Below are 171,965 nucleotides of genomic sequence, written 5' to 3' on the forward strand. Positions count from 1 at the left end.
TTGGCACACTATTGAGTTCTCAAACAACAGACACACCCGGCACCACCCAACCACAAGGCCAGACTCGCTCCGGAGCAACTTTCCAAACTTACCAGCTGCTTGCCTCCTGGTCAAACCGGCGTTCTTGACTTGATGTTCACGAGGAACGCAGTCAACTTCACCGATCTCCACTGGGGAGCAGCGCGGTTAACAACTATACCACCAGTCCTCCGGGGAGGCAAAACCCCGCCATACGGCGCCCCCGCCAGCCAAAACCCAGCCAGTGACGTACCCCGGGAGACACCCGCGAGACAGCACCCGCGAACGCTAAGGGTCCGGAAGCTCAGTGCTTCCGGACCCTCCAGCATTCGGGCTAGCCAGCGTTCGGGCTAGCAGAACAGTTACTTCACCGGCGTGAACCAGGAAGCTCCAAGCGGCGGCAACGTGACATTCAGCGCCGCAGGCTGTCCTTCCGCGCCCGGTGCAGTGGCAAGCAGCTCACCACTGTTGATCACGCCCGAACCCCCGAACTCCTCGGCGTCGGTGTTGAGTACTTCCTGCCATGCGCCGGCGGACGGGACGCCAAGCACATAGTCGTGGTGCGGACTTCCCGCGAAATTGACCGCGCATACCAGGGGGTTGCCGTCGTGGTCCCACCGGATAAAGGTAAGTACGTTGCGGTCCGCGTCCGCGCCGTTGATCCACTGGAAACCGCCGGGCTCGTTGTCCCGGGCGTAAAGGGCCGGCGTCGAGCTGTACAGCGTGTTCAACTCGCGGGTAAGCAATTGCAGGCCACGGTGCGAGGGGATGTCGGCAAGGAACCAGTCGAGGCCGTGCTGTTCGGACCATTCGGCCTCTTGGCCGAATTCGGTACCCATGAAGATGAGCTGCTTGCCCGGGTGCGCCCACTGGTAAGCCATGAACACCCGCAGGTTGGCGAGCTGCTGCCAGCGGTCCCCCGGCATCTTGCGCAGCATGGATCCCTTGCCGTGCACTACTTCATCGTGGCTGATGGGCAACAGGAAGTTTTCCGTGAAGGCATAGACCATGGAGAACGTCACCGTACCGTGGTGCCAGCGGCGGTTCACCGGGTTTTCGGAGATGTACTTGAGGGAATCGTGCATCCAGCCCATGTTCCACTTGAGGCCGAATCCCAGGCCGCCGTGGTTGGTGGGCGCGGTGACGCCGGGGAATGCCGTGGATTCCTCGGCAATGGTCACGGCCCCTGGGTGGGTCTTGTAGATGGTGGCATTGACTTCCTGGAGGAAGGAAATGGCCTCCAGGTTCTCGCGTCCGCCGTGGATGTTGGGGAACCACTCCCCTTCGTTGCGCGAGTAGTCCCGGTAGAGCATGGAGGCCACGGCGTCCACGCGAAGCCCGTCGATGTGGAATTCCTCGAGCCAGTACAGGGCGTTCGCGACCAGGAAGTTGCGAACCTCGGAGCGGCCGAAGTCGAAGATGAGCGTGCCCCAGTCCGGGTGTTCGCCGAGGCGGGGATCGGAGTGTTCGTAGAGCGGTTCGCCGTCGAAGCGGGCGAGCGCCCAGGCATCCTTCGGGAAATGTGCGGGGACCCAGTCCAGAATGACGCCGATGCCCGCCTGGTGCAGCGAATCGACCAGGAACCGGAACTCGTCGGGGTGCCCGAAGCGGGAGGTGGGAGCAAAGTAGGAAGTGACCTGGTAGCCCCATGAACCTCCGAAGGGGTGTTCGGCCACCGGCATGAACTCGACGTGGGTGAAGCCAAGCCACTTCACGTACTCAACGAGTTCCTTGGCCAGTTCCTTGTACCCGAGGCCGAGGCGCCACGAACCAAGGTGGACTTCGTAGACGCTCATGGGCGAGTTGTGCGGATCCTTGTTGGCCCGTGCCGTCATCCAGGCGTCGTCCTTGAAGCGGTAGCCGGACTCCACCACGCGGGAGGCTGTCATTGGCGGAACCTCGGTGCCGAAGGCGAGCGGGTCGGCTTTCTCCACCCAGTGACCGGCCTTGGTGAGCAGCTCGAATTTGTAGCACGCCCCTGCTACAACGTCCGGGATGAAGACTTCCCAAACTCCTGAAGACCCGAGCGAACGCAAGGCGTGTTCCCGCCCGTCCCACGAGTTGAAATCACCCTTGACGCGGACTGCCTGTGAATTCGGTGCCCAGACGGCGAAGGAGACCCCGTCCACGTCTCCGAGCGGGGAGCGGTAGTGCTGCACGTGGGAGCCCAAGGCGTCCCAGAGCCGTTCGTGCCGGCCTTCCCCAATGAGGTGCAGGTCCACTTCGCCAACGGTTGGAAGGTAGTGGTAGGGATCGTTGATCGTCACCGGTGCGGAATCGCCGTAGACAACTTCCAGGCGGTAGTCGGGCACATGGCCGGGTTGGAGCGGTTCGAGGACCGCCACCCAAATGCCGTCGGTCTCGTGGGTCATCGGCATGGAACCGGCTTCGGTGACAACAGACACCTCCGACGCGAGGTGCTTGACGGTGCGGATGGTGACGTGGCCATGGTCGTCAAGGTGGGCGCCCAGCACCGAGTGCGGGGCATGATGCGCACCAGCGGCCACCCGGCCCAGGGTAGCGGCGTCCACATACAGCGGGACTCGGGGCCGTTCGGTACGTGCTGAGCCTGTCATTTCCTTACCTTCCAATGTCGCCGCGGCATCCGTGCCGGGGCTCGTGTTTCCGAGGAGCTGCCGCGAAGCATTGACCGGAATGGGCAACCAGTCCGGCCTGTTCCGCAGCTCGTAGATCACCTCGTACAAGGCCTTGTCCAGCCACAATGCCACAAACAGGGGCGAGCGGCGGTCAATAGTGCCAGGAGTGATGTCGCTATAGCCGGCCAGGAATGCTTCGGCGCAGTCGTCAACCCAAGTGGCTGGCACCCGCGCATCCGGATTCTCCCGGACGGCCGCGCCGGCCGCGTAGTCAAAGGACCGCAGCATCCCCACGACGTCCCGCAGGGGGACGTCGGGGATATTCCGGTGTTCGATCGGCCTCAGGGGTTCGCCTTCAAAGTCCAGGATCGCCCACCGGCCCGGTTCGCCCGCGGCTCCGGGCACCAACAGGATCTGGCCCAGGTGAAGGTCGCCGTGGATGCGCTGCAGCGTCCCGGCTTCCGTGCCCGACAGTTGGGTCAGAAGTGCCTCAAGCTGCTGCTCATGGGGTCCGACGGCGGCGCCCGCCTGGGCCCACGACTGTCGGACGCGCCGGGCTACTTCCGGCGAGATGTCTTGGCCCGGAACGCGTTCCTGCGCGGTTCCCAGGGTTTCCGCGAGCCGCCGATGCACGGTTGCAGTCGCTTGGCCCAGCTGCCTGGCCTCGACGGTAAAGTCCTTGCCTGAAGCCGCAGCGTCGACGGCGAGGCGCCAAGCGTCCTGCCCCCCGGCGAGGAACTCGTGGGCAACAGCGAAATCCGCCGAAGCCGTGCCGTTCCGACCCAAGGGCGTCCGCACCTCCCATGTCCCCGTGATCCAGCCGAGCGTGGAGGGCACTTCCTTCGTTCCCGCGGACGTCAAGGCCGCCCCTACCTCCACCTCGGGATTCTTGCCGACCGACAGGACCCGGAAGATCTTCACGATCCCCGCGGATTCGCCGTCGTCGACTATCACCGAAGTGTTGGACTGCTCGCCGGAGGAAACACGCACCGAACCTGAAGCAGTGGGCAGCCGCAGGCTGCCTTGGACCGTGTGTCCGCTCGCGGTGCATTCCCCTTCCCCGGGCTCCGCGGACGCTTGGCCCCGGATGAGATCGAGCCATGCCGCCACGAAGTCAGGATCGTGGGGTGCGTCGTACACCCAGACGGGCGGATCCTGCTCGCTTGTTCCGCCGATCCGGCCCACTGAAGCCTTTCCCAAGGCGGTAGAGGGCGCGGAACGGAAGCTCAGCGGCACTTGGATGATGTCGGTCTGCTTCCCGCCATCGGCCGTGGCATAAGCGACGGACAATAGTTGGACCTCCAAGGCCGTCCCGGCGGCGGGCGCAGGCAGTGAGAACGAGCCGACGAAATCCAGTTCGAATGACCCTGCCTTGACCGGAAACCAGCGCTGCCGGGGCAGCCATTCCTTGAGCAGGGAGGACAGGACGGTGGTGGGCGCCATGTGACTCATATCAGCCTTCAATGGAAAGGACCGGGATTGCCTGGGTGTACGGGGAGGATCCGGTGGAACCTGCCGAACGTACCCGGAGCCAGAAGAAGTCGTGGCTGCCGAGGGTGAGGGTCAGGGAGCCGTCGGCGGCGATACCGGGGAACGGTTGGCCTCCGAACACATCCCTTAGCCCCCTTCCGGCGTATTCAGGGACATCCAAAGTGGTGGCAACCGGATGTTGGGACAGGTTGAAAACGCACAGGATGGATTCGGCATCCTCGCCTTCCGGATTGTCCTCCCGGAGCTCGCGCAAGTAGGCAAGAACCACCTCATGGTCTGCCGGAACGTGCCGGAAGTCACCAAGCCCGAAGGCCGGGTGGTTCTTCCGGACGCTCAGGATCTGGCGTGTCCAGCGCAGGAGCGATCCTGAGTGGGCTGCTTCGGCCTCGACGTTCGCCATGCTGTAGTTGTAGACCAGCGACTGGATGACGGGCAGGTAGAGCTTGCCGGGGTCGGCGTGGGAGAAACCTGCGTTGCGGTCCGGGTTCCATTGCATCGGCGTGCGGACGGCGTCGCGATCGTCAAGCCAGATGTTATCCCCCATTCCGATTTCGTCCCCGTAGTACAAGAAGGGGCTGCCCGGAAGGGAAAGCAGCAACGCGTTGATGAGCTCGATCTCGGAGCGGGAGTTGTCAAGCAACGACGCAAGCCTGCGCCGGATGCCGATGTTGGCGCGCATTCGCGGGTCCGGGGCGTACCAGCCCAGCATGGCGGCACGTTCGTCGGCGGTGACCATCTCCAGGGTGAGCTCGTCGTGGTTGCGCAGGAAGGTACCCCATTGCGCACCGGCCGGGATCCCCGGGGTATCCCGCAGGGTTTCGATGATGGGGGCGGCTTTCTGGTCCCGGAGGGCGTAGTACAGACGCGGCATGATCGGAAAGTGGAATGCCATGTGGCACTCCGGCTCTTCCTCCGTGCCAAAGTACTCGACGACGTCGTGCGGCGGCTGGTTGGCCTCGGCGATGATCACTCGGCCTGGGTAGTTCTCGTCGACCATCTTGCGCAGGTCCCGCAGGAAAGCGTGGGTGGCCGGCAGGTTTTCGCAATTGGTGCCCTCTTCTTCGAAGAGGTACGGGATGGCGTCTGCCCGGAATCCGTCAATGCCCTGGTCCAGCCAGAACCTTACGACGTCGTGAACTGCCTCGATGACCTTGGGGTTTTCGAAGTTCAAGTCGGGTTGGTGGCTGAAGAAGCGGTGCCAGAAGAACTGCCGGCGGATCGGATCGAAGGTCCAGTTCGACTCTTCGGTATCGACGAAGATGATGCGCGCGTCCTGGTACTTCTCGTCGGTGTCACTCCACACGTAGAAGTCGCCGAACGGGCCGTCCGGGTTCTTGCGCGATTCCTGGAACCAGGGGTGTTGGTCCGAGGTGTGGTTCAACGGGAGGTCGATGATGACCCGGACGCCCCTCGCGTGCGCTTCGGCAACGAGTCGCTTGAAGTCGCTGATGGTGCCGAACTCGTCCAACACGGACGTGTAATCGGAGATGTCGTAACCACCGTCACGCAACGGCGAATCGAAGAACGGCGGCAACCACAAGCAATCCACCCCGAGCCACTGAAGGTAGTCCAGTTTGTCGATCAGGCCATGGAAGTCGCCGGAACCGTCGCCGTTCGCGTCCGCGAAGGCCCTCACCAGAACCTCGTAGAAAACAGCCTTCCGGTACCAATGGGGATCATGTTGAAGACCCGGGGCGTTTAGCTCGAAAGTGTTCTTCGGCGTGAAGTACTGACTCTGACCCTGCGGATTAAAGCTCACTAAGGCTACCTCCGGATATTGAGAATGTGTGCCGGTTCCTGGTGCGCGTCCAGTCGGACGTAGTTGTACTCGCCCCACTCCCAACTTTCGCCGCTGACCAAATCATCCACCCAGAAGCGTCCGTTGGCGGTGAAGTCTGCCGGATCCAGCGAAAGTGCCGAGAGATCCAGGGTCACGGTGCTTTCCCTGGTGCTGTGGGGATCGACGTTGACCACAATGATCAAGGTGTCCTTGCTGCCGTCAGGCAAAGTCTTGTGCTTGGAAAACACGATGGTGGCGTCATCCGTGCTGTGATGCAGTGTCAGGTTCTGCAGGTCACCCAAAGCCGGGTGGGCCTTCCGAATGGCGTTAAGCCGTGTGATGTACGGGGCGAGACTGTGCCCCGAGGCCGCTGCGGCATCCCAGTCGCGGTTCTTGAACTCATATTTCTCGTTGTCGATGTACTCCTCGGCACCGGGACGCGCCACGTGCTCGTAGAGCTCAAATCCGGCGTATACGCCCCAGAGCGGGCTGGCCATGGCAGCCAGTGTTGCGCGGATGCGGAACGCGGCCGGGCCGCCGTACTGGAGGTATTCAGTGAGGATGTCCGGGGTGTTGACGAAGAAATTGGGCCGGAAGTACGCCGGAGTTTCGTGGCTGACCTCCTGGAAATACGATTCCAGTTCCGTTTTGGTGTTCCGCCAGGTGAAGTACGTGTACGACTGTTGGAAACCTGCCCGGCCGAGGGCGTGCATCATCGCGGGGCGAGTGAACGCCTCGGCGAGGAAAACGACGTCGGGGTACTTTTTGTTGACCTTGCCGATCAGCCATTCCCAGAACCACACCGGTTTGGTGTGGGGGTTGTCCACGCGGAAAATCTTGACGCCGTGGCTTACCCAGAGGAAGACGATCCGCAGGATTTCCTTGGAGAGGCCGGCCGGATCGTTGTCGAAGTTCAGGGGGTAGATGTCCTGGTACTTCTTGGGCGGGTTTTCGGCATAGGCGATGCTGCCGTCCACCCGGGTGGTGAACCATTCCGGATTGGTCTTCACCCAGGGGTGGTCCGGGGCGGCCTGCAGCGCCAAGTCCAGCGCTACCTCGAGGCCCAGCTCGTTGGCACGGGCCACAAAAGCGTCGAAATCCTCGAACGATCCCAATTCAGGGTGAATGGCGTCGTGGCCGCCGGCTTCGGAACCGATCGCCCACGGCGAGCCGGGATCCTGCGGACCCGGGGTCAAGGTGTTGTTGCGTCCCTTGCGGTGCTGGAAACCAATCGGGTGGATGGGCGGCAGGTAGATGACGTCGAAGCCCATGTCCGCAACGGCGTCGAGCCTCTTGGCCGCCGTCGTGAAGTTGCCGGAAGTCCACGTTCCCGTGGAGGGATCGAGAACGGCCCCTTCGGAGCGGGGGAAGAATTCGTACCAGGCTCCGCGCCCGGCGAGGTCACGCTCGACGAGGAGCGGGTACTGTTCCGAGACGGTCACCAGTTCACGGATCGGCTGGCGCTCGACGACGGCTGCGACCTCTGCGCTGAAGCCTGCGGCAAGGCGCTCCTCGGGTGTCTTCGAAGTATCGGCGAGAACTTCAGAGGCAGCGCGGAGGGTGCGCTTGTCCGCCCCGCTTCGCGTGCTGTCGCTGGCTGCTTCCGCAAGCAGTGCGACGCCCTCGGCGAGCATCAGCTCCACATCGATGCCAGCCTCGACCTTTACTTCGGCGTTGTGATGCCACGTGCCATAGCGGTCGTGCCAGGCTTCGATCACGAAAGTCCAGGCTCCGGGAGACGTCGGGGTCAGCAAGCCCTCCCAACGGTCGGTTCCCTTGCCACGTTCACCTGGCGCCGGGGCAAGCCGCACCCGCTGGCGCTCTTTGCCCCTGGGGTCCAGCAGGACTGCACTCACCCCCAGTTGGTCGTGGCCCTCACGGAAGACCGTGGCGCCTACCACCAAATCTTCACCCGGCAAGGCCTTGGCCGGGAACCGGCCTTCCTCGATCACGGGCTGCACGGCCGTGATGGGGAATCTGCCGAATCTCAGGCCTTCGGGGATACCGTTCTTCTGCTTGGACTTGGATGCTGAGCTGGATCGCGGTGCTGCAGTAGTGGTCACAACCTCGACGTTAGCGAGAAAAATCACATTTTGCGAAGAGGTGCCGCAGACTCATCCGCGCAATGTGTCATTTACCTAAAAGAAACCCAAAGCTGTTCCTGCCGTCCATCGAGTGGATTAGTGTGGCGCTCGTGAAGGCAATTCGAAGGTTTACAGTCCGTACTCTGCTCCCTGAACCGATCCGGCCACTGGCGCGTCTCGCGACGAATCTGCGCTGGTCGTGGCACCGGCCTACCCGCGAACTCTTTGCGGGCCTTGACCGGGAATTGTGGGAGGAAAGCGGTCACGATCCAATAAGCCTCCTCGGGTCAATCAGCCGCGATCAGCTGGACCAGCTTGCTTCCAACAATGAACTTGTGGAGCGTGTCCAGCACGCGGCTGCGGATCTGGACCGGTACTTGAGCGAACCGCGCTGGTACCAGGGGCTGGGGCCGGACGCTCCGTCGTGCATCGCGTATTTTTCGCCCGAGTTCGGTATTACCGAGGTCCTTCCGCAGTATTCGGGTGGTTTGGGGATCCTGGCCGGGGATCATTTGAAGGCTGCCTCGGATTTGGGTGTGCCGTTGATCGGGGTCGGGCTGTTGTACCAGGCGGGCTATTTCAAGCAGTCCCTGTCCCGGGATGCCTGGCAGCAGGAAACCTACCCGGTCCTTGACCCGGACGGCCTGCCCCTGACACTGCTGCGCGAACCGTCCGAGGACGGCACCGGCAAGCCGGTGACAATCTCGCTGCCGCTGCCGAACGGACGCAAGCTCAATGCGCACATTTGGCGGGCCGACGTCGGGCGGGTGCCGCTGTTGCTGCTCGATTCGAACGTTCCGGCCAACGACGACGCCGCGCGCGGGATCACGGACCGCCTTTACGGCGGGGGCGGGGACCACCGCCTGCAGCAGGAGCTGCTGCTGGGCATGGGCGGGGTGAAGGCGCTGCGGGTCTACCAGCGGCTCACCGGCACCCCGGCCCCGGAGGTCTTCCACACCAATGAAGGCCACGCCGGGTTCCTGGGCATCGAACGCATCCAGGAGCTGATGTCCTCCGAGGCGCCGCTGAGCTGGTCCGAGGCCCTGGCCGCCGGGCGGGCGTCCACGGTGTTCACCACCCACACCCCTGTGCCGGCAGGTATCGACCGTTTCGAGGCCGTGCAGATCAGGCATTTCTTCGACGCCGGCCTGGCCCCGGACGTGCCGGTGGAGAACGTCCTGGAACTGGGCCGGGAGAACTACGACGGCGGCAACCCCGCGGTGTTCAACATGGCCGTCATGGGCCTGCGCCTGGCGCAGCGGGCCAACGGCGTGGCCAAACTCCACGGCGTGGTCTCCCGTGAGATGTTCTCCGGGCTCTGGCCAGGCTTCGACCACTCCGAAGTCCCCATCACCTCCGTCACCAACGGCGTCCACGTACCCACCTGGGTGGATCCGCGCATCTCTGCCCTGGCCCGCCAGCAGTTTGGAACCGAGGCCGAGGCATCGGGACGTTGGGATCTCGCCTATAACGTCAGCGACGAGGACGTGTGGAGGCTTCGCCGGGAACTTCGCGTATCCCTCGTGGAGGATGTCAGGCGTCGCTTGCGGGCGGCGTGGAAGACGCGCGGGGCCGCGGACGCCGAGCTGGCCTGGACGGACACCGTGCTGGACCCGGACGTGCTCACGATCGGCTTCGCCCGGCGCGTGCCCACCTACAAGCGCCTGACCCTGATGCTGCGCGACCCGGCCCGGCTCAAGGCGCTGCTGCTGCACCCGAAGCACCCCATCCAGCTGGTCATCGCCGGCAAGTCCCACCCCGCGGACGACGCGGGCAAGAAAATGATCCAGGACCTGGTGAAGTTCACCGACGACCCCGCCGTGCGGCACCGGATCGTGTTCCTGCCCAACTACGACATCGCGATGGCCCGCACCCTGTTCCCGGGCTGCGACGTGTGGCTGAACAACCCCCTGCGGCCCCTGGAAGCCTGCGGGACCTCCGGGATGAAGGCGGCCATCAACGGCTCCCTGAACCTCTCGGTCCTGGACGGCTGGTGGGATGAGATGTACGACGGCGAGAACGGCTGGGCGATCCCGACCGCGAACAACGACGCCTCGCCCACCGAACGCGACGACATCGAAGCCGCCGCGCTCTACGAGCTCCTGGAGACCCAGGTGGCCCCGCGTTTCTACGGCTCCACGGTCTCCGAACACGCCGGCGCGGCCGGGCCTTCGCAGTCCGGCCCGGAAGCCGTCCCGACGCACTGGGTCTCCATGATCAAGCACACCCTCGCCCACCTCGGCCCGGCCGTCTCGGCCGAACGCATGCTCCAGGACTACGTCAACACCCTCTACCGCCCGGCAGCCGAGTCTGGACGGCGTGCCGTAGCTGGGTCGTTCAAGGAAGCCAAGGAACTCGCCGCGTGGATCACCAAGGTCCGCAACGCCTGGCCGCAACTGATCGTGGAACACGTTGACTCCGTGGGCGTCTCCGAGGAACCGCAGATTGGCGACATCCTCCAGGTCAACGCCTACATCGCCTTGCATACGCTGACACCGGAGGACGTCTGCGTCGAGGTGGCTTACGGTCGGGCTGAAGAAAGCGATGAGTTGGCGGACGTTACCATGGCCGAATTGAGCTCGTTCGAGGACCTCGGCAACGGGCGCCACCTGTTCACCGGATCCATCCTGATCAACCGCTCCGGGTCCTTCGGCTACACCGTCCGCGTCTTCCCGAAACACCCCTCCCTGGCCTCAAAGGCCGAACTGGGGCTGATCGCCAACGCCTAGCGGCCTAGCGGCCGCCGGGCGCGCTACTGCTGGAACACCGCTATGACGGCGAGGTCCCGCCGGGAGTAGGATTCGGCGTCCTGGAGGATTTCGCACACCAATCCGAAGGACCGGTCCGTCCGGTAGGCCGCCGGAACCTGCCAAATCAGGGTGACGGGTGGTTGGCCATCCTCGGACACGCTGTCTGCGAAATCGTGGAGTGAATCGCTGAGTGCATCCAGGTCCACCCCGTAGTACTCGGGGAAATCGAGCACTTGGCCGAACACTTCCAAGACTGCCTTCTTGCCCGCCGCCGGCGGCACCATGACGGTGCGGCGGCCGGCGTCGGACACTTGTTCCTGGAGTTCTTCCAGTGACCACGTGTCTGCGGAATAGATCTTCATGATTCCCTACTTGCCTTCGACGACGAACCTGAATGTAGCCTAGCGGCCCGGCGTGTAGAACTTGGCGATCCGCAGCCCGGCCAGGGTCAACGGCAGCCGGCTTCTGTGCCCGCTCAACGGCGTTGGTTCCTAGGTACGGTAGACGCTGATGGTGTTGCCTTGGACGACTTCCCGCTCGCCTGCCGCAACGAGTGCTCCCTGCCGGCGGTCATTGAGCTCGGACGTAGTGAGGCGCAGCTCGAACATACGGCTTCCCGTGCCGGATTCGGCGATCAATTTGGGCAGGACCACCTTGTGGTCAGCCTTGTTGCCGTTGATCACGATCAAGCCGCGATACGCGCCGCCCTCCGAGCTCACCAAGAGCTGCACAATCCGCAGGGAGGGATCGTGCCACTGGGCCTCGCTCATGGGCTGGCCCTTTTCATCGAACCACTCCAGGCCCGTACCGCTTTCCGGGAAACCTGGGTCCTGGGCGTGGAGGAATTCCTTCCTCAGCCGGATCACCCGCTTGGTGCTCCGCAACATCTCATGCGACTCGGGTGTCTGGGTCCAGTCGATCCACGTGAGCGGGTTGTCCTGGCAGTAGGCGTTGTTGTTGCCTTGCTGCGTACGTCCAAGTTCGTCGCCAGCTGTCATCATGGGGACGCCGATGGACAACATCAACGTGGTCATGAGGTTCCGCTTTGAAAGGGCACGCGCGGCGAGGATGGTCTCGTTTTCGGTGCGGCCTTCGAATCCGTGGTTGTAGCTGAGGCTGTGGGTCTGCCCGTCACGGTTTTGCTCGCCGTTGGCCTCGTTGTGTTTGCGGTCGTAGGACACCAGATCCGTCAGGGTGAAACCGTCATGGGCCGTGACGAAGTTGAGCGAAGCGAGCCTGGAACGTCCGGAAGCTTCAAAGACCCGGGCCGAGCCCGTCAAGGCGTCGGCGAGATCTCCCATGGTGCTGCCGGAGATCCCGGCTTCCGCGCCACCGCGCTCTGAGAGCCAGAAACGGCGGACGCCGTCGCGGAAGTGATCGTTCCAGTCCACCCAGCCCTTGGGGAACCGCCCAGTCTGCCAGCCACCGTAGCCCACGTCCCACGGTTCGGAAATGAGCTTGGTCTTGGAGATCACCGGGTCTTCCGCGACGCGCTTGAGGAAAGGGTGCCCGGGATCGAACTCGTTGCCCGAGTTGCGGCACAGTGTCACGGCAAGGTCGAAACGGAATCCATCGATGTGGAACTCTTCCGCCCAATAGCGCAGCGAATCGATGGCCAGATCCACCACCCTGGGTTCGGCAAAATTGAGGGTGTTGCCGCAGCCGGTCGTGTCAAGGTACCGGCCGTGGGCATCGTGCCGATAGTAGCGTTGCTCCCCGAGGCCCCTGAAACTGGTGGTGTCTCCGTCAGGGCCGCCTTCAGCGGTGTGGTTATAGACGACGTCGAGGATCACCTCGAGGCCCGCGGCATGCAGAAGCTTCACCATCCCCTTGAACTCGTCCTGCACAGCGTGCGGACCGGCTTGCTGGGCGGCTTGCGTGGCGTAATCGCCGTGCGGAGCAAAGAATGCGGCGGTGTTGTATCCCCAGTAATTGGTCAGGCCCAAGTACTGCAGGTGCTGCTCGTCCATGTGGAAGTGGACGGGCAGCAATTGAACGGCCGTCACTCCCAGGGAGTGGAAATGCTCGATCATGGCGGGGTGGGCCATTCCCGCGTAGGTGCCGCGCAGGTGCTCCGGGATGTCCGGGTGCAGCATGCTCTGGCCGCGGACGTGTGCCTCATAAACAATGCTGTCCCGCCACGGCGTGCGCAACGGACGGTCCTCACCCCAATCGAAACCCGATTCCATCCGTACGGAAGTCAGCAGTTCCCCGTGCTGGTGCACCGCCCGACCGTAGGGATCCAGCAACAGCTGCTCGGCGCCGTCGGCATCAAAGTCCGGAACAGGCACGGACGCGGACAGCGTGTCCTCGGGGACCGCCGCGCGGAAGCCGTAGCGGGTGCCGGCCGGTAGCCCGTTCACAATCCCGTGGTGCACACCGTCCTCAAGTTTGGGCAGCGTGTGGACTTTCCAGGAGTCACCGGGGGGCTTGTAGGCGATGTCGACCCGACTGAGTCCGGGTGCCCATACAGCGACGTTCACCTGGTCCCGGGAGGGGGTTTCGCGGGCGGACTTCCCAGGCAGCGGAACACTCAGCCCGAGCGGCGAGGGCCGCGAGGCGTCCACTGTGGATGCTGTGTCAAAAATCGGCATAACCATTAGTTGAGAGTTTAGTCTCCGGCACCAATTCTCCCCTGCCTGCGGCCCATATGACAGTGCCCGTGATCGGCGGTCAGAGCTGCACCGCCGCTCCCTGTAAAGGGCAACAAGCCGCTCACCTGCTGAAATGCCGTATGGGGCGGCTCATTGCGTTTTTCGCGAGAGCGATCGCTTGAATTGATTGTGTCGGCCGCGCGCAATACGCCGCCCGCGTGCGGATGAGTTCGTATCCTCCGCGCGTCCGTTGCATACTTTGGCTATACACCAATGCGGAGGTAACTGTGCGAATCGCCCTTGCTCAACTCATCAGCGGCCGCGAGCTGGCAGACAACCTGATCCTGGTGGAAGACTACGCCCGCCGGGCCAAGGAGGGCGGCGCCGAGCTCGTGGTATTCCCTGAAGCGACCATGCGGGCGTTCGGGAATTCCCTCCTCGACATCGCCGAGCCCTTGGATGGACCGTGGGCCACGCGGGTGAGGAAGATCGCCCAGGATCTCGGGATCGTGATCGTGGCCGGAATGTTCACCCCCGGACTGGCCGCCGGCGGCAATAGCAACGGCAAGGTCCGGAACACCCTGATCGCCACCGGGCCCGGAGTGGAGACCAGCTACGACAAGATCCACCTCTTCGACGCCTTCGGCTTTGCGGAATCTGACACCGTCGACGCCGGCACCGATCCAGTGACGTTCGACGCCGGAGGCCTCACCTTTGGTTTGGCCACCTGCTACGACATCCGTTTCCCGGCCCTCTTCACGGCCAATGCCGACCGCGGAGCCGACGTGAATATCGTGTCCGCTTCCTGGGGAGCCGGGCCGGGGAAGGCGGAACAGTGGAAGCTGCTCGCGCGTGCCCGGGCGATCGACACAACGACCTTCGTGCTCGCATGCGGCCAGGCCGATCCCGCGACCCAGGGCCGTGAACCCAAGGGTGCGGCGCCGACGGGAGTGGGGCATTCCGTCGTCGTGTCCCCCTTGGGAAACGTGGTGGAAGAGCTCGACGCCGAACCCGGCCTCCTGTTCGCGGAACTGGATGCGGCCGCCGTCGAGGAGGCGCGGGCCAAACTCCCGGTCCTGGCGAACCGCCGGGATTTCTGAACACACATTCGCCACCCACCTATTTGGCTGCGCGCTGCCTTGAGATTTCGTAGAGCGAGATGCCCACGGCCATGGAGGCGTTGAGCGATTCCATGGCGGAGTCGATCGGGATGGAGATGATCTGGTCGCAGTTTTCGCGGACCAGGCGGCTGAGACCCTTGCCCTCGGAACCCACAACGATGCACACCGGATCGGTGGCCAGGGAGAGGTCCGGCAGCGAAACGTCGCCGTCGCCGTCCAGGCCCAATACGAAGATGCCCATCTGCTTGAACTGCTTGAGCGCGTTGTTCAGGTTGGCTGCGCGGGCCACGGGGACGCGGACTGCTGCGCCTGCGCTGGTCTTCCACGCCGAAGCGGTGACACCGACCGAGCGGCGCTCCGGCACGATCACGCCGTGTCCGCTGAACGCCGAAACCGAGCGGATGATGGCGCCCAGGTTGCGGGGGTCTGTGATGCCGTCGAGGGCAACGAAGAGGGGTGCGTTGGCGATGTGGCCCTTCTTCCACTTGGCGACCGTTTCCTCGGCGAGCTCGTAGGCGTCCTCGTATTCGTACGGCGGAATCTGCAGCACGAGGCCTTGGTGGACGGCGTCTTCGGTCATGCGGTCCAGCTCGGGCTTGCCGGTTTCCAGCAGCGGGATGCCACGCTCAGCAGCGAGCTTGAGGGACTCCTTGACGCGGTCGTCCATCTCGATCCGGATGGCAACGTGCAGTGCCTTCGCGGGGATCCCTGCGCGCAGCGCCTCCACGACGGAGTTGCGTCCGGTGACTACTTCCTCGGTAGCGCGCCCCTTCGGGCCCGAGCGGGCGCCCGTGGTGGAGCGGGCAGCGCCGCCAGCGGCGCGCTTGGCCGCCGCGCGTTCAGCGAGCTGCTTGCTCTTGTGAGCCTTGTGGTACTCGCGGTCCTCGGCCTTGGGGGTTGGCCCCCTGCCTTCCAAGGCCTTCCGACCGTGGCCACCAGTTCCGGTGGTGGGGCCCTTCTTCTTTTTGACAGCCCGGCGACCGTTGTTGGCCATGAATTCCACCCTTGATTGTGTTGAGTAAGTCTGCAACCAAGTCTACTGAATCAACTTAAATCGGTACGACGGCGGAACGTCAGTCCCGTTTGAGGCTCCAGGTGGCGCCATCAGCGCCGTCCTCGACGGCGATACCCGCCGACGCGAGGGTGTCGCGGATGGCGTCTGATGCCGCCCAATCCTTGTTGGCACGTGCCTCGGCACGCGCCTTCAGCTGGGCTTCCACGAGGACCTCAAGGGCTTGGGCAGCCTCGGAGCTCTCTTGGACTTCGCCGCGGACGCCGTTCAGTCCAAGCACGGTGGTCATAGCCATCACGCCCTGGAGCGCCTGGCGCGCCCCGGCCTCGTCCCCGGATGCCAGCGCCGTATTTCCGGCGCGGACAGTCTCGTGCAGGGCGCCAAGGGCCTGCGGGACGTTGAGATCGTCATCCATGGCGGCAGCAAAGGCATCCGGCACGGGACTCGACTCAGGGTGCGCGGCGAAGTCGCCGCCGAACTTCTTGGAGGCTTTCGCGATGAACCCGTAGATGCGCTCGACGGCGGCCGCAGCCTCCTGAAGCGAGGTGGGACGGTAGTCCAGGATGGAGCGGTACTGCGCCTGGCCAAGGTAGTACCGGACAACCCGCGGGCTTGCGAGCTCGAGCATTTCTCCGGGGCTCACGGTATTGCCGACCGATTTGGACATCTTTTCGCCCTCATAGGTGACCATGCCGTTGTGCAGCCAAAAGTTGGCGAATCCGTCACCCGCAGCCTGCGATTGTGCCATCTCGTTCTCGTGGTGCGGGAAGCGCAGGTCCAATCCACCGCCGTGGATGTCGAATTGCCGGCCCAAGTACTTCGTAGCCATGGCGGAGCATTCAAGATGCCAACCGGGCCGGCCGGTTCCCCACGGCGAAACCCAGCTCGCCGTCGTCGGCTCCCCGTCCTTGAAGCCCTTCCACAGCGCAAAGTCGCGCGGGTCGCGCTTCCTGTTGCTGAATTGAGGCTCGACGTCGGCGGCTCCCTGCATGTCGTCGATGTTCTGGCGGGTCAGCGAGCCGTACTTGCTCCAGGAGCGGACATCGAAGTAAACGTCCCCGGAGTCGTCCAGCGCGGGGTAGGCGTGGCCGCGGTCGATGAGCCTTTGGATGAGGGCGTGCATCTCCGGGATGTGACCCGTGGCACGAGGTTCGTAGGTGGGACGCGAAACGCCCAGGACGTCATAGGCCTGTTCGAATTCCTGCTCGTAGCGGTAGGCAAGGGCCCACCATTCTTCCTCGGGCTTGGCCGTGGGTTCCTCTGCCCAGTCCGGCCCGAAGGACTGCGCAGACTTGGCGAGGATCTTGTCGTCGATGTCGGTGACGTTGCGGACAACTGTGACCCGCAGCCCGCGGTATTCAAGCCAGCGCGTCAATTGGTCGAACGCGATTGCAGAGCGGACATGTCCCACGTGAGGCATCCCCTGCACCGTGGCACCGCAGTAGTAGACGCTGGCCTTGCCGGCTTCAAGGGGAACGAAGTCACGGACTTCGGCGGATGCAGTGTCGTAAAAGCGCAGGGTCACCGCTCCAGATTAGCGGATGCGCACCATCGGCCTGTTGCACACCGTCCAGCACTGTCTAGGCGCTATCAGCTTGCTGTGCGACGGGCACGGCGTAGACGAGGGCCGTGGCGACGGCGGAGATGCCCTCGCCGCGCCCCGTGAAACCCAAGCCGTCGCTGGTGGTCGCCGTGACGCTGACGGGAGCTCCCGCGGCGGCGCTGAGGACACGCTGCGACTCTTCACGCCGCGGCCCGAATTTGGGCCTGTTGGCAACGAACTGCACCGCCACGTTCCCGATCTCGAAACCGGCGGCACGGACGATCCCCGCCGCTTCCCGGAGCAGCGTCACTCCGGACGCACCCGCGTACTCGGGCCGGTCGGTGCCAAAATGCGTACCCAGATCACCAATGCCGCAGGCGGAAAAGAGCGCGTCCGCGGCTGCATGGGCGACGCAATCGCCGTCGGAATGCCCTGAAAGTCCGCGCTCCCCCTCCCAGAACAGCCCTCCGAGCCACAACGGCTGGGGATCGTTCTCAGGGGCGTAGGCGTGTACGTCCACACCGATGCCCGTGCGCGGCAGAATCACCGGCGGGGTCCCGGAGGCGGCCATCAGCCCTCCACCCAGCGGACTCCGAGCGGGCCTTCGAGCAGCCCCTCGGCGATGATGAGATCCAACGGCGTGGTGATCTTCAGCGACTGGCTGGCACCACGGACTGCGTGGACGGGCACGCCCAGGAGCTCGACGAGCATGGCGTCGTCCGTGACTGCCGCCGCCTGCGCGTCGTCGAACGTCGCGGCCGCCGCATGGGCGCGCATCAAAGTCTCAAAGTCGAATCCCTGCGGAGTCTGCACCGCACGCAGTTGTTCGCGAGGGGCGGTCCCGGTGACGATCTCCGGTGCTATTCCGGCGTCATCCCCGTCGGTTTCCGCGACCATCTTGACGGTATCCACCACCGGCATGGCGGGGATGACCGCCTTGGCCCCCGACGAGAGCGCTACCGCGACGCGGTGGAAGACCCTATCGGGCGTCAGCGCACGCGCGGCGTCGTGGACCAGCACGGCGCGCGTTCCCTCAAGCACCGCCCCGAGGGCAGCCCGGACCGACGCGGCACGGGTTGGGCCGCCGTCGACCACTGTGATCCGCGGACCGTCGGCGCCCAGTTCTTTCCGGAAATCTTCGCAAAGCGCGTGCAGCTCCAGGTCTCCTGCGGGGATGGCCACGCAAATTTGGCGGGCAACGTCTGCCGTCGCCACGCCTCGAAGGGCGTGGGTCAGGATCGTTTCACCGCCCAGCGGAACTCTTGCCTTGGGCATGCCGTAGCCAAGCCGCTCCCCCGAGCCTGCCGCAACGACGACGACGGCGGTGGCCTCGCGCTGGGATGGTGTAGTCATGCGCCCAAGCCTACGTGGTGCTCACCGCCTACGTGGTGCTCACCGGCCCGGGCGCGGGCGGGTACGCGGCGCGAGCGGGCACGCGGCGCGGGCGGGCACGCGGCGCGGGCGGGCACGCGGCGCGGGCGGGCAAAAAGAAACCCGGCGGCACGTTGCCACCGGGGTTCAATTCTTTGAATCTCTGTTAGGAAGCCAGAACTTCGTCGAGAACGCTTGCAGCCTTCTCTTCGTCGGTCTTCTCAGCCAATGCCAGTTCTGAAATCAGAATCTGGCGGGCTTTGGCCAGCATGCGCTTTTCACCTGCGGAAAGGCCGCGATCATGATCACGGCGCCAAAGGTCGCGGACGACCTCTGCAACCTTAATGACGTCGCCGGAAGCAAGCTTCTCGAGGTTTGCCTTGTAGCGACGGGACCAGTTGGTGGGCTCTTCAGTGAACTCGGCACGGAGAACGTCAAATACGTGCTCCAAGCCTTCCTTGCCCACTACGTCGCGGACCCCAACAAGGTCTACGTTTTCTGCTGGAACTTCAATGGTCAGATCACCCTGAGCCACCTTGAGCTTGAGATACATTTTCTCTTCGCCCTTGATGGTGCGCATCTTGATTTCTTCAATTTTTGCTGCACCGTGGTGAGGGTAAACTACTGTCTCGCCGACCTCAAAAACCATGTGGACTTTCCCCTTTCCCGCAGACCAGTTTATCACGCTTAAGGCATACGATTGGCACGGAAAGGGGTCCTGAGCCCTGTAAATACGCGGAAAATGGCCTTTTCGGCCCTCTGGCACCCCCTTGACGGAAGGGCATAAAAGTGCATAGGACGCAGCGTTCCGGACGACCCTACTCCCTCCGGAGGGCCGCCACAATGGTGATCGGAATCCTTGTTCCTGCTGGTTTGCCGATAGGCTATGGCTGAAAAGTGTTCCAATGACTCTTAGAGGAGTACGTGTCGTGCGCATTACTGCGATGAACCGTGTCCAGCGCGGCAAACTGGCCATGGCGACGGCCGCCATCGGCATCGGTCTCTTGTCCGTTACCGGCTGTGGCTATATCAACCCCCAGCAGACCAACCAGCAGTATGCTCCGTCTGATGGCGTCAGGGAAGACCTCGGTCCGCTCCAGCTGCGGAACATGCTCATCGTCTCCACGGATGCCAACAAGCCGGGCCGCGTCATAGGTGCCGTGTTCAACACCTCCACGAGCGATGCCACCCTCACCATCAGCGGCGCCGGCGGTTCACAGGCGACCATTCCGGTGAAGGCAAAGTCCGAGACCTACCTCAACGACACCACCGACCCCGTCATTCTGGGCACCACCGGCGGAGCCCCGGGTTCGTTGGTCCCTGTGACCATCAAGGATGGATCTGATTCACGGACCGTGCAGTTCCCCGTCATGGATGCTTCGCTGAAGGATTACGCGAAGTACCTTCCCACCGCGTCCGCTTCGCCGAGCGCCTCGGCCAGCGGTTCCGCCACCGCGAGCAGCAGCGCGACCGCGACGCCCGGTGCGGGCAGCAGCGCGACCCCGACGCCTAGCGCGAGCAGCACAGGCCACTAAGCGGGCCACCCCGCTCAGGGCGGCATCTAGCCGCCCCACGAAGACAAAAGGAAAGGGCTCCCGCCATGGGAGCCCTTTCCTTTTGTTGTTGCCCTGGTAAGCCGCTGTTGCTCTCGCGGGCTCCTACGGCTCGAACTTGTAGCCCAGGCCCCGGACGGTCACGAGGTAGCGGGGAACCGAGGGATCGGGCTCGATCTTGCTGCGCAGACGCTTCACATGGACATCCAAAGTCTTGGTGTCACCCACGTAGTCGGAGCCCCAGACCCGATCGATCAACTGTCCACGGGTGAGCACGCGGCCCGAATTGCGAAGGAGCATCTCGAGGAGTTCGAACTCCTTCAACGGAAGCGATACCTGTTCGCCGTTGACGCTCACTACATGCCGCTCGATGTCCATCCTGACCGGGCCTGCTTGCACGGTGGATGTGATGAGCTCCTCCGGCTCGCCTTGCCGGCGCAGGACAGCACGCACGCGCGCCACCAATTCCCTGGAAGAGTAAGGCTTGGTGACATAGTCGTCCGCGCCGAGCTCCAGGCCAACCACCTTGTCGATTTCCGAGTCCTTGGCCGTCAGCATGATGACCGGGACGCTGGAACGCTGGCGCAATTGCCGGCACACCTCGGTGCCGGGGGTCCCCGGAAGCTGCAAGTCGAGCAGCACCAGGTCGGCCCCGTTCCGGTCGAACTCCACCAAGGCGTCACTGCCGTTGTCCACCACCTGGACATCAAAGCCTTCCTTGCCCAGTAGGTAGGACAAGGGGTCGCTGAAAGACTCTTCGTCCTCCACGATCAAAATCCTGCTCAAGCGCCAGCTCCTTGCTCTAGGGCGCGCGCAGCGCCCGTCGTTTGAATCACGCTTCGGGGCTTCGCCCCGGCGCCGTCGTCCTCTTGGCCTTCCATTTCCGGAAGGCGGATGGTGAAAGTCGAACCTTGGCCGGGCTGGGACCACACGGTGACCTCACCGCCATGGTTGGATACGACGTGTTTGACGATACTCAGGCCCAAACCGGTTCCCCCGGTCTGCCGGGACCTCGCCGCATCGACGCGGTAGAAGCGTTCGAAGATGCGTTCCTGGTCCTCCGGGCTGAGACCCTCGCCCTGGTCTGTGACGGAAATGGCCACCACGCCCTCCTTGGCGCGGACCCCCACTCCCACCCGGGTGTTCTCCGGCGAATAACGGATGGCGTTGTCGATCAGGTTCCGCAGGGCTGTCACCAAAAGGTCCTGGTCGCCGAACACCATTGTTTCGGTGCGTCCGCCGACCACGATCTTGATGTTCTTGAGTTCGGCCGGGAGCTGCGAACGATCCACGGCATCGGCGATCACCGTGTTGATATCCACGGCATGGCCTTGCTGTGCCACATTGGCGCCCTGAAGCCTGGACAGCTCAATGATGTCCTGCACGAGCGCGGCGAGCCGTGTCGATTCCTTGTGCATGCGCTTGGCGAAGCGGCGGACGGCTTCTTCGTCGTCCGGGCTTGCCTCGAGGGCCTCAGCGAGCAGCGAGATGGCACCAACCGGTGTCTTGAGTTCGTGCGAGACGTTCGCCACGAAGTCGTTGCGGATCTCTTCGGTGCGGGTGATTTCGGTGCGGTCATCGGCCAGCAGGACGATATATTCCCATCCGAGCATCGCTGCGCGTACCTGCACCACGATGGTTCCCTTGCCCAGTGGTCCGCGGGGCAACTCGAATGTCTCCTCCAGGATCACGCCGTCGCGCCGCACCTTCGCGGTCATGTCGAGCAACTGCTTGTGCACCACCGTATGGCCCCGAACGAGGCCGTATGCATAAGCCGCGGGACTGGCCCGGACGACGCCGTCGATCGCATCCACCACCACGAATGCGCGCCCGACGACGGACAGCACCTCCGCCGCTCCCTCCGGAAGCAGGGGCTCGGTGACGTCCAGGTCCACGATCTTTCGCTGCCGTTCACTGAGCCTGAACGCGAGCACGCCAAAGACGCCGCACGACAGGCCGACGAGACCTGCGATGACACCGATGAGCACTGGATCCACGGATCTAGCTTATGCGCTCGAAACACTGCAAAATATGGAACTGTCACCAAACGGCCCCGATTCAGCTAACGTTCACCTAAAGGTGCGCAATCGTTCATTGACCGCTGCCAGCCTTATTAGTTGGACCATAGTTTGCTGTGTTGATTTCGCCCCGCAAGAAGGGTGCGGAGGAGATTTCCAAGGAGAGGACGCCACCGTGCGCAAGGTTTTTCAGGAGGAGCTCACCCAGGTCGGTGAGGACCTCATCGAGATCTCAAAGCTGGTCACTGAGGCGATTCAGAACGCGACCACGGCCTTCGAGGGCGCCGACGTCGATCTTGCCCAGGAAGTCATTGCCGCGGATGCCCGGATCGATTTCCTGCAGAAGGGCCTCGACGAACGGGCCATCGACATCCTCGCCCTGCAAGGCCCGGTGGCAAGCGATCTCCGGATGATTGTCGGTTCCCTGCGGATGAGCGCTTCCCTGGAGCGCATGGGTGACCTCGCCCGGCACGTGGCCCAGCTGGCCCGCCTGCGCTACCCGGCCACGGTCATCCCCGAGCAGCTGGCGGCAACATTCAAGGACATGGCCCGCCTCGACCTCGAAATCATCCAGAAGGTCACCCTGCTCCTGGAGTCGCGCGACCTCGAAGTTGCCCGCGACATCCTCAAGCTCAACATCCGGGTGGACGAGCTGCACTCGAGCGTCTTCAAGGCCGTCGCAGATCCCGCCTGGGCCGAGACGGCAGCCACGACCGTGGATGTGGCCCTTGCCAGCCGCTACTTCGAACGATTCGCCGACCACGGCGTCTCGGTTGCCCGCAAGGTGACCTACCTGGTCACGGGTGAATGGCAGCCGGAAGGCTTCTAACCAGGCTTAAGACACAAACAGCGACGCCGGCCGGCCCACCTCGCGAGGTGGGCCGGCCGGCGTCGTTTTCCCAGAAGCTTGTCTCGCCCGGCCTACTTCTTGCCTTGGGCAGCTACGGCCTTGATGGACTCGGCCGCTGCCTCGGGGTCGAGGTAGGTTCCACCGGGATTGATCGGCTGGAAGTCCTCATCCAAGTCGTAGACCAACGGGATGCCCGTGGGGATGTTGAGGCCTGCGATGTCCTGGTCGCTGATGCCGTCGAGGTGCTTGACGAGGGCGCGCAGGGAATTGCCGTGGGCGGTGACCAGGACGGTCTTGCCCGCCTTGAGGTCTTCCTTGATGTCCGATTCCCAGTACGGAAGGAGACGCACGAGGACGTCCTTCAGGCACTCGGTGCGCGGGAGGGCGTCGCCGAGGTCCGCGTAACGGGGATCGTGGGCCTGGGAGAATTCGCTGTCATCGGAAAGGGGCGGCGGCGGGGTGTCGTAGCTGCGGCGCCACTCCATGAACTGCTCTTCACCGAATTCGGCGAGGGTCTGGGCCTTGTCCTTGCCCTGCAGGGCGCCGTAGTGGCGTTCGTTGAGGCGCCAATCTCGCTTGACGTCGATCCAGCCGCGGTCAGCCTTGTCCAGTGCGATGTTGGCCGTGTTGATGGCACGCTTCAGGCGCGAGGTGTAGAGGATGTCCGGGAGAACGTCGTTCTCGACCAGGAGCTCTCCACCGCGGGCTGCTTCCTCGCGGCCTTGGTCGTTCAGGTCGACGTCCACCCAGCCGGTGAACAGGTTCTTGGCGTTCCAGTCGCTGTGGCCGTGGCGCAGCAGAATCAGCTTGTAAGTCATGTTTTCATCCTAAGCGATGTGGCTCCGGGGTTGCCGGGCGTTACGCCGTCACCCTTTCATCCCAACGCGGGGTCACTTAGCGCCGGTGTTTGGGCCTCGGATGGGCCGTAAGTGACCCCGCGTTGGACGATAAAGTGGGCAGGTGGTGCAAAAAGCAGAGCGCGTGCAGGGAAGACGGGGCAAACCGGTCGGCAACATCACCAGGGGCACCACCAACCCCAACCGCATGCGCCGCCTGGACCGCTGGTTGGCGGGTCCGCAAGCCTGGCGGCTGCGCGCCGCCGTCGACCCCCTGGTGGTGGACCTCGGCTACGGCGCTTCCCCGGCCACCGCCGTCGAACTCTTCGAAAGGCTGCAGGCCGTCCGCCCCGACGTGCGGCTGTGCGGGATCGAGATCGAACCCGAACGCGTCAGGAGCGCGAAGTCCCTGGAAAGGCCCGGACTCAGCTTCCACGTAGGCGGGTTCGAGGTCCCCGTTCCAGGCGATCCCGTATTGGTGCGGGCGTTCAATGTCCTGCGGCAATACGAGGAATCGGACGTGCGCGGGATCTGGGCGCTGGTGCAGTCGCGGCTGGCACCGCAGGGATTGTTCATCGACGGCACGTGTGACGAAATCGGCCGCAGGGTGACGTGGGTTGCATTGGATTCGAACGGACCGTTGAGCCTGAGTCTTTCCATGCGGTTCGGCGCTTTCGAACTGCCCTCCGACGTGGCCGAACGACTGCCGAAGGCACTCATCCACCGCAATATCCCGGGTGAACGCATCCATGCATTCCTGAATGCCTTGGACCAGGCCTGGCTGGAGGCCGCACCGCTTGCCTCCTTCGGCAGCAAGCAGCGGTGGACCGCTATGTGCCAATCAATGCGCGACGCCGGTTGGCCGCTTCAGGACGGGCCGTCACGGTGGCGATTGGGCGAACTTACCGTCGACTGGGCAGCGGTGGCCCCGGCCTGAACTTGCGCCTACCAGGGACCGTACGGCCCTTGGTTGCGGCCACTGTTGCCGATTTCCTTCACTGCGGGACGGACGTCCGCCAAGTAGACGCACGCCGCAGTGACGGCGGCGATGCCAAAGAGGCCCAGTCCCCCGCCGCCGCCGAGGACGGAAAGGCCACCTATGGCGGCCGCGACTCCGGTCAATGCCAGCCAGAAGGTCTTGGTGCGCTTGGACGCGGCTTCGAAGGAGGAGGGTTTGTGGCGCAGGCAGTCCACCAGCGCCCACAGCTCCAACGCGAAGGCAACCAGTCCCAGAATGAGCCAAATCCCATTCTGGATGTATGAAATCAAAAGTTTTCCGTCCACGTCCTCCAGCCTAGCCGTCAAGCGCCTTGAGTGCTTGCTCCAAATCCGCCCAGAGGTCTTCTACGTTCTCGATCCCGACGCTCATCCTGACCAGGTTGTCCGGCACGCTGAGCGGTTCGGCCGTGTGCCGGCGTCGGCGTTCGATGAGGGATTCGACGCCGCCCAGGGACGTCGCGGGGATCCACAACTGCAATGCACGGACCAGTTGATCCGCTGCGTCGGCGCCGCTGCGGGTTCCGTCTCCGGCCAATTGGATGCACAGGATGGAGCCGAAGCCCTTCATCTGGGACTTGGCCCGTTCGTGGCCGGGATCCCCGGGCAGGCCGGGGAAACGCACGGACTCGACCCGCGGGTGGGCACTCAGTCGCTCGGCCAAGGTCGCGGCAGAAGCTTGCGAGCGCTCGATCCGGAGCGCCAGCGTGCGCAGGCCGCGGAGCGCGAGCCACGCCTCAAAGGGACCCGCGATGCCGCCGTGGATGATCCGGTGGTGCAGGAGTTCCGCGCGGAGCCCGGCATTCGAGGTCACCAAGGCGCCGAGTACGACGTCGGAGTGTCCGGCCAGGTATTTGGTCACCGAATGGAGCACGACGTCGGAGCCGAGGCTGAGGGGCTGCTGAACCAGCGGCGTGGAGAAGGTGTTGTCCGTGACCACGATGGCGCCCGCCTCATGGGCCGCGGTGGCCAGGGCCCGGACGTCGGCGATGCCGAGCATCGGGTTGGTGGGGCTTTCAATCCACAGCATGCTGGCGGCCTTCCCATCCGCCGGGGCGAGCTGTGCCTTGACTGCGTCGGTGTCCGCGATGTCAACGGTCCGCAACTCAAGGATGCCCTTGGCCGCGAGTTCGGTGGCCATGACGAGCGATCCTGCGTAGCTGTGCGTGGGCATGACGAGCACTCCACCCGCAGGCACTAGCGACAACGCGGAACTCACCGCGGCCAAGCCTGAGGCGTAGAGCAGACCGGGCAGCTCGGCGCCTTCCAGCTGGGCCAGCGCTTCCTCGAACGGATCCCAAGTTGGGTTGGCATAGCGTCCGTAGCCGCGGTCCCCGTCGCTCAGTGCTCCGGTGCCGAAATACGTTGAGGACAGAACGATGGGCGGGTTGACGGGCTGGTCATGGCTTCGTTCGGGACGGCCTGCCGCCACCACTACGGTGTCAGGGGACAGATCGTCGGCATGCTCTCGGGAAAGACTCATTGCCCCAGCCTACGGCGCGGCGAGCGGGCGCTGGAAGGTGTTACGGCTGAGCCTCGCCGGGCGGAAGGTTCCGTTCCGCCCGGGTGGGCATGCGCCGTCGTCGGGCACTGTCAGGGATCATCTGTACGCTTAGATCCGTGACTACGCAGCGCCTCGAGCAGGACCAGAGCCCCATACCGGACCAGCGCCCGGGACTCTTCATCGCGTTCGAGGGCGGGGACGGGGCCGGCAAGTCCACGCAGGCCGCCCGCCTGGCCGAAGCGCTCGAGGCCCTTGGCTTTTCCGTGCTGCGCACCCGCGAGCCAGGGGGCACGCCGATCGGCGAGAAGCTGCGTTCCCTGGTGTTGGACCACGGCCAAGGCACGATTGATCCCCGGACCGAAGCCCTCATGTTCGCGGCCTCCCGGGCCGCCCACGCAAGCCAAGTCATCCGACCGGCCTTGGCACAGGGCACGGTGGTGATCACAGACCGCTACATAGACTCCTCCGTCGCCTACCAAGGTGCCGGCAGGGACCTGGGAACCGTGGACGTCAGGCGGCTCAACGAATGGGCCACCGAGGGCCTCGAGCCGGACCTGACCGTGCTCCTCGATGTCCACCCAGGCGACGGCCGGGACCGCAGGACGGCCGGAGACTCCGCAGAGGACCGGCTCGAGTCGGAACCGGACGATTTCCACGCCCGCATCCGGGCGGCGTTCCTGGAGCTGGCCGGGGCCCGCCCGGAAACGTACCTCGTGCTGCCTGCCAAGGACGCTATCGAGGACCTCTCAATACGGATCCTCCGGCGCGTGCAGGACTTGCTTGGGAGCCGGACATGACCGTCTGGGACGAGCTCCAGGGCCAGGCGCCCGTCGTCGAACAGTTGCGCGCCGCCGCCGAAGGCGAGGGCCTGACGCACGCATGGTTGTTCACCGGACCACCGGGTTCGGGCCGTTCCAACGCGGCCAAGGCATTCGCGGCGGCATTGAACTGCGAACAGGACGACGTTTCGCTTCGCGGATGTGGAGAATGCGCATCGTGCCGGACCATCCTTGGCGAGACCCACTCCGACGTGACCTTTGTCCGCACGGAGAAAGTCACCATCACCATCGACGAAGCCCGCCAGCTGGTGTCCAAGGCCGGCGACCGTCCGGCGTCGGGCCGTTGGCGCATCGTCGTGGTGGAGGACGCGGACCGCATGGCCGAACGAACCACCAACGTACTCCTCAAGGCCATCGAGGAACCCACGCCCCGGACCATCTGGATGCTGTGCGCACCGTCGCCCGCGGACGTGCTGGTCACCATCCGCTCGCGCTGCCGCCCTGTGAGCCTCCGGATTCCGCCAGCCGCCGACGTCGCCGCGCTGCTCGTGAGGCGCGACGGCGTCGACCCGGCCCTTGCGGACCGGGCAGCCCGGGCTGCCCAAAGCCACATCGGAATTGCGCGCCGCCTGGCCCGCGATCCGGATGCCAGGGAGCGCCGGATGGAGACCGTCCGTTTCCCGCTGGGCCTGCGGGGCGTCTCTGCTGCTGTGATGATGGCCGAAAAACTGGTCAAGATAGCAAGCGATGAGGCCAACAGTTCCAACGATGAGCGGGATGCCGCCGAGAAGGTCGCGCTGCTCGCGAGCCTGGGCGCTCCGGAGTCAGGCACCCTGCCGCCGTCGATGCGAAGCCAAGTGAAGCAGCTTGAAGACGACCAGAAGCGGCGCGCCAAGCGCTCCATCACGGATTCGCTCGACCGGACGCTGACCGACCTGCTGTCCTTCTACCGGGACGTCCTGGTCATCCAGATGGGGAACGCCGTGGAGTTGGTCAACGTTGAACTCAGGAGCGAACTGGAGGCCTATGCGGCAGGCTCCACGCCTGAGATCACCTTGGCGCGCATGGATGCCATCAACAAGGCGCGCGTGCGGATCACCACCACCAACGTGGCACCGCTCTTGGCCGTTGAGTCCATGGCGAGCGGCCTGATTCAGCAATAGCCGGATAGTTTAGAAGTAGAACACGCTTCCCCACCCTGAGGAGAAACGCATGACCCCCGCACGACGCCGGCCCGCCGGGTCCAGTTCCAGGACACGGTTCCCTTCCCTGCGGCGGGCCGCAGCGGCAGTGGCGGCCACGGTCTCCGTCGGCCTGCTACTGAGTGGCTGCGTATTCTCGGTGCCGGTGCCCAACGACGGCGCGGGCAATGGGGCCGGCAACGTCAGCAGCCCGGACCCGTCGATCGCCGCTGCGGCGCCGGCAGGACTGGAGAGTTTCTACTCGCAAAAAGTGGATTGGACGTCCTGTGAGCAGGGATTCCAGTGTGCCAACATCAAAGTGCCCGTGGACTATGCCAAACCCGACGGCGGCAGCATCTCCATCGCGGCTATCCGGCTCCAGAGCCAGGGCACAAAGAAGGGCTCGCTGCTGGTCAATCCCGGCGGCCCCGGTGCTTCGGGCTATGACTTCGTCAGGGACGCGGGGAAGACGCACTTCACCAGCAAGCTGCGGTCCGGTTTCGACCTCGTGGGCTTCGATCCCCGCGGCGTCAAGCGGTCGGCGCCGGTGACGTGCCTTAGCGACGCCGAGCGGGACGCTTCCCGCGAGAAGGTGTACAACTATGACACCGACCAGGGCGTCGCCGCCGCGCTGGCCGACACAAAGGCCATCAATGCCAAGTGCGTGGAAAAGTCCGGACCCGCGCTGCCGCACATTGACACTGCCAGTTCCGCGAAGGACATGGACATCCTCCGGGCCGTGCTGAACGACGCAAAACTCAACTACCTGGGCTTCTCCTACGGCACCTTGCTCGGCGCCACCTACGCGTCCTTGTTCCCGAACAACGTCGGGAAGCTTGCCCTGGACGGAGCGGTGGACCCGGCCCTCAACAACGAGGACCTCACCGCGGGGCAGGCAGAGGCGTTCGAAAAGGAACTCCACACTTATGTGGCGGATTGCCAATCAAAGTCCGGATGCCCCATGACAGGCAGCGTCGATAACGGCGTGCAGCAGCTCCGGGACCTCATTGCCGACGTCGAGCAGAATCCCAAACGGGCCAAGGACGGCCGCCTGGTCACTGGGTCGACGTTTGTCAGCGGTATCTTCACCCCCCTTTATGACAACGAATCCTGGCCTGTCCTGACCCAGGCCTTGGTGGCCGCGTTCAAGGGCGACGTGTCACTCATGCTCCGGATCGCCGACTTCGGCGCAGACCGGGACCCGAACGGCACCTACACTTCAAACACCGCGTTCGCGTTCAACGCCATCAACTGCCTCGACTACCCCATGGTCACGGACACCCCTGGCATGCGAGCCGAAGAAGCGCGTTTGAAGCAGCTCTCCCCCACCTTCGGCTACTACTTCTCCTACGGCGGCATCAACTGCAAGGACTGGCCGTATAAGCCCGTGCACACGCCGGCTCCCATCAAGTACACGGGCTCGGCGCCGATCGTGGTTATCGGCACCACCGGGGACCCCGCGACCCCTGTGGCCTGGGCAGGCTCCCTGCGGAAACAACTCGGCAACGCCTCCCTCGTGACGTGGAAAGGCGAAGGCCACACAGCCTACGGCCGCTCCAACCAATGCGTGTCCGACGCCGTGGACAACTACTTCGTGGACGGATCGGTGCCCTCGGACGGGACTATGTGCTGAGTCTTTAGGTTTCGGGGGCCCGTTAGGTTCGGGGGTCCCTTAGGTTTCGGGGGTCCCTCGACAAATGACCACCATTGGACTCGCCTGACTGCTTCATTCCCCGGATTGGCGCGTCCGTAAGGCGCCTGGCCTGGGCAAAGGTGGTCATTTGTAGAGGCGTAGCTTGGCTTGATGGGCCCTTATGGCGGCCTGCACTTCAGCCACCATGGACTCCGGATGGTGAACGACGTCTTCGTAGAAGTACCTCAGCACCGTGAAGCCGCCGGCCACGGACGTGTTGTCCCGCCGTCGGTCCTTCTTGATGGCCCGGGGTTCGAAGTGCGTCTTGCCGTCCACCTCGACAATCAAGAAGCGCTCGACGACGAAGTCAACTTCCCCGACCCCCGGCAATTCCACGTGTTGCTCAAACGCGAGCCCAGCCCGCCTGAAATGCATGGCCGCCAAGGGTTCGAGCAAGGAATCGGCTCTTCGGCCGACGAAATCCAGCACGCCCCGTGCCTTGCCATTCCGGTTGCCGGGCAACCTTCCGCGCAGAAACTCCACGGTGATATCGCCGCGGGCAACGGCACTTTGCACCATGACAAGCGCTTCCTCGGCCGGCCGGCAGCGCAGGACATGCACCAACACGTCGGCCAAGGCGGCAAGGGGTCTGCCGGGCACGGGCGGCAACGACAAGGTCCTGTGCGGCACCACGCCCTCGCGCTCTAACCCGTTGCCACAGACCAAATGGAGCTCCTTGGCCGGATACAGCTGCCAGAGTCCGTGGTATGGGGCTGCCGAGATACAGGTGAGGACGCCACCATGCCGGTAGGCCTCAGCCAATTCCGGCGGTGCGCCCGCCAGAGCAACAACCCCTCGATAGGGAACGATGACCCCGTCCCGTCGTGCCGCAGTCCGCAGCTGCCACGAGCCGACGCCGGCTTTGAGGAGGTCCCTCCGGGTGACCGTGCCTCCCCGTGCACGAAGGGCAGCTGTGAGATCCATGGCTCCACGATGCCTTGGTGTCTGGCGGCCGCGAAGGCCTGGGTTCAGCTATGTGGAGAACTTCCTGCTTTTGGGGCCTTTCGCGCCTCCACTTCCTACCAGTATTGCCTTGTGCTCTGGCACCCGAGCGGCAGAATGACGGCCTTCGAGGCGCGGCTTCCAAGGGAAAAGTAGTAGATCGTTGCGGCGCGTTACAGCCGTGCCGCGCGGGGCTCCAGCTGCGCTGGAAGGTCCTTGACAGAGGGCACGACGGCGGTGGCGCCGGCCGCGCGCAAGGCCGCCTCGGAGTGGAAACCAGTAAGCACGCCCACCACGGCCGAGGCGCCGGAACGAACGCCGGACAGCATATCCGAGCTCGTGTCCCCCACCACGGCGACCTCGCGGACATCATCGAGGTCGAGGGCAAGTACTGCGGTAAGAATCATGTCCGGGTAGGGCCGCCCTCGGCCGGCATCCGCGGGGCACAGGCTCAGATCGGCCTTGCCCATCCAGCCCAAGGACTCAAGCACCATGTTCTGCGTATGCCGCCCGAAGCCAGTGGCCAGGCAGACTTTCACACCGGCGTCCCGCAACCAGTCGATGGTTTCCTCGGCGCCTGGGATAGCCCGGACGCCGCCGTCGGCAATCAGCTCGTCGTAGGCCCGTTCGAAGGCCTTGTTGGCGCTCTGGGCCCTCTCGGTTTCTTCGAAAAGGTCGCTGAAAACGGTCAGCTTCGAAAAGCCCATGGTGTCCAAGGCGTAGCCGAGCATGCTTTCGAAACGGGGCGAACCAGGCTCGACGCCGGCCTCCTGCAGGGCGAGGGACATCGCACGCTCGCTACGGCCGTCGTCGGTAATCGTTGTGCCCACCATGTCCAAGACAGCAAGCCGGAGCCGCTGCGCACGATGTGCCCCGGCGTCGTCCGTGTTGATCCTCATGCTGCTGTCCATGCTCATGGCGCCCCTTCGCTGGTTGATGGCCGGAATCGTGCGGCCACATTAGTCCGCCCAGCTTGCCTCCGGTCCGCGACAACGGCCTGAACCCGGCACGACGCGCGGGTGAATTCCGCAACAACGGCGCCACGGGAGCTCCTCTTTGGGCTGTTTTGACCGGGACGAGGTGACTCTATTACAGTTGTATCTTGCGTGATTCAGCCGGTACCCGGACGATAACGCGGTGCTTCCTTAGCTCAGTCGGTAGAGCGTTTCACTCGTAATGAAAAGGTCATCAGTTCGATTCTGATAGGAAGCTCTGACAGCCCCGCCATTCCAAGGATTTGGCGGGGCTTGCTTTTTCATTCCGAACGGGTCTTCCCGCGCGTTCCCTGAGATTTCGCTCGTCGTACGGCGTCTTCATCACTTTTTCGTCACATTCCTGGCCGGGGCACGTACCATGTGGGTAGGCATACTCGAGGCGAAAACCTACCCGAGCGAGGAACAGACCGCCACCTTCCAGTTTCTCGCCATCCGCGACCAACTCGTGGCCGATACCCGGCGTCCACGGCCCCATGGAACGCATCCTGCTCGCCCACACCCTCGACAAACCGCAATGGTCCCGCGTTACGTGGGCCGAGCAGCTCCTCCTCCATTGCCTACACCCACAGCAGCACTAAACACTCGGCTCCCCTACTCGCGGCCATCGCCTACATCAACTGGTACGGCCGGGGCAGCAAAGCCCACCAATACCTCGAGCTCGCCCTGGAAGCAGACCCCGGCTACCGCCTGGCCAAACTCAGCGCACAACTCATGGGCAATGGAATGATCGCCGGCTGGAACACGGACAAGAGCACGGCACACCTGACGCGTGGGGTTGACCCGTACTGAACATGGATCCCTTGACCGGGACTGCTCCAAGGCAAGCTGACAAAACGTCCATCATCGGCGTTCGGACCAGGGACGAGTTGCATCTAATACAAGAACTCGTCCTCCCACATCAATTAGGCGTTTAAGCAGGTCAGGTCAGCCTTCCTGGGCAATACTCTCTCCGCGACGACTCGAATTGAACTTTTCGCCAATTCCATGCCCTTTGCCCATGAAAGAGTCGGGGTCGGTGACGTCCGCATGAAGGTAAGCGGCGCCGATCTCGGCGGCGTCATCAATCGGCGGGACCGAGTAGAACACATTGTGTTTGGGCCCAGGGGTTGTTGCGCTCCATTGCTGGAACGTCGGTCCGAAGCAACTTTCTATCTAAGTGTGGGTCCGTCCTTAACGTCCAAGGCACTAGCCCGTGACGCGGTTGATGCTCGGACTGCGGCAAATATTGCGGTCACTTGAACGTCTGTTGCCTAGTGAGCATCATCTGTTGTTTAATCGGGAACAATCAGTGATCTAGCTCACATGTTTGGGCTGTGACACGCCAACAGTTTGGAATGAGCCGGCCGATGGAGACCGGTGTCCTTCCCCTATCGCTGGAGAACCATGGGGACTACCCTCACCGAACAAGAAGTCATGGAAGCTGCCGGGCAGATTGTGCGGGCCTACGCGGCAATGGATGCCCAAGCCTATTTCACAGCCTTTGATCCGAAAGCCACCTTCCTCTTCCACAGCAGCCCGTCGCGTCTGGGTAGCAGGCGCGAATACGAAGAACAGTGGGATTCCTGGGTGTCCGGGGGCTGGAAAGTAGTCAGCTGCCACAGCACCGACCCTTTCGTGCAGCTGCTCGGTAGCGTTGCGATCTTCTCTCATTCGGTGCACACCGTCATCGAAGAGGGCGGCGTTTCAGCCTCCACCACGGAACGCGAAACCATCGTCTTTTCCCGCACCGGAGACGCCGGGATCACCGCCGTCCACGAACACCTTTCGCCGACTCTTGCTGAAGGGGCCGAGCAGTGACAAACATCAAAAGTTCCGTTCCGGCGTTGAAAGGCAGTGCGCCGCTCATTGAGGTCCGTTCGATTGACTGGGTGCCGGAGAGCGAACGGCATGGCAAACTCTGGCACCAGGCTCCGCTGTGGTTCTTGGGGAATTTCCAGTACTTCTCGATCCCGATCGGGTTCATCGGGCCTTCTCTTGGCCTGTCCTTGGGATGGACTATCGTTGCCAGCATCCTCGGCATCGGTGTCGGAACGATCTTCATGGCGTTCCATGCCTCCCAAGGACCCACCATGGGCCTGCCGCAAATGATCCAGTCCCGCGCTCAATTCGGCTACCGCGGCGTCGTTGTCCCCCTCATCGCAACGCTGTTCACGTACCTTGCATTCAATGTGGCCGATACTGTCCTGCTCGGCGATGGCCTCATGAGTTCCTTTGGATGGAACCCCACCGCTATCGCCGTCATCGCTGCGCTGGGCGCGGCTGCCTTGGCCATCTTTGGACATGACTGGCTGCACAAGGCCTTCCGAGTCCTGCTATACATCTCATTTCCTCTGATGACGATTCTGACGATAGGGGTGCTCACCGGGAGCGCAGGCGGCGGAGGCCACAGCACTATCCAATACGGATTCACCTGGGGGGCGTTCATGGCCCAATTCGCAGCCTCGGCCGCATACAACATCACATATGCACCGTACGTCTCCGACTACTCGCGCTACCTGCCCTCAAAGACCAAGAGCAGGTCCGTGATCGCCGCGGTATTCTTCGGTGCGTCTTCCTCCGCCATCTGGCTCATCGCATTGGGGGCATGGCTGGCGATCCAGCTGGGAGCAACCGACGGCCTGGCCGGCCTACAACTGGCAGGAAACAACGTCTTCATCCACCTCGGCGACGCCGCGGCACTGTTCTCCGCCCTCGCACTCGCAGCCACCATGGGCATGAACGCCTACGGCGGCATGCTCACCGTGCTGACGACCATCGACTCGATCCGGCCCATCAACCCAACCCGGAAAGCACGCGTCATAACCATCCTCGTCCTCACCGTCATGTGGTACCTCGCTGCCAGCCTCATCAGCTCCGATTCCGTCACGACCGTCTTCTCGGCACTTACGCTGATGCTGTACCTGCTCGTTCCATGGACGGCAACCAACCTGACAGACTACTTCTTCGTCCGCAAAGGCCACTACGCGATCGCCGATCTCTTCAGCACCAAAGGAATCTACGGGACATGGTCCTGGCGCGGGTTGCTGGCATTCGCTATCGGCCTCGCCGCCGAAATTCCTTTCATGGTGCTACCCCAGATTGGGTCCTGGACCTACACCGGCCCTCTCGCGAACCTCATCGGCGGAGTCGATATCGCGTGGCTGGTCGGGTTGATCATGACATCGATTGCGTACGTGATATTCAGCCGATCTCTGGATCGAAACATTGAACACGCCGCTGAAGCGCGAAGCGAGCATCAACTCGGTCACAACGGACAAGCCACTCCCGCAAACACCTAATCCGGGACCCGGGCTCCCCCAAATGGCGAAGCCGCCCGCGACAGCAACGATTTGTAGCCATGGCTGATTCGGAGTCGCCAAAGTTGTATGAACTTCGGCGGGATGCGTCTCACTCAACTTGGCAGAAACCATGCCGGAATTGCCAACAACACTGAGACCGGACATCGTGACCTCCAGCCGGAGCTTCGGCGTGGCCCTGCGCCGTTATTCCGCATTGGGGGTTTCATGTTCCTAGGCCAGTTCCTCGCATGCAACGTCCTCCTGTCCCTGGCCGAACTGCAGGCTTCCTGCCAAGACCACCCGCATCATGAGGCACTGGTGCGGACGGTGAGAACTGCTAAATCCGCCATTCAGACAGCGGCCGTCATGCTGCTAACCGAGCTGAGGCTAGGCGGGAATCACTACCGTACGGCTTGGCTGTAGGTCCCCTTTTTCCCGCTGCAATCGGCACGCGGTTTGTGAGAGCTTTCCAGGGGTTAGCGCGACGACCGGACTCTCGCCACTGCAGTCGTATGTTCTGGCTGCGAACCGCTAGGGCCCGATAGGCCAAATGCGGGCGGTTTCGTCTAGCCTCCGGTGCTTCTCGGGGCGCTGTCTGCAGCCTTATGTGCCGGTCATTGGTCGGCGACCGCCTCGAAACGGCGTGCTTGCTGCCGGGCCTCTGGGCTCCGGCAGAAACGCGGTCATCGGCACAGCCAGAACTTCGGCTATGTCCCGTACGCGGCACCGTAGCCGCAACCAGCGACGCTGCCGCGTACGTGACCGGGCCGCCGGCAGGCGGCCGATCCCCTTGGTCCGCATTCAGGGGATGGGACCGCCCGCCTACGCACTACCCAAGCTTTGCTGGGCCAGTAACATCCGGAAGCCCGGACATCACTGAAACACAATCCGGAACGCAAGGCGGGAGACATCTCATGGCTGCAACGGTTCATTCCAGAGCTTGCAAGTTTCCATGCGGCCTCGGGGTCGTCTATCGCGAACATGATGGCAGCCCAAGTGCCCCGCTTGTAGCAGTTCGCACAACGGATGTCGCACTCGGCAATCTCAGCGGCGAGCCGCTCGATGGAGTATCTCTTGGCGCTCCCCACGGCGTAGACCGGCGGCAACGGTCACGCTCCCGCCGGTTTCGCTCGCCGGATCATTCGACAGGCCAGAACACCTACTGCCCAGGCTTCGTCACATGGGCGACGATGGTCTTAGTCAGGGGGACGCTTTCCCCTGCTTTCTCCAAACTGGTCACCGTCCAATTCGACAGCAGGAACACGGAGTTGCCCGTGTCTGAATTCCAAACAACATGCTTAAACCCGAGTGCTTGGAGTTCATCACTGAGAGCCTGTGCATTTTGCCCTGCGGCATCAGCCGGCAATACGGCGGCAGCGGGAGCGGGCGGGGCAGCTGGAGCAGATACGGCAGCAGGTTCCACTGTTTGGACGACTGTAACTGTCGGCGCAGGAGCGGTGACAGTCTGAGTGGCCGTGACCGTTTGGATGGTGGTCACTGTTGGGGCCGACTGCGGACTCCCTCCACAACCGGCGAGTCCGACGGCCGATCCTGCAATGCCCAAAGCCAGGACATATTTTTTCAACTGATCCCCTTATTACAAAACGAGTGATTTGTACTGCGAACAACGACAGGCGTCGATGCAGGTGCAGTTTCTCATCTTCATCGCAAAACCGATAAACGCGTGCATCGAATATCGGGCGGCAAGCCTTATACAAACGGTTACATTAAAGCCTGATAGTTCGTCAGCATCTCGGCGCCGCCGGGCCGCGTCATTGGATTGCATGACGATGGGAGGCCAAGCCCGAGCTTGACCTCCATCCTTATAGCTGCAGATGCGGCTCTAATGACTCAGAGTCGCCACGACAGACCTTTGCCCAAGCGGATCGTAATCCTGCCCCGACTGTTCACCGTCACCGGACCCGCCTTACGCGAAAGTGACACCCCGCTTTTGGAAAAGTTCAACCTCGTGTTCTTGCCAAGCTTCTTTGTGCGTCGAAAAAAAATACCCACCGACTTCCCTTCCTATGAAATGCACAACGCGCTTACGCGCGCTACTTGTACCACACAGAAACGCCACCGTGGTAGGAGCACGTTCCCCGATGATTGGCAGAAAAGGACAGAGTGCCATCGGCACATAGCGCTGTAGCGCCGCTCGCATTCTGCTGGGGCGCTCCCTGGTTTGCTGTTTGTTGGGCTGCCGCAGCTTGATCCGCTGCTGCTTGCTGGTCGGCTGCCTGCTGCGCTGCCAGCGCGTCGGCGGCTGCCTTGTCCGCAGTCGCCTTATCGGCAGCAACTTTGTCTGCCGCGGCTTTATCCGCAGCCGCCTTATCGGCAGCAACTTTGTCTGCCGCAGCTTTATCCGCGGCCGCCTTGTCCGCAGCCGCTTTATCCGCAGCAACCTTGTCCGCCGCGGCTTTATCCGCAGCTGCCTTCTGGGCTACGACCCGTTTGGAGTCCGACTCGGCCAGCCACACCAGACGCTGGTCGCTACCCATGGTGCAGATGAAGAGGTTGTTGTTGTAATTCCGTGTCTCACTCGGGGTAAGACACGCCGAGTTTGCCGGGTTCGTGGCGGTCGGCGTTGCAGTCACCGACTCCCGGGAGGAAGCCCCAAAGGCAGACTTATCAGGGACGCTGCCAGGCGTGGCTGTAGCGGAGGCCACACCTGCGCCCACGATGAAAGCAACAACGCCTGCCGCGGCTACCAAGGCCGCCGACTTCCGATGCGGAAGTCCCACCCAGGATTGCCGCTTGAAGATCAAGGCATACAAACCAGTGATCACAGCCACGAGTCCGAGAAGGAAAAGGAAGCCGCCGAACCCGGAAGATGCCGTGAAGAGTATGGCCAGGAGCAGCACCAGTGCCGCAACGATCCAGAAAGACTTTGAAGGCTGCCAGCGGCGCTTGGGGCGCGCTACAGCACTGGGACGATCAAGCATTGTTCCCCCATGGAAGATTCGACGCGGTTTGCGCTCGGGTCAGAATAACACCGGAGGCCCATAATCACGGCACACATGAGCGCGGCCTTCCGGGCAGCCACTCACCGGAAACACCCACAGGTGCACTGGCGAAGAAACTGGAACCGGCAGCATAAACAGCCCAACTTGGCTTTGCGTGCTTGCCCGGCCGTGACGGCGCCCGCTGTGCCGTACGAGTTGAGAAAGATTCTCAATAACAAATGGAGGCATCTAAGATTGCCGAGGCTAGCCCCTGCAGCTGGCGCTTCTCCATCGCCCCTCCGGTCCGGTCGGCGCCGTCACTACTCCCCCCGCTATCGATGAAGTTAGGGCTGCCGGACCCCGAATTCCCCCGCCCGACGCTCCACGACCTTCACCCCACCGCCGTAAGCCTGGCGGTAAGCGCCAGCTTCAACGTCAAAGTCATCCAACGAATCGCCGGACACGCCAGCGCCACCATGACGCTGGACACCTACACTGGCCTTTCGACCACGATCTTCACGACAGTGCGTGCCGTCTGAACGATGCTCTAGCTCGGTTGGACTCGAAATAGTTCGTCACTTTTTCGTCACCAAGCGTGGCAGATTCCCTGCCACCAGAGGACAAAACACTGTGGCTGTAATGAAAAGGTCATCAGTTCGATTCTGATAGGAAGCTCTGACCCGAAAAAGGCCCGCATCCCAGTATTCACAAGGGATGCGGGCCTTTCTCATTTCTGGAGGCAACTGCCCGAAGTGCCCTAGCCGTGTACCCGTTGGTGTACTCAACACCGCTCCCCCGGCGGCCTGCTTCACCATCCCTGCTCAGAGTCTCGGCAGACCCGATTTGGTCGCTTGGCACGCGCGAAGAACCTCAACGTCCGACAGTGAAAGCTAGTTCCGACACGCCGCATCGAAATTTCATCTGCGGTACAACTTGACAGATCCTTTGGACCCCTACGATGAAGCGTCATCACTCGTCTATTTAGGAGATCCATTTGTCGTACCAGCAGCAACAGACCACTCAGTTCGGCAATGCCGTCCCGCTTTGGGCGCCCTATTACGGCGCGCCCATCGGCGAGGCAGCACGTCGGTTCTTCAAGAAGTACGCCACCTTCACCGGCCGCGCCAGCCGCAGCGAATACTGGTGGTGGACCCTCATCTCCTTCGTCGTGGGCATCGTCCTGAACATCATCATGTCAGTGGCCGGCTCCGCTGGGGCGACTGTCAGCGACTCGGGAGCGACTGTCCCGGGACCGGGAATGGCGGTCGGCGTCATTCTTCTCGTAATTTGGGGGCTGGCCGTCATCGTCCCGTCCCTGGCCCTCACCGTCCGTCGCCTGCACGATGCAAACTTCAGCGGCTGGATGATCCTCATCGGGCTCGTTCCGTTCCTCGGCAGCGTGGCACTGCTCATCTTCATGTGCCTTCCGCCCAAGCTCGAAGGCCAGCGGTTCGACGTCCCCGCCTAAGTCCACACCAGAGGACAGCCTGAAGGGTCACTGGTGTCAGAAGGCCTTAGCACGAAGGCTTTGGCTCGCTCCGGCCGGTTACCCGGCGTGCCGAACCCAACGATGCCCTGGCAACAGGATAGAAAAGACGGGCGGGAGCTACCGGCTTCCGCCCGTCTTTTCCCTTTTCCAGGGAGAGTCTTCCAAGCCGCCGAACACATGAGAGTCATGAACCCCCGCAAGCATTTCGCCCTGCCCTCCGCATTCCTCCTTGCCGCATTGGCCCTCAGCGGATGCCAGCCGGGGTCTCACCCCTCCACCGAAACGACGACCAACGCCGCGCCACCGGCAGTTCCCCGGGCAGTTGGAGCCGCTCCCGGGGAACTGCCCTCGGGTGCGTCGGCGACAGCAGTGAAGTCCATCCACTCCCCCGGCCTCGTTGCCACCGACGAGCAGCTTGCCGCCGGGCAGTGCTCCGCCAAGACGGTCGACGCCGCCACCGGCGAGTACCTGCCGGACCCGGCCTGTACCCCGGGAGCCGCAGATCCGGCAGTTACCCAAGAGAACATCGACTCAACCATCTGCGCGAGCGGCTACACGGCCACGGTTCGGCCACCCGCCTCGAACACGGATAAGGCGAAGGCCGAGAGCCTGCGCGAATACGGACAGACCGCAATGAAAACCACGGAATACGATCACCTGATCAGCCTGGAACTCGGCGGCACCAATTCGGTATCGAACCTATGGCCTGAGCCGAACAAGGCGAGCGCCACGGGCACCACGAACCCGAAAGACGCTATCGAAAACACCCTGCACAAAGCCGTCTGCACCCACAAGGTCACCCTGTCAGCGGCCCAGAAGGCGATCGCCCACAACTGGGTCACTGCGGTCAAAGACCTCGGTTTGTAGCTCAACGAAATGCGCCGAGCGAGGTGCCGGGAACGGAGGCGCGTGCGCGATTCCGCAACGAAGTGGCGCGTCAGCTGATGCGCTCGGCGAGGGCCACGATGATTCCCTCCGGGCCTCTCACGTACGCCATCCGCCAGGCCCGCTCATACTGGCCGATGCCACCGACCAGCGAGTATCCCTCAGCGGCCAGCCGGTCGACGTGTCCCTGAAGATCGTCGACTTCGAAGGACAGACTGCGCAGTCCGAGTTCGTTGGCCATAGCGGCGGGCGATCCCGGCTGCGGGTCCGGCCTGGTGAAACTGGAAAGCTCCACCCCTGTTCCCCCGTCAGGTGTTCGCAACATGACGATCTCTGTACGGGAATCAGGGATCGCAATGACCGTATCGATGAACTCGCCCTCCACAAACGTCCGTCCTTCGACCTCGAGCCCGAGTCCAACGAAGAACGCCGTCACCCGGTCGAGGTCCTCAACTGTGACACCGACGTGGTCAAACCGCATGATGGGCGACATGGGATAAGCCTCCAAGTGTTGGTTTGCACGGCCCACGACGAAGCCTACCGCGGACCAAGGTCAGGTCCGGCCGAGGAGCTCCTGGTAAAGCGCGCGGGTCGTAGGGCTGGGCGAGACGCCGAGCTGTTCCCGCAGAAGCTCGGACAGCTGCACGTACACCGCCAGCGCCTCGGCCAAGTTGTCCTGGGCGGCCAGCGCCTGCATCAGGTAGCGATGGCCGCTTTCACGCAGGGGGTCCAGGGAGATGAGCCGGCGGCCGGCGCGGACGGCACCAGCGACTTCGGCGCCGCCGACCCCGAGCTCGGCGGCGGCATAACATTCCAGGGCTCGCAGCCGGATCTCAGCAAGCCGATTGCGGGTCCGGTCGATCCATTCCGCATCCTCTCCAGGCAGGAATCCGCGCTCGGCGACGAACAAGGCCAGCAGGACCGGTCCCCAGGCACGGGTCCAGTCCTGCTGAGCGACGGCGGACTCCGCGCGGTGGATTGCCTCCACGGCGGCTTCGAGGTCGATCCACGCATCGGGAAGGTGAAGCTGGACAGTGACGCGTCCATCCACGGCATCCGGACCAAAGACGTGGCGAAGCTTCGAGATCAACGGGTTGAGGCGTGCATCGGTACCGACGGAACCGGGAGAGCGCCACAGCGCCTCGACGAGCTCGTCGCGAGGCACCTGTCGGTGCCGGTTGACGACAAGGTACGTAAACATCAGGCGTCCCTGACGACCGGGCAAGCCCTGATCTAGCCTCAGCCCGTCCCGCTCCACAACCAGCGGCCCGCAGATCTGGATATGCAGCGCTGACTGCACCGTCATGACACCATGATCGCATAAGGTCCTCATCACTTCGGAGGGCCCGAGCAAGGTTCAGGAGGGCGTTATGGCGAAGCTCATCCGATGCGAATGTGGGTTCGTCGTCCGCGGCGACACCGACGAGGAAGTGATCGGAGCAATCCGCGGGCACATTGCCAGCGACCACCCTGCGCTCCTGCGCGCAGTCAGTCGCGAGGACCTGCTGGGATGGATCCAACTGGAATAGGCAGGCAGAGCCGAACGCCAAGGTATCGCCAATGTTGAGCCAACCCTGTCCCAACAACAGGCGGCCAGACTATAGACATGCTCATCGAACCCAGCTGGCTGGCACATCACCTGCACGATCCTGCGGTCCGCGTCGTCGAAGTGGACGTTTCCGCAACCGCCTACAATCAATGGCACATCGACGGCGCCGTACTCTGGAACGTCTATGCCGACCTCAAAGACGAAGGATATCGCCCGGTCGGCAGGCAAACGATCGAACGACTGTTGGCTCGATCCGGAATCGGTCGGGAATCGACGGTGGTGTGTTACGGCTACGCTCCGGCGCTCGGCTATTGGCTGCTCAAGCTGTACGGTCATGCCGACGTCCGCATCCTGAACTGTTCCCGCGATGCCTGGCGCGCCGACGGGCATCCCTGCGTTACGGCGCCGTCCCATCCGGAAGCGGTGCCGTCCCATCCGGAAGCGGTGCCGTACCAACTCCCCGAACGCGTTCAAAGACTCTTCGCCGACATCCCGGCCGTGCGGCAGGCCATCGGGCGCCCAGGAACAACGATTGTGGATGTCCGTTCCGAGGCCGAGTACGCCGGTGAGCGGTTCTGGCCATCCGGTGGAATGGAACCGGGCGGGCGCGCGGGCCACGTCCCGACGGCGGTCCACCGACCGTTCGGCGATCTCTACGATCAGAAAGGTGCATTCCGCCCGGTCACCGAACTGCGCCAGGCGATGCCCCTGCCAGAGCTCGAGGGAGAAGACGAGCTGATCACGTACTGCACCGTAGGCGGCCGCGCGGCTACCGCGTGGTATGTGCTCACCGAACTTCTCGGGCGCGAGCGTGTCCGGGTCTATGACGGATCGTGGGCCGAATGGGGACTTAGCCCCGACACCCCTGTCGAAACATCGCATGCCATCCCCGCACACAACGGAGGAGTCAACGCCTGAACCAAGCGGCGAGAATATGCCCCGCCACTGGACGTGGCCAGCCGGGGATCTCGTCATCGGATTGATCTGCCGGCCGGACTTGAAATCCAAACCCGAAGCATGCTTAGGATATAGCAACGGCCGTATCGATCGGCTGCCGATCCAGAGGAGGAAACACCATGGGACTAGGCGACAAGATTGAGAACGCTGCTGAGAAGGCTGGCGGCAAGGGCAAGGAAGCTGCCGGTAACGTCACGGGCGATGACAGCCTGAAGGCGGAAGGCAAGGCTGACCAGGCCAAGGGCGATTTGAAGCAGGCAGGCGAGAAGGTCAAGGACGCCTTCAAGAAGGACTGACCCGACCGTACAGCGAAGGGCGCATCCCATCGGGGTGCGCCCTTCGTCGGTTTTCAGGCCCGGGAGCGCCGCTCCGCGCCTATGAGCCGCTGGCTCGGTCCGCCAAGCCTAGGACATAGGCCCGTAGGACATGGACGCCGGACATGGACGCGACGACATAGACGCCGGGCATCCTCGACGGTATTGTGATCTGCACCCGGCACTGGTCCGGGAACTGCGACGACGGGGTCGCCGCGGATTCACATTGGGGGATTTGATGACGACGCTGGTCCAGCCCGAGGATGAACTGCAACTTGCCACCGAGGTCAACACCGTCTCCGATGTGGACGGCGGTGGAGCGTGGTTCAGTTCAAATCATGAAAACGCCAGGCTCGAGGACGCGGGTGACGGGATCCTCAGGATCACATTGCGCCCAGGTGGCCGAATCACGGCGAAGGACGGAGCTCTCGTCCAGGAGCGGTGCCTCGCCCTGACGGGCGGAACGGGCGCCGCGGTGCTGCTGCAGGTGATCGGCGTCGAGTCGATCGACCGCGACGCCGTCCGGTTCTTCAGCGAGGCCGTTACGATCAAGGCCTTCGCGATCTTGGGCAGCACGCCGGTGGACCGTGTCATTGCCCATGCCAGGCACGGGCTCCCGGCACCGCAGTGCCCAACCCGGTATTTTTCCGACGAACAAGAAGCCTTGGGGTGGCTGCGCGGCCTCCTTGCTGAGCGGGCCCCCGGACCCCAGGAGGGACAAGGGGCCCCGGCATTTGTCTGACTGCCGTGCTGTGGAGCGGACTAAGCGCGACCCGCCTGCCGTTTCCAGGCTGCGCGGGGGACGTCGAAGCGCTGGCCTTCCGGCTTGGGTCCAAGAAACATGAATACGAGAAGGACGATGGCTCCAAGGATGGGACAAGGCCGATCAGGATCATCCAGCCGCTGAAGTTCGCATCGTGCAGGCGGCGGACGATAAGAGCCAGCGACGGGATCAGGGTAGCCAGCGTCCAGATGCCCGCCAGAACGAAGCCGGCCAACGCCACAGGCCCTGGAGCGGTCGCTCCGGCGTTAACGACGGTCGAACCGTCGGAACCGCCCATCATCACGACGATTTCCAGAATGAATCCAACAACACCGGAAACCAGGGTCCACAACCAGTATTCGCTGCGGCTCTTCCGGTGGGGACGATCTGCTGCTGATACGACAATCGATTTCCTTCGTGGACGATTGGCAAGGCCCCTGTCTGTTGGCAAGGCCCCTGCTGTGAGCACACCGGAATCATCAGTTTACTTAGCTCTTAAGGCAAGAACACCCCGCACCGGCAGGTGCGGGGTGTTCTTGTTGGGAAACGACGCGAGTCGGAAACTATGCGAAGTCTGAAACTGCCGGATCCGGTCCGATGCGGCCCTCGGCGCCTCGGTCCAGGCCGTTAATGGCCGCAATGTCGGCCTCATCCAAGGTGACGCCAAGTGCAGCGAAGTTCTCCTGGATCCGGGACTCGGTCACGGACTTGGGGATCACGACGTTGCCGATCGCCAGGTGCCAGGCGATAACCACCTGCGCCGGAGTGGCGTCGTGCTTGGCAGCGATCTGGACGACGGTGGCGTCCTCGAGGAGCTCGCCGCCCTGGCCCAGAGGCGACCAGGCCTGCGTCAAAATGCCGCGGGCGGCAGCGAACTCACGCAGTTCCGACTGGTTGAAGAACGGATGCAGTTCGATCTGGTGGATGGCCGGCACAACGCCGGTCTCGTCGATCAGGCGCTGCAGGCCCTCCTTGCTGAAGTTGGAGACGCCGATGGACTTCACGCGTCCGCGCTTCTGGAGCTCAATGAGCGCCTTCCAGGTGTCCACGAACTTGTCCTGCTTGGGCTGCATCCAGTGAATCAGGTACAGGTCAAGGGTTTCCAGGCCGAGACGGTTCATGGATTCTTCGAAAGCGGCGAGCGTGGACTCGTAGCCTTGGTCCGCGTTCCACAATTTGGTGGTGACGAAGATTTCCTCGGGCTTGAGGCCGGAGGATGCGATGGCGCGTCCCACGCCGGCCTCGTTGCCGTAGATCTTGGCGGTATCAATGTGGCGGAAGCCGGCGTCGAAGGCCTGACGCACAACCTTTTCGGCTACATCGTCCTCAACCTGCCACACCCCGTAGCCGAGCTGGGGGATGGAGTTGCCGTCGTTAAAAGTAAGGTTCGGTGACGAAGTCATGGCTTCAATCCTGCCAGCCGGGCACACCGGGTGGCTACGGGTTCCGGACCCTCTAAGCTAGGCGCTTAATAGTTTCCATGTGGGAATAGACGCGCCTGCACCTAAAGCAGGCTCCTAAGGGCCGGCGTTCGACCCCAGCAGCCGCTCGGCTTCCTCGACATGCTCGTAAACGGCCTCGGCGCGTCGGCGCACCGAAGCCGCTCCTACGGGAACGGGCCCGACGGCGAGACGCAGCATCGCGGCCGCCTCCGCCGTGGTGGCAAGGGAGTTTCCCGCTTTGGACAGCGCGCGGTGCACGCCTGCGAGCGATCCGGGAATGTCCAGCCCCTCACTGGGTGCACGGAGCTGGGCCTCCATGCAGATGGCACGCACCCTGGACAACAAATCCGCCAGTTCGTTGGCAATTACTACGAGCTCACCGTAGAGCTGCTCGTCCTCGACACCTTCCAGCACCTGGTGGTACCGATCAAGGCCCCGTTGAAAACGGTCATGGGCCCGCCGCCACAATCCTTTGCCGAGTTCAGCATCATCCTTCCGCCCCTGCCGGACGGCCCCGAAGAATCCCAACCCAGCGCTCAGAGGTACTGGCCTGGACCGTGGTCCGGTTCCACGCGATCGGGCTTGCCGGGTTCCGCGTCCTGACCGGGAAGGCGGGCACGCTGAGGCTCACCATTCTCGCCAATAACGACGCCCGGGGCGATCATGGTCCCGGGTGGCAGCTGGCGAAGCTGCAACTGGGCCACCGCGTGCTCGCGGGCTGCCTGCTGGGCGGCAATGGCGGTCTGGATTCCATGGAACAGCCCCTCAAGCCAGCCGACCAGCTGGGCCTGCGCGATCCGGAGCTCGGCGTCTGAGGGCGTGGCGTTTTCAGGGAAGGGTAGGCTGATGCGTTCCAGCTCCTCCACGAGTTCCGGAGCGAGGCCCTCTTCCAGTTCCTTGATGGAGCGTTCGTGGATTTCGGCAAGCCGTCCGCGTGCGGCGTCGTCCAAGGGAGCGCTCTTCACTTCTTCGAGGAGCTGCCGGATCATGGTGCCGATCCGCATGACCTTGGCGGGTTCGTCAACGAGGTCCTGCAGAGTGGCGCCTTTCTTGACGCCGGGCTTCCCTTCGTCCTTGGGACCCACTTCCGATTCGCTCTGTGCCGTGCCAGCGTCCAAGGTTGTGCCCTCCACCGGGATGTCGTCAAAACTCTCGCCACTGGGTTGAGTATCGTCCTGATCGCTCATGCGTTCATACTCTCACGCGCCGCAACTCAGCTCAGCGCCTTGACGAGTATTTCGCCTTCGTCCTTAGCGAAACCACATTTTTCATAGAAGGCCGTGGCATAGACATTGGCCGGGACCCAGACTTCCCTTATCCGGTGTTCCCGCATCCACTCCTCCATGACGGCCAAGAGGGACCGTCCCACACCGCGGCGGCGCCAATCCACATGAGTCCCCATTTCCATGAGGAGCAGCTCAGCCCAAGGGCCGGCATTGCGGCGGCGCTGAATGCAGCAGTGCAGGAATCCGACTAACCCGCCATCGAGCTCGGCCAGCCAAACCAGCACGGTGGGGTCGCCCAAAAAGGAGCGGGCGGCGTCGTACGTCAATGCGCCGGACGGCGCCACTGAAGGATCCTCGTCGAACAGGTTATCCATCTCCGCGAGACGGATCAGCGCGTCGGAGTCGTCGGGGCCGAGCAGCCGGATTCGGACGTCGGCATTCGTCGGTGTTTCGATGTCAGCACCTCCCCTGCAGAGCAGTCTATGCCGTGGGTGTCCCCGTACCTCGGACGGTCCCGTTCATGCCGTTGCTGGCGCCATTGGCCTGCTGGACCAACCTGGCTTCGCAAAGATCCAGCCAGCGGACCTCCGCCTCGGCATGGAAGACCAGGGAGTCAAGGACGAGCAGCCTGGCTGTATCCGTCATCCGTTGGTTGGCCGCCACATCCTTGCGGTCCTGGGTGTATACCTGCAGTTCGCGCAGGGAAATCTCACGTTGGGCCTGGATCAATGCCGGGACGTCGGCGCCTGCCGTCGTGACCGCCAGCGCCAGCTTGATGGCCAATTCATTCCTTGGCGGAGCTCCGCGTTCCACTGCGGTCGTAAACCATCGGCGGATCTCCGCCGTCCCGGCGTCGGTGATACTGAAGAGCACGTGGCCGCGGCCGTCGTCGCCCTCTTTGCGGACCAAAGCGTCGCGCTCCAGCCGGTTCAGGGTGGTGTACACCTGTCCGATGTTCAGCGGCCAGACAGCTCCCGTGCGATCCTCGAACGCTGATCGCAATTGGTAGCCGTAGCGTGGCTGCTCCTGAAGCAATGCCAGGATGCCGTACCGGATCGACATCGCTCTCCTTCGTACTTGCCGGTTTGCCGGGCGCCGGTCGCCGCTAGAGCAAGAGCAGGACTTTGCCCATGTGCTCGCCGGAATCGAAGTATTCGTGTGCTTCGCGGACCTGCTCCACCGGGAAGGACTTGGCCACGAACGGCTTGATCCGGCCGTCGGCCAGCATCGGCCAGACCGATTCGCGGACGGCCCTCATGATGACACCCTTTTCCGCGACGGGCCGCGGGCGCAGCGCCGTGCCGATGATCGCCGCGCGTTTACTGACCAACTGGCCGAGGTTGAGTTCACCCTTGACACCACCCTGCAGCCCAATCACCACCAGCCGGCCGTACTCGGCGAGTGCTTCCACGTTTTGCTGCAGGTATTTGGCACCGACGACGTCGAGAATCACGTCAGCGCCTTTGCCGCCGTTTTGTGCCTTGAGGCTTTCGGCGAAATCTTCTTCCGCGTAATTGATGGCAATATCGGCCCCGAGGAAGGCTTTCGCGGTTCCGACCTTTTCGGCCGTTCCGGCCGTCGCCGCCACAGTGGCACCGTACGCCTTGGCGAGTTGGATGGCCATGGTGCCGATGCCGCCAGTGGCGCCATGGATCAGCACCGTCTCACCCGCTTGCAGTTGAGCAGTCATGATGAGGTTCGAGTACACCGTTGCGGCTACCTCAGGCAAGGACGCGGCGGTGATCAGGTCCACGCCGTCGGGCAATCGCAAAACCTGCTCCGCCGGGACGGCAACCTGCTGTGCGTACCCGCCGCCCGAAAGCAAGGCAACTACCTTGTCCCCCACGGAAAACGGCTTGCTCACCCCGGGCCCGAACGCGGCAATCCTGCCGGAGACTTCGAGGCCCGGAATTTCGGACGCTCCCGGTGGTGGCGGGTAGAAACCGCGGCGCTGCTGGACATCCGCCCTGTTGAGCCCGGCAGCGACGACGTCGATGAGAACCTCGCCGGGGCCGGGAACCGGAGCGGGTACGTCGCGAATTTCCAGAACCTCGGGCCCGCCCGGTTCGGAGATGTAGACGGCTTTCATAGAGTTCTCCCGATCCCTTGCTCAACGCAGTTGGCCTTTCAGACACCTTAACCGCGTTAATCGCGGAGGCAGGTTTTTGGCGCAGCCAACTCCCTATGAAACACTACTAGGCAGGGAAGGTTGTCCGAGCGGCCTAAGGAGCTGGTCTTGAAAACCAGTGTGCGGTAACCCCGCACCAAGGGTTCAAATCCCTTACCTTCCGCGTGGCGCATTGTTTGCACAGCTATAGAGGTCGGTTCATGGGATCTTCGGGTTCCATGTCCGGCCTCTTTTGCGTTAAGTGTTACGGCGACGACGCGTGGTCCCCGCCGGTTCCGGCCACGCCGCCCCGCATCCCGCCGTCGGCGTTTTCCAGAAGCGCGCTCAGGCGCTCGACCTGCTCGGCCAGCCGGCGAACCTCCTGCCTCACCGGCTCCTCGGCGACTGTCGCGGCAGCCGCAGCTCCCGAGGAGACCTGTTCAACCAGCCACGAGGCAACCGAGGCGGTGACGACGCCCAAGACCGCTATTCCACAGACCATCAAACCGCCGGCAACACAGCGGCCCACCACCGTCACCGGGTAGTGGTCCCCGTAGCCAACGGTGGTGATCGTGACCATCGCCCACCAGATGGCATCGCCGAAGTTGGTGATGTTGGCGCCCGCGGCGTTCTCCTCGGCATCGAGCACGGCGAGCGCACCACAGTACGTCAGGAGGGCGGCGGACCCTAAAACAAAGGTGAGGATTCGGCCCCGCATGGCGTTCCCGGCGGTGCGATGAAGCAGCTTCAGCAGTGTCACCAGCCGCAACAACCTCAAGGGCCGGAGGACCGGGAGGGCAAGAATCAGCAATTCGTGCAGGTTCCGCACGAACCACCGGGCGCGATGCCGCGCCAGGACGAGGCACATCGCGTAGTCCAGGGCAAACGCCAGCCACGTAACCCAGATGATGGTGTCAACCACCGTGGATTGGGCCTCGCTGAGATTGGCGATCACCTGGAATGAATAGGCAACCAGGAACACCACCGCTGCCGCCACCATGGGCCATTCGGAAACCTGCCGCCATCGCTCTTGGGTCATTCGTCGATATTAGCCAGCTGGCCATCTGACCGCGCTCACCGGCCGCCACCCGGCTGCCTCCCAGCGAACGTTCACCGTCCAGTAACCGATAATGGCTAGGATCGAACCCATGATTAATATGATCCAGGCCATCGTTATGGGCCTGCTGCAGGGAATCACCGAGCTCTTCCCGATTTCCAGCCTTGGCCACAGCGTCATCCTGCCCAAACTCTTCGGTTGGGGCCTGGACCAGCAGGCGCCGGCATTCCTGAACTTCCTCATAGCCACACACCTTGCCACCGCGCTGGTGCTCTTCTTCTTCTTCCTCCGGGACTGGATTGAAATCGCCAAGGGGCTTGGCCGTTCCATCCGGGACAGGAAGATTGCTCCGTCAGACACGTATGCAAAGCTCGGCTGGCTCCTGGTCGTTGGAACCGTTCCTGCCGGAATCATCGGTTTGGTCCTCGAAAAGCCAATTCGGAACCTCTTCGGTTCGCCCCTGATCGCCGCCGCATTCCTGGTGGTCAACGGTCTCGTGCTTTTCGGGGCCGAACGCTTGCGCTCACGCGAAAGGCAGCTCACGTCCGCGCGCCACGTCAATACAACGGCAACGGCGTCCGACGAGGAGATCGCCACTTTGTCTTGGAAACGCGCCTTCGGAATCGGAACCGCGCAGGCCGCGGCCCTCATACCCGGAATCTCCCGCTCTGGCTCTTCCATGGCCGGCGGCCTGCTCTCAGGGCTGAACAACGAGAACGCCGCGCGCTTCAGCTTCCTGCTCGCAACGCCCATCATCGGTGCCGCGGCCGTGCTCAAGCTGCCTGAGCTGTTCACCCCCGACATGGCTGACGAGCGCGGCGTGTTCCTGGTGGGGGCACTGTGTGCGGGTGTGGCCGCGTGGTTCGCCACCAAGTTCCTGCTTCGCTTCTTTGAGACCCGCACCCTGACGCCCTTCGCTATCTACTCGGTGGTCGGCGGAGTGGTCTACTTCGTCTTGATGCTCGTCATGGGATAGAAACCCTCGAAGGCATTGAAACCGTCAGGGGCCCCGCATAGGGTTTTGACTGTCTCCAACACCCACTCACGAAACCGTGGCAACAACCGCGGCAACGACACAGGAGCAAATCATGCCCACGCCTGACATCACCCCCGGCTCGCCTTGCTGGATTGACCTGATAACCTCAGACCCGGAGAAGGCAAAGTCCTTCTACAACACGCTCTTCGGCTGGACCTACGAGACCGGGGACCAGGAAAAATACGGCGGCTACATCACGGCTTCCAAGGACGGCAAACTGGTGGCCGGCATCATGCAGAAGCAGGAGGACATGGGCCAGATGCCCGATGTCTGGTCCACATACCTGCGCACTGATGACATCAAGGCAACCACCGAAGCGGCCGTCGCCAACGGCGGCCAGGTCTACATGGAACCCATGGAAGTTCCTGAGCAGGGAACCATGGCCATGTACGCGGATTCCTCCGGAGCAGCAATCGGCGCCTGGCAATTCGGCGAGATGAAGGGCTATCAGCTGGCTGCCGAACCAGGCGCACCCGCCTGGCACGAGCTCTTCGCCAAGGAGTACGACTCGGCGGTTTCCTTCTACCAGAACGTCTTCGGCTGGGAAACCGCCGTCGTGGGCGACTCCCCGGAGTTCCGTTACACCACGCTCGGGGAGGGCGACAACGCCAAGGCAGGCATCATGGACGCCTCCGGTTTCCTCCCAGCCGAGGTGCCGTCCTACTGGGGCGTCTACTTCGCGGTGGACAACGTCGATTCAACCATCGAGCAGGCCGTCTCGCTTGGCGCCACCGTGGTCCAAGCGGCTGAGGACACTCCCTATGGCCGGATGGCCACCCTGACCGACCCGACGGGTGCGATCTTCAAGCTCACCCAAAACCTGGCTTCGTAAGACCACAGCCTCCAGGCGCAGCCCGCCACCCACCAGAGAGCATGCTCTCCCCACGACTCGGGGAATGGACATATTGGGATTATGTCCAACCCGCGCTTCAAAGGGAGGGCATGCTCTCTCCTGGTCCCGGCGGACTCGGATGAGCATGCTCTCCCCTGGTCCCGGCGGACTCGGAGGAGCATGCTCTCCCCACGACTCGGGGAATGGACATATTGGGATTATGTCCAACCCGCGCTTCAAAGGGAGGGCATGCTCTCCCCTGGTCCCGGCGGACTCGGATGAGCATGCTCTCCCCTGGTCCCACCGGCACGGATGAGCATGCTCTCCCCTGGTCCCGGCGAATGGACATATCAGGGTTATGTCCACTCGGGGGAACGGGCGGGGGGCATGCTCCTTTGCTGAGGGGAGCATGCTCATTCTTGGAGGGGAAGGCCGAGCATGTCCCTGGCGATTTCGTCCGCGTCGCGGAGCGTCCGTTGGCCGCTTCGGTAAATAGTGCCCTCGGCAGGCCGGGCCTCCGCGGCAATGGCCGTCCCCCATTGGGTGGAGGAAAGCTGGAGGCCAAGGGCGTACATCCCCGGGGTTACGGAACCGTTGGCGCCAACCAGCCGGTAGGGGTGCGGCTGGACATCCAAACCGGAGGTCTGCACCGGCATACCTTCTGCGGTCATCATGACCTTGGGCCGCGCCAACCCGTCGAGGAGCAGCTGCAGCAGCAACGGAGAAACGCTCATGCCTACCCGGTTCGCTGGGGACATGGCCTCTATCAGCGTCCTGGCTTCCGCGGCGTCGCCGTGCACCCACGGAGACACAGCCCGGAAGACGCGTTTGGAGCGATCCGCGCTGAATCGCGGATCCGGGCCCACGAAACTTACGACGCCGGCACGCGCCAAAGCGGCCAACTGTTCGGCGCGCAGGGCCGGAGGACCGCTGGCTAGTCCCTCGACGAAGGATTCGAACCATCCCCGCAGCTCGCCCACCCACGATTCGTCCGTGATGCCGCCGTCGGCCACCGCGCTTTTGAGGATCGCCCGTCCAGCGTGCAAAGCACCGATGGCCATCTTCACGGGGTCGGTTTCTCCGAGTGCGGAGCGGCGGGCGTCGTCGTCCAGATAGTCCACGACGGCGGCGTCGAGCTCCTTCCTGGACGCGAAGGAACGCCCGGCCAAGGGCGCCGCGAGGCCCAGCAGGTCAAGGCGGCGCGATGCTGCAACGTGGTTTGAGACCAACTCCCCCACCTGATTTTCCCATCGGCTGGTGGCATGCGCGTGTGGCTGCAGCAAATCGTCGAGGGCAGCCAGGAATTCCGTCGCATCCGACACGGCGACGGGTTCCGCCACCACCAGCGTTGAGTAGTAGGCCCACAGGGCGTCCCGGTACAGGAGGGGCCAAAGATCGTGGTCGAAGCCAGGCTGGATTCCCGCCACGGCGAAGCGTTCCACTGCGTCCTCAGTCAGATACCGCAAGCGCACCGACTTGGGATAGTAACCGTCCAGCCCGGCCTTGGCCCGGTACGGAGTGCCACGCCTGGATGCCGCGATGATCTTCGGTTCCCGGCCCGAAGGCAGGTACCTGAGCTTCCCTTGGAGCCGGTCCCCGGCCGGCACGAATTGTCCCCCGCGGCCCTCAGTCAACTGGCCCATGACGTCGAAGAAGTTCAGTCCCATTCCGCGTACCAGGACCGTCTCGCCGTCCGGGACCAGGGACCAGTCGACGTCGGCAGGAGCGGCTGGCGGCACGTACAGCAGACCGAGGTCCGCGGCAACCTCGCTGAATGAACGCTGCTCGGGGTTGAGGCGTGATTCGAGGTGGCCCAGCGCGAGGACGAGGGAGTCCACTGTGAGCCGTCCGCCGTCGTCGAGTTCGACGTCGAACCCCCCGTGCGCTTCCCCGCCCGGGCCGGCTGGCAAGGGATGCGCGGCCACGGCGTTTGCCCGGTGGAACGCGATCTCGACGCCTGCCGGGACGCGGTCCAGCAGTTCCTCCAGCGTGGAGCGCAGATACCGCCCGTAAAGGGCACGGCTGGGAAAGTCGTGGGAGGCGAGCGCGGCAAGTTCGGCCCGTTCCTCAGGGCTCAGGCCAGGCGCGCCGCCGGACCGTTGTTCCGCCCGCCACTGCTCAAAAGAGCCCCCGGCCAAGGGTGGCGCGAGCCGCTCGTCTTCGGGGATCAGTGTGGGGTAGAACGACTGCGTGTTCATGAGGTACAGCCGGGACTGCCCGGGCTGCCAGACGTGCCCTGGACCGGCGGGATAGGGGTCCACGACGTCGATATGCAGGGAACGCGATTGGTTTTCCGTCGCAGCCCAATTGGCGAGCAAACGCTCCAGCACACTGGTGCCGCGGGGGCCTGCCCCGATCAGCCCGACCCGAATGTTCTGCGATTTACCCACGCCCAAGCCTAACTTCTTATGACTTGCTTCCTGCTCAGACAGTCACTCTAGGATGAGGGATGACCACCACAGCAGCTGATCAAGCGCCCGCGCCCGACAACGAAACTGCCCAGGGAACCGCAACCGCCCCCGAACCTGTCGACGAGAATATCTGGCTCGAAGACATTCACGGCGAGGAACAGCTGGCCTGGGTGCGGGAGCAAAATGCCCGCACCGAAGACTTGCTCGACGACGGCGAGTACGCCGCCTTGGAAGCCGGAATCCTGGAGGTTCTGGACTCCACGGACAGGATCGCCATGGTCAACAAGCGCGGCGAGCACTACTACAACTTCTGGAAAGACCAGCAGAACCCCAAGGGACTCTGGCGCCGGACCACGTGGGAAAGCTACCTCAGCGAGGCGCCGGAGTGGGACGTACTGCTGGATATCGACGCCCTGGCCGCCGCCGAGGACGAAGAATGGGTTTTCCACGGGGCCAACTTCCTGCGTCCTGCTGAAGGGGAACCGCACCGCCTCGCCATCATCGCCCTGTCCCCCGACGGCGGTGACGCCAACCGCCATCGAGAGTTCGACGTCGAGACCCGCACCTTCGTGGACCCGGCCGCGGGCGGCTTCGACCTTCCGACCGCGAAGGGCAACGTGAGTTGGCTCGACGCCGACACCCTACTCGTCGCCACGACCGCCGACGGCCTGCCGAAAACCAGCTCGTCCTATTCGCGCACGGGGGTGAAGCTTCGCCGCGGCCAAAGCCTGGCTGAAGCCGAGCGGATCTTCGAGATCCCCGAAGACCACATGATGGCACTCGTCGCGCACGACTCGACGCCTGGATTCGAGCGCACCTTCGCCGTGGACTGGATCGACTTCTTCAACCGGACCACCTCGGTGCTGCGCGACGACGCGTGGCTCGCCATCGATGTCCCCACCGACGTCAACCTGAGTTCCCACCGCGAATGGCTCATGTTCCGTCCGCGGCAGGACTGGAACGTGGGTGGAACCAGCTATCCCGCCGGTTCTCTACTGGCTGCCGACTTCGAGGGCTATCTGTCCGGAGCACGCGAGTTCACGGTGCTTTTCACCCCGGATGAGCACACGTCCCTCCAGTCGTGGAGTTGGACCCGGGACTACCTCCTCCTGAACCTGCTGCACGATGTTTCTTCCGAAATCAGGGTTCTCGACCCAGCCCGCAAGGACTCGACCGGCGGGTGGTCCTCGACTTTGTTGGATGCGTGCCCGCCTCTGCACGATGTGAACGCCTACGCCGTCGACGACGAGGACGAAGCGGAAGGCGACGACGCCGGCAACGACTACTGGCTCGTCGCTACGGGATTCACCACCCCCACGACGCTCATGCGGGGCACCTTGTCCCGCGGGATCTCCGGCTACACCCTCGGTGCAGGCCACGACGGCGGGGTGTCCAGTACGCACTCCGTGGTGAAGTCCTCGCCATCGTTCTTCAACGAGGCGGACTACGAGGTCCAGCAGCACTTCGCCACCTCGGCAGACGGCACACGCGTGCCCTATTTCCAGGTGGCCTCCAAAGATCTGGACCTCGACGGCGAGAACCCCACACAGCTCTCGGGCTACGGCGGGTTCGAGGTTTCAAGGACCCCGGCCTACAGCGGAGCCATCGGGCGCGCCTGGCTGGAGCGCCGGAGCGAAAGCATCGCGTCCGACGACGGCTCGGCACCGCACTCACGCGGCGGCGTCTACGTCGTGGCCAACATCCGCGGCGGCGGCGAGTACGGTCCCGCTTGGCACCGCGCGGCCGTGCAAGCAAATCGCCACCGTGCTTTCGAAGACTTCGCCGCCGTGGCGCAGCACCTCATTTCGCGGGGCGTGACCAGTCCGCGCCGGCTCGGCTGCGTAGGCGGCTCCAACGGCGGACTGCTGGTGGGCAACATGCTGACGCGGTACCCGGAGTTGTTCGGAGCGATCTCCTGCGGCGTCCCGTTGCTGGACATGCGCCGGTACACCAAGCTTTCAGCCGGCTACTCGTGGATTGCGGAGTACGGCGATCCCGACGTCCCGAACCAGTGGGAGTACATCCGCACCTTCTCGCCCTACCACCTGCTGCACGACGGAGTGGAGTACCCGGAGACGTTCATCTGGACGGCCACCTCCGATGACCGCGTGGGCCCGGTCCAGGCGCGGAAGATGGCCGCCCGGATGCAGGCGATGGGTATCCGGAACGTGTGGTTCCACGAAGCACTTGAAGGCGGTCACGCGGGAGCATCGGACAACCGCCAGGCGGCCTCACTCCAAGCCCGCAGCCAGCATTTCCTATGGCGGGCGCTTGCGGGCAAGGAGGGCTCGGGGCACTAGAGCCCTGGACGAGCGGAGCGCCCCACGGCGGCCCGCGCCAGGTCTGGCAGGCAGCGGCGCGGCGCCCGACGGCGGCCCGCGTCAGGTCTGACCCGCCGTGGCGCGGCGCCCGACGGCGGCCCGCGTCCCCGTTTTGCGCTGGGTGCCCAGTTCTGCGTATCCTTGGTTGGCTAGCAATAGCAACTGGAGACGTGCCAGAGCGGCCGAATGGGCTTCACTGCTAATGAAGTGTGGGGCACAACTCCACCGGGGGTTCAAATCCCCCCGTCTCCGCGTTTTGGCCCCGGTCCTTGGACCGGGGCCTTTTTGCGTTACAGGCCCCTTGCAGAATGACAAACAAGCGCCGGTTTCGGGGGCCGAGCGGCGGCGGACACGGTCTTCGACATTGCGCGGCCTCCCTCTGGCCCCGTAGCCTCACCCCGGCTCCGCCGTCTCTAGGATTTGCTCACAACGCTGCGGCTGACTTCAGCCCCGGCGTGCCGGTGCAGCGTGAGGCTGTCGACTGTGCTCAAGAGCATCGCAGCGGCCATGGCGAGGAACGCGCCACGGTAGGCCGCGGAAGGGCCGCCGCCGAAGAACGAGACATGGTCGAAGAGGCGCACGAAGAACGCCCCCACGGCAATGCCAGCCCCAGCAGCTAACTGCACGAGGGTGGCCGAAACAGCATTGGCCGAGGGAAGCTGCTCCGGAACGATGTCCGCATACTGCACGGAGGCGTACGCCGAGAATCCGATCGAACGGAAGGCTCCGCTGGCCAACAGCAACACAAAAATCAACGGTTCCGGGGTCCCCGCGTTGAGCGCGGCACAAGCGGCAAAAGTGACAGCCGAGGCAAAAGAGGCGAAGACCAACACGGGTTTGAAGCCAAACCGCCGGATGAGGGGCGTGGTAGCCGGCTTGATGCCGATGTTCCCGATGAAGACGGCCGCCACCATGGCCCCGGACTTGAGCGGATCCCACCCGAAACCGTTCTGGAACAGCAACGGAAGCAGAAAAGGCACCGAGCTGATGGTCAGCCGATAAACAAAACCTCCAGTGGAGGTAGCCCGGAACGTGCGGGTGGCGAAGACGCGAAGGTTGAAAAGCGGCGCCCTGGCCTTGAGCATCCACCAGGCCGAACCCGCCAAAGCCAGTGCTCCGGCCAGCAGCAAACCGGCCGGAACCAGGCCAGCGCCACGGCCACCGAACCCTTCCAGACCGACAACGAGGGACCCAACGCCTAACGTAATCAGCGTTAACCCGAGCCAGTCGAGGCGCCGGCCCGTGTCGCCTCCCGTACGGGGAACCAGTCTCAAGGCTGCGATGAATGCCGCAAGTCCCAGCGGTACGTTGACCAGGAAGATCCAGTGCCAGGAAAGATAGGTGGTGAAAGCTCCGCCCACGAGAGGTGCCAAAACGGGTGCCAACAAGCCGGGCCACACAAGAAATGCCGTAGCTCGGAGGAGCTCCGATTTGGGGGTACCTCGCAGCACCACCAGGGTTCCAACGGGCACCATCATGGCCCCGCCGGCCCCCTGCGCCACGCGGCTCAGGGTCAGCCAGATGAGGTCCTGACTTACCGCGCACAGCAGCGATGCCACCGTGAACACTGCAATCGCCAGACAGAATATCCGACGTGCCCCGAAGCGTTCCGCTAGCCAACTGCTAAGCGGGATTCCCATGGCCACGGTCACCAGGTAGGCAGTCATCGTGACGTTGACATCAGCCGAAGCGACTCTGAAGTCGGCCGCGATGCTCGGCATGGCGGTGGTGAGGACCGTGCCGTCAAGGAACTCCATGAAGAAGGTGGCGGCAACCAGCAACGCGAGCCGCGGTTGCCATGTGGACGCTGTGGACCCGGACGGGACGTCCGGGGCTGCCCCGTTCAACCTGCTTGACCGAGGACTAGAGGCAACACCGAGCCCACTCCGGCTTGCCTGAGCGCACGGCCGGCTACGGTCACAGTCCAGCGACTGTCCGCGAGGTCATCGACCAGGAGGATGCCTTGACCGTCCAGCGAGGCGAGGCTCTGTCCAAGTTCCGAGCCCACTACGAGGCGGTCCCAGACACCGGCCAGCCGGTATGCGCTGTTGCCACCCCTCCCGCCGGCGGGTCCGCCGTGCTGGAGTTGGAGGGGACCCAAATACGGCATCTGGCCGATCCCTGCTATGCCGCGGGCCAAGGATTCGACCAGCCGCGGCTTGTTCCTGGACGGGATGCTCACGACGGCTGCCGGACGCCCTTGGCCGCTCCACCCGGCAGATCGGCCATCTCCGGCGGACCATTCACGCAGCACCTGCACACAGGCCTGCAGCATGGCGGGGTCGACTTCGCGGTCAGCCGCGCCCGCCGCGAACAGTTCGCGAAGGGCCCCTCCCCAGCCGAGATCGGTCAGGCGGGCCAGGACACGGCCTTCTGCCAGCAACTCATCGGGCTTGATCTTGCCCTTCACCGCGACGCCCAGCCGGTCCATGCCGCTTGGCCACTGCAGCCGTGGTTCGAGCACGAGACCCGCGCGCCGGAGTGTTTGCCCTGCGGCGTCTGCGGCGGCTGCCGCCACGTCAGCCGCAAACCACTGGCCAGCGCAATTGTCGCAGCGACCGCACGCGGTGGCGGACTCGTCGTCCAGGACCGCGGTGATGTATTCCATGCGGCATCCGGCGGTGTCCTGGTAAATCACCATGGAGTCTTGTTCGTCCACCCGCGCTTCGGCAATGCGGGCATAGCGTTCGGCGTCGTAGATCCAAGGACGCCCGGTGGACCTCCAGCCGCCGCCAACGCGCTCCACTGCACCATCCACCGCAAGGACCTTCAACAGGAGTTCCAATGGCGTCCGGCGCAGGTCCACCCTCGCCTCGAGGGCAACGGTGGACAGGGCCGAGCCCGAATCGGCCAAGACCTCGAGGACGGCTGCGGCCTTCTCCTCCGAAGGCATGGAAGCGGTGGCAAAGTATTGCCAGATCTCGCGATCCTCGGATCCAGGCAGGAGGAGCACGTCGGCGTTTGCGGCGCCACGGCCCGCGCGGCCCACTTGTTGGTAGTAGGCCACCGGGGATGACGGGGCGCCAAGGTGGATGACGAAACCGAGATCCGGTTTATCGAAGCCCATGCCAAGCGCAGAGGTGGCCACGAGTGCCTTAACCTGGTTGTCCTTGAGAAGTTGCTCGGCCCGTTCGCGGTCCGCCGGGTCGGTGCGTCCTGTGTACGACAAGACGTCATGGCCCACCTCGGAGAGAAGCCGGGCGGTGTCCTCCGCGGCGGAAACAGTCAGGGTGTAGATGATTCCGCTGCCTGGCATGTCCGCAAGATGGGTCAGCAACCAGCCGAGGCGATCCCGCGAGTCGGCAAGCTTGAGGACACCAAAGCGCAGGGACTCGCGGCCAAGCGCGCCGCGGATGGTGAGGACGCCGGCGCCGAGTTGTTCCTCGATGTCATGGACCACCCGGGAGTTGGCCGTAGCGGTGGTCGCCAGGACGGGGACGCTTCCCGGCAGTTGTTCGATGAGATCGGAGATGCGCCGGTAGTCGGGGCGGAAATCGTGGCCCCAGTCCGAAATGCAGTGTGCTTCGTCAATGACCAAGAGACCGGTACGTCGGATGAGCTCGGGAAGCTGGTTTTCCCGGAACGCAGGATTGGTGAGCCGCTCCGGCGAAACCAGGAGGACATCCACCTCGTCAGCGGCCAGTTGCTCGCGGACGTTGTCCCACTCAAGCTGGTTGGCTGAGTTGATCGCCACGGCTCGCACGCCGGCACGTGCGGCTGCCGCTACTTGGTCCCGCATAAGTGCAAGCAGTGGCGAAACGATCAGCGTGGGTCCGGCTCCCCTGCGCCTCAGCAACAACGACGAGACGAAGTACACTGCCGATTTGCCCCAACCGGTCCGCTGTACCACCAAAGCGCGCCGTCCGGCGTCGACGAGTGCCTCGATCGCCTCATACTGGCCATCGTGGAATTGCGCCTCCGGGTTCCCCACAAGCTCCCGCAGAACCTCAAGGGCCTGCAGCCGGGTGGTTGATTGTTCTGCGAGGAGGGCTGCATCCGGGTTGTTGGGCATGGTTTCAGTATCCCAGCACCCGCAGACAGCAAGCACCCGCGGCTTCATCTATGTGGACAAACGTTTTCCGCCTTGAGGAAGCCCCGGCCTAGTGTCGACCGCGCTCCACAGTAAGATTGAGCGCGTGACTAGCGAGCAGAACAAGACATTCGACCTCTCGGCGTCCTTCAAGGCCTATGACGTCCGGGGAATCGTCGGCGAATCCATCACGGCCCACATCGTGGAGTCTGTCGGCGCGGCGTTCGTCGACACCCTCGGCCTTGCGGGTGAGACGGTGCTGGTGGGCGGAGACATGCGCCCGTCATCTCCCGAATTCATCAAGGCATTCGCCGACGGCGCCGCCCGCCGCGGCGCCAATGTCCAGCTCCTGGACCTCATCTCCACTGATGAGCTCTATTACGCTTGCGGTGCGCTCAACGCGGCCGGTGCCACGTTCACCGCGAGCCACAACCCGGCCGAATACAACGGCATCAAGATGGCCAAGGCCGGCGCTCAGCCGATCTCGTCCGAGACTGGCCTCAAGGAAATCCAGGCACTCGCGGAGGAGTACCTGAACCAGGGCAGTATCCCGGCTGCGGCGTCCCAAGGCGTGATCAGCTCCCGCGATGTCTTGAAGGAGTACTCGGAGTACCTTCGCAGCTTGGTTGACCTCAAGGGCTCCCGTCCGTTGAAGATCGTGGTCGACGCCGGCAATGGCATGGCCGGACTGACCACTCCCGCAGTGCTTGGTGACCAGTTGCTTCCTGCCCTGCCGTTCGAGATTGTCCCCTTGTACTTCGAGCTGGACGGCTCCTTCCCGAACCACCCGGCCAACCCGCTTGAGCCCGAAAACCTGCGCGATCTGCAAGCCGCAGTCATCGAGCACGGTGCCGATATCGGCCTGGCGTTCGACGGCGACGCCGACCGTTGCTTTGTGATCGATGAGAAGGGCGAACCGGTGTCTCCGTCCGCGATCACCGGGATGGTCGCTCGCCGGGAAATCGCCCGTGCACGGGCCGCGGGTGAAGAGACCCCCGTGATCATCCACAACCTGCTGACCTCGCGGGCCGTCCCGGAGCTCGTGGCGACGGATGGTGGCAGGGCCGTGCGCACGCGTGTGGGCCACTCGTTCATCAAGGCTGTCATGGCCGAGGAAGGAGCCGTCTTCGGCGGCGAGCACTCCGCGCACTTCTACTTCCGCGATTTTTGGAACGCGGACACCGGCATGCTGGCAGCCATGCATGTCCTGGCGGCATTGGGCGAGCAAGACGGCCCGTTGTCAGAGCTTGGCCGCCAGTACGAGCCTTACGTCTCTTCCGGTGAGATCAATTCCGAAATCGAAGACAAGGCGGGAGCCATCGAGCGGGTCCGCGTCGATTTTGACGGCGAAGACGTCGAGGTGGACACCATGGACGGCAGCACCTTCACCTCGAAGGATGGCAGCTGGTGGTTCAATCTTCGTCCGTCCAACACGGAGCCGTTCCTGCGCCTGAACGCAGAGGCGAAGGACGTTGCCACCATGGAAAAGGTGCGCGATCGCGTCCTCGCGCTGGTCCGGTCCTAGCTGGCAGCGCCGAAGGCGAGCAACATGAACTCCCAGATCGACAGTCTCGAAAGCACGGAGGAACGCGAACTCCGCGAAGTGCGTGAAACCCTTGGAGCCGCCTTGGCGACGGCGCAGGAACACTTGGAACAAAACGGTGGCTTCCTGCCTTTTGCAGTCACGCTCGCGGTGGACAACGAACTTCGGATCGTCTTAATCACGCCTGGAGAGCCGGACGACGAGGGAAACGTGGACACGGAGTCGATGCTGGCAGACATCCGCGAATTGCTGCGACAAGGCCGTGACGAATACCGCGCAGTGGCGATTGCCAGCGATGTCATCCTTCCGGAACACGGATCGGACGGGATTCACGCCGCGGCCGAACATCGCAGCGGCGGCCTGATGGCAGCAGTCGTGCCCTATGTCCAGACCGCCGAAGGCTTCGTCTTTGACAGCGCCGAGGCCGACACCAATGAATCCGTAGTATGGGTGGACTAGACCTTACTCCGTAAGCTTGAGGGCATGAAGATCAATGCCTTCGCGGATGTGAGCCTGCGTGCGCTCCTGGTTCTCTCGTCCGCGCCCGCAGGTGAACTCCTGACGACCCAAAACATCGCGGACGCTGTGGGGACTCCCTACCACCATGTCAGCAAGGCCATCGTTCGGCTTCGGGAGCTCGGCCTCATTGACGTCGAGCGTGGCCGAAACGGCGGATCCCGGATCAGTGCGGCCGGACAGGAAGCCACTGTGGGCCAACTCCTGCGGCGACTTGACACCAGGTCGGATCCCGCGGAGTGCCAATCCGCCCACGGCGACTGCCCGATGATCACCGAATGCGGCCTGCGCGTTGCCCTGGCCCGCGCGCGGGAGGCCTTCTACCGGGAGCTGGACGGCGTCGTCGTCTCTTCCCTGCCGCACCTGCGGCAAATGACGCCCGTATTTCAGGCGATCGGGCTAAACCCCAGGCTGCAAAAGCCCGGCCCTCGATCGACCAACCCCTTTTACAACGCGTAGCGTCACCTCGTCCACGACGTGCACCACTAAATCGTCACCGATCGGCACTGCGGAAAGACGAACCGCAGGTCGACGGCGCTCCGGAAACTCGGCGCTCCGGAAACTCAAGGTCTCTGCGCGGTAGCGGCGGCCCGGACCACCCCCATGGTCCCGTCCACGAGCACATACTGCCCGTCGGCCAAAGTGCTCGTGCCCGAACCCGTGCCCATAACGGCCGGAATTCCGTATTCCCTTGCGACGATCGCCGCATGCGAACCGAGTCCCCCGGCGTCCACCACTACAGCCGCGGCCCGCTGGAACAGGGGTGTCCAAGCGGGGTTGGTGTAGGGGCAGACGAGGACCTCTCCGCTGCGCAGCAGTCCGAACTCCGACGGTCCACGGATCACACGGACCGGCCCGGTCGCTTGGCCGCGGCTGGCGGCCGTGCCGGAGACGAGGGCTCCCTCGATCTGGCTGGCTCGAGCGAAGAGCAAGGCCGGATCGAGCAGCGGGATGCCGTCGAGCTCATGCCGCTTTGCCGCCCGAGCCAGCACGAGCGGCCGGAAACGGTCACGAATGGAAGCCGGCAACGCGCCGTCGTCGTCGTCAGTGATGGACTCTAGTTCTTCGAACCGCAGGTGATAGATTTCGTCCGGCTCATCGATCACGCCGGCCAGCACCAGCCGTCGGCCGAGCTCCCGGTAGGCCCGGCGAATCGGCGGGATGGCTTTGGTGGCGTAGAAGTGGCTGTCCTCGCGGAACGCCATTCCGGCCTGGGCGGACTCGACGGCGGCAAGTACCCTTCGTCGCAGTGCTTGGAAGCGGAGAGCCGGGTGACGTTTCAATTCCGCAAGCGCATTCCCCGCCTGGTTGATTGTTCTGGGTCGCTCTCCGGACATGGCCTTCACCAGCCCCAAAACCACTTCCGGGGCGTCGGACCACGTGGGCGAACTACTGAGGACAACGCTCGTGGTTTCGCGGTGGCCGTACTCGAGCTGGAACGCCTCGAAAGCCTCGCGGAAAGCACGATGTCCAGGGCCATTTTCCACCAACTCACGGAGCTCACGGGGTCCTAGAACAACCAGGGCGCGGGACAGCTCCGGATCGGCCGCCGCGATGGACGCGAGCCGTTCTATAGCCTTGTTCGCCTGGCTCGTCCGCGTTTGCGCCCCGGCGATCAGCGCGGGCGCAAGCTTTACCTTGCCCAGGAGCAAGAGCATGAGGCGCATTTTCAGCACCGGCACCAAAATGCCTGGCAGGTAGGAGACCCTCAAGTCCGTGATGCCCTGCATCGCCGCGAAGCATTCCTCCGCAAACCCGACAACTGCACGCCAGCGCAGCGGACCGAGATCCCTGCCGTTCAATCGTTCAATGTTGTCGATGAACAAAGAGAAACGGGGATCCCGGGTCCAGGCGCCGGCTTTGAATCGCCTAGCGCGGCGCAGCAAAGATACCGGCGCGGCAAGCGTTCGGATGGTCGGACGCGGCACCGGGGGAATGAGCTGGACCACCACTCCGTCCTCTTCCGGCAGCAACTCCCCGAGCGGAGGGAAGACCACGCCCACGCTCCCGGCCATACCGTGCAGCATGGCGAGGATTCCCCGGCTCATCCAACCGGATACGTCCAACGGGTACGGCCGTTCCTGGAACATCTCGATGAAAAACGGCCCCACCCGACGTTGGACGGCGTTGAGGTCGGGAGGCTGGGGCGGGAGTGCCGTCATTGGCCGCGACTGAAGTATGTACAGCGTCCCGGCGGTTGCCGCCCACTCGATGTCCTGCGGCCGGCCGAAATGCTGCTGGGCTTTCTTTCCCAGCATGGCCAATTCCACCAGTTCCTCAGCGGCGAGCCCCGGCTTTGCATCCTGCCGACCGGGGCTTTCTTGCGTGCCACCGCCCTCAGCCGCGTCAATCACCACCTCGCGGCCACCGGGCACGAAACTCAGCACTCTTCCCGAACCGTCCAGGACGTAATGCTCCGGAGTCACCCGCCCAGAGACCACAGCCTCCCCCAACCCGGGGTTCGCGTCCACCACCATCTCGGCCCGCTCGCCCGTGACAGGGTTGGCGGTAAACAGGACGCCCGCCATGGCGGCCGGCACCATTTTCTGCACGACGACGGCGATCGCCACGTCACGCGGATCAATCCCCTGCCGTCGGCGATAAGCGATGGCCCGGTCCGTCCACAACGAAGCCCAGCAGTCGGCGACCGCCCGGACTACCTCGGGCGCGCCCACCACGTTGAGATAGCTGTCCTGCTGACCGGCGAACGCAGCGCCCGGAAGGTCCTCGGCAGTTGCACTGGACCGGACCGCGACCGCCCCACCGCCCAGCCTTGAATAGGCCTCGATGATCTCCTGCCGCAGCTGGGCAGGCATTTCCGTCGCGGCGAAGAGGGCCCGCAGGGCGGCACCGGTGCCGTCGCCGCCGTCGGGAGCTTCAGCGGGCCCGACCGACAGGAAACCGTCCAGAGCTGCACCCACGTTCGTTTCCGCCAGGAAGGACAAGTACACCCCCGTGGTGATGACAAAGCCCGGCGGCACCGGAAATCCCTGGCGCACCAGCTCCCCGAGCGCCGCGCCTTTTCCGCCGGCAAGGGATATGTCCCCCATCCCGAAATCGGCCAAGGGCGCGATCACCTGACCGCTCTTCTTGGGACCTTCGTGCCGAGTTGGCGGCAGCGTGTCCTCTCCCGAGTGTTGCTGGAAATCGTCCATGGCCACCCCGGAAGTAGAGAACTGCTGGTTCTCCAGAAGCTACTCCCGCGCCAACCTCGGCACAATCCTTCCGCATCGGCTGCTCCAGATGGGAAGACGACGGCGGCCCCGCACCTTGAGTGCAAGGTGCGGGGCCGCCGTCGGACGTGTAGCTGGGCCTGTGCCGGGTGGGCTAGGCCAGCCGGGCCTTCAGGCCCTCGAGCTCGGAGATGAGCGCCGCCGGCAGGGAGTCGCCGAACTTTGCGTACCATTCCTCGATGGATGCCAACTCGGCTTCCCACTCGGCGGCGTCGACGCGGACTGCTGCTTCGACTTCGGCCGGGGTCATGTCAAGGCCTTCGAGATCGATGGCCTCGCCGGTCGGCACGAAGCCGATGGGGGTCTCGACGGCGTCCGCCTTGCCTTCGAGGCGCTCGATGGCCCACTTGAGGACACGGGCGTTGTCACCGAAGCCAGGCCACGCGAAGCCACCTTCGGCAGTACGGCGGAACCAGTTGACCAGGAAGATCTTTGGCAAGCGTTCCGGGTTTGCCTTGGCTGACAGGTTGACCCAGTGGTTCAGGTAGTCGCCTGCGTCGTAGCCGATGAAGGGCAGCATGGCCATGGGGTCGCGGCGAACAACACCGACTGCTCCGGCTGCTGCGGCGGTGGTTTCCGAAGACAGCGTGGAACCCATGAAGATACCGTTGGACCAGTCGCGGGCCTCGGTCACCAGCGGGATGGTGGTCTTGCGGCGGCCGCCGAACAGGATCGCGGAGAGCTCCACGCCTTCGGGGCTGAAGTACTCTTCGGCCAGCATGTCGATCTGGTCGATCGGCGTGCAGAAGCGCGAGTTCGGGTGGGCCGCAGGCTTGTCGGACTCGGGGGTCCACTCGTTGCCCTGCCAGTCGGTCAGGTGCGCCGGAGTTTCCTCGGTCATGCCTTCCCACCACACGCCGCCGTCGTCGGTCAATGCGACGTTGGTGAAGATGCTGTTGCCCTTGGCGATGGCGCGCATGGCGTTGGGGTTGGTGCCCCAACCGGTGCCGGGAGCCACGCCGAACAGGCCGGCCTCGGGGTTGACGGCGCGGAGTTCGCCTTCCTTGCCGAAGCGCATCCACGTGATGTCGTCGCCAAGGGTTTCGACCTTCCAGCCCTTAATGGTGGGATCCAGGAGGGCGAGGTTGGTCTTGCCGCAAGCCGAGGGGAACGCCGCAGAGATGTAGTAGGTCTTCTGCTCAGGCGAGCTCAGCTTCAAGATGAGCATGTGCTCGGCCAGCCAGCCTTCATCGCGTGCCATGACGGACGCGATGCGTAGCGCGTAGCACTTCTTGCCGAGGAGGGCGTTGCCGCCGTAACCCGAGCCGAAGGACCAGATAGAGCGCTCTTCCGGGAAGTGCACGATCCACTTGTCCGGGTTGCAAGGCCATGCGACGTCCGCCTGGCCGGCCTCCAACGGAGCGCCCAGGGAGTGCAGTGCGGGGACAAAGAAAGCATCGGTCTGGGTGATGCGGTCCAGGACGTCGGTGCCGATGCGCGCCATGATGCGCATCGAGGCAACAACGTATGCGGAGTCGGTGATCTCGACGCCGAACTTGGGATCTTCGGCATCCAGGTGGCCCATGACGAACGGAATGACATACATGGTGCGGCCGCGCATCGAGCCGGCGAACAGCCCGCGCAGCTTCTGCTTCATCTCGGCCGGGGCCATCCAGTTGTTGGTGAAGCCAGCGTCGTGTTCCTTCTCGGAGCAGATAAACGTCTGCTCTTCCACACGGGCTACGTCCGCGGGATCAGAGAATGCCGCGAAAGAATTCGGGAAGAGCTCTTGGTTCAGCCTCTTCAGGGTGCCCGCCTCGACGAGTTCGTCGGTAAGCTTCTTGTTTTCCGCTTCGCTACCGTCGACCCAGTGGATGCGGTCAGGCTGTGTCAGCTCGGCCACTTCCTCCACCCAGGCCAACAGGCGTGCATGCGTAGTAGGTGCCTTCTCAAGCAACGGCAGTCGCGCCAGATCGCCCATCGTGGTTCCCTTCCTCGGGTTCAGTGGTGTGTCCTAAATGCTAGGGGGCGCGGAGTAGACCAATCCGGGTCCGGACATGGGATCTCTCGACCATTTCGGAGCAAAACCCCTAAAAATCAAGGATCGGCGTCAGGGATTCGCTAAATTTAGTGATCAAGGTCACATAGACCGGTCTAGTTAGACAGATTACACCGCGTCGATTTGGCAGCGACAGGGATCTCGCGTAAAGTTTATTGAGGTTCGAGGGGGGCACGAGTTTGAAACTCCCGAGAATCACCAAGATGCGCCCATAGCTCAGCTGGATAGAGCGTCTGTCTACGGAACAGAAGGTCAGGGGTTCGAATCCCTTTGGGCGCACAAATAAAGACCCGCACCGGCTTCGGTGCGGGTCTTTTTTCGTTACATTCACCCTTTGTGTCCGCCACCCGCAGGCCGGCCGCGCACATTCTGCTGGATCATCGGCCCTGACACCTTCTGGCACCCCCGGAATCACGCGGCTGGCGTTCTTGGCCGTCCGAATGATCCAGCAGAATGTCACGCCGTCCCTCGACAAAGGGGGCACAGCGTGCACAAAAGCAAAGGGCCGCCGTCATACTTCGCGAAAAAGTACGACGGCGGCCCCTGCGCCTGGCTTGCTGTTGTCCCTAGACTGCGACGGCTTCGCTGATGCGGCGACGAATCCCGTCAAAGTGGCGGTTGAGCAGTTCGGCAGCGGCGGTCTTGTCCCCGGTTGCGACGGCGGTATAGATGCTTCGATGCATGGCCGCCGTTGCTACAAGATCCTCGTTATCGGAGCCGATCTCTACGTGGATCTTCCGGTAAACCTTCCAGAAAACACCCATGAGGTTGATGAGGAACTCGTTATTCAGCCCGGCGTATTCGCTGGATCTGGTCATGGACCTCGCCGGTCACCGGGATCCGCGGGGCAACGTTCCAGCACCAAGCCGTGCGGCGGCGGAATGACCGGGCGCCACCGAACGAGGTAAGCGATGGCTGATTGGAGGTACCCATCGGCCAGCCAAGGAACGCCTCAAGCTCGGAGCGTCTGCTGACATCCTGGCGTTCCCCGGAGCGGCTAGCCCTGTCCGCCACCCGCAGGCCGGGCGCGCACATTCTGCTGGATCATCGGCCCTGACACCTTCTAGCACCCCCGGAATCACGCGGCTGGCGTTCTTGGCCGTCCGAATGATCCAGCAGAATGTCACGCCGTCGCTCGACAAAGGGGCACAGCGTGCACAAAAGCAAAGGGCCGCCGTCATACTTCGCGAAAAAGTACGACGGCGGCCCCTGCGCTTGGCTTGCTGTCCCTAGACTGCGACGGCTTCGCTGATGCGGCGACGAATCCCGTCAAAGTGGCGATTGAGCAGTTCGGCAGCGGCGGTCTTGTCCCCGGTTGCGACGGCGGTATAGATGCTTCGATGCATGGCCGCCGTTGCTACAAGATCCTCGTTATCGGAGCCGATCTCTACGTGGATCTTCCGGTAAACCTTCCAGAAAACACCCATGAGGTTGATGAGGAGCTCGTTGTTCAGCGGTTCGAACAACCGGCGGTGGAACTCGGCGTCGGCAGCCACGAAGTTCTCGCCGGACTGCGCGAGCTCCTCCATCTGCTTGACGGATTCTTCGATCAAGGCGAGTTGCTCAGTGGTCATTACGTCCATCGAGGAGCCGATCAAACCCGACTCGAGGGCCTGGCGCACGTCCACTAGTTGCAGAGCCTCAAGTCCTTGGTGGCGCAGCGACAAGCGGCCCCGGAATGTCAGGCCGTCAGCGAGCGCCTCGAAGTTGCTTGGTGCCACGAACATGCCAAAGCCATGGCGGATCTCGATGACACCCAGTGCCTGCAGCACTTTCAGGGATTCGCGCAGGGTGTTGCGCCCTACCCCCAACGCCACGGAAAGCTCATTTTCCGTGGGCAAAGGATCGCCTGCCTCGAGTTCGCGTTCAAGGATCAATTCCATGATGTCCGATTGGAGGGCCCTGAGCCGGGCCTGTGCGCTGAACCGCGCCTGCGGAACGACACTGGAAGTGGTCATGGCTCTCCTTGCAAAAGTACCCACCCCCTGTCCGGATCCGTTCGGGACCGCGGACGAAGGAATTAGTGCAGTGTTAATGTTGAGGTGAGCCTAGCGCCCACCGCGAAAATAATGCTTCGCAACATACAATATCGGATGTCCCATCTCCTTGATAGATGTGCGCCTTAATTTCTGCCCGAGCCCTGACTGGGCTGCCAAGCGAATCGGGGCACGGTAGCCAGCCGGCGGGCGGCCCACCTTCCAGCACCCGCCCAGCGGCAGCGGCCCGGCCGACACGCCCCCGCCAGCGGCTCAGTCACCAGCGCCCAGCTGCCCATCGAACCACCTAGTGATCCGGATCTCGCTTGACGACTTCGTGTGACCGCCCTTACAGTTTCTTTACGAGCATCGGATGTCCTACATCCGATAACCAGAAAACTTGAATGGTGAGGCATCTTATGAGCAACACGATTAACAACCTGCCGCTGGTCAGCGACGCCAGCCGACGCAACTTCCTCAAGCTGACAGGGGCGATCGGAGCAGCGGCAGCCTTCACGGCCAGCTTGTCTGCCTGCGGCGGGCCCGCCTCCACCACCACGGGCGCGGCGAACAACACTGCGGCCGTCAACAAGGACCTCACCATCGAAGCAGGCATCTCGTATGCGCTGTCCACGGGTTTCGACCCGATGACGTCCTCCGGTGCCACACCGCAGGCCGCCAATCTGCACATCTTCGAAGGCCTCGTGGAGCTCCACCCCGCCACCCGCGAGCCATATAACGCGTTGGCAGCGGGCGACCCCAAGAAGGTCAACGACACCACCTATCAGGTAACCATCCGCGAGGGTGCCAAGTTCCACAACGGGGCCCCGGTCACCACCGACGACGTCGTCTACTCCTTCGTCCGGGTAATGGATCCGGCCAACAAGTCCCTGTTCTCCCAGTTCATTCCCTTCATCAAAGACGTCAAGGCCCTCGATGCCAAGACGGTGGAGTTCTCGCTGAAGTACCCGTTCCCGGGCTTCGGACCGCGAATCTCCGTGGTGAAGGTGGTTCCGAAGGCGTTGGCCACGGCCGACCAGAAGGGATTCGATGCCAAGCCGGTCGGTTCCGGCCCCTACAAGCTGGTCTCGGCCGTCAAGGACGACAAGATCGTCTTCGAAGCGTTCGCCGACTACAACGGCCCCAAGCCGGCACTCGCCAAGGGCATGACCTGGCTGTTGCTCTCGGACGCGGCAGCCCGTGTCACCGCAGCCCAGTCGGGACGCGTCCAGGCGATCGAGGACGTCCCGTACCTGGACATGGACGGCCTCAAGTCCAAGACCCGGGTTGAATCCGTGCAGTCCTTCGGCATGCTGTTCCTGATGTTCAACTGCGCCAAGGCCCCGTTCGACAACAAGCTGGTCCGCCAGGCACTCCACTATGGACTGGACAAGGACGCCATCATCAAGAAGGCCCTGTTCGGTAATGCAAAGGCCGCATCGTCATACTTTCAAGAGGGCCACCCGGACTACGTCAAAGCCAAGAATGTCTACGGCTATGATCCCCAGAAGGCCGCGGACCTCCTCAAGCAGGCCGGTGTGAGCAACCTCGAATTCGAGCTGCTCACCACGGACACCGCCTGGGTCAAGGACGTTGCGCCGCTGATGCTCGAATCGTGGAACAAGATCCCCGGCGTCAAGGTCACCGCCAAGAACCTGCAGTCCGGCGCCTTGTACTCAGACCGTGTGGGCAAAGCCGACTACTCCGTTGCCGCCGCCCCGGGCGATCCTTCCGTCTTCGGCAACGACGCAGACCTGCTGTTGAGCTGGTTCTACTCGGGCGCCACCTGGATGGCAAAGCGCGCCTACTGGACCACTCCGGAAAGCGCCACCCTCCAGGGCCTGATGGATAAAGGCTCGCAGGCCGCGGCCGCTGATGCGAAGAAGATCACCGGACAGATCGTGGACCTCGTCTCCGAGGAACTCCCGTTGTACCCGATCTTCCACCGCCAACTCCCCAGCGCGTGGGACGAAAAGAAGCTCTCAGGCTTCAAGCCGCTGCCCACCACGGGACTGTCCTTCATCGGCGTCGGCCGCACTTCGTAGCACGCCGCACCCCCCCGCTGGGCCCCGTAACAAAGCAAACCGGAGAACAAATTGGTCATGATATTGCGTCTGCTTGGACGCAGGCTCGCAGCATTGCCCTTGATGATCCTGGGCATCACGCTACTGGTCTTCCTCGTCCTACAAGCAGCCCCAGGCGACCAGGCCAGCTCGGCCCTCGGCGAAGGCGCCAGCGAGGCCGCCAAACAGCAGTACCGCCAGGACAACGGCCTGAACGATCCCCTGTTCGTCCAATACTTCCGTTTCCTCGGAAGGCTCCTGCATCTCGATCTCGGCGTAACCACCCCGCCGTCGAAATCGGTCGCAGTCATGATCGCCTCGGCCTTCCCGCTCACCCTCCAGCTGACCTTCCTCGGCGTGATCATCGCCGTCGTCCTGTCCCTGGTTTTCGGCATCATCGGCGCCCTTTACCGCGACAAGTGGCAGGACCAGCTGGTCCGCATCTTCTCCATCGCGGCCATCGCCACCCCGTCCTTCTGGCTTGGCATCCTGCTCATCCAGTGGTTTGCGCTCGGAGACAACCCGATGTTTCCCTCGGGCGGAATCGCGACGCCGGAGTCCGGCTTCGGCGGTTGGCTCAACTCCATGGCGCTCCCGGCCCTTGCTCTCGGCATTCCGGTCTCGGCTTCCCTTATCCGCGTGGTCCGTACCTCCATGGTGGAGGAACTGGACCGCGACTACGTCCGGACAGCCATCGGCAACGGGGTCCCCTACCGCGAAGTGGTTTCCCGGAACGTCCTGCGCAACGCGCTAGTGACTCCCGTAACCGTGCTGGGACTCCGGATCGGCTACCTACTGGGCGGCGCCGTCGTGATTGAAATGATCTTCGCCCTTCCCGGCATGGGCCAACTGATCCTCAACGGCATCACCAACCTGGACGTCAACCTGGTCCAGGGAGTGGTCCTCACCATCTCGGTCACCTTCGTCCTGGTGAACATCGTCGTGGACCTCCTGTACCTGCTCATCAACCCCCGAATCAGGACGGTATAGCCATGCGCAGCAAACTTGCTGAACGGCTCAGCACCCCGGGCGTCCGCTTCAAGTCGCTCCCTTGGGGATCGCGTTTTGCCCTGTTGTTCCTCGTGGTCATCGCCTTGGCGGCGATTTTCGCGCCGATGATCGCGCCACACGACCCCCTCGAAACGTTCATTCCGGCGCAAGCTCCGGACGGCGACCACTTCTTCGGCACCGACCGGCTCGGCCGCGACGTCTTCTCCAGGCTCCTCTACGGCTCGCAGTCCTCGCTCATGATCGGCCTCGGAGCGGTGGCCCTCGCCATCGTCATCGGCGCGGTGCTCGGATCCCTCGCCGCCACATCCAGCAAGGCCGTCAACGAGATCATCATGCGGCTCATGGACATCCTCATGGCATTCCCGGGCATCGCCCTGGCAGCCGTACTGTTGGCGGCGTTCGGCAACTCGGTACCGACCATCATCGTCGCCATCGCCATCATCTACACCCCTCAGCTCGCCAGGGTAGTCCGCGCCAACGTGCTGGCCCAATACGGCGAAGACTACGTCCGCGCCGAACGGGTGATGGGTGCGAGCCGCCCCTACATCCTGCTTAAGCACATTGTCCGCAATACCGCGGCGCCGGTGCTGGTTTTCGCCACGGTCATGGTGGCCGACGCCATCATCCTCGAAGCCTCGCTGTCCTTCCTCGGCGCCGGTGTCCAGGATCCTGCGCCGTCGTGGGGAAACGTCATCTCCTACGGCCGCAACCTGGTCCTGTCCGGCGGCTGGTGGGCAACCACCTTCGCCGGCCTCACGATCCTGCTCACCGTGCTTGCGCTGAACATCCTCGCCGAGGGCCTCACCGACGCCATGGTGAACCCGAAGCTGCGCAAGGCCCCGGTGGTGAAGGACGACGACGGTGCTGCCGCTGCTTTTGCCGGCGCCGCCGTGGCCGGTGCCGGCATCGATACCGAAATCGCGACGTCGGTCGCCCAAGCGTCCGTCGTGGAACAACACGAACTCGACGGCGTACGTGCCGCCAACGGCGATCCGCTCACCGAAGAGGACTACACGGCGTCGGCCCTTAGTGATCCGCGGCTCGCAATAGCCAATCCGCACGCGCTGCTGGATAAGGAACTGGAGCTTCTCGCTTCCATCGAGGCGAAGCGCACGGACCGGCTCCCCCAGGTTCCCGCCGGCGCCCGGAACGTGCTGGAGGTCAAGAACCTTTCCATCCGCTTCCCCGGCCGCTTCGGCGAAACCGCGATCGTGGACAACGTCTCCTTCACCGTCCGCGAAGGCGAAACCATGGGCCTGGTGGGCGAATCCGGTTGCGGCAAGTCCATCACGTCGCTCGCGATCATGGGCCTCCTGCCAAAGACAGCCGAGATCACCGGTTCCATCATCTTCGATGGCACGGAACTCCTGGACCCGGGCTCGAAACACAGCAACGCCAAGTCCTACCAGGGCCTGCGCGGCGAACAGATCGCCATGGTCTACCAGGACGCTCTGAGTTCGCTTAACCCGTCCATGAAGATCAAGGAGCAGATGACCCAGCTGACCAGGCGCGGCGGCCGCAAGACCCCCGCCGAGTTGCTGGAAATGGTGAAGCTCGATCCCGTCCGCACGCTCGCCAGCTACCCGCACGAGCTCTCCGGCGGCCAGCGCCAACGCGTCCTCATCGCCATGGCGCTCTCTCGATCACCGAAAATCGTGGTGGCAGACGAACCCACCACCGCCCTCGACGTCACCGTCCAGAAGCAAGTCGTTGAACTACTCAACGAACTTCGCGAACAGCTGGGCTTCGCCATGGTCTTCGTCAGCCACGACCTCGCACTGGTTGCCTCCCTGGCGCACCGGATCACGGTCATGTACGCCGGCCAGGTGGTGGAATCCGCACAGGCTTCGGAGCTCCTGCAGAACCCGCGCCACGAATACACACGCGGCCTGTTGGGCGCAGTCCTTTCGATCGAGGCCGACGCCGTCCGCCTCCACCAGATTCCCGGCACCGTCCCCTCCCCACGCGATTTCGCCGAGGGCGACCGCTTTGCGGCACGGTCATTGAGGCCAGACGCGGATCCGAACCAGCAATTGGTCCTCGCGGTCGTCGAACCCGCCGGCGGCGGAGCGGACAGGGACCACTACTGGGCCAGCCACCTGAAGGAGGACGCAAAGTGATTGACTCCGTACAGTCCCGCACGGCCAAGCCGGTCATCGAGCTCAAAGACGTCAAGGTCCACCACCGGGCCCGCACCGGCGGCCTGTTCCGGCCCAACATCGTCAAGGCAGTCAACGGCGTTGACTTCAGCATCAGCCGCGGCGAAACGGTAGGCATCGTCGGCGAGTCCGGCTGCGGCAAGTCCACGCTCGCTTCAGTGCTCGTGGGACTCCAGGCCCCGACGTCGGGCGAAGTGCTCTTCCACGGAAAGCCGGCCATCAAACGGAACGCCCGGATGCGCAAGGAATTCGGACGCGCCGTATCCGTGGTGTTCCAGGACCCGGCTACGGCGCTCAACCCGCGCATGACCATCCAGGACATCCTCACCGATCCCCTGCAAGTGCACGGAATCGGCAACGCCGTGACCCGCTCGGCCAAGGTCAAGGAACTGCTGGCGCTCGTGGGGTTGCCGCAATCGGCCGGCGAGGTCACGCCGTCGCACGTTTCCGGCGGACAACGCCAGCGCGTGGCGATCGCCCGCGCCCTCGCACTGGACCCGGACATCATTGTGGCCGACGAGCCGACATCGGCCCTCGACGTTTCCGTCCGCGCCCAGGTCCTGAACCTGCTATCCGATCTTAAAGCCCAGCTGAACCTCGGCATGGTGTTCATTTCGCACGACATCCAGACCGTCCGCTACGTCTCCGACCGCATCTGTGTCATGTACTTCGGCCAGATCGTCGAAGAAGGGCCGGCCGCCCAAGTCTTCGACCACCCGAGCAACGACTACACCAAGAAGCTGCTCGGCGCCGCACCAAGCCTGCTCCACACCTAAGTTTTCCCATCCAGTTCCAAGCAACGGAGATTTCTGTGTCTACTCAGTTCCAGGGCGTCATTCCCCCGGTCATCACACCCCGCCACGCAGACGGCCGCGTTGACACCGCGTCCCTGAAAAACGTCACCAAACACCTGCTCGACGGCGGCGTGTCCGGCCTTTTCGTACTGGGATCCTCGGGCGAGGTCCCCTACATGACCAACGAAGAGCGCGAACTGGTGGTCTCGGCAGTCGCCGACGCGAACGCCGGCGCGGTGCCCCTGATCGTCGGCGCCAACGAACAAACCACCAACCGCGTCATCGAAGAAGCGCGCAAGGTCGTGGACCTCGGCGCCGACGCAATCGTGGTCACCTCCATGTACTACGCCATCGGCAACACCCAGGAGACCGAAACCCATTTCCGCAGCATCCACGCTGCCGTGGACAAGCCGATCTTCGCCTACGACGTCCCCGTCCGCACCCACTTCAAACTGCCCACCGACCTCCTGGTCCGTCTCGGCCGCGACGGCGTCATCGCAGGAGTCAAGGACTCCTCCGGCGACGACGTCTCCTTCCGCCAACTCCTCCTCGGCGCCAAGGACATCCCCGACTTCGACATCTTCACGGGCCACGAAATAGTCGTGGACGGCGCCCTCCTCGCCGGTGCCCAAGGCGTAGTCCCCGGCCTCGGAAACGTAGACCCCGCCGGCTACCGCCGCCTGTTCGACGCCGCCCAAGACGGAGACTGGGCCGCCGCCGCCGCCGAACAGGACCGCTTGGCCGATCTGTTCAACATCGTCTACACCCCCAACGGCCGAGTCTCTGGCGGCGCGGCAGGACTAGGCGCGTTCAAGACCGCCCTCCAACTCATGGGCATCATCGAATCCAACACCATGAGCGCCCCCATGCCCGCCCTGAACGCCGAAGAAACCTCCGCAATCCGGGTCATCCTCGAGCGCAACGGTTTGGTCTAGGTTTTGGTCTAGGGGGCTGACCTGAGTGCCTTGCCGAGCGTCGCCTTGGCGGGTTGCCGAGCGTCGCCTTAGCGGTTTGCCGAGCGTCGACTTGCCGGGTTGCCGAGCGTCGCCTTGCCGATTTGGCGTTGTCGGGTCGTGCCGCAGGGCCAGTTTTGCCGTCCCTTAGACACCTCCCGCCATGCCGTTCCGGTCGCTGAGCGACCTGCACGACATTCTGGTCGGCGATGCGGGACTACACAAAACCATCCCTCCGCCACTCGGGCGTTCGGGCCACCATTCGCTTCGGGAACATTGGTATCCGCTTGCGCCGCAGGCGGCGGCCTGCGATCAGTCGGTCGACTGCCGGGAGCGTCAGGTGAGCCGATTGCGCAAAGCGCGGGCGCATTATTTCGTGTAGGCGCGCATCGCCGACCAGAGTCGTCTGAAGGTCGCCCAGCGACCGGAAGACGACGCCGGGAGGTGTCTAAGCGCCGGCGAAATGATGCGTGCGCGCTGCCCCAGCCCCCAACTAACCTGGCCACAGCGACACAGCACAAAGACGCGATCCAGCCCCAACTAACCTGACCACAAACCAAGCGCAACGCGGGCTCGGACCCAGCAATCGAACCATCCGGAGGACAAACATGATGTACGTGGTCGGGGTCGATCTTGGGGGGACCAAGACTGCCGCGGGGGTTGTTTCGGGCGATGGTGAGGTGTTGTTCTCGGAGCAGATTCCTACGCTGAACCGGGGTGGGGGCGACGCCATTTTGAAGGCGACTGCGGCTCTCGTGGGGCGGCTCATGCGGCGGGCGGCGGGTGAGGGAATCGACGTCGGGCGTGTAGGGGTGGGTTCGGCCGGGGTCATCGATGCCGTGAATGGCGAGGTGGTTTCGGCGACTGATGCGATTCTGGGGTGGGCCGGGACCAGATTGACGGCTGGTTTGGCGCAACTCCTTGGCTTGCCCCGGGGGTCGGTCAGTGCGGTCAACGATGTGCATGCGCATGCTCTTGGTGAGGCGTGGCGTGGGGCGGCTGCAGGGTCTTCGAGTTCGTTGATGGTGGCTTTCGGGACGGGTGTGGGCGGAAGTTTCGTGCTGGACGGCTCTCCTGTTTTGGGGCACCACTATGTGGGTGGGCACGTGGGGCACTTCGCTTCGCCGTACGCTTATCACGAGGGCATGGCCATCCCGTGCGTGTGCGGCGGCTCGGGCCACGTCGAGGCGATCGCTTCCGGACCGGCTATTCATGAATCTTTCCTCCGTTTCGGTGGCTCCCCCGAAGTCCCGGATACCCGTGCGGTGTTTGCCTTGGCTCACGACGGCGATCGTGCCGCCTCGGCTGACAGGGCTGCGGCCGTCAAAGCCATCGGTGCCGGAGCAGGTGCCGCCGGGCAGGCGATCGGCGGGCTCGTCAACATCCTCGACCCGGAGACGGTGGTAGTTTCAGGCGGTTTGTCGGATGTGGGAGATTTCTGGTGGAAACCCATGGAACGCGCCCTGCGCAAAGAGCTCATGGGCCCACTGGCTGGCATTCCTGTGGTTCGCGCGACGCTAGGCAACACCGCGGCCATTGTGGGCGCGGCCAAACTCGTCCTGGACTGACTCCGCAACACCCGAACGCCCAAATACCCAAATACCGGAATTACCCGAACACCCAAGTACCCGAACACCCTCGCAAGGAGATACCCCGTGATCCTGACCCCCGATGGCCTCGAAGCCCTCCGCTCGCAGTTGATCGTCTCCTGCCAGGCCTACCCGGGCGAGCCCATGCGCGATCCCCGGACGACCGGCCAAGTGGCGGCGTCGGCGGTTATCGGAGGTGCCGCGGCAGTCCGGGTCCAGGGGCTCGCGGACGTCCAGTTCGCCCGGGCGGCGGTGGAGGTTCCGGTGATCGGGCTCTGGAAGGACGGCCACGACGGGGTGTTCATCACCCCGACACTCCGGCATGCCCTCGCCGTCGCGAATGCCGGCGCACACCTCGTGGCAATCGACGGCACGCGGCGCCCGCGGCCCGACGGCTTGAGCCTTAAACAAACGGTCGACGGCATCCACGCCGAATCACAGGCCTTGGTCATGGCTGATTGCGGTTCCTTCGCTGATGCGGTGGCCGCCGTCGAAGCAGGCGTTGACCTGATCGGTACCACGCTGGCCGGCTACACCGGGGAACGCCCCAAGACAGAAGGCCCCGATCTTGAACTCATCGCGGAGATCGCCGGCGCCGGACTAGGCAAGCCGCTCATCGCCGAGGGCCGCATCCACACCCCCGCGCAGGCCCGCCAAGCGCTCGACGCCGGTGCGTTCGCCGTCGTCGTCGGTACCGCCATCACGCATCCTGCGAGCATCACGGGCTGGTTCAAGGACGCATTGGACGCCTAGCTGAGGCCAAAACTGGAGGATTTTGCTGGATCATCCCGCTCCCGACCGAAAAGTTCGGCGCAAATACGGGGCCGCCGGTTCCGCTCCGAGGGATGATCCAGCAGAATCCGACGCCACGCCCTCATTTCGGCCTGCCTCCGGGCGTAGGCTTCTCCCATGGCTGAGGAGAATATCCGGGAATTCGATGTCATTGTGATCGGCGCCGGAGCTGTGGGGGAGAACGTTGCAGACCGAGTGGTCCGGGGCGGCCTCACCGCGGCCATTGTGGAGGCTGAGCTTGTCGGAGGGGAATGCTCCTACTGGGCATGCATACCGTCCAAAGCACTCCTTCGGCCTGGAACCGCGTTGCACACAGCACAATCGGTGCCCGGAGCGTCGGACTCGGTGACAAAGATCCTGGATGCCGGAACGGTGCTGAAGTACCGCGACTACTTCACCAACAAATGGCAGGACGACGGCGCGGTGCAGTGGCTCGTGGACACCGGCATTGAACTCATCCGGGGCCGGGCGCGCATCACGGGCCCCCGCGAAGTCCAAGTGGATGGCAGGGACGGGAACAACTACTCACTCAAGGCCCATCACGCCGTGGTGGTGGCCACCGGATCCACGCCGCTCGTCCCCAAAATCGAAGGCTTGCGCGACGCACCCTATTGGACAACCCGCGGCGCCACGTCTGCACAGCAAATCCCCGAAAAGTTCATTGTGCTGGGTGGCGGAGTTGCAGGAGTCGAACTCGCCCAGGCTTTCGCCCGCTTAGGCTCGTCGGTCACAATAGTCGCCCGCGGCAGGCTGCTCAGCGCTTTTCCCGAGGAAGCCGCCAATCTGGTTGCTGCAGGCTTGCGGGCCGATGGGGTCGATCTCCGCCTTGGGACAGACACCACGCGCGTCGAACACGACCCGGACCATGGCTTCGGCGTCACCCTCGGCGACGGGACGGTCTTGAAGGGTGACGAGTTGCTCGTGGCAACGGGCAGGCGGCCGAACCTGGACAACTTGGGGCTCGAGAACGTGGGGCTCGACGCCGAAGAGGGCAAAGCTTTGCGCCTCAGCACTGACTCAAGCGGCCTGGTTCAGGGTCCCGCCAGCGACGGCACCAGCGGACTGTGGCTTTACGCAGCCGGCGATGCAGCGGGGGCCGCCCTCCTCACGCACCAAGGCAAGTACGAGGCCCGGGCCACGGGTGACGCCATCGTGGCGCGCGCCAAGGGAACCCTCCACGGCACCCCGAAGCCGTGGAGCGCCTTCGCAAAGACCGCCGACGAATATGCGATTCCCAGCGTGGTCTTCACGGATCCGGAAGTGGCATCCGTGGGCCCGAGCCTCAAGCAGGCGCTGCAGAAAGGCATCAACGCAAGCTCGGTGGAACTGCGGATCAACGTGTCCGGCGCCCAGCTGCATTCGGAGAATTACGAAGGCTGGGCTCAACTGGTGGTGGACGAGGACCGGAAGGTGGTGGTGGGCGCGACGTTCGCCGGACCTGGAGTGGCCGAGCTCTTGCACGGCGCCACCATTGCGATTGTGGGCGAGGTTCCGTTAGACCGGCTGTGGCATGCCGTGCCGTCGTTCCCCACGATCAGCGAGGTCTGGCTGCGCCTGCTGGAGAAATACGGCCTGTGATAGAAGTCTATTTGAACTGACCAGTCAGTTTTATTACAATTGGGAGCAGACTACTGTTTCTGCGAAAGGTCCCATTGTGCTGTCTGCACAGCAACTCCAGATCGACGGCCGCCGGGGCGATCTCCTGCCTCCCACGTCCCTCGAGGCCAGGCGCGGCGAACTCCTCTTGGTCAGCGGCAACGGCCAGGACCAGCGCACAGCATTGGCACTTGCCCTGAGCGGCAGGATGAAACCCAGCAAAGGCCTCCTGAGCTGGGACAATTCGGCAAAGACCAAGAAAGTCCGGTCCGCGAGCGCCTTGGTTGACTCCCCCGGCGTCAACGAGCCCGAACAGCACTTGAGCGTCCGCGACCTGGTCACCGAAGATCTCTCCCTCATCCCCCGCCGCTACCGTGGCGCCCTCCTCAGCACGCCGTGGCTCAAGGTCAACCGCTTCGAGGACATCGCCGGACTGTGGATTGAGCAGCTTCCCGCGGACCGCCGCCTCGAGCTGCTGACGGCATTGGCCCTCGCGGACCCGGCCCTCGACCTCCTCGTCCTCGACTCCCCCGACCGGCACAGCGCAGACCCCGCCGACTGGCTCCCACGGCTTGAACAGTTGGCGTACGACGCCGGGCGGCCGCTCGCCGTCGTCGCCGTGGTTTCCGCGCTCCCGGACCATTGGGACGGTCCGGCCGCGGTGATCGGCAACTCGGTCACGCATACGGCGCCGGCCGAACCCGAGGAGCGCACCGACCTCCTCGAAATGGCGCAAGAAGATCCCGAAGAAGTAACCGAAACCCTGCAAAGGACCGCAAAGTGACTGTTCTGCGGCTCGCCCGCTCCGAACTCAAGCGCATGACCGGCGGGCTCCTGCCTAAGCTGACCATCCTTGCCCTGACAATGGTTCCGCTGCTCTACGGAGCCGTATACCTCTACGCGAACTGGGACCCTTACGGCAACCTCAACCAGATCGACGCCGCCTTGGTCGTCGAGGACGCGGGAGCCCAGCCGGCGAGCGGCCCTGAACTGCAGGCGGGCCAGAAAGTTGCCGACAGCCTCGTGGCGAGCCATGTCTTCAACTGGCAGCGGGTGACCACCAGCGCGGAGGCCGACGCCGGCGTGGAATCCGGCAAGTACGCCTTCGCCTTGAAGATTCCGAAAGACTTTTCGGCCAACCTGGTCTCGCCCGGCAGCTTCGACGCAGCCAACCAGGCCATGCTCAACGTCACCACCAACGACGCGAACAACTACCTCCTCAGCACCATCGTCGACAAACTCACCACGGCGGTGCATTCCACGGTGGCCAAGGAAGTGGGCGAGGAAACCGCCAATCAGCTCCTGACGGGCTTCGGCACCATTCACGCTTCGATCGTCAAAGCCTCCGACGGAGCCGCCCAACTGGCCGACGGCGTCGGCAAGCTCAGTGACGGTGCGGCCACGCTACACGACGGCACCAGCAAGCTCAGCAGCGGCGCCTCGGAGCTCCTGGCCGGTCAGACCAAGCTCCGCGACGGCGCAAACCAGCTGAACGACGGTGCGGGGCAGCTCAGCGGGGGGCTCACGGAGCTGAAGAACAAGACCGCGTCCCTCCCGGCCGACTCCCAGAAGCTCGCCGACGGCGCCGCCCAAGTAGCCGCCGGGAACGCGCAGTTGAACGCGAAGGTCCAGGACGTCGTCGGGCAGCTTTCAGCGTTCGACGCCGGGGCAAGGGACCGGGTTGTGGCCTCCAACGCTCGGCTCGTGTCCGCCGGCGTGATCACCCAGGACCAGGCGAACAAGATCCTGGCGGACTTCGACAATGCCGCCGCGACCAGCCCTGTGACCGACGCCAAAGCCAAGATCTCGGCAGATGCCGCACAGGTCCAGCAGCTTTCCGACGGATCGGCCGCGGTCAGCGCGGGCGCCGCCAAGCTAGCGGGAGCCGCGCCGGCACTGTCGGGAGCCATCGGCCAGGCCTCGGCAGGCGCAGACCAGCTCAGCTCCGGGGCCGCGGCGCTGGCTGCGGGTGAACAGTCCGCCGTCAACGGCACGGCGGCCCTCGCGGACGGTGCGGCAAAGCTCGACGACGGCGCGGCGCAGCTCGCGAGCGGCGCCGCTACGGCCGCGGACGGATCCCGCACCCTGGCGAGCGAGTTGGCGAAAGGCGCAGGCAAGGTCCCCAACCCGAACGATGCCCAAAAGAGCGAGGTGTCCAAGGTGATGGCCGATCCTGTGGCGGTCAACAACGTCTCGCAAGCCAAAGCGGGGTCCTACGGTGCCGGACTCGCTCCGTTCTTCCTTACCTTGGCGCTGTGGATCGGAGTGTTCATGCTGGTCCAGGCGATGCGTCCCATCACGCAACGGGCCTTGGCCTCGAACGCGGCGTCCTGGAAGATCGCCGTCGGCGGTTGGCTCCCGTTCTTCGTTGTGTCCGTGCTGCAAGCCAGCGTCCTCACCGTCGTGGTGGACCTGGGGCTGGGACTCAACGCGGCCCACCCTGTGTGGATGTGGTTGTTCATGCTCGCCGCGGTGATGGCGTTCACGGCGCTCATCCAGGGCATCGTGGCTTTGCTGGGAACCCCGGGAAAGTTCGTGGTGCTGATACTGCTGGTCCTTCAGCTGGTGTCTTCCGGCGGAACGTTCCCCTGGCAAACCACCCCCATGCCTTTGCATGTGGTGCACGAGATCATGCCGATGGGCTACGTGGTGACCGGCATGCGGCACTTGATCTACGGCGGTGACCTGTCGATGATCTGGCCGACTGTCCTGGGCCTGCTTGGCTACACTGTGCTGGGTGCAGCGCTTTCCACGCTCGCCGTCAGGAAGCACAAGTTCTGGACCCTCAAGACCCTGAAACCGGAGATCGCGGTATGAGCATGCAAGAACCCGGCCTCACGGCCAGGACGGGTCCGGAAACTCCGGAGAAGAAGCTCCGCCCGGCCCGCACCAACGCGACCAAGCAACGCCTCTTCGACGCTTCCATGGAGCTGATCGGCGAGCGCGGCGCAGCGGGCGTCACGGTGGACGAGATTGCGGCCGCGGCCGGGGTGTCCAAGGGAACGGTCTATTACAACTTCGGCAGCAAATCCGATCTGATCGCCCAGTTGTTGCGCCACGGAGTCGACATCATGCTTGGCCGGCTCCAGACGATCGAAGGCCTGCACGCCGATCCGCTCGAGGCCATGGAGGCCATGCTCGGCCAAGCCATGGACTTCATGGACGACTACCCATCCTTCGCTAGGCTCTGGATCAGCGAGAACTGGCGGACACCCAGCGAATGGGGCAAACTCTTCGTCGAACTCCGCAGCGAGTTGTTGGCCGTAATCGGCGCAGCCATCGAAAAGGTCGCCGCCACGTACACCGTGGATTCCGGCATTGCCCGGGGCAGCCTCGAGGCCGCGATGTTCGGGGCGATCTTCGTGGTGGGCCTTGACCGGCAGACGTACAACCCGGAGCGCACCCGTGAGCAAAGCATCGCGGCCATCATGACCATCATGCGCGGGTATGTGCTGCGGTAACGGTATGGCAACTGCCGCGTCTTGAGGCGTGGCGAGCCCGCGGGTCAGGGATGATTAATCCCATGCGTCACATGGGGAACAGCGGAAAGCTTGCGATCATCTCTGCCGTGGTGTCCGCCGGTTTGCTGGTGCTCCTCGCCAGCACCCTCGACGAAACCGTGATGTACATCTTCCTCGGGGTCGTGGCGCTCGGCTATCTCGCGTGCGTCGCCGAGGTTTTTGCCCGCCGAAGGTACTTCATGCTGGTTCTCGGAGCCATCGCATCAATCCTGTTCATCGCGTTCGGAATAGCGTTCCTGCGCATGTGGGGACTCGCCTTCAACCAGGATGAGAACGCCTTAGGCAGTGCGGTGAGCACCAAGGATTCGGACATCTACTTCTACCTCGCCGCTGCTGCCGGATGCAGCTCCCTCCTGGTCTTGTTCATCGGGGCGGTTTGGCCCTCCCGCAGGAGCCGGGCGAAGGTAGCGGTCCGTCCGGCGGCCCGGCGGCCGTCTCCCCGGCCTGCTCCCCGCCCTTCCTCGGCGCCTGCCAGGCCCGCCCAGCGGCTCGCGGCCCGTCCGGCGTCGGGGGCTGTGAAGCGCCCCGCACCGCGGAAACCAACACCGGCACCCGCGGCGCCCGCCAAGCGTCCGACGTCGGGATCGCCTAAACCAGGGGCGCCGGCTCAGCGCAAGCCCGCCTCCAAGCGCTGAGGTACCTCAGCGAGCGCCGAATCCATAGGCTTCGCACGCCGCTGCAGGACGGCGGTCGCCACGCCGCCCAGCAGGAGGAGGCCGCCGGCCAGTTCCGCCGTCGTCGGAACCTCCGAGATGAGCAGCCATGCCGCGGTCATACCCACCACCGGGACCAACAACGTGAAAGGCACCACGGCCGAGCTCGGGTAGAGGCTGAGGAGCCGGTTCCAGATTCCATAGCCCACGAGCGAGGCGAATACGGCCGTATAGAGGGCGCTCAGGATGGTCGCCGGCTGGAGGTTGCCAAGGGTCCCGACCACGGCGGCCGGGCCGTCCACGATGAGCGACAATGCCGCTAGTGGCAAGGGGACCACGGCCCCGGACCAGACCACAAGGCCCAGCCCCGAGGTCGCCCTGGCCTTGCGTGCGATGATGTTTCCCGCGGCCCAGGACAAAGCCGCTGCGAGGACAATCATGAGCGGCACCACAGGGGCCACCAAGCTTCGACCTACCGCCACAAGGGCAAGTCCGGCCACACCCAGCACAACCCCCGTCAGTTGGCGCTTGTTCGGCCGCTCCCCCAGGAACCTGGCCGCCAACAGCACCGTCAGGAGCACTTGCGCCTGCAGCACCAGCGAGGCGAGCCCGGCGGGCATCCCGAGGGCCATGCCCAGGTAAAGCAGGCCGAACTGACCGGCGCTCATGAAGAGCCCGACGCCGATGATCGCTTTCCAACTCACGTCCGGCTTGCGGACGAAGAAGATGCACGGGAACACCACCAGCACGAAGCGGATGGCCACGAAGAGCAGCGGCGGCACGTCTGCCGCGCTCCCGTTGCCATTCCCGCTTGCGGGATGGAGACCGAAGTCGATCGCGACGAAATTCAGGCCCCAAAGGACTGCGACAAGGACGGCGAGTGCTGAGTGTCGAATATTCACGATTCAACTCTGGCATTCAAATGGATGAAGCACCAGCGTCGAGTTCTGCATTGAATCATGTACATTTGCTTCATGATTGAGATTGCGGCACTACGGGCACTCGTGGCAGTTGAACATCAAGGCTCGGTCGTGGCCGCCTCGGAAGCGATGGGGTTCAGCCCTTCGGCAGTCTCCCAGCAGATCAAGAAGCTTGAGAAGCAGAGCGGTGTGACCGTCCTGGAGCGCCACGGCCGCGGCGTACTGCTGACCGACCGCGGCATGGCGTTGGCCGAGTACGGGCGTCGGATCCTGGGCGAATTGGAGGAGCTACAGGCCACCTTGCTTGCCGACCCGGCCAAGCCGAGCGGAGTGCTTCGGCTCGTCGGATTCTCGACGGCCTGCCGCGGGCTGGTGGGGCCGATGCTTCGGAAACTGGGCACGGCCCAGGATGTTGCCCGCACCCCTGGGGCGGCCGCGGGTTCCGGGCTTGAAATCCGAGTGGTGGCAGAGGACCCGCGCGAGGCCGTCCAAAGGGTCGCAACCGGCGAAGCCGATCTCGGCGTCGTGCACAACTGGCACTCAGTGCCCCTGGCCATTCCGGAGAACATGGTCCACGAGGACCTCTGCCTGGACACCGCCGACGTCCTGCTGAACTCCTCGCACCCGCTGGCAGGCCGGACCGCCGTCGAGCCTTCCGACCTGATGGACGAGCGCTGGATCAGCACGCCGGCCGGCGCCATCTGCAATGAGGCGCTACTGGCGATCCTTGCAGGCTTGGGGCGGGTGCCGGACATCCGCATCTACGATCCGGACTTTTCCACGCACATCACCATGGTCCAGCAAGGAGTTGCGGTGGCGCTCGTGCCGCGCCTCGGCAGGCCCGAACTCCCCGCGGGAGTCGTGGCGGTGCCCGTCGTCAATCCGATGCAGCAACGCCAAGTGGGCATCGTCTATCGAAAGACAATGATGGCAAGCCCCAGCATCCGCCATGTGGTTGGCCTGTTGCGCGAGGTAGCCGGCGGACTCGACGTGGGCTAACGGCCGGGGCCACGAACTGGCACCAAATGCCCGCAAAATTCGATTCCGGGGGCATCTGCTGCCAATTCGCGCGAGGCGGACGCTACTTCTTCGGGCGGGGCACTACGAAGTGGGTCAGGCGAGCATCCTGCCCATCGAGTTCAGCCCACGGTTTCTCCAGTTCCATCACCGTTATGGCACTCGTGGGGTAGCGGGTCGCGGCATCCATGTAGGCGTCATGGTCCGAGTCACGGGAAGCCAAGTGCATCGCGAGGTCCTGCACGCCGGGCATGTGCGAAAAGACCATGAGGGTGGTGACCGTCTCAGGCACATGGTTGATGACCGTCAACATCCGCTGCGCGGAAGCGGCGTACAACCCGTCCTCGAGTTTCGGCGTCGGGGCCTTGTCCCCCAGCTCGCTGCATACCCAGGTACAGGTCTGCCGGGTCCGCAGCGCGGATGAACACAGGATGAAGTCCGGAACCACGTGGTGCTTGAGGAGCCATTTTCCTGCAATGGGGGCTTCCCGGTGGCCGCGCTCGGCAAGAGGCCGCTCATGATCCGGCACCCCGAGGGGCCAGTCCGACTTGGCATGCCGCATGATCACCAGCCGCTTGATGTGATGCTCGCTCATCCCCCCACCCTATAGCCGCGGAGGCACATGCTCACTGGACTAGGGAAGCCAAAAGGCGGCACATCCCGAAAGCGCCGTTGTTGCGTTGGGCCCACGCCGTCAGGGTTCCCTGGCCGTGGGGCCCCACCGGCGAGGGCCCCGGCCTGAGCTTGCGAAGGCTGGGAGCCGGTGGGGACTTGCGAGGCGAGGGGGACGGTGGGGAGGTACGAGCGCAGGCGCCGAGGGATGTTCTGCGGAAGCGAAAGCGCCCGCCCCCAGAGAAGGAGCGCGCTTTGAGCGGTTGCGAACCTAGTTAGATCGAGTATTCCGGAGCGGCCCAGACGATGACCTCGGGGTGCTCGTAGAAGCGGTAGCCTTGGCCGCGTACGGTACGGACAGTGTTCGCGAGGCGGCCGAGCTTGGAGCGAAGGCGCCGGATGTGGACGTCGATGGTCCGTTCGTTGGGAACTTCTTCGGCGTTGCGCCACAGGCCCTCAAGGAGTTCGTCGCGGCCCACGGTCCGGGTGCCGTTCTCAACGAGGTAGTTCAGGAGCTCGAATTCCTTGAACGTGAGGTTGAGTGACTCGCCGTCGAGGTGTACCTCACGACGGGCGAGGTCGATCAGGACGCCGGACGGGCGGGCTTCCTGCGCAGGCTGCGGGCGGAGCGCCTCGGAGCGCTGGCGGTTGCCAACGGTCGGGTCACCAAAGGTCGAGCGCACGACGTCGAGCGCGGAACCGGGCGCGGTGGCCGGGGCCACTGCGACGGCGGCGTAGCTCTCCGCACCGGAAACGAGGGACTGCGCGTAAGCCCGGATTTCCTGGGCAAGCTTGGCGATGGACGTTCCGGCGGCCGCCGCAGTGTCTTCGTCAATGCCCATGTAGAGCACAAACCCGCGGGCCACATTGTCGTTGGCAACGGGACGGATGGAGCGGTCCGCAGGAGCCAGGACCGGCGTGGGCGCAGTCATCGGCGAAGCCTCGGCAGGAACAGCACGGAGCTGGCCATAGGAGTTGGGGTTATAACCCTGTGGGACGTAACCCGGCGCCTGGCTGCCACCCTGCGGTGCCGGCTGGGCGTAGGCCGGGCGATTGCCGAAGCCGGGACGCAGGCCGGCGTTCGACGCGGCCTTATTGGCGTTACGGACGGAGATATGGACGTATCCGGATGCAACTGACATGGCTTGCTTACCTCAAAGTGAATAGCCGTTATCGCGGCTTCGAATGCTGGTCTGGTCCCCGCAACGAGATGGGGAGGGGCGCCCGACGCTGGGCAGGGGGCGAATGCCTGAAACTTTCCTGGGGTCTGAAGTTAGGCATGCATTCGACAACAGCTCATCGAAATACCAGCGGGTGCGCTGGACTCGATCGCTGCGGCTGCAGATGCTGTTGAGTTCTTGTTCACTTTTGAAGTGTGCAACGTAATAAAGGGAACTTGCAAGTAACAAAGGGCCGAACCGTCCACATTTTGAGACGAATCGGACTAGTGTGCCGCACATCACAATTCAGACATGTCCAAATGTGACCCGATCTCGTTCGTCACAATGGTCGTCGACTGCGCAATATTCGAATAAAATTTGATCAAGTCCGCATTTTTTGAATCTTAAATCACGTCATGCGCTTGCCTTTGAATCTCGAGATGTGAAACAACCCTTGTCCAATCCGAGGTTGCGTCTCACAAAAATTCTTTGGCCAATCGCACGCTAGCGCCGCCCCTGAAAACGCTCTGGCGTCACGCCGCGTCGGTGGTTTCCCGCTTCGGCTCATGCCGTGGCTTGGACCGATACATGTCGGCGTCGGCCTGGATGAGAAGCTGCCGCGCCAATTCTTCCCGCGCGTCGGGGAACATCGGCCCCATCTTTGCGGTCACCGCTTGGCCTACGGCGAGCTCGACGCGCAGCTTCGACTCCCCCACGAGGCACCCCGGATCGACGTTGTCCAAGATGCGCGAGGCGACCACGGCAAGTTCTTCGGGCGATTCCAAGGCCGGGAGGAGCACGACGAATTCGTCACCGCTGTAGCGCGCGACGGTATCGACGTAGCGTACCGCCCCGGCGAGGCGTCCGCCGACGTGGCTAAGGACCTGGTCCCCCGCTGCGTGGCCATAGGTGTCGTTGATGTCCTTGAAGCTGTTGATGTCGCAAAACAAGAGACCGACGTACAGGCCATGGATACCGGCCCGCTCCAAGGCCTCGTCAAGGCGCGACGCAAACAACGTCCGGTTCGGCAAACGGGTCAGGGCATCGTGCATGGCCTAATGCCTGGCTTCTTCAAGGAGCTTGGCACGTTCAGATTCCGATTCTTCAAGCCTGCGCAACGTGGCGGCAAGTTCCCGCTCATAGAGGCGCCTCTCGTGGACGCCGAACACGACCACGACGTTGAGTTCGGACGCGGCCGGCCCTGCCGTGGATAGCAATGTCCGGGACACCGCAAGCAACACTGGCAATCTTTCACCGTTGGCGGCCAGGATCTCCACCGCAAGCTCTTTCACCGAACCGTTGGATTCGATGGCCGGCATGGCATGGGTCAGGAACATGATCCTGTCCCCGGCGGGCAAGAGGGCGAGCAGGTTCATCCCGAGCAGCTCTTCCTGTCCACGGCCGGCCCACTCGCACATTGTCCGGTTTGCATCGACGATCGTGCCGTCTGGCCGGGTAAGCAGGTAACCGGCAGGGGCAGCGTCGAATATCTGCCGGTACTCCACAGTCCCCTCGCTCATGCCGCAGAGCCGAGGTAATCGAGGAGAGCGTTGGCTGTTTCTTCCGGGGCGCTTGTCTGTGGGAAATGGCCCGTCGCGGCAAGGGTGACGAGGACGCTCCCCGGCATGCGCTCCTGGAGGTAGGTGCCGATGTATTCAGGAGTGACGACGTCGTCGGTGCTCTGCAGAATGAGCACCGGCAATTCAACGCTGGACAACAAGTGCCGCGCATCGGATCGGAAAGCGACCCGGGCAAAGTCACGGGCAACCCTCGGGTTGATCCGGCGGAAGCTGCCCTGCAATTCCTGCTCCAAGTGCGGCGAGGAGGAGGCATTCATGAACACGGGGGCCATGGCTTCAGCCCAAACAAGGTAGTTGGCGTCCAACGATTCAAAGAGCTCGTCCAGCTCGTGGCTGGAATAACCGCCGAAGTAGTCGTCATCCGGGTGATTCATATAACTGGGCGAAGCCGTCACCAGAACGAGCCGGGCGATCCGCGACTGCTGGTCGGCGATGGCCGCCGAAATGGCCATCATGGCACCGACACTGTGGCCGATCAGCGTCACGCCCGTGAGGTCCAACTCGGCGCAAATCTCCAGGAGGTCGGAAACGTATGCGTCAAGGCTAGAGTAGCGGGACGAATCATAAAATGCCTGGTCGGATCCTCCCGAACCCATGTGGTCAAAGAGAACCAAACGGTATTGCTCCGTCCGCCAGCTACCCCTCGCCCAGACCCGCAGGATTAGTTGGTGGTGCCCGTCCCAGCGGTACCTGATGTCGAGGCGGTGACGATCTGGATGGACTGGGCAGTGTACTTATCGGATTCCTTGAGCGCGGTGACCCTCACGCTGGATCCGGATTTCACATCGGCGAGGGTCAGGGTGGTGCCAGTGTTTCCACCTCCACGCTGCCGGACGCCTTCCGCTACCACGACGTCATTTCCCAGCGCATAGCTTCGGGTGAACCCGTCCGCGCTCTTGACGGTCATCGAGCCCGCCGAGATATCGGTGACCGTGCCCAGCTGGCCCGCCATCGTGACGTAGCTGCCGTTTTGGAGGACTACGTATTCCGAGTGGACTGCAGCGTTAAGGCCGCCCATGCCTACTCCGAGGCCGCCCGGACCAGCGTTCGTCCCGCCCGGACCGCCGAACCCGCCCTGGCCGTTCTGCCCGGCTCCCGGCCCCTGCGCGTTGGTAGTGTCGGCCGTAGTAACGTTTCCGGCGGCATATGCACCGGCGCCTGCCGCCGCAGCGACCACCACCGCAACGCCGCCAACAATGAGTCCCTTCTTCAGGCTCCAATTCTTGAAAAACGAAGGGCGGGGCTCTCCGGGGATGTATTGCTGCGGCGCACCCCACCCGGCGGCAGGCTGCTGGTTCACCGGCGGCTGCGGAGAACCCCACCCGGCGGCAGGCTGCCCGGCGCCAGGCTGGCCGGCGTCGTCGACGGGGCGGATCACCGGCTGCGGGTGTCCATTCTCCGGTTCGGAACCAGGTACGGAGGGGTTGTTTTGCTGATCCATGGTGTTCTCCATTGAGGTCGGGACTGATAGCCGTATTTGTTCTCGTCCCAAACAGCGTCAGCCGCTTTGCTGTGCGTTGGCTGTGTCGAATTGCAGGCTTGCCTGTGACCTGCAGCTGTGTTGTGTCGGATTCTGCTGGATCATCCGCGGCGAACTTGCGCCGGGGCCCGCAATCATGCGGATCGCCGGCCCGGGCAGCGGAATGATCCAGCAGAATGTCCGCCGTTCCATCCCGAACCGGCACAAACTATGGACAGCTGGCTAGGCTGGGACTCACAGGGTCCTCACAGCAACGGCTAAGCACCGGCAAACCGGCAGATTGGAGAGTTGTCCCATGGCATCCTCGCACTCCATGACCAACAACCTTCCGCAGCTCAGCCACCCCGATGGTTCTCCCATCCGCGCCCTTGTGGTTGACGACGAGCCAAGCCTCGCCGAGCTCATGAGCATGGGCCTGCGCATGGCGGGGTGGTCGGTGGCGGTGGCCGGAGACGGGCCCGCTGCGGTAAAGCTGGCGAAGGACTTCCGTCCGGATGTCCTGGTGCTGGATGTGATGCTTCCAGGGTTCGACGGCGTCGAGCTGCTGGGGAGGATCCGCGCCTTTGCACCCGAGGTGCCTGCGCTCTTCCTCACCGCCAAGGATGACGTGCAGGACCGCATCCTTGGCTTGGCCGCAGGTGGCGACGATTACGTCACCAAACCCTTCAGCATGGAGGAAGTCCTTCTGCGCCTCCACCGCTTGGTCCAGCGCTCGGGAGTGGCCGCAATGGATACGGCCGAGCTGGTTGTTGGTGACTTGACCCTGAACGTGGACACCCGTGAGGTGACCCGGGGCGGCGAAGACATCCCACTCACGGCGACCCAGTTCGAGCTCCTGCGCTACCTCATGGAAAATCCCAAGCGCGTGGTCAGCAAAGCCCAGATCCTGGACCGCGTGTGGGACTACGATTTCGGCGGCCAGGCCAACATCGTGGAGCTTTACATCTCATACCTGCGCAAGAAGATCGAGGCCAACCACCCTCCCATGATCCACACGGTGCGCGGAGCCGGCTACGTCATCAAGCCCGCCGAATAGCCGGGGCGTCGAATGTCCGCACTCTCGGGTATCCCCCGCCAGACCGACCATAGTTGGTTGAATCCTTCAACGTGGCACTTGCGCACGCGCTTGATCCTTCTCTCCATGGCCCTCCTTGTGGCTATCTGCGGTGCCGTCGGAGTTGTCAGCTACGCCTCCATGGACGTGTTCCTCACAAAACAGCTGGACCAGCAATTGATGCAGGCCTCCCATGGCCGGCCGCCGCAAGGCAACCCGGGCGGCCGTCCGGACCCCTTGGACGCCCGGGGCCAGAGCATCGGCACGCTGAATGCACGCATTCTTGGCGGCCAGGTGAGCGGCGATGCCGGATTCCTTTCCTCCGATGCCACCCGTACGCCGTTGACCCCCAGCGACGTCGGAATACTGTTGGCGCTCCCGACTGATGGCCACCCGGTTGATCGCACCCTTTCCAACGGCGGCTACCGGCTGGTAGCCGCGGAAACCCCCTACGGCGACGTTGTCATTACGGGGCTCCCCCTCGCCTCGAAGGACGACACCGAGGCCTCGCTCGTCTGGACCATGGTCCTGGTCTCCTTGGGGGGACTGGTCCTGATCGGGCTAGCCGGAACCGTGCTGATCCGCCGCACAATGCGCCCTTTGGAACAGCTCTCCGACGTCGCCACGAAGGTATCGAAACTTCCGCTCGACGCCGGCGAGGTGGCACTCGCGGTGCGCGTTCCGGCGTCGGCGGCCCACCCGGGCACTGAAGTCGGAAGCGTGGGGCATGCTTTGAACCTGATGCTGGACAACGTCTCCAGTGCCCTCGAAGCACGCCAGCAAAGCGAAACAAAGGTCCGGCAGTTCGTTGCGGATGCTTCGCACGAACTGCGCACTCCGCTAACCGCCATCCGTGGCTACACCGAGCTCTTGCGCATGACCGAGACGTTCACCGAGGACGGCCGCAAGTCACTGGGCCGGGTGCAGAGCCAGTCCGAACGCATGACCACCCTCGTGGAGGACCTCCTTCTGCTGGCCCGGCTGGATGAAGGAAAGGCCCCCGAATTCACCGATGTGGACCTCACTCAGTTGGTGATCGAAACCGTCAGCGACGAGAAAGTCATGGCCCCGGAGCACATCTGGCAACTCAAGCTCCCGGATGAGCCCCTCACAGTCCGGGGGGACCCCTCGCAGCTCCACCAGGTGTTGGCGAACCTGCTCTCGAATGCCCGCAAGCACACGGAGGCGGGAACCACTGTGGTCACGGGCGTCATGCGCTCAGCCGATGGGAGCGCCGTGGTGACCGTGACTGACAACGGGCCGGGCATACCGCCTGAATTCCAGGGCAGGATCTTCTCCCGCTTTGCCCGCGCCGACGCCGCCCGCTCCGGTTCCGAGGGCACGTCCGGGCTCGGCTTGTCGATCGTGGAATCCATCGTTCACGCGCATGGCGGTACCGTCGAAATGGCATCGCGGCCCGGCCGGACGGAGTTTGCGGTGCGCCTCCCGGCGCCCGGGACCGCCACAGCCTGAACTGAACCCCAGGGCCGCGACGGCGGTGCGCATTCGGCGCAAGTCGACGCACCGGCGTCGTGATCTCCGTTACCTAAATGTGACTTAAGCGAAAACCTCCTGTACCGTCGAATGGGTGCGCTGGGTCATTCCGGCCACCGCCGGGTAGTCGCCGAGCTCTGCCACTCCCCGGTGCCCAAAAGTCCAGGCAGAGACGGGGGACCCAGGTCTCCGGGCAAGCGCTCATGTTGAGCCAGCCCTTGGGGTGAAGCCGTACCGCCACGATTCGCTGTGGCCACGGCCGGATGACCTCATCCGAATCCGACAGCTAACTCCGCAGGCGTCGAGAGGCAATCACCATGTCTGATTCCAGGAATCAGTCGCGCTCTGTTGCGCGCCACCGCGGCGAACCTGCCCGGAGAAACAAGTCACGTTCACGTTCCACGTTGAGGCGAGCCGCGTCGAACCTCGGCACCGGCCAGCGCATGGCAGTTGTTGCCGGCGTCGTTGCCGTGTTCCTCGGTGCAGGCGCTGCCACCCAGGCGGCCGGACAAGCCCTCGGTGCCCAGGATATGAGCCGCACGTCCGAGTCCCGCGCGACGGATCACGCAGCCACGCCAAGCGTCACTGCCACGCCCTCGGCAAGCGCGAGCGCAAGCGCGAGCGCCACGCCGACGCCGACGCCGAGCCACGCGGCCGCCCCCGCTCCGGCCGCCGTCGCACTTCAGGCTGCCGCGCCGGCCGCGCCCGCCGCTCCTCCCGCACCGGCCGCACCGGCCGCACCCGTCGCCGTCGATGATCCCGCCGGCGCCCAGGCGTATGCCGCCAGCCTCCTTCCCTCCTACGGTTGGGGCCAGGGCGAGATGTCCTCACTTCTGGCCTTGTGGAACAAGGAATCGGATTGGCGCACGACGGCCACCAACGCCTCCAGCGGCGCTTACGGCATCGGACAGTCACTGCCTGGCGACAAAATGGCATCCGAAGGTGCCGACTGGCAAACCAACTACCAGACGCAGATCCGCTGGGGCCTGAACTACATCAAGGAACGCTACGGATCGCCGTCCGCGGCGTGGTCCTTCCACTTGGCCAACAACTGGTACTAACCCAAGAGCTACGCGCAAAGTACGTCGAGGTCCGTCCCTTCCGGGGCGGACCTCGACGCATTTTGGCCAGTCATGCGCTTCGCCGCCGCCCACATCCACAGCCACGTCACAGCTTCCGCCTAAAGCCCTCATATTAGGCACCCTCACTCTGGATACATGACGCTCATCGAATCCACCGGAACCCTGAAGGACCCCGCGGTGGTGCCGCCGGGCCTTCCGCTCGAACCCAACATCCACGAACCCAACATCCACGGCCAAGCTGACACCTTCGCTCAACGCGGCACGGTGCGGCGCGCTCCTGTGGACACGCACGCCGCCGTCCCCGTCCTCGATGTCACGATCCCGGTCTTCAATGAGGAACGCGACCTTGAGGAATGCCTGCGCAGGCTTCACGGCCACTTGCGCGAATCCTTCCCGCACGGCTTCCGCATCACCGTTGCGGACAATGCGAGCACGGACGGCACATTGAAGATCGCGGAGCGAGTGGCCAGGGAACTGCCCGAACTCGCGGTGGTCCACTTGGACGAAAAAGGCCGCGGCAACGCCCTGCGCACGGTGTGGCTCGCATCGCCGTCGCCGGTCCTCGCTTACATGGACGTGGACCTTTCAACGGACCTCGCCGCTCTGGCGCCCCTTTTGGCGCCGTTGATCTCCGGCCACTCGGACCTCGCCATTGGCACACGGCTGACCCGCAGCTCGAGGGTTGTCCGCGGCCCCAAGCGCGAGTTCATTTCGCGCAGCTACAACCTGATGCTGCACTCGTTCCTGGGCGCGCGCTTCAGCGATGCCCAGTGCGGCTTCAAAGCCATCCGGGCCGATGTCGCCCGGCAGATCCTCCCCCACACCATGGACAACTCGTGGTTCTTCGACACTGAACTCCTGGTCCTCGCCGAACGCTGCGGCCTCCGGGTCCACGAAGTTCCCGTTGACTGGATCGATGATCCCAACTCCAGCGTCGACGTGGTGCGCACCGCCTTGGCCGACATACGTGGCATGGTCCGGCTCACCAAGGACCTCGTCTCGGGCCGCATCCCCGTTCCGGAACTCCGGGCAGCACTTGCACGCGGGCCGCTCCCGGCGTCGTCCCGCACCGCCGAGCAGAGCCCGCGCAGCAGCCTTTTCGGGCAGCTGGTCCGCTTCGCCGCTATCGGCGCTGCTTCCACGCTCGCCTATGTGCTCATCTTCCTGTTCTGCCGCGGCTTCATGGACCCGCAACTGGCCAACTTCCTGGCGTTGCTCGCCACAGCCATCGCCAACACCGGTGCCAACCGGCGCTTCACTTTCGGCATCCAGGGCGGCAATCCCGTTCGGCACCACTTCGAGGGATTAATCGTCTTCGGAATCGGCCTCGCGCTCACGTCGGGGGCACTCGCCTTGGTGCACCGTACGACGTCGGCGGACCGCTGGGGCGAGCTCCTCACCGTGGTCGGGGCGAACCTCGCCGCCACCGCAGTCCGCTTCCTATTGTTCCGGCTTTGGGTATTCCGGCAGCCCGCAGGGAAAACGGCAGCACCTGCCACACAAGCCAAAACGCGCACAGAAACGGCAGGATCATGACCTCCACGATCACCCCCTCGAGCGGAGGACCCGCCGCGGGAAATGCCGGCGCCGTCGGGACCGGCCATGCACCGCAGGGCCCTCATTCGACCGGCCCGTCAACCCCCGGCGCCACGCCGCGTTGGAACCGATATGCCTTCGGGCGGCAGCCCCGCTGGGTGCGTCCGTCCGCTGCCGGACTCCTCGTGGCCACTGCCTTCCTCTATCTCTGGAACCTCGCGGCGACCGGATACGGAAACTCCTTCTATGCCGCAGCCATCCAGGCCGGCACCAAGGACTGGACGGCGTTTCTGTTCGGTTCGCTCGACGCCGGCAACGCCATCACGGTGGACAAGCCGCCGGCCGCATTGTGGATTCCTGCATTGGCGGGCCGAATCTTCGGTTTCTCGCCCCTGAGCATGCTGGTTCCCGAGGCGCTGATGGGCGTGGCCGCCGTCGGTCTCCTCTATTTGACGGTCAAACGGGTCTCCGGGCCGGGCGCAGGCCTGCTCGCCGGCGGCGCGTTGGCGCTGACGCCTGTGGCGGCGCTCATGTTCCGCTTCAACAATCCCGACGCCATGCTGACCCTGTGCCTGGTGCTGGCTGCGTACTTCACCACCCGAGCCATCGAGCGCGCGGGATGGAAGTGGCTGGCCGCAGCAGGCGCGGTGGTGGGCCTGGCGTTCCTGAGCAAGATGCTGCAGGGCTTCCTGATTGTTCCGGGCTTGGGACTCGCATACCTCTGGGCCGCCCCCACCCCGTTGCGGCGGCGGTTGCTACACCTGCTCGCCGCGTTGGCCGGCATCGCTGTAGTAGCGGGCAGCTATGTTGCCCTTTTCCAGCTGACTCCGGCTTCGGCGCGGCCCTACATGGCAGGATCGACTACCAATAGCTTCCTTGAGTTGACCTTCGGCTACAACGGGCTGTCCCGCATCACCGGTTCGGGCGAAGGCACGCCGGGCGGAGGCGGGGCGGGCGGAGGCGGGGCGGCTGGCGCACCTGATGGTGGCACTCTCGGCGGCTTCGGCTTCGGCGGAGGTGGTGGCAACACCGCTTTCGGCGGAGGTGGTGGCAACACCGCTTTCGGCGGAGCTGCCGGGATCACCCGCATGTTCGGCACGAGCTTCGGTGCTGAGGTGTCGTGGCTTCTCCCGGCTGCACTGATTCTGCTGGCAGCTGGCCTGTGGTTCACACGCCGGGAAGCGCGAGCCTCCCGCACCCGTGCCGCGCTTATCCTGTGGGGCGGATGGCTTGTGGTTACGGCGGGCGTCTTCAGCTTCATGAGCGGCATCGTCCACCCCTACTACGCTGTAGCGCTCGCACCGGCAATCGCTTCCTTGGTGGGCATCGGCAGCGTGGAACTGTGGCGCGGCCGCGGATATTGGCCTGCCAGGATCGTCCTGGCCGTCGTAGTCCTCGGTAGTTCTGCCTGGTCCGCGGTTCTCCTGGGCCGTGACTCCTCATGGCTTCCATGGTTGCGCAGCGTGATCGTCGTCCTGGGTGTGGTGGCTGCCGCAGCAATCCTGCTTCGCCTCGACTCACCGCGCTTTGCGGGCCAAAATACCGCTGGCAGGTTCCGGAACGCGGCGGCCGCGGCCGTCGTCGTCGTTTCCCTTCTTGCCGGCGGTCTCGGAACCGCAGCGTGGACGCTCGCGACGGCGGCTACCGCTCACTCCGGTTCCATCCCGACGTCGGGCCCTTCAGGCTCCGCCATGCGGGGTTTCGGAAACCGTACCGGAGGGTTCAGCGCGGGTGCTGGTGGCTCGGCTGCTGGTAGCTCGGGTGCTGGTAGCTCGGGTCAGGTGGGAGGGCCCGTTTCCGAGGGAGCGGCCGACGCCGGGCTGACCGCACTGCTGACATCCACCACCACGAAGTGGTCGGCGATCGTATCGGGTGCCTCCCAGGCCGCAAGCCTCGAGCTCGCTACGAACACCAACGTGATCGCACTCGGTGGCTGGAACGGCGGCGATCCCTACCCCACGCTGGCGCAGTTCCAGGACATGGTGGCCAAGGGACAGATCGCTTACTACATCGCGGGCGGCGGCATGGGCGGCGGTGGTGGCTTCGGAGGCCAAAGCGGCAGCTCCGACGTTGCCGCGTGGGTACAATCCAATTTCCAAGCCCAGACGGTGGGCAGCTCCACCGTGTACAAGCTGACAAAGTAGATTCCGATGACCACTTCCTATTCCACGGACACCGCTTCCAAACCAGTGCAGCCGGCTCCCACGGGTTCGGTGGAGCCGCAGGTGGCGGCCACTCCCCAGAGAGGGGGCGGGCGCAACCGGTCCGCTTTGACCAGAAAGTCCCGCCGCGACCCTAATCCGCATGCTTTGCGGCACCGGGTGGAACTCGGTTTCGTGCTCCTCGCAACCGCGGTCCTGTATCTCTGGAACCTCGGCGCTTCGGGCTGGGCCAACCCGTTCTACTCAGCCGCGGCCCAGGCCGGTTCGCAGAATTGGACGGCGTGGTTCTTTGGATCGTCCGACGCCGCCAACTCCATCACGGTGGACAAGCCTCCGGCCTCGCTCTGGATCATGGACCTGTCGGTACGGATCTTCGGGCTGAGCTCCTGGAGCATCCTGGTTCCCGAGGCGCTCATGGGCGTTGCCACGGCTTGGCTGCTATATCTGGCGGTCCGGCGGGCTGCGGCACCCGCCACAGGAGATCCACGGCTCGCCCACCGGGCCGGCTTGCTGGCCGCCGTCGTCCTGGCCATCACCCCGGTAGCGACCCTCATATTCCGGTTCAACAACCCGGACGCCCTGCTGGTGCTGCTCATGACGGCAGCCGGCTACGCCACGCTGCGGTCCATCCAGGACAACAAGCTGCGCTGGCTCCTTCTGGCCGGGGTGTGCCTGGGCTTCGGCTTCCTCACCAAGCAACTCCAAGTCCTGCTGGTGGTTCCTGGTTTTGCCTTGGCGTACCTGGTTGCCGCACCGGGCGGGGTGGGGCGTCGCCTGCTTCGGCTGCTCGGCGCCGGGACAGCCATGGTGGTCTCGGCCAGCTGGTGGCTCGCCGCCGTCGAACTCATTCCGGCGAACATGCGGCCGTACATCGGTGGCTCCCAGAACAACTCCATCCTGGAACTGACGCTCGGCTACAACGGCTTCGGCCGGCTGAGCGGCCAGGAGACCGGCAGCGTCGGGGGCGGCAACGGCTGGGGAGTTCCCGGTTTGTTCCGTATGTTCAACAGCGAGTTCGGCGGCCAGATCGCGTGGTTGCTCCCCTCAGTGCTGGTGCTCGGGGCCGCACTGTTGTGGCTCGGCCGGCGTGCTCCGCGCACCGATTCCGTGCGGGCCTCGGTGATCGTGTGGGGTTCCTGGGTGTTTGTTACCGGGCTGGTTTTCAGCTTCATGGCAGGCATCATCCATCCCTACTACGCAGTGGCCTTGGCCCCGGGCATCGCCGGGCTCGCGGGCTTGGGCGGGGTGCTCTTGTGGCAACACCGCGCGCAGCCCGTCGCGGCCGTCATGCTCGCCGCGGCAGTAGCCGCGGCGGGAATCACGACCTTCGGCGTTCTGGGCGGCACTAACGCGTATGCTCCGCTGTTCCGCTGGGCGGTGCTCTTGGGGGCGTTAGTGGCCGCGGCCGGGCTGGTACTCTCCGGCCGCTTCACTTCCCGCATTCTTCAGCGCACGACGGCAGTGCTCGCCCTCGCGGCCTCCTTGGCCGGTCCCCTGGTGTACTCCATCTCAACTGCATCCGTGACGCATAGCGGCGCAATCCCCAGCGCCGGTCCGACAATCACGTTCGGCGGCTTTGGTGCAGGTGGCTTCGGCGGCCGGGGCGGCTTCGGCGCAAGTGGCCTCGGCCAAAACACCGGCCAGAACACCGGACAAAACGCAGCCCAGAACACTCCCCCGCAAGCCCTCCAGCAGCCGGGCACCCAGGGCGGCGGCTTTGGCGGGAACCGGCAAGGCGGCGGTATGGCCGGCTTGCTCGGCGCCACCACGCCGTCGTCGGCAATGGTCGCCGCATTGAAAACCGGCGCCTCCAACTACACGTGGGCCGCCGCCGTCGTGGGTTCCAACAACGCGGCAGGCTACCAGCTGGCCACCGGACTGCCCGTCATGGCAGTGGGTGGCTTCAACGGCACGGATCCGTCCCCTACGCTCGAACAGTTCCAGCAGCTCGTGGCACAGGGGAAGATCCACTACTTCATCGCAGGCGGGACCATGCAGGCCACCAGCGGATCGGATGCCCCTGCCCGGATCGCAGAGTGGGTGGCCGCGAACTTCCAAACCCAGACCATCGGCGGGACCACGGTGTACGGGCTGGCCCGCTGAGGCCGGGGTTAGCCCTAGAACCGGAGCTCGATCAGCTGGCGGCCTTCGGCGTCGGCGGTGACTGTGGCGGCGATCCCGGAGTAGTCCGGGATCTGCCACAGCCCGTCCGCCGTCGGTCCGCCGTTGCCACCCACCACGATGGTGGTCATTCCAGCAGCGATGGCGGCCGCGATTCCCGCCGGGGCATCTTCGAAGACGACGACGTCGGCCGGCTCGGCACCCAGCAGCGCGGCTGCCGAGAGGTAACCTTCAGGATCGGGCTTGCCGCGGGTCACGGCCTCAGAGGTAACCGTGGTCGCAGGCATCTCGAGTCCGGCTGCCTTCATGCGCACCCCGGCGAGGATCCGATCGGCCGAGGTGACCATGGCGAAGGCGTCGGCAGGCAAGGACCGCAGCAGTTCCGCGGCACCGGGCAACGCCACGATCCCTTCCGTCCGGGTCCGCTCCATGCCTCCGAGTTCCTCGGCGAGCGCGTCGATGTCAGCTCCAGCCGGGGCGAAACGGCGCACCGTGTCCTTGGCCTGTACCCCGTGCGAAGTCCGCAGGATCTCGTCGATATCCAGTCCATACCGGCCGGCGAATTCGCCCCACACTTGCTCCACGATCGCGGTGGAATCCACCAAAGTGCCGTCCATGTCGAAGAGGACAGCCCGGACGGTCAGCATTTTCACGGCTTCGGCAGGCAAGTTCATGTATCCATCCTGCCTGCGCATCGGCTCCGCGGCCCAACTCTTGCGGTGTGAGTCCTAGCCGTTGGGCCTGTGGGGGATGTACTGCACGGCCCATTTGTTGCCGTCCGGATCGGCGAAGTACACAAACTGGCCCCAATCCTGGACGTCGATCTCGCTGACCTCAACCCCGTTGGCCTTGAGCTGGCTGTGGGCCTCCTGGATGTCGCTCACTACCATCTGCAGGCTGGGGGCGGTGCCTGGAGGCGCGTCGTTGAGGCCCTCGCCGATACAGATGGAACAGGCCGAGCCCGGCGGCGTCAGTTGGACGAAGCGGATGCCGTCCGTGGGGCGCTCGTCGTAGTCGGCGTTGAAGCCCACCTTGTTGACGTAGAAATCCTTGGCGCGGTCCACATCGGACACAGGGACAAACACAAGTTCAAGTTTCCAGTCCATGCGCCAAAGGCTATCCGCGGAGCCGGAAAACCGGTAGGGGGCGATCGCTCGGGCTCCGCGGACCCGCCGAGACCGTGGGTGCGGGCCGTGGGCTGCGTTCCGGAACACAGTCCACGGCCCGCACCCACGAATTCGCGGAACGGACTTATTAGCCAGCCACGCCGTAGAGGCGGTCTCCGGCGTCGCCCAGGCCTGGAACGATGTAGGACTTCTCGTTGAGCCTTTCGTCGATCGACGCGAGGACGATCTTCACGTTGGCTCCGGAAAGCTCTTCTTCCAGCTTGCTCAGGCCCTCCGGGGCGGCCAGCAGGCAGATGCACGTAACGTCCGAGGCGCCGCGCTTGAAGAGGAACTTGATGGCTTCGCGCAGGGTGCCGCCGGTGGCGAGCATGGGGTCCAGCACGAAGATCTGGCGGCCGGTGAGGTCCTCGGGGAGGCGTTCGGCGTAGGTGATGATGTCCAGGGTTTCTTCGTCGCGGGCCATGCCCAGGAAGCCCACTTCTGCGGTGGGGACCAGCTTGGTCATGCCCTCGAGCATGCCGAGGCCTGCGCGCAGGATGGGGACCACCAAGGGCGTCGGCTTGGTGAAGGCGGTACCGATCGCCTTCGTGACAGGGGTTTCGATCTCTACCGCTTCGGTCCTGACCTCGCGGGTGGCCTCGTAGGCCAGCAGGGTGACGAGTTCTTCGGTGAGTTGCCGGAAGACCGGTGAAGGAGTGTTCTTATCCCGCAGAACGGTGAGCTTGTGAGCGACCAGCGGGTGGTCCACGACGAGTGTGCGCATGACTCCAAAACTATCATTGAGGCATGAGCACCAACGATCCTTATCACGCAGAGCACGCGGCCTGGATGGGCCTGGCCCTGGACGAGGCCCGGCGGGCGCTGGAGACTGAGGATGTGCCGATCGGCGCCGTCGTTCTGGGGCCCGACGGCGGCGTGCTGGGTGCCGGAAGGAACGAGCGGGAAGCGCACGGAGACCCAACGGCGCACGCCGAGATCGTCGCCATCCGCGAGGCGGCCGCGGCTCTTCACCGCCACGCCCTCGAACTGGGCGAAGGCGGGGACGGCTGGCGGCTCGAGGATTGCACCCTTGTGGTGACGCTTGAGCCGTGTGCGATGTGCGCCGGAGCCATTGTGCTGGCCCGGATTCCACGGGTGGTCTTCGGCGCCTGGGACGAGAAGGCCGGCGCCGTCGGATCGGTGTTCGATATCCTGCGGGAGCGCCGGCTCAATCACTGGGTGGAGGTCTACCCCGGCGTCCGCGAAGAGGAGTGTTCGGTGTTGCTCCGCGATTTCTTCGCAGCCCACCGGATGTAGCACTTCACATTCTGCTCAATCATTCGAAGGGCCAATTCCCCGCACCCCCGGAATCACGCGGCAGCGGACCCGAGGAGCAAGGAATGATCCAGCAGAATGTGTCGCGTAGTGGTCAAAAGGGCCTTGCAATTGCCGGTCCGTTGGACGTCAGATGGTCTCAGAACGCACACCACGGAGGACCTCATGACCGTCTCGTTCAACCACACCATCGTCTACGCGACGGACAAGCGCCGTTCCGCGGAGTTCCTGGCCAAGGTGTTTGGACTGGCCGCGCCGCGACCCATGTGGTCCTTCGTGACCGTGTCCCTTGACCAAGGGGTGGCCCTTGATTTCGCGACCGCGGACCGGCCCATCTCCCCCCAGCACTATGCCTTCCTGGTCAGCGAAGACGACTTCGACGGGATCTTCGCCCGGATCCAGGCCGAGGACATCCCCTACTGGGCGGACCCTGCACGGTCCCGCCCGCAGCAGATCAACCACAACGACGGCGGCCGTGGCGTCTACTTCGCGGATCCGGACGGGCATTTGCTGGAGGCGATCACGAGACCGTATGGATCGGGTGCCGCATGAGCCAAGTACGCGTCATTGCCATGGTGACCGGGCGCGTCCAGGGCGTCGGATTCCGCTACTCGACCATGCACCAAGCCCGACTATTGGGGCTGACCGGAGAGGCAGCCAACCAGATGGACGGCTCGGTGCAGGTAATCGCTGAAGGTGAACGCGACGCCGTGGACTCCTTGCTCGAATGGCTGCAATCCCGGGACGCCCCCGGACGCGTGAAAAACGTGGATGCCACCTTCACTCAAGCCACCGGCGAGTTCTCCGGTTTCTGGGTGGACTGAACCAGACGTAGGCTAAGCCCGCCCCGGGCCGAACCAGGCTTAGGCGTTCGCGGCGTTCGCCCTGTCCAGGGCGTCAATGCGCTTCTGCCGCGAGGCCGCCGAGTCCAGGCTGAACGAGCGGAAGTCGCCGAGGTCCTCGCGGATCCAGCTCTCCACCTCACTGATCCGCTGAGTGACAGCCGCGGTGGGCTTGTCGAACGTCCAGGCCGCGATGCGTTCCTTGCCCGGATCGTACTGCCACAGCCCGATGATCCTCCCCCGGTCCAGGATCGGGTGGTCTGACAGGTCTGCCTGCAGCCCCAGGGTGGCGTCCAAGACCTTCCGGCCCCGATCCGCTTCAGCCAGCATTTCCGCCGAGTTCCTGCGCAGCAGCACCAAAGAGTCCGTCCCGGCCAGAAGCTGGATCTGTTCCTCCCGCGGTGCCTCGAACGCGGAAAGGTGGTCGACGTCGTCGGGCAGCATCCAGAGCGGCTCGCCTGCAGCTGTGCCCACTTCGACGGCGCCGACGGCGCCAAGGGCCGTCTTGCTCTGCGCGACAGTGAAGCCCGTGAACCATTGGCTCTGCTTGAACGTCGCGCCACCGGTCCACCGCAAGTATCGCTCGATCAAGCGCGTTCGGGCGGCGTCGTCGTCGAGGGTGCTGGGCGGGAGCGCCCACGACGTGTAGGCGTAGCGCTGCTGGTCAAGGCGACCATTGACGGGTACGCGGCGGATGCGTCCGTCGGCTTGCAGGAGGCCCAACGCCGTGGGGAGGGTGGTGGACGCACCCTTCTTTTTGCCTTCTTCGCCCAGGCTGCGGACGGATTCGCCTAGCTCGTCCTTGAGCTGCTTCGGATCCATGGGGTCGCTGGATTCCATGAGGGTATGCAGGACCTGCTCTTCGAGCAGGGTGATCTCACCGCGTTCGACGCCGAGCCGGGCCAAGACCTTGAATGTCGCCAACGCTGCGTCGCGGCCAAGCTGGAGGCCCCAGGCGAAGTCCTTGCGGCCGAGGACGTAGGTGCATCCGCGGGCCGTGGGGAGTTCGTGGATCCGCAACTCGGCGACGTCACGGTCCATCTGTTCGCGCCGGATCCCTGCACGGGCGAAGAGCGTCAGGTAGGGGTTGGCCCCGCCCACGGAGCGGGCCCAGCCCGCGCGGTCCAGCACTTCCTCGGACGTCTTGCCTGCCAAGGAGCCGTCCAGGCCTTGCCTATGCCACGCCCAGGCGCGGAGGAGTTCCGGGGTGAGCTTTTGTGTGGAAAGCGCCGCAGACGTCATGGCCCCATTCTGCACCGTTCGCCCGCCATCCGGAGCAGTCACGCGCAAGCTAGCGGTCTATTGCTCGAAATCCAGCGAGAAGCCCGCCCAGGCGTCTGGGTGCTCCCGGAGGATGACGTCGACGCCGGCGAGCGCGCCGCCGTCGTCGCTCTCGCGGACTTTCGCCGCGACCGCCTCAGCGATGAAGCGGGCCAGCACTTCCGTCGTCGTGAGCTGGCCGGCGAAGTCCGGGTGTTCGTCGAGGTTCCTGTAGTTGAGGCCTGCCAGCACCTCGTCCAAGATAGTTCCGGCTGCGCCGATGTCCAGCACGATTGCGTCGTCGTTCAGTGCTGCCCGGCGGAACGTCACCTCGGCGACGAACGTGGCTCCGTGGAGTCCTTGGGCCGGGCCGAACGCCTCCCGCGGAAGGCTGTGGGCGATCATGAAATGCTGGCGGACGGTAAGGCTGAACATGGTTAGGCCTCGTTCCTTTCCTGCTGCAGGGGCTCGGGGTAATTGATGACGCGGCAAAGAACATCCAGCTCGCCGTTTTCCAAGGCGTGGAAGACCTCCGGGAGTTGCTCGAACTGCGACTCTCCAGTGAGGAAGGCGTCGAACGCGGGGTCCCGCAGGAGGGACACGGCAAGCTCCAGCCGCTCGCTTGTGGTGCGGCGGTGCCGCCTCGAACGTGCAACCACGCCGACCTGGCTGGCTCGGATGGAGAGCCGCCGGGCATGGAAGTCTTCTCCCAACGGCAGGGAGACTGCCCGGTCCCCGTACCAGGACATCTCAATGATCTCGCCCTCGTCCCCGGCCAATTGCAAGCTTTGAGCCAGGCCGCCGTCGGTGGCTGAACAATGGAACACGATGTCGCAGTCCTGCTTTGCGTCCTCCGGAAGCACGAATTCCACGCCGAGGGATTCCACGAATCGGCGCTTCCCCGGATCTGTCTCCACGAGTTGCAGGCGCTCCAGCGGGAAGCTGCGCAGCAATGCTGCGGTCATGCCACCCACGAGTCCAGCCCCGACGACGGCGATCCGGTCACCGAGCCGGGGCCCGGCCTCCCACAGGGCGTTGAGGGCGATCTCCGCGATGCCCGTGAGCACGGCGCGACGTGCGGGCACGCCGTCGGGAATCCGCGTGAGTGAGGTGAGAGGTACGACGTAGCGGTCCTGATGCGGGTGCAGGCAAAAGACATGCTGCCCGATCCAGTCTTCGGGCCCCGCTTCAACGACGCCGACCGACAGATAGCCGAACTTGACCGGCCCGGGAAAATCCCCTGTCTGATGGGGTGCCCGCATCGCTTCCGCGATCCGTGGCGGGACATTGGCTTCGTGGACCACGAGCTCGGTGCCCCTGCTGATACCGGAATACAAGGCCCTGACCAAAGCCTCGTCCTGGGCCGGAGCCGGGAGTTCCTCGCTCCGGAGCTCGCCTTGGCAGGGGGCCACGGTCCAGTAGGCCAGCGCTTGTGCGGGCGGGTGCGTGTCCGTTTCCGTTTGCTTGTCCGTTTGCAGGGCGTCTGTGTTTCGGGTGCCTGTGTCCGGGGTTTCGTCTGTGTCCGGGGTTTCGTCTGTGTGAGTCATCGTGCTTGCGAATCTAGTCGTGCGGCCGGGATAACGAAAGCGAAGCCTACTTACTAAGTGGCTGCCGACCTCCCGTTTTGGGGAACAGGCCACCACTCCGGTACCCTATTTCAGTTGGTGACGTGTCCGAGCGGCCGAAGGTGCAACACTCGAAATGTTGTTTGGTGTAAAAGCCAACGTGGGTTCAAATCCCACCGTCACCGCCACATGAGAAGGCCCCGGATCCCTTTGTTTGCAAAGGGATCCGGGGCCTTTCGCTTTGCCAGAATTAGGGGTTTGCCCACATTTTGCCCACACTTGCCAGAGAGACAGCGTGATCCAGAGCGTCAGCAACGCTGTCCAAGTCCCCGTCAAACAGGTCCGCGTAGATGTCCAGGGTCATGGCCGCCGAGCTGTGACCAAGCATCTTCTGGACCACTTTCACGTTCGCGCCGGCCGATACTGCGAAGCTAGCCGCCGAGTGCCGCAAGTCATGAGGCGTGATCCGAGGAACCCCGGAGCGCTTCACTGCGCCGGCAAACCAGCTCATGTTGTCCTCATGCACCCGAGCCAGGCGCAAATGGTGCCCATCGTCACCAGGGAACACCAGATCATCCCGGGCCTTGCCCTCGCACTGCTGCGCCAGACGCTCGCCAAGGAACCGCGGGAAAGGCACGGTTCGTTTCTTGTGGTTCTTTGGAGTGCCCACCTCGATCACGGAGCCGACCTGGACGGCGTTCTCTTCGATCATGAGGCGGCGCCTAAGCATGTCCAGATGCTTGACCCGCAGTCCGGTAGCTTCACCCCACCGGATCCCGCAGTAAGCCAGCACCAAGACCAGCACGGGGTATTTGCTCGCGGCAGCCAGCGCGTGCACTTGCTCATGGCTGAGGTAGACGTGAGGTTTCTTCACCTTCCGGGGCAACGAGACTCCTCGGGCAGGGTTGCTGAGGGTCCTCCTGTCGCTCACCGCGTCGTCTAGGATCGCCGCCAGGACCCCATAGGCCCGGATAACCAGCGTTGCCCCTTTGGGCTTGCGCACCGGGACCGCATCCGGATCCCCGAGCGTCATTTCTGAGACCCATTGCTGAACAGCGGTCTTCCGCACGTCCGCCACGGCGACGCTCCCCCAGGCAGGCTGTACGTGGATCCTCCAGGCGGATTCCAGCGGACGAAAGGACGACGGTTTCAAATGCGTCTGACGGGCCAGCCACTCGGCCCCCAGCTGCCCAATCTGTGCCTTGGCGGCCGTCGCGTCGACAAACTCCCCACGGGCCTTAGAAACCTCCACGGAGGCTAGGAAAAGTTCTGCTTCACGTTTGGTCCGGAAGCCACGCTTGTCCGTCTGCGTCCGGTCAGGTTTCCGGTAACGCACCCGGTAACGCCGTCCCGCCGTCGTGTCATAGGGCTCAATCGTCGCCATCGGCGGAGGGCCCTCCAATTCCCATTTTCTGCCCGAGGACCTTAAGGTCTTCGCCGATTTCATCCAGGCGCCGATTTATGCTTTCTCCGAGCTCAGCCAGGCGCATGTCGAATTCGCCACTGCACGGCGGGGTCGCGCCATCGTCTTTGTATTTCGATACGGAATCGGCAGGGTTGCCGTCGATCGGAGCGACAGCACTTGCCCAGCCCCAGACCTTTTGCAAGTTGCCGACCTTGGCGCCAGTTACCTCCACCGGGCCTTCCGCTGAAGATGGGAACAAGAGCGCGTTTGGATTGACCCCCAAGACAACGGCAAGGGCCACTAGGTCGTCCACATCGACCCTCCTCGCCCCTGCCTCGATTTTCTGGAGGCCGCTCGCGGAGATTTCATGGTCTACATCCTTGAGCCTCTGCTGCAGAGCCCGCAGCGTCCAGCCGCCGCGCAATCGCTTGAGATTCCGAGCCACGGCTTCGCCGGTGGGTCCTAAGTCGTGTCCACGAACGCGCTGCTTGTCTTCCGCCATATTAGAAATAATACACGCCAGATTGACAACACGCGAGTAGAGAAACTATCGTCCCTAATACGACGTGAAAGTCGCTGAATAAGAGAAAGCAGGCTCATGGAATCGGAACTTCTGACCGCAGCAGAGCTTGGAGCAAAGCTTCACAAAACAGCTCCCGCATTGGCCCAGTGGCGCTACAAGGGTATCGGCCCGAAATTCGTAAAAGTCGGCAGCGGAGTTCGGTACCGCGCAAGTGACGTAGAAGCCTGGCTTGACGAACAGACCCGATCGCAGACGGGCCAATCGCTTCCAAGTGCCTAACCGCGAACCCACTCCCACAACATGCAAGCAAAGAATGGGCGCTTCGGAGTCGTCGCCAATCAACGCGCCGGAAGCGCCAAATAGCTCACTACGATCTAGGAGACCTTATGCCCGAGCCTAGCATTACATCTTTGGACCGGCGTAGAAATTTACCAGAAGTTGTGTCCGGAACGCTTCTCGGTGACCACAGTGGATTGGTTGTAGTCCGAGACAAAGTCTTCCTCAAGGCGGTCCACAAGTGAGCTGGGAGGCTCAACGCTGGGCCCACGAAATCGGAAAGCGCTACGAGCTAGACTCTGCACGGCGCTGGATGCTTGTGGTCTTGGGTAGCTACGCAGACAAGGAAGGAAACGATATCTACCCGAGCATTGAGACTCTGGTAAAAGCCACTGGCTTTGGGGAAACAACGGTAAGGCGCCATCTCAAGCACCTCACCGACTGCGGCCTCCTGGAATACGGGAACCAAGATGCAGCGCTCAAACTCCGTCCGGGTAATCGGCCGAAGGTTTATCGGCTAAGAATGGGCAAGAGTGCCGACACCTATCATCCTGCGGAGACACAAGTTGGGACCTCGCACGGGGACGGGTCCCATGGGAGCCTCCAGACTGAGAACTCCCAAAATGGGAGGTTCCAAGAAGCACCTTTGGGAGGTCCCAGGAGGGGTGCCGCGGTGGTGGGTAAAACTAAAAACCCAAAAGAAACCCCATGCGCCGCGTGTGAGCAGGTTCGTCCCACCTACGTAATCGACTCAACGGGCATTTGCGCCGATTGTCGCGGTTTCGGCCCGGAAGCGGCCGCAGACGGAGTAGCGTTCCTAGCTCAGCGTCAGCTCGCGCGACTGGCCCGTCCGCTTGGAGTGCTCCCGTAGTCAAACGAGCAACCATTGTCAACTGCTCTACCCTGGCGTGCACATCAACGAGCGCGCACATCAACGAGTAGGTCAAGAAATCCCACCGTTTTCCCCGCGCCAGAACGCCCCGATTTACGCAATCAGGGGCTTCGGAAGCGTATGTAAACACCCTTTGAGGCACACTCTGGAGCTACCGACGATTTCGTCGGTAGCTTGCCAAAAACCTTCATTTTCCACGGATCTTCCGGCCCGAGACAGCCCCCGACCGAGAGTTAGCAGCTTGCCGAATGCAAAACCTCCCCAAAAACACAACAAACCCCGGACCCCAGAAGCAGCGGGACCAGGAAGAGCCCAACTCACGTCTGAAACAGCTCCTGCACGAAGTTCAAACAGGCAGAACCGTATTGGGACCGAAGACCCTCCACAGGCTCCAGGCTTCCCTCGATGAACTGAAAACAGTCGTCGAACACCACAGCCTCCTCACTCAGCTTCTTGCGGCCCACCAAACACCGGGACGTTCACACCCCAAACGAACTGCAAAGTCCGACACCACGAGCCAGACCAGCCTTCAAACCAAGACTCTCGCAAAAACGGTCAAGATGAAACAAGTCGGCCGTCCGCGAACCCTAGACCTCGCGCAAGTCCAACGCATAGTAACCATGCGACAGGAAGGAATGCCCATCGCTGCCATCGCCAACCACCTAACTCGCGAAGGCATCCCCACTGCCCGCGGAGGCAAAGCTTGGAGCCCCGGAACCATCCAAACAGTCCTGAAATCAAAAACCGCCCGCGGCGAGCACATTGAAGAAAACTCGCTGGAACGACGTTCCGTCAACGGTGAACGGAGTTCCTGAAGGTGGGCTTATCGGCACCATCTTCGCTGCCGGCATTGGAGGTCGCGAACTTGGATTCAAAAGCCCTGGCGAATGTGGGAATCATGCCCCATCGGCCCGCGGAAGCCTCCCTCCGCACGACACTGTCCCCCAAACGGCCCTGCGGAAATGGCACGTGTGTCGTTGGCGTGACATCATGATTCGGGTCCGACACCCGCGGCCAGCTGCGCACCGAACTCTCGACCGAGCTGGTTCAAATCCTTCTTCGACGAGTGATGACCGCAGATTCAAATACTCCTTAGAGGAAACTTCCACCGGCAGCATCAACGGCTTGCCCGAGGAAACGAACGGTCCCGCCTGATGGAGGACCAGACCGGACACGGCCACAAGACGGCCTGATTCACGGTTGGGGAAAGTTGAGATAGTTGCGCACTGTCGAAGCGTGGCCGCTTCCGGGGCGGTAGTAGACCCTTTTATGGGCCTGGGCGATCTGACCATGATTTATCGGCGAGACCACGTCATCTCCCGCTGTATCTACGGAAAACATGGGGTCGTCCGGACCAGGGGGATACACCATGACGGCGAACCGTGGGTTCAGCGGGAGGATGATGGCTCGGGCGTCCAGCAGCGGGGGACGATTTCTTGGGTCCATCCCGGATGCTATGCCAACGGATGGGCAATCTCCCAAGAGGTACTCGCGGCTCTGGGTTACTGGCCGAATGGACAAGCTGTATTGAGAGAGGTGCTGGCGGGTCTGCTGGAAAACACCTTCGATCCAATCCTGAAAGAGTGATCCTTGCTCCTCCATCGTTTGAATGGGGGCAAGCACCTCTTCGCCTATCTTATCCAGGATCGACGGCGCCTTGGACAAATCGAGTCCGTATTTGGCGTTTGATAGCCGTGCCTGCATCTCCCTGTTCGCCCGCGTCTGCCGTTCCACCCTGGCAAGAGACTCCTTGTGGATCCTCTGAACTTCGAGACTTCTGACGAAGTGCAAAGCAACAAAATCGGTGATTTCAGTCCTCTTCGCATGGAGCATCTCGGGTCTGTCGTTATCCAGGGCGTCGAAGACTGGCTTCATAGGGGTTTCGTACTTGCCCCAAAGCTCTTCCATCCGGTCACCGTCATATTTGATGAAGTACCGCTCAAACCCTATGGCTCATGGTGACCTGGCCGGGAGTTCTTTTCCGTGGGCGACATCGAACTGGCCAACGAGCCCGTTTTTTAGGTTTGGGTCCTTTGAGAAGCGCGAGAGAAGGGCACGCGACACATAGTGTTGATCTGCAATTTTGGGGTTCTGTCCGCCGTTCATTACATGCAGGTCTATCCACAGCGGCCTCAAGGCGTCAAGAAGGACGAGGATCGAACCTTCAACTACCTGTTCACCCACAAGCACGTACGCCGCCTTCAGCGGCTTCGGTGGTTGGGCTCTATGCCGGCGTTCAGTGCCGCTCCGGGCAGACCGCCCATCGGCCCCAAACTCGCCGCTACCGCCAGGGCTGCTCTCGCTGTAGTCGGGCTTAGCCTGATATACATAACAAAACACGGTAAAACCGGGCTTTCTTCAGTTCGCTGGGGGAAGCCCGCTGTGAGTGCTACTCACTCGCTGACTGGAGGTTCCCGACATGGCCAACGCTTGGCTCTCAGCCGACGACATTGCGGTCCATCTCGGGGTTACCAAGGAGACCGTTTACGCGTGGATCTCGGAGAACGGGCTGCCTGCCCATAAAGTGGGTCGGCTTTGGAAGTTCCAGACGAGCGAGGTAGATGAGTGGGTCCGAAAAGGTAGCGCGCCTTCGTCAGAGGACGGCGGCACCCGAAACGATGCATGACCCGTATCGGAATGATGGGTCGATAAACGTGGGAGCGACTGCAGCTCGGCCGTACGCGCTTTCATTTACCACCGGCGCCCTTCTCACACGCGAGGCATCGCGGCTCGCACCGCTTTACCTCGAGCAACGCAATTGGGAGCAGACCCGCGACCGCGCTGTCGAAGACAACCTTCTTCAGGCAAGGACCTACCGCACCAGTGTCCGGCTGGTCCGCGAAACAATAAAGCGCATCTCCGCATTCAGCGACGCCGAGATAGCGCTCCTCACGGAGGCCACAGCTTCCGAACGTGGTTATCTCATGTGGGCGGCCGCATGCCGCCGGTACGAACTCATCGGGGAGTTCGCCGAGGAGATCGTACGGGAGCGGTTCCTCGTTATGGCCTCCACATTGGACTACACCGACTTCGACAGCTTTTTTCGGACCAAAGCGGTCTGGCACGGGGAGCTTACCCAAGTCAAAGACTCGACGCTGCAGAAGCTTCGGTCAAACCTATTCAGAATGCTCGTAGAGGCTAGCCTTCTCACCGACGACGGTCACATCGTTCCAGCCGCATTGTCCGAGCGGGTCGCCGAGCTGCTCGCAGCCAGCACACCGTCCGACATCCGCTTCTTCCCGACAGGGGGTGACCCCCGATGAAGTCCACCGACCTGAATCAGCAAGAGGACCACCTTTTCGCTGTTCTCAGCGGCACGCGCTTCCTTCAGATGGAGGGCCTAAGCAACGAGGTCCCGTTCTTCATCTACCCCTACCCACCCGAGCACGCCTTGCAGGTCGCCGCAGCGAAGAAGCGAATCAAGAGCCGCCTCAAGCGCGAAGGCATCGAGGTCCTCGAGATCAACCTCTACGACCTCGCCGTCGACATCCTCAAGAGCAGAGGCGTGTGGGACCGAGTGCTGGCGATCGAGCCGGACCAGGCCAAAGAAGACTTCCGCGAAATGCTCCAAGGGATGCTGGACCCCCAGATCCACATCGCGCCCGCCATCCGCGAACGCCTCAATGCCGCCGGCGCCTTCGACATCTTCTTCCTCACCGGCATCGGCGAGGTCTTCCCCTACATCCGGTCACACAACGTGCTCAACAACCTCCAGAGCGTCGTAACCGGCAAGCCCATGCTCATGTTCTTCCCCGGCCGCTACGAGCAATCCGACACTCTCGGCTCCTCGCTCGTGCTCTTTGGACGGTTGAAGGACGACCAGTACTACCGAGCCAAGAACATCTTGGAACAGGAAGCGTGACCCAATGCTGCTGAATGAGATCTTCGCCAAGGACGTCCAGCGCCCAATCGAGGGCGTCATCAAGGCCGACGACACCGCCCACCTCGGTACCGAGGTGGAAGAGTACGTCCTCACCAACGAGGCCGCCAGGGGCCTTGAGCTATTGCTGGAGGCTTACACCAACTACACGAACGCTAACGGTGCGTGGATCTCTGGCTTTTTCGGTTCCGGTAAGTCGCACTTGTTGAAAATGCTTGCCCACCTCCTCGGTGACGTTGAGGGGCAGGAATTCGACCGCGCCAAGGTGTCGGAAAGCTTCCGCACCAAGTCCAGTGGCGCATTCCTCCCGGCACTGCTCACGAAGGCCGAGCGGATTCCGGCCAAGAGCCTGCTGTTCAATATCGACCAGAAGGCCACCCTCATCACGAAGGACCAGACGGACGCTTTGCTCAAGGTGTTCGTGAAGGTCTTCGACGAGAGCCGGGGCTACTACGGCAACCAGGGTCACGTCGCTCGCCTCGAGCGTGACCTCGACAACCGCGGCCAGTACGAGGCGTTCAAAGAGGCGTTCGAGCGGATCGCCGGCATCCCTTGGACGCAAGGCCGTGAGCAGAGCGCACTTGAGGGCTCGAGCATTGACCGAGCCTTCGCCGAAGTCAACGGCGAAGCCACTGGCGGCATCATCAAGCAGTACCAAGCGTCCTACGCCGTCTCCATCGAAGACTTCGCCGACGAAGTCAAGGGCTGGCTCGACAAGCAACCCAAGGACTACCGCCTCAACTTCTACGTCGACGAGGTTGGCCAGTTCATCGGCTCCAACACCCATCTCATGCTCAACCTCCAGACGATTGCGGAGAGTCTCAACACCAAATGCGGTGGGCGTGCGTGGGTCATGGTGACCTCGCAAGAGGACATGGATAAGGTCGTTGGTGACCGCACCAAGCAACAGGGCAACGACTTCTCCAAGATCCAGGCTCGCTTCAAGACACACGTGAAGCTCACCAGCGCCGATGTCGAAGAGGTCATCCGCAAGCGACTCCTGGACAAGAACGAAGACGGCGCCTCGGTACTGAAGGCGATCTACATCAAGGAATCGGCAAACTTCAAGACGCTGTTCAACTTCGTCGACGGTGCGAAGACCTACCGCAACTACACCGACGAGGAACACTTCGTCGGCACCTACCCATTCGTGAGCTACCAGTTCCCGCTCTTCCAGGCAGCGATTGAAGGCATCTCCGACCACAACGTCTTCGAGGGCCGCAACAGCTCGGTGGGTGAGCGTTCGATGCTCGGCGTCGTCCAGCAGGTCGCCAAGGACATCGGCAACGTCGAGGTCAGCACACTCGCCACCTTCGATCACATGTTCACTGGGATCCGCGCCTCACTAAAGTCCGCAGCGCAGCGATCTATCGACGTCGCCGAGCGCAACCTCGACAACAAGCTCGCGATCCGACTGCTCAAGGCGCTCTTCCTAGTCAAGTACGTCGAGAGCTTCCAGGCCACGCCCCGGAACCTCACCGTGCTCGTCTACGACCATTTCGGTCTCGATCTGCCCGCACTCGCCGAAGACGTTAAGGAAGCGTTGACGCTCCTGGAGGCGCAAACCTACGTCCAGCGCAACGGCAACGTCTACGAGTACCTCACTAACGAAGAGCAAGTCATCGAGGAAGAGATCAAGAACGTCGACATCGACGCCTCCGAGGTAAGCGCTCAGCTCTTCAAAATCCTTTCCGGTGATGTCGTCAAGACCAGCAAGATCCGCTACGCCAAGAATGGCCAGGATTTCCCGTTCGGTTTCAAGCTCGACGACCAGGTCCACGGGCCGCAGAAAGAACTCGCTATCCACTTCATCACCCCGGAGTATCCGTACACGCCCGACGAAACACGGATGCACAGCGCCGGCAAAGACGAGCTACGGGTCATCCTTGAACCCGACGAGCGCGTGCTTTCAGACCTTCGTCTGCTGCTCAAGACCGATAAATACACCAAGCGCAAGCGAACCACCTCGCTGTCCGCGATCGAGGAGCAGATCCTTCAAGCGAAAGCGGCTCTGAACCGCGAGCGGGAGAAAGAGCTTGTCCAGCGCATCCGGGGTGCGGTGGGCAAGGCCGCGCTGGTCATCAACGCCGCCGACCTGCCCGCGTCCTCACAGGATGCACAGGGCCGTGTGACCGAGGGATTCCAAGAGCTTGTCAGCCGGACCTACACTCAGCTCAAGCTTCTTGGTGGTCTCACCTACAGCGAGCAGCAGGTGGCAGGTGCCGCCAACCCCGAGAGCGGACTGTTCGACGCCGACGCCTGGTCGAAGTTCAACCAGCCTGCTGAGGAAGTTCTATCCACCATCCTCCGAAAGGACGCACAGGGCGAGCAAGTGACGATGAAGACGATCGTCGACGCCTTCCAAGCCAAGCCCTATGGCTGGGACCTCGCATCCATCGAAGTGATCGTCGCGTCACTGATCGGTGCCTCGAAGATCACGCTGACCGTCGATAGCAATGTTCTCAAGCGAAGCGAGGTCGCCGCGGCGCTGCGCAACACGCAAAAGCACGCGCACGAGATCGTCGCCCCGCAGAAGACCTTCGACGAGCGCAAGGTCGCCAACTTCCGCAAGTTCTGCACCGACTTCTTCGACGAGGGTAACGCACCAAAAGACCCACTGGAGCTGGCCCGCCACGGCGCCGACAAACTCAAGGGCAAGCTCGACGAGCTTAAGGCGATCGTCAGCGTATCGAAGTACCCGTTCGTCCATCAGCTCAGCGGGGCCATCAGTGTCCTAGAGCAGGCCATCGGCAGGTCGGACGACTGGTACCTCAACGACTTCGACCTCGGTGACGACCTGCTCGAAGCCAAGGAGGCCCTCATCGACCCGATCCAGTCGTTCCTCAACGGAGCGCAGCGGTCAATCTTCGACGAGGCATCCGCGCTCCTTTCCACCCACAGCAGCAACCTCAGCTACCTTCCCCCGTGCAGTGACGAGACCGTCAGGACCGCCTTGGCTGATCCGAACGCGTTCCGCGGCAACAAGATGGCTCAGCTCAAGCAGGCCGCCGACGACCTGCGAAGCCAGATCGAAAAGATCGTCACCACCAACCGGACATCGGTCACTGCTAGGATCGAAGGCCGCAAGGCAGAGCTGCTCGGAGGGACCTACTACGCGAAGGCGACGCCGGAAGCACAACAGCGTGCCGTCCAGCGTGTAGACCGGACACTCGCCCGAGTCGCCTCTGAGAGCCAGGTTGCACTCATCCTCCAGATCGAATCAAACTTCGAGGCCAGGGATTACCCGGCCCTACTCGACCTCGTTGCCTCCTCCCCCAACGACCCAGGCCCCGACCCCACCCCGACGAAACACACGGTCTCCGTGAAGACGATCACCGTTGCTAGCCCGTTTGGCGTGCTCGAAACCGAAGAAGACGTCGACAAGTACCTCGCCGCACTTCGCGACGCCCTGGTCCAGACCCTGAACGACGGAAAGCGAATCTCACTCTGATGGAAACCGCACCACTGAAGTCTTTCGCGACGTGGGCACGTACCGCTCTCATCCGCGAGATCACCGCGCGCATCTCCGCGGTCCTGGCGCCAGCGTCCTCCGAGCGAGTCGAACAGGCGAAGGCCGTCGCTGCCTTAGAGAAGGCGGTCACGGCCGCGGGTAACGGCGACAAGGGCCGCGCCGCCGTCGCCGACAAGGTTGCCTACACCTGGTTCAACCGGATCATCGCACTGCGCTTCATGGACGCCAACGGGTACACCGTCATCGGCGTCGTCTCACCCCCGACGGGCGTCGACGTAGGCCAGCCCGAGATCCTCGCTGAAGCCAAGCGCGGTGTGATCGACACGGACGTCGCGAGTCAGGCGACGCGCGCGGCCATCGCAGGCCTCCTCGACGGGACACGCGCAAGCGGCGACGCTCAGGGCGAGGCCTACGCCTTGCTCCTTGAGGCGTACTGCAACTACTGGCACAAGGCAATGCCGTTCATGTTCGAGGTCGAGGGCGACTTCACCGAGCTGCTCATCCCAGCCAACCTGCTCGCCGACGACTCAGTCCTCAACCGTGCCGTGAAGGTTCTTACGACCAATGTCTGCCAGGACGTCGAGGTCATCGGCTGGCTCTACCAGTTCTACATCTCCGAGCGGAAGGACGAAGTCTTCGCCGGGTTCAAAAAGAACAAGAAGGCCGGCGCCGACGAGATTCCCGCCGCTACCCAGCTCTTCACCCCACACTGGATCGTCCGCTACCTCGTCGAGAACTCCCTCGGTCGCCTCTGGACGCTCAACCGCCCATCCTCCGGCCTGGTCAACCAGATGGACTACTACATCGCCCCAGTCGATGAGGAGACCGATTTCCTCAGGATCACCGGGCCCGAAGAGCTCATGATCATTGACCCGGCCTGCGGCTCGGGTCACATGCTCACCTACGCCTTCGACCTCCTCTACGCGATCTACGAGGAAGAGGGCTACAGTCCGGCCGACATCCCGGGGTTGATCCTTGCCAACAATCTCTACGGCACCGAGATCGACCCTCGCGCAGGTGCACTCGCGGCGTTCGCGCTCACGATGAAGGCTCGCGCCAAGCACCGCACCTTCTTCAACAAACAAGTCAAGCCGAACATCTGTGTTCTCGACCCAATCTCGTTCGGACCCGAAGAACTGGACTTCCTGATGACTCGGGGCGGCGACCGCCACGAGGAGAACGCGTTCTGGAATCAGTTCTCAGAGGCAAGCACGTTTGGTTCGCTGATCCAACCGGACCCTGATGTGACTGCTCGGCTTGCGCGGCACCTGGAGACAGTCGATGACGGCGGCGACATGCTCAAGGCAGATGCCATTGAGTGGGCGCACCGAGTCGTTGCGCAGGCGAACTACCTCGCCGCCCGGTACGCTGTTGTTGTCGCAAACCCCCCCTACATGGGCAGCAACAGCATGAGCGACCCGCTCGTTCGGTTCGCCCGTAACAAGTTCCCAAAGACCAAGTCTGACTTCTACAGCATGTTCATGGAGCGTGCTGCCGCTTTGTGCGTCGAAGGTGGAGCTTGGGGCGTCATTGCTCCTCATGGCTGGATGTTTCAGTCATCATTTGCCGGATGGCGTCACAGCTTCCTTTCAGAGAACGCCGTGACGAGCCTTGTTCATTTCGGTCGCGGCGTTTTCGGCTCCGACTGGGCATCAGCTGCATTTGTTGCCTTGCGGTCTGCGCCCGGCGTGAATGGCGCGGCCACCTATCGGAAATTGTTTGAACGCGCTCTCGAAGTGCGAGCAGGGGAGACGCTTGAGAAGTATTTCCTCGATCCGACGTATCAACGTTTCGTTGTCGGCCAACATTCGTTCCTAGACATCGAAGGGAGTCCATTTGCTTACTGGCTGCGGCCAGACGAGCTCGCGATGTACCGCGACTTCCCGCAGCTCTCAACACTTGGAGTGACTCGCCAGGGGCTCGCTACCGGCGACAATGCCCGATTCCTTCGTCAGTGGTGGGAAGTTTCGGCTTCGCGCATTGATCGATCTTCTACCAGTCGGGATGACTCAGCTCGATCAAGAGCCCGGTGGTTCCCAGTCCAGAAAGGGGGCACTCCACGACGTTGGGCGGGAAATGACGATTTAGTCATCGATTGGGAGAGCGATGGCCGGAGGCTCCTGGACTTCAAACCGCGCTCGGTCATCCGCAATCCGGCCTACTACTTTCGCGAGGGGGCGACCTGGTCGAGTCTGGGAGGTGAGTTCGCCATGCGACATTCGCCGGCCGGCTTTGTCTTCGAGTCGAAGGGATCAATGCTGTTCCCGAAGCGTGCGGGTGACCTGAAGTGGCTCCTCGGCTACTTGAACACCCCGATTGCCACCGCCCTTATTGACTCCATCTCACCAACACTCGACTACCACGAAGGTCCCGTCGGACGTATTCCGGTGGTCGAGCCCCGGGACGCGGACGCGGTTACCACCTATGTCGACGAGGCGATCGCCCTTGCCAGTGATCTCTGGGCATTCAATGAGACAACGCCGACCTTTGATGGCAGAGCCTTCCAAAGGACATCAGTCTCGTTGCAACTGCGGGAGGTTCTGGCTTTGGCGCGCCAACGACTCATCGACGGAGAAGAAAGGGTCCTTGAACTGGAGCGCACCATCGAATCGCACTTCCGCTCATCCGCTGGCCTAGGGATAAGCGCCTTCAACTCAGCAGTGCAACGGCCAACCGGCTTGGTGAGCGCTTCAATTCGAGCCGATGACGCCTTCGGACGGGAAAATGTTGCCAGCCTCGTCTCCTACGCAGTTGGCTGCATGTTTGGGCGCTACAGCGTTGACCAATCGGGCCTGATCGCCGCTGACGAGGGCGCGACGTTGCAGGACTACCTGGCCAAGGTCCCCACGCCGAGCTTCGTGCCGGATGCGGACAACGTCATCCCCATCGTTGACGGTGACTGGTTCGAGGACGACATCGTGGAGCGGTTCCGCCAGTTCCTACGGGTCGCGTTCGGCGAGCAGAACTTCGAGGAGAACCTGCGTTTCGTCACGGAGTCGTTGGGTGTGAAGAACCTGCGTGACTACTTTGTGAAGTCCTTCTACAAGGATCACGTTCAGAGGTACAAGAAGCGCCCGATCTATTGGCTGTTCTCCAGCCCCAAAGGATCGTTCAACGCTCTTATCTACATGCACCGCTACACACCGTCGACGGTCTCAACCGTGCTCAACGAGTACTTGCGCGAGTTCCAAGCAAAGCTAAAGGCGAGCCTTGAACACGCCGAACGGTCCAACAACGCGAAGGAAGCCGACCGGCTGCGCAAGGTGCTGGTGGAACTTGACGAGTACGAGCACGATGTTCTCTACCCGCTTGCATCACAGAACATTGCCATCGACCTCGACGACGGGGTGAAGGCGAACTACCCGAAGTTCGGCGTCGCCCTCAAGAAGATCCCCGGATTGGAGAGCGACACGTGATCACCTTTGAGGATCACGGATCGAAGGTCGCCTTGGTCTATGACCCAGGCTCTTTTAGGTCGGCGACATGGGTGGACCACAAGCTGGACTCCGAAGGTCGCGCCACGCTCTCGCAAGTCTTCACGGTCCAGAAAACGGACCTGCTAAGCCGAGAAGACACTGACGAGGAAGACGTCCGTCGTTTCGTGATCGGCAGCCTCGACGGCCAGTATCGGACCATACGAGCGGACGTCCTTGGCCTCAAGCATGACTTGCTGATCGCAATGTCGGTGCGGCTGACAAGATCAACGTTCGTCGCCGAACGCAACATCTCCATCTTCGGGCGAATCGACAATTTGCTCACGGAGCAGATCGTCGTCGGGGGAAATCGGGAAGACGCAATCCCCGTTGAAGAGTTCGCCCGGCTGCTCCGCAGATTCCCAACCTCGACCGAGGTCAACTATTACGCAGCGGCCCGGGTCACCCGCATCCTCCGCGAATACCTGGAAACCAAGTCCGACGCCGAACGGCGGCTGGAGAATTACATCGAGCGTCGCGAACGCGCCGGGACCAAAGAGCGGCTAGCGGCCCATGGTCGGATATCGGCCGCGAACGGGTTGGAGCTCGAGAAGTTCACCTACGTTCGCGAACGCCTGGCTGAGATGCTGGAGGATGCAGAGAGCTACTCCGAGGCCGACTGGCAGAGCGCAGTTGCCGACCTGTTCCTCCTTGTCTTTCCCCAGTACATCGCGGTTCTGCATAACGTGCACGTTAAGGAACGGTACTCAAAAGAATCCAAATCGACGGACCGCTACATCGACCTCATGCTTGTCCACGCCAACGGATGTGTAGACATCATCGAGATCAAGAAGCCCTTCCAGCGCGGCCTCATATCAAAGCGCCGGTATCGCGACAACCATATCCCCGTCCGCGAGCTGTCAGGGACACTCATGCAAGCAGAAAAGTACCTCTTCTACCTGAGCAAATCGGGCAGGGACGGCGAGAAAGCGATCACCAAGAAGCACGCAGCGAATCTTCCCGCTGGTCTTGACATCAAAATCGCCAACCCGAAGGCGATCATCCTAGCCGGACGAGACAGCAACCTCTCTGCAGAGGAGAGGTTCGACTTCGAATTCATTCGACGGAAGTATTCGAATGTCGTCGACATCATCTCCTACGACGACTTGCTGCGCCGCATGGACAACGTCATCGCCACCCTCACGAAGCGCGCTGGCACCGAGGGTAATCTCGTGCCTGACGACGAGATCGGAATGTCCGCATGAGTGTAACCGCCATCCGTCCCCATCTAGAGCGCCGATTCGTCGACCACCGGATTGTGTTTTGGCACGACCCGGAGGGCCAATTTGCCTCCGATCTGGACAGCCTCGACCTGCCGGGCGTAACGACGATCCGCGTTGGCAACGACGAATACACGATCAAGAACCGCCTGCTACACCACAATCCGGAGGACAAATTCCTCGTCTACCGCTCCCGTAGGGTGCCCGGCGGCATCGACAACTGGCTCCTCGACCTTGAGCTTGCTTACGGAGTCTTCACGGCCGACCGCAGTTCGCTCGTCTCCCAGGAACTCGGTCTCACCACCGATGGCATCGAGGAAGTCGTCGGAGCGCACTACAAGTTCTTCAACGCCGCCAAGCGTGTCCAGAGCCTCAAGACGCTGCTCACATCCACCGACGACACCGCCCGACTCCGCGCCAAGATGTCGGCCGTCGTCCTCGGCCAGAAAGAACACAGCCTTCTGGAGATAACCCGCACCCTGCTCACCGAAAACGCCAAGGGCCAGCACACGAAGTACGACGCCCTCGTCGACTATGAACTCGCCGACTTCTACTGGCGCGGCGCCGCCTCCATCTACGGCTACGAGTCGACCTCGCCGAGCATCGACGACTTCATCTTGTGGATGTTCCGCAAGGCCATCGACGGCTTCAAGTCCAATCGACCGGGGGGTCTGCAGAACATCCAGCTCGACTTTGCGAGCCTTCGCAACGATCGTCGGAGCCAGGACGCGCTCTCGACTCTGGCTAGGCGCGCTTCTGACGATCTGGACTACAAGGCGAGCATTGAAGTCACGGACTTCCGCGATCTCGTCGCGGACGACCTGTTCGAGGAGGCAGACCGCAAGATCATCGCCGATCTAGCCCGGGCCGTCACCGACCAGACGGTCACCGCCCGCGAGGTCGCCGATGTCGTACGCTCTCGCCAGAGCAGCGCGTGGATCGACGGCTACCGACAGCTCTACACCGCCATCGACGCGGCAGCCGAGATGCTGTCCGCGTTGGGCACGGTCGACTTCACGTTCTCGTCGTTCGACGAGGCATTGGAGCGCTACCGCAACGACTGGTTCCGCATCGACCAGCTCTACCGCCAGTTCACCTACGCCCGACGCGCCTTTGAGGGACCGCACCCCCTCGACCCGCTGCGCGAGCAGGTCGAGAAGCGATACACCAACAAGTTCGTCTACAAGCTTGGCAACGCCTGGCAGAAGCAGGTCGATGAGGCACGCGAATGGCACTCTACCGTGTTTCGTACTCAGCGATCCTTCTACGATGACTACATCGAGCAGCTCGTCCGCGAGGACAAGAAAGCCGTCGTCATCATTTCCGATGCTCTGCGGTACGAGGTCGCCGACGAGCTGGGCTCTCGCATTCGCCAGGAGGACCGTTTCGACGCCGACCTTGAAGCGGTGCTTGGCGTACTCCCGAGCTACACCCAACTCGGCATGGCGGCACTCCTTCCGCACCGCACCCTCAAACACTCAGCAGACGGCAAGACCGTTCTCGCTGACGACCAGCCCACGAACGGTACCGATGGACGGTCAAAGATCCTCGAGGCAGTCGGCGGCACCGCCGTCCAGGCGGAGGACTTCAAGGCGCTCAGCCCCGAGGAGCGCCGCGAGCTCTTCAAGAACAACCGCGTCCTGTATATCTACCACGATGTCATCGACGCGACCGGAGACAAGCCCGGCACCGAACGCCGGGTGTTCGAGGCCGCTGAGCAAGCACTTGGTGAGCTGGTCGACCTGGTCAAGAAGGCCGCCAACGCCAACGCCACCAACATATTCGTCACCGCTGATCACGGCTTCCTGTTTCAGGACGAGGCCCTCCCCGAGCACCTCTTCCTCTCGGAGAAACCGCAAGGCGACAACGTCCTTGTGGCCAACCGCCGATACGTACTCGGGCACGGCCTCAAAGTCGATTCCGCCTTCACGACCTTCAGCGCTGTGCAGCTCGGACTCGACAGCGACATCGAGGTACAGATCCCCAAATCGATCCACCGCATGAAACTGGCCGGGGGTGGATCGCGCTTCGTCCACGGCGGCGCTACTCTCCAGGAGATCGTCGTCCCGGTGCTCGCGGTCAACAAGAAGCGAAAGAGCGACACTCGCCTCGTTAACGTCAAAGTGCTGCCGGACACCGACAAAATCACCACCGGCCAGCTCGTCGTGAAGCTCTTCCAGTCTGAGCCTGCGAGCGACAAGATCCAGCCGCGGACCCTGCGTGCCGGCCTCTACGTCGGGGAGACTCTGATCTCCAACGATCCGCAGCCCGAGCTGACCTTCGACTCGACCTCACCCGAGCAGCGCGACCGTTACCAGAGCGTCCAGTTGCTGCTCAACAAGGACGCCAACGACCACAACAACCGCGCCGTTGAGTTCCGCCTCGAAGAGCGGATACCCAACACGAACCAATGGCGCATTTACGAAAAGGCGATCTACACGCTCAGGCGCTCTTTCACATCGGACTTCGACTTCTAAGGCAGCTGACATGACTGAAGACACCGACCTCCCCCTGATCGACCGGACACCGCAACAGACCGCCCTCGACAAGAAGATCAACCAACACTTCGCGGGCCTCGTCGTCCGGAAGGACTTGGTCAAGGCCGTCAAGGGCAATGCGATCGTGCCGTCGTATGTCCTGGAGTACCTGCTCGGCCAGTACGCCGCCTCCGACGACGAAGCAACGATACAGGCCGGCATCGGATCGGTGCGCCAGATTCTCGCTGACCACTATGTCCACCGGAACCAGTCAGAGCTGGTGAAATCGACGATCCGCGAACGCGGTCGCTACAAAATCATAGACAAGGTCACCGTCTCACTCAACGACAAGGAGGACCGATACGAGGCCGAGTTCTCCAACCTCGGTATCAAGGGAGTGATCGCGGAGCCAGCCACGGTCAACGCGCACCCCAAGCTCCTCGTCGGCGGTGTGTGGTGCATTTGCGACATCGACTACTTCCACTTCGACGACACCCGCGTCACCCCGTGGCAACTTGGTTCGCTGAAGCCGATCCAGCTCTCCAACTTCGACTTCGACGGCTACGCCACCTCACGCCTCGATTTCACCACTGATGAATGGATCGACCTGCTCATCCAGTCGATCGGCTTCAACCCCGAGCTGTTCGGCCGCCGCGCCAAGCTCCTACAACTCGTCCGCCTCATCCCGTTCGTCGAGCGCAACTACAACCTCGTCGAACTCGGCCCCAAGGGCACTGGCAAGTCCCACATCTTCTCGGAGTTCTCGCCGCACGGCATGCTTATCTCCGGCGGCGAGGTCACCGTCCCCAAGCTGTTCGTTAACAACTCCAACGGCCGCATCGGACTGGTCGGCTACTGGGACGTCGTCGCTTTTGACGAGTTCGCCGGAAAGAAGAAGCGCACCGACAAGGCGCTAGTCGACATCATGAAGAACTACATGGCTAACAAGTCATTCTCCCGTGGTGTAGAACCGCTTGGCGCTGAAGCGTCGATGGTCTTCGTTGGCAACACATCCCACACCGTGCCGTACATGCTCAAGCACTCAGACCTGTTCGACGAGCTGCCTGAGAGCTATCACGATTCGGCCTACCTCGACCGACTGCACTTCTACATCCCCGGTTGGGAGGTCGACACAATCCGCGGCGAAATGTTCTCCGAGGGCTACGGATTCGTCGTCGACTACATCGCGGAAGTGCTCAAGTCGATGCGGAACGCAGACTACTCCGACCGCTTTCAAAGGCACTTCACGCTCAGCTCCGACATCTCGACCCGCGACCGCGACGGCATTCACAAAACGTTCTCAGGGCTGATGAAAATACTCTTCCCACACGGAGACGCGACCAAGGAGGAAATCGAAGAGATCCTCCGGTTCGCCATCGAGGGCCGGAAGCGTGTGAAGGACCAGATCCTGCGCATCGACTCCACGATGGCAGCTGTGAAGTTCGGCTACCTCGACAAGGACGGCGCGTGGCACGCCGTCACTACGCTGGAAGAGGACGAGTACCCCGGCTACTACCGGAACGGCGAGAGCGAGCCAAAGACCGTCAATGCGACCTCACCCGATGCCGGCGCTCCTAGCCCCTTGACCGGAGTCGCGCAGGCGCCAGCACCACAGTTATTCGAAGGGCATCGCGAGTTCCAAGAGAACCAGCGGGGAGTGTCTTACAAAACACTGCTGCTGCCTTACCTGTCCGGGGCAACCAACATCTCGATCATCGACCCGTACATACGCCTCCCCCACCAAGGGCGCAACCTCGTCGACCTGCTAGCGCTGCTTGCCACTGAGAAGGACTCCGCCGACGAGATCTCCGTGACTTTGGTGACCAAAGAGGACAAGATCGATGTCGAGCGCCGTCAGCTTTTCATGTTGAACGACATCCAAGAAAGCGCCGCGGCTGCAGGCATCCATTTCACCGTCGCCTGGGACGACTCCATCCATGACCGCTCGATCCGGGCCGACAATGGCTGGAAGATCCTCCTCGGACGCGGCCTGGACATCTTCCAGAAGGGCTCAGGGAGCCAGTACGAGCTCGGGACACGCAGCCAACAATTTCGCCAAGTCGCCGCTTTCGGCATCACCTACATCCGAGGGATCGAGCGATCGGATGGCGATGTTGCAAGAACTCCGAAACGAAGCTAATCACCGGGTTTTACGTTAACCTCGGGGACCTACAACCTATCGCCCACACTTGCCCGGCGCGAACCCGAGGATTGTTCAGGCCGTTGCCCCGCCGGTGCTGCTGGTCGTCCAGCATCGTTGCCGCGCTTCGAATCCGAGCAAGTTGGGATGAGCGGGCGGATGCCGGTTCTGCGAGTCGAAAGCCGTAGCCCATCGAAGGATCACCTGCGGAGTCGGCCACTTCGCTCTTTCCAAGGGAGCACGACCTCGCGCATCGTCCCGTCGCACTATAGGTCACGTTTGCGCAGCACAGTTTCCTGCTTTGCTCCGAGCGCAGCGATGGCCCGTCGAGAGCGCTGGCTATGCAAGAGACGCGGGATTCCAAGGTAAGGCAGTCAAGTGCATTGAAGGACTTGGCGGAGCTGAAGCAACCTCAGCTCGGGTTCGAGTCCAGTGCCTTGGACGCCGGAGGCGATCCAGCCCACAGCGGGATTGAGGTGCGCCTCGTTTTTGACATGGGATGGGCCCCCGGGGGGCAGTTCAAAGCATGCCCGATCTGCGAGCTCACGCGAATTTTTCCCCGTTCCTTAGAGGCGCAATCCATACCCCAAGGGCATATGTAAATCCATCCGACGCACCCTCAAGAGCTACCGCCGATAATCTTTCTTATCGGCGGTAACTGCCCAAAAACGTTGATTTTCCGCGGATTTTGCGGAGAGGATTCCCTCCACTGACCGAGCGATGACAGCTTGTCGAATGCAAACACTCCCAAAAACGCCCAAAGCCAGTCCTCAAAACCAGCGGAAACCGGAAGGTCTCAACTCATGTGAATATTCGCGCTATTGGGGTCCATCCGTCAGTGAGAGGTGCGCCGCCCGATGCTGGAGGGTCTCGAGGCTCAGGACGAGACACTCGTGCTCGGTGTAGCCTTCGAGGAACGCCTGCGGCTGGTCGTGGACGAGGCCTCCACTCCATTTCACACACCAAGATGAAGGGACTGATCCGACGGGCCGGGCTACGCCATCCAGGAGCGGATCTGCGCCCGCTCGACCTCGTGGACGAGCGCGGTCTGGGCCGGAACGTGACCGCCCCTGCCTTAAGCTGCAAAGCGTCGCACAGGAACAACAAGTGTCCGTGGGGACATCACCCGACAGCGCATCCTTGAACAGGCATGGGCGGCTTTTGCAGCAAGGGGGTCAGGACTGGAGGGGCGCTCCACGCCGGATCTGCCTGGCCTTTACTGGCGGCCACTGCTTTCCTGCGTTGTAATGACTTTCCTGGCTCTCAACGAGCTTTAAGACCGCGAAGCTTATGAAATCAGACAACGAACGAACCTGCCCAGTCGACTGCATGGCACGATGGGCCGCCCTCATACGCCGCGCTTCGTTCCGATACTGGTAGAAGCTCGTCTTCACTTTGCTGCCGCCGGGGCGGATATCGAGTCCCACCACACTCGGGCCCGCGTCACAGCGCCCTTCCTGACTCTCAACGATCTTTAGCACCGCGAAGCTTATGAAATCAGACAACGAACGAAACTGTCCAGTCGACTGCGTGGCAAGATAGGCGGCCCTCATACGCCCCGCTTCGTCCTCGTACTGGTAGAAGCTCGTCTTCACTTTGCTGCCGCTGAGGCGGACATTGTCAAGTGCCAGATTCTCTGGCGGTGCGGTGACCGGTTCTTCAAGGGCTGCTTCCACGGTGACCGTCACGATCACATTATTTGGGACAGTCACACGGAAATCCATAGCCATTATCGGCCCCTCATCCAGCCGGTCAGCAATTCGCTTGCCAGGTCCATTCTCTCACCCCGCAGACTGCAGAGTCCTTCGCGGCAACTATTGAGAGGCTTCAGGGCGAGGAGCTTGAGGATGAAGAGTTTTCGGACGGAAACGATCCGTTGTCGAAAAGGAGGACCATCTCCCTTACCGCCACAACGAGTTCGTCCTTACTTCACGCGGCCCGGCAGTCGCACCACCCGAGTTGAGTGTGGATTGGCAGTCCGAAGCCCCGGAGGCGATTGAGATCGTCGGCTAAAACCTCGCCCAGGGCGACCGAAGGGCCTGCTATAAAGGCGGCACAACGATGTTCGGGTCCTCGATCAACCCTATGGGCGCATGAGTGGCGGATTGAGGACCGTTCGTGATGACTGGCCGGTGCTCGAGCGGGCTGCCTCGGCGAGCCGGTAAAGTGCGGCCGGGCGGCCCGTGTCGCCTACCGTCGTCCGCCCGGTGTCCACGAGGAAATCGGGCGTGCCGGTGGCTTTGCGGTGGAAGTTCCGAGGGTCCAGACGTGTGTCCCACACTGCCTCGTAGACGGCGCGGAGCTGGGCGATGGTGAATTCATCGCCGCAGAACGCTGCGGCGAGCGGTGAGTATTCGAGTTTGGATTTTGCCCGTTCCAGGGCATCCATGAGGATCCGCTCGTGGTCGAAGGCGAGCTTCAAGTCACCATCCAACACCTGGCTGACCGGGTACCAGGCGGCGTGTTCGGCGTCGCTTCCCGCGGAGAGGACGGGGAAGTTGGGCGCGAGTAGGAGGTGGGCGACGGTGAGCACATCCCCGCGTGGGTCGCGCCCGGGCGGCCCGTAACTTCCGAGTTGCTCCAGATGCCCCGGAATCTGCTCGACGCCGGTTTCCTCGGCCAGTTCCCTCCCCGCCGCGGTCATCAGGTCTTCGCCGGCGAGGACGAACCCGCCCGGCAGGGCCAGTGCACCGCGGAAGGGTTTGATGAGGCGGGTGATGAGCAGGACGTTCAAGGCGTCATCGCGCACGGTGAGGGCGACGACGTCGACTGTCACCGGGAAGCGCGCAGGCGCCGGGTAAGACTTGGGCATGTCCACATCCTAGTTACTTATCGTCATATTGACAATAAATAAGAGCCGGGCCTACCGTGTCATTATCGTCAATTCGACGAGAAAATGGCTCGACTTAGGAGAATCCCATGGCCAACATCAAGCGCTACCCCTGGATCAACCACTTTCTGGGAAGCCCCACCGGCTACGTCGTGCACCTGCAAAAAGGCAATGTCAGGCACCAGGGCGTGGGCCAGGCGTTCTGGTACCGGCCGGTGAACTCGGTGCTCAGCGAGGTCCCCGTGGATGACCAGGAACTGCCCACGCTCTTCCACGCCATCACCCGCGACCACCAGAACGTGAGCGTCCAGGCCAACGTGACCTACCGCTTCATCGACCCCGTGACCGTGTCCGCCAGGCTCGACTTCGGGCTCCAACCGGCCGGCACCGGGGCAGGTTCCGCGCCCGCAACCGGGAAGGAACAGGTCGCCACGATCATCGGACAGCTGTGCCAGAGCCACGCGATCGACCAAATCGCCACCACCACCCTCGCCGAAGCTCTCGAACGCGGCGTCAGCCAGCTCCGCACCGTCCTCACCGAAGCCCTGCGCGCGGACCCGCGGCTGCTGTCCACGGGCATCGAGATCCTCGGGGTGCAGGTCCTGGCAGTCCGGCCGGAGTCCGACGTCGAACGCGCCTTGCAGACCCCGGTCCGGGAACAACTCCAGGCCGAGGCAGACCGTGCCGTCTACGAACGCCGGGCCGTCGCCGTCGAACGCGAACGCACCATCTCCGAAAACGAAATGGCAAGCCAGATCGAGCTGGCCACCCGACGCGAACACCTCGTCGCACAGGAAGGCGCCAACGCACGACGCGAAGCCGAAGAAAAAGCCGCCGCAGCACTGATCCAGGCACAAGCCTCCGCAGAACGCCAAGGCATCACCACCACCGCCGAAGCCAACCACATCCGACTCGTCGGGGAGGCAAACGCCGCACGCGAGGCCGCCACCATGGAGGTCTACCAAGGCGTGGAACACACCACCCTGCTGGCACTGGCCCTGCGGGAAGCCGCCGGATCACTGCCCAACATCGGCAACCTCACCATCACCCCGGACCTCCTCAGCGGCGCACTCGCAGGACTGCTCCGGGAGCCCGCCGGCAGCATTGAGGAATAGGACCCCGCCATGGCAAACTCCCGCCTCGTCATCGTCCACCGCCGCACCGAACTCCAGGAACTCCTGGACCGGCACGCCACCCGCGGCCAAGCAGAATTCTTCCTCCGCACCCGGGGCCGCACCATCCAGGAAGTCCAATACCACCACGACCGCCTCACGACGGCCCTGACAACCATCCACGCCGCAGTACCGGCCGAATGGCGCCACGCAGACGTCGAACGCGCCGACCTCAACCGCTTCCTCTTCACCCCCGAGGACGTCATCGCCGTCGTCGGTCAAGACGGCCTCGTGGCCAACACCGCCAAATACCTCACCAGCCAGCCCGTCCTCGGAATCAACCCGGAGCCCGGCGTCAACCCAGGAGTGCTCGTCCGGCACAGCCCCGACACAGCCGCCAAACTGCTACAGGCCGCCGCACCCGACCGGCCCGCGGAACGGCTATCCTGCCAGGAACTGTCCACCGTGACCGCACGTCTCGATGACGGACAGGAACTTTCCGGACTCAACGAAGTCTTCATCGGGCACTCCTCCCACCAATCAGCCCGTTACCGTCTCACAACCCCGGACGGGCAGACGGAACGCCAATCCTCCTCGGGACTTATCGTTTCCACCGGAACCGGCGCAACTGGCTGGTGCGCATCCATCGCCCTCGAACGCGGAGGACGCAACCTACCCACACCGGCCGACCCCCGGCTCGCATGGTTCGTCCGGGAAGCCTGGCCATCCCCCACCACCGGAGCCACCCTGACCGAAGGCACCCTGGACCCGGGAGAACAACTCGGGATCACCGTGACCTCCGATCAACTCGTGGTCTTCGGAGACGGCATGGAAGAAGACCACCTCACCGCATCCTGGGGCCAGGAAATCACCGTCCACCTAGGCGAACGACCACTCAAGCTCGTGACGTAACAAACGGAGGCAACCCGGACGGCGCACTTCTTTGGCTAGCCCGAGACCTCCTCCGCCGCGTATCTGGCCATGAGGCTGGCATTTTCACGGCCGGTCAGGACCGGGAAGTAAAAAAGATATAAAAGGTATAAAGATGTATAAAAGGTCAAACAGCGACAGCTACGTATCGGCCCACGGCACTGACATAGCCGCACCAGGATAAACGCAGCGAAACGTTGACTCTCTCCTCGGACCGGATATCTGACGACACCAATTGCCACCGCTTCGGATCATTCGACAAAGAGCGGCAGCCCAGCGGAGAAGAAACGCATCCTGACCAGGGACGAGGTCCTTCGCATCCGGGCCATCCTCGACGCGGACTATGAACGCGACGTGAAGAATACCACCGACGAGACGACAAATGACCTCGGACCCATACAGATCGCCCCCTTGGTCCGGAGCCCGAGACCACATCGGACCAAACCCCGTAAGAATGCCCCATGCGAACGACCGGCCGTCCCCAGCCAGCTAGTGCCGCGCCAACAACCGCCGCGGCTAGAGACGTGCACTCCAGACAGCGCCCGGTCTTGGTTATGGTCTGATCATGGCCATGACGGACGAACACCGGCTGAGCTCGCGAAGAACCGCCGAGATCATCAGCCGTGAACTGGCGAACGGAGACATAGATTTCGCCTTCCGAATCATGGTCACCGCCATCGACGACTTCCGCCAGACATCACCCGCGAATTACGAGGACTTCCTCATACCCCCACACTCCACCGGATCCCTACGATGGGACACACTGCTCGCCGCGCTCGTCGGCCGCGAATGCGAACGCCTGGGAATCCCCAAACCTCCCTGGACCCAACCGATGCCACTAGACGAAGAATGGGTTGTCACGATCCGGCCGAACGCCACCGATCGGTGGCTGGCCAGAATCAAGTCCGGCACCCCGGTCGAGTTCTCCCGCCTAGGCGTCTGGATCCACCCCCGGGATCTGGAAACCATGTAACCCGACCCGTCAAGCGTTGCCTTGTCGAGATGTCGATCACGTGCCAACTCGCGTTATGTTGGCTTCCCAACTCGGGCCCGGTCTTGCATCGTGTCGGATTGGCTCAGCCTTGGCCAACAGGCATCAAGTTCTCATCGCCGTCGAACCCACAGGACAACTGGTCCTCAGACCGGTGAAACCGGAACATGACCCGTCACGGGACCTCGGCTTAGAAAGCAACTCCAACAAGAATCACTGGTCGACCCGGCTAGCACCGTCCCAAGTGCGAGTCCTCACGGGCCGCGGAAGCTCCAATTGTCCGAGCGAATGCGACGACACAAACATGAAGCTGACCCATGAGCCGGGATTGAACCCAAGCCAGGAGCAATTGTTCCTTGTGACCAGGGGTGATCGACCTCCGATCGTCTATCGCCCTAGATCAGAGCGACCGCGGTTGCCACAGAACTAGATGACTCCAGGTGCGACCGAGGGCCAGTACCACGCGGAGTTGATGCTTCCTCTCGAGGAAGCAAAACCGAATCCTCGAGCATCCTTCCAGGCTTTTTGTCGGCGACGTCAGGCGACGTGCCCTCCGGGATTAACCTGGCTGTGGCCGGTCGGTCATCTTCGAGGGCAGCGTTGTCGAGTGGGGAACGTCCGGCGGGATCCAAAACCTACCTCGGCATCTCGTACTGATAGTTGCCTCGCCCGAGGCAGGTTACGGGTTTCTATAACCAGAAGTACGCGAACGCACTTTTGGTTATAGTGCCGGACCGACCCATCAAATGAAGGTCTTCAGGTCAGGCCTACGCTTGGCCGGGAGATGCGTTCCGTATAACATCTGACAGCAGGGGGACCGACCAGCGGCCAAACCGATCGACCCCTCGGATGTGGAAGCGTCACAACGCCAGTAATTCTCAATCACGATCAGCACTAAGGGCAGCAGGGCCGAGATAAGCACCGCACAAGTTCCTAGCGAGCGGGCGGGCTTTCCGGCCCTTCCCTCGGAAATTTGGGCTGAGGCCCTCTGCCGCGACTCGGTCATGCGCGAGTAGAAGAATCGTCTCCGCTTGTCATTCTGATAGTCCATCGTCGCTGGACGGGCCCTTCGTGCGACCAGGGCGCTTTGCGCCACTCAATCCAACGCTTCGCTCGGCCCTCCGTCGTCGCTCTGTCTTCCTCACGAACTAGTCCTCAAGCTGCACTCCTGCCCCTATGCCTCGCGGTGGGATCCCTTATCAGAACGACACCGAAAACCTACGACCATAGGCTGTCACCGAGGTCGACCTGAAACTTCGCAGGAGCGTCAAGTTCACGAAAGGTCCATTACCGGCTGTTCAGAGTACGGAAGTGGAAGTAGGCGGAAGACTTCCCGTCCCCCAGCAAAAATTTCGCGTAGAAGTTTAACCGGGCATACTCGTTTGCGTGCGCATCATTGATCACGTTGAGAATGGGACTGCCAGGAGTCTCTCGTCTGCAAAGGATCTGCAGCTCCGAGGCTATGACCAGGACGAACTCGGCGACGTAGTGCGAGATGCCGCAGCCCTATGGGAGCGATCATTGAAAAGTTCGGATCCTAGCTGGGCAGGTAAGTCGCTGTATGAGGTCCTCAACGTGTTGCATGACGCAGGATGGGCCGCTGGAGCGTACGAACTCCACCAAATCCGGCGCAGCGCAAACAAGGACAAACACGCGGCGGATCCTTTTCACGATGTAGATGCTCTTATCAGCACATTGGAACGGATTCTGGCCGAGCTTGGATCCCTTGGTTCCTGCGTGCCGGGCGTCCTAAGCGAAATTTCACCGAGGATGCGTGTCCGGCGAATAGTTTGCGCCGTATACGACTTTTTCCATGCGGGGGAAACCGTCTACGACTTTCTGGAAGCGGGGCCGGAAGACACCTGGCAGACGGCGAGACCTATCGACGGATTTCAAGTCGAGAACAAGCACTCTCGGGAGATCGAGGCCAAGTTGAGCTTGTTGCCGCGGTGGTCGATAAACCCTCCCGAGTTGAGCGATCTCAGGACCTCGTTGCTGGAGTCGGACAGCGAGCTTTGGCTGATTGCCAGTTTTGAAGCCTCTTATCAACAGCTCCACGACATTCTCGCCCCCTACCAGCACGATCTTCCTTTGCTTGGAGGTTTGCACCGTGAAGACGACGACTTCAACTTCCATGCTTCGGTGGCCCAATCCATTCTGGCTGGAGCGCTTCCTGATCTTCTGGGCCGGAGCCGGCTGGACGAGCAGCATGCGCGCACCCAGCTGCAGGCTCTGCTTGCCATGGTTCCTGAACGCCTGAAGCCGTTGAGGCTTGACCGCTGCAGTCCTTCCACCTTCAAATCTGAGTTCTCGCGGGCCATTGCTGCGGACTCACGAATGGGCGCGTTGGTTACTAACCGTGGAGTGCTCCTCATCTTGGCTCGGTAATTAGACTGCTTCGCTTGTCCGAGGGCCTCTGGGTTCTAATCGGCAGGTGCGCCGGATTGCCATGAACCCATCTAGCAAGGCCGCTCCACTTCGGGGGCGTGGTGAGATCACGCTGAGAAATTCGCGGACCGTACGATGCGCACGCCGGTTGCCTTGCAAGTCCGCTGGCGGCGCATCGCACTTAGTAATGTCCTCCGAGTAGGCCTCCCATTCTTCCTCGTAACGGCTAAGTGGAAACAGAAGGTCGGGGCGTCCTCGACTTCCTTGGCTCGCAAACAGACCTTGCGACATTAGAAGCGCAAAGTTCTGGCAGTTGCACTGTGACTGGGCGGAAGAGGGCCAGCATGCGCTTCCTCCATCCGCGGGCCCGAACAGAACCCGAGCACATCGGCTTTCTCGAAGCGTAGCCAGCGAGAGCGGTACTCAGAAGCATCAGTGGAGGTTACAGTTGTAGTTACACTCGAAGTTATAGAGGAAAGAACAGCCCCATATGAGCGAGATATTTCCAAGAGCACCATTGGCAATGGTTGTAGCGGAGATCAGGTTCGGATACTCCCCAACACTCGAAAATCGCAACGTCCAGGCGCAGGTCCTGGAGCGACTGAGCGGCTACGTCCCAGTGCTGAGACGTAACATTCAGGAAGCCCACACGATCGAGATCGGAGGAACTGAGCCGGTCCATGGCAAACAAACAATGGATGTCCTAGAGGCTACTGCGGTCGACGGCCAAACCACGATTGCGATCTCGGCCGAAACCATCACCATAGCTATGTCCGGACAGGCATATGGCCACTATGACAAATCCCTACGCCCGCTTATAGAAGACTCTGTACGCGCGCTGTGCGCTGCAGTACCCAATTTATACACCACTCGTACTGGACTACGTTACTTGGACGAAATTCGGGTGCCCGTTCCGCCGTCCGACGTTAGTGGATGGGCAAAGTGGATTACTCCGGAACTTCTCGGGGGGACAAGGCTTCTTGCAGACGAGGTGGAGGGAGCGGCCAAAGGCATGAGGTCGACCTGGCACTACCTTCTACCTAAAGAAAGGCAAGTTGTTCTCAACCTGGGCCCTTTCTTTGGGTCGGGTGTTATCGGGCCAGGTCACCCATTTCATCGAGAGTCAGCCCCTGAGCACATGTTCGTGCTCGATGTGGACGTTTCGCGGGCTCCAGCATCTCCCGAGTCTCTAAACGCAGACGGACTTCTCTCGAACTACGATGATCTTCACCAACCGGCGCACCGTGTTTTTTCAGCTGCTCTAACCGACGAAGCACGCAGGCTCTTTAGAGGAATGCAATGACTACTACGATTTGGCGGGAACAAACTGCTTCCGGTCTTCTCGATGCGAAGTACTCCAAAACAAATGGTCAGACCGGCACTGACTCAACCAGTTCGGGTTACCTAGACAAGGACTGGGTAGAGGACCGTACGTTCACCCGCATCTGGATCGGTGAAACCGAACTTCAGACAAGCGGTCTTCGACGTCAGGAATCTCATGCCACTGACCAAATCGCTATTCAATACGCGGACCAAATTGAATCGCGAGCCCAGGGCTACAACGTCGGCGACGGCAAGGATCTCCTACAAAAACTCGCGGTCGACTATGCGATGGCTTGGGTTGACATCGCCAAGATGCTTGGCGTTAGCGTTCCTGCGATCCGCAAGTGGCGGATGAACGGTGGGGTAAACCCCGAAAATCTTGCGAAGCTGGCACATCTCTGCGCCTTCGTGGACCTTTTGTCTGAGCAGGGAATTCGCCCAGCCTCCTGGTTGTCGACTCCAATGCTCGTTGGCTACACCGCCGCCCCAAAGCACCTCTACAACGAGTCCAACACATCTACGCTTCTCGATCTAGCCAAGAACGGGCAATCTGCTCGAGACGTTCTCGACACACTCGTTGCGGGGTGGCAAGAAAAGTATGACGCCCGCGGCTATGAAGTTGCACGTTTCGATGACGGCAGCTATGGCATCATTTCAAAAAAAGAATAGGCACCGCGATTGGAACAACTGGAAGACCTTCCCCTTGCCGACGAACTCTACGACTACCGCGGCACGGAAGTTCCGCTTTGGCTTCCCCATAACCAGGGCGACGTTTTCGCCGATGTGGATCTCACCTCACTTACAGGGAGGAGTGAGACAGGACATGTGATGCTGTTCCTTCACCCCTGCACAATGCGCGGAAAGGGGGGAGGCCTTGTGGAGCGGGCTACCGTTTTGCATGTCAAACCCAAGAGTTCACGGAAGCCCTTGGATGAAGCCGGCAGATGGAATCGAGCTTATTCCGTAATCCCACTTCCGGACTTTTCGGGCACCCAGAGTGATGCGTTTGAAGCGGACCTTATGGCCATGGGCGCAGTTCCGAGTGAGCTGCTTGAGCGCGCCAAACGAGTGGCGTCTTTTAGTCAGGATGGTAGATCACACATGCTCCATCGGATCATTTACCATCTGACACGGAAGGCTATCCCTACAGGGGTTATTGCACGGTCCACAGCGCGGGTGCAGTCGGAAATCGAACTTCAGAGCGAATGGACCATGTCCGCCTGGAAGCGCCTTGGTGAACTGAGCGAAAAGCAAGTTTTCGCTGTAGAAAGCGAGTTTCAAAAAATACTAAATGCGGCGTGGCCCGAGGGGCAGAACGACGAAGACTTGCTGCGTTCAGGTCTGTATTCAGAAGACGACGGGGTCCACGAGGACGCTGTCCGCTACCTTCGCCAGCTTTGCGAGACTAACCAGCCCGGAACATGCTTGAGCGCGGAAGACGATTAAGGACAAAGTCGCTTTTCGCATTGCCACACCTGTCGCAAGGTAAGGATGGCGTCAAGGTGGCGGATAGTATCGAGGACGTCCGTGGGTGCAGAAGGATCTCCCCAGTGCTTCGGTATATGGCCCGTCGTGTTATCGAGGACGAACTCAAGCTACTTCAGGCTGAATCCCCTGCCGAAGCAAACCGTGCTCCCAAGTCCCCCGTCGACGCCGGCAAATAGTTCAGTGTCCGCGCGGGGTGACGCATGCCTACGCATCAGGGTAACGCCGACCAGCTCGCGGAACTATTGACCGGCCTCAGGTATTGGGAAGGCCGGAGGAATGCAGTGCCCGACCCGGAGAGCGATTTTGTCTTTTCGATCCCCGGCACCCGGTGAACACCACCATCATGGCCTTCCTCATGAGGATTCCACAACCAAGATGCTTGAGGGTTTCGGTGATGGCGTTGGAAAGGCCGAGAAAGCCCGCCGCTGGCTAGGAACCTGTACGGTGCTTATCTCGGCCCTGACGCCCCTGGTGATCAAGCTGCTTGAACACTTAGGGCGAGAGACGCTCCCATATCGGAGGGGTCGATCGGTTTGGCCGCTGGCCCGCCCCTCTCCACCAGATATTAGCCGCCTCCGGATTTCCCCGCTACGCCGATCGGAGACCAGCGCCGGCACCACAACGGCTTCGTGATGGCTGCCTTCTGCAGGAAGATTGGCCAACGCTGTCAGCGATGGTCGAAAAGTGAGCCATTTCGTAGGCTTGGCGCCACAATGGCTCAGTTTTCGACCGTCACCGACAAACGCGCGACGGGCGGCCAAGCCCGCAGCAGTCGAGCTACCGCCGAGTTCTCGACGTCTCGCTCCATTGAATGTACCGTCACCTCACTAGGGCATTCAGCGATGCCTGGCAAATCCCCAGAACGTGGGCAATGACCCAGGTGCCTTCCCCGGCAAGGGCCACTCATCGAAGCGGCGATCAGGGTCTACGCTGGTCGCTATGACCGCCGTGGAAGACGTCGAAGTCGCCATCGATACTGCCCTCGGCCAGGATGACCCTGCGCTGGTGGCAAGAATGCTCAGCCTGATGACTCCGGAGGCTGCCCTACTGTGGCTTCAAGGGTCCGAGCCATTCCTTGGAGGGGCACGGCCCGTTGACGTTCTCGCCCTCGATGGCAGCGGCCCTCCTGGCTGCCTTGGACGCGATAGAACAAGGCGGATTCGCCTGAGCGAGGAACGCACAGTGGAGAAAGGCCATTCCTGACCAGAGACGACGTGCTGCGCATGCGGGAGCGGGATCTGGACACCGCCACAAGGCAGTGATGGCGCAGATGTACGTGTAAATCTTGAGCCCTCGGGTCCAGATCCAACCGTCTCCATGAAACCGCCGTTCCGACGATAGAGGGCGGGTGGTTGTCCCAGCTAGCCGGTTCCAGAACTTCGACGAATTCAAAGAGTCCCGGATCGGGTCATTCAATCACAACCAAGTAACCGCGGGTTCCTGACTTTATTCCGGCTGGTGTGGATCGACCGACAGTCTCGTCCTGGTGCTGCTGCGGGTCCGTCCACGTCGGACCGAACGCCAGTCGCCATATGGGAGGGCAGCACCCGTTCCGACCGCACCGTACACCGATGCAGAACCTGCCCGATGGAATGCGTGAAACGTGCCACCAGGTCCTGGGGCGTGATCCGCGGTCCAAAACCAGAGGGCCCCGGACGGCATCCGTAGGACAGGCCTTGCTGAATGGAAAACTGGTCAAGGCAACATCATGGCGGGTTTCCTTCCGGCCAAGTGTCAGGGTGGGATCTGAGACCGGCATAAGCAACTGTCATTTATATTGAAATTCGAACTATTCTGACGCGCGCGCGGCACCCCGAAATACCCTTCTCAGGCGCCCCGAAACCCGGCAATCCCGGGGCGCCTGACCCTGTCCAAAAATACTTGCCCCGACCGGTCAAACACCTGCCGCCAAGGGGCAAACCAACATGCCACCACCGGTCATTTCCAAGTTGCCGTTGACACACGCACAAAGAATGAACCGATTATAAGATCAAGCATGTTCGGGCGGCCGGTCGACTCCGTGCTCTGCCGGAGCGACTGCGTTTAGTGTTTGCGTCACCTTGTACAGGGTCGAACGCATCCTTGGATCATGCGCTTTTTCGGCATCGCGCACCCAACGTGTCAACTCTTGGCGCCAACCTGGCTTCGGTGGCTTCAGCACCCAAAGGGCATCGGCCAAGTGCTTAACAATTTCAGCTGCTGCGAGGCGATCGTCACCGGTATGCTCCAGTTGTGTCGCAAGAAGTAGGGCGTTGAACAGATCTTCATCTCCATCGTGGCGTGTACGGGCCCACTCCTCAGAGGCAAAGTACGAAATTTGGAGAAACTCGTGGTTTTCTTTGAAGGGTAGAAGCGATCGGACGAGGTACGCTCCATTATCCGCTCGTCGTGCTAGCTCTTGAGCTGCAAGCAGCTCAGCGAAAACAATATGCGTGAAACTATAAGTAGGCGTGTCGGACGTGCTCGCTTCCGCGTTCTGCACAATGTTTTGCCGTTTGACAAGCGCCTCGAACAGAGAGAGGGCGTCTGCGCCGCTTCCCTTATCTACCTGGAGGCCCCGTAGGGTATCTTCAATCCACGGCTCTGGCATCCGGTTCCAACTGACGCCTTGCTCAAGACTCGTTAACGCTAAATGACGAAGTACCTTTTGTGCGTGGGGATGAGGCGGGGGTGAGCTGGATATTCCGCGTTGTCGGTCCCATTGCCCCAACGAGCTGATCGTCATCCGAGCAAGCTCGTAAACTGAGGCGGCTACAACGCCACTTTGGCTAAAACCTCCCAATAGCAGGGTTGCCAGCATGGGATTTCCTGCGAGGGACTGGAGTCCAGGTCCAATAGCCTTGATAAATCCTCCGGCCTTGTCCCCGACGTTCGGTTCGCCCGCACGTTCGAAAAATTTCTGGGCAAACTCATAAAGATCACTGTGGGACCATGGTTCGACATTCAAGACAAGCCGCATTCCCGTCGGGCTGGCCAGGTCGGGCATACCTACCGTTCTCGTGCTCATAATGACTCGGGTTCCCCTGTACTTCTGGGTCAGAGCTTCGACGAGATCCAAAATTCGTTGGCGGTGTGCCGGGTCTCCTACTTCGTCCAGGCCGTCCAACAAGAACGTTATGTTCCGAGAGGCCAAGAGAGCGTCTGCAAATCCCGGCGCGACACCCAGATCGAGGTCTCGATTCCAGTTTTCCTCGAGCCCATCTAAGAATTCATTCAAGAAAGAGGACGAAACTCGCAGCGATCGTAAGGGAACAAAAATAGGGATGTGGCTAGCCTCCTTGGCCAACAGTCTTCCTACCTGCTTGAGGAAGGTTGTCTTGCCAGACCCTGCGCCTCCCGTGACGACAATGCACTGTGTATCGAGAGAAACGATATCTTGGGCGCTCCGCAGCCGGCTTCCCGCTCCCCGATCGCTTTGCTCGCTAACGCGCGTGTCAATGAGAATGTCAAGCGGCACATCCCCTCCCCAGTCGAATCCACGGTGCCTCAAGTCCGATCGCGTGGACGCAACAAGCCGCTCTATAGATGCTAAATCTAATTTGTTAGGCCAAATAGTAACGGTGGTAAAGCCGTCCACGAACCGCACGGATGGTTCAGCGGCGCCACTTTGGGATGCATCATTGATTGCCTTCGGAATGCCGGACCCCTCGGATTCCAGGTATCGCGCCAGCGACATTGCATGGGCCAAACTGGGGTTCCGGCTCACAGACTCTCCGACAAGACCTCCTAAGCCCGGATGCTCTGTTTCTGTAGATTTCACAGTGGCCCAACTTCCCGGGCTGGATATTTCGAGTCGATTAGAGTAAAGCCTAACATGCACTTTGCGGGCCCTATCGGAGTAATCTCGGTGAACTACCGCATTTGCAAGAATTTCTCGAACGCACACCATTGGGTAATCGAACCGGCTAACTGCGCGAGGCTCGTTTGGTGTAGGTCGATCTCTTTTTCCTATTCGCGAGGCCACGAACCTGAAGGAAGCTTCGAGCTGTTTTTGAATTGTACCGCTGAGCAACACCGAGTCCTGGTCCGACTCCTTTGAGACCCCAAAATATTGAACACATTGAACAAGTGCCGAGGGGACAACAGATTGCGGGGAATGCGCGAAGAGTAATGCGGCCGCCTTTGTCGGGTTTCCCTTTCTGAGTAGCAACAGTCGCGACATAAACTCCGTTGAGCTAAGCGTCGGATTACGCAGGTCTTCGAGTTCCTCACGTAGTAATCCGCGAAAGTCTTCTATCGCGCGCGAATCGATATCCGCGCTTTCCATAGACGTATCGAGATAACCGACTTCTTCATCTAACGATGCTGCGTGGTGGTCGTCTACAGCTGTCGTAACTGGCGGGGTTCCATAGCGTTCCTGTAACGCTGTAAGAATATAGTCCAACGCTTCTTTAGGATGCAGAGAGTAATCGGCGATTCTCTCGCCGAATGTCAGATGTGAGACGAGGGCGTCACGGTCGACTTTCAGAACCAAAATCCGATTTTCACCGCTGGAGTTCGCTGCGTTTACTAACTTCGCGGTCCATTCTGAACCCATGGTTTTTGCGGTCGCAAATAGGATTATAGGAATTCCCGAGGCGCGCACCTGTTGCGCTTCGCCGACTATAGACTGACCAACAAGGACTGTGCCAGGGTGCACGGGTTCATAACCCGCTTCTTTTAGCCTAGATATGATTGGAAGCAATGCCTCGTGCTCATTCTCGGCGAAGAGTAGATAGACTCTCACGACATCAAAACTCGAGTCAAATCACGGAGCCCAGTTTCCCAATCGGCAGAGAAGTCTGCGTACTTTATATCAGCCAAAATTGCTGGAGGTGCGCTACTCGGGAAACGAACCGGAATTATTTTGATGCCCGCATCGTTCATCTGGCGCGCCAGGGCTGACATCCACTCGCGGCTGGCCCATGGGCTATCCAAACTGTCCTTCGAGTAGCAGAGAACTAGATAAGCTGCACCTTCCAGGCCTTCGTTCATGCGACCGACTATAGAGTCGCCTGGCCTAATCTCGTCGTCGTCGAGCCATACTTGTAGCTTCAACGCCCGAAGGTCTGCGGCAAGACGCTTCACGTGCGCCATGTCGGAGGTCCTATGACTAATGAAAATCTTTTGCATACGTCACTCCAACTCGATTGCGGGCGCACGGTACACGTGCTTGGGCATTGCACCTAGTTTGAAAGCTGGGGAGACAGAACCTAACCCAACTCGCATCCTAGATGGCGTAACTATATACAGTTGCCGTTGACTAAGCGCAGGATGTCGTCGAACCCGTACTGCCCACGAGGGAAAGGGGACTGCCCGGCTTTTGTTGACTCGGGTCTTAGGCCGCTGTGAGCGCGGTCCGTTTGATTGTTTCATATTCGATTGGCGTGAGTTTTCCCAACCGTCTTTGCCGTCGCCGGCGGTGGTACGTCCGCTCGATCCAGGTCGTGATGGCCAGCGGAAGGTCCTGCCGGGTGGTCCACCGCTGACGGTCCAGGACGTCTTCTGCAGCAGCGAGAAGAACGATTCCATCGCGGCGTCGTCCGCGCACGCACCGACCCTGCCCATTGATCCTGTGAGCCCCGTGGTGCCGGAGGGATCGACGAAGCGGCGCGACCGGAACTGGGCGCCGCGGTCCGAGTGCACCACGGTGCCTGCCGGGCGGCGGGCCCGCACTGCGTTCTCCAGCGCCGCGACCGCCAATGAGGATTTTCACCTTAGGTTTCGGTTTGGCGATATCGACCATGGAGCAAGTGGCCGCTGAGCAAAAACGCCAAGCCGGACTACATCCAGTTGCTCAAAAAGTTGAAACACTATGAAAACCTAACGGTCCAAGACGCTAAGCGCACTGGCGCGTTGGCCGATTACGACATGGCGAAATGTCCAACAAGCTTGCGACGCCCAGGCTTGCGGAACAGTTTGGTGGAAGAGACGACCACTCTCGGCTGAAAGTCACCGATCAGCAACGGCTCCTCGGGTTTCGCGTAGGCAACGAATTCAGCATCGTCTGGTGGGATCCTGGACATGACGTGTGGCCGACCAGCCGATTCGGACCGCCCACATTTTGCCCACATTTTGCCCACATTCAGTGTGAAATAGTGTGAGTTCAGGTGATGAAAATCCCCGCACTCTAGAGGTTTTCCTTACCCTCAAAGGCGCCGGAGAGGTTTCAAATCCCACCGTCACCGCCAATGAAAACCCCCGGGAAGCCGGGGGTTTTCTGCATTCTCGGGAGCTTCGTGGTGCATTTATGGTGCAGATTTCGAAGAATCACACCCACCTCTTCGAGGCCGCCCGTTTAGTCTTCCAGAACTGCTCGCGCCGCTGACGTGTCATGGCGGTCCGGCAGATGGTTCTCCTGTTCCTCGATCTTGCGCCGGTAGAAGTCATAGGCGGCTTGTTTGGTAATCCCCAAAGCTTCGCCAATCTGGGCCCATGTCGCGCCGGCCTCACGCGCCGATTTCATCACGTACCAGCGCCTGGCCGTGAGCAGCTCGACGGCCCTCGCGTTCGCCCGTAGCGCCTGCAACGCTGCAACTTCTCTGACCTCCGCAAGGAAGTGTGCTGCTGCCTCCCGTGCCTCGTCACCTCCGATGGCTGAGGCTTCGCGCCAGGTTTCGCCGCGATTGAAGTCTTCCCACACGGTAAGCAACTCATGCACGTCACCACTGCTGAGCGCTTGCTCCACCGACACGCCGTCATCTCCCATGCGGTCAAGGTAGCTTGACATCAGACAAGGGTCAAGAGTCGGGACGCTTCCTTGGCTGCAGGGTTGGTTCGGCCCTCGTCAAGCGCTGACGGTCCCGACTGCACCTAAAAAGGATTGTTGGCGAGGAAAGTGGCGCGCAGACGGCTTTCATGTTCGGGACTAGTTGAAAGAATCCGGGCATGATTTTTTCAACTATTGGGATAGTTGAAAAGTTCTACGGGACGGCTTCTCGTCTTGGAGGACGGCTGACTCGGCAGGAAGTCTCGCACTCGCATGCACTAGCTGAGCCATCTCCCCCTTCCCGGCCTTGGTGGTCCCCGGCAAGTGACCGGCCATCTGGGTGCCACCCCAAGGACACCCCGTGGCACTAGAGTTCAGCCCATGATCGTATGGCTCAACGGCACCCACGGCGCAGGAAAAACGACGACGAGCGTGCTCTTGCAGCAACTGCTGACCGACGCGCAAGTCCTCGACGCCGAGAAGGTCGGGGAGGTGCTCATGGACATTAGGCCCGGACTTCCCGCAACGGACAACTTCCAGCACTGGGACCCGTGGCGGCCGCTCGTCGTCGAAACCGCCCGACGCGTGCTTGAGTACACCGGAGGCACCCTCGTGATGCCAATGACTATCCTGGTCGAGAGCTACTGGCGGGAAATCAGCAATGGTCTCGCCGGGCACGGCATCCCGATCCAGCACTTCGTGCTCCACGCCGACCAGGGCACGCTTCGCGAGCGCATACAGAACGACAAAGATCTCGGTCCCTCGACGTTCCGCCTTGCGTACTTGGAGCCATACGCTGAGGCAGCCCGCACCTGGCTGCACAACGAAGCCGAAGTCATCGACACCACAGACATCACACCAGACCAAGCCGCGCAACAGATCGCGGACTCAGTGCTTGGTCGCTGAGAGTACGCTGCACGAGGTGTTCACGCTGTAGGTGCGAGTCCGTGCTTGACCGTCATCCGTGCCCGTATGGCAACACGACCGCAGAAGACTTGTCGTACGATGAATTAGTTAGACGATCAAGCTATCTGCTTAGAGGGAATGACGTGGGGATGGATGCGCGGAAGGTTCGCGGCGGTTATTGGTACGGGTCCGACGGAGCCGACCCTGGTCCGATTGACCTGCTGAACGCCCTGCGGGATTACCGCGCGTCGGAAGCTGCGATGCGACGAAGGACCCGCACCTCCATGGGGATGGGAGAGACGGACCTACTGGCGCTTCGGTACTTGCTCGAAGCCGAACACCAGGGGCGCTCAGTTAGCCCCAAGGAGCTGGCCGCCTGGCTAGGAGTGACGTCCGCATCCACGACGGCATTGATAGACCGCCTGGTGGCGTCCGGAAATGTCCGCCGCGAGCCGCATCCCAGTGACCGCCGGGCCCTGATTCTCCGCCCGACCCCTGGATCCGACCAGGAGGTGCGCAGCACGCTCGGCGGAATGCACTCGCGGATGATTGACGTTGCGCGTTCCTTTGACGCCGGGGAAACCAAGGTCATCATCGACTTTCTGCGACGCATGCAAACCGCCGTCGACACGATCGACGAATAGTCCCCCGCCCGCGGCTGGTCCCCGCCCGCGGCTGGACCCGGCCCGCGGCTGGACCCGGCCCGCGGCTGGACCCCGCCCGCGGCTGGACAATCTTAGTAAGGTCCCTTATAAATAGTTCATCAAGCTACTTGCTGCATGTACTATCCAGGGAGATTCTTATGACGGCGGTATTGGAAAGCCCGGGCAGCGGCGACCTGCGCTCATCGAATGCCGTCCCTCAATCGGCTACAGCCGATCAGGCTGTTGCGCTGGTGGCCGAAGAGCCTGACCCTATCGACAATCAGGAATACGTCATTCATGGACACGATGGTCACGGGCACACTGCCGGAGCGCCGGGGATCGACAGGCCGTTTCACTGTGGGAGTGCCATGGCGCTTTGCCTCGCAGGTGGAACGCCGCCACAGACCTGGATATCGGTGGAACCCGAATGGCCGGAGTGGACTTGCGGGTGCGGCTTGCGGGTTTTTGCCGAGATCAGTGACCTTTTGGGTGCGGTGTTGACGGCATCAGCCAGGGTCCAGACGCTGCAGCTGCAATTGGAGGCAGCGCGTGCTGCACTGGACCATGCCGTGCACCAGGCTGTCGGTTCGGGGGTGGAGCACGAGGAACTCGCGCTCGCGTCGGGCTTGAACGGTCCCGAGATCGAGACTCTGCTGCAATAGGCGTTTCGGTGCCTGCAGAACAGGCACCGATTATCCGCCCGTAGCCTCAGTCCCTCTCCGCGGATCACTCACGACGAGTGGCTGGTACGCCAGGTGTGTTTGGGTTCGAAACCAAGCAGTCGCCGGGCCTTGTCGATGGAAAGCATGGTTTCATGTTCACCCAGGTCCTTGACCACCTTCACGTCGGGGTAAACCTCGGCCGCGAGGCTGGCACTGGACCGGCCCATAACCGTGTCCGCGTTCGCGATGATGAATGCTTCGAACCCCGGCTTGCCGTTCTCCAGTGCACGGAGCACGGCCTGCGCGCCGTCCCGGCCGTCGATGTAGCCCCAGAGGTTCCACTTGCGCAGCATGGCGTCGGAGTCGAAGGAGGGAAAAGCTTCGTAGTCTTCCGGGTCCATGACGTTTGAGAGCCGCAGCCCGACGATGCTCAGCTCCGGGTCCCAGCGCGTCAACTCGATGGCCATCTGTTCCTCCAGATGTTTCACGAGCGAGTACGTGGTTTGTGGCCTGGCCGCATACTCCTCGTCAACCGGGATATAGGGCGGATCGACGTCGAACGGCGTGCCCAGCACAGTCTCACTTGAGGCATACACTATCTTCTTGATCCCGGCCCGGCGGGCCGCACCCAGTGCCCGTCCTCCGCAAGCGTCCGAACGACATGTCGGCCCAGCTTGCCGCTACCACCAGTCACTGCAATTTTCATCAATACTCCGCTCAACGTTGTTCGAATGCCCCACCCACGCAAAGCCCCGAAGCCCGCCGCGTGGGAACTTGGCCGCCCTGATCGGACCAGCCATCACCAAGCCCAACCTAGACCGCATGCCGCGCCCGGCGCGTGGCCCTTTCAGTCCTAGGACAACCCGACCTGCCGACGGCGGGCTCTGTCCAGGAGTGCACGCGTCATTCCATCAATCCTCGACGGGGGGCTTCGGCGTGATCCTTGGCCGCTCAGGGTGCGGTGGCAGGGACGCCCGACAGCGTGCCGCATGTCCGTCCTGACCTTGTTTGGCGCATAATCACGCCGAAATGACGCGACTCGCCGTGGCGTAAACGCTTTCCGAAACCAAAGAAGGTCAGGAAGGCGCCGCCCTCATGTGTCGACCCCGCAAACGCCTCCATTGTCGGCGCTCGGCACCGGGCATACGCTGGGAGAGGCACAAGCGCTTGATACTACTACCGCGCTGAGAGGGCGCTGCATGGACGCCACTTCCATCACCGACACTTTCCACCGGCCCTTGCGGGACCTGCGGATTTCCGTCACGGACAGGTGCAATTTCCGGTGCGTCTACTGCATGCCCAAGGAGATCTTCGGCAGGGACTTCGTCTTCATGCCACGGGACCAGCTGCTGACCTTTGAGGAAATCACCAAGCTGGCATCGATCGCCGTCGGGCACGGGGTGCGGAAGATCCGGCTGACGGGCGGGGAACCCCTGCTGCGGAAAGACATCGAAGAACTGGTCCGGATGCTGGCCCGTTTGCGCACTCCCGACGGGCTGGCGCCGGACCTCGCCATGACCACGAACGGCTCGGTCCTGGCTCAGAAGGCGCAGGCCCTCAAGGATGCGGGTCTGAACCGAGTGACGGTCTCGCTGGACTCCCTCCGGGAGGAAACCTTCCAGGCCATGAACGACGTCGGCTATCCCGTGGCGAAGGTCCTTCACGCCGTGGACGTTGCCCAGGCCGCCGGGCTCGGGCCAGTGAAGATCAACATGGTGGTCAAGCGCGGGACGAACGAGCAGGACATTCTCCCCATGGCGAGGCACTTCAAGGGTTCCGGGTTTATTCTGCGGTTCATCGAGTACATGGACGTGGGCGCGTCCAACGGCTGGAAAATGGATGAGGTAGTGCCCTCCGCCGAGATCCTGGCCCGCATCGGCTCGGTGTTCCCGCTGGAACCCGTGGCGCCGAACTACCCCGGCGAAACTTCGGATCGTTGGCGCTACGCGGATGGCGGCGGCGAAATCGGAGTCATTTCCAGCGTCACGCAAGCTTTTTGCCGCGGCTGCACGCGGGCCCGGCTCTCCGCCGACGGGAAGCTGTTCACGTGCCTCTTCGCCACGGCCGGCACGGACCTTAGGGCGCTCTTAAGGGGCGGCGCGTCCGACGTCGAGCTTTCGACGGCGTTGTCCGCCCTCTGGGGCGGCCGCACCGACCGCTACTCGGAACTGCGCGGCGCCCGCACTCCCCGAGACGGTGCCCACAAGATCGAGATGTCGTACATAGGCGGGTAGCGCAGCCCGACTAGCCCTGGTGGGCCGGCGTGCTGTCGTCACGGGGATGACTGGAGCGCCCTTGAGTGTTCACGCTGTGTTTCCAACGACGCTTGCCGGGCGCCTCGAAGCATCGATACTATCAAGGTGGGTTATGCAGCGGCCCTCGGAACACTTTTCCCTGGAGCACCCCCATGACCCGCCGGACCCCCTTCTGTTCCCGCTTTTCTTGCGTGGCTGGCCTCCAGTTTGGAGCCGCCCTGTGAACGCGCTGCTTGCCTCATGCTTGGAGGGCGAACTGGACCCAGTCGACGGGCTTGCGAAGTTGTCCGTCGCCGAGCTCAACTTTTTGGCTGACGCGCTCTTCAGGCTGCTCGACGTGGGAGATCCCGGGTTCGGGGTTAACTATTGGTACGGCGCGGTCTTGGACGAGTTGGCTGCGCGGGGTGAGGGCGCTGCGCGCGTTGAACTGCCCACCGTCGAGGATTCTGTCGAGGATTCCCAGGACGATCCCGGTCTCCTCGGCGAGCAGGCCGTCTGACCGTTTCCAGGCCGTCTGACCGTTTCCCGTTGGCTCCGGGACTAGTCTTCCCCTGCCGCGGAGGCGACAGCGGCGCCGTCTCCCGCTGGTTCTTGTCCGCCTGCCAGCTCGCGCACGACTATTTTCAATTCCTGCCTGAACATCGACGTGTCTATGGATACCTGGGCGAGAACCTGTTGTTCCGATTCCACTGCCCGTTCAAGGGCTTCCCTGCCGGCGTCGGTCAGCGAAACGACGTATATCCTGCGGTCCTCGGAACTTCGACGGCGGCTTACGTGGCCGTGCGCCTCGAGCCGGGTGAGGGTCTGCCCCATGGTCTGGGCCTGCACACGGACGATCTGCGCCAGTGTGGTCTGGGTGATGGGTCCAGTGGCTGAAAGGACCTCCAGCGCAATAACACCGGCGTGGGTGAGACCGATCGCCCGGAGATTCTCATCCCAAGCGTGTTCCACCAGCCGCGCCGCTGTCGACAGCAACCTTCCGGTGGGCCAACGCTCAATGTCCGGCATATGACTTATTGTAGCCGCGAGGGGATTTTGAACACGAGCATTTGCCAACTGGATGCTGCTGCGAGCGAAAAACAGCACCAGTATGGTGATTGCATAATGCAAACACTGATCCGAGGAGACCTTTCACCATGGCTGTTCGAGTTGACCTGAATATCTCGCTGGATGGTTTCGCTACGACGACGGACGCAACGCCGGAGAATCCGTTCGGGTCGGACTGGGGCCGCCTGGTTGATGCCTACACGTCCACCCGCACATTCCGTGAGCGGGTCCTGCATGACACGAGTGGCGAAGGAACGTCCGGCGTCGACGACAAATACGCAGCGGCCTACTTCGAAGGGGTCGGAGCGGAAATCATGGGTGCCGGCATGTTCGGGTTCCATAACTTTCCCGATGATCCCGAGTGGAAGGGCTGGTGGGGCGACGAGCCTCCCTTCCGCGTCCCGGTGTTCGTCCTGACCCACACGCCCCGCCCTGACATCACGATGACCGGCGGTACGACCTTCCACTTCGTCAATGCCAGCCCTGAAGAGGTGCTTGAACGGGCGCTCAGCGCGGCCGGTGAAAAGGACGTGCGCATCGGAGGGGGGCCCACCGTGGTGCGCGACTACCTCAAGGCCGGACTCGTCGATCAGTTGCATGTCGCAATCACACCGATCCTGCTTGGTAGCGGAACTGGTAATGGAACCGGCAACGGAATACGGCTTTGGGACGATCTCCGGGGTCTGGAAAGCAACTACACCGTTACGTCAGAAACCGCCGAAAGCGGCATCATCCACGTCACCTTCCGTCGATAACCAGCCCGCGGGCTGGCTGCCGCGACGGACTTCCATCCCGATGCTTCGGTGCGACAGCTTGAGCGTTGCAGACATTCTGATTTCCTCCTGGCGTGGTCCCGTCGACCGCTACTCTTTCAGCGGCGTGAGTTGAATTTGCTTCGCCAGCGCGTAAGCGGCCGGAAGATCGCTGTCGCTTTCGACGAAGACGCGGCCAATGACAAGCGCGGATCGGGTTGGCGAAGAAATCTGTGCCATGCCGATTGGTACGGTTCCCTTCCAGCCGGGCCCACTGAGGACATAGGCGCCGGCGTGGGTCCCGGTCGTGCGCGTCCCGACGTAGGCAAAATTTGTACTTTTCGACGGGTCGGTGAACTGGACACTGAAGTAACGCCCGGCCATATCCGGTACATGGAGGACTTGCGGCCCGTTGCCCAAGTCGAGCCAGCCGCCGACGTACAGCAAGTCGTCGGCGCCTGTTGCCATAAGGCTCCCGCGCGACGTCGACGGTGAAGAGGTGCCCGGCGTGGCGTACAGCGTGTTGACCGGGATGGGACCCTCACCGAACCCCCCTTCCTTGATAATCGCCCGCTTGAACCCGTTGACCGTGAGTCGCGGCCAGAGGTAAATGAAAGCGGGCGCGCCCAGCGCCCATACGACGACGGCCGCTATGACGAGCGGAATGATCCCGTCCCCGTTGGCGACACGCCGGTAGATGACCCAGGCGAAGACCACCAGTATGACGGCAGATAGGGGACGTCCGTACTTCAAAATGAGGCGGTTCATTTCACTGCCCCCTGACTACCGGCGGCAATTGGTACGTGCCGTCGAGAATTTCCGCACCCGGCAGATACACGCGGAACATCAGCTTGAACTTCCCGGAAGGAATGGGCAGCCAATTCTGCTCGCGCCCACTCGGAGCCTGATGTTGGAGATGGATATCCACTGAGCCGTCGGCATTCTGCGCGAGGGGTGTACGGTCACCAACACTGTAGCGACGAGTGGGGTTGTCCACCATGTACCCGACGGTATCGGTCGGAATGAGCGACCAGAAGGCTTCATGAGGCGGGAGTTTCCCGGCAGGAAAATGCATGACGTACCCATGCGCGCCGCTCAGAGCCTTCCCCGAACTATCCACGGTGGTGGTCCAGTACGCGGCCTCTTCAAACACATTGACCACGGGAAGGGCTTTGGCGCAGGCGGCCCGTACGAGGACTCCATTGCCAGGCTGCCCGCATTTGCGGATGGCACTCCAACCGTTGACGGTGGTGGTGATCGCGTTGCCCACGGCATTCATCATGAGGATCGCCGTCAAGAACGCCAGCACGGCACCGAGGATTATTCCTTGCACGACACCGGACTGTGAGAACCACGCGAGGGCATTTGCCATAACGGCAAGCTACCACCGCACTAAATGGCTTTCGTCGACTTCTTCAAAAACAGATAACCGCGAGCCGTCCGGAATTAACTGCGCTAACGCCCTTGGGTAGGACGACGCCGGTACCACCCAACAAAGCCCCACAGCGCAATAGTCAAACATACAGCCGCGACAATCCCCCGCCACCAAACAAAAGGCTGCCAGAGCCCGAAAATCAGAGCCCAAACAAGGAGAACCCCACTCACGTCGAGTCGGGGGGCTCGGAACTTCATGGAGACACTCCTCTTTCATTTGTCTCAGTTTCATCTGGCTCGGTCCAGGCGCGAGGCCTAAAGACCGACTCAATGAAGGATACTTTCCCAACCGCCCGACGGCGGACGCCGCGACGCCCCCGGGCGCCCATCGCAAGCGCACCTCGTCGCCAGGGGCGACGGGCAGTGACACCACCGCCCAGGGCGCCCATACTGGGAGCATGAGCGTCAGCACCCGCCGCACAGCGGAAGGCGCCGCTGTTGCCACCCCGGCCCCCGCTGCAAAGCCACAACCAACCGCAGAGCCACAACCAACCGCGCCGGCCACTCCAACAACCGGTCCCATCACCCGCGAAGAACTCCAACTGGCTTCTCGCAACCATGCCATGCCCTTGGAAATGCTCCGATGGCCCGTCACACCGCTGGGCATGCACTATCTCCTGGTCCATTTCGACGTTCCCCACCTCGATCCCGTCTCGTGGAGGCTCAATATCGGCGGCCTCGTGGACCATCCGCACGAGTACACCCTGCCTGACCTCCACCACCGCGAGCGCCGCACTCTGGCCGTCACAATGGAGTGCGCCGGCAACGGCCGCTCGCGGCTGGAGCCGCGGCCTGTGAGCCAACCATGGGACCAGGGCGGAGTGGGCACCGCCGAGTGGACCGGCACCCCGCTCGCTCCGATGCTGCGCGACGCCGGGGTGTCACCGGAGGCCGTCGAACTCGTCTTCACGGGCGCGGACCGCGGGATCCAGGGCGGCGTGGAGCAGCAGTACGCGCGGAGCCTGACGCCAGCGGAAGCGATGTCCGACGACGTCCTGCTCGCCTATGAGGTCAACGGCCAAGCCCTTCCACCGCAGCACGGCTACCCTGTCCGCCTGCTCGTCCCGGGCTGGTACGGGATGACGAGCGTCAAATGGCTGCGATCCATCGAGGCAATAGACCACAGCTTCGACGGTTACCAGCAGCTCGGCTCCTACCGTTACGCCAAAGACGCAGACGATCCAGGCGAACCTGTCCAGCGGATCAAAGTCCGCTCACTCATGGTTCCCCCTGGCATTCCGGATTTCTTCACGCGGCAACGCACCGTCGACGCGGGACCGGTACAGCTGAGCGGCAGGGCCTGGTCCGGGAATGGAACCGTGGACACCGTGGAAGTCTGCGTGGACGGGGTCTGGGAGCAGGCTCAACTTCAGGTTCCCACCGGACGGTATGCGTGGCGCGGATGGACGTTCACATGGATCGCAACGCCCGGTTCCCACGAGTTGGCATGCCGCGCGACGGATTCCACCGGGCGGACCCAGCCAGAGACACCGGACTGGAACTATCAAGGCATGGGAAACAACGACATCCAACGGCTGAATGTGATCGTGAGGGAATAACACCCCGAGGTCACGCCGCAGCCTGGCCGTTGACCGCGTTCAACCGCATGAGTACTGTGAGTCCACAATCCATCCGCGCCGTGGAGGCAGCAATGGGCGGCACTTCCAAGAGCAACGCCGACTACGAAGTCCTCACCATCTGGCGCGTCGCGGGAACCCCGCGCGAAGTCATCGACATCCTGGGCGACGCCGGAACGTTGCCGCGCTGGTGGCCTTCGGTGTATCTGAGGGTTGTTCCGCTGGATCCGGGAAACCCGGACGGTACGGGGAAATCCTTCTCCCTGCACGCCAAAGGCTGGCTGCCGTACACCTTGCGCTGGAGGTTGACGGTCACCGAACCGATCACGGAGGAAGGTTTCGCAATCACGGCGAAGGGGGACCTGAACGGTACCGGACGCTGGACTTTCGAACAGGAAGGCCCGGAAACGGTGGTCACTTTCGATTGGCGAGTCAGCGCATCGAAACCGCTGCTCCGGCGGCTAAGCTGGCTGCTCAAGCCCGTATTTACCGCGAATCACCATTGGGCGATGGCCCGCGGTCACGAGAGTCTCGCCCTTGAATTACGACGACGGCGTCCCGGCACGGACCTCTCCAAGGTCCCCCGTCCGGCGCCGCCTACTTTTGCAAGGCGATACCGCTGGCCAAGGAGCACAACGCATGCCTGATGACAACAACGACGAAGTCCGCTGGTTGGCGCAGCCCGAAGACCAGGACTATCCGAACGCGGCTGACTACTTATCCTTGTTGGAATCCGACGACGTCGTTGCCTCCGTGGTTGCGGCACTCAAGGACGCACCCGTCCAGCACCGCAAGGCCAAGGACATTCTCCGGGCAGCCCGGCTAGTGCTGTTACCGAAGGACAACGCCCACGTGGCCTCGGACCTGAAGAAAATCAAGGAGGGCAAGAAGCTCTCGCCCATCCTGATCGTCAAAGGTGACCTTGCCCGAGGCATTCCAGCCCAAGTTGCCGATGGCTACCACCGGGTGTGCGCGAGCTACTACACGAACGAAAACACCGACATTCCGCTCAAACTGGCTGATGCGCCCCGGTAATCACCGCTAACCAACCGCAACGCCGGTAGAAGGAGGAACGCGTGTCGTTCTTTCAGCTTTCGCTGATCGCCACGGTCGCGCTCCTCGGACCGTTGCTCGCGTTGCCCCGGAAATGGCACCTTCCCGTTGTGCTGGGACAGTTGCTGGCGGGTATCGTCATCGGACGCACGGGTCTGGGCCTGGTGGACTCTTCGGATCCCACATTCACGTTTGTGGCCGACGTCGGTTTCGCCCTCATCATGTTCGTCGCCGGGACGCATGTCCCCGTGCGGGACAAAGCCATCCGGCCCGCCCTGGGCAGCGGGGCGCTTCGCGCCGGCATCGCCGCGGTGCTGGCCGCCGTCGTCGGCGTTGTCATCGCTTTTGCCTTCGGTACCGGACACGCTCCGCTCTACATCGTTCTGCTCGCTTCCTCCTCCGCAGCGCTGGTGTTGCCTATCGTCGACTCGCTTCGGCTGACCGGGCCGAAGGTCCTGACGACGACGGCGCAAGTGGCGATCGCTGACATCGCTTGCATTGTGGCGCTTCCCTTGGCCGTTGACCCGCCTAACGCCGGCCGGGCAGCTTTGGGGGCGGCCGTCGTCGCGGCGTGCGCATTGGTCTTGTTCTTCCTTCTTCGGTGGCTGGAGAACAGCGGCAACCGCGGGCGGTTGCATGAGATGTCCGAGGACCGGAAGTTCGCCCTGGAGCTGCGGATCCAACTGGCGTTGCTCTTCGCGCTTTCGGGGCTCGCGGTCCTGGGCCACGTCTCCATCATGCTGGCTGGATTCTCCTTCGGACTGGTGGTCTCCGCGGTGGGTGAGCCCCGTCGCCTGGCGCATCAACTCTTCGCCGTAAGCGACGGGTTCCTGGGGCCTGTGTTCTTCGTATGGCTGGGTGCTTCTCTTGACCTGCGGACCCTCGCGGGCAGCCCGAGAATGATCCTCCTCGGGATCTGCCTTGGCTTTGGAACGCTGCTGGTCCATGGAAGCCTGCGGGCCCTCGGCCAGCCCCTCCCACTGGCAATACTGGCGTCGTCCCAATTGGGAGTACCGGTGGCGGCCGCCACCATCGGCTCCCAATTGCACTTGCTGGAACCGGGAGAAGCCGCCGCCATGATCCTCGGCGCCCTCATCAGCATCGGGGCAAGCACCATCGCCGGTTCGCGGGCGGCACGCAGCTTTTCGGAAGCCGCACCCGAGTCCAAGGACTCGGCAGGCAAGCCGTCGCAAGGTGGTCCGGCGACGGCGACCGGTTCCCCCGAGCCAGCGGCGTGACATCCGGTATTCTCAGGTCGATGCTATGCCAGGGGGAAGATCAAGCTAACGGTATTGGTGGCGCGGAAGTGAGTTCTGATGGCTGATGTGTTCATGTATGTAGATGAGACTGGCAACTTGGACTTCGACGGAGCCGTCAAAGGATCCGCGGCCAGCATCTACTTCGGATTCGGTTCCGCGGTCTTCCGAGAAGATCACGGGCACCATCTTTGGGATGGACTGACGCTCCGCGCACGGCTGGAAGGCGAAGGAACGCAACTGGCTAGGGGCTTCCACGCGAAAAATGACCGTCATGCCATTCGGAACGAGGTCTTTGCCGCAATCCACCGGCAGAAACCTCGCATTGACACTACTTTCCTCTGTAAAGCGAATGCCTATGATGCAGTCCGCTCCCGGGGGCAGATGGAGCTGTACAAGCTGGCGTGGCGCCTGCATTGGCACTCCGTGAAGTCTGCAACGCGCAGGACCGGAAGATCATCCTGTGCGTTTGGGAATCTTCATCGTCATGGGGACTTCAAGTAGCCGATTACGCACTATGGGCTGTCCAGCGACGTCTGGAAGAGCGTGAATGCTCGTGGTTCGAGCCCGTGTCCAGCCGCAGTTGAAGTCTTACTTTTTTCCCTGGGGGCGGCCAAGATAAAGGCCAGCTATCCAGGAAACCTGGAAGACATCCCATGGACGTCTTGTCACTGACCACCACCAGTATAACCGGTCCATGGGGGCCACATAAGCGACCCCGCCGCCCGAGCCATCCAACAGCGGGCCGGCGGCGAACCATCGGTAGAATGACGGGGTTGACCAGCCGGAACTCCGCGGTCAATCACGACGCTATGCGGTCCATCACGACGCCACGAGGGAGGAAGCCGTGCGCGCATCACATGCCCGGACGCCCTTCCACGCCTTGCGTTCGGCAGCTCTTGCAGTGGCCATTGTTGCCCTCGCGGCAGGCGCCCACGTCCTTTCCGGCGGCGCCCTTCCCGTTGCGCCGGTCTTGCTGGCCGTCCTCGCATTGACCGGGCTCGTCACAACTCTTGCCACCCGGTTCAAGCTCGGATTGCCGGTCATTGCCGCACTTCTGGGAGCCGGTCAGCTGGTCCTTCACGAAGCCTTCACGGCATTCGGCCCGCTTACCGGCCCGGCTCCGGGGTCACCGCCGCACCATCTGGCCGCCGGGCACGCTCCACCGCCACTGGGTGCTGAAACAGTGCATTTTCACGAGGTAGACACTCCTTGGGGCTGGTTGATGCTGACCGGGCACGCCCTGGCCACCGCCGCTTCGGCGTTGCTCCTGGCCAAAGGCGAGCAGGCGTTGTGGCAGCTCGAGGGGTGGCTCCGTCCCCTCCTTCAGCTCCTCCGCCTGATCTTCCGGCCCGACGTCGGCAGCTCGGCTGTTGCTTTCAGCGAACCTGCAGTTTTCATCCCCCGACCGCGGCGGAACCTCAGGCAGGACAGCAGACGCGGCCCGCCCGCCGCCGTCGTACCCTCCTGACTCCGCCCGGCACCCCTTCAACTGGTGACGGGCACATCCCCGCATTTTGGCGCGCTTTCGCGCGCCCGTTGAAAGGCAACATCCATTAACAAGTCATCCCTCCGCCGTGCCCTCGCCGCTACCGGACTCGCCGGCGGCACCGCCGCCCTGATGATGGCGGGCATGGCAGGCGCTTCCGCGCACGTCTCCGTCAACCCGGACAAGACCACGGCCAACTCGTACGCATTGCTGACCTTCGGTGTCCCGCACGGCTGCGACACTTCGGGCACCACCAAGCTGACCATCAACCTCCCGGAGGAATTGACGGACGCCACGCCCACCGTGAATCCCAATTGGACGGTCGAAAAGGTGACGCAGACGCTGCCCGGACCCAAGAGGCTGGCCGACGGCACATCGATCACCAAGCGCACCAGCCAGATCGTCTACACGGCCAAAGCCCCGCTGGACCCGCACTTGCGCGACGCTCTGGTCCTGTCCGTAAAGCTGCCCGACACTGCTGGAAAGACCGTCTACTTCCCCACCCTCCAGAACTGCGAGCAAGGGCAGACAGACTGGGCTGAAATCCCGAAGGACGGCCAGGACACCCACTCGCTGAAGGCCCCGGCTCCGTCGGTGGCCGTCACGTCCGCGGATGCGGCCGCAGGTGCTGGCCACATGACTGCTTCAGTCTCCACGGAGCAAGCAGCTTCCGTGACCGACGACGGCTCACAGGCGCGCAGCTGGGCCGGCCTGCTCGCCGGGGCGGCGGGGCTGGTCCTGGGTGGAGCGGCCTTCTTCCGCAGCCGTACCACCAAGGGGTCCGTGTCCAAGTAACGAGTCCGCAGGTTTGGCGTCCGGAACATTACGATCCGGACGCCAATCCGGCGTGACCGCCGCGCCGGAGTTGACTCCGGCAAATGACGACGAAATGCTGTGCGCATGACGAATATGCGAGTCAAGAACGGTCTCCTGCTCACGATGGCAGCAGCCTCGATATTCCTGCTCTCCAGCTGTTCCCAGAGCCAAGCCCAACCCTCGGGCACAGCCGTGCCAAGCGGCACGGCTTCGGCCTCGTCGTCACCGTCGGCTTCGGCTTCGAGCTCTGCTACGGCTTCGGCCTCGGGTACACCAACTTCGAGCGGTAGCGCCGCACCATCGAACACGGGGACGACGGCATCCGGCCTCGCTCTCTGCAAAGCGGACTCGCTGACAGCTTCTGTCGACTCCACCGGGGGTGGAGCGGCAGGTAGCGTCTATATGAAACTCATCCTCACCAACTCCGGCTCGCAGCCCTGCGTCCTCAACGGTTTCCCGGGCGTCTCACTCACGTCCGGAGCCTCCGGCGATCCGATCGGTGCGGCGGCTGCGCGCGACGACACCCAACCGGTGACGGAAGTGGTGCTCGCTCCAGGGAAGGCCGGATTCGCCCAACTCCGCTACACCCAGGCCGGGAACTACCCCGAATGCAACCAAACGCCGGCCGCCGGCTTCCGGGTCTACCCGCCCGAGGACACTGCATCGCTGTTCATTCCGCAGCAACGCACGGCCTGCAGCAACACCAACATCAACCTGCTGAGCGTCCAGGCTTTCCAAGCGGGGTAGGGCCGGCGGGGTTTGGCCCCTGCTGTCCCTTATAGTGTCAGCGCCGTGAGGCATGATGGAGGAATGCAGGAGCAGGAGCCTCAACAGCAGGAGCCTCGACAGGGTCCGAGGAACGGCGGTCCTGGCAATTCGGCCATGGACCGCTTCAGCCGCGCCACGCGCGAATGGTTCCTCGGTGCTTTCTCCGCGCCCACCCCGGCCCAGGACGGTGCGTGGAAAGCCATTTCTTCCGGATCCCACGCCTTGGTGGTGGCACCCACCGGTTCCGGCAAGACGCTCGCGGCATTCCTGTGGGCGTTGGACCGGCTCCTGTCGGTGACCCCTAGCTCTTCCGCGGACGCCCTCCCAGGGCTTGAGGACAGCCCCACCCGCACCCGCACCAAAACTCCCAAGCGCAAGACCCGCGTCCTATATATCTCACCCCTTAAAGCACTCGGCGTCGACGTCGAGCGGAACCTTCGCTCACCGCTGATCGGCATCACGCAGACCGCCAAACGGCTGGGGCTTCCAGCCCCATTGGTAAGCGTCGGCGTTCGTTCCGGGGATACGACGACGGCGGACCGCCGCGCGCTGCTCAGCCACCCGCCGGACATCCTCATCACCACGCCCGAGTCCTTGTTCCTCATGCTGACTTCGAAGGCCCGGGAGACGCTCAGCGAGGTGGACACCGTGATCGTCGATGAGGTCCATGCGGTGGCGGGTACCAAACGTGGAGCCCACCTTGCGGTGTCCTTGGAACGGCTTGATGCGTTCTTACCGAAACCCGCCCAACGGATCGGGCTCTCGGCCACCGTGGAACCGCGCGAGCTCGTTGCGCAGTTCCTCGCTGGCTCGGCACCCGTGGAAATCGTCGCACCGCCGTCGCGCAAGAACTGGAACCTCACCGTCAGCGTTCCTGTGGAGGACATGTCGGACCTCGCGGGGGCTGCAGGCGCCTTCGACTCCGGGCCAGCCTCGGGACTGCAGCCGCAAGCGTCCATTTGGCCGCATGTTGAAGAGAAGATCGTCGATCTTGTGTTGTCGAAGCAGTCCACCATCGTGTTTGCCAACTCCAGGCGTCTCGCGGAGCGGCTCACAGCCCGGCTGAACGAGATTTACGCGGAGCGCCAACTCATGGCGGTGGATGTGTTTTCGGCTGCCGCGGATTCGGGGCTGCCCGACGCCGGAGGTCCGGCCTCGATCCTGCCGACCTCAACGGCGACACCCGCGCACATGATGGCCCAGGCCGGAAGCACGAGCGGCGCCGATCCGGTCCTGGCCCGCGCGCACCACGGCTCCGTGTCCAAAGACCAGCGTGCACTCATCGAGGACGACCTCAAGTCAGGCCGGCTGCGGTGCGTCGTAGCCACGTCGTCACTGGAACTCGGCATCGACATGGGAGCCGTGGACTTGGTAATCCAGGTCGAGTCGCCGCCCTCGGTGGCCAGCGGACTGCAGCGGGTGGGCCGCGCCGGCCACCAGGTGGGTGAGATTTCCGAAGGCGTGCTCTTCCCCAAGCACCGGGCAGACCTCGTCCACACTGCCATCACCGTGGAGCGCATGCTGAGCGGAAAGATTGAACGCCTCCACGTCCCCGCCAACCCTTTGGACATCCTCGCCCAACAAACAGTCGCCGCCACCGCACTGGGAAGCATCGATGTCGAGGAATGGTTCACCACCATCCGCCGTTCGGCACCCTTTGCAACACTCCCCCGCTCAGCTTTCGAAGCCACCTTGGACCTTCTGGCAGGACGGTATCCCTCGGACGAATTCGCCGAGCTCCGGCCGCGCATCGTATGGGACCGGAACGCCGGCACCATCGAAGGCCGCCCGGGGGCACAGCGCCTAGCCGTGACCTCTGGCGGAACCATCCCCGACCGCGGACTCTTCGGCGTCTACATCATCGGCACCGAGGTCGAAGGTTCGGGGTCCGGCTCCGGCCAGAGCGGCCGGACGTCCGCGCAGGAGCCCAGTCCGGCGTCGCGCGCTGCCAAAGGCGGCCGACGCGTCGGCGAGCTCGACGAAGAAATGGTCTACGAATCACGCGTAGGTGACGTCTTTGCCTTGGGCGCCACCAGCTGGAAAATCGAAGACATCACGCACGACCGCGTCCTTGTTTCGCCTGCCTTCGGCCAGCCGGGAAAAGTCCCCTTCTGGAAAGGCGATTCCCTGGGCCGACCGGTGGATCTCGGCCGCGCACTCGGGGCATTCGTGCGTGAACTCTCCGCCTCGGACCAAGGTCCAGCGCTGGAACGGTGCGAGGCCAGCGGGCTGGACGACTTCGCCGCCGGAAACCTGATCCAGTATTTGAGCGAACAGAAGCAGGCCACGGAAGTCGTCCCCAGCGACCGGACGCTCGTGGTCGAACGGTTCCATGACGAGCTCGGCGACTGGCGCGTGGTGCTGCACAGCCCCTTCGGCATGCCGGTCCACGCTCCATGGGCGCTCGCCGTCGGGCAGCGGCTCCAACAGCGCTATGGCTTGGACGGTTCCGCGATGGCCGCCGATGACGGCATCGTGCTGCGGGTGCCGATGATGGAGGACGAGCCTCCCGGGGCTGAGCTGTTCCTCTTTGACCCCGACGACCTTGAGCAGATCGTGACGGCGGAGGTCGGCGGCAGTGCTTTGTTCGCCTCCCGCTTCCGCGAGTGCGCCGCGAGAGCCCTCTTGCTGCCTCGGCAGAACCCCGCGAAAAGGCAACCGCTTTGGCAACAGCGGCAACGCTCCGCGCAATTGCTGGATGTCGCCAAGAAATACCCTTCCTTCCCCATCGTGCTTGAAACCGTGCGCGAATGCCTGCAGGACGTCTATGACCTGCCCGCGCTGAAAGACATTGCCGCCTCGATCGAGCGCCGGGAAGTGCGCTTGGTGCAGACCACCACGCAGCAGCCCTCACCCTTCGCGAAGTCGCTGCTCTTCGGGTACGTCGCCCAATATTTGTACGAAGGCGATTCCCCGCTCGCCGAACGCAGGGCCGCGGCTCTGGCCCTCGATTCCACGCTCCTGAACGAGCTTCTGGGCAGGGTGGAACTACGCGAACTCCTGGACGCGAAGGTCATTGAGGCCACCGAACTCGAGCTCCAGCGCCTGGCACCGGACCGGCAGGTCCGTGGCATGGAAGGAGTGGCGGACTTGCTGCGCCTGCTTGGCCCCTTGAGCGTCGAAGAAGTGGCTGCCCGTTTGCAGCCCGAAGGAGCCGAAGCCTCGCCCGATCTACCTGCGGGGCATCCGGCCCCCGGAGCGCCTCCTGCTGCATTGGAGCTGGCGGCATTGCATCTGGCCGCCTTGAGCAAGGCCAATCGCGCCCTCACTGTGACCCTCAGCGGCGTGGAACGGTTCGCGGCCATCGAGGATGCGGCCCGGCTCCGGGATGCCATCGGCGTTCCGCTGCCCATGGGAGTGCCGCTCGCCTTCATCGAACCCGTCAACGATCCACTCGGGGACCTGGTCTCCCGTTACGCACGGACCCACGGGCCCTTCACGGCCGAAGAAGCCGCCGCGAGGCTGGGGCTCGGTGCCGCAGTCGTGAGTACCGCGCTGAAACGCTTGGCAGCAGACGGCCGCGTGGTGGAGGGCGAGTTCCGTCCGCACCCGAGCGCGCCGGCCGCATTGACCGATCCAGGGACAGGGCCCTTGGCGCTGGAGGAATCCCCGGCTGTACCGCTCCACGGAATCCCGTTTAGTAGCGAGTGGTGCGATTCCGAGGTGCTACGCAAGCTCCGGCGTCGTTCGCTGGCCGCTTTGCGCGCCGAAGTGGAGCCCGTGGATGCTGCTGCGTACGGCCGGTTCCTGCCCGCCTGGCAAAACGTGTCCGTGCCTTCTGCGGGCCGCTCCCGCGGCACCCCGGCGCTGCGCGGACTTGACGGCATCATGACCGCCGTCGATCAACTCTCCGGAGTGCCCGTTCCGGCGTCGGCCTGGGAGCCGCTGGTGCTGTCCAGCCGGGTCTCCGACTATCAGCCGGCCATGTTGGACGAGCTCATGGCAGCAGGCGAAGTCTTGTGGTCCGGAGCCGGGTCGTTGCCCGGGAACGACGGGTGGATCAGCCTCCATGTGGCCGAGGCCGCGGAACTGACGCTCAACCCGGACCCTGATTTCGAGCCCGGTGACGCCCAGCTCCGCCTTCTGGATTACCTGCAGGGCGGTGGGGGCGCCTATTTCTTCCGGCAACTCACGGACGTTGCGGGCGGCATGGATGCTGTCCTCAGCGACGACGCCGTGGTGGCCGCCCTATGGGATCTCGTCTGGGCCGGCCGCATTACCGGCGATACGTTCGCCCCCGTCCGCGCGATGATTGCGGGCGGCCGCACGACGCACAAGCAGCCCGCCCGGCCGCCTCGGGCCAGGTCCCTGCGCATGAGCAGGCTCGGCCGTTCGCAAGGCACGGGTTTGATGGGATCGCCAGGACTCACGGGCGGACGCTACGGCTCGGCCACCGGAACGGCTCCCACTCCCCCGCTTGCGGTTGGCCGCTGGTCAGCGTTGCCAGCTCCTGAGCTCGACCCCACGATCCATGCACGTGGCACCGCCGAACTCCTCCTCGACAGGTACGGTGTCGTGACCCGCGGCTCCGTGATGGCTGAGAACATCCTGGGCGGATTCGGGCTGATGTACAAGGTCCTCGCGCGCCTGGAAGAAGCCGGACGGTGCCGCCGCGGCTACTTCATCGAGCACCTCGGAGCAGCCCAGTTTGCAGTGCCGGCGACCGTGGACCGATTGCGCTCGTTCACGGAAGATGCCCAACTCGCCAAAGCCGAGCCCGTCGCGTTGGCGCTTGCAGCAACGGATCCCGCCAATCCCTACGGCGCTGCCCTCCCGTGGCCCGCGTTGGCCGTCGACGCCGGATCGGGTCACCGTCCGGGCCGCAAAGCGGGGGCCTTGGTGGTGATAGTCGACGGCGCCTTGGTTTTGTACGTCGAACGCGGAGGAAAGACCCTGCTCACCTTTAGCGATGACGACGCCGTCCTGACGGCCGCAGCTTCCGCCCTCGTCGGCGTGGTGCGCCGGGGAGCGGTGGACAAATTGATCATGGAAAAGGTCAACGGCCACGACCTCTTGGACACCCCCGTGGCTACTGCGCTTGCGGCTGCCGGGGCGTACTCCACGCCGAAGGGTTTGAGGATCCGTGCCTGAAGGCGACTCGATCTGGCGGGCTGCCGCGGAACTGCACAAGGCCCTTGCTGGACAGACGCTGCGCTCCTCGGACTTCCGCGTGCCAAGGTTCGCCACGCTGGACCTGGCTGGATGGACCGTGTCCGAGGTGGTGCCACGGGGAAAGCACCTGCTCATGCGATTGCTTGCACCGGCGGAGGCTGCCCCAGGCGCCCTGACCATCCATTCACACCTGAAAATGGAAGGAAGCTGGCAGGTCTATGCCCCCGGCGGCCGCTGGAGGAAACCCGGCCACACGGCCAGGTGCGTCCTCCGCACGGCGACGGCCGACGTCGTCGGGTTCTCCTTGGGAACCCTGGAAGTGATCCCGACCCCGGACGAGTCCCGCGTGGTAGGGCACCTCGGCCCGGATCTGCTCGGGCCGGACTGGGACGCCGAAGAGGCCGTTCGTCGGTTGAGGACCGCACCGGACACGCCGATCGGCGTCGCACTGTTGGACCAACGGAACCTCGCTGGAATCGGCAATATCTACCGCTGCGAGGCCTGTTTCCTGGCTGGGGTGCATCCTGCGGCGCCGGTATCAGCCGTGCCGGACCTCGCGGGGATGCTCACGGAAGCCAAGGTCCTGCTCGAAGCCAACTTAGGACCGGGACGGAGGATCACGCGTCGCACCGGACTTCCTGGAGTCCGGGGGCTTCCCCGCCCTGGCTATTGGGTATACGGCCGCGAGCACCAGCCGTGCCTTCGCTGCGGTACGCCCATTCGCCGTGCGGCCCTGGGACCGGCCTCGGGGTTGGAAGACCGGATCATCTACTTCTGCCCGAAATGCCAGCCCAGCCCGCCGGCTGACGCTACGGAAATTTCCTGACGCTACGGAAAATTCCTGGCGCCCCCGGAATTCCGGGAGCGCCAGGAAGACTCCGCGTCACGGAGCAGCCGGCACCGCTTCGGAAGCAGCCTGGGACGCCTTCGCGGGAACCATGAACCGCGGCAGCAAGAGCTGCACAAGCGGCCCAATGGCCAAGGCATAGACAACGGTTCCCACACCAACGGATCCGCCAAGCAGCCAACCGATGCCGAGCACAACAACCTCGATCAAAGTCCGGGACAAGCGCACCGACCACCCCGTGCGGCGGGCAAGCCCGGTCATGAGCCCGTCGCGCGCACCCGGGCCAAGGCGTGCGCCGATGTAGCAAGCGGAGGCGATGCCGTTGAGGACCACGGCGCCTGCGAGCATGGCGATCTGGCCACCCAGGTTCGAGACCGCGGGAATCAGCGCAAGGCCGATGTCAGCGAAGACACCCACCAGAACTGCGTTGGCGAGGGTTCCGAAGCCGGGCATCTGCCGCAATGGGATCCAGAGGAGCAGGACCAGGAAGCTGACCACCACAACGACCGTGCCGATGCTCCACCCGATCCTCCCGGCGACGCCTTGGTGGAACACATCCCAGGGATCCAGGCCAAGGCCGGCCCGGATGAATATGGCCAGCGAGATGCCATACATTGCGAGGCCGATCAGGAGCTGGGTGATTCTGCGGGTCATCATGAAATCATGCTCCCGAAAACTGGCATTGCTTTCCATAGCCAGTTTGGAATACTGGTCTTATGCCCGGATCCCTGAACCCCACGGCCATGGTGCGTCTCCTCGGCGCTTGGAACACGGGGGCCGCTCCCGCCTATCGCGAGCTGGCCGACGTCGTACGCCTTTTGGTGATGGACGGGCGCATCCCGCTCGATGTCGCGCTGCCCAGCGAGCGCGCACTTGCCGTCACCCTGGGCGTCAGCCGGACCACCGTCACGGCCGCCTACGCCAGCCTGCGCGAACAAGGGTTCCTCAGCGGCGGCCAGGGCAGCCGGGGGCGGACGGGCATTCCACACCGGACACTTCCCGTGAGCGGACCGGGGCTGGCCGTTCCGGAAGGGATCCTTGACCTCGCCTACGCTTCCCTGCCTGCTACGGGCGAGGTGGTGCACCGGGCCTTTGCGGATGCATTGATTGACCTCCCGGCACTGCTTCCCGGTTTTGGCTATGACGCGGTCGGCCTGCCGTCCCTCCGGGAAGCCATCGCAGACCGCTACACGGCAGCGGGCATCCCCACAACGGCGGCCCAGATACTGGTGACTTCCGGGGCCCAGCACGCGCTGAACATCATCCTGAGGACCCTTGCCGGGCGGCAACAGAAGGTCCTCGTCGAGCACCCCAGCTACCCCAACGCGCTCGACGCCATCCGCGCTTCGGGCTCCCGCACGGTTCCGGTGCCGATGCCGCCAGCCGCCGAGCCTGCCGCCGAGCCGACGGCGGGCGGTGCCGCCGAGCCTGCCGCCGAGCCGACGGCGGGCGGCTGGGATATCGACGGCATGGTGGCGGCTATGCGGCATCAACGCCCGGCCATGGCCTACCTCGTGCCGGACTTCCACAACCCCACCGGGCGGATCATGTCCAACCTCCAGCGGCGCCGCTTGGTCCGCGAGGCGGCAGGGACGGGCACTGTCCTGGTGGTCGATGAAACGCTGCGGGAGCTGAACCTCGACGGCGTCAGCACATCGCCCCTCGCGGCGTTCAGTCCTGCGGTAGTGACCATCGGCTCGCTCAGCAAGTCACATTGGGCCGGGCTCCGGACCGGGTGGATCCGTGCGGAAGAGGACTTGATCAGCCGCTTTGTGCAGACCCGGACAACAATGGATCTGGGCGGTCCCGTCGTCGAGCAATTGGCTGCGGCCCGGCTGCTCAGGGCTTTCGGCGAACCCCTGGACGAAAGGCTTGCGAAGCTGCGGCGCAACCGGGAAGCGCTCCTCGGGCTCCTCGCCGAGCACCTGCCCGATTGGCACGTGGAACGTCCACGCGGCGGGCTGACAGCTTGGTGCAGGCTGCCCACGCCGTCGAGTACCGCGCTCACCGTCGTCGCCCCGGACTTCGGCCTGCGGTTGGCGGCCGGCCCGCGCTTCGGCGTCGGCGGCGCTTTCGAGCAGTTCCTACGCGTCCCGTACACCCTCGCGCCAGCCCGGCTCGAGACGGCGGTGCTGGCCCTGCGCGACGCCCAAGCCAAAATCGACGCGTCGCCGCAGCTGCGAAAGACGTTGAAGGCGCCCAAGGAAGCTGCCGCCGTCGCATGACGCGCGATTTGCCAGGCGACGCACAAATAGCCTGGCGACACCGGAATATCAGCGTCGCTAGGCCATCTGCGCGTCGAGGGTTTAGGCGAACACCTTCGCCAGGAACCCACCCCAGGCCTTGGCAGTCAGTTCGGAATCACCGCTCCCGCTGAAATCGTGCACCGTCATGCCCACAGGGGCTCCGAAGGAGTTGCGGCCGAAGAAGCGATACAGCGCATCGGCCGTGCGCAAGCCCAGGAAGTGCTGGTTGGAGAAGTCAACCTCCCCGCTCAGCCGGCCCACGCCGTCGAGGTCCACCTCAACCGTTGAACCCTGCGCGACACCGTCCACGCCGAGCGCCTTCTTCAGCTGCGCGAAACCGTCGGGCTTCTGGGACGACGCCGGGCCCTGGATGTCCGTGAAGACCACGGGCTTGCCGTCGAAGTACTCAAGATACTGGCCCAAGGTGTGCAGGTAGAACTCGGTGTGCTTACTGGCGCCGTCGTACTGCTCTTCCCAGTTGTCCGCGAAGATGCCGCTGTGGACATAGTGCAGTTTGGCCCGGCCGCCGTCGAGCGGCTCGAGTACGTGCTCCAGTTGGTTGAACCAGCCGCCCGGTCCATCCATCCGGGTCACGAGGTGGCTGGGGTATTCATCCACCGTCCTTACGGCCGGCCACTGGTCGGTCGGAAACATCCAGGCCGAGGTGTCCTGGGTGACAGCCTGCCAGACCCGTTCAGGAGTGCCGGGCAGTTCGGTGTCGGCCACAATTTCAAATTGACGGTTGTCAGTCATTGTCCTGTTCCTTTTCCGGAGAGTGCTGCGTATTTGTCTTGAGTGCGGGATGGAGTACGACGACGAGCCGGTGCTTGCGTGCGCCGCCCGCCGTTCCGGCCGAAGCAGTTCCGCCGTCGTGGTACTTGTCCACGAGCCGGGTCACCGCGACAGCGAGCTCCTCGGCAAAAGCGGCGCGGTCCGACGCCGAGCGGAAGCTGATTTCGCCGTCGATCGCGAAGCTCGCAAGCTTCTTTTTCGCTGCGGCCGCGCCCGCTATCAGCTTGCCCATCTCCTGGACCGTCCGGGCGGCAAGGGCCAGGAGCCAGAAGGCGGAAAAGCGGTCCGAGAAGCGTCGGGGGTCCGGTGCCACGGATGCAAGTGCCACCGGCGAGATCAGGTACGACGCCGCAGTCGCGCGCAAAACGCGTTCGGTAACGTTGCCCTTCTTCCGCTCCTCCACAAGCTCGACGAGCCCGTGCCGCTCCAGGGCCTTGAGATGGTAGTTGACCTTCTGCCTGGGCAGGCCCACTTTGGCGGACAACTGCGTGGCCGAGCCGGGCTCTGCCAGCTCCTGCAGAATGCGGGTCCGGATCGGGTCCAGCGATGCTTCGGCCGCGGCAGGGTCCTCGATCACTTCGATGTCCAACATGCTTCAATTTTGCATACCGACAACTTTTCTTGTCAAGAATTTTTTTCTCGTCGGACGGTTCGAGGGGCCCTCTGAGCAAGCCTCGCCTGCCGGTACCGCTGCAGCGGTCGAAGGAGTAGCCTGCGGGTATCACTGTGTGAGGTGCAAGATGAGGTTCGCTAGTCCGCCCGCCGGGTCCGGAGCCGATCGGCCACACCGGCGTCGCAAAGGTCGGATTCGGGCTTGGGTTTCACGGCGCCCCGCCCTCGCCGCCTTGTCGATTGTCGCCGTCATCGCACTTGTGGGCGCCGCGGTTTTTTTCGGCGCCTTCTGGCCCCGTGCATGGGTGATGGCCGGCTCGCCCGCAGCCGGCGCGCCCGCATCCAGGGCGCCGGCGGCCGGCGCATCAGCGGCGGATACGGGGATCTCGAAGATCCAGCACGTCATCGTCATCATGCAGGAGAACCGCTCGTTCGACAGCTACTTCGGCACGTTCCCCGGGGCGGACGGGATACCGATGCAGAACGGTTCCCCCGCGGTGTGCGTTCCGGATCCGGCCAACAGCACGTGCGTGAAACCGTACTACGACCCTTCCGACCGGAACTCCGGTGGCCCGCACAGCCAGAACAATGCCACGGCGGACATCGACGCCGGAAAAATGGACGGTTTCATCGCCCAAGCCGAGAAAGCCTCCACCAACTGCGCGCCGAATGCCCCCGCTTGCGCTGGAGGCAAGCAAAGCGACGTGATGGGCTACCACGACGCGCGCGACCTGCCGAACTACTGGGCGTATGCCAAAGACTTCACGTTGCAGGATCATATGTTCGAACCCAATGCCTCTTGGAGCCTGCCCGCGCACCTGTACATGGTCTCGGAATGGTCGGCCAAATGCAGCCAGGCGGGCAATCCGCAATCCTGCGTAAACGCGCTCCAGAACCCGGGAAGCCCGCCGGACTTCACCTCCTCGATCCAGTCCACCCTCATCGGCAAATGCCGGGCCGGCCTGCAGAACAAGGCGTGCCAGGACGCACTCGCTGCAGCGGGGATCACCCCGGACCTTGCCGCCCAGCTGCATACCCTCATCGCGCAAAACTGCGCCGGTTCCGATTCCTATGCGAATTGCCAGGCCGCGATCGACAAAGCAACCCTTCCCGAAGCGCTCAAACAAAAACTGCTGGCCGCGGCGAAACTGCTCGCTCCCCCGGACTACGCCTGGACGGATCTGACCTACTTGCTGCACAAACAGAACGTGCCCTGGGCCTACTACGTCTTCAACGGCACCGAACCCGACTGCCAAAACGACGCCGCCATGAGCTGCGCTCCCGTGGCCCAGAACGCGAAGACACCGGGCATCTGGAATCCGCTACCTTACTTCGACACCGTGAAGCAGGACGGCCAGCTAGGCAACATCCAGTCCCTCACCAACTTTTACACCGCCGCCAAAAATGGCACGTTGCCGGCAGTGAGCTGGATCGACCCCACCGGAGCGGTCAGCGAACACCCCCCGGCACTGGTCAGCACCGGTCAGGCCTATGTCACGGGCTTGGTCAATGCCGTCATGTCGGGCCCGGACTGGAACAGCACCGCCATTTTCCTCTCGTGGGATGACTGGGGCGGTTTTTACGACCACGTCACCCCACCCTCTGTCGACCAAAACGGCTATGGCCTCCGGGTCCCAGGAATCGTCATCAGCCCTTACGCCAAACAGGGCAACATCGACCACCAGACCCTCAGCCACGACGCCTACGCCAAATTCATCGAAGATGACTTCCTCCACGGCCAACGCCTCGACCCGGCCACCGACGGACGGCCCGATCCCCGGCCCGACGTCCGTGAGAACAGCCCCCAGCTCGGCGATTTGGTGAACGACTTCAACTTCAACCAACAGCCCATCAAACCCGTCATCTTGCCGGGCGGCACGACGTACTAAGCCCCAGCCGGGCGCCAGCCGGGCGGCCCTTGTGGCGCCCCCGGTAGAATAGACCGGTGATGCAATCTCCCCTTCCAGTGCGCGACGGCGTCAACGCCACCCGTCTGCGCCTCCCGGACGAGGGGCCTTGGGACACCGCGATGGACTACATGATGCACCGTTGGGGCCATATCGATCCCCAGGGCATCGAGGACAGGTTCGACGCCGGCGAAATCGTCGGCGAAGGCGGCGCTCCCCTCGACCGCCGCACGCCCCTCGAAGAACACACTTTCATTTGGTACTACCGCACCCTCCCGCCTGAGATCCGGATGCCGGTGGAGATCAACATCCTGCACCAGGACGAGCACCTGCTGGTCGTCGACAAGCCCCACTTCCTGCCCACCACCCCGGGCGGGACCTACATCCAGGAGTCCGCGCTCGTCCGGCTCCGGAACCAGCTGGACCTTCCGGACCTCATCCCGATGCACCGACTCGACCGCATGACCGCCGGCGTCCTGCTGCTCTCCACCAACCCGGAGACCCGCGGCAAGTACCAGGTGCTCTTCGAAAAGCGGCAGGTACAAAAGGAGTACGAGTGCGTCTCTGCCGCGGCACCCGCCGCAGGCTTTCCCGCCGTCGAGTTCCCCGCCGTCGTGCGCAACCGCATGAGCAAATCCCGCAGCTATCTCCTCGCGGAAGTCATCGAAGGCGAACCGAACGCCGAAACGCGTATTGAGCAGATCAGAACGTTCGACGGCGGCGCTCACGACGGCGGCGACGCTCGCCGAGCGCTGTACCGCCTCGAACCGCACACCGGCAAGACCCACCAACTCCGCGTGCACATGGCTTCGCTCGGGCTCGGGATCGTGAACGACTCGTTCTACCCGGAGCTCCTGGACAAGGCTCCGGATGACTACTCCAAGCCGCTGCAGCTACTGGCCCGAGGCATCCGATTCGTTGACCCCATCAGCAAGCAGGCCGTGGAATACCGGAGCCGCCTCGAGTTGAGCGAAGCCCACCCCGCCTGACGCTCGCTCACGTATACCCCCTCCTCCCCCAACGCTCGCTCACCAAGAGTGGGGGCGCACGTCCGCCTTGAGGTCATATCTGCAAGAGGGTCGGTCCAAACGCCCACATAAGTGAGAGAGCGTCAGTGGCGGATTCAAGTGGTGGTTGCAACGCGTCCTTTATGCTGCTGATTCTTCCAGTATTTGTTCGAGGGCTTGCGCGGGTGTTTTCCAGCCGAGGGT

Annotated in this window: 149 protein-coding genes, 5 tRNA genes, 3 pseudogenes and 1 riboswitch; of the genes and pseudogenes, 88 read left to right on the forward strand and 69 right to left on the reverse strand. The window is 63.1% G+C overall.

Annotated elements, in window-relative coordinates; translation table 11 throughout:
* Positions 1 to 380 precede the first annotated feature (380 nt).
* The 3 genes from J2S96_RS14020 to J2S96_RS14030 are packed head-to-tail and all read right to left on the reverse strand — an operon-like array spanning position 381 to position 7,949.
* Positions 381 to 4,067 carry a 1,4-alpha-glucan branching enzyme gene (locus tag J2S96_RS14020; protein ID WP_370873113.1) on the reverse strand — a complete coding sequence of 1,229 codons (3,687 nt, stop codon included), beginning with the start codon at positions 4,065 to 4,067 and terminating at the stop codon, positions 381 to 383.
* 1 nt (position 4,068) lies between these two features.
* Positions 4,069 to 5,865, reverse strand: a complete 1,797-nt coding sequence (treS, locus tag J2S96_RS14025) for a maltose alpha-D-glucosyltransferase (protein ID WP_306864579.1) — start codon at positions 5,863 to 5,865, stop codon at positions 4,069 to 4,071.
* 5 nt (positions 5,866 to 5,870) lie between these two features.
* Positions 5,871 to 7,949: an alpha-1,4-glucan--maltose-1-phosphate maltosyltransferase gene (locus J2S96_RS14030; RefSeq protein WP_370873114.1), complete on the reverse strand. Its 2,079-nt coding sequence runs from the start codon at positions 7,947 to 7,949 to the stop codon at positions 5,871 to 5,873.
* Positions 7,950 to 8,080: 131 nt separating this feature from the next.
* Here J2S96_RS14030 and glgP point away from each other — a divergent pair, with 131 nt between their 5' ends.
* Positions 8,081 to 10,699, forward strand: coding sequence for an alpha-glucan family phosphorylase (gene glgP / locus J2S96_RS14035; protein WP_306864586.1), 2,619 nt, complete (start codon positions 8,081 to 8,083; stop codon positions 10,697 to 10,699).
* A gap of 23 nt (positions 10,700 to 10,722) precedes the next feature.
* Here the strand turns inward: glgP and J2S96_RS14040 are convergent, their stop codons facing one another.
* Entirely contained in the window at positions 10,723 to 11,082 is a 360-nt protein-coding gene (locus J2S96_RS14040) for a barstar family protein (protein WP_306864589.1), read from the reverse strand.
* 129 nt (positions 11,083 to 11,211) lie between these two features.
* Entirely contained in the window at positions 11,212 to 13,320 is a 2,109-nt protein-coding gene (gene glgX / locus J2S96_RS14045; protein WP_306864591.1) for a glycogen debranching protein GlgX, read from the reverse strand.
* Positions 13,321 to 13,601: 281 nt separating this feature from the next.
* On the opposite strand from glgX, the gene J2S96_RS14050 reads away from it, so the two are divergent.
* Positions 13,602 to 14,414, forward strand: coding sequence for a carbon-nitrogen hydrolase family protein (locus tag J2S96_RS14050; RefSeq protein WP_306864593.1), 813 nt, complete (start codon positions 13,602 to 13,604; stop codon positions 14,412 to 14,414).
* Positions 14,415 to 14,433: 19 nt separating this feature from the next.
* On the opposite strand, the gene rlmB is transcribed toward J2S96_RS14050, so the two are convergent.
* The 5 genes from rlmB to J2S96_RS14075 all read right to left on the reverse strand — a co-directional run bounded on the left by rlmB (position 14,434) and on the right by J2S96_RS14075 (position 19,010).
* Positions 14,434 to 15,429: a 23S rRNA (guanosine(2251)-2'-O)-methyltransferase RlmB gene (gene rlmB, locus J2S96_RS14055; protein ID WP_306864596.1), complete on the reverse strand. Its 996-nt coding sequence runs from the start codon at positions 15,427 to 15,429 to the stop codon at positions 14,434 to 14,436.
* A 79-nt stretch (positions 15,430 to 15,508) separates the two neighbouring features.
* A complete protein-coding gene (gene cysS, locus J2S96_RS14060) occupies positions 15,509 to 16,972 on the reverse strand; it encodes a cysteine--tRNA ligase (RefSeq protein ID WP_306864599.1) in 1,464 nt (487 codons plus the stop codon).
* A 55-nt stretch (positions 16,973 to 17,027) separates the two neighbouring features.
* Positions 17,028 to 17,561 carry a 2-C-methyl-D-erythritol 2,4-cyclodiphosphate synthase gene (ispF, locus tag J2S96_RS14065; RefSeq protein WP_306864602.1) on the reverse strand — a complete coding sequence of 178 codons (534 nt, stop codon included), beginning with the start codon at positions 17,559 to 17,561 and terminating at the stop codon, positions 17,028 to 17,030.
* Positions 17,561 to 18,343: a 2-C-methyl-D-erythritol 4-phosphate cytidylyltransferase gene (gene ispD, locus J2S96_RS14070; protein ID WP_306864605.1), complete on the reverse strand. Its 783-nt coding sequence runs from the start codon at positions 18,341 to 18,343 to the stop codon at positions 17,561 to 17,563. The genes ispF and ispD overlap by 1 nt, the downstream gene beginning before the upstream one ends.
* 184 nt (positions 18,344 to 18,527) lie before the next feature.
* Positions 18,528 to 19,010, reverse strand: coding sequence for a CarD family transcriptional regulator (locus J2S96_RS14075; protein ID WP_011690592.1), 483 nt, complete (start codon positions 19,008 to 19,010; stop codon positions 18,528 to 18,530).
* A gap of 295 nt (positions 19,011 to 19,305) precedes the next feature.
* Between J2S96_RS14075 and J2S96_RS14080 the strand changes: the two genes are divergently transcribed.
* Entirely contained in the window at positions 19,306 to 19,896 is a 591-nt protein-coding gene (locus J2S96_RS14080; protein WP_306865009.1) for a hypothetical protein, read from the forward strand.
* 123 nt (positions 19,897 to 20,019) lie between these two features.
* Here the strand turns inward: J2S96_RS14080 and J2S96_RS14085 are convergent, their stop codons facing one another.
* Positions 20,020 to 20,700, reverse strand: coding sequence for a response regulator transcription factor (locus J2S96_RS14085; RefSeq protein WP_059388662.1), 681 nt, complete (start codon positions 20,698 to 20,700; stop codon positions 20,020 to 20,022).
* Complete coding sequence (locus J2S96_RS14090) at positions 20,697 to 21,902, reverse strand: sensor histidine kinase (protein WP_306865013.1); 1,206 nt, start codon at positions 21,900 to 21,902, stop codon at positions 20,697 to 20,699. The genes J2S96_RS14085 and J2S96_RS14090 overlap by 4 nt, the downstream gene beginning before the upstream one ends.
* Positions 21,903 to 22,107: 205 nt before the next feature.
* On the opposite strand from J2S96_RS14090, the gene phoU reads away from it, so the two are divergent.
* Positions 22,108 to 22,761 carry a phosphate signaling complex protein PhoU gene (gene phoU / locus J2S96_RS14095; RefSeq protein WP_306864683.1) on the forward strand — a complete coding sequence of 218 codons (654 nt, stop codon included), beginning with the start codon at positions 22,108 to 22,110 and terminating at the stop codon, positions 22,759 to 22,761.
* A gap of 92 nt (positions 22,762 to 22,853) precedes the next feature.
* Here phoU and J2S96_RS14100 read toward each other — a convergent pair whose 3' ends face one another.
* The gene (locus J2S96_RS14100; protein ID WP_306864686.1) at positions 22,854 to 23,600 is read right to left on the reverse strand and encodes a phosphoglyceromutase; all 747 of its coding nucleotides are present in this window, start codon (positions 23,598 to 23,600) and stop codon (positions 22,854 to 22,856) included.
* A 142-nt stretch (positions 23,601 to 23,742) separates the two neighbouring features.
* Here J2S96_RS14100 and J2S96_RS14105 point away from each other — a divergent pair, with 142 nt between their 5' ends.
* Positions 23,743 to 24,555, forward strand: coding sequence for a class I SAM-dependent methyltransferase (locus J2S96_RS14105; RefSeq protein WP_370873116.1), 813 nt, complete (start codon positions 23,743 to 23,745; stop codon positions 24,553 to 24,555).
* Between the two features lie 8 nt (positions 24,556 to 24,563).
* Here J2S96_RS14105 and J2S96_RS14110 read toward each other — a convergent pair whose 3' ends face one another.
* Positions 24,564 to 24,902, reverse strand: coding sequence for a DUF2516 family protein (locus J2S96_RS14110; RefSeq protein ID WP_306864689.1), 339 nt, complete (start codon positions 24,900 to 24,902; stop codon positions 24,564 to 24,566).
* Positions 24,903 to 24,912: 10 nt separating this feature from the next.
* Positions 24,913 to 26,097 carry a trans-sulfuration enzyme family protein gene (locus J2S96_RS14115; RefSeq protein WP_306864691.1) on the reverse strand — a complete coding sequence of 395 codons (1,185 nt, stop codon included), beginning with the start codon at positions 26,095 to 26,097 and terminating at the stop codon, positions 24,913 to 24,915.
* A 173-nt stretch (positions 26,098 to 26,270) separates the two neighbouring features.
* Here J2S96_RS14115 and tmk point away from each other — a divergent pair, with 173 nt between their 5' ends.
* The 3 genes from tmk to J2S96_RS14130 are packed head-to-tail and all read left to right on the forward strand — an operon-like array spanning position 26,271 to position 29,711.
* The gene (tmk, locus tag J2S96_RS14120; protein WP_306865017.1) at positions 26,271 to 26,915 is read left to right on the forward strand and encodes a dTMP kinase; all 645 of its coding nucleotides are present in this window, start codon (positions 26,271 to 26,273) and stop codon (positions 26,913 to 26,915) included.
* Complete coding sequence (locus J2S96_RS14125) at positions 26,912 to 28,060, forward strand: DNA polymerase III subunit delta' (RefSeq protein WP_306864694.1); 1,149 nt, start codon at positions 26,912 to 26,914, stop codon at positions 28,058 to 28,060. The genes tmk and J2S96_RS14125 overlap by 4 nt, the downstream gene beginning before the upstream one ends.
* Before the next feature lie 49 nt (positions 28,061 to 28,109).
* Positions 28,110 to 29,711: an alpha/beta hydrolase gene (locus tag J2S96_RS14130; protein ID WP_306864697.1), complete on the forward strand. Its 1,602-nt coding sequence runs from the start codon at positions 28,110 to 28,112 to the stop codon at positions 29,709 to 29,711.
* Positions 29,712 to 29,855: 144 nt separating this feature from the next.
* Here the strand turns inward: J2S96_RS14130 and J2S96_RS14135 are convergent, their stop codons facing one another.
* Entirely contained in the window at positions 29,856 to 30,695 is an 840-nt protein-coding gene (locus tag J2S96_RS14135) for an endonuclease domain-containing protein (RefSeq protein ID WP_306864701.1), read from the reverse strand.
* A 191-nt stretch (positions 30,696 to 30,886) separates the two neighbouring features.
* The gene (locus J2S96_RS14140) at positions 30,887 to 31,630 is read right to left on the reverse strand and encodes an HAD family hydrolase (RefSeq protein WP_306864704.1); all 744 of its coding nucleotides are present in this window, start codon (positions 31,628 to 31,630) and stop codon (positions 30,887 to 30,889) included.
* A 222-nt stretch (positions 31,631 to 31,852) separates the two neighbouring features.
* Here J2S96_RS14140 and J2S96_RS14145 point away from each other — a divergent pair.
* The 3 genes from J2S96_RS14145 to J2S96_RS14155 all read left to right on the forward strand — a co-directional run bounded on the left by J2S96_RS14145 (position 31,853) and on the right by J2S96_RS14155 (position 34,986).
* Positions 31,853 to 31,925 (forward strand) — tRNA-Thr (locus J2S96_RS14145).
* 1,166 nt (positions 31,926 to 33,091) lie between these two features.
* Positions 33,092 to 33,505, forward strand: a complete 414-nt coding sequence (locus J2S96_RS14150) for a YybH family protein (RefSeq protein WP_306864707.1) — start codon at positions 33,092 to 33,094, stop codon at positions 33,503 to 33,505.
* Complete coding sequence (locus tag J2S96_RS14155) at positions 33,502 to 34,986, forward strand: purine-cytosine permease family protein (RefSeq protein ID WP_306864710.1); 1,485 nt, start codon at positions 33,502 to 33,504, stop codon at positions 34,984 to 34,986. The genes J2S96_RS14150 and J2S96_RS14155 overlap by 4 nt, the downstream gene beginning before the upstream one ends.
* Positions 34,987 to 36,837: 1,851 nt before the next feature.
* Here the strand turns inward: J2S96_RS14155 and J2S96_RS14160 are convergent.
* A complete protein-coding gene (locus J2S96_RS14160) occupies positions 36,838 to 36,999 on the reverse strand; it encodes a DUF4236 domain-containing protein (RefSeq protein ID WP_306864712.1) in 162 nt (53 codons plus the stop codon).
* A gap of 41 nt (positions 37,000 to 37,040) precedes the next feature.
* Complete coding sequence (locus J2S96_RS14165; protein WP_306864714.1) at positions 37,041 to 37,928, reverse strand: DUF3761 domain-containing protein; 888 nt, start codon at positions 37,926 to 37,928, stop codon at positions 37,041 to 37,043.
* A gap of 338 nt (positions 37,929 to 38,266) precedes the next feature.
* Between J2S96_RS14165 and J2S96_RS14170 the strand changes: the two genes are divergently transcribed.
* The 3 genes from J2S96_RS14170 to J2S96_RS14180 all read left to right on the forward strand — a co-directional run bounded on the left by J2S96_RS14170 (position 38,267) and on the right by J2S96_RS14180 (position 40,284).
* Positions 38,267 to 38,467 carry a hypothetical protein gene (locus tag J2S96_RS14170; RefSeq protein WP_306864718.1) on the forward strand — a complete coding sequence of 67 codons (201 nt, stop codon included), beginning with the start codon at positions 38,267 to 38,269 and terminating at the stop codon, positions 38,465 to 38,467.
* Between the two features lie 455 nt (positions 38,468 to 38,922).
* Entirely contained in the window at positions 38,923 to 39,396 is a 474-nt protein-coding gene (locus J2S96_RS14175) for a DUF805 domain-containing protein (RefSeq protein ID WP_306864721.1), read from the forward strand.
* Between the two features lie 207 nt (positions 39,397 to 39,603).
* Entirely contained in the window at positions 39,604 to 40,284 is a 681-nt protein-coding gene (locus tag J2S96_RS14180; protein ID WP_306864723.1) for a hypothetical protein, read from the forward strand.
* Between the two features lie 70 nt (positions 40,285 to 40,354).
* Here the strand turns inward: J2S96_RS14180 and J2S96_RS14185 are convergent, their stop codons facing one another.
* Both J2S96_RS14185 and J2S96_RS14190 read right to left on the reverse strand, forming a co-directional pair.
* Complete coding sequence (locus tag J2S96_RS14185) at positions 40,355 to 40,795, reverse strand: VOC family protein (protein WP_306864726.1); 441 nt, start codon at positions 40,793 to 40,795, stop codon at positions 40,355 to 40,357.
* Positions 40,796 to 40,855: 60 nt separating this feature from the next.
* Positions 40,856 to 41,608: an AfsR/SARP family transcriptional regulator gene (locus J2S96_RS14190; RefSeq protein WP_306864729.1), complete on the reverse strand. Its 753-nt coding sequence runs from the start codon at positions 41,606 to 41,608 to the stop codon at positions 40,856 to 40,858.
* A 64-nt stretch (positions 41,609 to 41,672) separates the two neighbouring features.
* Here J2S96_RS14190 and J2S96_RS14195 point away from each other — a divergent pair, with 64 nt between their 5' ends.
* From J2S96_RS14195 to J2S96_RS14210, 4 genes are all read left to right on the forward strand, one after another.
* Complete coding sequence (locus J2S96_RS14195) at positions 41,673 to 41,831, forward strand: DUF1059 domain-containing protein (RefSeq protein ID WP_306864732.1); 159 nt, start codon at positions 41,673 to 41,675, stop codon at positions 41,829 to 41,831.
* Between the two features lie 77 nt (positions 41,832 to 41,908).
* Positions 41,909 to 42,769: a sulfurtransferase gene (locus J2S96_RS14200; RefSeq protein WP_306864735.1), complete on the forward strand. Its 861-nt coding sequence runs from the start codon at positions 41,909 to 41,911 to the stop codon at positions 42,767 to 42,769.
* Between the two features lie 158 nt (positions 42,770 to 42,927).
* Positions 42,928 to 43,104, forward strand: coding sequence for a CsbD family protein (locus J2S96_RS14205; RefSeq protein ID WP_306864738.1), 177 nt, complete (start codon positions 42,928 to 42,930; stop codon positions 43,102 to 43,104).
* Between the two features lie 256 nt (positions 43,105 to 43,360).
* The gene (locus tag J2S96_RS14210; RefSeq protein WP_306864741.1) at positions 43,361 to 43,864 is read left to right on the forward strand and encodes a DUF7793 family protein; all 504 of its coding nucleotides are present in this window, start codon (positions 43,361 to 43,363) and stop codon (positions 43,862 to 43,864) included.
* A gap of 154 nt (positions 43,865 to 44,018) precedes the next feature.
* On the opposite strand, the pseudogene J2S96_RS20225 reads toward J2S96_RS14210, so the two are convergent.
* The 7 genes and pseudogenes from J2S96_RS20225 to J2S96_RS14240 form a co-directional block, all read right to left on the reverse strand.
* Positions 44,019 to 44,354: pseudogene (locus J2S96_RS20225) on the reverse strand (DUF805 domain-containing protein); the annotation flags it as partial.
* Between the two features lie 94 nt (positions 44,355 to 44,448).
* Positions 44,449 to 45,288, reverse strand: coding sequence for an aldo/keto reductase (locus J2S96_RS14215; RefSeq protein WP_306864744.1), 840 nt, complete (start codon positions 45,286 to 45,288; stop codon positions 44,449 to 44,451).
* A gap of 114 nt (positions 45,289 to 45,402) precedes the next feature.
* Entirely contained in the window at positions 45,403 to 45,855 is a 453-nt protein-coding gene (locus J2S96_RS14220; protein WP_306864746.1) for a hypothetical protein, read from the reverse strand.
* 8 nt (positions 45,856 to 45,863) lie between these two features.
* Positions 45,864 to 46,514 (reverse strand): bacterial proteasome activator family protein, encoded by a 651-nt coding sequence (locus J2S96_RS14225; protein ID WP_306864748.1) that lies wholly within the window; start codon positions 46,512 to 46,514, stop codon positions 45,864 to 45,866.
* Positions 46,515 to 46,540: 26 nt separating this feature from the next.
* A complete protein-coding gene (locus J2S96_RS14230) occupies positions 46,541 to 46,927 on the reverse strand; it encodes a GNAT family N-acetyltransferase (RefSeq protein ID WP_306864751.1) in 387 nt (128 codons plus the stop codon).
* Positions 46,928 to 47,033: 106 nt separating this feature from the next.
* Positions 47,034 to 47,615: a PadR family transcriptional regulator gene (locus J2S96_RS14235; protein ID WP_306864754.1), complete on the reverse strand. Its 582-nt coding sequence runs from the start codon at positions 47,613 to 47,615 to the stop codon at positions 47,034 to 47,036.
* 43 nt (positions 47,616 to 47,658) lie between these two features.
* Positions 47,659 to 48,642 carry an NAD(P)H-quinone oxidoreductase gene (locus J2S96_RS14240; RefSeq protein WP_306864756.1) on the reverse strand — a complete coding sequence of 328 codons (984 nt, stop codon included), beginning with the start codon at positions 48,640 to 48,642 and terminating at the stop codon, positions 47,659 to 47,661.
* Between the two features lie 114 nt (positions 48,643 to 48,756).
* On the opposite strand from J2S96_RS14240, the gene J2S96_RS14245 reads away from it, so the two are divergent.
* A tRNA-Ser gene (locus J2S96_RS14245) sits at positions 48,757 to 48,844 on the forward strand.
* Positions 48,845 to 48,925: 81 nt separating this feature from the next.
* Here the strand turns inward: J2S96_RS14245 and J2S96_RS14250 are convergent.
* Positions 48,926 to 49,699, reverse strand: a complete 774-nt coding sequence (locus J2S96_RS14250; protein ID WP_306864758.1) for a potassium channel family protein — start codon at positions 49,697 to 49,699, stop codon at positions 48,926 to 48,928.
* A 109-nt stretch (positions 49,700 to 49,808) separates the two neighbouring features.
* Here J2S96_RS14250 and J2S96_RS14255 point away from each other — a divergent pair, with 109 nt between their 5' ends.
* Complete coding sequence (locus tag J2S96_RS14255; protein WP_306864761.1) at positions 49,809 to 50,693, forward strand: undecaprenyl-diphosphate phosphatase; 885 nt, start codon at positions 49,809 to 49,811, stop codon at positions 50,691 to 50,693.
* Positions 50,694 to 50,805: 112 nt separating this feature from the next.
* Positions 50,806 to 51,585: a VOC family protein gene (locus J2S96_RS14260; protein WP_306864763.1), complete on the forward strand. Its 780-nt coding sequence runs from the start codon at positions 50,806 to 50,808 to the stop codon at positions 51,583 to 51,585.
* Positions 51,586 to 51,998: 413 nt separating this feature from the next.
* Here J2S96_RS14260 and J2S96_RS14265 read toward each other — a convergent pair whose 3' ends face one another.
* Entirely contained in the window at positions 51,999 to 53,975 is a 1,977-nt protein-coding gene (locus tag J2S96_RS14265; RefSeq protein ID WP_306864765.1) for an FAD/NAD(P)-binding protein, read from the reverse strand.
* A 59-nt stretch (positions 53,976 to 54,034) separates the two neighbouring features.
* Between J2S96_RS14265 and J2S96_RS14270 the strand changes: the two genes are divergently transcribed.
* Both J2S96_RS14270 and J2S96_RS14275 read left to right on the forward strand, forming a co-directional pair.
* Complete coding sequence (locus J2S96_RS14270) at positions 54,035 to 56,296, forward strand: prolyl oligopeptidase family serine peptidase (RefSeq protein WP_306864768.1); 2,262 nt, start codon at positions 54,035 to 54,037, stop codon at positions 56,294 to 56,296.
* Between the two features lie 185 nt (positions 56,297 to 56,481).
* Positions 56,482 to 56,569, forward strand: a tRNA-Ser gene (locus tag J2S96_RS14275).
* 161 nt (positions 56,570 to 56,730) lie between these two features.
* On the opposite strand, the gene J2S96_RS14280 is transcribed toward J2S96_RS14275, so the two are convergent.
* Together J2S96_RS14280 and J2S96_RS14285 are read right to left on the reverse strand one after the other, a co-directional pair.
* The gene (locus tag J2S96_RS14280) at positions 56,731 to 58,164 is read right to left on the reverse strand and encodes an MFS transporter (RefSeq protein WP_306864770.1); all 1,434 of its coding nucleotides are present in this window, start codon (positions 58,162 to 58,164) and stop codon (positions 56,731 to 56,733) included.
* Positions 58,161 to 60,329 carry a RecQ family ATP-dependent DNA helicase gene (locus tag J2S96_RS14285; RefSeq protein ID WP_306864773.1) on the reverse strand — a complete coding sequence of 723 codons (2,169 nt, stop codon included), beginning with the start codon at positions 60,327 to 60,329 and terminating at the stop codon, positions 58,161 to 58,163. Before J2S96_RS14285 ends, J2S96_RS14280 begins: the two co-directional genes overlap by 4 nt.
* A 124-nt stretch (positions 60,330 to 60,453) precedes the next feature.
* On the opposite strand from J2S96_RS14285, the gene J2S96_RS14290 reads away from it, so the two are divergent.
* Genes J2S96_RS14290 through J2S96_RS14300 form a run of 3 tightly spaced genes read left to right on the forward strand, consistent with a single transcriptional unit; the run spans position 60,454 to position 62,865 of the window.
* Entirely contained in the window at positions 60,454 to 61,872 is a 1,419-nt protein-coding gene (locus tag J2S96_RS14290; protein ID WP_306864776.1) for a phosphomannomutase/phosphoglucomutase, read from the forward strand.
* Between the two features lie 24 nt (positions 61,873 to 61,896).
* On the forward strand, positions 61,897 to 62,349 hold the full coding sequence (locus tag J2S96_RS14295; RefSeq protein WP_306864779.1) for a hypothetical protein: 453 nt from the start codon (positions 61,897 to 61,899) through the stop codon (positions 62,347 to 62,349).
* Positions 62,350 to 62,373: 24 nt separating this feature from the next.
* Positions 62,374 to 62,865, forward strand: coding sequence for an RrF2 family transcriptional regulator (locus J2S96_RS14300; protein WP_306864781.1), 492 nt, complete (start codon positions 62,374 to 62,376; stop codon positions 62,863 to 62,865).
* A gap of 104 nt (positions 62,866 to 62,969) precedes the next feature.
* Here the strand turns inward: J2S96_RS14300 and J2S96_RS14305 are convergent, their stop codons facing one another.
* Positions 62,970 to 65,561, reverse strand: coding sequence for a PEP/pyruvate-binding domain-containing protein (locus J2S96_RS14305; RefSeq protein WP_306865020.1), 2,592 nt, complete (start codon positions 65,559 to 65,561; stop codon positions 62,970 to 62,972).
* A 172-nt stretch (positions 65,562 to 65,733) separates the two neighbouring features.
* On the reverse strand, positions 65,734 to 67,560 hold the full coding sequence (locus J2S96_RS14310) for a phosphoenolpyruvate carboxykinase (GTP) (protein ID WP_306864784.1): 1,827 nt from the start codon (positions 67,558 to 67,560) through the stop codon (positions 65,734 to 65,736).
* Positions 67,561 to 67,843: 283 nt separating this feature from the next.
* On the opposite strand from J2S96_RS14310, the gene J2S96_RS14315 reads away from it, so the two are divergent.
* Positions 67,844 to 67,917, forward strand: a tRNA-Arg gene (locus tag J2S96_RS14315).
* A 287-nt stretch (positions 67,918 to 68,204) separates the two neighbouring features.
* Here the strand turns inward: J2S96_RS14315 and J2S96_RS14320 are convergent.
* Together J2S96_RS14320 and J2S96_RS14325 are read right to left on the reverse strand one after the other, a co-directional pair.
* Positions 68,205 to 68,456: an FCD domain-containing protein gene (locus J2S96_RS14320; protein ID WP_306864786.1), complete on the reverse strand. Its 252-nt coding sequence runs from the start codon at positions 68,454 to 68,456 to the stop codon at positions 68,205 to 68,207.
* 411 nt (positions 68,457 to 68,867) lie between these two features.
* On the reverse strand, positions 68,868 to 69,596 hold the full coding sequence (locus J2S96_RS14325; protein WP_306864789.1) for a FadR/GntR family transcriptional regulator: 729 nt from the start codon (positions 69,594 to 69,596) through the stop codon (positions 68,868 to 68,870).
* Positions 69,597 to 70,018: 422 nt separating this feature from the next.
* On the opposite strand from J2S96_RS14325, the gene J2S96_RS14330 reads away from it, so the two are divergent.
* The 12 genes from J2S96_RS14330 to J2S96_RS14385 all read left to right on the forward strand — a co-directional run bounded on the left by J2S96_RS14330 (position 70,019) and on the right by J2S96_RS14385 (position 84,727).
* On the forward strand, positions 70,019 to 71,659 hold the full coding sequence (locus tag J2S96_RS14330) for an ABC transporter substrate-binding protein (protein ID WP_306864792.1): 1,641 nt from the start codon (positions 70,019 to 70,021) through the stop codon (positions 71,657 to 71,659).
* Positions 71,660 to 71,710: 51 nt separating this feature from the next.
* Positions 71,711 to 72,667, forward strand: coding sequence for an ABC transporter permease (locus J2S96_RS14335; RefSeq protein ID WP_370873117.1), 957 nt, complete (start codon positions 71,711 to 71,713; stop codon positions 72,665 to 72,667).
* Between the two features lie 2 nt (positions 72,668 to 72,669).
* Entirely contained in the window at positions 72,670 to 74,808 is a 2,139-nt protein-coding gene (locus tag J2S96_RS14340; protein ID WP_306864797.1) for a dipeptide/oligopeptide/nickel ABC transporter permease/ATP-binding protein, read from the forward strand.
* The gene (locus J2S96_RS14345) at positions 74,808 to 75,623 is read left to right on the forward strand and encodes an ATP-binding cassette domain-containing protein (RefSeq protein ID WP_306865022.1); all 816 of its coding nucleotides are present in this window, start codon (positions 74,808 to 74,810) and stop codon (positions 75,621 to 75,623) included. The genes J2S96_RS14340 and J2S96_RS14345 overlap by 1 nt, the downstream gene beginning before the upstream one ends.
* 35 nt (positions 75,624 to 75,658) lie before the next feature.
* Entirely contained in the window at positions 75,659 to 76,576 is a 918-nt protein-coding gene (locus J2S96_RS14350) for a dihydrodipicolinate synthase family protein (RefSeq protein WP_306864800.1), read from the forward strand.
* 626 nt (positions 76,577 to 77,202) lie between these two features.
* On the forward strand, positions 77,203 to 78,162 hold the full coding sequence (locus tag J2S96_RS14355; protein ID WP_306864803.1) for an ROK family protein: 960 nt from the start codon (positions 77,203 to 77,205) through the stop codon (positions 78,160 to 78,162).
* An 87-nt stretch (positions 78,163 to 78,249) separates the two neighbouring features.
* On the forward strand, positions 78,250 to 78,936 hold the full coding sequence (locus tag J2S96_RS14360; RefSeq protein WP_306864805.1) for an N-acetylmannosamine-6-phosphate 2-epimerase: 687 nt from the start codon (positions 78,250 to 78,252) through the stop codon (positions 78,934 to 78,936).
* A gap of 156 nt (positions 78,937 to 79,092) precedes the next feature.
* The gene (locus tag J2S96_RS14365; protein ID WP_306864808.1) at positions 79,093 to 80,553 is read left to right on the forward strand and encodes a dihydrolipoyl dehydrogenase family protein; all 1,461 of its coding nucleotides are present in this window, start codon (positions 79,093 to 79,095) and stop codon (positions 80,551 to 80,553) included.
* Between the two features lie 76 nt (positions 80,554 to 80,629).
* Positions 80,630 to 81,355 (forward strand): ABC transporter ATP-binding protein, encoded by a 726-nt coding sequence (locus tag J2S96_RS14370; protein WP_306864811.1) that lies wholly within the window; start codon positions 80,630 to 80,632, stop codon positions 81,353 to 81,355.
* Entirely contained in the window at positions 81,352 to 83,388 is a 2,037-nt protein-coding gene (locus J2S96_RS14375) for a YhgE/Pip domain-containing protein (protein ID WP_306864812.1), read from the forward strand. Before J2S96_RS14370 ends, J2S96_RS14375 begins: the two co-directional genes overlap by 4 nt.
* The gene (locus tag J2S96_RS14380) at positions 83,385 to 84,032 is read left to right on the forward strand and encodes a TetR/AcrR family transcriptional regulator (protein WP_370873118.1); all 648 of its coding nucleotides are present in this window, start codon (positions 83,385 to 83,387) and stop codon (positions 84,030 to 84,032) included. The genes J2S96_RS14375 and J2S96_RS14380 overlap by 4 nt, the downstream gene beginning before the upstream one ends.
* A 71-nt stretch (positions 84,033 to 84,103) precedes the next feature.
* Complete coding sequence (locus J2S96_RS14385; RefSeq protein ID WP_306864815.1) at positions 84,104 to 84,727, forward strand: hypothetical protein; 624 nt, start codon at positions 84,104 to 84,106, stop codon at positions 84,725 to 84,727.
* On the opposite strand, the gene J2S96_RS14390 is transcribed toward J2S96_RS14385, so the two are convergent.
* Positions 84,700 to 85,647 carry an EamA family transporter gene (locus J2S96_RS14390; RefSeq protein WP_306864817.1) on the reverse strand — a complete coding sequence of 316 codons (948 nt, stop codon included), beginning with the start codon at positions 85,645 to 85,647 and terminating at the stop codon, positions 84,700 to 84,702. The two genes, J2S96_RS14385 and J2S96_RS14390, sit on opposite strands and share 28 nt — an antisense overlap.
* Positions 85,648 to 85,719: 72 nt before the next feature.
* On the opposite strand from J2S96_RS14390, the gene J2S96_RS14395 reads away from it, so the two are divergent.
* Positions 85,720 to 86,664, forward strand: a complete 945-nt coding sequence (locus J2S96_RS14395) for a LysR family transcriptional regulator (RefSeq protein ID WP_306864820.1) — start codon at positions 85,720 to 85,722, stop codon at positions 86,662 to 86,664.
* 82 nt (positions 86,665 to 86,746) lie between these two features.
* On the opposite strand, the gene J2S96_RS14400 is transcribed toward J2S96_RS14395, so the two are convergent.
* From J2S96_RS14400 to J2S96_RS14425, 6 genes are all read right to left on the reverse strand, one after another.
* Positions 86,747 to 87,277, reverse strand: a complete 531-nt coding sequence (locus tag J2S96_RS14400) for a SixA phosphatase family protein (RefSeq protein WP_306864822.1) — start codon at positions 87,275 to 87,277, stop codon at positions 86,747 to 86,749.
* Between the two features lie 292 nt (positions 87,278 to 87,569).
* Positions 87,570 to 88,436 (reverse strand): winged helix-turn-helix domain-containing protein, encoded by an 867-nt coding sequence (locus tag J2S96_RS14405; RefSeq protein WP_306864825.1) that lies wholly within the window; start codon positions 88,434 to 88,436, stop codon positions 87,570 to 87,572.
* Between the two features lie 551 nt (positions 88,437 to 88,987).
* A complete protein-coding gene (locus J2S96_RS14410; RefSeq protein WP_306864827.1) occupies positions 88,988 to 89,506 on the reverse strand; it encodes a GGDEF domain-containing protein in 519 nt (172 codons plus the stop codon).
* A 3-nt stretch (positions 89,507 to 89,509) separates the two neighbouring features.
* The gene (locus J2S96_RS14415; protein ID WP_306864830.1) at positions 89,510 to 89,974 is read right to left on the reverse strand and encodes a PAS domain-containing protein; all 465 of its coding nucleotides are present in this window, start codon (positions 89,972 to 89,974) and stop codon (positions 89,510 to 89,512) included.
* Positions 89,971 to 90,729, reverse strand: coding sequence for an alpha/beta fold hydrolase (locus tag J2S96_RS14420; RefSeq protein ID WP_306865026.1), 759 nt, complete (start codon positions 90,727 to 90,729; stop codon positions 89,971 to 89,973). Before J2S96_RS14420 ends, J2S96_RS14415 begins: the two co-directional genes overlap by 4 nt.
* Positions 90,696 to 91,475, reverse strand: coding sequence for a hypothetical protein (locus J2S96_RS14425; RefSeq protein ID WP_306864833.1), 780 nt, complete (start codon positions 91,473 to 91,475; stop codon positions 90,696 to 90,698). Before J2S96_RS14425 ends, J2S96_RS14420 begins: the two co-directional genes overlap by 34 nt.
* 334 nt (positions 91,476 to 91,809) lie before the next feature.
* Between J2S96_RS14425 and J2S96_RS14430 the strand changes: the two genes are divergently transcribed.
* From J2S96_RS14430 to J2S96_RS14455, 6 genes are all read left to right on the forward strand, one after another.
* Positions 91,810 to 92,550, forward strand: a complete 741-nt coding sequence (locus J2S96_RS14430) for a response regulator transcription factor (protein WP_028265870.1) — start codon at positions 91,810 to 91,812, stop codon at positions 92,548 to 92,550.
* A gap of 12 nt (positions 92,551 to 92,562) precedes the next feature.
* On the forward strand, positions 92,563 to 94,041 hold the full coding sequence (locus J2S96_RS14435) for a sensor histidine kinase (protein ID WP_306864837.1): 1,479 nt from the start codon (positions 92,563 to 92,565) through the stop codon (positions 94,039 to 94,041).
* Positions 94,042 to 94,203: 162 nt separating this feature from the next.
* A riboswitch (cyclic di-AMP (ydaO/yuaA leader) is annotated at positions 94,204 to 94,377 on the forward strand.
* Between the two features lie 2 nt (positions 94,378 to 94,379).
* Positions 94,380 to 95,123, forward strand: a complete 744-nt coding sequence (locus tag J2S96_RS14440; protein WP_306864840.1) for a hypothetical protein — start codon at positions 94,380 to 94,382, stop codon at positions 95,121 to 95,123.
* A 156-nt stretch (positions 95,124 to 95,279) separates the two neighbouring features.
* Positions 95,280 to 96,680 (forward strand): bifunctional glycosyltransferase family 2/GtrA family protein, encoded by a 1,401-nt coding sequence (locus J2S96_RS14445; RefSeq protein WP_306864843.1) that lies wholly within the window; start codon positions 95,280 to 95,282, stop codon positions 96,678 to 96,680.
* Positions 96,677 to 98,824: a glycosyltransferase family 39 protein gene (locus tag J2S96_RS14450; RefSeq protein WP_306864845.1), complete on the forward strand. Its 2,148-nt coding sequence runs from the start codon at positions 96,677 to 96,679 to the stop codon at positions 98,822 to 98,824. The genes J2S96_RS14445 and J2S96_RS14450 overlap by 4 nt, the downstream gene beginning before the upstream one ends.
* Positions 98,825 to 98,830: 6 nt before the next feature.
* Positions 98,831 to 100,945, forward strand: a complete 2,115-nt coding sequence (locus J2S96_RS14455) for an ArnT family glycosyltransferase (RefSeq protein ID WP_306864848.1) — start codon at positions 98,831 to 98,833, stop codon at positions 100,943 to 100,945.
* 14 nt (positions 100,946 to 100,959) lie between these two features.
* Here the strand turns inward: J2S96_RS14455 and J2S96_RS14460 are convergent, their stop codons facing one another.
* The 3 genes from J2S96_RS14460 to upp form a co-directional block, all read right to left on the reverse strand.
* Positions 100,960 to 101,637, reverse strand: a complete 678-nt coding sequence (locus J2S96_RS14460) for an HAD-IA family hydrolase (RefSeq protein WP_306864852.1) — start codon at positions 101,635 to 101,637, stop codon at positions 100,960 to 100,962.
* A gap of 54 nt (positions 101,638 to 101,691) precedes the next feature.
* Entirely contained in the window at positions 101,692 to 102,069 is a 378-nt protein-coding gene (locus J2S96_RS14465; RefSeq protein WP_306864854.1) for a VOC family protein, read from the reverse strand.
* 148 nt (positions 102,070 to 102,217) lie between these two features.
* A complete protein-coding gene (gene upp, locus J2S96_RS14470; protein WP_306864856.1) occupies positions 102,218 to 102,853 on the reverse strand; it encodes a uracil phosphoribosyltransferase in 636 nt (211 codons plus the stop codon).
* A 23-nt stretch (positions 102,854 to 102,876) separates the two neighbouring features.
* Between upp and J2S96_RS14475 the strand changes: the two genes are divergently transcribed.
* The 3 genes from J2S96_RS14475 (at position 102,877) to J2S96_RS14485 (ending at position 104,228) form a co-directional block, all read left to right on the forward strand.
* The gene (locus J2S96_RS14475) at positions 102,877 to 103,386 is read left to right on the forward strand and encodes a nucleoside deaminase (protein WP_306864859.1); all 510 of its coding nucleotides are present in this window, start codon (positions 102,877 to 102,879) and stop codon (positions 103,384 to 103,386) included.
* Between the two features lie 183 nt (positions 103,387 to 103,569).
* Positions 103,570 to 103,956, forward strand: coding sequence for a VOC family protein (locus J2S96_RS14480; protein ID WP_306864861.1), 387 nt, complete (start codon positions 103,570 to 103,572; stop codon positions 103,954 to 103,956).
* Positions 103,953 to 104,228, forward strand: coding sequence for an acylphosphatase (locus J2S96_RS14485; RefSeq protein WP_306864865.1), 276 nt, complete (start codon positions 103,953 to 103,955; stop codon positions 104,226 to 104,228). Before J2S96_RS14480 ends, J2S96_RS14485 begins: the two co-directional genes overlap by 4 nt.
* A 39-nt stretch (positions 104,229 to 104,267) precedes the next feature.
* Here J2S96_RS14485 and J2S96_RS14490 read toward each other — a convergent pair whose 3' ends face one another.
* Genes J2S96_RS14490 through J2S96_RS14500 form a run of 3 tightly spaced genes read right to left on the reverse strand, consistent with a single transcriptional unit; the run spans position 104,268 to position 107,053 of the window.
* On the reverse strand, positions 104,268 to 105,488 hold the full coding sequence (locus J2S96_RS14490) for a DNA glycosylase AlkZ-like family protein (RefSeq protein WP_306864868.1): 1,221 nt from the start codon (positions 105,486 to 105,488) through the stop codon (positions 104,268 to 104,270).
* Positions 105,489 to 105,545: 57 nt separating this feature from the next.
* A complete protein-coding gene (locus J2S96_RS14495) occupies positions 105,546 to 105,941 on the reverse strand; it encodes a 6-pyruvoyl trahydropterin synthase family protein (protein ID WP_306864871.1) in 396 nt (131 codons plus the stop codon).
* A gap of 2 nt (positions 105,942 to 105,943) precedes the next feature.
* Complete coding sequence (locus J2S96_RS14500) at positions 105,944 to 107,053, reverse strand: zinc-dependent alcohol dehydrogenase (RefSeq protein WP_306864875.1); 1,110 nt, start codon at positions 107,051 to 107,053, stop codon at positions 105,944 to 105,946.
* Positions 107,054 to 107,169: 116 nt separating this feature from the next.
* Here J2S96_RS14500 and J2S96_RS14505 point away from each other — a divergent pair.
* Positions 107,170 to 107,259, forward strand: a tRNA-Ser gene (locus tag J2S96_RS14505).
* 62 nt (positions 107,260 to 107,321) lie between these two features.
* Here the strand turns inward: J2S96_RS14505 and J2S96_RS14510 are convergent.
* The gene (locus J2S96_RS14510; RefSeq protein WP_306864878.1) at positions 107,322 to 108,455 is read right to left on the reverse strand and encodes a site-specific integrase; all 1,134 of its coding nucleotides are present in this window, start codon (positions 108,453 to 108,455) and stop codon (positions 107,322 to 107,324) included.
* A complete protein-coding gene (locus tag J2S96_RS14515; RefSeq protein ID WP_306864880.1) occupies positions 108,442 to 108,978 on the reverse strand; it encodes a helix-turn-helix domain-containing protein in 537 nt (178 codons plus the stop codon). The genes J2S96_RS14510 and J2S96_RS14515 overlap by 14 nt, the downstream gene beginning before the upstream one ends.
* A 96-nt stretch (positions 108,979 to 109,074) precedes the next feature.
* Between J2S96_RS14515 and J2S96_RS20230 the strand changes: the two genes are divergently transcribed.
* From J2S96_RS20230 to J2S96_RS20240, 3 genes are all read left to right on the forward strand, one after another.
* Positions 109,075 to 109,278: a helix-turn-helix transcriptional regulator gene (locus J2S96_RS20230; RefSeq protein WP_370873119.1), complete on the forward strand. Its 204-nt coding sequence runs from the start codon at positions 109,075 to 109,077 to the stop codon at positions 109,276 to 109,278.
* 310 nt (positions 109,279 to 109,588) lie between these two features.
* Entirely contained in the window at positions 109,589 to 110,146 is a 558-nt protein-coding gene (locus tag J2S96_RS20235; RefSeq protein WP_370873122.1) for a helix-turn-helix domain-containing protein, read from the forward strand.
* A gap of 581 nt (positions 110,147 to 110,727) precedes the next feature.
* Positions 110,728 to 110,982, forward strand: coding sequence for a recombinase family protein (locus J2S96_RS20240; RefSeq protein WP_370873123.1), 255 nt, complete (start codon positions 110,728 to 110,730; stop codon positions 110,980 to 110,982).
* On the opposite strand, the gene J2S96_RS20245 is transcribed toward J2S96_RS20240, so the two are convergent.
* The 3 genes from J2S96_RS20245 to J2S96_RS14525 form a co-directional block, all read right to left on the reverse strand.
* Positions 110,960 to 111,193 carry an SOS response-associated peptidase family protein gene (locus tag J2S96_RS20245; RefSeq protein ID WP_370873120.1) on the reverse strand — a complete coding sequence of 78 codons (234 nt, stop codon included), beginning with the start codon at positions 111,191 to 111,193 and terminating at the stop codon, positions 110,960 to 110,962. The genes J2S96_RS20240 and J2S96_RS20245 overlap by 23 nt on opposite strands.
* 168 nt (positions 111,194 to 111,361) lie before the next feature.
* A complete protein-coding gene (locus J2S96_RS14520; RefSeq protein ID WP_370873124.1) occupies positions 111,362 to 112,117 on the reverse strand; it encodes a DUF4238 domain-containing protein in 756 nt (251 codons plus the stop codon).
* Positions 112,118 to 112,120: 3 nt separating this feature from the next.
* Positions 112,121 to 112,357 (reverse strand): hypothetical protein, encoded by a 237-nt coding sequence (locus J2S96_RS14525; RefSeq protein ID WP_306864884.1) that lies wholly within the window; start codon positions 112,355 to 112,357, stop codon positions 112,121 to 112,123.
* Between the two features lie 229 nt (positions 112,358 to 112,586).
* On the opposite strand from J2S96_RS14525, the gene J2S96_RS14530 reads away from it, so the two are divergent.
* From J2S96_RS14530 to brxL, 8 genes are read left to right on the forward strand one after another with little or no spacing between them, the layout of a single operon-like run.
* Positions 112,587 to 112,793, forward strand: coding sequence for a helix-turn-helix domain-containing protein (locus tag J2S96_RS14530; protein WP_306864886.1), 207 nt, complete (start codon positions 112,587 to 112,589; stop codon positions 112,791 to 112,793).
* A gap of 28 nt (positions 112,794 to 112,821) precedes the next feature.
* Entirely contained in the window at positions 112,822 to 113,430 is a 609-nt protein-coding gene (locus J2S96_RS14535; protein ID WP_306864888.1) for a DUF1819 family protein, read from the forward strand.
* Positions 113,427 to 114,029: a DUF1788 domain-containing protein gene (locus J2S96_RS14540; RefSeq protein ID WP_306864891.1), complete on the forward strand. Its 603-nt coding sequence runs from the start codon at positions 113,427 to 113,429 to the stop codon at positions 114,027 to 114,029. The genes J2S96_RS14535 and J2S96_RS14540 overlap by 4 nt, the downstream gene beginning before the upstream one ends.
* A 4-nt stretch (positions 114,030 to 114,033) precedes the next feature.
* Positions 114,034 to 117,498: a BREX system P-loop protein BrxC gene (gene brxC / locus J2S96_RS14545; protein WP_306864894.1), complete on the forward strand. Its 3,465-nt coding sequence runs from the start codon at positions 114,034 to 114,036 to the stop codon at positions 117,496 to 117,498.
* Positions 117,498 to 120,935, forward strand: coding sequence for a BREX-1 system adenine-specific DNA-methyltransferase PglX (gene pglX, locus J2S96_RS14550; RefSeq protein WP_306864897.1), 3,438 nt, complete (start codon positions 117,498 to 117,500; stop codon positions 120,933 to 120,935). The genes brxC and pglX overlap by 1 nt, the downstream gene beginning before the upstream one ends.
* On the forward strand, positions 120,932 to 122,197 hold the full coding sequence (locus J2S96_RS14555) for a Shedu immune nuclease family protein (protein WP_306864900.1): 1,266 nt from the start codon (positions 120,932 to 120,934) through the stop codon (positions 122,195 to 122,197). Before pglX ends, J2S96_RS14555 begins: the two co-directional genes overlap by 4 nt.
* Entirely contained in the window at positions 122,194 to 124,689 is a 2,496-nt protein-coding gene (gene pglZ / locus J2S96_RS14560; RefSeq protein ID WP_306864903.1) for a BREX-1 system phosphatase PglZ type A, read from the forward strand. The genes J2S96_RS14555 and pglZ overlap by 4 nt, the downstream gene beginning before the upstream one ends.
* Positions 124,690 to 124,699: 10 nt before the next feature.
* Complete coding sequence (brxL, locus tag J2S96_RS14565; protein WP_306864906.1) at positions 124,700 to 126,829, forward strand: BREX system Lon protease-like protein BrxL; 2,130 nt, start codon at positions 124,700 to 124,702, stop codon at positions 126,827 to 126,829.
* A gap of 818 nt (positions 126,830 to 127,647) precedes the next feature.
* Here brxL and J2S96_RS14570 read toward each other — a convergent pair.
* The 3 genes from J2S96_RS14570 to J2S96_RS14580 all read right to left on the reverse strand — a co-directional run bounded on the left by J2S96_RS14570 (position 127,648) and on the right by J2S96_RS14580 (position 129,641).
* Positions 127,648 to 127,788 (reverse strand): hypothetical protein, encoded by a 141-nt coding sequence (locus tag J2S96_RS14570; RefSeq protein WP_306864909.1) that lies wholly within the window; start codon positions 127,786 to 127,788, stop codon positions 127,648 to 127,650.
* Between the two features lie 216 nt (positions 127,789 to 128,004).
* Complete coding sequence (locus J2S96_RS14575) at positions 128,005 to 128,517, reverse strand: ParB family protein (protein ID WP_306864911.1); 513 nt, start codon at positions 128,515 to 128,517, stop codon at positions 128,005 to 128,007.
* 395 nt (positions 128,518 to 128,912) lie between these two features.
* On the reverse strand, positions 128,913 to 129,641 hold the full coding sequence (locus J2S96_RS14580) for an NUDIX hydrolase (protein ID WP_306864915.1): 729 nt from the start codon (positions 129,639 to 129,641) through the stop codon (positions 128,913 to 128,915).
* 107 nt (positions 129,642 to 129,748) lie between these two features.
* Here J2S96_RS14580 and J2S96_RS14585 point away from each other — a divergent pair, with 107 nt between their 5' ends.
* From J2S96_RS14585 to J2S96_RS14620, 8 genes are all read left to right on the forward strand, one after another.
* On the forward strand, positions 129,749 to 130,774 hold the full coding sequence (locus J2S96_RS14585) for an SPFH domain-containing protein (RefSeq protein WP_306864918.1): 1,026 nt from the start codon (positions 129,749 to 129,751) through the stop codon (positions 130,772 to 130,774).
* Between the two features lie 9 nt (positions 130,775 to 130,783).
* Positions 130,784 to 131,683, forward strand: a complete 900-nt coding sequence (locus J2S96_RS14590) for a hypothetical protein (RefSeq protein ID WP_306864920.1) — start codon at positions 130,784 to 130,786, stop codon at positions 131,681 to 131,683.
* 583 nt (positions 131,684 to 132,266) lie between these two features.
* Positions 132,267 to 132,674, forward strand: coding sequence for a hypothetical protein (locus J2S96_RS14595; protein ID WP_306864922.1), 408 nt, complete (start codon positions 132,267 to 132,269; stop codon positions 132,672 to 132,674).
* Positions 132,675 to 134,078: 1,404 nt separating this feature from the next.
* A complete protein-coding gene (locus tag J2S96_RS14600) occupies positions 134,079 to 135,080 on the forward strand; it encodes a hypothetical protein (RefSeq protein WP_306864925.1) in 1,002 nt (333 codons plus the stop codon).
* A gap of 490 nt (positions 135,081 to 135,570) precedes the next feature.
* Positions 135,571 to 136,383, forward strand: coding sequence for a TIGR04255 family protein (locus J2S96_RS14605; RefSeq protein ID WP_306864927.1), 813 nt, complete (start codon positions 135,571 to 135,573; stop codon positions 136,381 to 136,383).
* Positions 136,380 to 137,072 carry a hypothetical protein gene (locus J2S96_RS14610; protein WP_306864929.1) on the forward strand — a complete coding sequence of 231 codons (693 nt, stop codon included), beginning with the start codon at positions 136,380 to 136,382 and terminating at the stop codon, positions 137,070 to 137,072. Before J2S96_RS14605 ends, J2S96_RS14610 begins: the two co-directional genes overlap by 4 nt.
* A 9-nt stretch (positions 137,073 to 137,081) precedes the next feature.
* Positions 137,082 to 137,849, forward strand: a complete 768-nt coding sequence (locus J2S96_RS14615; protein WP_306864931.1) for a hypothetical protein — start codon at positions 137,082 to 137,084, stop codon at positions 137,847 to 137,849.
* Between the two features lie 981 nt (positions 137,850 to 138,830).
* Positions 138,831 to 139,094 carry a hypothetical protein gene (locus J2S96_RS14620; RefSeq protein WP_306864934.1) on the forward strand — a complete coding sequence of 88 codons (264 nt, stop codon included), beginning with the start codon at positions 138,831 to 138,833 and terminating at the stop codon, positions 139,092 to 139,094.
* Positions 139,095 to 139,881: 787 nt separating this feature from the next.
* Here J2S96_RS14620 and J2S96_RS14625 read toward each other — a convergent pair.
* The 4 genes and pseudogenes from J2S96_RS14625 to J2S96_RS14640 all read right to left on the reverse strand — a co-directional run bounded on the left by J2S96_RS14625 (position 139,882) and on the right by J2S96_RS14640 (position 144,600).
* Complete coding sequence (locus J2S96_RS14625; RefSeq protein WP_306864937.1) at positions 139,882 to 142,617, reverse strand: ATP-binding protein; 2,736 nt, start codon at positions 142,615 to 142,617, stop codon at positions 139,882 to 139,884.
* The gene (locus tag J2S96_RS14630; protein ID WP_306864940.1) at positions 142,614 to 143,003 is read right to left on the reverse strand and encodes a toll/interleukin-1 receptor domain-containing protein; all 390 of its coding nucleotides are present in this window, start codon (positions 143,001 to 143,003) and stop codon (positions 142,614 to 142,616) included. Before J2S96_RS14630 ends, J2S96_RS14625 begins: the two co-directional genes overlap by 4 nt.
* Before the next feature lie 205 nt (positions 143,004 to 143,208).
* Positions 143,209 to 143,582 (reverse strand): annotated as a pseudogene (locus tag J2S96_RS14635) (IS3 family transposase); the annotation flags it as partial.
* A 586-nt stretch (positions 143,583 to 144,168) separates the two neighbouring features.
* Positions 144,169 to 144,600 carry a hypothetical protein gene (locus tag J2S96_RS14640; RefSeq protein ID WP_306864943.1) on the reverse strand — a complete coding sequence of 144 codons (432 nt, stop codon included), beginning with the start codon at positions 144,598 to 144,600 and terminating at the stop codon, positions 144,169 to 144,171.
* Positions 144,601 to 144,960: 360 nt separating this feature from the next.
* Here J2S96_RS14640 and J2S96_RS14645 point away from each other — a divergent pair, with 360 nt between their 5' ends.
* From J2S96_RS14645 to J2S96_RS14655, 3 genes are all read left to right on the forward strand, one after another.
* The gene (locus J2S96_RS14645) at positions 144,961 to 145,485 is read left to right on the forward strand and encodes an AAA family ATPase (protein ID WP_306864948.1); all 525 of its coding nucleotides are present in this window, start codon (positions 144,961 to 144,963) and stop codon (positions 145,483 to 145,485) included.
* 149 nt (positions 145,486 to 145,634) lie between these two features.
* Positions 145,635 to 146,129: a MarR family winged helix-turn-helix transcriptional regulator gene (locus tag J2S96_RS14650; RefSeq protein WP_306864950.1), complete on the forward strand. Its 495-nt coding sequence runs from the start codon at positions 145,635 to 145,637 to the stop codon at positions 146,127 to 146,129.
* Between the two features lie 158 nt (positions 146,130 to 146,287).
* Positions 146,288 to 146,791: a hypothetical protein gene (locus tag J2S96_RS14655; protein ID WP_306864952.1), complete on the forward strand. Its 504-nt coding sequence runs from the start codon at positions 146,288 to 146,290 to the stop codon at positions 146,789 to 146,791.
* A 68-nt stretch (positions 146,792 to 146,859) separates the two neighbouring features.
* Here the strand turns inward: J2S96_RS14655 and J2S96_RS14660 are convergent.
* A pseudogene (locus J2S96_RS14660) lies at positions 146,860 to 147,497 on the reverse strand (NAD-dependent epimerase/dehydratase family protein).
* Between the two features lie 493 nt (positions 147,498 to 147,990).
* On the opposite strand from J2S96_RS14660, the gene moaA reads away from it, so the two are divergent.
* Together moaA and J2S96_RS14670 are read left to right on the forward strand one after the other, a co-directional pair.
* The gene (gene moaA / locus J2S96_RS14665) at positions 147,991 to 149,025 is read left to right on the forward strand and encodes a GTP 3',8-cyclase MoaA (RefSeq protein ID WP_306864954.1); all 1,035 of its coding nucleotides are present in this window, start codon (positions 147,991 to 147,993) and stop codon (positions 149,023 to 149,025) included.
* 241 nt (positions 149,026 to 149,266) lie between these two features.
* Entirely contained in the window at positions 149,267 to 149,545 is a 279-nt protein-coding gene (locus J2S96_RS14670) for a hypothetical protein (protein WP_306864955.1), read from the forward strand.
* A 41-nt stretch (positions 149,546 to 149,586) separates the two neighbouring features.
* On the opposite strand, the gene J2S96_RS14675 is transcribed toward J2S96_RS14670, so the two are convergent.
* On the reverse strand, positions 149,587 to 150,054 hold the full coding sequence (locus J2S96_RS14675) for a MarR family winged helix-turn-helix transcriptional regulator (RefSeq protein WP_306864957.1): 468 nt from the start codon (positions 150,052 to 150,054) through the stop codon (positions 149,587 to 149,589).
* 128 nt (positions 150,055 to 150,182) lie between these two features.
* Between J2S96_RS14675 and J2S96_RS14680 the strand changes: the two genes are divergently transcribed.
* A complete protein-coding gene (locus J2S96_RS14680) occupies positions 150,183 to 150,848 on the forward strand; it encodes a dihydrofolate reductase family protein (RefSeq protein ID WP_306864960.1) in 666 nt (221 codons plus the stop codon).
* 108 nt (positions 150,849 to 150,956) lie between these two features.
* Here J2S96_RS14680 and J2S96_RS14685 read toward each other — a convergent pair whose 3' ends face one another.
* Positions 150,957 to 151,613: a DUF1254 domain-containing protein gene (locus J2S96_RS14685; RefSeq protein ID WP_306864962.1), complete on the reverse strand. Its 657-nt coding sequence runs from the start codon at positions 151,611 to 151,613 to the stop codon at positions 150,957 to 150,959.
* Position 151,614: 1 nt separating this feature from the next.
* Positions 151,615 to 152,217, reverse strand: a complete 603-nt coding sequence (locus tag J2S96_RS14690) for a DUF1214 domain-containing protein (protein ID WP_306864964.1) — start codon at positions 152,215 to 152,217, stop codon at positions 151,615 to 151,617.
* Between the two features lie 460 nt (positions 152,218 to 152,677).
* Here J2S96_RS14690 and J2S96_RS14695 point away from each other — a divergent pair, with 460 nt between their 5' ends.
* The 4 genes from J2S96_RS14695 to J2S96_RS14710 all read left to right on the forward strand — a co-directional run bounded on the left by J2S96_RS14695 (position 152,678) and on the right by J2S96_RS14710 (position 156,147).
* Positions 152,678 to 153,838 carry a sulfite oxidase gene (locus J2S96_RS14695; protein WP_306864967.1) on the forward strand — a complete coding sequence of 387 codons (1,161 nt, stop codon included), beginning with the start codon at positions 152,678 to 152,680 and terminating at the stop codon, positions 153,836 to 153,838.
* A 92-nt stretch (positions 153,839 to 153,930) separates the two neighbouring features.
* Entirely contained in the window at positions 153,931 to 154,503 is a 573-nt protein-coding gene (locus J2S96_RS14700) for an SRPBCC family protein (RefSeq protein ID WP_306865029.1), read from the forward strand.
* Complete coding sequence (locus tag J2S96_RS14705; RefSeq protein ID WP_306864971.1) at positions 154,496 to 154,891, forward strand: hypothetical protein; 396 nt, start codon at positions 154,496 to 154,498, stop codon at positions 154,889 to 154,891. The genes J2S96_RS14700 and J2S96_RS14705 overlap by 8 nt, the downstream gene beginning before the upstream one ends.
* 41 nt (positions 154,892 to 154,932) lie before the next feature.
* Entirely contained in the window at positions 154,933 to 156,147 is a 1,215-nt protein-coding gene (locus J2S96_RS14710; RefSeq protein ID WP_306864974.1) for a cation:proton antiporter, read from the forward strand.
* A gap of 45 nt (positions 156,148 to 156,192) precedes the next feature.
* Here J2S96_RS14710 and J2S96_RS14715 read toward each other — a convergent pair whose 3' ends face one another.
* A complete protein-coding gene (locus J2S96_RS14715; RefSeq protein WP_306864977.1) occupies positions 156,193 to 156,582 on the reverse strand; it encodes a hypothetical protein in 390 nt (129 codons plus the stop codon).
* A gap of 430 nt (positions 156,583 to 157,012) precedes the next feature.
* On the opposite strand from J2S96_RS14715, the gene J2S96_RS14720 reads away from it, so the two are divergent.
* The 6 genes from J2S96_RS14720 to J2S96_RS14745 all read left to right on the forward strand — a co-directional run bounded on the left by J2S96_RS14720 (position 157,013) and on the right by J2S96_RS14745 (position 165,176).
* Positions 157,013 to 157,636 (forward strand): hypothetical protein, encoded by a 624-nt coding sequence (locus tag J2S96_RS14720; RefSeq protein ID WP_306864980.1) that lies wholly within the window; start codon positions 157,013 to 157,015, stop codon positions 157,634 to 157,636.
* A gap of 84 nt (positions 157,637 to 157,720) precedes the next feature.
* Positions 157,721 to 158,449, forward strand: coding sequence for a YcnI family copper-binding membrane protein (locus J2S96_RS14725; protein ID WP_370873125.1), 729 nt, complete (start codon positions 157,721 to 157,723; stop codon positions 158,447 to 158,449).
* Positions 158,450 to 158,532: 83 nt separating this feature from the next.
* Positions 158,533 to 158,760 carry a hypothetical protein gene (locus J2S96_RS14730; RefSeq protein WP_306865037.1) on the forward strand — a complete coding sequence of 76 codons (228 nt, stop codon included), beginning with the start codon at positions 158,533 to 158,535 and terminating at the stop codon, positions 158,758 to 158,760.
* Positions 158,663 to 159,217, forward strand: a complete 555-nt coding sequence (locus J2S96_RS14735; protein WP_306865032.1) for a DUF4232 domain-containing protein — start codon at positions 158,663 to 158,665, stop codon at positions 159,215 to 159,217. The genes J2S96_RS14730 and J2S96_RS14735 overlap by 98 nt, the downstream gene beginning before the upstream one ends.
* Before the next feature lie 135 nt (positions 159,218 to 159,352).
* The gene (locus J2S96_RS14740; RefSeq protein ID WP_306864986.1) at positions 159,353 to 164,329 is read left to right on the forward strand and encodes an ATP-dependent helicase; all 4,977 of its coding nucleotides are present in this window, start codon (positions 159,353 to 159,355) and stop codon (positions 164,327 to 164,329) included.
* A complete protein-coding gene (locus J2S96_RS14745) occupies positions 164,322 to 165,176 on the forward strand; it encodes an Fpg/Nei family DNA glycosylase (RefSeq protein WP_306864989.1) in 855 nt (284 codons plus the stop codon). Before J2S96_RS14740 ends, J2S96_RS14745 begins: the two co-directional genes overlap by 8 nt.
* Positions 165,177 to 165,233: 57 nt before the next feature.
* Here the strand turns inward: J2S96_RS14745 and yczE are convergent, their stop codons facing one another.
* The gene (gene yczE, locus J2S96_RS14750; RefSeq protein ID WP_306864993.1) at positions 165,234 to 165,854 is read right to left on the reverse strand and encodes a membrane protein YczE; all 621 of its coding nucleotides are present in this window, start codon (positions 165,852 to 165,854) and stop codon (positions 165,234 to 165,236) included.
* A gap of 59 nt (positions 165,855 to 165,913) precedes the next feature.
* Here yczE and yczR point away from each other — a divergent pair, with 59 nt between their 5' ends.
* Positions 165,914 to 167,422 carry a MocR-like transcription factor YczR gene (gene yczR / locus J2S96_RS14755; RefSeq protein WP_306864996.1) on the forward strand — a complete coding sequence of 503 codons (1,509 nt, stop codon included), beginning with the start codon at positions 165,914 to 165,916 and terminating at the stop codon, positions 167,420 to 167,422.
* A gap of 81 nt (positions 167,423 to 167,503) precedes the next feature.
* Here the strand turns inward: yczR and J2S96_RS14760 are convergent, their stop codons facing one another.
* Both J2S96_RS14760 and J2S96_RS14765 read right to left on the reverse strand, forming a co-directional pair.
* Entirely contained in the window at positions 167,504 to 168,196 is a 693-nt protein-coding gene (locus J2S96_RS14760; protein ID WP_306864999.1) for an SRPBCC domain-containing protein, read from the reverse strand.
* The gene (locus J2S96_RS14765) at positions 168,189 to 168,827 is read right to left on the reverse strand and encodes an ArsR/SmtB family transcription factor (RefSeq protein ID WP_306865002.1); all 639 of its coding nucleotides are present in this window, start codon (positions 168,825 to 168,827) and stop codon (positions 168,189 to 168,191) included. The genes J2S96_RS14760 and J2S96_RS14765 overlap by 8 nt, the downstream gene beginning before the upstream one ends.
* A 253-nt stretch (positions 168,828 to 169,080) precedes the next feature.
* Here J2S96_RS14765 and J2S96_RS14770 point away from each other — a divergent pair, with 253 nt between their 5' ends.
* Together J2S96_RS14770 and J2S96_RS14775 are read left to right on the forward strand one after the other, a co-directional pair.
* Positions 169,081 to 170,736: an alkaline phosphatase family protein gene (locus J2S96_RS14770; RefSeq protein ID WP_306865004.1), complete on the forward strand. Its 1,656-nt coding sequence runs from the start codon at positions 169,081 to 169,083 to the stop codon at positions 170,734 to 170,736.
* 59 nt (positions 170,737 to 170,795) lie between these two features.
* A complete protein-coding gene (locus tag J2S96_RS14775) occupies positions 170,796 to 171,743 on the forward strand; it encodes an RluA family pseudouridine synthase (protein ID WP_306865035.1) in 948 nt (315 codons plus the stop codon).
* Positions 171,744 to 171,965: the final 222 nt, after the last annotated feature.

The sequence above is a fragment of the Arthrobacter bambusae genome, from assembly GCF_030812595.1.
Lineage (GTDB): Bacteria > Actinomycetota > Actinomycetes > Actinomycetales > Micrococcaceae > Arthrobacter > Arthrobacter bambusae_B.

What these genes read in the sequence shown, in the direction of transcription:
- J2S96_RS14135 (WP_306864701.1), bottom strand. Translation starts at nt 30,695, where the DNA reads ATGGATCTCACAGCTGCCCTTCGTGCACGGGGAGGCACGGTCACCCGG.
- J2S96_RS14380 (WP_370873118.1), top strand. Translation starts at nt 83,385, where the DNA reads ATGAGCATGCAAGAACCCGGCCTCACGGCCAGGACGGGTCCGGAAACT.
- J2S96_RS14540 (WP_306864891.1), top strand. Translation starts at nt 113,427, where the DNA reads ATGAAGTCCACCGACCTGAATCAGCAAGAGGACCACCTTTTCGCTGTT.
- J2S96_RS14430 (WP_028265870.1), top strand. Translation starts at nt 91,810, where the DNA reads ATGGCATCCTCGCACTCCATGACCAACAACCTTCCGCAGCTCAGCCAC.
- J2S96_RS14630 (WP_306864940.1), bottom strand. Translation starts at nt 143,003, where the DNA reads ATGCAAAAGATTTTCATTAGTCATAGGACCTCCGACATGGCGCACGTG.
- J2S96_RS14610 (WP_306864929.1), top strand. Translation starts at nt 136,380, where the DNA reads ATGACTACTACGATTTGGCGGGAACAAACTGCTTCCGGTCTTCTCGAT.
- J2S96_RS14115 (WP_306864691.1), bottom strand. Translation starts at nt 26,097, where the DNA reads ATGAGTCTTTCCCGAGAGCATGCCGACGATCTGTCCCCTGACACCGTA.
- glgX (WP_306864591.1), bottom strand. Translation starts at nt 13,320, where the DNA reads ATGGTTATGCCGATTTTTGACACAGCATCCACAGTGGACGCCTCGCGG.
- J2S96_RS14270 (WP_306864768.1), top strand. Translation starts at nt 54,035, where the DNA reads ATGACCACCACAGCAGCTGATCAAGCGCCCGCGCCCGACAACGAAACT.
- J2S96_RS14185 (WP_306864726.1), bottom strand. Translation starts at nt 40,795, where the DNA reads ATGTCGCCCATCATGCGGTTTGACCACGTCGGTGTCACAGTTGAGGAC.
- J2S96_RS14100 (WP_306864686.1), bottom strand. Translation starts at nt 23,600, where the DNA reads ATGACTTACAAGCTGATTCTGCTGCGCCACGGCCACAGCGACTGGAAC.
- J2S96_RS14705 (WP_306864971.1), top strand. Translation starts at nt 154,496, where the DNA reads ATGCCTGATGACAACAACGACGAAGTCCGCTGGTTGGCGCAGCCCGAA.
- J2S96_RS14465 (WP_306864854.1), bottom strand. Translation starts at nt 102,069, where the DNA reads ATGGACTGGAAACTTGAACTTGTGTTTGTCCCTGTGTCCGATGTGGAC.
- J2S96_RS14150 (WP_306864707.1), top strand. Translation starts at nt 33,092, where the DNA reads ATGGGGACTACCCTCACCGAACAAGAAGTCATGGAAGCTGCCGGGCAG.
- J2S96_RS14715 (WP_306864977.1), bottom strand. Translation starts at nt 156,582, where the DNA reads ATGCAGGCGCCACGCCAGCTTGTACAGCTCCATCTGCCCCCGGGAGCG.
- J2S96_RS14640 (WP_306864943.1), bottom strand. Translation starts at nt 144,600, where the DNA reads ATGTCAAGCTACCTTGACCGCATGGGAGATGACGGCGTGTCGGTGGAG.
- rlmB (WP_306864596.1), bottom strand. Translation starts at nt 15,429, where the DNA reads ATGGCCAACAACGGTCGCCGGGCTGTCAAAAAGAAGAAGGGCCCCACC.
- upp (WP_306864856.1), bottom strand. Translation starts at nt 102,853, where the DNA reads ATGCGCACACTCGTCGTGGACCACCCGCTGGTCGCTCACAAGCTCACC.
- J2S96_RS14530 (WP_306864886.1), top strand. Translation starts at nt 112,587, where the DNA reads ATGGCCAACGCTTGGCTCTCAGCCGACGACATTGCGGTCCATCTCGGG.
- J2S96_RS14455 (WP_306864848.1), top strand. Translation starts at nt 98,831, where the DNA reads ATGACCACTTCCTATTCCACGGACACCGCTTCCAAACCAGTGCAGCCG.
- J2S96_RS14080 (WP_306865009.1), top strand. Translation starts at nt 19,306, where the DNA reads ATGAACCGTGTCCAGCGCGGCAAACTGGCCATGGCGACGGCCGCCATC.
- J2S96_RS14435 (WP_306864837.1), top strand. Translation starts at nt 92,563, where the DNA reads ATGTCCGCACTCTCGGGTATCCCCCGCCAGACCGACCATAGTTGGTTG.
- J2S96_RS14645 (WP_306864948.1), top strand. Translation starts at nt 144,961, where the DNA reads ATGATCGTATGGCTCAACGGCACCCACGGCGCAGGAAAAACGACGACG.
- J2S96_RS20235 (WP_370873122.1), top strand. Translation starts at nt 109,589, where the DNA reads ATGCTTGTGGTCTTGGGTAGCTACGCAGACAAGGAAGGAAACGATATC.
- moaA (WP_306864954.1), top strand. Translation starts at nt 147,991, where the DNA reads ATGGACGCCACTTCCATCACCGACACTTTCCACCGGCCCTTGCGGGAC.
- J2S96_RS14765 (WP_306865002.1), bottom strand. Translation starts at nt 168,827, where the DNA reads ATGTTGGACATCGAAGTGATCGAGGACCCTGCCGCGGCCGAAGCATCG.
- J2S96_RS14180 (WP_306864723.1), top strand. Translation starts at nt 39,604, where the DNA reads ATGAACCCCCGCAAGCATTTCGCCCTGCCCTCCGCATTCCTCCTTGCC.
- J2S96_RS14510 (WP_306864878.1), bottom strand. Translation starts at nt 108,455, where the DNA reads ATGGCGACGATTGAGCCCTATGACACGACGGCGGGACGGCGTTACCGG.
- J2S96_RS14200 (WP_306864735.1), top strand. Translation starts at nt 41,909, where the DNA reads ATGCTCATCGAACCCAGCTGGCTGGCACATCACCTGCACGATCCTGCG.
- J2S96_RS14440 (WP_306864840.1), top strand. Translation starts at nt 94,380, where the DNA reads ATGTCTGATTCCAGGAATCAGTCGCGCTCTGTTGCGCGCCACCGCGGC.
- J2S96_RS20240 (WP_370873123.1), top strand. Translation starts at nt 110,728, where the DNA reads ATGAAACAAGTCGGCCGTCCGCGAACCCTAGACCTCGCGCAAGTCCAA.
- J2S96_RS14445 (WP_306864843.1), top strand. Translation starts at nt 95,280, where the DNA reads ATGACGCTCATCGAATCCACCGGAACCCTGAAGGACCCCGCGGTGGTG.
- J2S96_RS14400 (WP_306864822.1), bottom strand. Translation starts at nt 87,277, where the DNA reads ATGAGCGAGCATCACATCAAGCGGCTGGTGATCATGCGGCATGCCAAG.
- J2S96_RS14355 (WP_306864803.1), top strand. Translation starts at nt 77,203, where the DNA reads ATGATGTACGTGGTCGGGGTCGATCTTGGGGGGACCAAGACTGCCGCG.
- J2S96_RS14305 (WP_306865020.1), bottom strand. Translation starts at nt 65,561, where the DNA reads ATGGACGATTTCCAGCAACACTCGGGAGAGGACACGCTGCCGCCAACT.
- J2S96_RS14580 (WP_306864915.1), bottom strand. Translation starts at nt 129,641, where the DNA reads ATGCCCAAGTCTTACCCGGCGCCTGCGCGCTTCCCGGTGACAGTCGAC.
- J2S96_RS14260 (WP_306864763.1), top strand. Translation starts at nt 50,806, where the DNA reads ATGCCCACGCCTGACATCACCCCCGGCTCGCCTTGCTGGATTGACCTG.
- J2S96_RS14215 (WP_306864744.1), bottom strand. Translation starts at nt 45,288, where the DNA reads ATGACTTCGTCACCGAACCTTACTTTTAACGACGGCAACTCCATCCCC.
- J2S96_RS14475 (WP_306864859.1), top strand. Translation starts at nt 102,877, where the DNA reads ATGAGCACCAACGATCCTTATCACGCAGAGCACGCGGCCTGGATGGGC.
- J2S96_RS14590 (WP_306864920.1), top strand. Translation starts at nt 130,784, where the DNA reads ATGGCAAACTCCCGCCTCGTCATCGTCCACCGCCGCACCGAACTCCAG.
- J2S96_RS14685 (WP_306864962.1), bottom strand. Translation starts at nt 151,613, where the DNA reads ATGAACCGCCTCATTTTGAAGTACGGACGTCCCCTATCTGCCGTCATA.
- J2S96_RS14605 (WP_306864927.1), top strand. Translation starts at nt 135,571, where the DNA reads ATGAGCGAGATATTTCCAAGAGCACCATTGGCAATGGTTGTAGCGGAG.
- pglZ (WP_306864903.1), top strand. Translation starts at nt 122,194, where the DNA reads ATGAGTGTAACCGCCATCCGTCCCCATCTAGAGCGCCGATTCGTCGAC.
- J2S96_RS14340 (WP_306864797.1), top strand. Translation starts at nt 72,670, where the DNA reads ATGCGCAGCAAACTTGCTGAACGGCTCAGCACCCCGGGCGTCCGCTTC.
- J2S96_RS14740 (WP_306864986.1), top strand. Translation starts at nt 159,353, where the DNA reads ATGGACCGCTTCAGCCGCGCCACGCGCGAATGGTTCCTCGGTGCTTTC.
- J2S96_RS14330 (WP_306864792.1), top strand. Translation starts at nt 70,019, where the DNA reads ATGGTGAGGCATCTTATGAGCAACACGATTAACAACCTGCCGCTGGTC.
- J2S96_RS14760 (WP_306864999.1), bottom strand. Translation starts at nt 168,196, where the DNA reads ATGACTGACAACCGTCAATTTGAAATTGTGGCCGACACCGAACTGCCC.
- J2S96_RS14395 (WP_306864820.1), top strand. Translation starts at nt 85,720, where the DNA reads ATGATTGAGATTGCGGCACTACGGGCACTCGTGGCAGTTGAACATCAA.
- J2S96_RS14235 (WP_306864754.1), bottom strand. Translation starts at nt 47,615, where the DNA reads ATGTCGATCCGGTACGGCATCCTGGCATTGCTTCAGGAGCAGCCACGC.
- J2S96_RS20230 (WP_370873119.1), top strand. Translation starts at nt 109,075, where the DNA reads ATGGAATCGGAACTTCTGACCGCAGCAGAGCTTGGAGCAAAGCTTCAC.
- J2S96_RS14230 (WP_306864751.1), bottom strand. Translation starts at nt 46,927, where the DNA reads ATGGATAACCTGTTCGACGAGGATCCTTCAGTGGCGCCGTCCGGCGCA.
- J2S96_RS14255 (WP_306864761.1), top strand. Translation starts at nt 49,809, where the DNA reads ATGATTAATATGATCCAGGCCATCGTTATGGGCCTGCTGCAGGGAATC.
- J2S96_RS14585 (WP_306864918.1), top strand. Translation starts at nt 129,749, where the DNA reads ATGGCCAACATCAAGCGCTACCCCTGGATCAACCACTTTCTGGGAAGC.
- J2S96_RS14300 (WP_306864781.1), top strand. Translation starts at nt 62,374, where the DNA reads ATGAAGATCAATGCCTTCGCGGATGTGAGCCTGCGTGCGCTCCTGGTT.
- J2S96_RS14125 (WP_306864694.1), top strand. Translation starts at nt 26,912, where the DNA reads ATGACCGTCTGGGACGAGCTCCAGGGCCAGGCGCCCGTCGTCGAACAG.
- J2S96_RS14680 (WP_306864960.1), top strand. Translation starts at nt 150,183, where the DNA reads ATGGCTGTTCGAGTTGACCTGAATATCTCGCTGGATGGTTTCGCTACG.
- J2S96_RS14225 (WP_306864748.1), bottom strand. Translation starts at nt 46,514, where the DNA reads ATGAGCGATCAGGACGATACTCAACCCAGTGGCGAGAGTTTTGACGAC.
- J2S96_RS14620 (WP_306864934.1), top strand. Translation starts at nt 138,831, where the DNA reads ATGACCGCCGTGGAAGACGTCGAAGTCGCCATCGATACTGCCCTCGGC.
- J2S96_RS14595 (WP_306864922.1), top strand. Translation starts at nt 132,267, where the DNA reads ATGGCCATGACGGACGAACACCGGCTGAGCTCGCGAAGAACCGCCGAG.
- J2S96_RS14460 (WP_306864852.1), bottom strand. Translation starts at nt 101,637, where the DNA reads ATGAACTTGCCTGCCGAAGCCGTGAAAATGCTGACCGTCCGGGCTGTC.
- J2S96_RS14515 (WP_306864880.1), bottom strand. Translation starts at nt 108,978, where the DNA reads ATGGCGGAAGACAAGCAGCGCGTTCGTGGACACGACTTAGGACCCACC.
- J2S96_RS14730 (WP_306865037.1), top strand. Translation starts at nt 158,533, where the DNA reads ATGACGACGAAATGCTGTGCGCATGACGAATATGCGAGTCAAGAACGG.
- J2S96_RS14410 (WP_306864827.1), bottom strand. Translation starts at nt 89,506, where the DNA reads ATGCACGATGCCCTGACCCGTTTGCCGAACCGGACGTTGTTTGCGTCG.
- yczR (WP_306864996.1), top strand. Translation starts at nt 165,914, where the DNA reads ATGCCCGGATCCCTGAACCCCACGGCCATGGTGCGTCTCCTCGGCGCT.
- brxC (WP_306864894.1), top strand. Translation starts at nt 114,034, where the DNA reads ATGCTGCTGAATGAGATCTTCGCCAAGGACGTCCAGCGCCCAATCGAG.
- J2S96_RS14130 (WP_306864697.1), top strand. Translation starts at nt 28,110, where the DNA reads ATGACCCCCGCACGACGCCGGCCCGCCGGGTCCAGTTCCAGGACACGG.
- J2S96_RS14690 (WP_306864964.1), bottom strand. Translation starts at nt 152,217, where the DNA reads ATGGCAAATGCCCTCGCGTGGTTCTCACAGTCCGGTGTCGTGCAAGGA.
- J2S96_RS14240 (WP_306864756.1), bottom strand. Translation starts at nt 48,642, where the DNA reads ATGAAAGCCGTCTACATCTCCGAACCGGGCGGGCCCGAGGTTCTGGAA.
- ispD (WP_306864605.1), bottom strand. Translation starts at nt 18,343, where the DNA reads ATGACTACACCATCCCAGCGCGAGGCCACCGCCGTCGTCGTCGTTGCG.
- ispF (WP_306864602.1), bottom strand. Translation starts at nt 17,561, where the DNA reads ATGGCCGCCTCCGGGACCCCGCCGGTGATTCTGCCGCGCACGGGCATC.
- J2S96_RS14450 (WP_306864845.1), top strand. Translation starts at nt 96,677, where the DNA reads ATGACCTCCACGATCACCCCCTCGAGCGGAGGACCCGCCGCGGGAAAT.
- J2S96_RS14775 (WP_306865035.1), top strand. Translation starts at nt 170,796, where the DNA reads ATGCAATCTCCCCTTCCAGTGCGCGACGGCGTCAACGCCACCCGTCTG.
- J2S96_RS14075 (WP_011690592.1), bottom strand. Translation starts at nt 19,010, where the DNA reads ATGGTTTTTGAGGTCGGCGAGACAGTAGTTTACCCTCACCACGGTGCA.
- pglX (WP_306864897.1), top strand. Translation starts at nt 117,498, where the DNA reads ATGGAAACCGCACCACTGAAGTCTTTCGCGACGTGGGCACGTACCGCT.
- J2S96_RS14310 (WP_306864784.1), bottom strand. Translation starts at nt 67,560, where the DNA reads ATGGGCGATCTGGCGCGACTGCCGTTGCTTGAGAAGGCACCTACTACG.
- J2S96_RS14480 (WP_306864861.1), top strand. Translation starts at nt 103,570, where the DNA reads ATGACCGTCTCGTTCAACCACACCATCGTCTACGCGACGGACAAGCGC.
- J2S96_RS14700 (WP_306865029.1), top strand. Translation starts at nt 153,931, where the DNA reads ATGGGCGGCACTTCCAAGAGCAACGCCGACTACGAAGTCCTCACCATC.
- J2S96_RS14205 (WP_306864738.1), top strand. Translation starts at nt 42,928, where the DNA reads ATGGGACTAGGCGACAAGATTGAGAACGCTGCTGAGAAGGCTGGCGGC.
- J2S96_RS14500 (WP_306864875.1), bottom strand. Translation starts at nt 107,053, where the DNA reads ATGACTCACACAGACGAAACCCCGGACACAGACGAAACCCCGGACACA.
- J2S96_RS14140 (WP_306864704.1), bottom strand. Translation starts at nt 31,630, where the DNA reads ATGAGCATGGACAGCAGCATGAGGATCAACACGGACGACGCCGGGGCA.
- J2S96_RS14385 (WP_306864815.1), top strand. Translation starts at nt 84,104, where the DNA reads ATGGGGAACAGCGGAAAGCTTGCGATCATCTCTGCCGTGGTGTCCGCC.
- J2S96_RS14285 (WP_306864773.1), bottom strand. Translation starts at nt 60,329, where the DNA reads ATGCCCAACAACCCGGATGCAGCCCTCCTCGCAGAACAATCAACCACC.
- J2S96_RS14210 (WP_306864741.1), top strand. Translation starts at nt 43,361, where the DNA reads ATGACGACGCTGGTCCAGCCCGAGGATGAACTGCAACTTGCCACCGAG.
- J2S96_RS14490 (WP_306864868.1), bottom strand. Translation starts at nt 105,488, where the DNA reads ATGACGTCTGCGGCGCTTTCCACACAAAAGCTCACCCCGGAACTCCTC.
- J2S96_RS14190 (WP_306864729.1), bottom strand. Translation starts at nt 41,608, where the DNA reads ATGACGGTGCAGTCAGCGCTGCATATCCAGATCTGCGGGCCGCTGGTT.
- J2S96_RS14365 (WP_306864808.1), top strand. Translation starts at nt 79,093, where the DNA reads ATGGCTGAGGAGAATATCCGGGAATTCGATGTCATTGTGATCGGCGCC.
- J2S96_RS14495 (WP_306864871.1), bottom strand. Translation starts at nt 105,941, where the DNA reads ATGTTCAGCCTTACCGTCCGCCAGCATTTCATGATCGCCCACAGCCTT.
- J2S96_RS14695 (WP_306864967.1), top strand. Translation starts at nt 152,678, where the DNA reads ATGAGCGTCAGCACCCGCCGCACAGCGGAAGGCGCCGCTGTTGCCACC.
- J2S96_RS14195 (WP_306864732.1), top strand. Translation starts at nt 41,673, where the DNA reads ATGGCGAAGCTCATCCGATGCGAATGTGGGTTCGTCGTCCGCGGCGAC.
- J2S96_RS14485 (WP_306864865.1), top strand. Translation starts at nt 103,953, where the DNA reads ATGAGCCAAGTACGCGTCATTGCCATGGTGACCGGGCGCGTCCAGGGC.
- J2S96_RS14405 (WP_306864825.1), bottom strand. Translation starts at nt 88,436, where the DNA reads ATGTCAGTTGCATCCGGATACGTCCATATCTCCGTCCGTAACGCCAAT.
- J2S96_RS14320 (WP_306864786.1), bottom strand. Translation starts at nt 68,456, where the DNA reads ATGACCAGATCCAGCGAATACGCCGGGCTGAATAACGAGTTCCTCATC.
- J2S96_RS14295 (WP_306864779.1), top strand. Translation starts at nt 61,897, where the DNA reads ATGAACTCCCAGATCGACAGTCTCGAAAGCACGGAGGAACGCGAACTC.
- J2S96_RS14020 (WP_370873113.1), bottom strand. Translation starts at nt 4,067, where the DNA reads ATGAGTCACATGGCGCCCACCACCGTCCTGTCCTCCCTGCTCAAGGAA.
- J2S96_RS14250 (WP_306864758.1), bottom strand. Translation starts at nt 49,699, where the DNA reads ATGACCCAAGAGCGATGGCGGCAGGTTTCCGAATGGCCCATGGTGGCG.
- J2S96_RS14415 (WP_306864830.1), bottom strand. Translation starts at nt 89,974, where the DNA reads ATGAGCGAGGGGACTGTGGAGTACCGGCAGATATTCGACGCTGCCCCT.
- J2S96_RS14425 (WP_306864833.1), bottom strand. Translation starts at nt 91,475, where the DNA reads ATGGATCAGCAAAACAACCCCTCCGTACCTGGTTCCGAACCGGAGAAT.
- brxL (WP_306864906.1), top strand. Translation starts at nt 124,700, where the DNA reads ATGACTGAAGACACCGACCTCCCCCTGATCGACCGGACACCGCAACAG.
- J2S96_RS14040 (WP_306864589.1), bottom strand. Translation starts at nt 11,082, where the DNA reads ATGAAGATCTATTCCGCAGACACGTGGTCACTGGAAGAACTCCAGGAA.
- J2S96_RS14165 (WP_306864714.1), bottom strand. Translation starts at nt 37,928, where the DNA reads ATGCTTGATCGTCCCAGTGCTGTAGCGCGCCCCAAGCGCCGCTGGCAG.
- J2S96_RS14650 (WP_306864950.1), top strand. Translation starts at nt 145,635, where the DNA reads ATGGATGCGCGGAAGGTTCGCGGCGGTTATTGGTACGGGTCCGACGGA.
- J2S96_RS14325 (WP_306864789.1), bottom strand. Translation starts at nt 69,596, where the DNA reads ATGACCACTTCCAGTGTCGTTCCGCAGGCGCGGTTCAGCGCACAGGCC.
- J2S96_RS14675 (WP_306864957.1), bottom strand. Translation starts at nt 150,054, where the DNA reads ATGCCGGACATTGAGCGTTGGCCCACCGGAAGGTTGCTGTCGACAGCG.
- J2S96_RS14655 (WP_306864952.1), top strand. Translation starts at nt 146,288, where the DNA reads ATGACGGCGGTATTGGAAAGCCCGGGCAGCGGCGACCTGCGCTCATCG.
- J2S96_RS14170 (WP_306864718.1), top strand. Translation starts at nt 38,267, where the DNA reads ATGAAGTTAGGGCTGCCGGACCCCGAATTCCCCCGCCCGACGCTCCAC.
- yczE (WP_306864993.1), bottom strand. Translation starts at nt 165,854, where the DNA reads ATGATGACCCGCAGAATCACCCAGCTCCTGATCGGCCTCGCAATGTAT.